Below are 230,686 nucleotides of genomic sequence, written 5' to 3'. Positions count from 1 at the left end.
GATGTTCTGTTTTCGATGATTCTATTTATTGGAATCGGAGTCAAAACAGCTGGTTTTATGTTTGGTGCCGTTATTGGACTTCAAACAATAACCCCTTTTAGATATAAGCCTGCGTTACTGTTGCTGAGCATTATCATATACGGCCTTACGTTTCTCTCCCCAAGGTTAACCGAATTTTTGTGGTTCGGTCTTAATGTTGCTTTGATTCAAATCTGGCCTATCTTTCAGATTGCTCTACCTGTCCTCCTTTTCCTGACCATGCTAATTCGGAAGAAGAAGAGAAGGGCTTATAGTTAGCAGCTACTGTAGTCATGAGCATGTTGATTTTACGCACCGGTTGAAACTTCTTCTACGGAAGGTCGTGTGGCGAAAAACCTGCTAAAACAGGATTTCAAGGCGCACAAACCTAATCAAAAATGGGTCACAGATATCACGCAATATCGTGTAGGGGGTTGCTGGGTATATCTATCTGCGATTAAAGATAATTCAACAATGAAATTGTAGCCCACCAACTCAGCGAACATAACGACAACGAATTGATTGTATAGACGTTCGCCAAAGCCTTTGCCAAGCAAAAAGACGTGACCGGACTGGTCGCTCACAGCGACTAGGGCTTCCAGTACACGTCTCACACTTACCAAGACATGCTGCCAAAGGTTGGCACCCAAATCAGCATGTCTTGTCATTTTACAACTATTTATCTGAGCCTCAGTAATGCGATCTATCTGGTTAACAGACATAGACTTATTCCCTGTCACAATAGCACTTACTATTCCCCTATTCATGCCTGCTATATGCCCGAATTGCGTTAGACTCATGCCCTCTTGTTTTAAGTATCTGTCTAATTCTGCTCGTATCGTAGGTGTATACTTCATGCCATAGCCACCCTTCGCATAGGAATTCCATATTTTCTAAAAACAAAGAAGATTGTCCAGAATCATAAAAAAGCGCGCCATCCAAAAAGCTTGGAAGCCGCGCTGTGCTGGTGAAGAAAATTGAACCCCCGGCCTACGCATTACGAGTGCGTTGAAATAAGGCTTCTATAGCCCGCTTTATTAGAAATAAGCTTCCCGCAGGTAGTATAAATATCCGTATTTCGGTAGAAGATTTGGTAGAAGAAAGTAGCCGAGATAACAAGTACGCGACAGATACTTTAATACTCTCTAAAATACCTCTCTCCGTCTATGTAGAGCATAAAAAGCCCTGCCGACCATAAGGATAGCAGAGCTCACTATCTAATCTGATTTCGGGCAAATCGCGGATGAAAATTGATTAATGTGGGATTCATACATTTTCTCACAGAATTAAATCCAACATGATTTAAGGATGATAACCAAAAGGATATAGAGCACCAAAATTGCCGCTGTAGAAGTCCACACATTGCAAACAGCTGGACCTGCACATCCACTCATTGCTTAGCCCTCCTTTATTTATCGTCACCTTAGTATATGTGTAAATACGTTCTGTGACCGGGCCATTCAGGTAAAAAGAAAGACACACTACCAGTCGGGGTTATTACGTAGTCAGATGTTAAGGAGTTTATCGTCTAATAAAACAAAAATCCCCGCCGACCAGTTAAGGTTTGCGGGGATTTTCGGGACTGATGTTTAAGCTCCTCCAATGGTAACCTGAGGCTGGATACTATGGTGGTTTAAGGCTTGATCCGGCACAGTTATAATAAATAACAAAAAGCTAGCCGCGATAATCAGCAGTACCGTTTTTTTCAACATTAGTCATCCACACCTTTTCAATAAGATTTAAAAAACCAGCTTTGGTTTCAGGAACAGCATAATCCCGAAAATGTAAAAATAGCCCCATACAATTAATGAAATAAGTCTCATTATTTAGTGTATGATAACTTACCGTTGAATACATCAAATGTTTAAAACCATCATTGTAGGAGCCTCGATGTAAATAATAATAAGCTAACTCGTAACCAAACCACGCGATATAGTCCGGTATCACTTGCTGTGTATACATATCATCGGATAGAGGATGTTCAGAAAACGAATTAATCTCCGATTCAAATCGTTTGAGTATTTCGTCTACATCTATGCTATATTGGTTTGCGGCAATTATAACATTGAGTAGTTTTGATATCTTCTCGTTTTCGTTAGTCGCTGATGTGGCTACAATATATTCAACATAATCATGCAGCACATTTATATCTCCTGATAAAAGTTTATATACGTAAGTATTACCTTCTGCCCAACTTTTGAACAAACTAATCCAGTGCCGGGTATCTTCGTCAGTCTCCATTACCCAATCTAAATTAGCGTAGGTGTATGTATAGTCTAGAGCTTGTTGATAATCGCCTTGGGCTTCACAGACGCTAGCACACAACAGGTCAGCATAGGAAATGTATACAAACAATGGACGGCTTAGCTTATCAGTAGAGTCAGTGTGTTCTCGACTGTTCTGTTGATGTTTCAGTGTATATTGGATTTCGGCTTTAGCTCTCATTTTCTTCGCCATTTCGTCAACCTTGTCCCATTTACGCAAAGACCTGTATACGTTCGCTAAATCCTTTAAAGCATCAAGTTGGTCTATTTCATCAAGGCGCTCAACAAAAACTTCAAAAATCGTAGCTGCACTAAGATTACGGCTTTGATCGTCTCCAACTTGAATCGTAAATATACGATATTGACAGACTGCCAATCGTTCTGAATGTTGATATTTCTCCGCTTCAGCTACCCCCTTATAGAGCAGCAATGCAGCCGCATGTCTTCCCTGCGCCAACAATTCTTCTGCAATTTCAAATAGCTTGGGTGAATACAGTAGATTGTCCATGATGGCTCCAACCACTCGACGGATCGCATCCAACTTGTCCAACTCCGCACAGCGAAACAAAAATGGCTCGATTCGCCTCATATTCGGAGGATGGTCGATGATGTAGTTTTCTATGAACAAGTCATAAAAGTGACCTTCTGGTAAACCCATAGCCTCAGTAATTCGATCCAGTTGGTTAACAGACAAAGGCTTGTTTCCTGTCACGATAGCACTTACTGCTCCCCTATTCATATCCGCAATATGACCAAATTGTGTTAGACTCAATCCTTCTTGTTGTAGGTATCTGTCTAATTCTGCTCGAATCGTAGGTGTATGCTTCATGCCATAGCCACCCTTCGCATAGAAATTCCAGTATTTTATAATCATTTACTATTTTTGTCCAGTAATTAACAGTTGTCAATATCTTTTTTTGCGAATCATGTGGAAAAGCCACGTTTGTCATAAGGGCACCCCTGTAAACAAAAAAACACCCCACCGACATTAAGCCAGCAGGGTGTTTCGTATTTCCAAACGCTTGTGATTATTCCTCATTATCTGTAGTTGGACTGTCAGCCGACTTACCATCCACATAAGCCTCAGCCAGAATATAAGCAATCACTGCACCGAATCACGACATTACTATCGTATTTTAGACACAATCGTAAAAGAGCACCCTGACTTTCCGCGGATTCGTTTCTATGATCTAAGACACGCTCATAACAGGGAACTCATGAACACTGAAAAAACCACTTTACTATACTAAAGGTTAGAAGATTGTTAGAAGATTGCCCAGAATCACAAAAAAACACGCCCTCCAAAAAGCTTGGAAGTCACGCTGTGCTTGAGTTGATAGCTATGCTGGTGAAGGGAATTGAACCCCCGGCCTACGCATTACGAGTGCGTTGAAATAGAGTTTTGATGGGGTTTACAAGGCTCCTATATCCTATCCAACAATAAATAAGGTTCCGTTAGGTATTACAGATATCCGTATTTCGGCAGAAGATTTGGTAGAAGAAAATAATTGAGGCAATAAGACGAGACTAATGCCTAATGTTCTCTAAAGTACCCTTCTCCGTCTCCTACAAGCATGATGATCTTCTGATTGCGATCCCACCTCTCCAGATGACAATATCCCGTAGTATAGAATTTTCCGCCCCCATAGAGTTAGGTATCTTGCTCTAAAGCAAGCAACTTTTATGTCCTCCGTGCACTTCCCCGTCTTTATCTCCAGTTCCTTCATGGTGGGCATCCGTCGAGAAGGAAAATCGCGAGCAAAATAAAATAAGTATTAGACTCTCCCTAAAATTGAAACAGCGGCAGCCATGGACCAGAAAATAAAGCCCTAGACTGCCGCTGTTTTATTGAACTATCGTTTCCCGTTACTTTAACGATGTAATCGAACTGAAGCTAAATGCATTAGATCCAAATATCATTGACTGCTGTTAATTCTGACTCAGTCTCGCCAGTGTTTACTACGCCCCTGGGCTCTACCAACATGATATGACACTCCTGGTTAGCGAAAGTTTTGTGTTCGACACCCCTTGGTACAATAAATATCTCTCCTGGGGAAATCTTTACTTGGCCATCGCGGAAATCGATGAACATCTCCCCTTCGAGCACGATAAACACCTCGTCGGTATCTTGATGATCGTGCCATACAAAATCCCCATCTATCTTGACCAATTTAAATTGATAGTCATTCATTTCACCAATGACTTTCGGAGACCAATGTTCATTGAACTTAGATAATTTCTCATTCAGATTAATAATTTGGTAATTAATATTAATATCTCCTTTCTCTTGATATTCAATATACCCCGCTTATCCATTTTAGGCTCACGTAGTTTGAGCGAAGGGTTTGTGGGCAAATAGGTTTCTTCATATGCAAAACGGAATAGGGAGCGCACAAAATGGATGCGGTCCCTAGGCTACTTGGCTTTAATCGATCTGACTGCTTTGCTAGGTATTCCTTCAGCAGATTAATAGTTACCTCGGAAATATCTATATCCCCGAGATTGTTACCAGCATTCTGAACTGCAACGCATATGCTTTCAATGTATTTGGACTAAATCCCTAGATTCGCTTATCCGCTTCATAATGACGCCAAAGTTCGCTTAAAATCATAATAAGACCTCCTGGCAATTAATTCTAGTTTGCTTCTATTAGGAGGTTTAGACTATTTGTTCAACTAGCTTTTCCCATTAGTTGAATCATTAGCTAAGGATCGAATCAAAATCAGTATAATTATTTCACTGATGAGCGTTTCATCAAATTCGTTGAGGAATCGAAACGGTTCGTTCATTTACCACATTTCCCGTGTTTAGAGTAGTTTTTGGTTCGATTAATAGTAAATGGACCTCTTCTTCAGCAATTGGCTGATGTTCAACCCCTTTAGGTATAATAACAAACTCCCCTTCGTTAACAGCTATTTCACCGTCTCTCAAACGGATTAGTAGTCTCCCTTTCCATACGAAGAACATTTCGTCCTCGTGATCATGGTGATGCCAAATGAATTCACCCTTGATCTTTGCCATTTTTACGTATGAATCGTTCAACTCTCCACCTATTCTGGGATTCCAATAATCAATTATTTGCAAAAATTTATCTTGTACATTGACCTTCGAAATCATGAGATTCCCTCCTCATTATTGGTAACGTGTACTGCATTTTGCCCCGGCTAGAATCTCCTTTTCCCCCATTCTCCTCCTCATCATCAGATAACGAGGTACTCAATCACTTGGTTTTGGTGTAAATCCCTCTTATTCACTAAGTTTACATACTGCGATGCATCACGTAAAATTAAAAAATAGTGTATAGATAATCACATTTTGTGATGCAAAAAGGAGAGAGTTGTTTTGGACATTAGATCTTTGGAGGTGTTTAAGGCAGTAGCAATTGAACAAAGCATTACAAAAGCTGCTGAGAAATTGAATTATGTACAGTCCAATGTTACTGCACGAATACAACGTCTTGAGCAAGAGTTGGGCGTTCCCCTGTTATATCGATATCATAAGAAGGTATCCTTAACGCCTGCAGGACGTGAACTGTTGCCGCATGTAAACAAGTTGCTTTACGATTTCGAGGAAGCGATTGAGGCAGTTAAGCTTTCTTCTGCCCCGCGGGGAACTTTGCGCATTGGAGCTATGGAGTCAACTGCTTCTACACGATTGCCATTGATTTTTACACAATATCACAAGAAATTTCCACAAGTAGAATTAAGCTTATATATGGCACCTACTGTAGATCAGGTTAGTACCATTCTCAAATATAAGGTAGACGGCGCATTTGTGGATGGGCCAATTCTTCATCCGGAAATTGTTGAATACCCAGTCTTCGAAGAATCTCTAGTTTTGATTACAACCTACTCTCCGGAACCATTCCAATTAGAATTGATTTTACATGAACCACTGCTTTCGTCATTCGCGCATTGCATCTATTTGGGACGTTGGCAGCGATGGCTAGAGGACAATGGCTATGCTCCTATGAAGGTGATGGAATATGGCACTCTAGAGGGTGTCCTTAAATGCGTTGAAAACGGGTTAGGAGTCACCGTCTTACCAATATCTATGGTTGAATCACGGATGCAGGGAAGACTTAACTGTCATCCATTACCGGAACCGTACAGAACAGTGCCCACTGTGTTTATAAGGCGTCGTGACTCATACATGACCAGTGCTCTCTCACGATTTATGGAGCTGGTGGACATAACTAATCTGTGATTTGTTGCTATTTGCCAACTTAGAGTATTATTCGTAGGTATAATGACTTGTCCCAGAATTTTATCAGTAAATGAAAACAAAAAATGAGAATCTGAAAATAAAGAAAGACTCCATACCGGCTAAATGCCAGCGGAGTCCTTTTTCACATCTACTCTAAATTCAAACTGATTACGGAAGAAATAAGATCCGTTAATCTTAACCGACTCCGGTGTAATATTCTCCACTGCTTTACCGTAATCCACAATATCTATCAAACCCTCGCCCAACGGCTGTACAACATATACTCTTACCTGGCTTAATGCAGCTGCAAATAGTTCTCTATCTGACTTTAACACTTTATATGCATGGTTCATGCTGATCACCTCAACAATTCATTCGATGAATGATGTTGTAATTCCTTTAATGAAATAATCCCCGCCAACCATAATCCCTATTTTCATCGTTATCAGTTTGGTGCCTTATTGAAGCGACAATTTTTCTTTCAAGATCTTTTTAGTAAGGCAGGAAAACAAAAAGACGTTCCCATGATTATCCGAGAACGGCCTTAGCTTTATTTTATTCGGATGTTTGAAGACACCTCTTAAATAACGGCTTTAAATTTCTTGCGGTTCGCCCGTTTTTTATTTCTCACGGACACCCCCAGTTCGATTTTTACCGGGCATATTTTACGGGACTTAGGAGATGAGTATAGCTTTCTTTTACTGCTCCATTTTATTGCATTTCTGTAACCTTCTTCAGTGCGAATATAGAGCTGGAACCGCTGCTTATAGACGATTCTTTTTTTTCTAACAACCAGACAAAAAGTTACTCGGACAGGGCTGAAGCCATACCTGATGGAACCATTCCTGCCGTGCAGAGCCAGAGGGACCCATCTACTTTCACCGGAACCGATTGAAAAAACAGAACTGCCTGTCAGAATATTTTTATCCTTCATCCTGTATTCACCTGAACTGTCGCTTTCACACGATAGATTCCCGGTGGCAAATCGCCAAACAGGTAGAGCCCCCCCTGATTCGTACGCGTAATCTGGATGATCTGTTCCACTCCTGCGGTCAAAGTATAGAGTGCCACTAGCGCATTGGGTATAGCAACACCATTCGCTTGGTCCGTCACGATACCACTTACAGTCCCTGTATTGGCATCCGGATCGGCTGTCAGATTAATATCAAGGGGGACATACTCAGGACTTTGAATTGTTACAGGGACACTTTGGTTGGACAAATACCCGGGTAGAACCGCCTGAATGAAATAGGTACCACTCGGAAGCTCAGCAAACAAATACTGCCCTGATACGTTGGAAGTCACCGTTCCGATCGGAGTAACCGTAGTCCCATCTGTTTGGAATAGACTAACCAAAGCATTATTCACGGGTTCATTATTGGTAATATTCCTTACTATCCCAAACATGGCTCCCGTCGTTGCGGAGAGATCGGGTTGTAAAGTAATAGATACTTGTGTTGGTCTGCCTTGTGTAACTGTTAATGGAATACGGACAGGTGTCAGATAGCCTGGTTCAGATGCAGTGATTAAATAAGAGCCTACTGGAATGTTAGGTATGACAAATAGCCCCTGGGGGTTACTGTTAACATGCTCATATGGCACCCCTTGAGAAGTATATACCTGCACTGTAGCAAAAGGAACCGGATTCCCATTAGGCAGGAGGATTGTTCCCTGCACCACACCAACGGAGGTGATGGACGAGGCTTGAAGTTCTAGATTGACACTCTCTTCTTCGTGCCCATCCAAGGTAAATGGAGCACTTGGCTGAAGTTTGAAAAAGTCAGAAATTGGAATAACCATGACCTCCTTTCACAAAGCTTACAACTCAATATATGCTTGGGAGTTCATAAACGACTGGTCAAACAACCTTACTCATACTTTTTTTAGCGTTACTAACATGATTAGGGCTAATAAGCCTTCTGTCGCGGGGATTTGCTATTTCGCGATAAATTCCACTCGGGTACCATCTTCATATTCATCCAGTTTGTGACCGACCCATGATCCAGCTCCACGATTATCCTTTGGACTTATGTACTTAATGTCTGCACCCTCTCCACCTTCGGAACACATCGCCATAGGCCATTAATCGCGATCCTTGCCCTTCTTGGTGGGTATACCTTTCAGAGATAGTTCACGGTTATGATCGGCTCCCTCTCGGTCTATGGTGCATACTGGTGATTTTCCTGCTGCTATAGCCTCTTTAATGTGCTGGGCTGTTTCGGGATACCGATCTGACGGAAATTGCAGCTTAACCGTGTCCGCCGATACCTGGGTTACTGGAACGGCTACAGGGTCGCTCTTAGTGGTCTTTGCAACTTCTTGTTGTACGCTACAGCCAGCTAATAAGATTGTTATTAGTACGGTGAATATCCATTTTAACATATGTAAACCTCCCTAAACGTAAAAACACCCCACCGGCTTGAGCCAGCGGGGTGCTACCGATGCTTTTATAAGATGAGTATAATTGGTTTGGGTGATTTTGTAAATACAATATATATGTTTATGCCAATTACCTCAGGATAGGTATTCGGTTGTGGTAATTCCTTCAACGACAAAAAAGGTCACATATCAAATTTCTTTTTAACTACACATTAGTTCTTCAGTTTTGGGGATTATAAATAAACAAGGAGAGGTTTTGAAAGGGTACTGTTTAATACACTGTCCTTAGATTCGTTAAAACACACTGTCTCCTCAGATCGTTCAACAAAAATCCCGCCAACCAGTTAAGGTTAGCGGGGATTTGCTTTACTTACTTTTAAGCTCCTCCATGTTGTACTTGAGGCTCTATATCGTGCGAGTGAATAGGTACAGTAACAATAAACAAAAAGCTAGCCGCGATGATCACCAGTGCCATTTTTTTTAACATTGTTCATCCACACCTTTTCAATGAGATTTAAAAATGCTGCTTTGGTTTCAGGAACTGCATGCTCCCGAAAATGTAAAAACAGCCCCATACAATTTATGAAGTAAGTCTCATTATTTAGTGTATGATAACTTACCATTGAATACATCAAATGTTTAAAACCATCATCGTAAAAGCTTCGATGTAAATAATAATGAGCTAACTCGTAACCACACCACGCAAAATAATCTGGTACCACTTGTTGAGTATACATATCACTTGATGAGTGTTGCGATAATGATACCATGTCCGCTTCAAAGCGTTTAATTATATTACTAACATCGATATCATATCGGTTAGCCGCTATCATAATATTCAGCAGTTGGATGACCCTGTCTTCTTCAGTTGTATCCTCCGCCGTATCAATATATTCAACATAATCTTGTAGCATCTTTGTATCTCCGGATAAAAGCTTATTTACAATAACATTAGCTTTTGCCCAGTGCTTAAACAAGCCAATCCAGTGTTGGGTATCTTCATCTGTTTCTTTAACCCAATCTAAATTAGCATAGGCGTATGTATATTGTAGAGCTTGTTGATAATCGCCTTGGGCTTCATAGACACTTGCACACAGCAGGTCAGCATAGGAAATGTATACAAACAAAGGACGAGTCAGCTTCTTAGTAGATTCATTACGTTCTCGACTCCTCTGTTCATGTTTCAAATTATATTGAATTTCCGCTTTAGCTCTCATTATTCTTGCTACTTCCTCAACCTTGTCCCATTTACGCAAAGACCTGTACACGTTAGCTAAATCCTTCAGTGCGTCAAGTTGGTCCATTTCATCCAGACGTTCAATGTAAGGCTCGAACAACGTAGCTGCCTTGAGATTACGACTCTGATCGTCACCGACTTGAATCGCAAATATACGATACTGACAGACTGCCAATCGTTCTGAATGTTGATATTTCTCCGCTTCAGCTACCCCCTTATAGAGCAGCAATGCAGCCGCATGTCTTCCCTGCGCCAACAATTCTTCTGCAATTTCAAATAGCTTGGGTGAATACAGTAGATTGTCCATGATGGCTCCAACCACTCGACGGATCGCATCCAACTTGTCCAACTCCGCACAGCGAAACAAAAATGGCTCGATTCGCCTCATATTCGGAGGATGGTCGATGATGTAGTTTTCTATGAACAAGTCATAAAAGTGACCTTCTGGTAAACCCATAGCCTCAGTAATTCGATCCAGTTGGTTAACAGACAAAGGCTTGTTTCCTGTCACGATAGCACTTACTGCTCCCCTATTCATATCCGCAATATGACCAAATTGTGTTAGACTCAATCCTTCTTGTTGTAGGTATCTGTCTAATTCTGCTCGAATCGTAGGTGTATGCTTCATGCCATAGCCACCCTTCGCATAGAAATTCCAGTATTTTATAATCATTTACTATTTTTGTCCAGTAATTAACAGTTGTCAATATCTTTTTTTGCGAATCATGTGGAAAAGCCACGTTTGTCATAAGGGCACCCCTGTAAACAAAAAAACACCCCACCGACATTAAGCCAGCAGGGTGTTTCGTATTTCCAAACGCTTGTGATTATTCCTCATTATCTGTAGTTGGACTGTCAGCCGACTTACCATCCACATAAGCCTCAGCCAGAATGTAAGCAATCACTGCACCGAATGCACAACATTACTATCGTATTTTGGACACAATCGTAAAAGAGCACCCTGACTTTCCGCGGATTCGTTTCTATGATCTAAGACACGCTCATAACAGGGAACTCATGAACACTGAAAAAACCACTTTACTATACTAAAGGTTAGAAGATTGTTAGAAGATTGCCCAGAATCACAAAAAAGCGCGCCCTCCAAAAAGCTTGGAAGCCGCGCTGTGCTTGAGATGATAGCTATGCTGGTGAAGGGAATTGAACCCCCGGCCTACGCATTACGAGTGCGTTGCTCTACCCCTGAGCTACACCAGCAGGTCAGTGTAACTGACAACAAAAACTATTATACTCTTAGTTACATAAAAATCAATCACTTACATCAACTTTTTCAACTAGGATTTGGATTTAATTCGGTAACATTTCCTGTCGCGGTGCCAGATAGTTTCTCTGCGACGGAACGGAGCTTTTGGTGACTGGAGGAAGGCTTGTCACGGCGATCATCAATTTTAACCGAGGTGGAAACACGCTTGGCTCCAGACAGGAATGGCGCTTCGTGCAGCGCAGCAATGGCGGTGAACACATCGTCCAACGAACCTTCAATAATCGTACTCATGGAGGTAAGCTCATAGGTAATTCCTTTTTGCGTCTTCAACACTTTTTGCATCTGGGCAACGTAGTCGCTCAGGCTTGTACTCCCCGTCCCAATCGGGATCACTGTCACTTCTGCAATAGCCATCGCCAAGTTCCTCCTTTAATTTAAAATCGTCGCTTCTTTAAAAATCTAAAATCTTAGTCCGATAGAGCGAGCAACCTGATTTCACAAAAATAGTTCATATGTATGCTGCTTGTTTCTGTAGGAAACATCTTTATCATTCATTGTACCGTTCAAACTGCCTCAATTCAAATACAGCCCGCGACTTCTCTGCATATTTTGATTTTCCATTCCTTTTCCTTTACGTATGGCTTCGAATGTTGCTATAATACTCCTTGCACTTATTTGAAATTTTAAGTTTATATACACAATATGTTGGGTTAAATATTCATAACACGTCTAAATATAGTGATGTAGCCGATAAATCGTACGGGAACCATCTTTTCCCCCTTCATTGGCAGGTGCATCGCTATTTCTATGTTATTGGATTACATACAGCCCCCAAATGCTGTCTGACCATCGCTTTTTTCGCCATTATCTTCTCATCATGATCATTTTCATGCCTATTCCCAAGTATGATTCCAAATCAGGAAAGCGAGGAATTAATCCTATGCCACAACTCGTAACCAAACCAAACAATCGCCAGTTGGCTTTTGATGAAATACGCATTTCCGTATATGCCGACCGTGTACTCAGCGGGCTGGACAAGCTGGATAAAGATCGTCTCATTCGTGGTGTAACTAGCAAACTGCGCCGGGACGAAGTCACGGGGGATGACATTAGCAACGCGTTTGCGATGGCTGCACTTGAATTGGTTAGTAAGGAAGAACCGGACTGGAAATTTGCCGCTGCGCGTGCTTTGCTCACTTCCTTGTATAAAAAAGCGGCCACTCACCGCCGTTATAAATCCTATGCGGACGAGCCTTACGGTGCTTTTTATCCACTGATCACTGATTTGGTCCAAAAAGGAATTTACCGTCAAGAACTGCTCGACTACTATACCAAGGAGCAGATTGATGAGTTGGGTGATTCCATATTGCCGAAAAATGATCTGTTGTTCGATTATATCGGGCTGTTAACGCTGTCTGAGCGCTATTTGGCCAATGATTTTGACGGACGCGTAATGGAACTGCCGCAGGAACGCTACATGATCATCGCGATGTACCTGATGCACCAAGAGCCTGCCGACAAGCGGATGGAGCTGGTCAAGGAAGCATACTGGGCGATGAGCAACATGTACATGACAGCAGCTACACCAACCATGTCCAATGCCGGAAAAAAGGTGGCCGGACAGCTCTCCAGCTGCTTTATCGACACCGTAGACGACTCGTTGGAAGGCATTTTCGACTCCAATACGGATGTAGCCCGTCTTAGCAAAATGGGCGGCGGCATCGGCGTATACCTCGGTAAAGTACGGGCGCGTGGCTCCGATATCCGTGGACATAAAAATACAAGTTCCGGCGTCATTCCGTGGATTCGCCAGTTGAACAATACAGCTGTTAGCGTAGACCAATTGGGTACTCGCAAAGGTGCAATTGCCGTATATCTGGACGTATTCCACAAGGACATCCTCGCGTTCCTTGACCTGAAGCTGAACAACGGTGACGAGCGGATGCGTGCACATGACGTGTTCCATGGCGTATGTCTGCCTGATCTGTTCATGGAGCGGGTCGAAGCACGGGGTGAATGGAATCTGTTCTGTCCGCATGAAGTGAAGAAAGTGATGGGCTGGAAAGATGACAAGGGTCGTCCACTGGGCCTGGAAGATTTTTATGATGAAACCTTCGGTTCAGGTACCTTCCGCGAAAAGTATGAGGAGGCGTCACAGCATCCCATTCTCTCTCGTATTACAGTGCCTGCCATCGACATTATGAAGCGCCTGATGAAGTCACAACTGGAAACAGGTACACCGTACATGTTCTATCGTGATACGGTAAACCGGGCGAACCCGAACCGCGCCCATGGTATGGTATATTCCTCCAACCTGTGTACGGAAATTATGCAAAACCAATCTGCAACTGTAGTAGAAAAAGAAGAATTGGTCACCAAGGACGGACAAACACGCATCGTTATTTCCAAAATTCCTGGCGACTTTGTGGTGTGCAACCTGAATTCCATCCATCTGGCTCGTGCGGTTCCGGCAGGTGTGCTGGATCGCCTCGTACCGATTCAGGTACGTATGCTGGATAATGTTATTGATATCAACAACATTGAAGTACTACAAGCACAATATACGAACAGCCAATATCGCGCTGTCGGTCTGGGTACATTTGGACTGCATCATCTACTCGCACTGGAAGGTATCCGTTGGGAATCCGATGAAGCGGTAACCTATAACGATCATTTGTATGAAAAAATTAACTACCTGGCAGTCAAATCCAGCATGGAGCTAGCGAAAGAAAAAGGCCGTTATGCCAAATTCGAGGGTTCTGACTGGTCTACTGGGCACTATTTCACTTCCCGTGGCTATACGGATGGTACACGTGAAGGCAAATTTGTCACTACGTCCGAGTGGAGCGAGCTTGCAGAAGAAGTCCAACAAAATGGTGTCCGCAACGCATGGCTGTTCGCCATCGCGCCTAACGGGTCCACGTCTATTATTGCAGGCTCTACCGCCAGCATTGATCCATTGTACGAGCTGCTTTCTTATGAAGAGAAAACAACTTACAAGATTGCTAACCCTGCACCGGATTTGAACGAAAAAACCATCTGGTACTACAAGACGGCTTTCTTGCTGGATCAACACGCTTCGATCAACATGGCTTCTGCACGTCAGCGTCATATTGACCAGGGCCAAAGCTTTAACCTGTATGTACGGCCTGATATTAAAGCAACTGAATTTTTAGAGCTGCACATCCATGCCTGGAAATCAGGTATGAAATCGACCTATTATGTACGTAGCCGCGCACTGACGATTGAAGAATGTGATAGCTGCGCATCCTAAACTAAAGGAGAGAAGCTCTCATGCAGTTACAGAAGATTTTTAACACGGAAGCGCCAAATCGCTCTACCCGTATTATTGAAGGCGAAAGCTCCGGTATTTTGAATTGGAACGATATTCGGATGCCGCATATGTACAAATTGTATAAAGTGCTGCTGCTGAACCACTGGATTCCAGATGAAATTCCGATGTCCAAGGACGCGTCCCAGTTCCCTGTGCTGGATGCCGAAGAACAGCGCACCTTCAAAATTAACATCGGCCTGCTGGCTGTGCTGGATTCGATGCAAACAATGTTTGTCGGGGATGTAAAACGCTATTTTACCGACTCGTCACTGGAAGCTATTTCAGCGATTATCGGGCAGCAGGAAGTGGTGCATAACCAGTCCTACTCCTACGTTCTGTCTTCTTTGGTGTCAGATCAGGAACAGAAGGAAATTTTTGAATACTGGAAAAACGATCCTGTCCTGCTGGAGCGTAACACCTTCATCTCGGACATTTATCAGGAGTTCCGCGATGAGCAGAACCCACAAACCTTTTTCCAAGCGATGGTAGCCGATTTGATTTTGGAAGGCATTTTCTTTTACAGCACATTTGCTTTCTTCTACAATTTGGCCCGTGATCAGAAAATGATGGCAACCAGCCAAATGATCTCGTATATTCAGCGTGATGAAAATCAGCATTGCTACTTCTTCGCCGAAGTGTTCAAGCAGCTATTGTCCGATTTCCCTGAGCTGAATACCAAGGAAAATACGGACTATGTCTATCGTATGATTGACCGAGCTGTGGAGTTGGAAACGAATTGGGCGCATTATACGCTCAAAGAGGTTCGCGGCATCGACTTGAACGAGCTGAGCGATTACATCAAATACATGGCAAATATGCGCCTGAGACTGCTTGGTATGGACAAAGCATACGAAGGCGTAGATGTAAACTGTATGCCTTGGATCAAACCATTCTCAGATGAAGCGCTGAATGCGACAAAAACGGACTTCTTTGAAGCAAAATCACGCAATTATGGCAAGGTCGGAGATGACAACGGATTTGACGATTTGTAAGCCATAAGATACAGCCTTAGCTCGGTACTTACCGGGCTAAGGCTTTTTTCATGAGAATTCACGCAAATACGCAAAAAAATCATGAAACACTGAATAACTATTCATATTTTCCTATTTGTACACGATATATATGAAGGTGAAAAAAACATAGTAAGGAGCATATTATGAAAAGCAGCGTTAAAAAAAGAATGGGATTACAATCCAAACTCTACTTCATCTTGCTCATTCCTTTAATAGTGATTGGCGTCATTGTTCTGTGGACGACCAATCAATCTATCCAGAATGCTTCTCTATCAACCATGCAGCTAAACAATGAAACGCTGGCAAAGAACACGGCCCAGCTATTGGACAAATCCGCAGTCAAGAGCTTAAATACGGATTCATCTGAGCAAAGCAGCGAGTATAAGCAGCTTCGGAACGAGTTAAATACGCTCAGGCTGCAAACTGGAATCCTGTACATCTATATGTACAACCGTGTGGGCAATGAGTGGAAAATTACGGTGGATGGAGCCGCATGGGACGACAAAGACTACAGTCCATTCGGAACTCCTGTAAGTTTTACCCTTAAAGAAACGGAAGAGAAATTGAAACAAGGGGAAACAGTGACTACAGATATTACAACGGACCCTGAGTGGGGGATGATGTTTTCCTCCTTTACTCCCATTAAGGATACTGATGGAACCATCATTGGTTATTTGGGAATCGATAGATCCCTGTCCTCTGTGACTGAAGTATACGAACATACCTTGCCCGAGGCCTACCGATTAGTTATTCCTGTTATCTCCATCATTCTGATCATCTCCATTGCGGCTATGATGCTGGTAACCCGGCGTATACTGCGTCAGGTGAGATTTATTAAAAATACACTGGAGCAAGTAGCCGACGGCAACCTTACGGTTACATCGTCGCAAGTAACATATGATCAGTTAGGCGAAATTAGCAAATTGACAAACAAAATGGTGGAAGCCATGTCCAATATAATTGTAGATATTCAAAGCAGTTCTAGCACACTCCAGCATGCATCAGAGAATATCGTTGTGACAACGGAGGGGACACTCCACCAAACTGAGGAACTGTCCCGCACACTCCAGCAAATTGCCGATGTCTCTATTAACCAAGCGGATCAAGCAGTGGAATCGGTTCAACAATCTGACCGATTAGGACAAACGCTGGATGAAGTCGGAAGCCATGTGCAACAATTTACGAATACGGCCCATCATCTCAATGAGGTTCGTAATCAGGTAGCCAGTGAGCATGAACTGTTATTAGAAAAAGGACGAGAAAGCGCCCTGCGTATCAAGCAGATGCAACGCATGTCCCACGCGTTAACCGAAAAATCCCGCGAGGCAGCTAACATCGGTCAACAGGTACAGGGCATCGTAAAGCAGACGCAGATTTTGTCCTTTAATGCATCTATTGAAGCCTCACGTGCAGGCGAAGCTGGCAAGGGTTTTTCTGTGGTCGCTCATGAAATGGGGCAACTTGCCCAACAATCCGCCATATCGATTCGTGAAATCGACGAAATCTTAAGCAGCTTTGTTGAGCAAATTGAGCAAATGGGTGATCAATTTGATGAAAACATAAAGACCGTCAATGAACAAGAAACCCAAATTTCGGTATGTCTACAGTCTGTTGACAAAGTCACCGAGGTTTCACAGGAAGTTCAGGAGTTAGCCGCACATCTAGCTCAATTGACGGCAGAGATGCAAGAGGTACGTCACAGCGTAGATCAACATTTAAATCACACAGCCAGCGCGGCACAGCAGACTGCCGGAATGACAGAAGATGTATCAGCAAGCGCCCAGAAACAGGCCCTAGCGGTAAAAGAACTATCCGAAGTAGCCCGCAATCTCACTACACTATCAAACAATCTGCAGCGTCATGCCGACCAGTTCCGGGTAAAAAACGCTGAATAGTAAATATGATGTTGGATTCGATTCAACTGAATGAAAAGAAGTAAACTAAAATGGAGCATTCGCTAACGTAGCGAATGCTCCATTATTATGTTTTGAAAGCCGAGCAGAGTTCACCTTTATCCGAGTAGGTGCATACATATAACCTAGAAGTGTGTATTCAAGCAACCCAGAATCATACCCATTCTTATGATGGAGGTAGCGCCGCTGTTTTCACCTGTTTTGTATAAGAAGGATAGCCTCCCGTATGCTGGAGCATTTCAATTTCACGCAAAATACGCGGCAAGTCAGCGACCGAGTTCATCACGATGTGGGCTCCTGCTCTTTTCAAACCATATACACTCTGTCTGCGCCGTTCCTCAGCCACTCTGTCGTCCGCTTCATGGCTGGTCGTTTGAGCTGCGGTCGTCACCTTTTCGTTATGGTTCAAGACACCAATCGTCCATACACCGGCGTTCCGTCCCTCTTGCATATCGGCTGCTGTATCTCCTACTTTCACAATATCGCTCAGCGGAAATACCTGCAAGCGATGTGCAATTTCATAGATCATCCACGGATAAGGTCTCCCCTGCGAAACTTCACAAGGGGCTACCATACAATCCAGCGTATAGGGTGACTGTGCAGGCGTAAATACGTGACTGAGCATCTCCATCGGACAGGATGCAGTGGCACCTGACTGAATGCGACGATCCTGCAACTCCTGCAGCGCCCTGTCTATACCGATAGCAGGCTCAGCCCCTTGGATCAAGGAGCGGAGAACAGGGACAAGCTCGAGATAAATATGCTCAATATCCATTCTGCCAGGATGCGCACCAAAGCACTCCAGCCATTTTTTCCGAACCTCTGAAAGTCCCAGCACATTCGCAATATGATCCCGGATCGGCATTCCTCGCCCATGAGATACCTGTTCTTCAGTTACCTGTATACCTTTCCATCTGAAAATGTCACGCATTCCCTGGGTTAAGCCTCGTCCTCCGGGGTCTAACAATGTACTTTCGAGATTAAAAATAACCGCCTGTATCATGCAATCCCCGCCTTTCCGTACCGCGGCTATCCGCAATCTTTATTTTGCTTAGGAACATGATACACAGCTAACGTAAACTGAAATGTCGTAAACGGTAAGCGGATTGTAATTGAAAATAAATTCCTTGATTGGTTGTGAATACCGAGTGTGATAAGAGGAGGAGTCGCAACATGAGACAGCCTTGGAATGAATTTAATTCCAAAATGCCTTGGCGGATGGAGCTTGGTTGTTATGCGCTGAATAAACTGGCCTGTGGAGGATTGGTTTTTGGTCTCTTATGGATCTACTGCTATCTGACAGAGGAAATAACAGGGATTCCTCTGACTATAGCAGGCAATAGTGGTGAACTGACCGCGCAGCTGTGGGCCTATGGCTTTGCCCTTCCTGCCGCTCTTGCCGCTGATGCGCTACGCGATCTTTTACCCTGGCTTCGCAAGCCCGAGCAGCTCACCCTATACCTCGCTGCAGGATTCAGTGTCTTTCTCCTGCTAGGTTCTTTGATGTCGCCTGCCGGAACGGGCATTTCATGGAGCAACGGCATAGCAGGTGCAGGGATTACACTGCTGTATTATGGAGGAAGGCACTGGCTGAACCGTGAATATGGATTACAGATCATGCTGGCCTTCCTCCTGCCACTGCTGCTATGGCCTATAGGGCTTCAATAATGTCGCCTGCGATCACAGAGGCAGGATGCTGGCGATGACGTGCGGCTGTTTCTCCAGCCGCACCATGCAGATACACGCCAAATGCTGCTGCCTGCGAAGCATTCAAGCCCTGAGCCAGCAAACCTGCGATGATGCCTGTTAGCACATCGCCCGCACCGCCTGTCGCCATCCCAGCATGGCCTGTGGTATTGACGTAGGCCGTTCCGTCGGGACAAGCGATGACCGTGCGCGCTCCTTTGAGCACCAGCGTGACCCCACGTGTCCGGGCGTACTCCCGGGCATGGGTGATGCGGTCACGCTGCACCTCTGCTGTCGGTATGCCCAGCAGACGAGCCATTTCACCGGGGTGCGGCGTCAGTACGACCGCCGCACTTCTCGGCTTCCAAGCCTCCAGCTCAGGCCCCGCCGAGGCGAGGATGTTCAAGGCGTCCGCATCAAGCACGAGCGGACCGCCGTATTCCTCCCACAGGCGGCGCAGCCAGCCGGTGTCCCCTGCAAAGCGGCCGAGGCCGGGGCCGACGGCCAGTACATCACGTGCCTGCGCGAGCTGTAGCAGCTCGTCTGCGGAGTCGGCATTCCATTCGCCGTCTCCGCCTGCTGCTGCGGCAGCGAGCATCAGTTCCGGCGCGGCGCCAATGACGCGCGGCAACAACGCTTCGGGCACCGCCCACGTGACAAGGCCGCTGCCGATGCGCAGGGCGGCACGTGCGGCCAGCAGGCCCGCGCCGCTCATGCGCAGGCTTCCGGCCGCGACGAGAACATGGCCGTAGGTGCCCTTGTGCCCGTCCGGCACGCGGCTGCGACTTACATCCACGTCCAGCGCAGCGCGCAGCGTGTCACGGGTCAAGAGCCGCAGCTGCACGCCGCACTCACGGGCAAGGCCGGGTGGAATACCGATGTAGCGCACCACCACATCGCCTGCGGTCCCGGCGCCCGGATATTGGACGAGCCCACGCTTCAAGTAGGCGAGGCATACGGTGACGCGCGCACGAATGCACGGCTCGTGCAGCGCACCCGTGTCGGCGTCGAGGCCGCTAGGCACGTCTACCGACACGAGCGGCGCGCCGCTGGCATTGGCCTCGCGGATCAGCGAGGCGTAGGGTTCGCGCGGCGGACCTTGCGTGCCCGTGCCCAGCAGGGCATCGACGATGCCGGAGGCGCCGCGCAGGTCGAGGGTATCCCGGCCATAGAGAATCACCGGGATACCCAGAGCCGCGATGATATCGCGTTGCGCAGCCGCTTCATCGCGTAGCGTGTCTGGCGGCTCGACGTACACAACGGTGACGCGCAGGCCTGCATCGCTAAGATGGCGGGCTGCCACCAGTCCATCACCACCGTTGTTGCCTTTGCCTACGAGGATATACCAGTGTTCTCGTTCCCGTAAGTCTTGTCGTCCTTGACTCCACGTCTCTGTCCGTATAACACCGCCATGTCCCGTTATATCCCCTGGTCCTGTGTGTGTAACCTCTTCTGTCCACTGTGACCCCAACACTTCAGCACGATTATTTCCACATGTGAGATCAGCAGTGTCTACTGGGAAGCCGCTGCCATTGCTCTTCCCACTTCTTTCGGCACATAGCTTCAACACCTCGTCAGCTACCGCGCGCCCGGCATTCTCCATCAAGGTAAGGGCCGGAATACCCAGCTTGTCAATTGTATAGCGATCCAATTCTCGCATTTCTTCGGCGGTCACCATATACATGCTTTTCGCCTCCCGTATGGCTATCCCTGCTTATTAATATCCGACTGTAAAACGGGAATTGACAAATTCCCCTTCTACTAACTCATCAATCAGGGCTACCGCATAATCTTCGACCGAGATACGGCTATGGCCTAATTCGTCAACCACCAAATGATCCAAACCAATACGGAACTGTCCTGTACGTTTTCCCAATTCAATTATTCCGGCAGGACTACAATAGGTCCAGTCTACATCCGCAGCGCGGTACAGCTCCAGTGCATCTGCATGGGCAGCCGCCAGTGGCTTCACTTCCTCCGGAAACTCGGTGGTATCCATGAGGCGTTCACCGTTTTCTGTTTTCAGACTTCCCGCTCCGCCAACGACAAGTATGCGCTCCGCGCCGGAACGCCGAGTTCCTTCCAGCAAAGAACGAGTCGCTTCGAGCAGTTCTTCCTCTTCTCCAAACTTGGGACCGTATGCGCTAATGATAGCATCGTGCCCTTTGGCCACATCCGTAACGGAATTCGGATTTAGAATATCCGCTTGAACCACCGTCAAATATTCACTTTGCTCCGTCACACGTTGCGGGTCGCGCACCGCCGCCGTCACTTCATACTTACGCTTGATTGCTTCCTTTACTAACGCTTGGCCAATGGTTCCTGTTGCTCCGAAAATAATAACTTTCATATAAATGTGCCCTCTTCCTGTCTATAATTTACTTACTGTTATTTATCCGTTTTATGTCCAGCTTAAACCCGTAAAGCATGTCAGCTTACAGTCCCCCCGGCTGTCGCCAGTACATCCCTTCCGACCTCGGACTGACCCATTAGACGCCGAATTGCGCATACAAGCGGTCGACCGGCTTATCCGCGATCAGCGTCACAAAGCTGCCCGTACGGTTGATTCGATGTCTCATAATGTTCTGTTGCAATTTCTACATTTTTATCCATGCCGAATCTCCTCCTGCTTGTAATCTTGTCTATTTTACCAAAAAATACTTCATATATCCTGGTCAAAGGGATACAAGCCCTTGAAATGCCTGTATGGTCTGTGCAATAGTGTAGAAAGAACAATGGAAGGAGGGATTGCGGGTGTCCCCGACGGACTTCGCGGCGTTAGCCGCATATATCTCACCCGGTCTGATTGCCTTCCTGCTGGCGTTGTCTTTGCTGGTATGGCTGTATGTTCACAGTGCAGCCCAGCTTCGAAATTCACGTCAGCAGCGGCTGGAAGAATTACAGGAATCGCTGCGTATCTATGGACGATTAGCTGGTTGTCTCCAAACCGCTACCCAGAACGGGTTCAATAACAGCGAAAAGCAGTACCAGAACGGACTCATCCACGCTCTTCAGGAAGCCAAAGCTGCTCCCTATTTGACCCCTCACCTTCAAGAGCAGGTTCAAGCATCCCTTCGGGAGTGTGATACATTCCGCAGAGAATTGCTTCTCAAATCACTGGAGCGTGAAATGAACAAACTCATCGAGGAACGGCGTCTTGTTCTGCTGGAATCTCATGCTCCGGGCTGGGGAACAGCATTGTGGAAGCTATTGCGCCCAGCAGCTGGTCCGTTGGCGCTGGCAGGAATCGTCTGGTTGGTCACAAGGCTGGTTATGGAACTGATAGCCTCCAGCCATGTCGATGTTAGTCTGCCCGATACTGCACAATCTGCCTCATGGCTCATAGGGTGTGCATGGATGAGGTTCGTTTCCGGCTTGATCGCCCTATTGTATGTTTACCGGCTGATGACCCTACGTAGGCAAAATGATCTGGACGTGACGGCATCCCATTTTCCAACAAGCCTGTTGTGCTTAGTGATCGCCGCTGTCGCTCTGTTTCAATGGATCGGACCGGAAGCATCTCCCTACATACTGGCTGTTCAGCTTGTGCTGTTTTTGATTGGCTTCCGACTTACCCGAGGCCGCTCGCGCAGTGATCGTCCTTATGTTGGTCATCCCGGCTTGATCAAGGCAGATGCTTCTCAACATCAGGATTTACACGCAGCAGATAAAGATAAAACGGCTGACTCTTCTTTGGCAGAAGAACATATTCGGTCCTAAACACCAATGGCACAGGATTCTATTCCCGTATCCACCCTGCAAATCACATACCATCACAGGACATCCCAACAACAAAGAAGGAGATTATGGGGTGTCCTGTTTTTTGAACAATTTTTGGCTTTTTGAGGGGTTAGGCTTGTGCCAGTGATCAAGGAAAGGGTATATTGTTTATATAAATGTAAATCATATCGTTTTTTATGTATGAATATTGAAAAAAATCCATATATGTTAAACTACCATCAATTTATGATGTGCGTTAGAATTGGAGGAACTATGCAACTGGACATTTCTGAAAAATCACTTCCCGTTTATGAAGCGCTGGCCAGTGAGGTTCGGCTAAACATGATTGTTCTGCTTGCGGAGAAGCCTATGAATATACGTGAGCTGGCGGAAGCGTTGGGGCTCAGCAGTGCGATTATGACGATGCATGTCAAGAAACTGGAGAGAGCGTCCATTATTTCGACCAAAATGCTGCCTGGGCGAGGCGGAGTACAGAAAGTGTGCTCACTGGCTACAGACAAAATTGAAATCGCCATGCCACGCTACCAGCAGGATGTACGACAATTCCATCAGACGGAGATTTCTGTGGGACACTTTACAGATTTTGAAATACAGGCGACCTGCGGACTGGCTACCGTCGAAAAGATCATTGGTGAATTCGATGAGCCTCGTTCGTTCTTGGACCCTGAGCGCTTCAATTCCAAAATTCTATGGTTCAGCCAAGGATATATGGATTATAAGGTGCCGAATTTCCTACTGTCCAGCCAAAAAGCTGAGGAACTGGAAATTTCGATGGAACTATCTTCCGAGGCCCCTTTTACCAATGATAATTGGCCTTCAGATATCACTTTTTTCCTAAATGATGTGAATTTGGGTACATGGACCAGCCCAGGGGATTTCGGGGATAACCGGGGTAAATACACACCTGCATGGTGGCCTGATTTTATCAATCAATATGGTCTCCTTAAAAGACTTCGCGTTACCTCAGAAGGTACCTTTATGGATGGCAAGCAGATATCCGACGTGACTTTAAGCCAAGTGCTGATTGATCAGAAGCAATGGAAATTCCGTATTGCCATATTGGATGATGCCCAGCATGTTGGAGGGGTTACTCTGTTCGGTACCGGATTTGGTAACTACAATCAGGACATCCTGTTCCGTTTGTACTACAAACATGCAGAAAATCATACCAAAACAGTAACGGTAGAAGCTGGCGATACTAGCAAATAACTTTTAGTTCACTTCAAGACCTGAACACGGCGTTTTGCCCATACTTTCATGGGAAACAAAGCGCCGTGTTTTATTTTTTCATCCACTTATATCGTACTCTTTTGCCACATGCTATGCGATTAGCGTACAGGTTCAATACATACAGGTGAAGGAACCTCCAGCACATATCCCGTTCGGGTCAGCCGTCCATCCTCACTATGGATGGCAAAAGATACGATGTTGTTTCCATCCTGATTCGCTACTACCAAATAACCGGACAAGATGTTGAAGTTACGCGGTGTGCTGCCCAAGGTTTCCACCCATTCCACCGTCTTCAGCTTGCCGCTGTCCAGATCGACATGGTATAGCACGATGCTGTCATGGCCGCGGTTTGACACATACAAAAAGCGTCCACAGGGCGTAATCCGAATATCGGCTGCTGTATTTTCTACATCTATAATTCCTTCTGGCAGTGTGGACAGGCTTTGCATCAATGTAAGCTCACCATTACGTTCGTTATAACTAAACACAGCGACTGTATTGTTCAACTCATTGGCGACAAAAGCATATGGACGCGAAGGATGAAAAACCAGATGACGCGGTCCAGAACCAGGTGGCAAATCTGTCTCACGATGGGTCACCAGTATTCCATCTTCTGTCAAACGGTATACCACAATCTGGTCCAGTCCCAGATCACATACCAGGGCATACTGTCCTGAAGGGTCTGGAATAATCGAATGCGGATGTGCCGTATCCTGGCGGTCCTGGCGAATACCTGAGCCGGTATGCTGAACTTGCCCCGACATGTCTCCTAATCCTCCAGCTTCCGTCGCAGGGAACACAACGGCATTGCCGCCTGAATAGTTGGAAGCCAGCACATATCGTCCATCGGATGTTACGGAAACATAGCAAGTATGCGCTCCCTCCGTCCCTTTTCGATCCAAAGGATGCAATTCCCCCGTCTGGGCATTTACCTGATACGCATACAGCTCGCCTCCTTCTGTTTCACTGGCAGCGTACAGCTTCGTCCCATCCGGGTGTAGCGCGAGAAAAGAAGGCCTCTCAATCCCTTCCACACCTCCAACCATGCGCAGATCACCATTGTTCACATGCAGAGCACATACATATATTCCTCTTTCCTGACGAGACGCATAAGTTCCTGTATAAAATAACTGCTCATTTCGCTCTTCCATCGGCTCTCATCTCCTTCTAGCTGTTTTTTACATATTATCTGACTTTTAGCTCTACTATTTGTCTTGTTGTAAACTCATCATGCATTATTACCCAAGATTCTGTTGTTTCATTAACGTTTCGCGATATATGCAAAAAAATAGCCTCCTTCGGCGCCAACTGTGGTTCACAAGAACGTCACAGTTCACTCCAAAAGAGACTAAGTTTACGAAAAATACAATATTAAACCGCTGTGGTTTGCGTATCTCTGCTATTCCATTTTACAGCCAGCCCCAAACTAAGAATGAGAATGACTGCCCCAAAAATGTATGGCAAATTGATATGCACCTCAAACAATGTACCCGCAAGCGCAGGTCCTAGAATATTACCAATACTCATATAAGCATTGTTCATGCCGGCTGCAACTCCCTGCTCATCCCCCGCCATTTTGGATAAAGCAGTATTAATAGCTGGCCGTAGCAACGACGTAGCGGTAAAGAAGATGAGCGATACCCCGAGTACATAATAAAAGTTGCCGGAGAGCAACATAAGCACAAGGGAAATCGCTGAAAACAGAAAGGAACCGATGATGACACCTTTTTCGCCAAAACGATTCAACATCGGGCTAATGACCACAGCTTGAATCACGGTTCCGACCAGTGCTCCTACCGTAATAATGATAGCAATATCACGCTCATTGTAATGAAACTTTCCTGTCACGAAGAAAGGAAACATCGTTTCAAAATGCGTCAATCCAAAGGTGAGCGTGAATATCATAATCAGCAGCATAAAGTAAGGCTTGCGAAAAGAAAGGGCAAACTGTTTAATCACATTGTCCCGTTTGACCTTGACATTCCGAAACTTCAACTGTTTCTCCAGCGACAAGGTTTCGGGCAGCATAATCAAGGAAATCAGTGCAGCTACGCCCGATACAGCCGCCGAAACATATAAGGGCGTACGAATCGAGATATCTGCCAGCAAGCCGCCCACACCAGGACCGATCACAAAGCCAAGAGACATGGCGGCGCCCAACAACCCCATTCCTCTACCGCGATTGTGGACCGTTGTAATGTCAGCAATATAGGCCATCATCGGAGGAATCATAAAAGCTGCCCCTGCACCTCCCAGCAAACGGGAGATATACAGCATCGTCAACGATTCCCCAATCGCAAACAATACAGAAGACGCCGTCATGATTACCAAACCGATAATAATCATTTTTTTACGTCCGTATTTATCGGACCATTCTCCCGCTAGCGGCGAAAACAGGAATTGGGTTAAGCCAAACACGGCAACCAAATAACCACCCGTTTCACCACTGCCTCCCAAAGAGCTCATAAACTTGGGAAGGATCGGAATAATGAGGCCAATTCCCAGCATGGCAATAAACATATTAATCATCAAAATGACCAGCGGTCCCATTTTCAACTGTTGTGAATCTGACATGTAGCGTTTTGTCCTCCTCAGGTTCTTTATTTCGTATACGAAAATCTTATTTTGCAACCATTCCAGCAAAACTCTCCATTATATTAATAGAGTGTGAGACAAATAACAATCATAAAATACTTCCGATAACCCTGAATCTTTCCTTTGGCAGAACAGCAAAAAGGAACAACCTGAATAGACAGTGTTGTCCCTCTCATAACAAACGACCAGGATGAATTTCTGGAACGGTCTAGCGGTCCCTACGAACTTTATTATGGATCTTCGAATAGCTCCTTTATCATCTTTTCCTTGTTATTCAGAAATTGTTTCGTGATGATAAAATGGTCGGTTTCCTCCAGCGTCGGGGTGTCGATCCCTTCATGTGTCAGATGATATAAGATGGAATCTGGATAAGCCATCAAAATAGGGGAATGAGTAGAAATGATAAACTGCGAGCCCTGCTGCACCAGCTCGTGAATCCGTGCAAGCATGGCCATCTGGCGCAAAGGTGATAACGCAGCCTCCGGTTCATCCAAAATATACAATCCTTGTCCTCCAAACCGATGCACAAAGGCAGCAAAAAAAGACTCGCCATGCGACTGCTCATGCAGCGATTTACCCCCATAGGAATCTCGAATCGGTCGCCCTCCTCCTTCTCGATCCAGCTCGTCGATGTGAGTCGCCACATTATAGTAGCTCTCCGCCCGGAAAAAGAAGCCATCCCTTGGCTTTTCCACCCCTCTCACCAGCCGGATATGCTCATACAGTGAGGAATGCGTGGCTTGTGTAGAAAAATTGAAATTTTTAGTACCGCCCTCTGGATTAAATCCCCACGCGACCGCGATTGCCTCCATAAGCGTCGATTTACCTACGCCATTTTCTCCAATAATATAGGTGACGGAAGGATGGAATTTCAGTTCGTTCCACTGGTGCAGGGCTTTTAAGTTAAACGGATATTGGCTCTCGTCAGCATCTGGAGGCCATATCAGCTCCAGGCGACGTATGAAAAGATTGCGGTCCCATATACTCATGTCCAGTTCAGCTCCATTGCCAAGCAATTCACTAGGTTTTCCATCATTATATTGGAATTATTTACAGCAATCAATCGGAAATCCCATTTCGTAACCCTTCTGTTGTTATTCAAGCGATTATTGTAGGTATAATGTATAGTAATGTTCATTGGGCATGAATTCTAAGTACTTTATTTCGTGTATATCTCATTCTTTTCAAGCAGGTGAATCTATGAAGTCAAATCACAAACCGACCCAATCCTTTAAAATCGTACAGTTCTTGATGACCATCTACAGGCAGCGATTGACACGTATTCTGCTACCGTTGGCTGTACTGGCTTTTATTATATGGGAGGCCGGACGAGAACTAAATGACTTTAATCTGGCGCGTATGTTTCATGAGCTGCGGCGAATGGATGCCACGTTTCTCATCGAAATTGGCTTGTTCTCACTGGCTGCCGTGGCGGCTATGAGCGCCTACGATTACGTAATCAGGCATCATTTCAAGCTTCAGGTCAAGCCTGGGACGACATTTCGCTACGCCTGGATCTCCAATACCTTCAATAATGTCTTTGGTTTTGCAGGCTTTACAGGAGCGGGACTTCGCACCGTACTGTATAAAAAAAGCGGTGTTCCGTTAGGTGTCATCACCTCTGCCGTCGTGTTTCTTTCGCCGGTCGTCATTACCGGACTATCTTTGCTGGCTTGGGGGGCCATTGTCCATTTGTATCCGGTACAGCCTGTGCTGGATGCTCATCCTTGGCTTCATTGGGCGCTGTGGGGAATGGCATTGTACCTGCCGCTATTTTTGATCATGCAGCGCTCCAAACGGTACTCCACATGGTTCAACAAGGGAGAAGGACAGCTTTCCTGGTCCACTATTTCCGCTTCCATTAGTGCTTCTCTGCTGGAATGGCTGCTGGCTGGCCTTACCTTTGCATGGATCGGCTCGCACTTGCTCCATGAACTTCCGATCCATGCTGTGTTCGGCATTTATGTGATAGCCGCGATTGCCGGGTTGATCAGTCTTGCACCCGGAGGGGTCGGGGCATTCGACATCATTGCTCTGCTTGGGCTGCAAATGGCGGGAGCCAACTCAGATCGGGCACTGGCTGTGCTGCTGGTCTTTCGTATCTTTTATTACATCATCCCGTGGCTCATCGGCTTGGTATTAGCCGCGCTGGAAATGATTCCACGTAACGAGCGCCTGAATCAGCTAGCTGAGACGGGTTGGGATTATTCCCTTAATGCCTGGCAGAAGGTATGGGGCTGGCCTGGTCAATTCCGGTTTTTGGCCGATCTAGGGGTATGGGCGCTTGGTAAGCTGGTACTCATCTCCGGCGTGGTGCTTCTTTTGTCGGCAGCTACGCCCGGTCTGTTATATCGGCTACGTTTTGCTGAGCATTTGCTCAGCCTGCCCGTCATGCGCTTGTCGCACGAAATCTCGGTCATCATCGGGATTATGCTTGTTGTCCTGTCCCACGGAATCTCTCTGCGTATTCGCAGAGCATTGCGGCTGACATTGATACTGCTGCTGACAGGAGCTATTTTCACCTTCACTAAAGGTCTAGATTTTGAAGAAGCCTTATTCCTGCTGTTTGTGGCGTTAATGCTATGGATCTCACGTTCACGGTTTTATCGGGTCAGTGCTCCGCTGAATCGGCACAACATTTTAATATGGGGTGGATTATCTCTACTCGTAACCGGGGCTTATTTTATCATTGGGGCAGGCTCCAACACTCCTTTTATGCGCCATTTGCATGCCAAGGTCCATCTGGACTTTTTTATGAACCGCAGCGATTACGGAGTTACCGCCGTGTTTAGTCTGATTTTGGCATGGGTATTCCTAACGGTGTATTTCTTTCTTCGACCTCAGCGTAGCATCGCCAATCTACCCGACGAGCAAGAGCTGGATAAGCTAAAAGAATTTTTGGAACGGCAGGGTGGTAATCTCGTATCTCATATGCTTTTTTTGGGCGATAAATATCTGTATTGGACCAAAAATGAACAGGTCGTCATTCCCTATGCTCGCAGCCGGGACAAACTGATTGTATTAGGTGACCCCCTCGGTCCAAAAGAACGTGTAAGTGAAGCCATTCAGGAATTCCAACGGTTCGCAGATCGGTATGCGTTAACGGCTGTATTTTATCAGGCCTCGCCGGAGTATTTGTCCATCTATCACGAGAACGGCTATCGCTTTTTCAAACTGGGCGAGGAAGCACTGGTACCGCTGGAATCATTTACACTGACGGGCAAAAGCAATCAGGCGCTACGCAGCGCCAAAAACCGCTTTGACCGCGAAGGCTACTCGTTCGAAATCATCCAACCGCCTCTCGAGGCGTCACTGATTGAAGAAATGCGGCATGTTTCGAATATTTGGCTGGACGGGCGCAAGGAGAAGGGATATTCCCTCGGCTGGTTCAAAGAACCTTACCTTCAGTTGGCTCCAATTGCATTGCTAAAGGACTCTGAAGGGAAGGTCATCGCTTTCGCTACGATGGCCCCTGCCTACGATCATGGACGGACGGTCTCCATTGACCTGATGCGCCACTTGCCTGACACGCCAAATGGCACGATGGATTATTTATTCACACGGGTCATTGAGTGGGCCAAGGAGAGTGGATATACGACATTTAATCTGGGTATGGCACCGCTGTCCCAGGTAGGACAAAGCGAAAAGGCATTACGCGAGGAAAAGCTGGCTCGACTTGTTTTCCAATACGGGGGACATTTTTACGGTTTTCAGGGGCTTCGGCGCTTTAAGGATAAGTTCAAGCCCCAATGGGAGCCGCGCTATCTGGCCTATCCAGCTTCTGTCTTTCTACCGATCCTGACGCTGGAGCTGGTTTATCTCGTGTCCAAACGATCGGATTAAACAAAGGGCTGACAACAGGAACTTTAATAGTCTAACACAACGTAAAAAAGGGTGTTCTCCAACCACGAACGGTTGCAGGAACACCCTTTTATATTCACAAATCTTCTTAGAAGCTGCCTTTTACAACAACTTCAGACAATGGAAAACGTCCTGATGGACGCGCTGGTACTTGTGCCTTACCTACGCTAATAAGCATAGTTGGCAGGTAACGTGCTGGAATATTGAATTGCTCAATCAATTGTGCAGGAATGAAACCGCCCATTGCGCAAGTGTCATAGCCCAAAGATTTAGCAGCCAGCATAATATTTTGTGCTGCAAGAGCAGAGTTCAGGATGGCTGCATCGCGAGCTACTTGCGGATTTTGGTATGCGCCGTTGATTTGACCTACCAATGCGTCACGGATTTCTGCTGGCAGTGCGCCTGCTTCTACCGCTTGATCATAAATGACGGTGTTGCGGTTCGCTTCCAAATCACCCAATACGGCAATCGTAACGGAACTTTCCGCTACTTGACCCTGATTGTAGGCGATAGGTAGCAATTTTTGTTTGTCCGCTTCGCTTTCGATGACAAGGAATTTCCAATGTTGAAGGTTCCAAGCGGAAGGAGCTTCTATCCCCGCAGTCAAAATAGCCTCCAAATCTTCCTCTGGCAATTTAAAATCCTTAACATAGCTCTTTACCGCGTGTCTTTCACTAATAGTAGATAAAGTTTCATTTTTTGGACTGCTCGACATTCTAGGCACACTCCTAATTTCTTAATATATATCTAACTTGAATCCTCATTAACTTCCCAAACTACTGCAATTATAAAAATGATAGTGAATGATGTCAATATGTTTAAGTATGACCCTGCACTCAAAATACAGTACAATACGGATTAAGACATACATATCGGCAGATGCCTGCCGATGGGACAAGACACGGGTGAGTTCATTTTGTTCTCATTTGAATTAAAAAAGGAGCGTTACTATGATTGGATCTTTTAAAAAAACGGATATTGCTTTGTTTGCCGCCTGGGTTGTAGCTTGTGTGGCAACTTTGGGCAGTCTGTATCTCAGCGAGATTTTGGGGTTTGAGCCTTGTAAGCTGTGCTGGTTTCAGCGCATTCTGATGTATCCCCTGACCCTTCTGCTCGGGATCGCCTATTTTCGAGGAGATTCGGAGATACGCCGTTATGTCATGCCGTTGGCTATCATTGGAGGCGCGATTTCAGCCTATCACTTTATCATTCAGCGCATCCATGCAGCCGCCAAAGCAGCTGCGCAAACTTCAACTTCCTGCGGCAGAGTATCCTGTGAACAGGATTACCTGAACTGGTTCGATTTTATTACCATTCCTTTTCTCGCACTGATTGCCTTTATCCTTATTATTGCAGCCATGGGTTATATCATGCGTCAGGAGAAAAAATCAGCTCAAGGAGAGGTACAAGCAAAGGAACTCGCATAAGTATGAAAGAGACCTAATTATAGGACCCGTTACCACCAAGAGGCGTATAATCCGCTTGCCAGAGGAAAGACTGTAACTAAATATATCCATTGCATATGTGGTATAATGTAAAAGGTTTGCAGTCTGTCCAATAACGCTTATATTCCTTATAGAGGGGGCCAGTCCATGTTTCATATTAGCACCCCATTGCTGCAATATGGCGCAACCTTCGGTATGATCGTAATCGCTATTTCGGCTATTTTCATCCGTATGAAGACAGGTCATCGCCCGATTAATGCCAAAAAAATCATCATTCCTCCGCTCGGCATGAGCACCGGTTTTATGATGTTTGTGGTGCCGGAAGTACGGGTTCCCTGGCTTTGGGCGCTGGGCGCTTTTCTGGTCGGCTGGTTTATTTTTTCTTACCCGTTGATCCGCAGCACCAAATTTGAATCGCAAGAAGGGCTGGTTTTCGTGCAACGCTCACGTACCTTCTTTTTTATCCTGATCAGCCTGCTGATCGTCCGATTGCTGCTGCATGAATTTATTCAGCATTACATTACCATTCCGCAGACAGCAGGGCTATTTTTCATCCTAGCCTTCGGAACCTTGTTACACTGGCGGCTTCGTATGTATTTCCAATATCGTCAGTTCGTTCCGAACGAGACGGAAGTTCGCATCTGACAAACGGGTTTTTAACATGCATGCTCGCATATTGCTGTATAGACCAAAAAGACACGTTCTCCCAACAGGAGCCGTGTCTTTTTGGTCTTTTAGTCTATCAGGTCTACATTATGCATTCCGGGAAAAAGGAGCTGCTCGATTGCGTCCCTCTGTCTTCGCAGTGTACAGCATCCGATCTGCCTGCTCGATCAGCTCTTCACGCTCACTCTGGCGTTGGGGAGCCAGATGAATATGCCCAGACTGACTGTCATTCAACCCGTTAGTCTGTATGCTACCGAGGGGTGCCTACTTTTATTGCTGGGTCAAAATGATCGGACCATCTGCTGTAATGGCCAGCGTATGCTCGTATTGAGCAGACAAGCCGCCGTCCAACGTGCGTGCGGTCCAGCCGTCCGCATCAATTTTACTGCGGTATGTGCCTGTGTTGAGCATTGGCTCAATTGTAATGACCATACCCTCTTTTAAGCGTGGTCCACGATGCGGAGGTCCATAATGAGGAACTTGCGGTTGCTCATGCATTTCTTCCCCGATGCCATGCCCAATGAATTCGCGTACGACCGAGAAGCCTTCCGCTTCCGCGTAGGTTTGTATCGCATGGGAAATATCTCCGATCCGGTTACCGATAACGGCTTGCTCAATCCCTTTATACAGCGATTCCTTGGTAACATCCAGCAGCTTTTGCGCCTGCTCAGACACATTACCCACCGCATACGACCAAGCGGAATCTGCCAGCCAGCCATTCAGGTTCACAACCATGTCGATCGTCACGATGTCCCCGTCCTTCAACGGTGTCTTATTCGGAAAGCCGTGGCAAATCACATCGTTAGGTGAGCCACAAGTTGCAAACTGATAGCCGTTATAGCCCTTTTGCTCCGGTGTTGCGCCATGCTTCTTCATAAAGGATTCCGCAAAGGCGTCAATTTCCAGTGTCGTAATGCCTGGCTTGATCATTTTGGCAATTTCCCGGTGGCAAGCAGCCAAAATGTCTCCAGCTTTTTTCATATTTTCAATTTGTTCTTTGGTTTTAATGATAATCATTAAACGGTCTCCTTCTTTTCCGTGTTCGTTCCACTTTTCACTGTTTCTTTTTTCTGCTTCTATTGTAACGCTAAAAGCAGCGAAATGGAACCGATGTCAACTGACACCGTTTACAAGCATCTTAAACGGGGTATATAATATTCCATAACTTGTATACCAGTATGCAAAATTATTTCCAAGATAGGAGTATCCTATGAAATATCCAACAACCTGGTTACAGGGCGCATCGCTTGGGGAAAGGATTGCTTGTGAACTTCGGCTTCAGATTATACGGGGTATTCAGACGCCAGGCACTGTTCTATCTGAGAATCAGATTGCTGCCGATTTTGGTACCAGTCGTTCTCCGGTGCGTGAAGCCTTGAAGGCGCTCTCGAGCGAAGGACTGATCCGTTTGGAGCGCATGGGGGCGGTTGTCGTCGGCATGACACCCAGTGATATGGAGGAGCTATTCGATGTGCGAATGCTGATTGAGCATTTTGTTGTACAAAGGTATGTACATAGTGATAATGCCACATTGGTGACTGTTTTGAATCAGATGATTGACAAAATGGAAGTCGCTCTCAAGTACAGGGATGTCGTTGAATTTTCTCTTCAGGATTTTAATTTTCATGAGGCTCTGGTTCTGGAAGCAGGCCATACCCGTATTCTTCATACCTGGAACGGTATGAGACAGCTAATCCTGACGGTCATGTTAGCTGCGACAGAACAACGATTTGCGTCTAACATCGAAGAATCACAAGTCACGATTCACAAACATCGAACCTTTGCAAACGCTTTAAGTCAAGGAAATGCTCAGGAGTTATCGGGATTTATTGAGGATCATTACCGAGATACCCGCAACGCGGTTAACGACAGCGTCCTGTCTCCCTACAGAAAGACGTCGTCCTAGCCGCAACATGCGTGACAAAGAGCCGATGTACCGCGCTTCATGCGTTTTTTGCTGGCGCGGTTCTCTTTTACATTAAAGTTGTCGACAAGTATACATTTAGCTACACATAAATGAATAAGGAGGCATTACTTCATGAACACATTACTCGGCTTAAGTCATAACGCGTCCCTGCTCATATGGGCGCTAGTTACCGTCATTCTTTTGATTTTGCTGATTGCCAAATTCAAATGGAATCCCTTCGTTTCACTGCTGCTTTCGTCGGTATTTCTCGGACTGGTTAACGGGATGCCGGGACATGAAGTTACTGCCTCCATCACCAAGGGGCTCGGCAGTACGCTCGGCTCCATCGCCATCGTGATCGGTTTAGGCACCATGCTCGGTAAAATGATGGCAGAATCCGGCGGTGCCGAACGCATCGCGACCACACTGATGGATCGTTTTGGTGAAAAACGCGTTCATTGGGCGATGATGATCGTAGGCTTTATCGTGGGTATTCCCGTTTTTTTTGAGGTTGGTATTATTTTATTAATTCCCATTCTGTTCACGGTTGCCCGTAAAATGAATATGTCTCTGCTGAAAATCGGTATTCCGATGCTGGCAGGACTATCGACGGTACACGGCCTTTTGCCACCCCACCCGGCTCCGATGATCGCGATTGAAGCCTTTAACGCCAATATTGGACGCACGATAGGATATGCACTCATCGTGGGCATTCCATCCGTCATTATTGCAGGCCCGGTCTTCGGCGCTTGGATTGGCAAAAGAATCATGGTCAGACCTTCCGAGAGGCTGGACGAGCAGTTCAGAAATACGACGGAACGGTCGCTGCCTCCTTTTTGGATTACTCTGTTCACCATTTTATTACCTGTTATTCTAATGCTTAGCGGATCAGTCGCTGAAATCGTAGACCCGGCCAATACACATCCGCTCACTGTATTTTTCAAATTCATTGGTGATGAGGTTATGGCATTGCTGATTGCGGCCGTGTTTTCTTTTTTCTCGCTAGGCTATGCACGTGGTCTAAAGAAAGAGGATTTGTCCCGTTTTACCAGTGAATGTCTGGCACCAACAGCCTCTATTATCTTAATTATCGGGAGCGGCGGTGCATTTAAAACGGTATTGATCGACAGCGGTGTAGGTCAGGCCATTGCAGCGGTCGCTACAGGAGCCCATATGAATGTGATTGTATTTGCTTTTCTGGTCGCTGCGCTCATTCGTGTAGCCACTGGATCAGCGACAGTCGCGATGACGACAGGCTCCGGTATTGTCGCACCTGTACTGGCACTTACACCCGGCGCGAATGTCGAACTGGTCGTCCTTGCTACAGGAGCAGGGTCGCTGATCTTGTCTCATGTGAATGACGCCGGTTTTTGGATGATTAAAGAATTTTTCAATATGACGGTTCCGCAGACTCTGAAATCATGGACCATTATGGAAACCATCCTCTCCCTGGTCGCTTTCGGTTTGATTATGCTGCTGAGTGTGTTAATTTAACGATAATGAGCTAATAACGGTAAGTGAAGGGGAGATTGAATATGACAGACACCCGATATATGATCGGCGTCGATATCGGTACGACCAGTACCAAAGCGGTGCTTTTCGAAGAAAACGGCAATATTGCCGCCCAGCACCATGTGGGCTATCCGCTCCATACACCTGAGCCGGATGCGGCAGAACAGGACCCGGAAGATATTTTCAAAGCTGTCGTGACGACGGTGCAAGAGGTCATGAAACAAAGCGGAGTGTCAGCCGAGCATGTGCTGTTCGTCTCCTTCAGTTCGGCCATGCACAGTGTACTGGCGGTGGATAAGAACGGCAAGCCGCTGACCGCCTCCATCACTTGGGCAGATAACCGTAGCGCCAAATGGGCCGAAGCACTCAAACATGAATACAACGGACACGATATTTACTTACGCACCGGAACGCCCATCCATCCCATGTCACCGCTAACGAAACTAATGTGGATTACACGGGATTTACCGGACATTGCGACCCAAACGTATAAATTCATTTCCATTAAGGAGTACATCTTTGCCCGGTTGTTCCACCAATATGTCGTGGATCACTCGATTGCCTCCGCTACCGGACTCATGAATTTGCAGCAGCTGGATTGGGACGAGGAAGCTCTGCACCTTGCAGGTGTGACGAAGGAGCAGCTATCCGAGCTGGTGCCGACAACGCATGTGCTCAAAGGGCTGGATGAGACCTATGCGCATGACATGGGCCTACTGAAGACGACTCCTTTTGTGATCGGGGCCAGCGACGGTGTCTTGTCCAACCTCGGTGTGAATGCGATCAAACCTGGAGTTGTCGCTGTTACCATCGGCACCAGCGGAGCCATCCGTACCGTAGTTGATAAGCCGCTCACGGATGCCAAAGGGCGCTTTTTCTGTTACGCCTTGACGGAAAAGCTGTGGGTCATCGGCGGCCCTGTAAATAACGGAGGTATAGTCTTCCGCTGGATCCGGGATGAATTTGCAGCCTCCGAGGTGGAAACGGCCAAGCGACTGGGACTTGATCCATATCATGTGCTGACCCAAATTGCGGAACAGGTACGTCCTGGCTCCGACGGTCTGCTCTTTCTTCCGTACTTATCCGGTGAACGTGCGCCCCTGTGGGACCCGAATGCTCGTGGTTCCTTCTTCGGTCTGTCCCTGCGTCACAAAAAAGAGCATATGATTCGCGCCGCTCTGGAGGGTGTGCTGTTCAATTTGTATACCGTCATGCTCGCCATGGAAGAAGTCATCGACAGACCGTCAGTCATTCACGCCACTGGTGGATTTGCACGCTCGGAGCTATGGAGACAGCTCATGGCGGATATTTTCGATCAGGAGGTCATTATCCCCGAAAGTCTGGAAAGCTCATGTCTGGGCGCAGCTATTCTGGGCTTGTACGCACTGGGACGGATTGATTCGCTGGATGCTGTGTCCGGTATGATCGGTACCACTCACCAGCACAAACCTGTAGCAGAACACGTGGATATTTATCGCGATTTACTACCGATTTATATCCGCATTTCACGTAAATTCGAAGAAGAGTTCAAGGATATTGCGGAATTTCAGGCCAAGTCCCTACAATCCTAAATTAGTGAAACCTGTTCTAACGCTGCTGCGTATTACCGTTTTATAAAAACCTGTCTATGTCAGTTGGGCAGGGTAAGAAGGAGGATTAGACGATGCTCAAACAATTACTGCACCGCCTGCTACATTCCACCTCTCATTCTCATAAGCGGCGATACAGCAGCTCAGACCGTTATTATGAACGTGAACGTAAACGCCATTCTTCTTCAGACGGTTACAAGAATAGCCACAATGGACACCGATATTACAAAGATAAACGCCGTCATTACTCCAGTTCTTAGCCAAACAACAAGAAGTAGCGACGGAATAGAGCGTAACACAAGAAGCATGCCACAGGCTCCTTCAAACCCTATAAAGCGAAGACCCTTCTTATCTCAAGGGCCTTCGCTTTATTGTTGTGCGCCCTTCGTTATGCAGGGCAACATCTGTGCATTTTACAGGAAATCGGCCAAGACCGAAATTACAGAAACAGGGTTTTAGAGATGATCACCAGCAAAATAAACAGAACCAGAATCGCTCCTACAGAGGTCCATGCTCCTACACCGCAACCCATACCGCCGCCTACTCCACACATATGACTCATTTACAACACTCCCTTCGCTCATTTACAGGATCATTGTATGTAGACATGGTCAAATGCGTAAGGGGGGCATTCCCCCATTTTTGCGGCGAATGCCTGTTTATTTTTAGGGACGTTATGGGTTAACCTCAAGCAGCAACAATGCTTCCTCCAGCTCTTGCATAAACTGTCGGCTGTTCTCATAACGTGGCCGAATCTGAAAAAGACGCTCCAGCATATGACGCACAGGTGAACTCAGCTTCAATTCTTCCTGCCAGCTTGCCGGCGGTTGATCCGGTTGAGGCTCGTAACTGCTATACAGCATAAAAAGCATTAAATGTCCGACATCGTACAAATCGCTGTAGACGGCGACATCTTGTCGCTCGGGTGCGCGCTTTTCCAGCATGGATTCGGTAAATATATCCTCCTGTCGCTCTCCTACCGCCAGAGCAAGACCAAAGTCGATCAGGTAGGGCTTCCCCTCACGGTGAATCACATTGGGAATGCGGATATCCCGATGGATATAGCCCCGTTCATGCACATGCAGAACTCGCTCCATTAACTCCAAAATGTAGACAATGCATTCCTGTTCCGTAAAGGAACGCTCCTGTTCAAATATAAGCTCCTCCAACGTCATGCCGGAGATGTATTCCATAACCATAACTATTCCGTTCGAATGTTCGACAATTTCGAGCAGCTTCGGAATATAGGGGTGTTCCATCTGCCGCATAATATGAGCCTCGCGCTGCAATAGCTGAACTGCCTTCGCCCGTTTGCTCGGTCTGGGCATTTTCACTGCCACCTCTTGTCCGCTGTGCCGATCCAGACAGAGGTAGGTTAGACCATAGCTCCCCATGCCTAAAAGCGAACGAACATCATAACGTCCGCTCAGTAAATCGCCAGGCTGTTTCGGATAATCCATCCATGATTCATATGTGTTCCGCAACCAAGCAAACATATTTATATCCTTTCCTCTACATGCCGCAGCAACGTTTCTTATGCGGCTTGTTCTCGTATTCTTATATTCCGTTATTATACCATCCACGATAAAAGACCATCAGAACCGGGAAGGTCTGATGGTCTTTATTAGAAAAGATGCTGGTTATGCCTCTCTGCGTCTGCGCGGTGTCAGACCAAGCCAAGACAACAACGAACCGCGCGATTTGCGTTGCCTGCCCTGGTAGGTACGCAAATTAGTAATTAGCTGCCGATCTCGTTCCTCGTCAACCTTTTCTTTCATCCAGCGTTTTTGATCCTCCAGTTGGTTAGACAGGCTGATATTCTTTTCCACCAAACGACTGTGCTCTGCTTCCAGCTCCTCCAAACGGCTCCGCATTTCCAACAAAGCGGTTTGCACCATGTCCTGCATCTGCGCCAGTTCTTGCGGCTCTACGGACTCCCGCGTTTGTACGGCTACAGGTGCTTGCTCCAATCTATACTCAATGGTTGGTTCCAAAGTCTGCAACTCTTCCTGCGCCTGTAGCTGCATGGGTTCCTCTGACAGTTCCTGAGCATTCATTTCATCCTGTAACTCTGTCAGTTCTACCGTAGCAGCTGCTTGCGCCTGCATGACCGTCTCTTCCCTACCCTCAGCCGCCGCCATTATTTCTTCCCAGGTTGCGGTTAGTGACTCAGCATCCGAGATGGGTGGCAAGCGGAACTCTTCATCCTCCATTTGAAAGGGAGCGGTCACTCTCTCAAGGACCACCTGAACCGCCTGCTCCATCGTCATATGCTGCTCACGCAACGCCTTCCGCATCACCTTCAAGCACTCAACATCCTCAGCACTGAACATCCTCGATTGATTCGCGGAACGCTGAAACACATACCCTTGCTCCTCCAGCGCCGCTGCATATTTACGAAGGGTACTCGCCCCGATTCCCAACTGTTTTGCTGCTTCCGTCGTCGATTTGCTTTCTTCCATTTAATCATTACCTCCCCGGATGGTATGGAAAGAAACAAGCTTGTATATGTAGAATTCGCGAAATCCATTGGAAATCCTTTGGCAAAAATGTTCTAATATTGCAGACTGCTAAGAACCTTTGTCATAACGGAATATTTGTAGATATACAAGAAACGACATTGCAGAGCATACTTCCGTTCTGTATGTCCTTGAAACTCTTCAAAGAACGTCACATAAATGTCATACTTTCATTATTTTCACGTCACTATTCCTTCCATCAACATAGTTCAGGTTATAATTTACACAGAAGTCACCTTAAAAATAAATTAAAACATGCTCTCCTATCTTCCAGTAAAAGTATTGATAATTCACGTTCATTCTATAAATAATCCTAAGAAACAGCTCTATTCACAGTTTATTTATAATTTCCCGGAATGGAGACAAAAAAATGGATATTTTCAAAAGATCAGCAATATGTTATGTTATGTAACGTAAAATGGATTTCAGGCATAATTTGTAGCATATTAACGTTCGCTGGAACGAGGAGGCAACATAGATGAAGGGGAAGGCAAGGAAAGTAGCTATTGTCGGCGCGGGAATGGTCGGTTCGAGCTGTGCCTACTCAATGGTTAATCAGTCCATTTGTGATGAGATCATGATGATTGACCGCACGTATGATCGGGCTTTGGCCCATGCACTGGATCTGTCCCATTGTATGGATTTTACGTCCACACGTACCAAGGTGCGTGCCGGCACGTATGCAGACTGCACGGATATGGACGTTGTGATTATAACGGCTGGAGCCAACCCTAAACCGGGTCAAGACCGTCTATCTGTGCTTGACGACGCAGTGCTTATTACCAGAGAGATTGTAACAGCGATTATGGAGGGTGGCTTCGACGGTATATTCGTCATTGCCGCTAATCCTGTCGACATTGTAACGTATATGGTACAAAGTATATCCGGTCTGCCGCGCAACAAGGTGATCGGCACGGGCACCTCCATTGACTCATCCCGACTTAAGACGTTGCTTTCCGAAGTATTTTCCATAGATCCGCGTAGCGTACAAGGATATGCGCTTGGCGAGCATGGCGAATCCCAATTCGTTGCCTGGTCACACGTCACGATTGGCGGCAAGCCGCTCTTGCACATTTTGCGTCAGCATAAGGAACGATTCAGCCACGTCGATCTGGACGACATTGCCCGTAAAACTCGGGATGCAGGCTGGGAGATCTTCACCCGCAAAGGCGCCACTTATTTTGGTATTGCCAATGCGCTGGCGTACATTACCCGTTCCATTTTAAATGATGATGGTAAAATTATAGCGGTCTCTGCTGTATTGGACGGCGAGTACGGGCACACCGATGTCTGCACGGGCGTTCCGGCGATTATCGGCAGCAGAGGAATCCAAGAGGTCATCGAGCTAGAGCTAAGTCCGGAAGAACAAGCGAAGTTCGACGCCTCTTGCCACCTTATCAGCAATAATATCCGTGCCATTTCAGGCTTAGTGTAAACCAATAGCACAGTAAAAAAACTCCTTACCCTCATTGAGGATAAGGAGTTTTTGCAGTCCCCGTATTTCGCCCTATATCTCTTTATAACGAAATACGGTCAGTCCCGCCAACGTAAATACGACAAAGCTACCTATTATAACCGTCAACAGTGTGTCAGTTGGCACCATGAACGCCCCGAAGTTGTCTCTTCCACTCGGCATCATCGCCAATAAAGGCTGTGTCCATGGATAGTATGGACCGTAGGTTTGAGAATTGGCGACCAGAATATTCGGCACGGTGAAGACGAAATTCAACGCAAGCGGTGCGGCAAAGCTGGACCACAAGAAGGACACCATCAACTGCAACGCAGCCAGCGGCAGGCAGGCTACCCAGCCTGCGAGCAAACTTTGAGCGATCACGGCCCAAGGGATTGGTCCGTTCATGTCCTGCACAGCTCCGACACCCAGCAGCGCTCCTCCGAACAGTAGCTGGGTCAATCCGACCAAGGCCATAATGATGGTCAACTTAGCCGCATACAGACTGGTGCGGGACAATGGCAATGACATGAGTTGCTTCCAACCGCCGCCCCCATGCTCGAATCGGCAGACTAGAGATCCAAATACGGCGGTCAGCATCGGCATGAACAGCATGGCATGTAATGTAAGCATGGCAGTCAACAGCAACAGCCAGTTCCCTCCCGGATTCGCCAGCAAGCCAATCAAGACGGCAATCGCCGGGCTGACGAACGCAAGCAGCCAGACGGGCGATTTGGCCATTTTCATACGTTCAACAGAAAGCAGCCGTATATATCCTCCGAACATTACGCCACATCCTTTCGGCTAAAATGGGCCGCTGTTAGCAGACTGAGAAGTATGCCCGTTCCGCACCCGACGGACGCAAACATCCACGCTTGAGGTGCAACCCATGCGAATTGCGGCCAGGCCAACGGAAACCATTCGGACAGCTGTGAAGCAAACAAGCTGCCGATGCCTAACGTAATGCCCAGTGTTACAGGCAGCGCCTGATTATGGAACGTGACCGTTAACCACAACAATAATACGAGCATAGGCAACGTGCCGCCCAAAGGCCAAAACCCGAGTCGTAGCAGTTCCCCTACGGGTGCGGGCTCTCCCCCGAAGCCAAGAATCATTCCCAACACCCAAGTCCCTACCGTCAGGAGTAGACAGGACACGCACAGCATCCCGATCGCCAGCGCCAGCTTGGCCATATAAACACTAAATTTGGAGATAGGCAAAGCCAGCAGCTGCTTCCAGGAGTTAGATGAATGTTCCACATTCGCCAGCATGGAAGCGACCATCGTAGCTCCTAATACCAGCGCAAGGGGGACAAAAATAGCGATGTTATCCATCAAGCCTTCCCATAAACGTCCCTTGTATCGCGGAATCAGATAGTCATAGCGGAGTCCAAAGTTCAGTCCCTGCATCGCTACCAGCCCTAGGGGACCGAGGAACACCAAGAACCAGATTCCCTTTCTGCGTGCTTTGAGCAGATCCGCCGTGAACGCTCGCAGCATCATAAGGAAGCCCCTCCTTTGCCCACTACCTGCATGAACATATCTTCCAGCGATTTGCGGCGTTCCTCCACACGGTACACGGCATGCGTATTTTCGACCAATCTTCTGACCAGCAGCGCAACAGCCGCATCATTCATGTTCTCGAAATCCAGCGCCGATCCGTCCTTCACTGAATGGTAGCCCTGCTCACGCGCAATCAATTGGGCTGCTTCCGGTTCCGACACTACGATCCGAATCCCGCCTGCAGATTCCTGACGGAGATTGTGAATCGTGTTTTGAAAGACCAACTCTCCTTCATGGATAATACCCACGGTATTCGCCATATGCTCTACCTCACTCAACAGATGGCTGGATACCAGTACGGTGATCCCCCGTTGCTCGGGCATCGCCTGAATCAATGTGCGCATTTCCTGAATACCCTCCGGGTCCAAACCATTCGTAGGCTCATCCAAAATGAGCACTTCGGGATTCCCAAGCAGGGCTGCTGCAATACCCAGTCTCTGCTTCATGCCCAGCGAGTAGCCTTTGACTGGACGTTTGGCATGCTTGGTCAGTCGGACGACCTCTAACACTTCCGCAATGTTTTGCTTGGGTACATTCAAAATACGGCGAATGGCCTCCAGATTTTCAATTGCGTTCAAATGACCATAATACGAAGGATACTCCACCAACGAGCCGACTTTACGCAAAATATCGAGCTTATGTCTGCGAATATCTTTGCCGAATATACGGATCGTTCCTCGAGTTGGGCGAATAAGTCCAAGCAGCATGCGGATTGTTGTCGTTTTCCCCGCTCCATTCGGACCCAGAAATCCGTAAATATCTCCTCGAGCTATTTTCAGGTCCAGCTGATTAACCGCCGCGCGGCCTTTGTATATTTTGCTGAGACTGTTCGTTTCAATAATGTATTCGTTCAAGTTCCTCACCTCGACACCTATCGTAACGCGCCAAGTTTAAAGCCAAGGGAACTCTGAGTTTAAGTTTTGTTTAAAAAACGGATTCGGGTCCCGGCTGATGAACTGATAATCTCCCTCTCCAAATTCATTTCGCGAGCCAGCAGTTCTGTAATTGCCAAACCAATCCCTGCGCCTTTTTCACTGGACTGTTGCTCCATACCGGGCCCTTTATCTACGATGACCAATGTCTCTGTCCCATTATCTTTCTGTACTTGAACACCGATATATCGGCCTGCGGCAGCATGGCGAACTACATTTTGAAAAAGATTGTCCAGCAGACGGCGGAAGCCTTGCTCATCCACATTCCACACCATACTATGCTCAGGCAGGTCGATATCCACTTCAAAGCTCTCCTTTTCCCACACCGGATACCAGCTGGCTACACACTCCCGCACTAGCCGCAGGATATCACGCGGTGTGTTATTCATAGTGTATTTTCCACTAGCTAGCAGATTATAGGTGAGCAGATTGTCGATCAGACTCCCAAGGTCTTTTAGCTTGTTTTCCATCAGTGTAATCGACTGTTTCCCTCTGCTGCTCAGATTTTCACCATCTAGTGTATACAGATGGCTACGCACGACCGTAAGCGGCGTCCGAATATCGTGTGACAGATCCGCGACTAGTCTCTTCCGCAGCTCTTCCTCTTGACGCTCACGTCCCCGACTTTCTGCCAACTGCTCAACCATCTGATTAAATGCTTCTTCCAGCTTGCCGATTTCATCCGGGCGTCCAGTGGTAACAAGAATAGGCAAGCCATCCTCTCCTCGCTGCGACATGGCGGCCTGAAGCTGCAACAGTCTACGCCGAATGCCTCCAAAAAACAGAAGAGATACGAATATAAAAGCGCCCAAAACCAATACGATAAAAAAGAGATAGTACATGAACATGCTACTATCTGTAGGTGGCTGTTCAAAGAACGAACGGGGCACTTTTAACACCATATAGCCCTGATTCACATCATTCTTGCCCCCGCCAATAAAGGCTACTACCGTAAACGGCCCCTCATAGCTTGCTTGCTTCATAAAAGCTATAGCCTGCGCAGCGTTCCATTGTTTTGGCATGTTAGGTTGTGTCGGTAACTCCAACCTTGTTTTACCTACGGTATCCACCCAAAATATTTGTGAGTTAGGGAACATATCTTGTTGTATTTTGCGCAGATGGGCTGAGATTTGCTCTGGTGTGGCTCCCTTCAAAGCTACAGCTTCGCGATGCCAGCTATTTTCGGTATGGGTAGTAGAGGGATAGTAAGCGTTTTTAGACTTGAGCTCCGCCCCCCAATTCAATAACACGCTATATATCAAGGCTGTAGCAGGCAACACAATGGGCAACAGCATCATAGCAACCACAATAATGACCAGATAACGGAACAACAGTGAACTGCGAAACCGACCTCCCTGACCCGGCCTAGAGCTGGGGTGCAGCCTCCTCCAATTTTTGCGCGTCCTGCTCATTATGCTTTCACCCGATATCCTACACCACGGATCGTCTCAATGATGCGGGGTGCCGCAGGATCGATCTCCAGCTTTTCTCGAAGGTGTCGGATATGGACCATTAAAGTTTTGTCTCCGTCGATATATGGATCTCCCCACACCGCTTCATACATTTGCTCTTTCGTCATAATTTGGCCCAAATGCCGCAGCAAATAAGCAAAAATGTGATATTGCTTGCCTGTCAGTGTAATTTCCTCCCCGGTATCACGGTTCACAATACGGTTATCAGGAGAGAACACAGAGAGATGCCCCAGTTGTAAAGATTCTTCGGGCACGGTTCCCGATCGGCGCAGCAAAATCTCTATACGTGCTATGAGCTCGTCCGGGTGAAAGGGTTTGGTTACATAATCGTCGGCGAAATCCAGTCCTTGCAGCTTATCGTCAATGGATGTACGGGCAGACAACATGAGAATGGGAAGCTCCGGGTACTCTTTCTTGAGCCGCTTCCCCATGGTGAATCCATCCAGACCGGGTAACATCACATCCAAAATCACGAGTTGGCACGTACGGGCTGCTTCCACAGCCCCATCCCCGCTGCGAAGCCAGGTTACAGCGTAATTCCGCTCTTCCAAATACTGATGCGTCCAAGCACCAATATCCTGGTCATCTTCGATGTATAGCACATTTGTTTTCATAATAGACACCTACTTATCGTTTTTCTTTTATGTAATGGGCATTATAGCATTTATGGTACATAACCCACTTAAAAAGGTTAATAACTACCTTATACGACATACGCTTCACATTTTCAAATTTGATTGCTCGTAAAAAAGGAGGACTACCCGATGCTGCTGGAAGCGATATACCATCACCCGAAACGTAATTGGGCTTTTGGTTACAATGATGAAACGATATTTCTACGGCTACGTGCGAAGAAAAATGACCTAAATACCGTTCATGCTCTCACCGGAGATAAATACGATTGGGACCGTACCCGACAGCTTGTCCCGATGTCCAAATTCGCTACCGATAGCAGGTTTGATTACTATGAATGCAGCGTAAAACCTACTCACCGTCGGCTGAAATATGGATTTTTGCTAGAAGACGGTGAGGAACGTATTTGGATGAACGAGGACGACTTCACCACCCAGGAACCCCAAAATGCAGATAAACTGTTCCAATATCCGTTTTTGAACCCGATTGATATTCTGAAGCCACCTGCATGGGTGAAGGATGCTGTATTTTATCAGATTTTCCCGGAACGTTTTGCGAACGGTGACCCCTCTATCAGCCCAGAAGGTGCAGAGACATGGGGCGGAACACCACAAAGAGACAATTTTTTCGGTGGTGATCTTCAGGGGATTCTGGATCACCTGGATCACCTGAACGAGCTAGGGATTAACGCCATATATATGACTCCTGTGTTCAAGGCGACGACCAATCATAAATATGATACAGAGGATTATATGGAGGTGGACCCACATTTCGGGGACAAAAAGACATTAAAAAAACTGGTCGATGCCTGCCACGACCGAGGAATTCGGGTGCTGCTTGATGCGGTGTTCAACCATTCAGGGCGTACGTTTAAACCGTTCGTTGACGTGCAGGAAAAAGGCGAAGCCTCGCCTTACAAGGACTGGTTCCATGTACATAGCTTTCCCCTGGAAGTGGTGGATGGCATACCGACGTATGATACATTCGGGCTGGAACCGATGATGCCCAAGCTGAACACCGAACATCCTGAGGTGAAAAAGTACCTGCTGGATGTAGCAAAGCATTGGATCGAAGAAATCGGTATCGATGGTTGGCGGTTGGATGTGGCAGACGAGGTGGATCACGCCTTTTGGCGGGAATTCCGCACTACGGTCAAGCAGGCCAATCCAGATGCGTACATTTTGGGTGAAATGTGGAATGAATCGTCTGAATGGCTTCAGGGGGATCAGTTCGATGCAACGATGAATTATCCGTTCACCTACGCGGTGAATGATTTTTTCGTCAAAAAAGTGACCGATGCTCAAAGCTTTGCCTTCGCCATCGGACGACAGCTGGCCCGCTATCCACAGCAAGCATCCGAGGTTGCCTTCAATCTGCTGGATAGCCACGACACACCGCGCCTGCTGACACTGTGCGGGGATGACAAGCGGCTGATGCGACTGGCCGCCCTGTTCCAGTTTACGTACATGGGCGCACCCTGCATCTATTACGGCGATGAGATCGGCCTGGATGGAGATGCCGATCCAGGCTGCCGCAAGTGTATGGAGTGGGACACCGACAAACAGGACCGCGAGCTGTTCGACTTTTACCGCGAGCTGATTGCGCTTCGTAAGGGGCACCCGGTCCTCCGTGATCAGGGAAGCATCACCTTTTTGGAGGCACAGCCAGAGGGCACTTCACTTGCCTACGAGCGCCGCAGCGAGGAAGAGGTGCTGCTCGTGCTGCTCAACCGTTCCGATGAGGATCACGTTTTTGAACTGGACATTCCTGAGCAGGAATGGCAATTAGCCTTTGGCGAAAGCCAGTGGTCCGTTAGAGAGAAGGGGCTGCTTGCCAAGCTTCCACCCTACGGATACGCTGTACTGAAGGCAGCGCCTGCTCAGTCAGTAAAACCTGCTTAAGAGGACGATGTCAAGACGGGAAGCAAGGCATCCGCCTCTATAGGCGGATACTGATGAAAGTAACTGCCGAATAACGGCAAAAAAGCGAAACCACCAGGAACAAGATAGTTAACTTGTTCCCGGTGGTCTTTTTACGTTGAATATGAGCTTCTATTGTCGATTATTTGTTTTTAACATCTGTTCATACTACCCCAACATCCGAAGCATTGATCGAAATGGGGTTACCGCCTTGTCCTGTCTGAGCTGAAGAAGGTGCTACCTGAGCCAGTACAGCAGTTTACGCAGGTAGCGTCTGTGTTTTCAATTGCACGTACAACTGGTGCGTCACCTGCTGCGGCTCAATACCCAACTCATCTTCCAATATTCTGACGAAGCTTTCATAATGCTTTTGCGCAGTGGTATAATCGCCCAGTTGGGCGTAGGCGGTCAGCAGCAGACTGCAGATATCGTCTGAGTACGGCTCCCGTTGCTGTAGGTTGAGTAAGCGCTGAACAGACTGCCGGGTACGACCTGAGCGAAGCTCTTCTCTCGCCAGCTCAGAAGCACATGCCAGATACATATTGCGCAGCTTCTCCCTTTTTGCATATGCCCACGGGTAATCGTGCTCCTCCAGATAGTTGCCACGGTATAGTGCCAACAGGCTCTCAATACGCGGCTTACCGCCGCTACCGGATGCAGCCCATTCGGATATTCCCCGCTCGAATAGCTCCACATCTGTAATCCAGCCATTGCGGTTCAAGCGGTAGCGATCCAGATTATATTCCAGCTTCGTATCTTGCATCCGTTCTTTCAACGCCTTGCGGATTTGGTAAATGGACGTGTGCAGGTGAACAACAGCCTTGTCCAAATGATATTCAGGCCACAGCGCATCCAGCAATTGTTCTTTGCTCACCCATTCCCCTTCATGGTGTAATAAAAAGGAAAATAGCTCCTGTGACTTTAATGTGCGCCATTTGAAGGGTTTCGCACCTACGGCTTCCTGTCCATCCTCCAAAATTTCAAGTTTTTGAAAACAACGTACCTTGGGGGATTGCTCTGCTGAAGCTCCCAAACTAGAAGAACGGGGATCAGCCAGCGTGGCTGCAATCCGATCTAACGTTTTGGATAGCCGCCGGGCATGAACGGGCTTTAACAAGTAATCCAGTGCTTGCAGCTCGAACGCTTCAATAGCATATTCCGAGTACGCGGTCACAAAGACGATATGAATATGGGAATCTAGCTGTTGAATCCACTCGGCGGCCTCCAGACCATTCATCTCTGGCATTCCGATATCTATAAAAACAATATCCGCACGTTCTGCCGCCAGATGATCCAGCCCCGCTTGTGCAGACGTATATTTGCCCATTACCGTTAACCGTCCGTCCGCCTCCAGCAACCGTTCCAAGTAGGTTAATGCCGACCTCTCATCATCAATCAAAATCGCCTTCATTTGTGTCCGTACTCCCTTCCTGCTGCAACATCCATCATGATGCTCTATTTACACGCTATGCGCCTTTATCCTTACGATTTTTAATTTCTTATATTTTATATATCGTATCATTGCGGGCGTGACTTTAGCTTTTCCGACAAATGTACTGTACTTTTTTTATTCATCGGTATTCCGGGGCGAGATCGTTTCCGGCACACGGAAGCTTACCGTCGTCCCTTGCATAGGATTACTTTCAATTCGCAATCCTTCTCCATACATATGGATAAGACGGCGATGGATATTACGCAGTCCCACGCTGGAAGATACATGATCCTCCGACAGCAGCTGTTCCAGTCGCTCGGACGGAATCCCTACGCCGTCATCGGTCACGCTGACCACAAAATCGGTTCCATCCTCCTGCACAACCACTCGCACGGTTCCACCTGTTGCCCGTTGCATCACACCATGCCGTATCGCATTTTCCACGATGGGCTGAATGCTTAATGGCGGGATGAGCGACCGGATGTTCCTTCCTACCTCTACGGTCACCTGCAAACGTTCTTCAAATCGTGCTTTTTCCAGTGCCACATACGATTCTACCAATTCCAACTCCTTGGATAATGGCACCGTATTCTCCCTGTTCTGAAAATCAAAACTGCCCCGCAAATACTGACTCAGCTCCATGAGCAGCTCCGCTGCTTTGTCCGGGTCTACGGCTACGGTCGAAACAATGACATTCAAGGCATTGTACAGAAAATGCGGCTTGATTTGTGCCTGTAAAAAGGCCATTTCCGAACGCACCGCTTCCTCCGCCGAATGACGCATGTTCAACAGCGTGCGCACACGCGCCTTTAATTCCTCAGCATCAACAGGCTTACGCAGAAAATCATTAGCTCCCGCCATAAAACCTGCGCGGATATCCCCGGGCAGGTCGCGTGCCGTCAGCAGCAACACCGGTAGCTCGGACAGGGAATACCGTTCCCGTATCCGTCGGCACAGCTCAATACCGGACATTTCCGGCATCATCCAATCCGTAATGACTAGGTCAAATCGGGAACGGCCATTCAGCATGTGAAGTGCCTCCTCGGCATGATCCACCGCCACCACGCTACAACCTGTGGTATATAATAGCTCCTCCAGCACCCGAAGATTAACCGCATCATCATCTACAGCCAGCACTTTGTAAGGAACAGTCTGAACTTGCTCCAGTGCATCTTCTTCCTGCGGAATCACATTCCGACCCGACGTCACACCAGGCTGCAATATAACCGCAGACGAAACATCTTTTTGAGCTTCATGTGCCAACGTTCCAGTCTGCGCTAAGGGCAGTGTAAAATAAAAGGTCGAACCCTTGCCCAATCTAGATTCTACCCGGATATGACCACCATGCAGCTCCACCAGACGACGGACTATGCCTAATCCAAGCCCTGTTCCACTGTATCCTTCATCCTCAGCATTCGCCCCTCGGTTAAAGGGTTCAAATATATGCGAAAGATGCTCCTGGGCAATACCGGACCCGGTATCCTTCACACTGATTTCCATTTCACGGTTCCCCGCTTTGGCAGAGATAACGATTTCGCCTTCCTCCGTAAATTTCACCGCATTACCCAACAAATTGTACAAAATCTGAATCAGCCGATCCTCATCCGCATCTACCTTGGGCAACGAATTGGGCAATTCTTTGACAAATTGAATCTTTTTCTTACCCACTGTATGACCCAATACCTCCAACACGGACTTCACAGCTGCCTGTACATTGACAGGCCGACGATTTAAGGCTAATCTGCCATTTTTCAAATTAGAAAAATCCAGAATATCGTTAATTAAATACGAAAGTCTGCGTCCTATATTCGCAATCAAGACCAAGTTGTGCTTTTGCGGCTCATTGAATTGTGTCCCATAGCGGTCTAGCATGGATTGAGCGATATTAATTACTCCATGCAGAGGAGTGCGCAGTTCATGTGACGTATTGGCCAGAAATTCATCTTTTAACCCATCCAGTGTTAGCAACCGTCGTGACAGGTTCTCAACCTCCATAAACGAATGTACAAAACGTTTGGCCAGCAGGAGCGTTTGAGCCAATACGAATATGAGCATTTCATAGGCTGTCACCCCACGCACATCTCCCCAGCCCAGAATATACACAAAATTAGTCACTACAATCATAAGAATGCTCATAATACTAATGACTAGCAGTGCAGCGTCATCCGTCCGTTGAAGAAGCCCACGAATCAAGATCAGTAATACATATCCCACACTGACTACACCAAAAAGAAGAATAAATGCTTCAAAGGATGAGAGTACCAATGTAGGCAGAAATAGCCCCATACCCAGCATCAGTGCGGTTGTAATATTATAGAGGCGCAGCACGAGCCGATTCATAACAATCTGCGTCGAAAGATGAACATAGTGGATCAGAAAATAGTAGAACAGGGTTGACGAGAACGACTGTATTTTCAGTATCCATTCATAAGGTAAGTCCGGTATTCCCCAAGCCAGCAGCTTTTCTCCATGTGTCAGAATATAAAATAAAGCCGCGATACAAAAGCATCCTAAGTAAAGCAATGCCTTCTCCTTTTTACGTAAAAGGTATAGCATGATAAAAAATACGGTAGGAATAAAAAATCCTGCTATCAGTATGGTGTCCTCTGCCATTGCAACTTCCCGGCTATGCGTAATACTCTCGTAATCCCCAAATAACAGTGGATAAATGATTCCACCGGAGGAGTAGCTATAATTAGCCACATGCACGGTAATATCAGCCGAATGTCCATCTATCGCTGCAAATCCAACATAGGGAACATTGCCCTGCTTGCCCTTGTCGGCAGAAACAGAGGGAATACCACTTGCTCCCACGTTTTCTCCGTCAATCCATACTTGACTGGCGCTGCGAATGTTTTGCATATAGATGCCGTACAGATTTTCCGCTTTTTCAGGCAACAGCACACGGATATGATAGGTTCCATATCCGGTCGCCTGTCCCTTAGGCATCCACTGATTCCATTTACCAGGCACATCCACAATCTTGGCAGAAGAACTCGTTTCCAGCCTCAACTCTGAAGAACTCTGATGATTTTCCCAATCCTTATCTTGTTGCATTTCATGAAAGGATGAAGGTTGCACAAGCTGATTGGGGTAAAATTTCCACTCCCCTCCCAGCTGTATAGGGCCTTCCTTTTCAGGGTCCCAATTACGCAAATCAATAACACCGTTGTGTGCTTTCCAATGACTGTTTCCAGATAAAACACCTGACACTAACGGATACACCGGCAACGCAACCGCAAGCAGAAGTATAATAAAAAATAAAACCCCCTGTTTTTTCATAAATCCCCCGCTCTTTTCAATATCGTCTATCTTTTAGTATCGGTTATTCTAACCAGCTGTATTAGAAGCGCTGCCCATGCAAAAAGGGACGCCCGCCGCAGACAAAAATCTGTGCGGAATCGTCCCCTTTTATACACCCTTGTACTCCCTGCATTTCCCTTATTAAGGAATCATGCCTTCATCATTGCCACCGCCAGGAATCGAGCCTGAATCGTCTCCGCTGCTATCGCTTGGTGGTATTACTCCTCCACTGCTGTCGCCGCTTCCTGTTCCGCTGCTATCGCTTGGCGGCGTTGCTCCTCCGCTGCTGTCGCCGCTTCCTGTTCCGCTGCTATCGCTCGGTGGTGTTGCTCCTCCACTGCTGTCGCCACTTCCTGTTCCGCTGCTATCGCTTGGTGGTGTTGCTCCACCGCTGCTGTCGCCGCTTCCTGTTCCGCTGCTATCGCTTGGCGGCGTTGCTCCACCGCTGCTGTCGCCGCTTCCTGTTCCGCTGCTATCGCTTGGTGGTGTTGCTCCACCGCTGCTGTCACTGCTTCCTGTTCCGCTGCTTTGTTGCTGGCTGGCTATAAAATCTTTATACTCCTGAATCGCATCTTCCAGATTCATATAATTTTTCTTGATTTCCGGCATAGGGAGATACTGGTCCAGACGATTGTATGCATCCACTACTCTGTGAAAGTAGACCGTCGTAGGATCTGTACCATTTACTGTAAGCAGATTGTTCGCAATGTTCTTGAGCTCATTGATATCAAGATCAGTTACGATCCAATTGGATTGGTAGTTCGAAAGTGCTGTAATCAAATCTGTGTTAGCCCGGTCTACCTGAAGCTGTGTAATATCCGGAGTATTAAGCACAAGGCTTGCCTGATTAATTTGCCCTTGAAGTTCTTCGTTATCTTGTTGGGTATAATGACGGCCGAACGTCTGAACTTCATTATTAGCTATACTTATGTTGAAATTTAAGAACATGGTATCCACTGCTATGGGTGCAGCATACTGGCTCTGTACCTGTTGCAACTCCTCGTATACAGGAACCACGTCTTGCAATTCAAAGCTAGGCAAAACTAAGAAGATGGAGGCATGCTCTGAAGCAGAAGACAAGGCTTGCTGGGCTTCAGCGCTTAATGAGCCTGAATTTCGCACCAAAATTCCATTGATCGATGCCTGCATTTCAATGATTTCGTGTCTTAATTGTAGTCTTTTCTCGTTATATTTTTCAATATAGTTCCCTTTAGCCTGACTTAATTGATTATAAGAGATCACCAATTGCTCCTCAGGAGTAAACGGCATCATGAGTGCAAAGTTGGCTTGTTCTGTTAGTTGCTCTAAAGGGAGCATTTCCGTATTCAAATAATTACGAGCGATAGGGTCAGACAGCAGTTTTAGATGAACGTCATGAATCAGCTGTTGCAGTTTTTCCCGAGTTGTAGCAGGCACTGGCGCAGTGAATTCCGCAAGTCTTTGACTCAGCTCCATGTTCAAGATCAATACGTCCTGCTGCGTCATAGCCGTATGCATCTTCTCTGTATATTCCTGAATGAGGTTGCCCAGTTCGGCATTTTGAGAGCCACTCTGATCGTAGATAACCAGCGCTTCTTGTAAAGTATTTTTAAGTACTGAGAAGTCCGCTGCTTGCAGTGCCATGAATGCTTCTGTCGTATCTTTTATTTTTCGTGTCCATTCGTCCAACTGCTCCGTTGTAGTTAATGGGTTCACATATACATTTAATCCTTCTCTCACTAAGGACTTGTAACGCGCTTTGTCTGTTTTCAAATTCTCCACATGATCCGTTACATCGAGAAAATGCAGATAGGCATCTCTGAGTTTTACTGATGCATTGTAGACTTCAATTACTCGACGCAGGCTTACTACTTCCCGATCCACAATATTTTGAGGAGCATTCCCTTCCAACACATTGTTGCCAAATTGAATAGCTTGACTTAGTGATTCATCCCAAAGAGGCGGGAATTCGTCGCCAACCATTCGGTTTTGCTCAAGGGTAGTCGAAGCTACCTGAATCAGTCTAACTAATTCCTGTGTTCCAATCGCCGGTTCTGTGGCTGAATCTGTGTACACAGAAACATCCTGTTTCAATGTGCTGAGCGCTTGATCTACCTCTGCCTGTGTAGCTGTAGTATTGTTGAGTACCAGCGTAGCCTGATGGATTGCTGCCGACAGGCTTTCCCTCGCCGTAGCCGGGTAGAGTGCCTGATCCGGTCCACCCTCACCTGCACGATCCAGCAGATCTTTGGCTGCATGGACTTCTGCCTCCAGCTGACTGCGGTCTACGTTGACAATGTCACTGTTGTGTTTTTTCTTATCTTTGCTCTCTGTTTCCGTGACAACCGATCCAGTAGAGGACGAGTTCGTCGTGCCATTCACGAGACTAACAGCTTCTTTCATCGCATCATAGTTAATGATAACATCCTGCGGCTGTTTTTGTTCCGGCAGGTTAAGCTTGTTGATTGTAGCTCCCTTAGCCAGCGTAATAAAAGGAACGCCCACATATTGTGATGCATCCAGCAAACCAATACTGCCGCTAACCAACAGCTTGCCCAGTCCCTGTTGCAACGAAACGCGGCTAATCGCGGCATTTCCCTCGGTCACGATCGATGCATCATTTTTCAGCGTCAGGTTGTCGATCTTCGTCGTCCCGGTTGCAGTCAGCTTTGCATCCTTAGAGCCCAGCTCCACACTAGACCATGCCGTATTTTCCAAAATGGCCGATACAGGCTGGGTCCCTGAGCCTTTGATTTCCAATACCCCTGTAGAGGACATGTTCTTCAAGGTTACCGAGCCATTAACGATCAGGCGTCCTTCAAAAGATACACCCTTACCGTCAAAAACGCCGCCGTCTGCGTTAATTTCCAGCTTATTCACACCTGTCAGTGTACGCAAATTACGGTTAAGGTCGAATTTTGCCCCTTTTAGTACAGCTTTGTTATTTTCACCAAACAAACCTTGCAAAGATCCTTCCAACTGGTACGGGATATTTCCGATTCGAACAGTATTGCCCTCTGATTTCACTTCTCCTACCGGATGATCCAGCAGGCTGACGAATACTTCCGCACCACTCTCCCGGTTCAATGGATTTTTCAAATCCGTTGTAGAAGCATCCTCTGATAACAGACCATAAGAGCGGGCAACTTGAACTGCATTTTGCTGTGCATTCGCTGTGCCGGCATCCTGTAAGTCCATTGCACGTACGAGCGATACGATCAGTTCTTCCTTGGTAATGGCATCCCCCGGACGAAACAGTTCCCCGTTACCTGTCATATACCCGGCTGCACGTACAGCCTCAATATAGGGAGCGCCCCATGCATCGGACGATACATCCATAAAAGAAGTCTGCGACTGGTTGTTAACTTCCAACTGGAACAGACTGCACAAAATTTTAGCCGCTTCTGCACGGGTCAAATTTTTTTGTGCCATAAAATCGCCCTGATTACCGCCTGTCATCAAACCCAAGGTGCGAGCTTGTGTTACAAATCCAGTTTCGCTTTGCGTATCTGCTGTCGCTGCATAAGCAGTCTGGACGCCGCCCACCCAAGGCAGAGATACGATTGAACCTGAAGCAATACCCAATACCATCGCAGATGCAATCCATTTATTCCGATTTACAAGTTTCAACATTTCCACTCCTAGACACTATTTATTGGCATATATCCTGTTATATCAAAGGCTTTAGTCATGTTTAGTTCTACGATTTATGCAACCAAGGAACTATGCTAAGAGAAGTATACGAAACCCCACTGAACCGATTCTGAACAATTAGTCCTATATGAAGGCATCACGCAACAAAATCGCTTGACTTGGAGTGAACTCCAAATGTAATAATATCCGGTGTAAGTAGCTGGAGTAGACTACATTTGAAGAAAACAATATCTAGGAAAGCGAGGTATAATCAAATGGACTATGTGAAACTTGGAAATACCGGCTTGGATGTATCCCGGCTTTGTCTTGGGTGTATGGGCTTTGGGGTTGCAGAACGGTGGATTCACCCATGGATACTAGATGAAGAGCGCAGTCGTCCCATTATAAAAAATGCCCTGGAGCTAGGTATTAATTTTTTTGATACCGCGAATGTATATTCAGATGGAACTAGCGAAGAAATTGTTGGACGGGCTTTAAAGGATTATGCGAATCGAGATGAAATTGTCCTCGCGACAAAGGTTCATTTCCGTATGCATCAAGGCCCGAATGGTGCGGGACTTTCCCGAAAGGCTATCATGAGTGAAATAGATAAGAGCCTTAAGCGACTGGGGACAGATTATGTGGATCTGTACCAAATCCATCGCTGGGATTACAATACCCCTATTGAAGAGACGATGGAAGCATTACATGATGTTGTGAAGGCCGGGAAGGCAAGATATATTGGTGCTTCTGCTATGTACGCATGGCAGTTTCTAAAGGCGTTACATGTCGCTGAAAAGAATGGATGGACCCGATTTGTATCAATGCAGAATCATTTAAATCTCTTATATCGTGAAGAGGAGAGAGAGATGCTGCCGCTTTGTAAGGAAGAAAAAATCGGTGTGATTCCATACAGCCCGCTTGCAGGTGGAAGATTGACGCGTGATGCGCAGGAAACAACACATCGTTCCGAAACCGATCAAGTTGCGAAATCTAAATACGATGCGACTGCCGATACCGATCGATTGATCGTGGAGCAGGTTGCGGCCATCGCAGAAAAACGTGGAGTTCCTCGCGTTCAAATCGCACTTGCCTGGTTGCTACAGAAAGAACCGGTAACAGCTCCCATTATCGGTGCTACGAAAACGTCTCATCTCGAAGATGCAGTAGCTGCTCTTTCGATTACGTTAACACCTGAAGAAATTGCATTGCTGGAAGAGCCGTATGTTCCTCATCCGGTAGTTGGCGCTCAGTAAATATGGATGAAATGACAGTTTCGAAATAAGAAACGACAAGAACGCCCTATCCATTTACATAGGGCGTTCTTGATCAGAAATCAGGAGGTGAAGTCTGCATGTTGATCGCAGAAGTAAGCAAAAAATTCGAACTATCTCAGGATACACTCCGCTATTATGAACGCATCGGACTTATTCCGCGTGTGAACCGTAATAAAAGGGGCATCAGGGATTACACGGAAGAAGATTGCAGATGGGTTGAATATATTAAATGTATGCGAGGCGTAGGACTTCCCATTGAAATTTTGATTGAGTATGTTAGGTTATTCCAACAGGGTGATGAAACGATGAATGCTAGAAAAGAACTCCTAATAGAGCAGCGCAAGCAGCTTATTGCAAAAATGAAAGATATGGAAAATGTGTTGGAACGCATGGATTATAAAATTACAAGCTATGAACAGACAATAGGTGAAAAAGAAAAACATCTAATTTAGCCCCTGCGTGCTTTACGGGATAATAGGTTCCCCAAGGACTGAACACCTTGTACAAACAAGACTAGAATGATGACGGTAATCAGCATAACCAGCGTATCAAAACGTTGATAGCCATATGCGATCGCCAGATCGCCAATTCCGCCTCCGCCGACCGCACCAGCCATAGCAGTAGCCCCAATCAGACCAATGGCTGCTGTCGTTAACGACAAAATCAGAGAACTGAATGCCTCAGGAAGCAAAAAGTATCGAATGACCTGAAACGGGGTCGCCCCCATCGCATCTGCTGCCTCCAATATCCCCGGATTTACCTCCAACAGCGAGTTTTCGACCAGCCTTCCGATATATGGCGCAATATATATAATCAAGGGGACAATTGCCGCGCTGGTCCCAATGGATGTATTCACAATCAGACGGGTTAACGGAATGATCGCAATCAGCAAGATAATAAACGGTAAGGAACGAACAATGTTAATGATTGGATTCAAAATATTGTGCAGCCATTTGTTCTCCAGAATTCCGCCTGGACGGGTGATGACGAGTAAAATACCGATAGGGATACCGATCAGGGCGCCAATGAATAATGATATGCTGACCATGAGCACGGATTCATACAAAGCTTCCCACAGTTGATCCCAGGTGATCGTAGTTCCTGTAATCATCATAGACTCTCTACCTCCTGAATATGGACTCCTTTGCTCTTGAGAAAATCAACAGCCTGCTGAACGGCATGCTGTCCACCGCGCAGTTGAATCGTCATATAGCCAATCGTCGTTTCTTGAATCTCCGTCATGTTGGCAAACAAAATGTTCACGTGGATATCATGCTGCCGAATCAATTCATGAACCACCGGATCAGAAGCAACCTGCCCTATAAATTCCAGCTTGTATATTCGTTGTGATTCTTGCTGTTCGAACGTTTGCAGCACACTCTCGGGTACCGTATCGTGGATGACCGTGCGTACAAAGCTCTGTGTCGTTGGGTGCTGCGGCTGCCCGAATACCTCCAGAATATTGCCCTGCTCGATGATTTCCCCCTTTTCCATTACGGCTACCTTGTTGCAAATCCGCTGAATCACCGACATCTCATGGGTGATGATCAAAATGGTGATCTTGTATTCCTTATTGATTTTGCGAAGCAAGTCGAGAATTGACTGTGTGGTCTGCGGATCAAGTGCCGAGGTTGCCTCATCACAGAGCAAAATGGACGGGTTACTCGCAAGCGCCCGTGCAATCCCTACACGCTGCTTTTGTCCGCCGGAAAGCTCGCTGGGGTAGCTATTTGCCTTGTCCGACAATCCTATGAACGCCAAAAGCTCTTTTACACGCCTCTCTATTTCCCGTTTGTTGCGCTTAAGCAGCACCAACGGAATTGCAATGTTGTCGAACACTGTTTTCGATTCCAGCAGATTAAAATGCTGAAAAATCATTCCGATCTTCTTCCTTACCTTCCGCAGCCCAGAGGTCGAGTAGGTATTTAACTGTTCCCCCTCAACAAGAACCTCTCCGCTGGTTACCTTCTCCAGACGATTGACCAAACGGATTAGCGTACTTTTCCCTGCGCCACTGAATCCGATAAATCCGAAAATATCTCCTTTATCCACTTTGATATTTATATTTTTTAACGCTTCAATACTTAGACCTTTTCTCACATAGGTTTTGGATACATTCCTAAGTTCAATCATGAGTCCTAACTCCTTCCGTTCTCACAAGTATGTAAGATGTTCTAAGCTGATTGCTTTTCTTTGGCATGAACGATCGAATTAAATCCGAGTATTCTAGTGAGTTTTATAAAGTATACTACTTCGATTTAATATTCATGTCAATATGTGTTTTGAGTCTTGGTTAGTTCAGTTCTTGCATAAATCAGCATGATATTGCAAATGGTATGAAATATGCCGAAGCATACACACCTTGCCCGAACGGGACGGAAGCGGAGGAAGATAGATGAAGCGAATATTTACCTTGTGGCTATGCGTTGCAGTTATAGGGATGTTGACAGTTACGGCAGAACCCGCATGGGCTACTCAGACTGTTGGCGGACAGCCTTATCATTTTGGGTTCAAAAAAAGTAAGGGAGGGGAGCTGCCTTCCATCGCACAAGAAGGCTTTATGCAACTAATCGAAAGGCAAGGTGGCATCTTTCTGGGGGATACCACTAAAAAAGAATTATTTCTCACTTTCGACAACGGCTATGAGAATGGGTATACTCCCAAAGTGCTGGATGTATTGAAGGCCAAAAAGGTTCCCGCCGCCTTCTTTGTGACGGGGCATTTTGTAAAAGACCAGCCTGATTTGATGCGACGCATGGCCAGTGAGGGCCATATTATCGGAAACCATTCATGGAGCCATCCTGATATGAGCACCATTTCTTCGACAGAGATCCGGTCTGAGCTAGATCGGGTACGAAATGCATCGGCAGAGCTAACCGGGCAAAAAGAAATGAAATACGTCCGGCCGCCTCGCGGCATTTTTAGTGAAAAAGCATTGGCTTCCTGTCGAGAAGCCGGATATACAAGCGTATTCTGGTCTGTGGCTTACAAGGATTGGGACACAAATATACAGCAAGGAACGGACTATGCCTATCGTCAAGTCATTGGTCAGCTCCACCCTGGTGCGGTCATTCTGCTCCATTCCGTATCCAAGGACAATGCCGAGGCACTTGGTTCTATCATCGACGAGGCTCGCAAGCAAGGGTATGAGTTTAAAAGTCTAGACGACCTTAAGGTGAAACATTATCACTAAATAGTAATCGAATTTAATGAGTCGATACGTTATCAGCCCGATCCACACCTGCCCATGGTAGCCAGTGTGAATCGGGCTTTTTAGTTTACGACCAAGGAAGGTAATGGATATAACGATATGGATGAGCTGGCCGCCAAGCTTTCGCCACTCGGCGTGGTCATCCATCAACACCGTAATGAATAAGTGCTGGACATCAGCCCGCAAAATATCCATAAATGGAACGCGCTTCAGAAGATTGGTGTGCAGCCTCGTCAATTTATCGCTTTCGGCAATGATGCGAATGATATTCCGATGTTCAAGGAGGCACAACATGCCGTCATGATTCATCACCATCCTGAACTGGCTGCCTTCGCGACTGAATCGATCTCTAACGAAGGGGAACATCAAGAAGACCGGATTATCGCCAAAATACGTGAGTTGGCTGAAACAGTTACCACTTAGCCAAACGCCAAGAAAGGGAAGGTCTCTCTATGAACCTTCCCTTCCTTTTACCATTCTAAAGATAGCAACGCCTATTGCATGGTTAGCTTATACACCCTGGCTTCATAAGGGCGCAGCTTCAAGGCATGCAGTTGTTCCCCTTGAACCGGCTTGTAGTTGGACAGCAGCAGCTCCGCCTTAGCGACAGGAAAGTCCTCCTCGGGCCAGTGGTACACCGGATCACGGTCAAAGAAATTCAAAATGACGAGCAAACGCTCTTCTCCCAGCATACGAGTGAATACATACAGCTCCGTATCCAGCGGCAACAGCAGCTTGTATTCGCCATAGACTATGACCTCATGTTGTTTACGCAGAGCAATCAACTTGCGATAATAGTGGAAAATCGAGTCTGGATTACTTCTTTCTGCCTCTGCATTAATGTGCGTGTAGTTATTATTAATCTTCATCCACGGCTCCCCATCGGTAAATCCGGCTGAAGGTCCAGCATTCCATTGCATGGGAGTACGCGCATTATCCCGACTTTTCCGCCAGATCTCTGCCATAATCTGTTCCTCAGACTCACCTATCTTCCGTTGTTGCTCATAATAATTCAACGTTTCCACATCCCGATAATCATCAATGGACGGGAATGCAATATTCGTCATCCCAATTTCCTCACCCTGATAAATATAAGGCGTACCCTCTAGCATATGCGTGAAGGTTGCCAGCATTTTGGCCGACTCCACACGATATTGTCCATCATTCGCAAATCGCGAGAGGGCCCGCGGCTGATCATGATTGTTCAGATAATTGGCATTCCATCCTTCCTCATGAAGCACTGTCTGCCAGCTGCTCATTATTTTTTTCAGCTCCACTAGTGTCCACGGCTTGGATTTCCATTTTTCCGTCCCCAGACCTTGGGCATCAATAAACATGTGTTCAAACTGGAAAACCATATTCAGCTCATGCCGCTGGTCCCCCACATAATCAAGCGCCTGTTCCGGTCCTAAACCAGACGTTTCGCCAACTGTCATTAAGGGATAACGCTCCAGTAATTTTTCATTCAGCATCCGTAGAAGCACATGTACCTGTTCCAGATTGGAAAAAAGCTGATAGGCACGTACCAAGGTTCGTTTGTCAGGATTATCGGCATCCGGCAGCCCTTCGGCTTTGACAATATGGGCAATGGCGTCAAAACGGAAGCCATCGACTCCCTTTTTCAGCCACCATTCCACCATGCGGTAGAGCTCGCCCACCATCTCTTCATTTTCCCAGTTCAGATCTGGCTGATGCTCGGAATACAGATGCATGTAATATTCGTCTGTAAGCTTGTCATATTTCCACACTGAACCGGAAAAATACGATTCCCAGTTGTTCGGATATCCGCCATTTTTGCCTGTTCGCCATATGTAGTAGTCCCGCTTCGGATTATCCTTGGACGAGCGTGACTCCGTAAACCACGGATGCTCATCCGATGTATGGTTTAATACCAAATCCATCATGATTTTGATGCCTCGTTCATGCGCCTGGTGAAGCAGTTCGTCAAAATCCTCCATTGTTCCAAACTCATCCATAATGGCATAATAATCACTAATATCATATCCGTTATCGTGATTGGGCGATTTATATACCGGACAAATCCAGATTACATCAATACCCAGCTCACACAAATAATCCAGCCTGGACAAAATACCTCGTAAGTCCCCTTTACCGTCTCCGTCAGAATCCTGAAAACTGATCGGGTAAATCTGATATACAACGGCTTCCTTCCACCATATTTTTCTAGGCATGTTTCCCTCCTGTAGCTTCTCTGTACATCCAATAGCTTATGCTCTTAACATACACGCAATACCTGTCTGCGAATCGTTAGTGAAGGGGAACAAGAGTCTTGTAAGCTTGCTTCCATGCATCAGCAGAGCCGCTATAACCTACGGAGGTTTATTTTAAAAAAATATTTTGCAAAACAGGTTGTAAAAGTGTATCTGGCGTTACCTATATTTATGAACTGCCCATATACATGTACCCAAAGCGGTGCCATTTTTGAATAAAAGGAGGAATTGACATGAACCATCGACCCAAGGAGCCAAAGGATCTGATTGTGGAAACTGCTGTGATCCCGCCCAATATCCATGTGGATGTGGAGTCAGCCAATGAGGGGGGAACCCGCCGCCTGATGCTTAGCGATAATCCAGAGACGCTTACCCATGTGACGGTACCTACCGAGCAAGCCACCCTGTGGCATGACGTGGTACGCACGACAACCCGAACGGTCAAACATCGCATTTTCGGCTGGCATTATAACAAAATCGGCAGCGCTGTTAAACTGGGCATCACCGTAGAGAACAGAAGCGCTGCTAAACTAGAAGTACGTCATATTGAACGTGCCCTTAAGATTGTGCCTGAGGATGGCAACTGGATTATAGATGTCGGGCAGTCTATTGCCAAAAGCTGTTTGGCGGGTACGATGGAACGTCTGAAGCCAGCAGACCGTCATAAATTCAGCAAAGGCACCGCCCTGCTGGAGGAATTTGAGCTGCCCGAAGGATCGCTGGCCGGATTCATCTATGACCTCACAGTAGAATTTGCTGAAGGCCATGGTACGCTGGATTATGTGATTCGCACCGTGATCAGCAAGGATACGCAGACCGATCTGCGCCAGATTCATATGGATGCGCTTCCTCCCGTACCTCCACCCCAGGCGCATCCACGAGGGGTGTGGTCCTTTTCCGAAACGAATGCGCGGATGCCAGAGTACGTGGTGGGGCAGAGCGCCAACTATCGGGCGTGTGCCACCAAAAAGCTGAACGGCGAGACTCCTGCCGATCTGCTATTTACCGGGGCACGCAGCGAGCTGGGGCCTGCGCTAGATAATCGCGGACAATTCGGAACCATATACAACGCGACCATTCCCATCGTTAATAACAGTGACGAGGTACGTATCGTACGAATCTACGCCAATCCACGTGGGGGCGCGTTCGCCGGATCTGTACGTGTGGATGATCGTGTATATGGTATTCCTCTGCTACGAGATAATACCAAGGTATGCCGATTGGCTGATATCAGCGTCCCTCCCGGCAGATCCAGCTATGATCTGAGCTTCATGGTCGCCGGCAGTGCAACTACGCCGCTAGGTCTGTACGTCATTACACTATAGCTATGCTCACGATGACTGGATAAGCGAACGTGGAGCCAAAATTTTCACAGGATATGGTCTGCTTTATAGTAAATGAGCTGTCCCAAAGCTGGTTTTAAACTTTATTGGACAGTCACGCTTCGTCATTAGTACAAAAAAGCGCGAGTGCAAGGGTTATTCCCCCTATAGCTCGCGCTTTTTGGTTCATGCTCACCCATTTGAGCGGATTTGGTCAAACGAAGGCACGTAGTCCTCATCGCCGCCATACCCGGCATCGGCGATGACCATACCCGCTTACCCGGTTTGTGTCAGAATAAATATCGCTCTATTTGAACCGCTGGACCTGCCTCGAAGGCATAATGGTCAACTCTGGAATATTGACATGCTCCGGCTGCTCTAGTGCAAAAAGGGCAGCTTCTGCGACATCATCGGGATGCAGCGGCAAAACGCTCGAAGCAAACGCCCGAATTTCCTGCTCGGGATATCCGGCCACCTGCGAAAATTCCGTCGCCACCGCCCCGGGGTGAATCGCAGTTACACGAATTCCTTGCGTACTGGTCTCCAAACGCAATGCAGAGGCTATGGCGCTAACGCCGTACTTGGTAGCGCTGTATAGTCCTCCTCCGGCAACCACTTCCTTCGCTGCAATAGAGGAGACAATGACAACATCCCCCTTGGCCTGTTCCCTCATTGGCTGAAGTCCGTACTTCAGTGTCAGGACAAGACCGTGCACATTCGTCTTGTAAAGCTCCTCCCACCTTTCCAGTTCCACTTCTGCCAGTGGGCTTCGATACCCGAAGCCCGCATTGGCAACGATAATGTCAAGCCGTCCCCAGCGTTCAAGAATGGCGTGGACCGCCTGCTGTACGTCTTCAGCTTTTTGGATATCGGCAGGTATTGCCATGACCTCGTACAATTCCTCTTGGTGCAAGTCGCGAACCAATTCATCTAATCGTTCCTGACGGCGTGCCAATACAGCTACATACGCGCCTCGCTTTGCCAGTTTTTTGGCAATCGATGCCCCAATGCCGCTGCTTGCGCCTGTTACCAAAGCTACTTTCCCGGCCAGGTTTTTCTTCGATTTCCAGGATAATCTCAACTCATCCAATATCATGTTATACCCTCCCCAAGCTTATTTGGTTAAAAGCACGCGATGAACACCCTGGCTGCCTCCAGGAGCTGTACCTATATATAAATATCCGTCATGGTTTACAGCCGTGGTTACCCCATAAAGCGAGCCTTCAGGATCATGCCAGCTTCCGATGAGTTTACCCTGCGGATTAAGCTCCACAGCAAGCCCATGCTTCACAGGTGCGCTTGCACCGCTGAGCAGCGATTGTGGCAATTTGGCCATCATTCCAGCCAGCCACGGGCTTCCATGCATCTGATCTACAAAGGGAATACGTGTTGTGAAGAGACCGACCCAGAAATGGCCTTGATCATCACGCGTAATGTTATCCGGAAAACCGGCAAGATTATCCACAAAAATATCCGAAGTCCCCTTCTTCGGCCCTTTGAGCCAGTATCGGGTCAATTGGTAGTGATACGACTCTGCCACAAGCACAAAATCTTCGTCCGCAGACAAGGCAACCCCGTTCGCAAAATAAAGGCCTTCCAACAGAACTGTCGTCTGCTTGGTCACCGGATCATATTTCAGCAAACGTCCATGTGGCTTGTTCTCGGCGATTTCTTTGAAGACTACACTGCCATAATTGGAGGTGTCAGAAAAATAAATGGTACCATCTTTGGCAATATCCAGCTCGTTGGCCAAATAGATCGGTGTGCCGTCGACTTGATTGGCCAACACCGTCACTTTTCCGGAAGGATCTACCGACAGCAACCCCTTCTTAACATCCGTAACGATCAAATTTCCACTTGCATCAAACATAAGTCCATTGGGCGTTCCTTGGGTATCTGCATATAGCTGGGCCTTTTGCGGATTGCCCTTAGTATCAAAGGCAACCTTATAAATTTTCCCGTCGGAGTCTCCCGTATATAAATTTCCTACCTTGTCAAAGGTGATAAATTCCGGAAACTTAGGGGCATCTGTAACAAGCTCTGCGGAGCTGAGTTTGTTGTTTTGTTGCCATGGACCCGCTTGTTCAAATGAGGGGGCCGAAGGTGCAAACCATTTTGCAGGCTGGACAGGGGAAGGGATGAGCATAAAAACAACCACTCCCAGAAGGACTACCGCCAGCAGCGCTACTCCGGTTCTGCGTACCCATTTACGCAGTTTCTTATTCTTTCTTCCTTGAGAATCTTTGACAGATAAATCAGCTTTACTGGGCATTAGATTGCCTCCTATGTGATGTGAATAATATTTATATTTGAACGACGATTTTACCGAAATACTGTTTTCCTTCAGCCAAAAGTGCAAAGGCTTCGCCGATTCGGCTGAGCGGGAATACCCGGTCAATGACAGGATGTAAACGATGGCGGGAAATGGCACGATTCATATTTTCGAAATGTTCCCGGTTACCGACTTGGCTGCCGCGAATCGTCGCAGCCTTCTGCAAAATGCTGGTGACATCGAACTCAGGAATAGTCAAGCCCGATAAGAAGCCGACCATGTTCACAGTCCCTCCGGTACGAAGTGCATTGATGGATTGCGCCATTGTTGCCGCTCCCCCTACATCCAGGACATGGTCGACTCCGCCGTCTGTCAGCTCCAGAGCCACTTTATCCCACTCAGGCACTTCCGAATAGTTGATTGTCTTCCATGCGCCGAGATCCTTTGCCCGTTCCAGCTTGTCATTGCTGCTCGATGTGATAATTACCCTTGCTCCCGCCATCAGAGAGAATTGAAGCCCAAAGATGGAAACACCGCCTGTTCCTTGCAAGAGCACCGTATCCCCCGCTCGCAGCCCGCCGGATTCCATCAGCATGCTCCATGCGGTTAATGCTGCAATCGGCAAGGTGGAAGCCTCCTCCCAAGAAAGGTGATCCGGAATGGCGACGACCCCTTCTTCATGCAGAACGATATATTCAGACGCCACTCCACTGAGCGGGCCTCCCAGACTGTCCTTTAAGACCTCCGCTCTCGTGCTCCCGCCAATGAATTTCTGTTGTAAATTTGCCGCTACCCTTTGTCCAATCTGAAATTTTGTCACCCCTTCGCCCACAGCTACAATTTCACCCGCTCCATCAGATAACGGAATGAAGGGAAATTGAATGCCGATTGGCATTACTCCGTTAATGATTACCAAATCCCGGTAATTCAGAGACGCTGCCCTTATGCGGATCAGAACTTCCAGCCGTCCTGGCACCGGTATGTCAAGTTCCGTCAAGGTTAACTCTTCAAAGCCAAAACCATTTTTCAGTTGCACTGCTTTCATTTTGGTTGTCCTCCCTGTAATGTTAAACTTTTTACCTAGTATGGATACAGTGTATTACGAAAGAAACACTGTTTCCTATGTAATACACTGTATCCAATTGTCTTCAAAACGTCAATCTTTACTTTAAAAATAAAAATGGTCGTAAACTGTTCCAGGCTTTTAACGTTCCTTACCAAGTAAATTCGAGACTGGGTGGCTTCGCTTGTCCAGAACTTGCTCAGGTGAGGCAAGCATGACCAAAAAACGCGAGTTGCAAAGGTGAGATAACCTCTGCAACTCGCGTTTTTTTTACATTAATGGTGATATAAGCACTGTCCAATAGAATTGGAATTTGCTTATGCCACAGCCTTATTTAAGCTCTAACTTTTATAAACTACGTCTACTTATATTTGTTCCTGACTTATATTACGCTACTAAGTATAAAAGTGGAGGGCGGACCGGGCTCCGGCTTGCCAAACAAATAACCCTGAGCCAGTGATACACCTGCTTCACGGCAAAATTCAAAATCCTCCATCTGCTCTACGCCTTCAGCCAACACTTGGCCTCCAAAACGAAAAGCCGATTCTACAATCCCTGTAATTTGCCGCTTCTGATCACTGTTACTATGACAGCCGTCAATTATACTGCGGTCAATTTTAACATAATCCGGCTGAAGGCAATTCATAAGCTCTGTCGTAGAATAACCTGCCCCCACATCGTCCAGCGCTACCGAAACTCCTCGATTGCGATATTGATCAAAGATATGATGCAAAAAATTAAGGTCGTCTATTTCTTCCGTTTCTACGACCTCAAATACAAAATCCTTCGTATTCATGGATAAGTGATCAATCGTCTCAAAGGTGTGATTCAAGCAATAAGCCGGATTATAAATGGTCGAAGGGAGAAAGTTAATAAAACGTTTAATTCCCGCCGGAAGGCATGTTGCACTTTTTTCAATAGCGGAAATACGAGCCGAGCGATCCAGATGAGCATGCAAACCAGCTTCACGGGCGATTTCAAACAGTCGGAAAGGCTGAAAAGGTCTCTCCGCATGTGACGGACGCAGTAAAAACTCAAACCCGATAATATCCAGCTTGTGGTCAACAATAGGTTGCATATGGCTGGAAAAACTCTGATCCTTAATGATATTCACGATATCCGGATGTTGCAGTCTGGCTTGCAATTGACTAAATAAAAGCCACTCTTCATATCCTTCGACATGATGCAAGCCGGTCACCACAATTTGCATATGGTTCAAGTATTCTTGCGGCAGACGAGCCAGTCCGTTAACCAGCTGTTCCAGCTCTGAACGACTGTCATAGCGAAATTCTATGCCACCCTCACGCTCCTGCTTCATTTGTTCCGATAGCATACCCAAACCATCTAATACTGGAGTAAGCGACACCCTGGAATGCCTAATTCTGAGCAATCCTTGATCCTTAATAGGTAATATGATGCTGCAATTGCTGCATGTCATAATGGTCCTCCTCGGAACAATTTTCCGGTTTTTTCACCATTATATCACAAATAACTAGAACAAAAGTACTATATAACTACGTGTTTTTACAAAAAACTAGCTTATTCCTAACGACAACTTAGGACTTAAGTATATGTTCGACAAAAAACAGAAAACTTTTTGCACTCATGATAAATTCGGGTGCTGTTGTTTTTGGCATTAAAAAAAGCAGCAAATCTCTTGGTTAAAGAGACTTGCTGCTTCATTCTGATATTGATTGAAAACTAAAGTTCGAAGTTATTTGGACGCCTTTGGCTTCGTTGTTTTAGCTGGTTTAACAGTCGCGGGTTTGGTCGTTTTAACAGCTGGCTTTGCTGTTGCTTTCGCGGGAGCCACAGCTTCCTTTACAGGAGTCGTTGCTGCACTAGGCTTAGCGCCAGCTTTTAAGCTGTATTTGGCAAAGCCGTCTGCCGCGCTGCTCAAGAATGAAATTTGTTGATTTCCTGCCAGCACGTCTTTGGCATCAGGAGAGGACTCGAAAGTAACCTTTGCCTGACCAAAAGGAGCAATAGACCAGTTGCCATCCGCCGATGGATTAATCGTTCCGTTCGTACGGATATAGTCAACAATGACCTGGCGACTTTCATCCGGTGCTGCCATCACAATTCGTTTGCCATCTGGGTTGGCCAGTTTGGATGAGGAAGCACGATAGTTATTGGTGGCCACGATAAATTTCTGTGCAGGATCTATCGCTTTTCCATTGTATTGCAGATCCTTGATACGATGAGCTGAAGAATCAATAATAGTTCCCTTGGCATCATATCGTGCAGGCTGAGTTACATCAATCTGGTAATTCACACCGTCAATGACATCAAAATTGTAGGTTGGGAAATCTTTGTTGATCAGCGATTGCTCCTCAGTTTGCTTTGGATCAATGCGGTTGAACTGACCTGCAGACCACTCCAGCCATTCCTGAATTTCAGCACCGGTCACTTCTACAGCATGAACCGTGTTCGGATACACATACAGGTCGGATACGTTTTTAATCGCTACCGTACCTTCAGGAATGTTGGTGTAATACTCGGCTCCGTTTCGACCGCCGGCCTTGAATGGAGCGCCTGCCGACAATACTGGAAGTTTTTCGTATTCAGTTCCTTTAAGATGGTTTTGAACATACCATTTCTGTGCATTCGTCACGATTTGAATGGAAGGGTCGTCCTGCACTAATGCAAAATAGCTGGTAATCGGTGCAGTCGTTGTTCCGACAGGTTGACGAATATAATCCAAGGTTCCTTGATGCTCTTCCTTGATCGAATCTGTCAGTTTGTAGTCAGGAGTAAACTGCACAGCCTGGTTAGTGGTATTCACAACCGGACGTACTTCAGACTGAGAGTTTGTTACGTTCCACTCGCGGTTTTTCTTTTCCAGGCTCAGGTCAATAATACCCAGCTCCTTGCCCCATGAGGAAGCTTCCACGGCCGGTACGCCGTTAATGGTCCCTTTATCTAGATCTACACCCTTCATTTCTTTAAAATCAGGACCAGGGAAAGATTTATGAGCATGCCCAAACAGAATAGCGTTAATTCCGTCCACCTGGCTTAAATATTTAACGGCATTCTCCATCATTGGCGTTTGCGGCACATCCTCATAACCTGTGTGCGCAAGCACGACAATAATGTCAGCACCTTCCGTCTTCATTTGAGGAATAAACTTTTTCGCCGTTTCCACAATATCCTTCGTAACGACTTTATCCTTCAAATTGGCTTCATCCCACTGCATAATTTGAGGTGTGACCAAGCCGATGACACCCACTCTGAGCGTATGCTCTTCACCTTTCTCATCCGTTACCGTTTTATCAAGAATTTGATAAGGGGTAAAATAATTTTTAGTAGCTTGCCCCCCCTTATCAACATAAACATTCGCATTTACGTAAGGGAAATCGGCTCCCTTGAGCGATTTTTCCAGAAAATCGAGACCATAGTTGAATTCGTGGTTGCCCACTGTCGCCGCATCATAGCCCATCAAGTTCATCATCTTGTAGACTGGATGGACACCGCCTTCTTTTTCATAGGTTTTGTTTCTGGCCATATAATCGCCTAATGGATTGCCCTGTAACAAATCACCGTTATCGAACAGCATGCTGTTTCTTGTTTCACTGCGCGCCTGTTGGATCAAACCAGCTGTGCTAATCAAGCCATATTCGTTGGTTTCTTTGTCTGAATAGTAATCATAGTTCATCAGCGACGCATGAATATCCGTTGTTTCCATGATCCGCAAATTCACCGTAGCGCTATCGCGAGAATCGCTAGCTGCCCAGGATGGAGCGGCCGAAAACACCAGCATGCTACAAGCTACAACGGTTGCTGTAAACCCTTTAAACCAATTTTTACGAAATAACAAAATATACCCCTCCTCATTAAGGTGTATGCCTCATATACATACTTTTGCACATATATGTAAGCCTTGAACCCACCATTTCTATTTTAATCCAACGCCAGACAAAAGAGTAGTCATTCACTTAAATTATTTATGAAAAAATAATTAATTCTCTCAAAAATAAAAAACCAGCAAACCTCCTAAAAAACTCGGAGATTCACTGGTTTATCCATTTATATTCTCATTATTTATTCCACACTTGGCGCTCCGTTTGCTGACCCACATACTCAATGCGAGTCGGATTCACGTCCAGAATGACATAATCGGGATCATCCGGTCCGGAAAACCATTCCTTCAAGGAATCGTTCCACACTTGTTTGCGTAGCCCCTCATCAGCTGTAATCTGGACAGTAGCCTCCACTTCTACGACTTCCTTTGTACCGCCAACTTCATAACCCAGCAGCAGATAAGCATTCGGATTATCCTTTAGCTCATCCACTTTATGCGTTTTACGATCTGTCGCCAGATGAATGTTCATTCCATCGTTAAAAAGGGCCATATAGCGTACTTTCGGTTTGCCACCCTCTACCGTACCTAACGAGCAAAATTTGTTGTTATCCAAAGCCTTCACAATGGCTTGTTCTAGTTGGCTACGATCCAATGTTTCCGTTTTACCCACAGTACAACAACTCCTTTTCACGAATTAGAATTCTCTACGGCCATGCCATTGGGCACCAGCCCATCTGAACCTACCTGCGCAGCTGTTCTGAAAATAACATGACCCGATCAGATCGGATTGATGCATGCTCATTTTCAGATCGAAGCTCACAGTAAAAGTGTACCCTGTCGTTCGGCAAATGAACCGTCATCTCTTCCTCCATGCTGGACAGACCCGCATTCAAGGCATATAATCGTCGTAGTAAACCCGAATAAATGAACCCATTAAACCATACAATGCCAGGGGTGCTGGAATCGGCCGGCTGAGAGTGTGTCCCAAGACACTGACCCTTACAACCTGATCTGGGTAATGCCAGCGTAGGAATGCTTAAGCAAGATGTGCCTTTTTTACATAGGACCATCCCTTACTTTGGTATATACAAGCGCAAGCGTCCCGGAAACTCGGGGCGCTTTTTTTGTTGAAGATTAAGTTGTTGGAAAGATCGCGTCCGGCAGATGTTATTTTTATGAAAATGGGGAACATAAGCTGTCTGATTGGACGGATAACGGGTAATTAAAGGAGAGAACACAACGATGAAGCGCATGAAAATGTTAAGCCTGGGACTGATCAGTCTGTGGCTCATGGCCCTGACCCTGACCGCTTGCGGTGGAAGTCCCTCCACATCCCAAGAAGCGGCTCCCGCTACCAACACTCAAACGTCTACTCCGGCAAAGGAGCTCAAAGATGTTAAAGTCGTACTCGACTGGACACCCAATACGAATCATACGGGACTCTATGTTGCCAAGGACAAAGGATTTTACGAAAAAGCGGGTTTGAATGTCCAAATTATTCAACCTGGTTCAGGCGGAGCCGATCAAATGGTTGCCTCTAATGCTGCACCTTTTGGTATCAGCTACCAAGAAGGCGTCACACAGGCTCGTACGCAAGGCGTGCCGCTTGTTTCCATCGCTGCGGTGATTCAGCATAATACCTCAGGCTTCGCAGCCCCAGTAGATCGCGGAATTAAGAGCCCCAAAGATTTTGAAGGTAAAAAATACGGCGGTTGGGGCTCTCCCGTAGAAGAAGCGGTCATGAAATCCATCATGGATTCAGACAAAGGCGATGTGAGCAAAGTGAAGATCGTCAACATGGGCAATGCAGACTATTTTACAGCCGTGAAGCGGGATATCGACTTTGCCTGGATTTTCTACGCATGGACCGGAATTGAGGCCCAGCTTCGAGGTGAGTCATTAGATATGCTGTATGTAAAAGATTATTCCAAAAGCCTCGATTACTATACACCTGTAATTGTGAGCAACGAACAGACAATAAAAAATGATCCAGAACTGATCAAAGCGTTCATGGACGCTACCGCACAAGGCTATGAATACACTATCGCCCATCCAGAAGAAGCCGCGAACATCTTAAGCAAAGCTGTACCGGAGCTGGATAAAAAACTGGTACTTGCCAGCCAAAAATGGCTAAGCCCGCGTTATCAGGACGATGCCGCGCAATGGGGTGTGCAAAAAGCGGAGGTATGGCAAAACTATTCGGACTGGATGTACGAACGCAAGCTGCTCAGCAAGCCTTTGGAAGTGGATAAAGCCTTCACAAACGACTTCTTGCCCAAGCGTTGATCATTTGTTAAAACGTTAAATAAGACTGTACTAGAGAAGTGAACGAAGTCCCACTACGCAGTCGGATGGTGCTTCCCATCGCTGTTGTACCCAGATTTCTTTTATGAATATCCAGAGGTTGAAATCTGGGTACAAAGGCGAACGCTAACGCTTGTACAGCACCATTCCGCCCACTTCGTTCTTTTGCTTGTTTTGCTTTTATAAAAATGCTACACAACCTAGCTTTAAAAATAAGGTGCTTTTTAAGGCGGTTGGCAGCGTAGCGGTTCATTTGAATCTGGAGAAGCGCAGCGTTCGCCTTTGCCGTGGGATTCTTACCTTTTAAAATTTATTCAAAGAATCCCACGGCAACAGCGATCGTAAGATCAAATGAAACGCGAAGCGGTCTCCCCACCTTAAACCACCCTATTTTCTCAAAACAACTCCACAATAAAGGACAGGTGAATTTTCATGGCTAACACACTGCTCAGTATTCAAGTAATCCCTAAAACTCCTAATAACGAGGACTCTTACCCGTATGTAGATAAGGCGATTGAGGTCATTCAGCGCTCCGGCGTCAAACATCAGGTGAATCCATTGGATACGACCATGGAGGGCGAGCTCGACGAGTTGCTGAAAGTGGTTAAAGAAATGCACGAGGCTTTGACGGAAGCGGGCAGTCCCAGCGTCATTTCACAGATCAAAATCGCACATAACCCACAAGGCATCAGCATGAACAAGCTGACCGAGAAATATCGCCCATGAATCCGAAAGGCAAGAACGCATCCTGGTGGAAAAGCGTATGGCCGCCCCTTGTGGCGGTCCTCTTCTTTTTAGCGGCTTGGCAGGGAGCGGTTTCCTATTTACATATTGAATCCTGGCTGCTGCCAGCTCCATCCCTAATCGTACAAGAGGGCATGGCGCAATCGGCGTTGCTTGGCACCCATACATGGGCTACAATTCGTCTGACACTTGCGGGATTCGCTATAGGGACAGCTACGGGACTGCTGATCGCCATCGTTCTTCATACGATTCCTTTTCTCAAATCTGCTCTATACCCGCTCTTGATCCTTAGCCAAAACATTCCGATCATCGCCCTCGGTCCGTTGCTCATGGTGTGGTTTGGTTTTGGCGTGCTGCCCAAGCTCATGGTCATTACCTTAGTATGCTTTTTTCCCGTGGCTGTAGCGGCCATGGACGGGCTGACTCGAACAGACCGTACGATGATGAACTATATGCGGATGTCGGGTGCAAGCCGCATGTCTATTTTTATGAAGCTGGAGCTGCCACATTCCCTGCCGCAAGTCTTTTCTGGCGTTAAAATTGCTGCTACCTATAGTGTGATGGGCGCGATCATTGCCGAATGGATCGGAGCTAGTGAAGGAATTGGATATTATATGCTGCTGCAAAAATCGGCCTATCGCACGGACCTCATTTTTGCTGCCATCGGCATTATTGTCGCACTCAGCTTACTCATGTTTGTGGTTATTTTACTACTTGAGAAATGGTTGGTTCGCTGGAAACCCGATCGAGAGTAGCTTCCTCCTTGAAGTAAATACAGCAAAGAAAGGACGTGGCGCGTATGAGTCTGCATCCGATTGACTTATCATCACACAACGTGGCTAATGAACAACGAGCCGGGGAACAACAGAGTCCTTCAACTGCTCCTCCTGCTTTGGAATTGGACGGGATCAGCCTTGCCTTCCGCGAAAAGCGAAGCTTACTGCCCGTACTGCAGGATGTATCCCTCACAGTCAAGCCAGGAGAATTCGTTTCCCTCATCGGTCCGTCAGGCAGCGGCAAAAGCACGCTGTTTCACATCATCGGCGGGCTACTCAAACCCCAGCAGGGATGTATCCGTATGCACGGACGGGACATGACTGGTGAACGTGGTCATATCAGCTATATGCCGCAGCAGCCCGCCCTTTTTCCGTGGCGTACCACGCTGGACAACGTACTGCTTGGGCAAGAAAATGCTCCACGTAAAACTACAGCAGTCCCCCCTCAGTACGCAAGTGAACGCGAGCGTCGCAAAGAAGCCTTGCAATGGCTCGAACAGGTTGGACTTGGTAAATTCGCCAAGGCGTATCCACATACGCTGTCTGGTGGAATGCAACAGCGCGCCGCCTTTCTACGAGCACTACTCAGCCCGCAGGAATTAATGCTGCTGGATGAGCCGTTCAGCGCACTCGATGCGCTGACACGTGCAGACATGCAGCAATGGTTATTACGTATGTGGGAAAAGAACCGCCGTTCTGTGCTGTTTATTACCCACAGCATTGAAGAAGCACTGCTGCTCTCCGACCGCATCTATGTGCTGTCGGCGCGACCTGCTTCGGTGGTGCATGTCGTAGATGTCCCTTTTCCCCGCCCGCGTAGGGAAGAAATCACCCTCGATCCGCTCTTTATTGAATGGAAGCGGACCATGACCAGCTGGATGCGCGAGGAAAAGTACAAACTGGACGGCGACATGGACAATGCTCAGAGCGTCCACAAGAATATCCCGGAAGATGGATTGAATCGACATGAGTGACGTAAAAGTTCGATGTGCATTGAAATGGAACAGCCAAACAAAGCCAGGCTTGGATTTGACCGCAATTGAGCCCGCTCCATTGATCGACGCGCATATTCATGTAGACAGCTACCCGCCTGAACAACAGGAGTTATTGCTCGCTTCACTTGCCGATAGCAGCGTCCAAGCCGTGATAGCCGTGTCGATGCATCTGGGCTCCAGCCGAGCCAATCTACAGTTAGCCAAGCGTTACCCCGAGCTGGTACGACCAGCCTTTGGCTTTCATCCCGAACAAGCTCTTCCACCGCAAGCTGAGCTTGACCTCTTATTCGACTGGATGGACGAACATATACAGCAGATGGTCGCCGTGGGTGAAGTCGGCTTGCCCTATTACAATCGGCTGGAAGCCTCACAGAGCGGTTCACCTTTTGACCTCGCTCCCTACATAGCGCTGCTGGAGCGTTTTATCCAGTTTGCAAGCAAGCATAACAAGCCCATTGTCCTGCACGCCGTTTATGAGGACGCAGATATCGCCTGTGACCTTCTGGAACGTCACAGCGTCACGCAGGCGCATTTTCACTGGTTTAAAGGCTCTGCCGCCACAACCGAACGTATGGCGCGGAACGGCTATTATGTCTCCTTCACACCGGATCTCCTGTACGAAGAAGAGATCCGCAGTTTGGCAAGACAGTATCCGTCTGATCAGATCATGGCAGAGACAGACGGTCCCTGGCGGTTCGAGGGGCCTTTTACCGGACAAGAGACACATCCACGGATGACTGCCGACGTCATTCGCGCGTATAGTAAGCTGACCCATCAAGATGAATCTGCCGTCCGTCAATTATTTTATGAAAATACGAGACGCTTTTACTCACTATCTGATTGATAAAGGATACCAGCTATTTACTCACTGGAAGGTTTACAACCACAACATGCAACCAAAGCAAAGAACCTCCTTATTTACGCGGGACTTCATCATGCGTAAATAAGGAGGTTCTTGTATTTTGCAGAGTTTTTTGTCGCTACTCAGCTTTTATTGCTTCAAGAAACCCTTCTGTTCCAAAAATGGCTTCATCTGCAAACGTGCTGGCTCGGTCAGTCTCGCGGCCATTTGCTCAGACCATGGCGTAGAGCGTTGACCGCCCGTACGCTCCTTCAAATATTCGGCTGATGTGTGGTCGTATACCTCTACAGCTTTCATCGTCTGATTTTTGTCGTAGCCGTTCATATGCAAAACACCGGACAGCGGAAGACGTGGGCGCAAGCCCGTTTCCTGATCTGGTACACCAATACACATACCGAATACTGGATACACCAGCTCTGGCAACCCTAACAACTCAGATACCTCTGCTATTTTAGTACGAATACCGCCGATGTAGACGATGCCCAGGCCCAGTGATTCAGCGGCTACCGCTGCATTTTGTGCAGCTAACGCGGCATCAATGGTCGCAACCGTATAGTTTTCGACGGACCCTTCGTAGGAAGGCTGGCCTGGCTGGTGGTGAATCGTCACCTGCTTCAAACGGTACAAATCTGCGCACCATACCAGAAACGCGGGGCATTGCTCAACGTAAGCCTGCCCTCCTGCCAACTCGGCCAGTTTTGTTTTTAAAGAAGGATCGGTAACGGCAATAACGGTATATGCCTGCACATTACTGGACGAGGATGCCATTTGGCCAGCTGCCACAATAGCTGCGAGCTGCTCGTCGGTAACGGCGGCGTCTGACTTGAACTTTCGCACAGACCGGTGATTCATCAACAAGGAAATCGTATCATTCATGACTGCTTCACTCCTAATCCATAATTTAAGCTCTTTATCTACTTCTAGCTGTGAGTATACGAAGAAGTTCTTGCATGCTTGCATGGCACTCCTACAAATATTATGAAACTTTCGCGAATGATAAGCAACCTGACGTGATGAGGGTTAACAGTATGGTTTAAAAAAACAAACGCAACAAAAAGCAAGCACGCAGAAAACCAATTGTGCGTACTTGCTCTATACTCTGATAATAACTTTATCTCGCTACAGATGTCCGGCAGCACGCTATCCTGCTGGTGCATCCATACATTTACAGCTTCACCCGTTGGAGACGCAGTGCATTTAGCACAACCGAAACAGAGCTAAATGCCATGGCTGCTCCCGCCAACCATGGAGCAAGGAAGCCCAAAGCGGCAATCGGAATACCGATCACGTTATAACCGAGCGCCCAAAACAGATTTTGCCGTATGTTTGTCATCGTCCGGCGGCTCATTTCGATCGCGTCAGGAATGCTGTTCAGGTTGCCGCGCATGAGGGTAATATCCGCCGCCTCCATGGCCACATCCGTTCCCGTGCCCATCGCCATCCCAATATTAGCAGTAGCCAGCGCAGGCGCATCGTTAATACCATCCCCAACCATAGCTACGATCATGCCTTGTTCCTGAAGCCGTTTCACTTCCTCAGCCTTTCCTTCAGGCAGCACCTCCGCCAGCACTCGTTCAATTCCGGCCTCGGCGGCAACAGCCCGCGCAGTCCGTTCATTGTCACCCGTAATCATGATGACTTCAATGTTCATCGCCCGCAGACGGGCAACGGCCTCCCGTGACGTTTCTTTAATCGTGTCCGCTACGGCCACCAGTCCGGCATAGGAACCGTCCACAGCGACCAGCATCGCGGTTTTCCCTGCGTTTTCCAGATCATTCATATACTGCTCGGCTGAGTCATCTATTGCGATGCCTTCCCTGCTCATCAATCGGCGTGTACCCGCTAATACCTGCTTACCTTCCACATGCGCCTTCACACCATAACCCGGAATATTTTCAAAATCTGTCGGTGCTACCAGATCAATTCCTCGATCTGCAATCCCCTTTACAATGGCTTCCGCCAGCGGATGCTCCGAGCTTTTTTCTGCTGCACCGAGCAACCGCAGCAAATCGTTTTCAGCCAAGCCGCTTGCACCAACCATAACATCTGTCAGCTCTGGCTTGCCATTCGTAACTGTTCCTGTCTTATCCAATACCACTGCGTTGACTGAACGGGTCATTTCCAAATGCTCGCCGCCCTTGAACAAAATACCGTATTCAGCGGCACGTCCCGATCCTGCCATAATGGACGTTGGAGTAGCCAAGCCGAGCGCACAAGGACAAGCAATGACGAGAACTGCAATCATTTTCTCCAGTGAGCCTGCAAAATCAGTCGGCGTCACAAGGAAAAACCAGACGATAAAGGCTAACACAGCAATAGCAACAACAATGGGGACAAAAATACCGGAAATCTGATCCGCAATCCGCTGAATCGGGGCCTTAGAGTTTTGTGCATCTTCCACGACCTTAATAATACGGGACAACGCCGTATCACCACCCACACGCTCGGCCTGAATACGTAGTACCCCGTTTTTATTAAGCGTCGCCCCTGTAACTGCGGAACCTGCTTCTTTTTCAACCGGAAGACTCTCACCACTTAACATGGATTCGTCCACTGCGGAACGTCCGTCCACGACCACACCATCGACAGGAATTTTCTCGCCGGGTCGTACAATAAAGATATCCTTCACACGTACCTGTTCGATCGGTATATCAGTCTCTTGTCCATCACGTACTACACGTGCCGTCGTCGCCTGTAGGCTCATCAGGCTCTTGATCGCCTCGGACGAACGCCCTTTGGCTACCGCCTCGAACCATTTACCCACTAAAATAAGCGTAATTAGCACTGCACTTGTCTCGTAATACAGCTCTGGCATGGTCATGACAGGCATTCCCGCCATCCCCTCCATGACATCAGACGGACGCAGCGTAAGGTACAAGCTGTAAAAATAAGCCGCAGACGTGCCCAGTGCAACTAACACATCCATATTCGAACTCCCGTTGCGAAGCGCTTTGTACGCGCCCACATAAAACTGCCAACCAATGACGAACTGAATCGGCGTTGTCAGCACTAGTTGGAACCATGGATTCAAGAACAGTTCCGGCACATAAATCCATGACGTAAAGGAAAAATGAGCCACCATCGCCCACAACAACGGAAACGACAGCACTGCGGACACAATCCACTTCCATTTTTTACGATGGATATCCTTACTTCGCACATCCGCGATATTGTCCTCAGCGCTCTGCGGGATCGCTCCGTAGCCTAGCTGTTCAATCTTGCTCACCAGATCACCAACCGCAATACTCCCCGCGGCATATTCCACATGAGCTGTTTCCATCGCCAAGTTTACCGTGGCACCTGTTACACCAGGCATCCGATTCAATCCCTTTTCAATCCGGGTTGCACAGGCCGCACAAGTCATGCCCGTCACATTCAGATTGGCTTCTTCACTGACAGTTCCAAACCCAAGAGAAGCAATTTTATCGCGAAACTCAGGGATCTCCACCTGCTTGGGATCATAGGATATCGACGCCTGCTCCAAAGCCAAATTCACATTAGCCTGTGCCACACCATCTATTCGATTTAAACCTTTCTCAATACGGCTTGCACAGGCGGCACAGGACATCCCCGTAATGTGAAGCGTTGTCTGCTTGTCACCGTCGGTCGCACGGTTTTCCATGGTAACCCTCCTCTTATACCCCAGTGGGGTATATCATATCCAAAAAGAAAAAGCTTCTAATATGGAAGCTTCTCCTTCAAAACAAGTCTTTCACACATAAAATATCTTCAGCTTAAACAACATCATAGCCTTGGTCTTCAATGGCTGTTTTCAGAGCTTCAACGTTCAGCTTGGACTCGTCATATTCTACATTCACTTGTTTCGTTTCGAGGCTGACCTTACCGGTAGCGCCAACTTTCTCCAAAGCCCCTTCTACTGCTTTTACGCAATGATTGCAGCTCATGCCTTCTACGTTCAATGTAACTTGTGCCATTTCTTTTCCTCCTCAGGGATACTTCCGTACCCATAATGTGTATGAATACTACTCTTAACGAATTAGCTTTTTGACCGTAACCAGCAGCTCGTCAATCACTTCCTGCTCTCCTGCCTGCATGCGCTCAATGACACAGCTTTTCATATGCCCTTCCAGCAGCAGCTTACCGACACCATTCAGTGCGGACTGGACAGCCGCAATCTGGTTCAGTACATCGTCACAGTAGGTATCCTTCTCAATCAAGCCCTTAATTCCGCGAACCTGACCTTCAATACGGTTCAAACGGGATACGAGGCTGTTCTTGAACTCTGCCGAATGATGACTTTTTCTAACTGTCTTTTCCCCGTCTGTTCCACAGTGATTCTCATGGACTTCAGTGTGGGAAACAGGTTGCTCCTCAGCCATACATCAGCCTCCTGTGTGGTGTATATATGCATTTGTTATACCCCTATCATAATATACCCCCACGGGGTATGTCAACCTTCCAGAAAAATGTCACTTTTTCGTCTCAATTTTTGCCACTGTCTCTACTCAAGCGAATTAAACTGATCAAAATAAGGTTGAAGCAACTTCATATGTTCCTCGTAATCTTCTCTTTCTCTTTCAGACAAACGATCTGGATACAGTACCCCATTCTCGCCAGTTATACGTGGGATATACTTGAAAATCTCCGTGAACAGTACACGAAACTTTACAAATTCATCCTCAGTCAGAACCTTTTTCGCATAGTCCAGCTCGACCTGTAAATCGATGCCTGCGTGGGCCTTTACATCTAATGTGCCCGTAATGGCAGAATCACCGCCATCTTTTTTACCATCGTCCGTTTGGGTTAGCACTTTTCCCTGATTCAACTTGTCATAATACAGCTCCAGCTTGGCAGATATATGATCGTATTCACGCTGTTCCTCTGCGCTTAAGCGCTCCTTGTGGAGTGCGCCGTTTTCATCCGTCATTTTCAGATTATAGGCGCCGAGTTCTCTCAATAACCCCATAAAAACAGTGAACTCCTCTTTCGTTAAATGCCCCTGCGCCTGCTGCAACTTGGATTCTACTCTATTATATTCCTCTGGCGATCCTCCCATTTCAATTAGCTTTTCCTGTGAACCATACATTGTATCCGCCAAATAAGTGTAAGTAGCAAAAGCACCTGTTGGAATCAGTAATAACACTACGAGAAGAGTTATCACAATATACCTTTTCATAGGTTTAGATCCTCCTTTTTCAAGCCGTTCAATTTGACCCATAATGTTTTCTTTTAATTCAGCCGGAGCCAATATGTGGTCATCATCCTGCTGCATCACCCTACGTAGTTCTTGCTCAAGCTTCATGGATCTTCTCCACCTTTCCGATTAGAAAATGTTCCTGCTGCTCTTTCAATCGAAGCTTTTGCAAAGCCGCGTGAATTCGTGATTTCACCGTGCCTAATGGTATCTCTAAAATGTTGGAGATTTCCTCTTGGGAATATTCCTGCAAATAGTGCAACACAATCACCTGTTTAAGCTTGAATGAAAGCTGCTTAACAGCATATAACAACGCATGATTTGATACCTTGTTCACAATTTCTTCAGAAAAATCATGAGATGTATGAAGTTCGAGCCTCTTTGCTCTGCTTGTGATTCGTAGCCTCATCCATTGTTTTCTCCGGTAAGTCCGGATCTGACGCATAACGACTCCCATTAGCCAAGGCTGAAAAGGACGTCTTTCGTCAAATTGCTCAAGTGATTTATATACATGAATATAAATTTCCTGCACCACATCATCAGCATCCACTTTCTCTTCCAACAGAAAATGCACCGTTCTATAGACTGTATGAATTGTTTGATCATACAGTTCTCTGTAAGCCTCACGACTGCCAGCCAGCGTCTCCGTAACAAGAGCAATCATCAAATCATTCTTTGTCAAATTTGCCCGCCTCCTTGCGTTATCCAATCCTGATCTCCCCCTTTCTTTCATCTCACATCTATATATTGGAAGGAAACCGAAATATCGTTCGATTCTGTCTCAGCATCAGGAAAATAGTCTCCGCATAATCATTCTTTAGCAGGACTACTCTTTTGGTAATATATTGATATAATATTAAAGTTGCAATTCCCACTTGGCTTGTATATATACAAACGAGCAATAATAACAAATCATACGTCGAAGGAGCTTATTAGAAGTCAATGAAAATAAAGATTACACCCTTGTTACGGCTTATCCAAGGCCTGTTGTGGTTTAAAATCCTTGTAATCATTATCGCAGGATGTGTATTTATTTCAGCCCAACCGACAGGTGGGGAGTCGCGGTTAATCCATATGGCCTCCCGCACGCTATCCATCACACATCCACTTGAAGGTTCTACCGCTCATATGGTCGGATTTGTATTCGGAAAATTGCTCTTTCGATTACTTCCTACAATAATGATCCTGCTGTTTATTGCGACAAAAAAGTATAAACTTACCCTTACTTTACTGCTCTTCGTATCCATTTTTGGTTTAAACATCAACGGAATAGACCCTTTCTTTCCCGTTCATATCTGCATGCTTATTTCCATTCTGGTTCACAAACCATCTCGTATGTACTTAAAACAGATACCTCTGCCCGCAAAGGAAGCCGAAGATATCTCGATTGCAAAACGGTAAAAAACTCCCATGGACTGAAATGGTTCACGTATCAGTCCATGGGAGTTTTTTAGTTCAAGTTCGCCTTATTTCAAGCCTTCGCGCGTGTTCCCTTAGCAAGTACGACAAAGCTTAATAGCGCGCCAATCTCGGCTATAGCTATAACGACCGCCATCGGTACGGGGGTTGTTCCACTCCCCAAGCCTACTAGCGGTGAAGCGATGGAACCCAGCAATAGAGGCAACAAACCAAGCATGGCGGACGCACTGCCTGCGGAGCGCTGCTGACTCTGCATTGCCAATGAAGTCGTCGTTGTACTTACAATCCCTACGCAGGAAACGACAAAAAACAGAGGAACTAAAACAGCAAACAATTGGCCTCCGGTAAAAGCTACAGTAAGCAAGCTGATTCCGGCTACAGCCGCAATTACCAGACCCGACAAGAGTAACTGTCGTTCGCTGAAGCGACCTACGAGTCTACCCGTCAACTGCGAAAACAGTACAATCCCCAAACCATTCACTGCAAAAATGATGCTATACGTCTGAGGGGAAACCCCGAAAATATCCTGAAGCACGAATGGTGAGCCAGCGATATACGCGAACATCGCTCCTGTAATCAGCGCCTGTGAGAGGGCATAGCCCATAAAGCGTCGATCGGCAAACAGATGACCGAGTGTTCCCAGCGTCTGCTTCAAGCCACCGGACGAGCGGCGGTTAGTTGCCAACGTTTCTGGCAAACCCAACACGACGGCAATCAGCATAGCCACGCCGACTACACAAAGCACCATGAATACACCACGCCAGGAAACAAAGTTCAATATGACACCGCCCAGTACTGGTGCAGCAATGGGGGCCACGCCGTTCACCAGCATGAGCAGTGAGAAAAAGCGTGTCAACTCTTTGCCCGAGTAAAGATCACGGGCTACAGCTCTGGAAATCACGATCCCCGCCGACCCCGTAAGCCCTTGAATAAAGCGAAGCGCAATGAGCATACCGATACTCGGCGCAAACACGCATAACAGCGAAGCAGCAGCGTACAGAATGAGCGAGATCACCAGCGGTCCTCTGCGACCCCTTACGTCGCTAAGCGGACCAGCAACGATCTGGCCAACGGCCAGTCCCAACAGACAGGCGGTCAAACTAAGCTGCGCCAGCGAAGTGGTCGTATGCAAATTGTCGGCTAATGTAGGCAGCGACGGCAAATACATATCTATGGACAACGGCCCGAAAGCACTCAATGCACCCAGGACAAAGGCGATCCATAATATTCGCGATTTGGTCATATCTGCGGCAACCATAACAGTATTGGATAACCGGTTCATAATAATTATCATCCTTTTCACAAAATATAAATAATTACTTCAATACATCATGATATCACTCATTTCGTCTGGCTTCGAATAATTACACGCTAATCCGCAATTTTTTTTCAAAACTGCTATATATCAGGCAGGAATTTACCAATTTCAGGTCGAATTATACGGTAACCAAAACAAAAATTTGTGGAATCTGGAGAATGATAATGGTCTATGATGGAGTGCTACTGGGTCTCATTGTAGGTCTGTTCAGAGGAGGCTGGCGGCAAGGTCTGATCCGTTTCAGTCAAATTCGCCTTATAGCCGGCTGGATGTTCCCTGTGCTGCTGCTGGTACAATTCATTATTTTTTATGCCCAGGAAAAGTGGGCTTGGCTGGCAGCCATTAACGGGTATCTATTTATGGGAGTCTACGTGGTTGGATTGATATTTCTCTGGTTGAACAGACATCATAAGGGATTCAAGCTTATTATAATCGGCGTATTGATGAATTTTATCGTTATGGCGGTGAATGGCGGCAGGATGCCGGTCTCGTTGAGCGCTTCGGAGGTGCTGGGTCCCTATTATACAGATATGCTTAAATCCGGAAGTGTCATCTCGAAACATTACATGATGGATGCGAGCACGCGTCTATCATTGCTTGGTGACATTATTCCTCTCTCCAAGCCCTATCCCCGCACGCAGGTAATTAGTATTGGAGATGTGGTCATGAACTTCGGGATGTTCCTGTTTATCCAAAGCATTATGGTCGTGAAGAGAACTAAGGATAAGCAGCAAGAAACCAATCCCCACCACGCCTAGTACGCACCTTATTCCAAGGAAGGGAGGGAACCCTATGAAAAGCTTGAAATACTCCCGTGTGATTATCAATGCTATTATCGTGGCTTCTGTCATCATTGCTTTGACTTCCGGTTACAAAATCGGGGGCTAGTCACCGATAAGAAAAAAAGGAAGCACAGGCTCAACAAAACAGGCTGGATTCCGGCCTGTTTTTTCATGTGAAATTTTCGATTACAAAATTGTAAATTATCCCATTCACCCCTGGTAGCTTTGACATCAAGATACGACAAGGCAGGAGAAGAAATGATGAGTATAATAAAAAAGCTGCAAGAACGGGTTACCGCGACGGGAATATACGTATTTTGCATATGTATGGTAGGCATGATCGTCCTCTTGTATACGAACCAATGGTCCTTTTTGCACTATACGACAACAGAGTGGGTCACGATCTATTCCCTATTGGGAGCCGTTCTGATTCTGGAGCATTTTACATTCCAGCTCCCCCCCGCCAGTAACAAGCAGTCTATGGATTCCTCCGTGTATCTGGCTTGTATTTTTGTGCATGGCACCGAAATTACTATTCTAATTTTGCTGTTAAATGTAATCATCGCTATGTTCCGGCACACAGAGTTGTCCTGGTGGAAACATACCGTCAATTTTTCCATTTACGCTCTTTCCATTTCCCTGTCTTCAACAGTATTTGAGCTAAGCGGCGGAACGCAGGGGGCTTTAAACCAAGATCATTTTGTTTCCTACCTGCTGGCCTTGATTTGCTACTTTGCGGTGAATACCATCACACTGGGCATCTACTTTTATATCGCATACAAAGGGTCCTTCAATGAGCTTAAACAGGCTTTTTTGGCTGAATCTCTGCTCGTATACTTATGTACACTCATTCTGTCTTTGGTATTGACTACACTGATTTATGACAATGGCATTTTAGGACTTTTGCTGTTCCTTGGGCTAAGTATGCTCCTGTCTCACGCATTCAAGCAAATGTTCACGCTGTATCGGGAAATCGAAGAAAAGGCGAACATGGATCGCAGAACAGGGCTATACAATCACAGCTACTTTGAAAATACACTTGAAGCTGAATTAAATATATCCAGATCCGAGAATACTCCTCTCAGTCTGGCTCTGATTGATATAGATGATTTCAAAAAATACAATGATCATTTCGGTCACCTCAAAGGCGATCAGCTACTGGGATTTCTCGGTGAATTTCTTAAAAAGGAGACCTCCGGCACCCACATCACCGTATCCCGCTATGGTGGAGAAGAATTCACCCTGCTGATGCCCGATCATACCGCTGAACAAGCATACGAAATAGTTAATACTATTCGAAAAAGATTAAATGATTCTCGTTATGAGGGTGTTGAAATTTTTCCACACGGCTGTCTGTCCTTCTCCGCAGGCATTGCACAAAGTCGCATTGACATCTACGACAAATCACAGCTGGTCGATCTGGCGGATAAAGCCCTGTACTACGCCAAGAAACAGGGAAAAAACATCGTTCATACGCATGGAAGTTTAAATGAAGTGGAGCGCGAGGTCGATCTGGGGCAGGATATTCGTGATCTTGAACAGCAGCTTAATTTGTTCTTGTACAAGGATATTAACACTTTCAAGCATTCCAAACGGGTATTCAGATATGCAGCAGACATGAGCGATGTGCTTCAGCTCGGACCAGAGGATAAGCGGCGTTTCATACTAGGTGCCCTCATTCATGACATTGGTAAACTGGAGATTCCCTGGAATATCCTCAATAAAAAAGAGAAGCTGTCCGCTGAGGAATGGCAGATGGTGCAAGCGCATGTCATGTGGGGCAAACGAATTGTCGAAGCCAACGAACGATTCATAGATTTGGTTCCTTTTGTGGAGCTGCATCATGAACGTTATGACGGAGGAGGCTATCCGTTTGGCTTTAAGGGCGAGCAAATTCCACGTTTATGTCGGATGCTGACGATCATCGACTCTTTTGATGCGATGACAACTGAGCGCCCCTATCAACCCACCAAAACGTTCGAGGAGGCCATTGAAGAACTACGTGCTTGCTCGGGTAGCCAATTCGATCCCAAACTAACGGCTACTTTTATCCATTATATTCAACATAAGCAACCTGCTTTCACGGATTTCATGGAAACAGGGCTCTAATTCCTTCATTGGCTCTTCCTCTTTGCCCCTAGCGTGGTTGAAATCGTCCTGAATTCAACCACGCTAGGGGTTTTCATATGATTGGCATTTTGTATAGTGCTTATTATTTCAAATTTCATATAAATGTCATAATTCGCTCCATCTATTCACGCTATATGCACTATGATTAAGATAGGAATGGGTTTGTCCGTATAAAATGTTACAAATGGGGATATCCTCGCTTCAAGTAATCGAGAGAAGGTGACTTCACAGGCATGTTGTACCTGTCCAGACCAGCCCGTGTGGCTTGTCTTTTATTGCTGTGTCTCCCCCTTCTAATCCTGTTTCCTCACTCTTCGTGGGCTCATGCATTTGTCATTGAATCCAGTCCGACCGAAAATCAGGTTTTGGACAAGTCGCCTTCTCAGGTGACCATCACCTTCAATGAAGATTTGCAATCTGCCTTTATGTCGATCAAAGTGACCGATGAAACAGGCAAGCGGGTCGACACAGGAAAAGCACAGCTTGACCCGAATCACAAAGCCACCATGGAAATCCAATTGATTCCAGGGGTGAAAAATGGAATTTACTCCGTCAATTGGAGAGCTTTATCCGCAGACGGACATCCGGTTAATGGAGTCATTCCATTTCAAGTAGGTAGCGGTTCCAATGCGCCTACTCATCAAGCTATCGCACCTGAAAGCTCAGGGACATCACGAATCGACTTAATCGCTGTCCGTTGGTTTCTTTACATAGGACTATCGCTGCTTTTTGGAGCGATTTGTTTCCGGCTGTTCATCTTACCGAGCATAAGCCAAGACAAGAATCGAAGTGAACAGCATCAGCAAAATCAGCGGCCCTTTGACACATTGCCCCGCTGGACTAAGCTGCTATGGAGCGGCTACGGCATAACGTCTGCCGCCATTCTGATCAGCCTGCCACTTCAGGCTTCATGGGATGCCGGGGTTTCCATCAGGGAGGGCTTCTCACTCCCGATTCTGGGAGAAGCTCTCCAGTTTACTGGAGCCGGGCAAATTTGGTTTATCCAGATGATTCTCGTGCTGCTCCTAAGCGTAACGCTGATTTACGCGCTGGATTACAGCATTTCGGATCGTCAGCGCCGTCTTTGGGGCTACAGCTCAGCTCTCCTAACGCTATGCCTCATGCTGTCCAAAGCCTTTGTCGGTCATCCGGCAGCGGCTACCCACCCAGCTCCGGCCATTGCGGCGGACTTTGTCCATCTCGCGGCAGCAGCTTTTTGGATCGGCTCACTTGCCGTCATGGTCGTGTGCCTGCCTGTTGCCGGAGCGGAGTTGCCCGTATCCGAGCGGGCAACTCTGCGACAAGCCGCCCTGCGCCGCTTTGCCGGCTGGGGCATTGCTATGGTGGCAGCGCTACTTGCCACCGGTATATATGGAGCCGTGCTGTACATTCCGGCTCCCTCCATGCTGCTGAACACGTCCTATGGACTCGTTCTGCTCGGCAAGGCAGCGCTGCTGCTAGTCATGCTGGCCTTTGCGGCCAGCCAGTTCCGCAGCGCAAGGCAAGCGGCGCCCAGCAAGCAAGCCGCCCGGGGATTGCGTGCCGAGGTGTCCGTCGGCCTGCTCGTGATGCTGTTGACTGCGGTGCTCACTCACCTGTCACCCGGCCAGGCACCTGCTGTTCCGTTTGAGGAGACTCGCACTACGGGCGGATACAACGTTACGCTGTCAGTCAGTCCCAATGCAGTGGGCAGTAATGAATTCAAGGTATCCGTTCAGGATAGCAAAGGTGCTGCCGTTTCAGGAATCCAGCAGGTCACATTAACGCTCACTCCAGCAGACCCTGACCAAGATCAACAGGAATTTGTTCTACCCGGGAAGCAGCAACAACCATTCCGCAGTCAGGAATTGATGACCTCCGAAGGAACATGGGCGGTAAAAGTACATGCTCTGACGGCATCACTCGATGCGGTTGATGCTGAATTCACCCTGCATGTAGGCGCTAAAAAATAATTATTTTATGTTTAAAAGGAGCGAATTGAATATGAATACAACGATTCAAACAGCAAAATCCAGACTTTCCAGGTTTGCGACCTCTGTGAGTCTAATTGCAGCTGGTGCCTTACTTTTTGCAGGTATGGCCAGTGCACATGTGACAGTCAAGCCTTCTGTTTCACAACCTAATGCGTGGGAAACGTACACATTGAAAGTACCCGTGGAAAAAAACATTCCAACCACCAAAGTCGCCTTGAAAATTCCGAAAGAGGTCGTTTTCAAACAATACGAGCCTGTACCGGATTGGAAAGTAGCCACCGAAAAAGACAGCTCTGGCAAAGTAACCACCGTGACCTGGACGACTGAAAAAGACGGAATTCAAGCGGGTCAGTATCAGCGTTTCAGCTTTGTAGCGCAAAATGCAGACCAAAATACCACAGCACCCTGGGACGCCTTCCAATATTACAGTGACGGAAGTATCGTGGAATGGACAGGTGACGAAGGAAGTAAAAATCCACATTCCATTACTGAAATCACGGCGGATGCCACGTCCGCAACTCCTGCCCCTGCCGCAGACAGCGGACACGATTCGGCGGGCACGGCAGCAGGCCATACGAGCACAGATGCGGCTAAAGATAGCAGCAGCCCCGCACCTGCTTCGAACAATGCTGTAGAAGCTACACCTGCCGCTTCTGCTCCAGCCAGCTCTGCTGCACAAACGACAGCACTCGTCCTCTCAATCATTGCAGTCGTTCTTGGTGCCGTAGCTGTCGGCATTGCACTCAAGCGCCGCAAGTAATCTGGGTTACGGATAAAGGTTAAGACCGTTTTAAACAGAAAAGCTGACACCTATTTAAAAGGGGTCAGCTTTTTTGGTATGAAAGAAAACGATAATATTCAGCTTAAATACATACTTAGATTCATCTCATCCTATTATTTCACATTCACCTTTCTATCATTTTTTTGGTAAAATAGGTAGAACCCTCACGATTCTAACATGATAGCATTGCAATCTATTGAGCATAGGAGATCATAGGATGAAAATCGTAAATAAGGCTCTGTTATCTAGTGCTATTTTTCTGAGTACCACAGTCGGTATCTATAGCCCCTTGGCACAAGCCGAGGCCGGCAAGATCAGCATTATGCTGGACGGATATCCATTACCGTTCCCTGTACAACCTGCCATGATGAACGGCACGACCATGGTTCCCTTTCGCGCTATTTCTGAGGCGCTTGGCATTACAGTGAAATGGGATCAAGCCAGCCAAAGCATCACCGCTACCAAAGCGCAAGGCTCTGCTACCAAGCAGGTGGTTCTAAAGATGGGTAGCCGCAATGCCACAGTGGACGGACAATCGGTTCAACTAACAGCCGCTCCGCAAACCGTGCACGGCAGCACCATGATTCCGCTGGGCTTTTTCGGGCAGCAGTTTGGAGCCACGGTGAACTGGAACCAGGGAACACGGACGGTCTCCATTACATCGCCACGTGAAGCTATGTATACAGTAGGCTTCTATGCGCTGTCTTCCTTTGACCAAAAATCTAAAATACCGGATTTTAACGCAGTTGCCTTCGGCTGGAGTCGAATTGATACGAACGGACAATTTACGACAAACGGCAAGGAATACAAATGGCCTCAAGCCGCTGGAACCGTAACACCGGAGTCCATTGTGCAGGAGGCAGACAGCCAGGGGACTTCCCCTTACCTGATGGTCTATTCTGGAGATGGCAATCACGAGCTGACCAAGATTTTGGAAAATGCGCAGCTTCAAGAACAGACCATTCCCCAAATCGTCAGCACCGCCACCGACAAACAATTTAAAGGCATTACGCTAGACCTGGAAGGATTGGGCTGGAGCGGCGATAAAGCTAAAGCGCGTTCAGACTACAACGCCTTTATTAAAAAGCTATCGGCCAAAGCGCATCAGGCTGGACTCAAGCTCACCGTCGTTCTGCATCCACTGAACAGCTCTTACTCTGGCTATGACTACAAAACGCTGGGCAATCTGGCGGACGATCTGATCATCATGGCCTATGATTACGGACAGAAGGCTACTCCTGAGCCTTTGGAAAAAGTGGATGAAGCCATACAACTGGCCTTGAAGGAAACCTCGCGGGACAAGCTCATTTTGGGGATTTCGATGGGTAGCGAAAAAGACAGCACCGTTAACGCCAAGATCGGTTTAGCCAAACGTTATGACCTCAAAGGAATCGCTATCTGGCGCTTGGGTATCATTGGAGAAACAGCCTGGGCACAGATGAACGAAGCCATCGAGTTTAAATAAGTGTATCTGACCTTATTCCGCCCGCTAATGATTTCTTATGCGTCTTCTATGAAATCATTTGGCGGGCTTTCTTCATCCCCTTTAACAAAAGTGCTTGCCTGATTTGGAAGTTGTCGTCACAGGTCGCAACCCTGTTCTCCATAGAAGATCCCCCAGTCTCTCATAAAATCCAGCAACGGCCTTAACGTATCTCCTAACGGGGTAAGCGAGTATTCCACACGCGGTGGGTTCTCATTATAAATTTCACGGTGCACAATGCCATCTCTCTCCAATTCGCGCAACTGCAAGGTTAGCATCCGCTGTGTAATATTAGGCAAGGTCCGTCGAATTTCGTTATAGCGCCGCGGTCCTGTGGTCAAATGATACAAGATGACTCCCTTCCATTTGCCGCCTATAACCCCGACGGTTTTCGCTACCGGACAGCCAAAATTAACGCTAACTGCATGTTCCATCTCCTGTGCCATGTATACCCCTTCTTTCTGTAGAATGTGTAAACCAATAGCCCCCGACGTATGACAAGGAACAAATATGTGCGTACTTGTTCCCTGCAAAAACTTTCTATATGATAACTATATATTCGATATCAGCTCTCATTATAGTAGCAGAAAACCCATAGAGTACCAACTAAACCCATACCCAAAGGAGTACATTTTATGTCTAATACATCAGCTAAAAAACAGGAAATTCTGGACGCCTTTCTGTTCAGGCACGCCACGAAAGAATTCGATCCCAATCGCATCATACCGGAAGAGGATTTTCAGTTCATTCTCGAAACCGGACGACTTTCTCCAAGCTCCGTCGGTTTTGAACCATGGCAGTTTGTAGTTGTACAAAATCAGGCATTGAGAGAAAAGCTGGCTGCAGTTTCCAGTGGTGGTCAAAAGCAGATTCCTGCGGCTAGCCACGTCGTCCTGATTTTGGCGCGCAAGGATGTTCGTTATGATTCTCCTTACGTGGAGTATATGTATAAAGAGGTTAAAGGTATGTCTGAGGAGGACTTTGCCTCACTGCCAGGCCGCTATAAGATTTTCCAGGGTGAAAATCAACGTCTGCTGGAAAACGAACGTACGTTATTTGACTGGGCTTCCAAGCAAACCTACATTGCCTTAGGCAATATGATGACAGCAGCGGCTCAGATCGGTATTGATTCCTGTCCAATTGAGGGCTTTAACTACGATCAGGTGCATGCCATTTTGGAGGAAGAAGGACTGCTGGAGAACGGGCTGCTCGATATTTCAGTCATTGCTGCCTTCGGTTATCGCGCTCATGAACCCAAGCGGGAAAAATCCAGACAACCACTGGAAAAGGTCACACGCTGGATTCTGTAATCTAATATCCCGAACCTCTTCCCAAACCCTGAACATTGAAGCACATAAAAAGCGGGCTTGCGGCACTTCATCTGAATGATGAACCTACCGCTTGCCCGCCTTTTTAGGTCACTTCAATCTCTATTAAAATACCCTTGGAAGCCAGGTTGTCCAAGCACTCCTTCATATACTCATCGTCATGCTCCACATATGCACCCGCGCCTGCCAGTTCCTCACCCAGCTCCGCCTCCCAAGGCTCACACTGCTTACCGCGATACAACGGCTGTTCCCATAGTGGATCAACATTGTACCCTCTGCTTTTCATTTCTTCCATAATGAGCCTATGATAGCGCACCAGCAGCATGGGGTGATAATCGAACACATAATTCACGGTGGCGTGTGGCTTGCCCCACCCATTCCCACGCAGGGCACAGCACTCACGATGTTGCCCCAGCAGTTGCGGACGGGGTAACTTGTCGATTAAATGTTCATGCCAAAGCCTCAAGCTTCCACAACCTTATCTGTAGCTTTTTCTGTATTATTGGATTAGCATACGGATACCTGTCAGCACAATACCAATCAGGAAGCCTGTAACTGCGCCATTAATACGTATCCACTGCAAATCCTGTCCCAGTTTGTCCTCCATCAGTGCAATCAGGGATTTGTTATCCATTTTGTCTACATTTTCGCGTACCAAGTTACCAATTCGACTATGGTTGGCTTCCACCAGTCCAGTAATACCTTCCACAATTCGCACATTGATCTTGTCCAGTAGCTCGGTATTCCCTCTTAAATCAGTCAGCATCCGATCCAATAGCGGTAAAATATAGGTCTGCACATAGCTTCTGTCTTCCATGTAGTCCAATAAGCGTATACGCAGCTCTTCCATTTTGCCCAGCACTGACGCATCGCCTTCCCAGGCTTCAACAAGGCTATCCTTCCAGCCGTTCAACCCTTCCTGAACCGTATCTTTCGTCGCCAATCGGGTCACCTGTGTCCTCAGACCATCCAGCACAGCCTGACGGCGCGGGTGCTCTTCCCTTTGTAGTTCTGCTACCTGATCCAGCAGGAAATGACGAATCATTTCACCCATACGCTCTTCGTTCAGATAGCCGAGGAATGCGTTCAAAGCAAACTGCATCAGCCCGCTCACCTGCAAACCACTGACAGCCTGCATCCCTAAGGTGCCCAGCGTATAACCCGTTTCGGGTCGCAAAAGCCAGGACTCGGCTTGCTTCAGCGTGTAATCCAGTGCGCGGCGATCATAGCCCTTCTCGCTGGTCTGACGAGCAAGCGCCTCCAGCAGCGGTCCGGCGTCAAAGTCAGTCATCTGCCGCTTCAGCTCGGCCACGATGACCGGAGCCAATTCCGCGAGCGGGAGGGACTGGACAAGCCGCTTGGCAAGAACATCTATGGATGCCGCCGCCTCCGGCGTGCGCAATCCTTTTTCTACACCGCCCAGCACCAAATCGGCCAAACGGATATCTGCAATTTTAGACGCGATGCTGTCTTTGTTTAGCAGGTTATTTTCCACCGTACTTACCAATGCATTCGTGAGCTTGTCCCTATTTTTAGGAAGCAGCGCGGTATGTGGTATCGGAATGCCTAGGGGATGACGGAACAAAGCAGTGACAGCGAACCAGTCTGCCAGTCCCCCTACAAGTCCTGCCTCAAAAGCTCCGGCTAACAAACGAGCCCAGCCATATTGCTGGAAGGGCAATGTGGCTGCAAAGCCTGCCCCTAGAATAACGAGCGACCAAGCCGCTGCGGTTTTCGTATTTTTTGGTTTTCCCATCCTGTAATCCTCCAAACTGACTGTCGAGTAAGTAAAGCACTATACCTGTATTACCCATCATATCACTGCCCGTGTCATTTCCAAAGTTGAAAGCACTTGAGATGAAACGCGTAAGGGCACTTTTTGCGTAATTTTTTATGCATATATCTCTCTTTTTTACATTCATGTTTGTGAACAAAATCACAGCACTGGGCCCAAACTCTTATTTTCAATAATAAGCCTTACGAACCATTTTATCAGAACCAAGTCCCATTTTTTTTAAACCGAAAGGAGAAGTGAACAAGAAAGTTGAATGGGCATAAGATACCTTTTTTCAGTACCATGTTGGTATTTGACCTCAGAAAGGATTTGAATCCATGATAACCCCAGATTCTTTCAACAGCATTCGACTTTTTCATATGGATTACCAGGTTATATATCCATAAAAAGTGATACTCCCATAAAATTCAAACACATATTTTGCTATATAGACATATTTGATGTGATAAAATAAACTTTTATAAATAGGGAATCATGTTTAATCAGTCATTATATATTGGTAATTCAAACCAAGATATGCTAGATAAAATTGCTTTTTTGTAAAGGAATTGAATATGACAACAGACCAAAAAAACAACGTGGGCCTCTGGAATGGCGATCCGGTCGTTATTGTACGCACTCCCTCCGCTTTTGCCAAGCAATCCCTTTTGTATATCCAGGAAGTAGGCTACTTCCAAAAAACTTCTGCTTTTATGATGGAAAGGAAAGAACTTGCCTCTTTTTTGCTTGTCTTTACGTTGTCTGGTAAGGGAGAATTACTGTACCGGGGCAAGAAATATATCATAAAACCTCAAGATTTGTTCTTTGTTAATTGCGAGGAATATGTTCAATACAGCACCTCCGGTCATGAATCCTGGGAGTTTATCAGCCTGTACCTGTATGGCAATCTGATTGAAAATTTTTACGAACAATTTGCCAAGCATAATAAACCGGTCATTTCCATGCATAATCCGCATATTATATTGGATAAGCTCCATGCTCTGATTTGTGGGCAGTCTGACAGAAGTCTTTCCGCTGAGCTACTAACGTCCAGGCTCATTGGTGAAATACTAACGTGCATTTTGCAACATCCCTATGATCATCCGTGTGTGAATGCTGAAACCCTGAGCGAAGTACGTCGGGTACAGCAATATTTGGATCAGTCCTACTGTGAGCGAATAACACTGGACTCGCTGGCAGATATGTTTGAATTAAACAAGTTTAATCTGGCTAAAAATTTCAAAAAGCAGATCGGTTTCTCTCCGATTGATTATCTCATTAATGTCCGCATCACAGCCGCTCAAAGCTGGCTTAAAACCAGTGACATGTCCATTGTGGATATCGCAAGGTACGTAGGGATTCCCAATACGAGCCATTTTATTAACCTATTCAAGGAGCATGTAGGAGAAACACCTCATTCCTTCCGCAAAAAATGGGGGAACCGTTCAAAGTTGTAAATGAGAGGTTACATGAAATCAGTTTGATAGATGATAGACGCACAAGCTATTCAAGTTAATGGCAAAACTGTCGAAAGGCAGTGACGCAAAACTATAGGGCCTTCCTTTCCAGATGGCAGCCAGCTACCAGATGAACGAGCTTTTTATTATGTCTTTTTTACATAGATCCATCACAAATTGCTTTACCTCTCTCGAAGAAAGCCCTGATCGCTATGATCAGGGCTTTTTTTCTATTGGGATAGTCATGTCAGCCTAGCATGCTGAATATACTAATTTCGAACTAGGAGGAGGGAAGGAAAAAACATAACCGCCGAAGCATTGCCATATTACGATGAATAGGAGAATCACTTGGAGCATGAGAACAAAAATAAATGTAATGATCATTGCCTTATTGCTCATTGTCCAAAGCTTTTTCAGCGTAACGCTGGCTTACGCTGATGCTCCAGCCCCAGAACTGCCGCAGAGTGCTGTATCCGATCCTAACCATACCGTTACGGATGCTGTATACGTTGTCCCAAACCTTGAACCTCCTAGGGAGATTCCTTCAAACACGGTTCCCTTCGTTCAAGGAGCAACCAGTTCAAAGTCTCAACATGATGCAGCTCCGCAGAGCATATTAACGAAGTTGAGCCTGACCGACGAAGCAGGGCGTGTCATTGATGCGGTATATAGTCCAGACAGCCAATTCGACATCGGATCAGCCATCCAACTAGGCTATGAATGGGAGCTTCCTGACAATACCTATAAGTCAGGGGACACCTTCACCTTTCATTTACCAGAACAGTTTGTCATCTACACTGATATCTCATCTCCACTAGTCACTACCGACGGAACCGTGGGATACTTCACAGTAGATCGTCAGGGCAAGGTGATCATGACCTTTAACCAATATGTAGAGAATCATTCCAATGTCAGCGGCAAACTGCAAATCAAAACCGAGTTTACGAAAGAGATGATGAAAGGCAGTACAGAGATCATCATTGTGATTCCGATCAAAGGCGGGGTACAAACGGTCATCGTGAATGTAAAACCCCAGTCAGGGCCAACCCTAAGCAAACAAGGGAAAATAGCTGGCACCAATCAGATCGACTGGACCATTGATGTGAACAAACAGCTAAACACCGTAAAGCATGCCCTCATCACCGATCCAATTCCTTCAGGGTTGGAACTCAGAAGAGACTCTATCCGGCTCTATCATCTACAAGTCAATATCGACGGCTCGACCGTTGTTCGAGACCTAGTGAATGCAAGTGAATATGCCATTGAAGCAGATCAAGCCGGGACAGGGTTTGTGATTCGTTTTCAAGACGATAGCATTAACACGGCCTATCAGATTCAATATTCCACGCGTATTATTGGCGATGAAACTCGTTTCTCCAACACAGCAACGCTTTCAGGAGATGCGATAGAGAACGTTGTTGCTACCGCTACTGTTCAGGTGGAACGTGGTGAATTTTTGTCCAAAAAGGTTGAAAAATATGATCATGCCACACAAACACTCTCGTGGGCCATAAGATATAACTTCAGCGAGACAAAAATTCCCGAAGCCAAAGCTCTTTTAATTGATCATTTCAATAAAACTCAAGAATTGCTGCCCGGTTCTTTGAAAGTATTTAAGGGAAACACACTGGAGGAGCTCCCATCGTGGGCGTATACTGTCATCCCAGTTGATTATCCGGACCGCAACGGCTTCAAACTTCAATTCAACTTCGACGTAGATTCAGCCTATACCATCCGATACCAGACTCAAGCCAGAGGCCGTGTCTATGATAATGGAAAAGTTATAAACATCATAACCTCGGATGGAACGCAGAAGATTGTATCGACGGAAATCATAAGCGGAGTTATGACTAAAATGTATGACACACCCAATTACAACACCAAAATCATACCTTGGGTGATTACCATCAATACAGACTTGTACATCATGAAAAATATTGTCATTCAGGATGTGTTTCCAAACGGGGGCTTGGCCTTGTTACCGGACACCCTGAAAATTCAAAGTGTTGACGGAACAACGGAGCTACGTGCACCCACGGATTATGAGCTGATTCCGCTATCACAGGACTATAAACAAGGATTTACGCTCATTTTTCATAAAGCCATTCAGAAGGCTTATACAATCAAGTATTCAACTACCTATAATAATGACTGGAAAACGGATACGACGAAGCCCGAGTTTCGTAATAAATCCCATATAGAATACCAGTTTGAAGACGGAGAAAGATCATCGCAAGAAGTGGAGTGCCCGATCTGGCCGGACTTTATGACACAACGAAACGGTGCCAAGCAAGGAAGCTATAATGCGACCTCCAAGCTCATTACCTGGGACATTAAAGCTAACTACAATCGCAAGATCCTGAATCACGCGGAAGTGAGAGACCCCTTGTTGCAAGGTCAGAAGTTACTGCCCGCCTCCGTAAAAGTATACGATATGACCTTGCTGGGATGGTGGGATGGCGTACAAAAAGGGGCTGAAATCCCAGCAGATCAATACACCATTATTCCTCCCTCCGAGCAAAATGGTAATGAATTGCGTATCCAGTTCAAAAATAAGATACAGACTCCCTACTGGATTACCTTTCAAACTTCATTGGAAGGAGAACTGATTGAAAAGGAAATCCATAATCAAGCCCTTCTACTGGATGGACAAAAAACTGTCTCCGAATGGGCAGCGCAAGTCACGGTACCTCATGGCGGAGAATATGTATCTAAAGTCGGTACACAAAATGGAAATAAGATTGACTGGAGCATCCGCATCAATGAAGGACAGTCCCATGTATCCAATGCTAAAATTATAGATCAGCCTAGCAGCAATCAAATCTTAATTGAGGATTCCTTTCATTTGTACTCTACAATCATCGCTGCCAACGGAAATACCACCAAAGGCACCGAGTTGATTAGAAACCAAGATTACAAGCTGTATATCAAGACAGATGCTCAAGGCCAGCAAACTTTTGAACTTACTTTTGCTAAGGATATTTCCACTGCTTTTATACTTGAATACCAATCGTTCATTCATGCTGAAGACAAAGCCAAGGTGAGTAATAAGGTTGCCTTTGAGGGGGATCGCTTGACGACAGAACTGCGGGAAACCAGCCAGGAAATCATCGTACGAACGTCTTCCGGCTCCGGTTCTGGCGGGGGTGTGACCGAAAGTCTTGAGCTGACCAAGGTAGATCAGGATATGCCTGACAAGGTACTGCCTGGCGCACAGTTTGCGCTCTATGATAAAGGTCAAAAAAGAGCCCCTCTCATTCAGACCACCAATCAGGAAGGCAAAATCATCTTTTCTTCCTTGCTTCATGACGATTACATCTTGGAAGAATTGGCAGCACCGGAGGGCTATAAAATCACCGAGGGCAAGCTTGAGATCAAAATAGACGCAACACTGCGACAAAGCTCTGGCGTAAAGAGGGTTGTGATCACCAATCGTAAAGAAAAGAAAAACGACCCTGAACCACCTGTAGACCCGGGAACTCCAACAGACCCCACGAATCCCTCAGGACCAGGAACGCCTACTCATCCAAACCCCTCACCCCCGTCCGGAGGCTCAGGTAAAAAACATGACAAAGATCCGGAAATACCCGATATTCCGTCTATAATCGTCCCTCCGTCATTGCCAAAGTCTCCGGAGGACATAGTCCCTCCACAGGAGGAACCTACGCCTATACCGCCGGAACTGCCAGCCGTCATGCCTCATCAAGATCCTCCTCCGGTGGATTCGAAAGACGATCCCGAACCTAAGATCCGTCTCAAGGTTCCGGGGAAAGAACCTGAAGAGCCGGAGGATACACCTGCGGTACATCAATTACCCCAAACAGGTGAAAGCAGCCCCGTTCCGTTCTATTTGACAGGCATAGCGATGGTTATATGGGGCGTATTTTTGAAATTCAGACGGACAAACAAAAAATAAAATTAATCACCTGCCCTGATCTCACGGCTCATTCCATTCCCGATTGGAATGAGTCAGGAATGGGGCATTTTTCAAAAAAGTATGTATAATCCGTACTTTGCTTAGGGGAGGCGAGATTGCTGCGTCTGCGTAAACTTTCCTACGTATTCATTGTGTTAGGCTTACTTTTTATTTTGTTTCCTAAAGCGACGGAATGGAATGAGGATCGGGAACAAAGCAAGCTATTAAAAGCAGCCGAGCTACCAACAGGAAAAAGCGATGCGCTATGGACCGCCAGTCTTACGGACAGCTATGCTCGCTTGTCTACTCGTCTTACGGAAGTTCCGGTTAGTGAAGCGCGACAAAATACTTCCCCATCTCCTGCTCCCATGGCAAGCGCTAATGAACAAACTCCCATAGCCACTATTAGTATAAGTCGTATTGCTTTAAAGCTCCCTGTGTTGGAAGGCGCAACGAGGATAAATATGAGACACGCGGCTGTACATATGCCGGAAACGGGGACGCTGGGACAAGCGGGGAATGCCGCCATTGCTGCTCATCGGGCCCGTACCTCTGGACGTTTATTTAATCGTCTAAATGAATTGAAGATTGGGGATAAGATTGTTGTCAACACTCGGGGTAACCAATATGTATATAGCGTTTATAGCCTGAAGGTGGTTGATCCTACGGACGTGTCTGTTCTAAAAAGCTCCAAAAAACAAAAGCTGCTCACGCTGATTACATGTGACCCTCTCGTAAACCCCACCCATCGTCTCATTGTTCAGGCCAAACTAAGCAGCTAAAGCCATTTAAAGTACCTATTTCTATGAGTAAAAATAAATCAGGCGGGCCATTCCTGTTCATTACAGAAATACACCCGCCAATGCTCACATCATGATTCAGTTGGATTCTTGGCAATCAGCTTGAAATCATCAAAGTGGAATCCTGGTGCAACCACACAGGTTACCAGCACGGGCTCATCCCCAAGCGGACGTGCCGTTTGCCATACTGCTCCTGGGACGAGTGCTTGTGGATGCTGTCCTGCCTCCACATCCGCACCGACGATAATCACAGTTTCTTCACCAGGCTCTTCTCCGCTTCCACCCAATTTCAACTCTACAGGGCTTCCGCTATGATATAACCATAGCTCATCAGAATGGACCACATGCCACTCGGAGAACTCGCCCGGATGCAGCAAGAAATACGTAGACGAAGCTGCAAAGCGCGGACCGGAATACACATCCGGCAGTACAGGCTTCGGAATTTGGAAATGGGCCTTCCACATCTCTTTGTACCAGCCGCCTTCTGGATGGGGCTCCATGCCCAATGCCGTTACTAGCGGTGAAATAGCTTTCGTCATTGTCTAACCTTCCTTTACCCTAAATTCCTTCTTCCCTACTGTAAAACATAGCGTTGCTTTTGTCACGTTTCTCCCTTGGCATGTCGAACGCTATTATTACATGTCAAATTAAATAACATTAAATTGTGAATATTCATTTAATTTTATCATATAAATAGCAGTTAACAAGCAAAAGGACATACCTAAATATACTGCGCGTAAAGTTTAATGACATAAAATCTTGTTTTTTATTGTAAGCTTATAGTATCATGAGAGAAATTTTGAAATTCTAATAGAGCTTGATCATGTCAATCCGTCTACTAAGCTATGTATCCAAGCCTAAAAGGGGTGAGCTCTCTGATCCAGTTTCGCAATGTCAACAAGCATTACGGTCACTTCCATGTACTCAAAGACATCAATCTTCAAATTAAGGAGGGCGAGGTCGTCGTAATCATCGGTCCCTCCGGCTCGGGTAAAAGCACCCTGCTTCGCTGCATTAATCGTCTGGAAACGATATCGGATGGGGAGCTGATCGTTAACGAGGTCCCTGTACATGACAAAAAGATTGATATTAATGCCTTCCGCCGCAACATCGGGATGGTGTTCCAACATTTCAATCTGTATCCACACAAAAAGGTGATTGAAAACATTGTACTGGCACCTATGAAGGTACTGGGCATCTCGAAAGAAGAAGCTACTCAAACAGCCATCACCTATCTAAAGCGCGTCGGAATCGAAGAAAAGGCACAGAGCTACCCCGCCCAATTGTCCGGTGGACAGCAGCAGCGGGTCGCGATCGCCCGTGGGCTCGCGATGAATCCAAAAATTATGTTGTTCGACGAGCCTACTTCAGCTCTTGATCCCGAAACGATCGGAGAGGTGCTGGATGTTATGCGCTCGCTCGCCCATCAGGGCATCACAATGGTCATTGTCACTCATGAAATGGGCTTTGCACGTGAAGTGGCGGACCGCGTGATTTTTATGGATAAAGGACAGATTTTGGAAGACAGCCAACCTGCCGAATTTTTCCAGAATCCGGGTGAGGAACGGGCTCGCCTGTTCCTGAGCCGTCTGATTCATCATTAAACAGACTACCAATGTTGCGTAAATCGAAGGGGGAATGTTCTGATGAGAAAAAGATTTCAATGGAGTACTTTGGTGCTGGTAGCTTTATCTTGTCTGCTCGTCTTGGCAGGCTGTGGAGGCAAAGAAGGAGCAGCAACGTCGGGGAATGAGCCGGCAGCAGCCAACGGGCTGGAAGCGATCAAACAGCGTGGCAAACTGGTCGTTGGTGTGAAATACGATACCAAGCTGTTCGGACTGAAAGACCCGGCTAGCGGAAAAGTAGAAGGCTTTGATATCGACATCGCTAAGGCTGTAGCCAAACATATTTTTGGCGATGAAACCAAACTTGAACTAAAAGAGGTCACGTCCAAAACACGAATCACCTTATTGCAAAACGGGGACATTGACGCCATTATCGCGACGATGACCATTTCGGATGAACGTAAAAAACAGGTTGATTTCAGCGACGTCTATTTTAACGCCGGGCAATCTCTGCTCGTGAAAAAGGGGAGCCCCATCACCGGGCTGGAATCTCTGACCCCAAAAACCAAGGTGCTCGCCGTGAAAGGCTCTACTTCCGCCAAAAATATCCGTGAAAAAGCTCCTGAAGCAACGATATTGGAATTCGAAAACTATCAGGATGCTTTCAACGCCCTCAAAGCAGGTAAAGGAGAAGCGTTAACTACCGATAACTCTATTCTGCTCGGCATGCAGAAGCAAGATCCGAATTATATTCTTGTAGGCGGGAACTTCACAGAGGAACCTTACGGCATTGCAGTGAAGAAGGGACAGCCTGAACTGCTGCAAGCCATTAATGATACGATCAAGGAACTGAAAAGCAACGGTGAATACGATAAGCTCCACGAGCAATGGCTTGGGGTTAAACCCGAATAGTATTCTTGTGAAGGAGCCGCGATTGCGAGCTCCTTCCTTTCTTAGGTCTGGATAAGGAGGTACATTCACAGATGCTTACTTTTGATATCAACGTACTTTTTGATCATAGCGACCGTTTCAGAGAAGGCTTGCTTCATACCGTTCAAGCTAGTGTCATTGCCTTGATCGGAAGCTTTATTCTAGGGGCTATTATTGCCATCCTCCGAATTGCGCCTTTTAAATGGCTGAACTGGATCGGTACCGTCTATGTAGAGGTCATCCGCAATATCCCATTGCTGATCGTCGTACTGTTTTTTTATCTCGGGCTTCCCACTTTGGGCATCCCTTTGGACGGATTCGTATCTGGAACGCTTGGATTGACCGTATACACGGCCTCCTTTATTGCTGAAGCCATACGTGCCGGCATTCAATCTGTGCCCAAGGGGCAATTTGAAGCGGCAAGGTCCTCCGGGTTGAGTTACAACCAGACGATGATCAGCATTATTTTACCGCAAGCCATCAAAATTGTACTGCCTGCAATCGGCAACCAATTCATTAATCTGGTCAAAAACTCTTCCGTGCTGGCTATTGTGGCCGGACTGGACCTAATGTATTACTCGGACCTCATTAACTCGGATACCTTCCTGCCCATCACAGTCTACGCCATCACGGCGCTGTTGTATCTTATCTTGACGGTTCCGCTTAGCTTTCTTGTACTATATATGGAACGGCGTCTGTCCAAAACATCCTAAGGAGGGAAGCCCGTATGGATTTCGGTGGATTATTTGTGTGGCCTAATGTGCGTTTTATACTGGAGGGCTTCCTGCTCACGCTGGAGGTTGCTATTTACTCTATCGTGTTCAGCTTCGTTCTCGGTATCTTATTCGGCATCCTGCGCTATACCCGCTTACCTGTCATTTCACAGGTTGCAGCCTTTATCATTGATCTCATTCGCAATCTTCCATTATTGCTCATTATTTTTTTCATCGGTATGGTTTTACCATCCATCGGATTGTCGATTTCCCTCAAGTGGGCAGCCATTACAGGCCTGTCGATCTTCGAGGGAGCCATGATCGCCGAGATTGTGCGCAGCGGTCTGAATTCGGTCCATAAAGGACAGGTGGAAGCCGCACGTTCCTCCGGTCTAAGCTACTCTCAAACCTTATGGCATATCATTCTGCCCCAAGCGCTTCGTCGCATGGTGCCCCCGATTGTCAGCCAGTTCATTTCCCTATTCAAGGATACCTCACTGGCTGTCATTATCAGTTTGCCGGAGCTGACGCATAACATTCAGATTGTCGGTGGGCAAAATCAATCCTTTGTCATTCCAGCCCTGCTGTTCGCAGCTTTCCTGTACTTTGCTGTCAATTACAGTATGTCACTGATTGCACGCAGGCTGGAAGTTCGTACACATTAAAGCTCGTGATACTCATCAGCGTTGCCACTAGTTGGAACGCACTGTTAATACAGCTTGTATCTTTTCAATTAATCGCTTCAATGCTTCTCCCTGATAACGGCCAGACCGATAAATCAACTCTAGCTGACCCTGGAGCACGCCGCACAAAATAGGTACAGTGCAAAATTGTGAGCGATCCAATTCTGCCGCAAGGGACTCCGTCTGTAGGGTTAAGGCAAGTCCCTCCTGCACCCAGCGCAGGATTGAAGGTATGGAATTTGTCTCCAAGACGGTTGCAAAGGGATACCCGCGATCCCGGAAGCACTTCTCAATCAGCTTCCTGCCGGGATGACACTCTGGCTGCATCGCCCAGGGTACATGCCTCAATTCGTCTAGCGTAATGGAAGAACGGTCGGAAAACACATGCTCTACCGGAACAACAAGACAATAGTTCTCCGTACGAAGAGGAAACTGGACAAGCCTTTCATCCGTACCCGAATGCAGCGTAATGCCAACATCCATTCGGTTATCCAGCAGCTGTTCTGTTACATCAAATGATGAATGGATGTGCAGGCTGACTCTAGGAAATGACTGATGAAAATGGATAAGCATTTCATGCAATGACTCCTCCAGCTCCGGTAATGCAATACCAATCCGCAAACTCCCGCGTTGCTCGGTGCGCAACTCCTCAATGGAAGCCTTTGCTTGCTGTAAATCCTTGAGCGCATGTGCACTGTGTTGCAGCAACAATTTCCCGGCATCTGTCATTTTAATTTTCTTACCTGCACGGTCAAAAAGCGTCATGCCCAATTCCTCCTCCAGCGCCTTGATTTGCAAGCTAAGCGTGGGTTGGGAGATTCCGATCTTTTCCGAAGCTTTCGTAAAATGTAGTTCCTCGCATACAGCAATGAAGTATTGAAGCTGACGTATTTCCGTCTTCCTTCTCTCCCTTCGAGAATCCCCAGAATGATTGCATGAAAAGGTCAAAAGAAGCGCAAAATCGGATCCATCCGGTTCGCGCTTCTTCTTCAGGTTATTGCGCTTTTTTGAGATTATTGGGCTACTTCTGCTTTTTCCGCAGTCAACGTAATATTCGCAAACGTGTCTGCATCATACTCCTTGCCACGAGTAATATCGTAATTGGCTACCCGATTATTCACTGCCTCTAACGAGTAACGGAATAACGTCGGTACGATGGGTGCCTCCTCGCTCATATACGCCTGCCACTGATTGTATATATCTTTACGATAATTGTCGTCAAAGGCTTTCACAGACACCCCTTCCTGCAACAGCTTATCATTCTCTTCACTGGTAAAGCGCGAGTAGTTAAAGCTGGCTCCGCGTCCATACAGCCCACTAGGGTTTACATCTGTACCTGTACTCCATGCGCCGCCAAAAATATCAATGCCGGGGTCATCCTTTTGCACACGGTCATAGAAAGAATTGAACTCAAGCAGACGACCGTCCACCAGTTCGACATGAAGCCCGACATCCTTCCAATTTTGCAAATAAAACTTCGCCAGCGATTCGGCTGTCGCATCCCCGCTCATTGCTGCATAATGGAGTACCAGTTCCTTGCCCTTAGGGTCCTCACGGTATCCATCTCCATTGGTATCCACATAGCCTGCCTCGTCCAGCAGCTTTTTCGCCTTGTCCGGGTCATACGTGATGCCCTTTGCATTCATATCATGATATCCCTTAAAGGCAGGCGGAATCAGGGATGTTGCTGGAATCCGAAGTCCATGATAGAGCTGCTTGCCGACCTGCTCATTATTCAGCGCATAGCCGAGGGCCTGACGCAATGACTTGTTCGCCAGCTTGGCGTTCGGGTCCATGATATTTAGATTCTTGGCCTGATCGAATTTGCCCATCTTAAAGCCCACATAGCTATAAGATAATTCCTCCTGACCGAGAAACTGTACATTTTTCGGATTACTGGCCTCATTGTAACGGGTGGTTGGATAGCTGGCCCAGTCGACTTCTCCACTTTTCAGCGCCTCGGTAATGACATTCGGGTTCACCACCTTCAGATGAAGGCCATCTAACTTGGGCTCACCGTGGAAATAATCTTCATTTTTGACGAATTCCACAGATTCACCTGTGACCATAGATTTAATTTTGAACGGCCCATAGCCAATCGGATTTTTACGGACAGGATCAGATCCGGCCATATCTTTCACGGGAATATTCTGAAATACCTTTTTCTCCAGTGGTGTAGACCAAAGCCCCGATTTCACCGAAGGATTAGGTTCCTTGAAGTGAATGGTAACCTCTTTCTCATTCAGCACCTTGATGCCAGTAATGGTTTTGGCCTTACCCGCGTGATAATCCTCCATGCCCACAATGTTGGTCATAAAGCTATCATAACGCGGACCTTCGTAATCTTTATGACCAATCACTTCATAGGAAAAAGCATAGTCCTCCGCTGTTACGGGATTACCATCCGTCCAGTTCAGTTTGGGATCAATTTTGACAGTCACCGCCTTATTGTCTGGGGAAAAGGAAATCGTCGCCGCCCCTTTATCGTCAATATTTAGATTGGAGTCAATCGAAAACATAGAAGGGTAGAAAAACTGGAAGACTTCAAAATCAGGATTGCCTTCATAAAATACAGGATTCAGAATACCTTCAAAAGGGGTATCAGACACGAGTGCATAATTGATGATGCCACCCTTAAGCGGGGCCTTATCGTTCTTGATCGCCTTCGCCAGCGCTGTGGCATTCACCTGCTTGCTGTCGGACCCTGAGCCGCCTGTACCGTCAGACGATTTCCCTCCATTTGAAGCGGAAGGCGAACCGCTGCATGCGGCCAGTGAAAATACCAAAATTGCAGATAGAACAGGCAGAATTCCTTTTTTCCAGCGTTTAACCATTGTAAATCCCTCCTTGTTATTGTCCTTATCCTTGAACTTCGGTTAACCCAATCGTTGTCTGGCATCCGTGGCGCGTTTGAGCGCCTGGCCAATAAAGTTAATCGCCAGCATTAACACCAAAATAAGCAGTGATGCAGGCAACCACATCCACCAGCTATTCTGCAAAACATCCGGGTCATTGGCATAACTCACCAGTGTACCCAAGCTTGGAGTAGATTCCGGTAAGCCAAAGCCGAGATAAGAAAGCCCGGTCTCAATCCCGATATTTCCCGCGAGGCTGAGGGTCAGGTTGACGATCACGACCGAGCTAAGATTGGGCAGCACGCCAAACCAGATGATTTTCCAATTAGGTGTGCCAAGAGTTTTGGAAGCCTGCACATAATCCAGTTCGCGCTCCGACAACACCTTGGCCCGGATCAGACGTGCTTTCCCAATCCATAAAAAGGCAGTCATAATGAAAATAAAGGACCCTATGCCGCTTTTGGGTACAATGCTGACAAATACGATAACCAGCATCAAAAACGGAAGCACCAGAATAAAATCAATGATTCGCATGATGATGTTATCGACCAGTCCCCCATAAAAACCAGCCAACAAACCTAACGTTAAGCCAATAGCGGCGGATAACAATGTAATCGTAAAGCCGATGGTGAAGGAATTGCGGGCTCCAATGACCAGCTGACCGAAAATATCCCTGCCCGCTCGATCTGTCCCCAGCCAATGCACTGAGCCTGGAGCTTCACGGATCGCGCCCAAATCGACCGTCGTGACTACATCCTGATTTACAAACAGGACAGAGGCATATATAAAGATCAAGAACAGAATTACAAAGCCAATGGAAACCAAGGACATTTTGTCACGCACCAGCTCACGACGCAGTACAGACCAACTGGATGGTGATTTACGAATGATTTCCGGCGTGAAGACCTCCTCCACCTGTATAGACACCATAATCCCTCCCTTTCTCTAGACTTGTTCGCTATTCAATTCGAATGCGGGGATCGACTTTGCTGAGGATGACATCAGATAAAAGAGTTCCTAATAGCGCCAAGAAGCCTGAGATCATGACCAGCGCGTTCACGACTGAAAAATCCCGTTGAGTGATGGACTGGAGGAATAATTGGCCCAACCCTGGATAACCGAAAATAGATTCAAGAAAAATATTGCCTGCAATTACTCCCGTCAGGTCATAGCCCAAAAAGGCAGCAATCGGCAATAGAGAGTTTTTGAAAATATGTCGGGAATAAATTTTACCTTCGGGTACCCCTTTGGAACGCGCTGTTTTCACAAAATCCTTCAGTCTTGTGTCAATGACCTCATTGCGCAAATACTGAATCGTAGCCGTTGTACTGAGCAATGCGCCTGTAACCGCAGGTAAAATGAGATGATACGACTTGTTCACGTAATATGACCATGTCCCCGGCTCCACGCCTACATCCACACTGCCGCTGGTTGGAAACCAGCCGAGCCTGAATCCGAATACGTACAGCAGCAACAACGCGAGTATAAATAGAGGTGTCGCAAAGCTGAGATAGGTATAGCCCACTACGGTTTTGTCCAGCAGACTATGCTGATAACGACCGCTGAGTACGCCGAGCGGAATGGCGATCAGATACGTCAGAACCAGAATTACTACGCCCAGAAAGAACGTGTTCCCCAGACGGCTGCCAATCAGATCGGTAACGCTAATTTTATGTACATAAGATTTGCCCAGATCCCCGTGAGCCAGCTGGACGAGCCAGTTCCCATACTGCACCCACACCGGATCATTCAGCCCCAGTTTTTGTCGCTGTTCTTCCAGTGCGGCCGGATTCAGATTGGGTGTCGAAGTAATAAGTCCTGTCAGGGCATCCCCCGGCATAGCCTTAGCTAGGAAAAATATAAGCACACTCAGTGCAAAAAGTTGAGGGATCATAACCAGCAGCCGACGCAGTGTAAATTTCCACATATTCTGTACCCCCCTTATGGTAGCGCGACTTTATGGGATGGACTTACTGATTTTAGTGCAAACGGCTTTCCACTCGCGTCTAGATGTTTGGGTAGCTCTGTTTTGTAGGAGGATAAAAGCATTCGCCTTTTTTGGGCATTTTCCAGTCGTTTTGTAGGATCAATATTGGGAATGGTTGCAATGAGGCGCTGGGTATACAGATGCTGTGGACGTTCATAAATGTCTTGCTCGCTCCCCTGCTCCACTAGACGTCCTCGGTACATAATACCGATTTGGTCACACATATGGCGGATAATACCTAGGTCATGACTAATGAACAAATACGTTAAATTAAACTCCCGCTGCACATCCTTCATAAAATTAAGCACTTGTGCCTGCACGGAAACGTCCAGCGCCGACACCGGCTCATCTGCAATGATCAGCTTGGGGTTTAATGTAAGCGCACGCGCGATCCCGATCCGCTGCCGCTGCCCCCCGGAAAATTCATGCGGATATTTGTAGGCTGCATCGGCATTCAGGCCGACCTTTTCCAGCAACGTCTGTACTTTCCTTCGTTCTTCCTCACTGCTCAGCCTTTCAAAATTTCGCAGCGGTTCAGCAATGACATCCAATACGCGCTTACGCGGGTTGAGCGAAGAGTATGGGTCCTGAAAAATCATCTGAATATCTCTACGCAGTGGATGGCGATTGTTACGGCTCAGAGCTGCAAGGTCCTTTCCTTTAAACAGAAGCCGTCCGCTCGTCAGCTTATTTAGACCGATGATCGTCCTGCCTGTCGTCGTTTTTCCACAGCCGGATTCTCCCACCAGCCCGTATGTCTGGCCTGCCTCAATGCTGATCGACACGCCATCCACTGCTTTCACCTGATCGATAACACGCTGGAAGAAACCACCGCGCACCGGATAGTGGACCCTCAGATCATTTAACTCTAGTAGTGCCATGAGCAGCCTCCCCCTTTGCCTCGTCTTCAAAATGAAAATGCTGATAACATGTACAACGGACCCAATGTCCAGGGGAAATTTCATTTAGTTGGGGATGGTCTTCATGCACTCTCTCCTGAATCCAAGGAATACGCGGAGCAAAGCGGCAACTATTGCGGGGGATATCTTGTAATGAGGGAACAATACCGCCGATGACATGCAGTGATTCCCCCTTGGTATGCGATCCCGGCATAGAAGCAAGCAAAGAACGCGTATACGGATGCTGTGGATGCCTGAATAATTCAAAAACATCAGCGCTCTCCACGATTTCTCCGGCATACATGACCACCACGCGGTCGGCTACTTCTGCCACAACACCAAGATCGTGCGTAATCAGGATAATTCCGCTCTCAGTCTCCTGTTGAAGCTGTTTGAGCAAGTCGAGAATTTGCGATTGGATCGTTACATCGAGCGCAGTAGTTGGTTCATCTGCAATAATAAGAGAAGGTCGGCAAGCTATGGCAATCGCGATCATCACACGCTGCCGCATCCCTCCTGACAGTTCATGCGGATACTGATCATACACACGCACAGGATTCGGTATATCTACACTTTCCAGCAGCTCCAGCACACGTTCCCTTTTTTGCTTCGTAGATAGTGACGTATGATAATCAAGATTTTCCTCAATCTGCTTGCCAATGCTCATCAACGGGTTGAGTGCTGTCAGCGGGTCCTGAAAAATCATGCCAATGCCCGCTCCGCGGATTTTGTTCATTTGCCCTGAAGAAAGACGGTTCAGGTCCGTGCCTTTAAAAAGGACCTCTCCCTCTACACGTGTGCGTTCCATGTCATGCAGTTGCGGGATAGAAAGCGCCAGCGCGCTTTTGCCACAGCCTGATTCTCCGACTACAGCCAGCACTTCATTGGGGTTGACCGTCAGATCCAGATGGTCGACTGCGGGGTGATATTGATCCTTGATGCGAAAAGAGACGGATAATCCTTTAATTTCCAACACAGGTTCGGTATTCAATGCGCGCTTCCTCCATTCTCCATGGTCTTGTCCCGCTTATTCTCACCATGTTTGATGTTTAAAACCTCTCATGAACATTACATACCGTTTTTGTCGGAATAATTTGAATACATCCTATCACCAGTATATGGATATATCAATTAAGATTATGCTATCAACATCATTTAAAAAATCAATGATCCAGCAGTAGCGCGGCCTTTCTGGCACAAAATGTAATGAAATAACCAACCACAGGTTAATTTTCATCACAAAAAAAGTCGTTTGATCCCTCTACAGGGATCAAACGACTAACTAACACTAGCTCACATTGAGCTCCTCACGATAATTACGAAGCCGCTCCATAGGAGCCAGACTTGAACGTTCTAGGATCATACCATTTGTAGCCTGCTGCCGGAGCAGACCAAGGCTCAGCCTGCGGTTCCGTGGAAGCCGCAGGCTCCTCGAATGGCAGAAGCTTCGTTGGTTGATCCAGAGTCAAACCTGCCACATCAGACAATTTCGTGTAGTCCTGCTTCCATGCAAGCCATTGGACCGTTTGCACCAGGAAGGTGGAATCATCCACTTCCTCGAAACCATCATATGTCTTCTTCGACTGTCCGTTTTCCTCACGCACATATTTCGGTGTAGCATCTTCTACAGGGGAAGAATCACCGATGAACGCTGCCTTGCCTTGACCTACCTTGGAGATAGCGGCATAAGGCCCTTCTGCACGGCCCCCGCCGTTATAAACTCCCTGGTCTACAGCATTCCCCCATTTTTTCGTGCCTGAAGGGATATAAGCAATGCCTTTAGCCTTGGTAGGATCAATAATAGCCAGCGTAGATCCTGCATGCATTGCAATCGAGCGCACACCCTTGGTAATACCGAAAGATTGATCTGCGGCTACAATGTCAGTAGCATTCACGTCACCAAGCGCATTATAACGGAAACGAACACCAAAGTTGGTCGCCAGCCAATCGGAGCTTGTTAATCCTTGCATCGCCGGTGATGCAGCTTCTTCTGCAGTCATGCCTTTGGCCGGATTAGTATAGGCTCCACGACGGTAGCCATTCATAACTTCGGAGGAATCCCAACGGTTTTTGTTACGGTCCGCATTATAATGATCGGAGATGAAGAAGACGCTCCCCCCGTTATTCACGTATTGCAGCAGAGCAGCCTGCTCGGATGCCTTAAAGGCAACATTCGCTTCACCAATAATGAACACATCATATTGGCGCAGCTTGTCATATGTTATGGCCTGCTCTCCATAAGTAAAAGGAATGGGACGATTCAATTGGTCTACCGTAAAGCCTACATTACGCAGTCCATTGGCAAAGTCGGAGAAGGCGCCTTCAATGACCCAATCTGCTGCACCAGCGGTCTGTGCGTGCGTATTATCGAACAGCACCTTTTTGCCTTTTCCATCCGGCAATGTAGTACCGGGTTGACCCGGGTTGCCAGGTTCGCCAGGTTCACCTGGTTCCCCCGGCTCGCTTCCGCTCACCAGTTCAACAGCGCTTGGGCTTTTCACTCCACCAAAATTATTGTAGGCGCCAAGTGTACCCGTCACACGAATTTTGCTGCCGATCAGCTCAGGATGGCCTGACAGCCCAAATTGCCCTCTGTACGCTGAAGTCAGCTGTACATCCAATAGATTAGACGTATTACGTTCATTTGCCTGATCGGCAATCAGTACGTTAAAATCATTCGCGAACGGAGAAGAAAAGTTAGCCGTTTTCGATCCGGTAGCATGTCCGACGATGTAGCCTTCCACCGTCACCGTACCTCCACTACTTTGGCTCTGAAGTGCTTCGGCTACTGTCAATGCTCCCTCTGCCTTGACCTGACCGAATGGTACGAAGATCCCGATCAGCAGTGATACGATTGCTGCTAGATGCAGCATCCCTTTTAAGCGTGAACCTGTGAACCGCAAGCCTTTTACCATACGTCAATATCCCTCCTATGTTTTCCAAAAATGTACTTGTTCTTTATCAGATTAGCCGCCAATCTTCTAATTCCTTCCTGATTTCATCCATAATTATGTAAATTTTAATCTTTTTTATTGGTAACGCACCTGTTTATGTAAAAATTGAACCCTGTGATTGACACCGAGCACGGCATACATTACCCTAAGGAAGACATGTAGAACGGTATACGCGAATGAAGATGACGGGAGAGTCTGTCCAGGGAGCCTACACTCTGGCGGCACCGAAGGAGCAAGACGCCAGCACCCGGCTGGCGGATAATCTCTCAGGTCCATGTATCGTCATCTGACGCAACTCTGGAGAGAGCGCAAGCCACCCAAGGGGTAAGGCGGTAAGAACACCGCACGAAACTCTCAGGTAACGAGGACAGAGATAAGGGAAACTTCCTTATCCTGTCCTTTTTTGTGCTCACATTGCGCGTCAGCATTAGGAACCGTCATAAACGCGCAAAGACGCGGAAATACCATATAGTATGGTATTAGAACATACAGGGGGCCACACCATGCGTTTCAAAGATGTATTTTCCATTATCGGCCCGGCCATGACCGGACCTTCCAGTTCACACACCGCAGGCGCGGTGCGACTCGCACGCGTTGCCCGGCACTGGCTCGGAGCGCAGCCTGACCGTGCCCGCATGACATTATACGGCTCCTTTGCCGATACGTATAAAGGACACGGTACAGATCTGGCGCTCATCGCAGGACTGCTTAATTACGATACGGACGATCACCGGATTCCCGATGCCGAGCAATGGGCCGAACAAGCCGGGATGGCCGTGGAATTCGCCGTCAGCGGACTCCCCGCCCCTCATCCGAACACTGTCCGTTTCGAGCTGTGGAAGGGCGAGGATCAGCGCACACTGTTGGGCTCCTCCATCGGCGGCGGCAGCATCCATGTCCAGCAACTGAATGAATTCCGGGTCAATCTGACCGGGGAGTTGCCTACGCTGGTGCTTCTCCACTCGGATAAGCCCGGTACATTGGGCGCGATAACTTCAGCGCTGGGCGAGGCTCACATTAACATTGCCTATATGCACGTAGATCGCAAGGGCCGGGATGGTGAAGCACTCACCGCCATTGAAACGGACAGTTCTGCTCCAGCTGAACTAATTGCGGAACTGCGTTCTTTACCTCATATGTATGAAATTAAGATGATTAATTTGAAAAAAGGAGCTGAATCCGATGCGGTTTAGCCATCTGCATGAGATCAGCGCTTTATGCGCTGAAGAATCCACCACGATTGGCCGCTTGATGATTCAAGAGCAGGTACAAGAAACGAATACAACGGAGGAAGAAATCTTTCGCCAAATGTCTGATTATTATGAAGTCATGAAGGAAGCCGTTCATCGCGGTCAGACACAAGACACCGTATCCCGCAGTGGATTGACGGGCGGTGACGGCAAGCGCCTAGCCGAGTATCTGCGGGCAGGGGAAACCTGCTCCGGTGATGCCTCCGCGCTCGCCATGGCTTATGCCCTCTCCGTGTCGGAGGTTAATGCATCCATGGGTCGCATTGTCGCCACGCCTACCGCAGGCTCATGTGGGGTTATCCCTGGTGTATTCATCAGTGCGCAGGAACGGTTCGGCTGGGATGATGAGCATATGGTGAACGGCCTATTCGCCGCTGGAGCCATTGGCTACGTGATCGCCAACAACTCCTTCATTTCTGGCGCGGAGGGAGGCTGTCAGGCTGAGATTGGCTCAGCTATCGGGATGGCCGCTGGCGCTATGGTCGAGCTGCGCGGTGGTACGCCTGAACAGGCTGTTCACGCCGTGGGTCTCGCCCTTAAGAACACGCTCGGCCTGATTTGCGACCCCGTCGCCGGACTCGTGGAGATCCCGTGCATCGTGCGCAACGGGCTGGGAGCCGTGACTGCACTTGCCGCAGCAGATATGGCTTTGGCGGGTGTGCGCAGCGCTATTCCGTCTGACGAAGTCATTGACGTGATGCTTGAAGTCGGCAGTGCGATGCCGTCGAAGCACCGCGAGACCGCCAAAGGCGGGTTGGCCCAGACGCCGACTGGCAAGCGTTTGACCGAATCACTTACACGCAACACACCAACCAAGAAAGATAAGTCATAAATTATAAGCGGTAGCCTCCTTAAAATAAAAGAGCAAGCCTATCGTCCTTGGACGTATGCTTGCTCTCTTTTTTACTGAACGGTTACCTGTACCTTCGTCATTTTACCTGCATATTTCACAGTAATTACAGCTTTACCCTTGCCCTGTGCCTTAATGTTACCGTCTTTGACGGTCGCAACAATAATTCTGGACGAGGACCAGACAGCCGGTTTGGAGACATCCTTCTCCGACTCATCCTTATACGTGGCTGTAGCCGTAACCTTAGCCAGCTGTCCTGCCTTCAAATTCAATGCGACTTCGTCTGTTTGCAGGTATTTAAGCGTATCAACATCCACAGGTACGCTGATTACCTTCCCACCAAATTTCGCCTGAATGTTAGCTTTACCGTAGCTAACCGCGGTAACCTGACCCTTTTTAACAGTGGCTACCTTATAATTAGACGTTTTCCATTCAGCTTGGGCCGTAACGTCCTTTTCTTTACCATCACTCGATTTAACCACAATCGCGATGGTTTTTTGATCTCCAGATTTGAGCGATAGCGCGATTGCATCCGCTTCAATCTTTTGCGCTACGTCCACTTCTACCGTAAACGTAATGTTTTGCTTGCCATATGAAGCAGTCACAGTTGCCTTACCGCTACCATTCGCTTTGATCAAACCTTCGCTAACTTCAACCACTTTTACATTGCTAGTTGTCCAGGTGGCGTCCTTGGTTACATCTGTTTTTGTACCGCCACTCTTAACTCCTGTTACTTTCAGTTGCTTCGTTTCCTGAGCACCAAGCGCAATTACACGTGAGTCTGTTTCCAGACGGTCTACAAGGCCTACTTGCACGTTAATCGTCAGTTTTTTGCCATTATAGGTCGCTGTAATAACCGCTTTACCAGCGGATTTACCCGTAATCGTTCCTTTGGACACAGAGGCAATATCTTCTGCGCTTGAAGTCCATTCTGCATCCTGTGTTACATCTTCTTTACGTCCATCCGCATAAGTAGCCGTCAAAGTTGCAGTATAGTCCTCATCAATATCAATCGTTGCCGTTTTGGAGGACAGAGACAGATCACCGGGTACATTTACGGATACCGTAGCTGTAACTGTTTTGCCACCATAAGAAGCGGTGATCGTAGCCTCACCTGTTTTATAACCCGTGACTTCTCCCGCACTGACAAAAGCGATATCTTCATTGCTGGACTTCCACTCTGCCTTACTTGTGATATCTTCTTCCGTACCTGTTACATACGTTGCGGTCAGCTTGAGCTTTTTGGATTCCTTGGCATTCAGGCTCAGCTTGTCCTCACTCAAATCCAGATATCTGGAGGTTTCGACATCTGTCTTGATCGAAACGGTCTTATCTCCATACTTAGCGGTCACCGTAGCCGAACCCGCTCCAATCGCCATAATCGTTCCCTTATTCACAGTCGCAATTTTTTCATCACTTGATGTCCAAGTAGCTTTATCTGTGATATCCGTTACCGTCCCATCCGGATAAACGGCAGAAACTTGTACTTTTTTAGATTCATCCAGACGGAGAAAAATATTGGATTCACTGGCTTTCAGCTTATTCGTTTGATCGACATCCACCGAAATCGTAGCGGACATCGTGCCATATTTACCTGTAATTGTCGCCTTACCCGCACTATAGCCGGTAATAGTGCCTTTTAGTACATCCGCCACGGCTGCATTACTGGAGCTCCACTCAGCGGACTCTGTCACGTCCTGTACTGATCCATCCGGGAACGTCGCTGAAAGCTTAACCTTCTCAGTATCCTTCAACAAAAGAGAAACCTCTGATGAACTGACATCGAGACGTTTAACCTGCTCCACCTGCACAGCAATGGTTACGGTCTGTTGACCATATACGGCCTTAATATTAGCTGTACCTGCTCCCTGAGCGGTAACCAATCCGTTAACTACTGTGGCTACCTTTTGATTATCGGAGGTCCAAGCAGCATCACCCGAAACCTGAGCTGTTGTATTATCACTGTATGTCGCTGTCAAATCAACCTGTCCTGTACCGCTTGAACGCAAGTTCAGGCTTTGTACACTGGATGTCAGCGCCTTAACCTTTTTCGTTACATGTACCTGAACCGATTGCACCTTCTCTTTATAGGTCGCAACCACGGTGGCTTCCCCTTCAGCCTTGGCCGAAACTGTACCATTATACACAGTAGCAATTGCTGTATTATCACTTTTCCAATCCGTGCTTACGGTTACATTCGAGGTTGTCCCATCGCTAAAAATAGCAGTAGCCGTCAACGCAGCCGTATCTCCCTGCTGCAAAGTTACCTCGTTAGAGGAAAGGACAATCTTGGAAAGCACCGCATCCGCAGCAGATGCAAATCCTGCATATGATGTAAAACTTGAAATCAGGATGACCAACGCCAGAAAACCGGACCATCTATTCTTCAAAATCTAATTCCCTCCCATTTCAAAACTTAAATTAAGGATTTCGCAAAATCCTTACACCTACGTTTTATGTCGTCATATGGAAAAGAATAGTTTAGGCTTCGAAAGAAATTTGGTCCTTATTAACTAGATCGTTTCTGATAAAGATTAGACATTACAATTTGTGTAGCTTCAGAGCCATAGTGAAGAGTTTTCTCAACAGATCCACAATCTCGCATTTACAAACAGCTATATGCTGCTGCGCGAAGTCTTAAATGATGGTATTCTTCCATATTAGGAGCCAGTTGGTGCATATAAACGACAGAGTAATCAGATGGCTTTACATTAACAGCTCAGCCACCGTTTCCTTCCAACGATGGATCACCGATTCCGGTTCCTTGAGACGGACTGTGACACCTGTCAAGATATCCGCATATTGGGCCGAATCTTCTCTGGCTGCAAAAACATGAGCCGCAAATCGCTCACGTACATGCTTGGCTCCGGGCAAAGCAGGCAGATGTTCCAGCGACAACCGCACATAATGCGCCTTCCCCCCGGTGAACACCGCAAGCGTCGCCTTGCCAGTACGGATCATGTTGCCCGTCGTGGTCGTACCCGGCCATAGTGCCAGACGCAAATTCCCCTCGTCCAGCGCTACAACCTCGCCCACACTAATCATCGCTATGTGCGGCCACTGATCTTCCGTGACCGTCAGCAGCATCATTGCTTCATGCTGCTTGTCCTTCAACTCCTTACCGTCCAACAGCGTAAACAGTTCCTTACCGATCCTTGGTGTCTGCATGAAGTATATTCCCCTTTACTTTTGGCCTATAACTTCAAAGTACCATAATTTACGGCTACTTACGAACGACCCTATATCCGCTCTGGAATAGGAGGAACATGAGCAGCATTCGGAATATCTTGGGGGTTTACCTTGAACGCCGATTTATACTTTGCTGGATCCGTAATGCTATCCGGTTCTGAGGTCCGCCATGTGAACAGGCACACAGGACACAACAAAACCTCCCAGGCGCCTTTAACTGGCGAGCGGGTAACAACCTCCGAACGATTAGATTCACAACGGGGACAAATATGCATCTGTCAGCACTCCTTTAATCTTTCTTTATTTTTAAAAATATTCAGCGAAGCATTTGGCTCAACTTTTTCTCCCATTCCGCTACACCCAGCGGGGAATCGAGCGACTGCGAGTAATGTCCTCTAATATCCGGTGCTACAGGTGTCGTCGCATCCAATATCATTTTGTGCGTCATACCTGCCGGATCAGAGCCGGGGTCAAGCGGTAAAATAGACAAGCCAGGAACAATGACAGCATCATGCTTTGGATGAAGCTTGGTAGATAAAGCCCACATGACCTGCGGCAGATTGAACGGATCGACCTCCTCATCCACCACAATCACGAGCTTGCAATACCCCAATCCATGCGGAGTCGTTAACGCACGCATTCCCACAGCCTTTGCAAAGCCGCCATACCGGGTTTTCGTAGAAATAATAGCGACCAGACCATGCGTATACATGGCATTAACAGCTACGATTTCATTAGGAAAAGCATCCTTAAGCTGCTGAAACAACGGTACACTTGTATTCACACCGATCATATAATCCGTTTCGGTCCAAGGCATCCCGATGTACAGATGCTCAAAGATAGGCTGTTTGCGGTGATATACACGATTAATCTGAATGACTGGCATTGCGCGGCCGCCGGAATAGTGACCTGTGAATTCACCGAATGGACCTTCATACTCACGTTCACCTGCTAACACTTCGCCTTCCAAAATGACCTCGGCTCCCCAAGGCAGATCCAGATCTGCATCCTTCGCTTTGACCACACGATAAGGCTCACCCTGAATGGCCCCCGCCATCTCATATTCGGATTGGTCGTACAGCAGCGGCGTTGAAGCAGCCGTTGTTATAACAGGCTCACATCCGAGGGCAATAGCCACCTTCAGATTTTCGCCGCGCTCCTCAGCCTGACGGATATGGATCGCAATATCATGCTGTGGTACAGGCTGAATGCCCAAACGGTTCTTGCCTTTCACCTGCATCCGGTACAAGCCGACATTTTGCTTACCGTAGGTGTCCGGGTCATCCAGATCGCGCGAAACTAGAATCGCTTTATCCAGATAAAACCCTCCGTCCCCCTGATTCAAACGAAACAACGGCAAAATATCAAACAAATTAATATCCTCTGTAATCTCGACTTCATGAAAGGGTGCGGTTTCTTCCCGCTTCACGGGCACCGGAAATTGTTCATAGCGTCTGGCAAATTCAAAAAACTGCTCCTTGAGCGGCGTGTTTTTGGGCATTCCCATCATGAGGGCATGATTGGGCCAGGAGCCCATCACATTCATTGCAATACGAGCATCCGTATATCCATAGATGTTGTTGAAAAAGAGAGCAGGCGTCTTATCTCCAAGATTGTTTAATGCTCTGTTAGCTGCTGCGAGGTCCGGCTCCGGCTTTACCTCATCGCTGATCGTGAGTAATTGTCCCTCCTTTTCCAAGGTGTGTAGAAAATCACGAAAGTCTTTATAAGCCATCATTCATTCTCCTTCGTCTTTCGATTTCTCAATTCTGGTGCAGTCTGGAGTCACTCTGCTTCATTCCATCCCAACGTTTGGCTGCGGTTGTGACAATACCGAACTGATCCAATGCGCGAAAAACAATATGATCCACTAATTCCTCGATACTTGCAGGATGATTATAAAAGGCAGGCATCGGCGGCAGGATCATCACGCCCATACGTGACAGCTCCAGCATATTTTCCAGATGGATACTGCTTAATGGTGTTTCTCTGGTCATGAGCAGCAGCTTCTTTCGCTCCTTCAGTATCACATCCGCTGATCGGGTAAGCAGGTTGTCCGCCATACCAATACGAATGGAGGCAAGGGTCTTCATGCTGCAAGGAGCGACGACCATGCCGTCTACTCGAAAGGAGCCGCTGGAAATACGCGCAGCCTGATCCTTATACGAGTAGACCGCATCCGCCATCGCCTCCACTTCCTTCACCGTGTAGCCTGTCTCATAGGGGATGTTCGCAATAGCCCACGGGGATAGCACCAGATGGCTTTGGACCCCAGCCTCTCGTAATTGTTGTAATATACGGATACCAAAAATCGACCCTGTCGCTCCCGATATTCCTACAATGATTTTCTTCATATGTCCCCTCCTTCCATCCCATCGTTTTATGTTCACCCATGCATTACTGTCAAAAATTATACGCCCGTTCCCTGCACACGAAAAATATATATAATATATGTAATGCATACTTTAAAAGTATTCAAATCGAAGCGTTGTTTAGAAATGAGGAGGAATCCCCAATGGACTTGAAGCATCTGCATTACTTTTGCGTCATCGTAGAGGAAGGGCAAATCACCAAGGCCGCCAGAACGCTCAACATGGCCCAGCCTCCACTGAGTCAACAACTCAAAAATATGGAGGACGAGCTTGGTGTAAAGCTGATTTACCGTGAAGGAAAGAAGTGGGAAGTTACCGAGGCCGGGTATACACTGTATACACGCGCCAAACGATTATTGGCTGAAATGGAGGACACCTGTAGAGAAATTGGGGAGTTTGAAAACAAAGTAACCGGCACACTTGCTATAGGCACGTCATCCGCCTGTATGTCTCTGATTACTGAACAACTCAGTCGCTTTCATCAGGTTTATCCAGAGGTATACGTTAAAATAGGACACGGAGACACACATCATCTGGAAGAGCTGCTGCACCAAAATAAAGTTGATCTGGCCCTGCTGCTGCTTCCGGTAGATGACAAATCGTACCATACGATTGAACTGGAGGGCGTTTCTTTTGTTGCGGTTCTTCCGTGTGAATGGGCAGATCGCCATCCCAGTGGGGAAATTACATTACAGGAAGCTGCCAGCTATGACCTCTTGTTGGGACGCCGAACAGAAGGACACGGACTATACGAAACCGTCATCCGCAAATTTCAGGAACACCATCTTATTCCGCGCGTCGTACTAGACTGTCCAGAAATATCGACCATTCTCTCGCTCGTTTCCACAGGCATGGGAATTACCATTATTCCAGACGCTGGCTTGGGACAAGAATACGGGGACAGATTTCGCACACTCTCCATTAAGGAGCCATTCCCCTTCACACAGCCTGCCGTCGTATGGCGCAAAGATCGTTATTTATCCAATGCAGCTCGCAAATTTGTTGAACTGCTACAAGCTGGAGACACGAAAAAGACTGTTCCCGAGTAGATGCTCTACCGCTCTACTCCTGAAACAGTCTGATGCTAGATGAACTTCCTTCATTCGGTCGTTTGATACCGCCTTACTTCACTCCTTGATGCCGATACTCGGTTGGAGTCATTCCACATTTACGCCGGAATACCTGTGTAAAATGCCGCATATCCTGATAGCCGATCCGCTCCGAAATATCAGCCAGCCGCAGATGAGAATCACTGAGCAGCCGCTTCGCCTCCTCCATACGCAGGCAAATGACATAATCCTTGTAGCCTTGTCCCGTCTTTTGCTTGAATAACTGGCTGAAATACACCGGATTCAAAAATACGATTGAAGCCACCTTCTCCAGCGACAGCTCCTCTGTAAAGTGAGCCCGAATGTATTGCAATGCCACATCTACCGTATGCATGCCTTTGCGCAGACATTCTCCTGTATCCGCTGCTGCGGCTGCAATCTCCTCTGGTGTACGTCTTAGTCGCGCCACCTCTTCAGGTATGGAGGCAAAATTGTGATGAACACCCGAACGTGTAATTTGTAGAGGCACCTTCACATAACGCTTCAGATGGGATTCGAGCAACGTCTCTAGCCGTGCGGCCTCTGCCTCATCCCTTAGCCTTGCAATGCCCAGCAGACTATGGCGGTCTAGACTGACGACAAAGCCGCTGCCTCCTGCTTCAATGAGCTCGGACAGTACATTTTCAATCATAAAATGCTCCAGATGCGTCTGCTTGTGATCAGGTTCCATGCGAACCATGAAGAGATGGAATTCCGGATAATTTTCGACAAAAGGCTGTATATCCAGCTTGCCCGTGTCCAGTCCAAGGGCATAGCGTTGGAAAACGGCTTCACGCAAATAAACCATATTGGATTTGAGAAGCCTACCCTCGTTCGCCTGCTGCGAGGCCACAAGCGCTTCGGCTGCCAGTATTTCAATGCATTCCAGCAGCTTTCTTTTACCGATCGGCTTTAACAGGTAGTCTTTGGCACCCAGCTTTACTGCTCTTTGTGCATAATGGAAGTCGGAATGGGCCGAAATGACAACCCACTGCAGATGAGGATGCTTTCGCTTAGAAATACGCATGAATTCCAGACCATCCATACCGGGCATCAGGATATCAGTTAATACAATATCTACAGGATGCTCCGCCAGAATGCCTGCTGCCTCCTCAGTGGAAGCAGCGAGATGAATGCCGCAGGTTGGTAGAGCTTGGCCAATGGTACGCCGAATCCCCTGCCGAATCATATTTTCATCGTCAGCTATCAGAATATTCATGTTTCTCCTCCTTCTGTGGCAGAGGCACACTTACAGTGACTGTTGTTCCGGCCCCAGGTACGCTAGAGATCCGTAGGCCGTACTCTTCTCCGAACATGTGCCGTAGCCGTAAATTTAGGTTTTGCAGGCCGATGCCTCCCGCCTGCCCGCTGCCCGCCTGTTTGCCGGGTTCTGCCAAAGCGACCTGGACCACCTCCCATCGTTCGTACTCCATCCCTGCACCGTTGTCGATGATGTGCAGGCTCAATACACCGCCATATTCCTCCGCTCTGACGAGCAACTTGCCACCTGTATCCGCATGTAGAGGCTCCAATCCGTGCTTCACCGCATTTTCAATCAATGGCTGTAAGGTCATTTTCGGCAAGCGGATATCCATCCATCGTTCTTCAATATTGATGTCTACGGATACCCTGCCCTCCAGCCGGGCTTGGATAATGGTAAGATAGTGGCCAACCTGCTCCACTTCTTCACGAAGGCTTACATCGGTCCCCTCTTCCCAATGGCTGCTGTAACGGAACATATGGGATAAGGAGAGAACCACCTCTCCGAGCTGATCTTGTCCCTTTTCATCCAGCATCCAATAGATCATATCCAGCGTATTATACAGAAAATGTGGATTGACCTGCGTCTGTAGCGCGTGCAGCTCCGCGTTTTTTTCACTGACCGATGATATACGCACCAGCTCGATTAGCTCTGCAATCCGTCTTACCATATGGTTAAAAGAGGTAGCTAGTTGATTGATTTCTTCATAGGATTTGGTGTTTACCGTATGACGGAAATTTCCTGTCTCTACCCGCTTCATTTCCCGAATGACTCGCTTGAGTGGATGGGAAATGCCCCTGGAGACGATAGATGCAATTAACGCCGACACAATAATAAGTATAGGTGCCACGATAAATAAGTATCTTTGATTTTGCACCAGCTCCACGTTCAGATCCTCACTAGGTGTCACACTAATCACAGACCAGTCGGCAAACGGCAACTTGGAAGCGATTACAACTCTTTCATTACTTCGATTTACAATAACATCCTCCTCCGGTACCTGCTGCTCTAGATTTTGCAAATCCGGTGGCGGATCAGAGGAAGTGGCCGACACAATTCGATTTTCATGACCCAACAAATATACCTGACTATTGGTGCCTAACCGCAAATTGTGGAGAGCGGACAAAACAGAACGCGGCTCAGCCTCAAACAGGACAATACCAATCGGCTTGTGTTCATCCAGATCATAGAGCTGCCGTCCAAACGCAAACACGGGTCTGGTTTCCACCTGATCAATGACAGAGTGAGGATACACGCCCAGCCATGCAATTTTGCCCGCCGACTTTCGAATTTCCTTATACCATTCCGTATGTTCGTAATGAGTATCAATGACATTCATATAATTTCCATAGTTATATACCTTGCCTGTGTCTGTGATGACATGGATGCCAATCAGATCCTCACGCGAATAATAGATAGCGCCCAGAATATTCGTAATCGTACGTTCGTTGATGTAATTGACAGCAGGTAAATCACTACTATCCGTCGTCAACAGACGAACCAAATCCATATTGTTGCTGATCGATTTGGAGAGACTGTTATAGCTGCCGAGTAGCAATTCGAATAGGCCTGCCGTCTGGGATACATTTTTGCGCGCCAGCTCGCTGACCTTATCATGGAACTGCACCGTAGTACGGTTGTAAAATAATAGACTGACTGCCAGCACAATGCCGGACATGCTCAATAGGAACAGAACAAACAAGCGGTATTGAATGGATTGAAAACGGCGCATCATACCTCCGTGCGCTCCTTTCGCATCGGCCGCCTATCCTTTAACCGCTCCCGCAACCATGCCCTTGGTGATATTTTCGGACAGAACAAAATAAATAATAATGACCGGTAAGGCACCCATGACTAGAAAAGCACCAATATTACCGTAGTTCACAGAATACTGGCTGACGAACGTATATACGCCGAAAGGGAGAGTTTTGAGCTTCTCGGATGAGATAAAGGTGGCAGCCATAATGTATTCATTCCAGATGTTAATGAAAGTTAAAATACATACCGTCATGATAGGCGGAATCGAGATGGGTAAGATTACACTGCGGAAAATACGATAAATGCTTGCTCCGTCAATGTAAGCGGATTCTTCAATTTCGTGGGGAATGGACCGCATAAAGCCGGATAGGATGAAGACCGCAATCGGTGTCTGAAAAGCAATGTAGGGTAAAATCAGTGAGAAATACGTATTCAGAATATGGACGTTTTTAAACATCACCATCAGCGGCAGCAGTGTAGCTTGCATCGGGATCATCATCCCGATCAAAAACAAAGTCAGCACAACAGCCCCGAAGCGCCAACGAAAACGTGTAATCGCATAAGCAGTCATCGAGCTTAATAAAATGACGAAAATCATCGTAACCCCGGTCACCAGCACACTGTTTCCTAAATAACGCAAGTAGCTCCCTGATTCATAGGCTTCCTGATAGTTGTGCCACTGGGGCACTTGAGGGAGTGCAAAGAAGCTTGAGCTCAATATCTCTTCATTCGTCTTCAACGAATAGGTCAGCAGCCAAAAGAGTGGATACAGCTGCGTGACAATTAAGATTGCCAATAAGGAAAAGACTCCCGTTTTTTTCAAGGCATTCAACAGTTCCATCTCCTTTAGCTTACCTTATTTTCGATTCGTTTGAAAACAAAATTTATCACAATTGTAAATGACAAGCAAATCACTACGAGAATTGAAGCCAATGCGCTGCCATATCCGTATTTCATCGATAAAAAGGACATATTGTACATATACGTGGATACTGTATCCGTCGCATGGGCTGGTCCTCCACCCGTCATCACCCAGATCAAATCAAACGATTGCAGGGAGCCGATAAATGCTAATACAATTGATATCTTGAAAATAGGTACAATGAGCGGCAGCGTAATATAGCGGTCTGCTTTGAATCCTTCAGCTCCATCAATTTTGGCTGCTTCGTACAACTCATTCGGTATATTTTGTACCCCGGTAAACTGGATAAGCAAATGATAGCCAAAATACTGCCACAACGATACAAAATAGAGGGTGTACATCGCTATTTGCGGTTCCGTCAGCCATGAGCGTGTCCAGCTTTCCAGCCCAATCGCCATCAAAATACCGTTCAGCATTCCCCCCATCGAGGCCGGATTATAAATCGTCTTCCACAGCTGCCCGATAATGACCACCGACAGAATAACCGGCAGAAAATACATCGTAACCAGCGTATTGGCCTTACGCACATAACGATTAAGCAAGATCGCCAGCAGCAGACAGAACGGAATCTCCAGCATGGAAAACACAGCAAACATCATAGTCCGTTTCACGGATGGCCAGAATACTGAATCTGCTGTAAAAATCCGCTCAAAATTAGCCAGCCCCACGAACTTTGCCTCGGCAATTCCGTTCCAATCCAGCAATCCACAATACACCGACACCAGAATCGGAACAAATACCATACAGGTATACAACAACAGGCAGGGTAGCACGAAAACGGCAATGGTACGTGCTGGCACCTTCAGTACATTCATGCTCTAATCTCCTTTGTGTTGATTCTGAACATCTTCTGAGGATGCACAACCTACATGATTTCCAATCAGGGAAGGAGCATTTCGCCCCCTCCCTAGTGCCTGCTACTTCAGGATTTTGCAAAATTCAATGCCAGTCGCTCCAAAGTGTAATATCTAGACGAACCAGGCCAATTTGATCTATATATTGTTCATTGGGAGTCGCTTATTGGATTTTTGCAAAACCTCACTTATTTATTCGCTTCAAAAGTGTTCTGATGTTCCTTGGCAACTTGTGCAGAGTCTTCCTTTTGTACGAACAGGTTTTGAATGCTACTCAGATGCGCCTGCGCAATAGCCGGATTCATCGTATTATCAAAAGCGAGATCGCCCCCTTTTACATTCTTGAACAGCTCATTAAGACTAATCGCTAACTCAGAGTAGCCCGCTTCCTTCAGATCACCTTTCATTTTCTGACCGCTACCAATCGCATTTTTCAGATCAAACTGAATTTTGGGCATCTCCTTAATAAAATAGTGCAGAAAATCCTTCGTTTCCTGTAAATGTTCACTGTTCGCAGATACCGCAAATGCGCTGCCCGGCGCAATTACATACTCATTCACATCACCCTTGCCATTCACCGTAGGGAATTGAAACGCTCCTACCTTACCCGCTACCGAAGAAGCATCAATTGACCCCGTTTCCCATGTACCCATGATATACATCGCGGCTTTTCCTGTTTTAAAAATATTACCGCCTGCATTGTAGTCAATAGATGTAGCTCCATCCGGGAAAGCTCCTGCCTGCACCAATTCCTGAAATGCATCCACCGCTTCCACAAAAGCCGGGTCGTTAAACGTCTTTTTGCCGTCCAGTACATCATTGAGAAAATTCGGTCCTTCATTCGTACGCAACAAAATGTTCATAAAAAGGAGGGACCCCGTCCATGAATCCTTTTCCCCAATGGCAATCGGAGTAATTCCCTTCGCCTTCAGCGTTTTGACCGTCGTAATCAGCTCCTCAAAGGTGGTCGGCAACTTCTGGATTCCCGCCTGCTTGAACAGTTCCTTATTGTAAAACACCACTTCTATATTGTTGCCATCCGGAAAAGCGTAGAGCTTATCGTCGAAACTATAGTAATTAAGAAGTCCATTCTGAAACGTATCTTTTAGCCCCTCTTTATCAGCCACATCGTTTAATGGAGCCAGCAGCCCGGCCTCTACGAATGGCTTCATCTGTGCAGCCGGGTTTACAATCGTGATATCAGGTACTTCTTTCGCCGCTGCCTGTGTTTTCAGCTTAAGCTTTTGTTGATCTGTATTTAGCGAATCCAATTCAATTTTGACATGAGGATGATCCTGCTCGTATTGACCTACAATTTGCTTAATCATTTTGTACGAAGGGGTGCTCGGATCAGGATTAATGTTCTGAAAGGTAATCGTAACATCTTTCGTTTCGGTGCCTCTGCTCGGTTCTCCTGAATTTCCCGGACTTGCGCTTTGTCCGTTATTACAAGCTGCCAGCGTCAATGCCAAGGCGCTCACCATCACAATGGCAAACGCTTTCATTTTTGTTCTGCTCATGGTCCTTTTCCTCCTCTTGTTGAAGCATTGCGCAATTTGCCCTCCTTATTGGTGGACACTCAATGCCCGCTTGTTCTTTTCATTATGTTCCATAGAAAAGACGTGAACAATGCGTGAACTTAAGGAGAAGGGTTTGTTTTTTCAAGCCCTCATTTGCGTGCTTCAAAATTCATTCATATCATAACTTGCAATTTATCTAGAACACAGGCATAATATGAATAAGATCATATTTTGATAATGATTATCATTATTAAATGATAAATACACATATACTTTAAAGGAGGCAGGACCGCAGTGAAAGAAACTTTCAGTAAAACCTCCCTGCATATTGATGATTATTTGGACCTTCTCAATCTTGCCGTACAAGTCGGAGATACCAAGTGGCAAAAAGAAATTACCCGTAAACTTCAAGCCTTGAGTGTCCTTCAGACAGAACAGGTTGAAATAGATTAACTTCCCCAGTTAATACTGCCCTTAGTTAAAAATGCTAACTAAGCACCACTATACAAAGGGCAACCAGGATATCATAAAACTTTTGACCGAATCCATGAGAAAGATCTTTCATGTGAATGATAAATGAATTGGTTATAGGAAAAAGAGCACACCCTTAACGGGCTGTGCTCTTTTATCTTGCTTGGCGACGTCCTACTCTCCCAGGACCCTGCGGTCCAAGTACCATCGGCGCTGGAGGGCTTAACGGTCGTGTTCGGGATGGGTACGTGTGGAACCCCTCCGCTATCGCCACCAAACATGAATTTACATCGTAAATTCTACATTCAAGGTTACACCCTGAAAACTGGATCCGAAACTTATTTGCGTTTTATTCTTTAGGATAAGCCCTCGACCGATTAGTATTGGTCAGCTCCATGCATTACTGCACTTCCACCCCCAACCTATCTACCTCGTCGTCTTCAAGGGGTCTTACTAATTGGGAAATCTCATCTTGAGGGGGGCTTCACGCTTAGATGCTTTCAGCGCTTATCCCTTCCGTACATAGCTACCCAGCGGTGCTCCTGGCGGAACAACTGGTACACCAGCGGTACGTCCATCCCGGTCCTCTCGTACTAAGGACAGCTCCTCTCAAATTTCCTACGCCCACGACAGATAGGGACCGAACTGTCTCACGACGTTCTGAACCCAGCTCGCGTACCGCTTTAATGGGCGAACAGCCCAACCCTTGGGACCTACTTCAGCCCCAGGATGCGATGAGCCGACATCGAGGTGCCAAACCTCCCCGTCGATGTGGACTCTTGGGGGAGATAAGCCTGTTATCCCCAGGGTAGCTTTTATCCGTTGAGCGATGGCCCTTCCATGCGGTACCACCGGATCACTAAGCCCGACTTTCGTCCCTGCTCGACTTGTAGGTCTCGCAGTCAAGCTCCCTTCTGCCTTTGCACTCTTCGAATGATTTCCAACCATTCTGAGGGAACCTTGGGGCGCCTCCGTTACTCTTTAGGAGGCGACCGCCCCAGTCAAACTGCCCACCTGACACTGTCCTCGCACCGGGTCACGGTACCAAGTTAGAACCTAGATACGATCAGGGTGGTATCCCAAGGATGCCTCCTCTCAAGCTGGCGCTCAAGATTCTACGGCTCCCACCTATCCTGTACAGATCGTACCCAAATTCAATATCAAGCTGCAGTAAAGCTCCATGGGGTCTTTCCGTCTTGTCGCGGGTAACCTGCATCTTCACAGGTATTAAAATTTCACCGGATCTCTCGTTGAGACAGCGCCCAAGTCGTTACGCCATTCGTGCGGGTCAGAATTTACCTGACAAGGAATTTCGCTACCTTAGGACCGTTATAGTTACGGCCGCCGTTTACTGGGGCTTCGGTTCATAGCTTCGCCCGAAGGCTTACCACTCCCCTTAACCTTCCAGCACCGGGCAGGCGTCAGCCCGTATACTTCGCCTTGCGGCTTCGCACAGACCTGTGTTTTTGCTAAACAGTCGCTTGGGCCTTTTCACTGCGGCCCCCTCGGGCTATTCACCCTACCGAGGCACCCCTTCTCCCGAAGTTACGGGGTCATTTTGCCGAGTTCCTTAACGAGAGTTCTTCCGCGCGCCTTAGAATTCTCTTCTCGCCTACCTGTGTCGGTTTGCGGTACGGGCACCTTCTCCTGGCTAGAGGCTTTTCTTGGCAGTCTGAGATCATGACCTTCGCTACTCCAATTTTCGCTCCCCATCACAGCCCAGCCTTACGATGTGCGGATTTGCCTACACACCAGCCTCACTGCTTAGACGGACATCCATCAGTCCGCGTCACTACCCTACTGCGTCACCCCATTGCTCATAACGGATTACGGTGGTACAGGAATTTCGACCTGTTGTCCTTCGACTACGCCTATCGGCCTCGCCTTAGGTCCCGACTTACCCTGAGCGGACGAACCTTCCTCAGGAACCCTTAGGCTTTCGGCGGATCTGATTCTCACAGATCTTTTCGTTACTCATACCGGCATTCTCACTTGAATGCAGTCCAGCGCTCCTTACGGTACACCTTCAACCCGCATTCAACGCTCCCCTACCCCTGATGCAATGCATCAAGCCATAGCTTCGGTGGTGTGTTTAGCCCCGTTACATTTTCGGCGCAGAGTCACTCGACCAGTGAGCTATTACGCACTCTTTCAATGGTGGCTGCTTCTAAGCCAACATCCTGGTTGTCTGTGCAACTCCACATCCTTTCCCACTTAACACACACTTGGGGACCTTAGCTGATGGTCTGGGCTGTTTCCCTTTCGACAATGGATCTTAGCACTCACTGTCTGACTCCCGGAACTAAATCGATGGCATTCGGAGTTTGACTGAGCTTGGTAACCCTTGCGGGCCCCGCACCCAATCAGTGCTCTACCTCCACGATTCTTCTTTCCGAGGCTAGCCCTAAAGCTATTTCGGGGAGAACCAGCTATCTCCGGGTTCGATTGGAATTTCTCCGCTACCCCCACCTCATCCCCGCATTTTTCAACATGCGTGGGTTCGGGCCTCCAGTGCGTGTTACCGCACCTTCACCCTGGACAGGGGTAGATCACCCGGTTTCGGGTCTACGTCCACGTACTCATTCGCCCTATTCAGACTCGCTTTCGCTGCGGCTTCAGCTCTTCACCTTAACCTTGCACGGGAACGTAACTCGCCGGTTCATTCTACAAAAGGCACGCCATCACCCATAGATCGGGCTCTGACTTCTTGTAAGCACACGGTTTCAGGATCTATTTCACTCCCCTTCCGGGGTGCTTTTCACCTTTCCCTCACGGTACTGCTTCACTATCGGTCGCCAGGGAGTATTTAGCCTTGGCAGATGGTCCTGCCGGATTCATACGGGGTTTCACGTGCCCCGCACTACTCGGGATCCGTCTCGGAGAGAACAAGTTTTGAACTACAGGGCTTTTACCTTCTCTGGCGGGCCTTTCCAGACCTCTTCATCTAACCGGTTCCTTTGTAACTCCATGTGAGACGTCCCACAACCCCAAGGAGCAAGCTCCTTGGTTTGGGCTAATCCGCGTTCGCTCGCCGCTACTGACGGAATCACTATTGTTTTCTCTTCCTCAGGGTACTTAGATGTTTCAGTTCCCCTGGTCTGCCTCTATTCTGCCTATGTATTCAGCAGAAAGTGACTGTCGATGAAGACAGCCGGGTTTCCCCATTCGGACATCCCCGGATCAAAGCTTGCTTACAGCTCCCCGAGGCCTTATCGTTGTTCGCCACGTCCTTCGTCGGCTCCTGGCGCCTAGGCATCCTCCGTGTGCTCTTTGTAGCTTAACCTAGACTTTTCTTTCAAAGAAAGAAAATGTCGATGTTTGATAAAGAATGATTTTTGCTAAAAGCAAAATATCTTTCCTTACCTGCTACCTTTATTTCACTTGTTTACACAAGATCAGCTTAAAGGAATATTCTAAAACGCAATTTCGTTTCGGTATCCAGTTTTCAAGGTGCAAAGCTGTAAACAACCAGCTTTTTTTGAGAGTTTGAGCTCTCAAAACTGAGCAACGAGTGAGTAGTTTTTGAAGCTTACGCTTCATATTTGAATGTTTCCATTGCAGGAAACGATTCTCCATAGAAAGGAGGTGATCCAGCCGCACCTTCCGATACGGCTACCTTGTTACGACTTCACCCCAATCATCTACCCCACCTTCGGCGGCTGGCTCCCTTGCGGGTTACCCCACCGACTTCGGGTGTTGTAAACTCTCGTGGTGTGACGGGCGGTGTGTACAAGACCCGGGAACGTATTCACCGCGGCATGCTGATCCGCGATTACTAGCAATTCCGACTTCATGTAGGCGAGTTGCAGCCTACAATCCGAACTGAGACCGGCTTTTCTAGGATTGGCTCCACCTCGCGATTTCGCTTCCCGTTGTACCGGCCATTGTAGTACGTGTGTAGCCCAGGTCATAAGGGGCATGATGATTTGACGTCATCCCCACCTTCCTCCGGTTTGTCACCGGCAGTCTGCTTAGAGTGCCCAGCTTGACCTGCTGGCAACTAAGCATAAGGGTTGCGCTCGTTGCGGGACTTAACCCAACATCTCACGACACGAGCTGACGACAACCATGCACCACCTGTCTCCTCTGTCCCGAAGGAAAGGTCTATCTCTAGACCGGTCAGAGGGATGTCAAGACCTGGTAAGGTTCTTCGCGTTGCTTCGAATTAAACCACATACTCCACTGCTTGTGCGGGTCCCCGTCAATTCCTTTGAGTTTCAGTCTTGCGACCGTACTCCCCAGGCGGAATGCTTAATGTGTTAACTTCGGCACCAAGGGTATCGAAACCCCTAACACCTAGCATTCATCGTTTACGGCGTGGACTACCAGGGTATCTAATCCTGTTTGCTCCCCACGCTTTCGCGCCTCAGCGTCAGTTACAGCCCAGAGAGTCGCCTTCGCCACTGGTGTTCCTCCACATCTCTACGCATTTCACCGCTACACGTGGAATTCCACTCTCCTCTTCTGCACTCAAGCTCCCCAGTTTCCAGTGCGACCCGAAGTTGAGCCTCGGGATTAAACACCAGACTTAAAAAGCCGCCTGCGCGCGCTTTACGCCCAATAATTCCGGACAACGCTTGCCCCCTACGTATTACCGCGGCTGCTGGCACGTAGTTAGCCGGGGCTTTCTTCTCAGGTACCGTCACTCTTGTAGCAGTTACTCTACAAGACGTTCTTCCCTGGCAACAGAGCTTTACGATCCGAAAACCTTCATCACTCACGCGGCGTTGCTCCGTCAGGCTTTCGCCCATTGCGGAAGATTCCCTACTGCTGCCTCCCGTAGGAGTCTGGGCCGTGTCTCAGTCCCAGTGTGGCCGATCACCCTCTCAGGTCGGCTACGCATCGTCGCCTTGGTAGGCCTTTACCCCACCAACTAGCTAATGCGCCGCAGGCCCATCCACAAGTGACAGATTGCTCCGTCTTTCCTCCTTCTCCCATGCAGGAAAAGGATGTATCGGGTATTAGCTACCGTTTCCGGTAGTTATCCCTGTCTTGTGGGCAGGTTGCCTACGTGTTACTCACCCGTCCGCCGCTAGGTTATGTAGAAGCAAGCTTCTACATAACCCCGCTCGACTTGCATGTATTAGGCACGCCGCCAGCGTTCGTCCTGAGCCAGGATCAAACTCTCCATTAAAGACCAACCGAAGTTGGTTTATAGAAAGAGCGATAAGCTCATTTTGAAACTGACGAGATAAAATATCTCTTGTTTGATTTTGCAAGCAAAATCATTTTACTCACTCGTTGTTCAGTTTTCAAAGATCAAACATTTCTCTTTCGCCGCGTTTTTCAGCAGCTATAAGATCATATCATGTTCGTTTCAAAAATGCAAGGGTTATTTTTTTATTTTTTTGAAGATCATTTCACCCAAGCTTTTCACTTTTGAAACTGCTGTTTTGTTGTCAGCTCAAATAATATATCATTTTCAGCAAAAGAAAGCAACTTGTAAATAATCCCTTTTTCTCAAACTTAAAATCCCTTCCACCTTTTAGTCAACCATTATTAGCTCCAATGTTACTTCAAAACAGCTAGTTCATAAAATGTCATGTGTTCAGTTCCATTTAATATAAATATATTATTGGTAATTAGCCGCTATACGACATTGATTAGTTTTTTGTAATCTATGTTGTTCGTTACCCCATGTGCTAGATTGTTAGAAGACATGCAGCAAGGCGAAGTCTCTTGGACCCCGCCTAATGGTATTCATATATTAGAGGCGACAAATTTCATGGGCACATTGGCCGTACGAAGGACAGCAGCACATGCCACGTAATACCTTGAGATCGTGAATGACAATCTTTCCATCCCTTGTATCTAGGGTTCCCTGCTCTTTCAGCGCGCTCAGCATCCGGTTCACACTCTCTCGCGTCGCTCCAATCATCTCACCTAATTCGGAGTGACTTAGCTTCATATTTAGTAAAATGCCATCCTTCACAGCCACGCCACATGTATTGCTAGCACGGATCAATGTAGATGCTAACGCTCCAGTTTTACCATACAATAGTAAGTCCCGAAAACGCGATTGCATAATGCGTTGCTTCATCGCCATCCACTGGATGAACTGAAGTGCCATTTCCCCATTTTTGGACAAGAGCGACTCCAGATCCTTAACAAGCACGACGCCTAACTCACACACATCGGCTGTTTCCGCAGTGCAACTATACTCTTCTCCATCTATCCCGCTAAATTCCCCAATTAAGTCGCCTTGATGCTGAATGGTCAGAATCAGTTCTTTACCATCTTCTGTCGATTTACGAAGTTTAATATGACCTGAATGTATATAATAAAGCTGCTCTGCATCATCGCCTTCTCGGAAAAGCATAACGCCTGCCTTTACCTTCTTCCAGGACATAATATCTTTTAGCAGATCAAAATGTTCTTCTGTCAAATAAATCTGAATTCCCGTGCGTTCCGCTTCGTCCCCAAACCGTTCCATACAAGTGGCTTGCATGTTAGCGTCCTCCTCGTGTTTACCTGATATCTATATCATAATGTTTTAATGCCTGGGTTGTTATCGGGAGAACACCTGATTTTATACCTTCCTACTCCCTGATTTACTGTGATAAATATCACTTCCGAGGTAAGCTAACGCCCCATTTATCGACCTTTTCCTTACTCCTTACCCGACCTCATGAAAACTCAGTGTTTCCTGCGCCTATAGATCAGGGGGTTCCCTGATCTACTTTTGTAACTGTCGGAACTACAATGAATTAGAGATATAGTTTGGTTATGAAAAAGGATGTGTCTTCTATGCTACAAATAACGGATGAAATGCGAAAAGAACTGAACCAGTTGAGAGATGCTATTTATAGTGATCTCACTGCCCTTGCATTTATGTCCAAGTCATGTGGTAGGCTGCATTGGTATTACGCCTCCGGCAGCCGAAGCAATCGCTATCGCCTTATTTCTTTTAAGATTGGCCATGGTATTGCCGGGATGGCTGTTCGCTTGGGACGTACCGTGACTGTAAGTGCTTTACTATCGGGTAGTATACGTCTGCGTCAGGAGTGTGCACTAATGCTGGCCGAGCAGCTTCACTCTGCTGTTGCTATTCCCTTTTCCAGCACAGGGGATCTGCCTAACGGTGTGCTGCTTCTTGGTAATCGTGATGTGAGGACGTTCACAGAGTCTGATGTGGCCGAGGCCACTCAAGTCGCTCAACGCCTTAGCCAACTATGTGCTTACCCTCTCACTCCATAGATCAACAATGTTACTGTAGATAATAAAACTCATAAAACACTTGATATGGCTGTCCCTAACTATCTTTGTTGATTGAAATCCCTAAAATTTGCTATGATTATGACAAAACGCACGGTTTTTTTACCGTTCGAGGGGATGACAAATTGATTCGTATACTAGTAGTGGATGATCATGTTGTCGTACGTTCTGGCCTCATGGCCCTATTGGACGGCAAAAATGGTATTAAGGTCGTAGGAGATGCAGCAGACGGGGATGAGGCGATCCGTAAAGCAGTAGAGCTACAACCTAATGTCGTACTCATGGATTTTAGCATGCCACCTGGCAAAGATGGTCTCACGGCAACCACTGAATTAAAAAAACAGTTGCCCGATACAGAAGTCCTTATTTTAACGATGCATGACGATGAAGAATATCTGTTCCGAGCCATTCAGGCTGGAGCATCCGGATATATTTTAAAAAGCGCACCTCACGAGGAGTTACTCGCTGCCATCCAGTCTGTGGCCGAAGGTAGTGCCTATTTGTACCCGAATGCAACCAAACGACTGATGAGTGAATATCTGGACAAAATCAAACAGGAAGGCATAGCCGGACCCTATGAATCCTTGTCTGAGCGGGAAAAAGAGATTCTATCGTGGGTAGCCAAAGGATATGCCAACAAGGAAATTGCCGAGCACCTGGTGATTAGCGTCAAAACCGTAGAGTCCCATAAAAGCAATCTTATGGAGAAGCTTAACTTGAAAACACGACCTGAGCTAGTCAAATTCGCACTAAAAAAGGGGCTGCTCCATTATGAATGAACCTTCTAACCCTTTACTGCAGCATGCCTTTGGTGAATCAACCGATAAACTGCTGAATGATCTGGAAATTTATATACCAGAATCCCCTTTTCTTCATGCGCTGCGTAACTCACTCCACCAATTATCCAATCTGAAATTTGCTCTAGATACGTCTTCCATCGTTGCTTTGACCGATCATCGAGGTATTATTCAGTACGTAAACGACAAGTTCTGTGAGATTTCGCAATACAGTCGTGAAGAGCTGATCGGTCAGGATCATCGTCTTATTAATTCAGGCTATCATACCTCTGCCTTCATGAAAAACCTGTGGACTACGATCCGTTCAGGTGAGGTATGGCAAGGAGAAATACGTAATCGTGCTAAAGATAACAGCTACTATTGGGTGAATACTACGATCGTTCCGTTTATGGACGAGGAAGGTAAACCCTATCAGTACTTAGCGATCCGCAATGAGGTCACTAAACTGAAGAAAGTAGAAGCAGAACTCCAGTCTATGATGACGCAAGTCATGCAAATACAGGAAGAAGAACGTAAACGCTTTTCAAGAGAGCTGCATGATGGGATAGGGCAAAGCTTGTTTTCACTTATTATCCAATTGGATAGCCAACTTGCCGAACAACCTAGTGCTACTCTGGAGAATCTTCGTTCGCAGGTGACCGACATCATCAAAGATGTTCGTGGTCTAGCGTGGGAACTTCGTCCCTCAGTTCTGGATGATCTGGGTGTCGTCCCAGCCATAAGAACCTATATTGAAAACTTCTGTTCTCATTACGGGATTGAGGTGCATTTTCAATGCACTTTACGTAAACGGGTTGATATTCGCAAGGAAATTGCAATTTATCGGATTGTACAAGAAGCATTAACGAATGTAGCCAAATACGCAGATGTAGCAGAGGCATATGTCGACGTCGAGGATCAAAATGAAATGATACAAGTGACCATTCGGGATGAGGGCATTGGATTCTCTGGAAAGTCCCAAGGAGAGGGAGTTGGATTGTTCAGTATGGAAGAACGAGCTAGAGGGGTAGGGGGATTTATGAGCATAACCTCTGCTCCAGACAAGGGAACCTCCATCCAGCTGACCATTCCCGTGTAAAAACTGTCCACTAAATCGGTTATCGGTGTATGCCTGTTGTATGATCAGAACGATATACACCGATACCGAAGATTATGGATAATCAACACATTGTGGATTACATGAGGATAAATACAAAAAAAAGAGAGAGCTCTGTCCCCAGACAGGCTCTCTTTATTTATAAGGTGTCACCACTGAGGCAACAAGAATCCGCTATAGCAAAAAGCGGGTGATGGGAATCGAACCCACGCTACCAGCTTGGAAGGCTGGAGTTCTACCATTGAACTACACCCGCAAATCAGTATCGGGATGACACGATTTGAACATGCGACCCCCTGGTCCCAAACCAGGTGCTCTACCAAGCTGAGCTACATCCCGACATTATACATTTTTTTTAAGAAATGGCGCGCCCTGAGAGATTCGAACTCCCGGCCTTTTGATTCGTAGTCAAACGCTCTATCCAGCTGAGCTAAGGGCGCATATTAAATTCCATAATGAGTAGTCAAGGCGCCACCCAGATTTGAACTGGGGAATGAAGCTTTTGCAGAGCTTTGCCTTACCACTTGGCTATGGCGCCGTATGGATAATGGAGCGGACGACGGGAATCGAACCCGCGACCCTCGCCTTGGCAAGGCGATGCTCTACCGCTGAGCCACGTCCGCAAAATATGGTGCGGTCGAGAGGACTCGAACCTCCACGGGGGGTTAGCCCACACGGACCTGAACCGTGCGCGTCTGCCAATTCCGCCACGACCGCAAAATAATTATAAATGGTGAGCCATGAAGGACTCGAACCTTCGACACCCTGATTAAAAGTCAGGTGCTCTACCAACTGAGCTAATGGCTCTTAATGGCTGGGGATATAGGATTTGAACCTATGCATGACGGAGTCAAAGTCCGTTGCCTTACCGCTTGGCTAATCCCCAATAGATTAAGAATAAAGGGCGGCCGATGGGGCTTGAACCCACGAATGCCGGAGTCACAGTCCGGTGCGTTAACCACTTCGCCACGACCGCCATATGATTATGAAAAGACTGGTGGAGGATGATGGATTCGAACCACCGAACCCGTAAGGGAGCAGATTTACAGTCTGATGCGTTTGGCCACTTCGCTAATCCTCCAAAATGGTGCCGGCGAGAGGACTTGAACCCCCAACCTACTGATTACAAGTCAGTTGCTCTACCAGTTGAGCTACACCGGCACATTACTCAATTCCCACTTGAAAGGTGGCTCGGGACGGAATCGAACCGCCGACACGAGGATTTTCAGTCCTCTGCTCTACCGACTGAGCTACCGAGCCATATTTTATTTTATTACTACATCATATAATCCGCACTATATATGCCAATTATATATGAAGTTAAAATGGCGGAACTGACGGGATTCGAACCCGCGATCTCCTGCGTGACAGGCAGGCATGTTAGGCCTCTACACCACAGTTCCAGAGGCATTTCCAACAGGAAATTAATTGCGGGGGTAGGATTTGAACCTACGACCTTCGGGTTATGAGCCCGACGAGCTACCGAACTGCTCCACCCCGCGACATTAAAAGGCATTTCTCAATTTTCTTATGGTGGAGGCTGAGGGGATCGAACCCCCGACCCTCTGCTTGTAAGGCAGATGCTCTCCCAGCTGAGCTAAGCCTCCATATTATGACCCGTAGGGGATTCGAACCCCTGTTACCTCCGTGAAAGGGAGGTGTCTTAACCCCTTGACCAACGGGCCTTGCAAAATAAGTTCTGGTTTCAATAAATTTATGGCGGAGAGAGAGGGATTCGAACCCTCGCACCACTTTCGCAGTCTAACCCCTTAGCAGAGGGTCCCCTTATAGCCACTTGGGTATCTCTCCGAGTAGCGGCAGAGGGGATCGAACCCCCGACCTCACGGGTATGAACCGTACGCTCTAGCCAGCTGAGCTACGCCGCCACCTTATATATAAAATTCAGAAATATTCAAAACATGGCTCCCCGAACAGGACTCGAACCTGTGACAACTCGATTAACAGTCGAGTGCTCTACCAACTGAGCTATCAGGGAATATTGGTGGAGCCAAGCGGGATCGAACCGCTGACCTCCTGCGTGCAAGGCAGGCGCTCTCCCAGCTGAGCTATGGCCCCAATCTTTTTGTTATTCTGGAAGTGGTGGGCCTTAGTGGACTCGAACCACCGACCTCACCCTTATCAGGGGTGCGCTCTAACCAGCTGAGCTAAAGGCCCTAACATGCAAAACTTCATTATCCTTTGAAGGATATCGCTTGGCGACGTCCTACTCTCCCAGGACCCTGCGGTCCAAGTACCATCGGCGCTGGAGGGCTTAACGGTCGTGTTCGGGATGGGTACGTGTGGAACCCCTCCGCTATCGCCACCAAACATGAATTTGCTGTGCAAATTCTACCGTGTGGTTATTCGGTTCATCACTTATCGTGTGAATGAATAGCCATGCGCTTGTATGTATGTATTTCTACATACCTTCAAGGTTACACCCTGAAAACTGGATCCGAAACTCATTTGCATTTTATTTTTTAGGATAAGCCCTCGACCGATTAGTATTGGTCAGCTCCATGCATTACTGCACTTCCACCCCCAACCTATCTACCTCGTCGTCTTCAAGGGGTCTTACTAATTGGGAAATCTCATCTTGAGGGGGGCTTCACGCTTAGATGCTTTCAGCGCTTATCCCTTCCGTACATAGCTACCCAGCGGTGCTCCTGGCGGAACAACTGGTACACCAGCGGTACGTCCATCCCGGTCCTCTCGTACTAAGGACAGCTCCTCTCAAATTTCCTACGCCCACGACAGATAGGGACCGAACTGTCTCACGACGTTCTGAACCCAGCTCGCGTACCGCTTTAATGGGCGAACAGCCCAACCCTTGGGACCTACTTCAGCCCCAGGATGCGATGAGCCGACATCGAGGTGCCAAACCTCCCCGTCGATGTGGACTCTTGGGGGAGATAAGCCTGTTATCCCCAGGGTAGCTTTTATCCGTTGAGCGATGGCCCTTCCATGCGGTACCACCGGATCACTAAGCCCGACTTTCGTCCCTGCTCGACTTGTAGGTCTCGCAGTCAAGCTCCCTTCTGCCTTTGCACTCTTCGAATGATTTCCAACCATTCTGAGGGAACCTTGGGGCGCCTCCGTTACTCTTTAGGAGGCGACCGCCCCAGTCAAACTGCCCACCTGACACTGTCCTCGCACCGGATCACGGTACCAAGTTAGAACCTAGATACGATCAGGGTGGTATCCCAAGGATGCCTCCTCTCAAGCTGGCGCTCAAGATTCAACGGCTCCCACCTATCCTGTACAGATCGTACCCAAATTCAATATCAAGCTGCAGTAAAGCTCCATGGGGTCTTTCCGTCTTGTCGCGGGTAACCTGCATCTTCACAGGTATTAAAATTTCACCGGATCTCTCGTTGAGACAGCGCCCAAGTCGTTACGCCATTCGTGCGGGTCAGAATTTACCTGACAAGGAATTTCGCTACCTTAGGACCGTTATAGTTACGGCCGCCGTTTACTGGGGCTTCGGTTCATAGCTTCGCCCCGAAGGGCTTACCACTCCCCTTAACCTTCCAGCACCGGGCAGGCGTCAGCCCGTATACTTCGCCTTGCGGCTTCGCACAGACCTGTGTTTTTGCTAAACAGTCGCTTGGGCCTTTTCACTGCGGCCCCCTCGGGCTATTCACCCTACCGAGGCACCCCTTCTCCCGAAGTTACGGGGTCATTTTGCCGAGTTCCTTAACGAGAGTTCTTCCGCGCGCCTTAGAATTCTCTTCTCGCCTACCTGTGTCGGTTTGCGGTACGGGCACCTTCTCCTGGCTAGAGGCTTTTCTTGGCAGTCTGAGATCATGACCTTCGCTACTATAATTTTCGCTCCCCATCACAGCCCAGCCTTAACGATGTGCGGATTTGCCTACACATCAGCCTCACTGCTTAGACGGACATCCATCAGTCCGCGTCACTACCCTACTGCGTCACCCCATCGCTCATAACGGATTACGGTGGTACAGGAATTTCGACCTGTTGTCCTTCGACTACGCCTATCGGCCTCGCCTTAGGTCCCGACTTACCCTGAGCGGACGAACCTTCCTCAGGAACCCTTAGGCTTTCGGCGGATCTGATTCTCACAGATCTTTTCGTTACTCATACCGGCATTCTCACTTGAATGCAGTCCAGCGCTCCTTACGGTACACCTTCAACCCGCATTCAACGCTCCCCTACCCCTGATGCAAGCATCAAGCCATAGCTTCGGTGGTGTGTTTAGCCCCGTTACATTTTCGGCGCAGAGTCACTCGACCAGTGAGCTATTACGCACTCTTTCAATGGTGGCTGCTTCTAAGCCAACATCCTGGTTGTCTGTGCAACTCCACATCCTTTCCCACTTAACACACACTTGGGGACCTTAGCTGATGGTCTGGGCTGTTTCCCTTTCGACAATGGATCTTAGCACTCACTGTCTGACTCCCGGAACTAAATCTATGGCATTCGGAGTTTGACTGAGCTTGGTAACCCTTGCGGGCCCCGCACCCAATCAGTGCTCTACCTCCACGATTCTTCTTTCCGAGGCTAGCCCTAAAGCTATTTCGGGGAGAACCAGCTATCTCCGGGTTCGATTGGAATTTCTCCGCTACCCCCACCTCATCCCCGCATTTTTCAACATGCGTGGGTTCGGGCCTCCAGTGCGTGTTACCGCACCTTCACCCTGGACAGGGGTAGATCACCCGGTTTCGGGTCTACGTCCACGTACTAAAGATCGCCCTATTCAGACTCGCTTTCGCTGCGGCTTCAGCTCTTCACCTTAACCTTGCACGGGAACGTAACTCGCCGGTTCATTCTACAAAAGGCACGCCATCACCCATAGATCGGGCTCTGACTTCTTGTAAGCACACGGTTTCAGGATCTATTTCACTCCCCTTCCGGGGTGCTTTTCACCTTTCCCTCACGGTACTGCTTCACTATCGGTCGCCAGGGAGTATTTAGCCTTGGCAGATGGTCCTGCCGGATTCATACGGGGTTTCACGTGCCCCGCACTACTCGGGATCCGTCTCGGAGAGAACAAGTTTTGAACTACAGGGCTTTTACCTTCTCTGGCGGGCCTTTCCAGACCTCTTCATCTAACCGGTTCCTTTGTAACTCCATGTGAGACGTCCCACAACCCCAAGGAGCAAGCTCCTTGGTTTGGGCTAATCCGCGTTCGCTCGCCGCTACTGACGGAATCACTATTGTTTTCTCTTCCTCAGGGTACTTAGATGTTTCAGTTCCCCTGGTCTGCCTCTATTCTGCCTATGTATTCAGCAGAAAGTGACTGTCGATGAAGACAGCCGGGTTTCCCCATTCGGACATCCCCGGATCAAAGCTTGCTTACAGCTCCCCGAGGCCTTATCGTTGTTCGCCACGTCCTTCGTCGGCTCCTGGCGCCTAGGCATCCTCCGTGTGCTCTTTGTAGCTTAACCTAGACTTTTCTTTCAAAGAAAGAAAATGTCGATGTTTGATAAAGAATGATTTTTGCTAAAAGCAAAATATCTTTCCTTACCTGCTACCTTTATTTCACTTGTTTACACAAGATCAGCTTAAAGGAATATTCTAAAACGCAATTTCGTTTCGGTATCCAGTTTTCAAGGTGCAAAGCTGTAAAAAACCAGCTTTTTTGAGAGTTTGAGCTCTCAAAACTGAGCAACGAGTGAGTAACAGGCCTAAACCTGAGTTTTGAAGCTAATGCTTCATATTTGAATGTTTCCATTGCAGGAAACGATTCTCCATAGAAAGGAGGTGATCCAGCCGCACCTTCCGATACGGCTACCTTGTTACGACTTCACCCCAATCATCTACCCCACCTTCGGCGGCTGGCTCCCTTGCGGGTTACCCCACCGACTTCGGGTGTTGTAAACTCTCGTGGTGTGACGGGCGGTGTGTACAAGACCCGGGAACGTATTCACCGCGGCATGCTGATCCGCGATTACTAGCAATTCCGACTTCATGTAGGCGAGTTGCAGCCTACAATCCGAACTGAGACCGGCTTTTCTAGGATTGGCTCCACCTCGCGATTTCGCTTCCCGTTGTACCGGCCATTGTAGTACGTGTGTAGCCCAGGTCATAAGGGGCATGATGATTTGACGTCATCCCCACCTTCCTCCGGTTTGTCACCGGCAGTCTGCTTAGAGTGCCCAGCTTGACCTGCTGGCAACTAAGCATAAGGGTTGCGCTCGTTGCGGGACTTAACCCAACATCTCACGACACGAGCTGACGACAACCATGCACCACCTGTCTCCTCTGTCCCGAAGGAAAGGCCTATCTCTAGACCGATCAGAGGGATGTCAAGACCTGGTAAGGTTCTTCGCGTTGCTTCGAATTAAACCACATACTCCACTGCTTGTGCGGGTCCCCGTCAATTCCTTTGAGTTTCAGTCTTGCGACCGTACTCCCCAGGCGGAATGCTTAATGTGTTAACTTCGGCACCAAGGGTATCGAAACCCCTAACACCTAGCATTCATCGTTTACGGCGTGGACTACCAGGGTATCTAATCCTGTTTGCTCCCCACGCTTTCGCGCCTCAGCGTCAGTTACAGCCCAGAGAGTCGCCTTCGCCACTGGTGTTCCTCCACATCTCTACGCATTTCACCGCTACACGTGGAATTCCACTCTCCTCTTCTGCACTCAAGCTCCCCAGTTTCCAGTGCGACCCGAAGTTGAGCCTCGGGATTAAACACCAGACTTAAAGAGCCGCCTGCGCGCGCTTTACGCCCAATAATTCCGGACAACGCTTGCCCCCTACGTATTACCGCGGCTGCTGGCACGTAGTTAGCCGGGGCTTTCTTCTCAGGTACCGTCACTCTTGTAGCAGTTACTCTACAAGACGTTCTTCCCTGGCAACAGAGCTTTACGATCCGAAAACCTTCATCACTCACGCGGCGTTGCTCCGTCAGGCTTTCGCCCATTGCGGAAGATTCCCTACTGCTGCCTCCCGTAGGAGTCTGGGCCGTGTCTCAGTCCCAGTGTGGCCGATCACCCTCTCAGGTCGGCTACGCATCGTCGCCTTGGTAGGCCTTTACCCCACCAACTAGCTAATGCGCCGCAGGCCCATCCACAAGTGACAGATTGCTCCGTCTTTCCTCCCTCTCCCATGCAGGAAAAGGATGTATCGGGTATTAGCTACCGTTTCCGGTAGTTATCCCTGTCTTGTGGGCAGGTTGCCTACGTGTTACTCACCCGTCCGCCGCTAGGTTGTGTAGAAGCAAGCTTCTACACAACCCCGCTCGACTTGCATGTATTAGGCACGCCGCCAGCGTTCGTCCTGAGCCAGGATCAAACTCTCCATTAAAGACCAACCGAAGTTGGTTTATAGAAAGAGCGATAAGCTCATTTTGAAACTGACGAGATAAAATATCTCTTGTTTGATTTTGCGAACAAAATCGTTTTACTCACTCGTTGTTCAGTTTTCAAAGATCAAACATTTCTCTTGCGCCGCGTTTTTCAGCAGCTATAAGATCATACCATGTTCGTTTCAAAAATGCAAGGGTTATTTTTTTCTTTTTTTGAAGATCATTTCACCCAAGCTTTTCGCTTTTGAAACTGCTGTTTTGTTGTCAGCTCAAATAATATATCATAAACCCAAGCAACTTAGCAAGCACTTTTTTTCATTTTTTTATTTCATCATAAATCCACTCATCTTCCAGCTCATTTAAATCATTCGAGGGGCTAGTTGCCCCTTCATTAGCTGATGACTTCCTCTGGCTTAAATACCTCTGCAGGCCAGTGCAGTTCCACACCTTGGCGAAGAAGAACATTTTGAAAACATCCAAGATGCTCTGCTGATCGGCTCACTTCAATGGGATATACTTCGTTGGAGACACAGTAAGCCGCCAGGCTTCCCGCTGATTCTCCTATATTCCATTCTGTAGGATGCAATCGATAGCAGCCATTGGCTATTTGGGTCATCCCTATATTTTTGCAGGCAGGAAGTAAATTGCGCACTCTCACCGGAATAAGTGAGCCCAATGGAATTTCATAGGGATAGTTAGGGATGTAGAATGTTCGCTGAGATACCGTAGTTGGATGAAGATCCAAATGATAGCTACCCACACCTACACTGTCTGTATATCGCTTTGGCCCCTCCTCCCCCCGAAGCTCACGACTTACATCAAACTCAGATATCATATACTTGGCCTGAATTCGGCGTGACTCGCGAATATAAGCCGTTTTAGCCAGACCGTCAGATGTGCCGAGAATATCACCCCTTGGTCGAATTCCCGGATAGCCGAACCCTCCATCTAACCGGGGCGCTTCGGTTTGAAGCCAATATATTAATGAACGAGTCAACTCACGCGCTCCTTCTCGATGTTTTGCCTGCTCCTGAGCGGTAACACCGATCAATGGCCCTAGGTAATAATCATTTTGCGCCCAGTTTAAAAGAGTTACCTCACCATCATTTAGCGGTTTGCTCCATATCGAGGGATCTACAATACGACGATAATCCCATAAGGATACAATGCCCTGATCGTTAGGAAACAATGTGAACTGTTTTAGTTTACTGGTATCATCCGCGTCAGTAGCAAACCAGCTCAAAATCGGAAAACGGGAAAAGGAAGGAATATAATTTCTCCAGAAATCATATTGTTGCGGCCGCTCTATAATGAAGCTTTCCTGGGGAATATAGTCTACGGCAGCCACATGTGTAATAGATTGCATATCAAAAGGGTTAGCACACTCCAGTGCATGAGGTTCACCCGTAGCAGCCCGCGACTCCGCTCCACTCGTATGCTCCACGCCCGCCATCGGAAGGAGATCACCACACTCTGTCGCATCCAGATAAATCGTTCCGTGCAGCACTCTAAATCCACACTTATGATCAGCGCTATTCGAGGTACGGACAGTTACAGAAGTAATACAGTCCCCATCCGTCTGAACGGCAATAGGCACGGTGTGATAGTATACATGAACGCGCCCCGTATTCAAATAAGGAGCGAGCATATCTTCAAGCACCCGCAGAGCTACCCGTGGTTCATGAGCCAGACGGCTTACCCAACCGTTCCCAGGGTTGAGAATGGGGTTATTTCGAGCTTCTTCGGTTAACGGATAGTTCTGACGGTAATAGTCACGTACACGATTACGGAACTCACGGTATGTTGCTGTGCAACCAAACTGTTCGATCCATCGATGCTCATCTGGGGGAACCGCCTGTGAAGTTAACTGCCCCCCTAACCAGTCCGTCTCCTCTGTCACGATGACTCTCATGCCAGCCTTCGCCGCCGCAAGAGCTGCCGATGTCCCCCCTAGACCTCCGCCAATCACAACAATGTCGGTATCAAGCCGTTTTTGCGTCATGGTTCGTTCCCCTTTCATTCTTGTACTAGGACCCGCTCATTTCGAAGGCAAGCCGTGCAGCGCCGATGATTCCAGCACGATTGCCCAACAATGCCCGACTTACTTCCGTTTGAACTCCAAATTGGTGCAGATGCTTTTCCAGCATGGGCCACCAGACCTCTCCCGTGTCCGCTACTCCTCCGCCTACAATGATCCCCTCAGGATCAAGAGTCACCGAGATGTTAGCTAGAAGTACAGCTAAATCTGCGGTGTATTCATCCAGCACCTGGATTGCCTCCTGGTTACCGTGAACGGCCTCTTTCACAATCTCGTTTCCCGAGCGGTACAATTTACCGACGTGTTCCCTACCTCGACGTAACAGGGCGCTCCCCGATACATATTGCTCGGCGCACCCTTTTTTTCCGCAATTACAGGGGTGTCCTCCGGGGTATAGAATACTGTGCCCCCAATCACCGCCGCTCCAATGAGCCCCTCTGCACAAGAGGCCATTTTCCATATATGCACCTCCGACACCTGTTCCCAACGTGAGCATCACCAAGCGTCGCTTGCCCTTCCCCGCTCCCTGCCACGCTTCTCCAAGTAAAGCGGCGTTCGCATCATTATCAGCAACCGCTCGTAAAGCCAGTTTTTCTCTAGCCCACGTTACTAAGGATGTACCTTGCCAGCCAGGTAGGTTATCTGTGGCATACACAACTACGCCGCTCTCCACATTTACTCGGCCAGCAGTAGCAATGCCTAGAGCACCTATATCTATATAGGCACCGATGCTGGTATCCCCAAAAGAACGCAACAGTCCGAGCACAGATTCTGACACCTGCGACAACACCCATTCACGTCCACGGGAAGCGTCCGTATCCAGCCGAATTTCATCAAGCACCGATCCGTCCCGTGCCACTATGGCGGCCTTCACCGATGTGCCCCCAATGTCGATTCCAATGACTCTGTTCACAGCAGCTACCACCACACCAACCTCCTTGTTGCCCTACATAAAAGCTTACTAGCTCTTTGTACAAACCTTCTATTAATAGCAATACTTGAAATAGCCATTCATAAGCACCACAAACACAAGTCATTGAACTGTCGGAGCACAAGTTTCAATTCACAACTGAAAAATCTCAATAGCTTCGTTCAATAACGGCCCTCGCTGTTTTTTCCTTCATCTGTTTGGTGTGATTCGTATGCTTGCGAGCAAGCCCTTCGCAGATGAGGTCAATCACGAATAGTTGTGAGATTTTAGCACCGATTGAACCACCTTCTATTGGAGCTTCCTTGCCTGCGGTCAGCAACACGATATCCGCAATGGAGGTAATGGGTGATTTCGCATAATTTGTAATCGCGATAACCGTTGCACCGTTTTGCTTGGCTTTATGCAGCATATCGTTCGTATCCAGCGTACTTCCTGATACACTGATGCCGATAGCCACATCACCCGGGTTCATGGACACCGCCATCATCGACTGAATATGTCCGTCTGCCACAGCCTCGGCGCGACGCCCGATCCGTAAGAAACGGTTTTTAGCATCCTGCGCAGAAATTCCCGAAGCGCCCACACCGAAAAATTGAACATAGCCCGCTTGATCGAGACACGCAATCGCACGACCAAGCTCTGAATGGTCCAGCAGCCCCATACTGGAGTGCAAAATATCGAGCATGTTGTGATACACCGTACGCGTAATATCTTGCTCGTCATCTGGGTCGATGTTCTCCTCGCCCATATCAGTTTTACGATAAGTCTGGTTTTGCGCCAGGGACAGTCGGAAATCCTGATAGCCTTTGAAACCAATCTTCCGGCAAAAGCGCATGACGGTCGTTTCACCTGTACCTGCAAAATCCGCCAGCTCTGTCACGGAGAAATATATGATGTCTGCGGGATGCTCCAGTACGCACAAGGCGACTTTCTGCTCCGATTTCGTTAATGAAGGATAATACGTGTTAATTCGGTCGTTCATCTCCATAGATGCATTTCACTGCCTTCCTTGCGGCATCGGCAAACCGCTGCGTAATCAATTGGGGTCTGGTAATTGCCGAGCCTACGACCACTGCATGTGCTCCCATTCGGAATGCTTCCTCAACCTGCGCCGGATCATAGATTTTGCCCTCTGCAATTAAAGGAACGGGAACCAGTTCTGACGCTCTCCGAACCAGCTCCAGATCAGGACCCTCAATCCGAGTAGAGTACGGCGTATACCCGGATAACGTGGTGGATACGCAGTCTGCGCCAAGGGAGGCCGCATGAAGCGCCTCCTCCAGTGTCGAAATGTCTGCCATGGAAGTAACTCCCTGCTCATGGGCATAATCTAGGAGCCTCTTCAGCTTGCATCCCGCTGGGCGCGGTCGTAATGTGGCATCCAGCGCAATGATATCCGCGCCTGCCTCCACCAGTTCCTCCATTTCACGAAGGGTAGGCGTAATGTAAATATCAGAATCATCATAATCCCGCTTAATCAAGCCAATGACTGGTAGAGAAATCGCCTGTTTAATCGCACGTACATCCGATGCGCCATTGGCGCGAATCGCTACAGCTCCACCTTGCTGTGCGGCAAGCGCCATTTTGACCATAGAATCTGCTCCATGCAACGGTTCGCCTGGCAGCGCCTGACAGGATACGATCAGTCCGTGCTGAACTTTGGATAACACACCTTCCATTCCCATAGGAATCACCCTCTCTTCTCGGCATGATGCCGTACGGTTAATCCGACTTCAAAGGTGCGGTTCCACGGCATGTAGCAATCTGTAATTTCCACGCGGCCTTCCGGCCCGTTCACATATTCATTGAGCGCCTGCTCCAGCCGTCCGCGAATAACCGCAGCAACCGAGCCTCTCGGTCCGTCAAGCATAAACTTGGTAAAACCCATCTGCTCCACAATCCCGTTATTCATAGCCGTACGTACCACAGCGCAATAACAGGCATCCTCGGTGTAGCGCAGCGACAGAAAATCCAAATGTTCCTCCGTAGAGCCATAGTGGGTATACAGCATAGACTGGGCAATGACGGTGCCCAGCGTATTAGAACTGGTATTCCAGCCTGCATAACCCGCCAGCTTAAAAAGCAGTCCTTTTTGCTTCAATAGTCTAATTAGCTTGAGATCTGCTCCGTTGGCGTAGCCCACATCAGCAATTGCAACATTTTGACCTGCATATTGCAGCATATAAGAACCGTACTCAACCAGCTCTACTACATTCCGATGTACATCATATCCGGTCATTGCACGCTGCTGGGATGAAGCTTCTGCCATCGTGTCACCGGGTGTGTTAGCCAACAAAATCAAATCAGCCTCCATTGCTGAGGAAGCTATTAGCCCACCTGCCGCCATAATCTGATATTTTAAGGTTTCGTAAAAATAGCGATCTTCAAAAAGCGGAACTACGAATGCCCCCTGCAAAGCAGACAATCGAGGATACACCAGTGGGACTACGTTATTCATCTTGTTAACCCAACGAGCCAGCAACGTACAACCCACTTCATCTGCCCCCGGGTACATGTATACATTCAAATCCAGCCCAAGCTCAGAAATACGACTTCTTAGCCGCTGCTGATCCTTGGCGGTATAGCCGTAGGGAGCCGAATCATCCTGTGGGATGATCATAAAATCAATGATACCTTCTGCTACGAGATCCAGTGCAACCTCATTGGCCTCCAAATTCACATGGCGACGTCCCAGATAATCATCCAGTATTTCCATTGGCAAACGCTCGCTGATATCAGCTAATTCGAGCAACTCTTCTGAGGTAGCGATCCCCAGCTCCTGACGATGCTCAATGAAGCCCTTTCTGAATATCTCACGACCCCAATCGGCATAGTAATCCGGTTCTTCATCAGCCAAAGAGTATTGCGGACAACGCATAATCAGTTGAAATGCATACAGAGTCAGTTGCGGATATAGCTGCTTTAGCTTGCGAAGCCGATTCACTCTATCTCTGACCTGCTCGCTCGACATACCGTGTAGTCGAGAAGGTACGATTCCTCCGTACAGCAACGTATCCATCGCAACAATGGCTCCATCAGCAGTCGCTGCGCGTTCTTCGAGCCATGCCCATAGTCTGGTCGTATCGCCAGGGGTTTTCTTTTGTCCCATCCATTCTAATGGGGGCCGCTCCATTTCCAAGTCTGTGCCTTGTGCCAGTAAATAAGGAAATTGATAATTACAGGGCCGCTCATCCAGCGGTATAAAAAGTAATCGGGTGTTTGACCTCACCGTACATTCCACCTCTCCTGAAAATTACCGTTATCCTAACGGCAAATGATTATTTTCAGGGCAGCTATGCTGCCTTGGTTTCTTAATCCATCGCAAACACTCACAAGATCAGCCGATATTTGCCTTGTTCATCCTGATCGACATAACCCCACTGCGCGGCGGCTCGGATCGCCGGATTGCTACCCAGCCGAGCCTCCGCTTCTAAGCAAGCAGTGATACCGCGTCGCAGTTCTCCTGCGATTTCGTCCGTCAGAGGCGACGGCTCTGGCCCTTCAACTGCTTCGCTCGACGTGCTGCTCTCCCCCGACTGTGCATCGTCCTGTCGCTCGCTGCTGAGCGCAGCTTGACGCAGCACCTGCCACAGGCCCGCGTCCAGCTCGGCACGTTCCAGCCACGGCGCGGCTTGGGACACGAACCCTGCGGCTAGATCATCGGCAGGCACGTTCCGTAGGACGCTCACCGCCTGAAGTAGCCGCTCAAAGTACATATCCAGCGCAGGGATATCGCGCATTTTCAAAGCAAGGTCCACGTCCTCATACGTGTTGCCGCCTAATCGGCTGTTCCTGTTTTGACGACAGAAAAACATCAGTTCATCCGCACGCTCTCCCGCTAACTCCCGCGCAGCCCATTCCCAAGATAGCTCAGGCATATACCGTTCACTGTTCCACATGTAGTGGGACATCGTGATGAGCGTCACTTTGGAGCATTCCCACTGATTCATCGGGTTGGCCACCATACCGGTATGTCCGCAGTCCGGTAGCCCGGAATACCGTCCGCGCAGCGGATCAAGGAATAACCGATCATGGTCACAATCATTCACCGGGATGTTATCCCACAGCCACAGCTCATGCCCAAAGTATGCATGATTATCAGCGGCGTGCTCGCGGCTAATCTGTGGGGCAAAAACAAAGTACCCCGTCCAGAACACCTTAATCTCCGGATGCAGCCGCTCACGGAAATCCTTTTTGTATTCGGTATCCCAATATGACCAATATTCCGAAGGACAGACCGTCAGCGTAAATTCAGGCAGTCGTTCAGCCAGCCATGCATGCACCTTGTTCGTCAAAAAGACATGAGCGTGACCCGAGCGGCCCAGCAAATGTCGATTTTCCCCTTTGAGTACATAGTCAATGTCATCCATTAATACAGAAAAATGATGTACGCCAATCGCAATCACGGCCGCCAGCTTTTCCGTCAATTTGAGGAAATCTTCATCGCTGCCAAAGCTCAGGTCGTTCCCTGGGCTGATACAATAATGAAAATCAACCTCATGCCGTTCGCAGGCTTCCTTTAATTCGCGGATCTGGTCAAACGTATCCTCAGGGTACGGTTCTCTCCATAGCTCACGATGATATGGATCATCCTTGGGGGCATACATGAACGTGTTCATCCGGTGCGTAGCCATAAAACGGACGGCATCCAGCCGATCCGCGAAACTCCACGGTTTCCCATAGAAGCCTTCAATAATTCCTCGGACCGGAAAGGAAGGCTCATCCCGGATAGACATCACCGGCAGAGCACATCGCTCCTGTTCCACCTGAAGCAGGAGATGCAGGGCATCCATGCCATATTTGAGCCCTCTTTTATTGGAAGCGTGGATTTCAATCCGCCCGTCCTTCTGAATGTCCAACCGATATCCGTCTGCAGCAAGCGTTCCGTCATATTCGAGCACCAACTGTACGCTTCCCCGTGTTTCAGTCGGTACACCCGGTCCTGGAGGTACAATGAGCTTGATCGGTCCCTCAGGGTCCAGCACACCTTCATACTCCTGATTCATTGCAAAGCGAGAGGACAGTTCACAGATCAGTCGCGGTTCGGAGATAACCAGCCTTTCCCCGCTGTCATACACATCACGAAAATAATATTGTATCTCCTGCCGTGATAGCCCATCACCTGAATGAGGCCCCATTCCTTTGGACAATTTCATCGCAATCGTCTCCTTCCCTTCACAGGCTCTTCGTAGCCGTGACTACTGGCTTATCCTTTTACCGCTCCCGCCAGACCTTCCATATAGTAGCGCTGTGTAAACAGGAACAATATAATGATCGGCAGTACCGAAATCATTGTGCCTGCAGCAATCCAGCCGAAGTTATAGGCAAATTGACCGTTGAGATACGTGAGCGCAGCTGCCAGCGGATATAGCTCCGTATCGTTCAAAATAACGATAGGCCACAGAAAGCTGTTCCAGAACGACATCGCCTCCAATAGAGAGATTACAGCCAGCGCTGGCTTGACCAGCGGAAGCACCAACTGCCACCAAATTCGGAACTCCGAAGCGCCGTCCATTTTACCGGAATCACGCACATCGGTAGGAATATGGATAAACGTCTGTCGCATTAGAAAAATGTTGAAAACGGAGACTGCCCCAGGCAACACCACACCTAAATAGGTATTGCCTAGATGAAGCCCTTGAATGGTCAGATAATGCACAATAAATGCGGTGTAGGAAGGAATAATCATCGTGGCAATCAGCAACGTAAACACCAGATTTTTACCCTTAAAACGAAACACAGCCAAGGGATATCCTGTCAGACTGGCGAGCACCACATTGAGCACAACGCCCAACACCGTAATGATGACCGTATTCAGCATATACTTTGGAAAATTCATGAACTGCCACACCTGAACGTAGTTGTCGAAATCAATAAAGGTCGGAAAAATAGCGGGTGGCGTTGAAAAAATGTTGCGGCCTGGCATGAGGGATACGCTGAGCAGCCATAGGAACGGTCCCATTAAAAAGAGGGCGAGTAGCACTAGAAGCACGTAGATGACCGTCATTCTCAGTATTCGAGCAAGACTGCGCATGATGCGGCTGCTTTCCTTTTTAGGAAGAGATGAGCGTAGCATTTTGTCATCCTTTAGATTCATCAATAGGGATTGACACCGCCTTTCCTATTGAATCGGAATACGATAATACTAAGTACGGCAATCATTGCACCGACAATTAAGCCAAGCGCGGAAGCATATCCAAAATTAAACTGCTCCATGCCCTTTTGAAAAATATACAAGCTGGATGTCAACGTGGCCGTTCCCGGTCCACCCTTGGTTAGTACATATACTTCATCAAATACGCGAATAGCTGACATGAGCGATATAAGGGTACAGAACAGAACGTAGGGTCTCAGCAGTGGAAGAGTAATATGGACAATCAGACGCCATCGGCTTGCTCCGTCGACTCTAGCGGCTTCGTACAGATCTTGGGGAATATTTTGTAATCCAGCCAGATAGAGCATCATATAATACCCGAGTCCCTTCCACATTGTGATGAACATTAGTACATACAAAGCCAAGTTGCTGTCCGATAACCAGTGTATGTCTTTGCTAATCAAGCCGACCTGCATGAGCAAGTAGTTCACTATGCTGTTTTTGCCCAACAGCCAGCTCCAAATTAAGGCTACCGCTACCATCGAAGTCACAACAGGGATGTAGTAGGTCGTACGAAATATTTTAATTCCCGGGATACGGCTATTCACAAGCACAGCCATCAGGATGGAGAAAATTTGAAGAAAGGGGACAATGAGCACGTACAACAATGAGTTCCAAATCGAAATAAGAAAGTTACGGTCCTTAAACGCCGCTTCAAAATTATCCAAGCCGACAAAATGGGTGTCTGATATGACAGAGTAGTCCGTCAATGCCAGTGGAATGCTGTAAATAATAGGCCAAAATACAAAGACGGCAAGCAATAACAGTCCCGGCGTCATAAAGGCCCAGGCCGTAAAGGACTCCGACCTCAACCATTTGATCATGCTGCATCACCACCTGATTTTGATAAATGAACAGGGGAGTATTCACTTACTCCCCTGTCAAACCTATTGCTTTAAAATATCGTTCACTTCCTGCTCCAAAGCAGTAAGCGTCTGCTTCGTATCCGCGCCGTTCAATACCATATTTTGTAAAGCTCGCGCGATGGCACTGTTCACATCTTTGGCATTAGGCACACCGACCATATAATCTGTCGCCTTATCCAAGCTTTGTGCGGATACTACCTTGGCTTGTGCTTCTAATGATTTGTCAGACTGAGTAAAATATGGATCTTTAATGGAGTCTTTCGTGGAAGGTAGTGTATTCGCCGCTTTAGAAAAAGCTGTTTGACTCTCTGCGTTTGTCAAGAAAACAGCAAATTTCACTGCTTCGTCCACATGTGCAGACTTAGCAGGTACGACCAGGTCCATGGAGTTGGAGAGCCGCACATCGGCTTTGCCGGTTGGGACAGGGACAGCAATTGTGTTCTTATAAACATCCGGCGCTGCCGTTTTGATAAAATTGATGAACGTCGGGCCTGCCAGCTCGAAAGCAACCTGCTCGCCGGCATAATATTTCACTTGTTGTGAGAATTCAGCGTCTTCCTTGAGTACAATGCCATCTTCCATCTGTTTTTTCAGATTATCAATCATAGTGACTGCTTCTGGTGTGTTGAACGCCGCTGCTGTCTTTTCTTTATTTAGGATAGGAATGCCGTCCACAGCGAAAAGCTTGGATACAAGCTGCTGAGCATAGCCTGCCTTGCCAATTTTTCTATTAATCTGACGGCCCCATTCAGACAATTCCTCCCGGGTTTTGGGCGGATGAGCAGGGTCCAATCCGGCAGCTTTGACCAGCTTTGTATTCATGTAAAGCACTTCTGTACCGGTATACCAGGGTAGCGCATAAGCTTTACCGTTAATAACTGTAGAATTATAAATACCCTCGAAATAAGCAGCCTTTTCCTCGGGCGACAAATGCTCATTCATATCAACAACAGCACCCTTGGAGCCCATTTGGCTAGCAAATTCTGTATTGAGATTGACTACATCTGGACTGCTGTTGCTAGCGATACTTGTCAACAGCTTGTTGGTTACTGCGTCATAAGGGTAATCCTTCCAGTCAATTTTGACATTGGGGTTCTTCTGCTCATAATCGGCAATCACCCGATTGAAATACGGGGTAAATGTAGGTTGTAGTGCAATGCTCCAAAATTGCAGTGTTACTTTCCCTCCGTCAACCTTTTCCGACTTTGATCCTCCACCACCGCAGCTGCTCAGCAGTACAACCAGCGCTAGCATAGATACAAGCAACCGTAACCTGCCTTTCGCTTTCTTTGTCACATGGTGACCCCCTTGTTCTTAGTTGATTAAGGCAAATTATAGCAGAAATGCCGCTAAAGAAGGAACGTTTTTTCAATAAAATAAATTTAGAAGGAATAATTTTTCTTTTATTGGATACAAAAAAGACGTCTCTTCAGCAGAGACGCCTTTTCCCTAAATCAACCCGCAAAGGGTTTAATCTATTAATAGTATGGGGCCATGAAAACGTACACCAGTACCCCGGTCAAGCTCACATATAGCCAAATCGGCATCGTCCAGCGTGCAATCTTACGATGTTTTGCTACCTGCATCGTCCATCCCCATACAACCGTGAACAGGGCCAGCGGTACAATAATCGCAGCCAGTATGCTATGCGAAATCAACAGTGTAAAGTAAATCGGCCGAAGGATACCCACCCCACCATATTTTGCAGTTTCCGGCGAAATGTAGTGAAAGGTCAGATAGGAAAATAAAAATAAAACGGTACTGGCGAAGGCCAGCAAAACAAAGGTTTTATGAAGCTTAATGTTCTTTTTGAAAATAGCAACCAGTGCAGCCACCAGAAAAATAAATGTGAAGCTGTTAAAAATCGCATTCAGCCTTGGGAAAATAGTGAGATCAAAACTCACACTACCCTGGTATCCGATCGGCGAAAAGAACAGCAGCAAAATAATCACGTTGGCTATTATGGAAACGGTGATAATCAAGGCTGTAAAATTACGATTGCTCGTTGGAACGTACTGCTTGTCCTCACTCGCTTTATTCATCATGAGCGTCTCCTTCGTTAAATTCAGGTTTTCATTACTGTTGTAGTCATAATCATAATATATTATATAGAACTCATGGACAGCCTGTGAAGTGACAACAGTATGAACAATTTCATAGCCATCTGTCAGAAAATATGTTTCAACATTTGAGAATAGCCCTTTACTTCCCTATATCAACGGTAGAATGCATTGATTTTACAAGCTTTATGCACACAAAAAACACCGGGAAGGTCTGATTACCCGCTCCGGTGTTGTATCGGTTATGCAATTAAGCAGCCTTGATGGTCCATATTCATTGCTGCCATACGTCACTGTATTCCTGATGGCGCTTGAACAGAGCAAGCGCGTACGAGCAAGCAGGAATAACCTTTTTATGCTCATTCCTTGCCATATCAACCACTCGGTCGATAAGCTCCTTGCCGATTTTTTGACCCCGTAACTGCTCGGATACAAATGTATGGTCAATGACCAACGAGTGGTCATCTATGGATTTATAGCCTACTTCTGCAACTACCTGCCCATCATCCACCATGACTACTGCATGGTCCTCCTCGCGAATTTGTCTCATGAAACCAATCTCCTTTCTGACTGAAGAACATCCCGTTACAACTCCATGCTAACGAATTACGAATACTGCAATCACTTCATGCCGGCGCAAGATATCCTTATCATTCCCCTATTTAGGAATCAGCGAAACATCACATACATAAAATAAGATCTATCGTCGACACTATATTTATTCCAATGAAGGCAAGGGAGGTGCTGCGTTGCGTACGGAATTAAAACCTGTCATCCCGTTTGAACCGGAACTGAGCGAAAAAGTACCTGTAGATGCAACAGGCCTTTGGCGTTACGAAATAAAATGGGACGGTACGAGAATTTTGACGTATCACGACCAGGGCGGTACGCGTCTGTTCAACCGCAAACAGCACGAACGAACGCTTTTATACCCGGAGCTTGCTCTCTTCCCCTCCTACTGTAAGGCTGATTCGGTCATATTGGACGGGGAAATGATCGCACTCGGTGCCGACGGTAAGCCATCGTTCCATGAAATTATGCGAAGGGATCTGATTCGTCGAACGGATCGAATTCAGTCAGCCTATGAAGCTGTACCCGCTACTTACATGTTGTTTGATATTGTTTATCTGAACGGGGAGTGGGTTCATCTTAAACCGTTACAGGAAAGGCTTGAACTGCTGCATCAGATCATCATACCGAATGAACGGATTCAACTGGCTCCCGCTCATCCTGATGGACAAGCTCTATTTCAGGTCATGTGCAACCAAGGAATGGAAGGCATTGTGTGTAAAAAGTTGGATAGTCCGTACACATTGGGTGGAAAAGACGGACGATGGGTCAAAGTCAAAAATTATGGCGATATCATTGCCGTTATCGGTGGCTATACCCTAAATGGAGGCCTTATCAACGCTGTGTTGCTGGGCCAATATGATAAACAAGGAATGCTGCGCTATATCGGGCATGTGGGTACGGGTAAGCTGACTCGGGAAGATTGGCGTCAGCTTACCGAGCGCCTACTGCCACATACCATATCGGAGCGACCTTTTAGCAATAAACCGGATCGGCATCAAGACGCATTTTGGGTGCAACCCATGTACACCGCCAAGGTTCAATATAGTGAGTGGCGATGGCAAGAAGGACGTACCCTGCGCCAGCCCTCCATACAAGCCTTTGTGAATCAGGGCCTCGATCAGTGTATCGGCCCCTGGATATGACGTTTTACAGATATATTTTTAAAAAATGCGGAATAAAGTTTGTATAAATCATTGCAACCAGTGGTTAATTAAATTACAGTTAACTAATTAACTACATCGAGGTGGATCGCATGTTCTTTTTTTTGGACTCCGAAATTCGTCAACTGGCCTATAATCTCTTTCCAGGTGGCAATAAACCGATTGGTGTTTTGGTGGATTTATTTTCCATAACGTATGAAATACGAAAAAATATGGAAAAACGTTCACGTGAATTTGGTCTCTCCTACGGGCAATATATCGCGCTTTGTGTACTTTCAGCGCAAAGAGATGAAATGTCATCTCCTTCTGCTTTGGCTGATAAGATGGGTGTAAGCCGGGCAGCAATCAGTTCTATGGTTATTTCTCTCGAACAAGAGGGGTTCATTAATAAATATGACGATCCCAATGACAAGCGGGGAGTGTTTGTGTCCCTGAACGATAAAGGAAAAAGTAAAATTCAACAGATGGATCCCTTTTTCGTAGGGCTGGCTTCACGTCTGATGTCAGACTTTAGTGAGTCGGAAATCTGTCAGTTCCAAACCTATTTGTCACGCGTACGTTCTGCGTTTGAAGATGTTAAAGGTTCGCGTCTAACCGACTCCAGAGAGGAGAGAGAAAAATGGTGCGAAGACTGAGACAAAAACTGTTCGTCAAACTTGCTCGCATATCGGCTGGCAGAATGGTAGCTGCGTCCGATTTCAAACCTTCGCATTCTCCCAAAGTACATCGGAAAGAAAGGATCATCCCCACCTCTATTGGTGACTCCAGGGTGATTGTATATGAACCTTCTCACCGGTCTGCTGATCCACTCCCTGTATTCGTTAATTTCCATGGCAGCGGTTTTGTAATGGGTAGCGCCGAGATGGATGATCCCTGGTGCCCGGTCATTGCTGAACGTGCGAATTGCGTCGTCGTTAATGTTGATTATCGCTTGGCCCCAGAACATAAATTCCCTATCCCGCTACAGGAAAGCTATGAGGTGACCCAATGGTTGTACAAGCATCCTGATGTGCTTAACGTAGATCCTCAACGCATTGCGGTCGGGGGACACAGTGCGGGTGGCAATCTAGCGGCAGCGCTGTGTCTTATGGCCCGGGATCGCAAGGAATTTCCGATTGTATATCAGGTACTGGATTACCCACCACTGGATATTGCTACAGATCCCAAATTGAAGCCCCAATTCGAGAAGGGGATTCCGCCACGAGTAGCAAAAATCTTTAATGAAAGTTATCTGAACTCACCAGATGAGGCGCGAAATCCGTTGGTTTCCCCCATTTTTGCAGAATCACTACATAATCTCCCTCCTGCTCTGATCATAACCGCGGAGTTGGACTCCTTGGCTGACGAAGCCGAGTTGTATGCCAAACGGCTGATTGAAGCAGATGTCCCCGTGAAGTATAAAAAATACATGGGTGCCGCACATGCCTTTACTCATAGCGGCGATCTCGCTGTAGCTGAAAACGCCTGGCACCTGATGAGCGATCAGTTGAAATTGGCATTTGAATTCCGCATCCGAGATGTCCTGGCAGAACTGAAGAAATAAAAATAAGCCTCCTGCTTCCACTGCCATTATGCAGTCGGGCTCAGGAGGCTTATTATTTATCATTACAAGCTATTAAAAGCGTCAGTCAATACAGGCACAATTTGCGATTTGCGCGATACAACGCCTTTTAGAACAGCCTTATTGTCGTCCAACTGAACATTATAGGCTTTCTCAACCGCTTGTGCTTGGCTTCCCAGGGCAATACCAATGGAATCACTGTTCACGATGTCTGTTACAACGAACAGGAACAGATCGAGATTTTTGGCCTCAATGGTTTGAGATAATGCAGCTTCTAGGTCAGCTTGACGCGATAGCACATCGTTGACGTCTACTGCGTTCACTTGAGCAATTTCCACTTTGCGACCATTCATCTGAAATTCTTTGGCATCCAGACTTACTAACTGTTCAATGGTATGACCACTCAAATCAGCTCCCGCTTTAAGCAAGTCAAAACCGTAACGATCTGCATCTACACCAGCAATTTCAGCCAGTTCACGAGCAGCAGCTACGTCTTGATCCGTGCAAGTTGGGGATTTAAACAACAGGGAATCGGAAATAATCGCGGACAACATTAGACCTGCGATTTCTTTCGGAATCGCTATACCATTTTCCTTGTAGAGCTTGTTCAAAATGGTGGCTGTGCAACCCACTGGCTCAGCTCGGAAGTATAACGGCTGGCTTGTTTCAAAGTTAGCGATCCGGTGATGGTCGATGACTTCAGTTACACGTACCTTGTCAATATCAGCGGCGCTTTGCTGGCGTTCATTATGATCGACCAGAATGACGTTGTCCGTTTCAGCAGCAACCTGCTCAACCAGACGTGGCGCGCTCACTTTGAAATAATCCAGTGCATACTGGGTTTCCCCGTTCACCTCGCCCAGACGAACCGGCTCTACGTCCGCGCCCAGTTTGGTTTTTAAGTCTGCATAAGCAATAGCTGAGCAAATGGTATCCGTATCCGGATTTTTATGCCCGAAAATCAACGTTTTTGCCAACATAATCGACTCCTTTGCCTTAGGCATTTTACATGATTGTGAAACCTCAACAATTCCAATGCAGATTATATCATTAAATCTCGCATTCTCCCATTCCCCTTTGATTGTTTTCAAAAATAATCTAGTAAATTCATAACATTTCCATGGAATCTACATGTAATGTTACCCTTATTTTTTCTAAAAATATAAAAAACATATAGTAATATATCCCACCAATATGGTAAGATATGCCTCAAAACTGGCAAGTTAGTCACCAGTGGTCAATTCTATTATTTTAGATATTAAGGGAGGCGTGAGAACAACGGCAGTGGCTTCAAATCCTAGTATGTAGACATATCATATTTTGATTGAAAAGAGGGAAATCTTTGAAAAAGCCGATCATTTTGAAAAAAATACCTGTCGTATCACTCGCTCTTGCCTTGACGGTAAGCTTGTCTCTGCCGTCTGCCAGTTCTGCTGCTACCGCAGATCTACAACTCAACTCATTTTTGGAAGCTCAGCAAGCATTGACTATTGAGGCGGCTCCGGCCTTCATTTCGCCAGAGCTAAGTACAGACTCTTCCCGCCAGGTCAGAGTCATCGTACAGCTTGATGGTGAGCCCTTAGCCGTAGACAAATATGCGGCACGTTCAGGCGTCCAAGCTTTCACAGCTCAATCTGAGCAAAAAGCGGAATCCGCGATTGCCAACGAGCAAACTACGTTCGTGGACCAAGCCGCTGAGCATGGTATTTCTCTCCAGGTGAATTACCAGTACAACACAGTGCTTAACGGCTTGGAGGTCACATTGCCAGCCAATAAGATTCCAGCACTGGCTAAACTGCCAGGCGTAAAATCCATTCATGAAAACAAAACGTATTATTCCATCCCCGTACAGGACCCGCCAACACTTACAGCCAGTGAAGCCACTTATGATAACGCACCGCTGGACCAGATTGGTGTTCCTGAAGCCTGGGCCAAAGGATTGAATGGCGAGGGAATCAAGGTCGGGGTTATTGATACCGGTATCGATTATGAGCATCCGGACTTGAAAGAAGCCTATAAAGGCGGATATGACTCTTTTGAACAGGACAACGATCCTTACGAGGAACCGTTCCTTGAAAAAGAGAATGACCCATACGGCACAGGTTTTAGCGGAACGACACATGGTACTCACGTCTCTGGCACGATTGCCGGTAAAGCCGCAAATAAATCCTCAGATATTGTACAAAAGGGTATTGCCTATAAATCGGACTTATACGTGTATAAAGTGCTTGGACGCAATACCAAGACGGGTCGTTCCTCCGGTTCCTCCGCACAGGTCATTGATGGCATTGAACGCGCTGTCAAAGATGGTATGAACGTCATTAACCTGTCGCTGGGCTCGGATTCCGAAAAGGACCCGAACTCCCCGGATTCCATTGCTATTAATAATGCTGTACTTTCCGGCGTAGTCGCGGTCATAGCGAATGGTAATGCGGCACAGGAAGGCCCCTATTTTTATTCCATGGGTTCTCCCGCAACATCACAGCTGGCGATTTCCGTCGGTGCAGCTACTTCGCCGAGCAAAAGCTTCTCAGGTACAGCTTCGGTCACCCGTGACACCTATTGGGAGGCTAACGGTGAATTGAAAAAGACCGTAACTAATGATGCTTATGCACATTATGATTTTAATTTGATGGGCTGGGAGACAGGCAGAGAAGACTTTGCCTCCATTTTGGGAACTGCCCCTTATGAGCTCGTATATGCGAATCTGGGACAACCTGATGATTTTGAAGGGAAAGACGTAGCAGGAAAAATCGTCCTCGTTTCACGCGGCAACTTGGCATTCGTGGATAAAATCACAAATGCGAAAAAAAACGGTGCGAAGGCTGTTATCGTTTTTAATGGGAATACGAAAGCGAGCGACATCACCAAAGCTGATTTAGGGGAAAGTATTTCAGGTCGCGATGACTACGTTAATTCCAATTTGGGTGACAGCTTTGACTTTATTCCAACCTTTGACATGAAAGGTAAGGAAGGCCGTGCACTGGCTAAACAAATCGTAGACAACGCTGGAGAAAAGTTCTCCGTTTCCTTTGGAGCAGACTATATTCGCACAGATAATGCTGGTAATACCATGGCCGATTTCAGCTCCCGCGGACCGAACGGAGATGAACTGCTCAGTATCAAACCGGACGTGAGCGCACCAGGTGTTGGCATTTTATCAACCTACCCTGCTTTCGCCAAGTTCTATCCAGATGCATCTTATGAGCAGGCTTACAAACGTAGCAACGGTACAAGTATGGCGTCTCCACATGTGGCTGGACTTGCTGTGCTGCTGAAGCAGCAGCATCCGAACTGGACACCGTTTGATATCCGCGCTGCGCTCGCCAACACTTCGATTACACTCTTTGATGAGGATAAAATCCAATATGATGTGTATTCCCAAGGTGCAGGCCTTGTAAACATCGCTAATGCGATTCAGACGCCAGCCCTGCTGGAAACCGTCGAAAAGATTACGATTCTCGACAAAAACTTTAATCGGCAGGAGGTTGTGAATTATAATCCTTCCGCCAGCTTCGGGGTGTTACGACCTGGTAGTGATGCGAAGCAGATTCAGCTTCAACTCAAAAACTTGTCGGCTAACACTGTGCAATATGAAGCCAGCACCGTTTTACATGATAATGTAACCTCTGATCCAACTCAACCGATTGCTACACCTGACGTGAGCAACATTGCCGTTCAGTTGCAAGGTGTGGGCGCGAATGGAGCAATCTCGGCAGAACCGGGTAAATCGCAACCGTTCTTCCTGTCTGTACAACCAAATTCGGGTGCAGCCACAGGAGTATATGAAGGGGAAGTTATTCTGAAAAGCGCCGGACTGCCAACACTTCATCTGCCGTTCGTCGTTCATGTGGGCAAAGAAAATCCTACAACTGGCTTCGGCTTGCAGGACTTGAGTGTCACCAACCCGATTATTTATCCGAGTCGTACAGGTGCTCAACGTTCAACAGATTTGGCATTCCGCCTGACCACAGATAAAACCAACCAGATCGCGCTTTATGTATACGGCGTAGATGATAAATTAATTGGTCTTATTGACGGCATTACGACTTCCAAAGAACAGGGAGCCAACGCTCGCCTCAAACAAGGCGCATATTCCTTCAAGGATATTGACGGAAGTTACGTCGAATTAGATGACAAGGGAAAACCTGTTCTGGATGCTAACGGTCAGCCCGTGATTCAGCATTTGAAGGACGGCGTATACAAGCTGGAAGTCAGCGCTCCGGAGTTGAATGCAAAAGGCGAAGTCGAGAGTACTACTAAAGGTCCTAAACTCTTCACCGCCACTAAAGCTATTCGCGTGGATAATAGCGCCGCATCTAGCGGTAGTGGTGGAGGCGGAGGTGGTGGAGGTGGCGGCAGAAGCAATACTACACCTTCTGCTACAACGAACACATCCACTCCTGTCCCTACATCTGCACCTTCACTTCAAAGCGTTGTGAAACAAGGACAGGCTGTTAAAACTATCACTACAGCCGTTGCATTGAATAATAATGTACAGTCGCTGACAGTAACCGATGCAGATTTGCAGGCTGCCGTGACAGCAGCAGGTTCCAGCCCGACAGCTATTGTACTGTCGGCTACTAGCCAAGCAGGCCAAACGACGAAGGCATCGCTCACTTCCACACAACTGGTAACGTTGGGCAAGGCTGCAGCAGGAAGCAGCTTGATTGTAAGCAATACAGGTTCTTCTCTGGCTTTGCCAGTATCCGCTCTGAAAAATGTTCCTGCTGGTGCAGGCATTGAAGTGGTAATCAGCAGCCAGACAGAGGCGAGCAGCACTTTTACAAGTAAGCTGAAAGGCTCCAATGTGATCGGCACCCCGGTAGGGTTTGAAGCTAATGTTGTCACTGGTGGCAAGAGTCAATCGCTCAAAGTTGCTCCAGGACAGTTTATTAGCAGATCCTTTACCGTACCTGGTCAAATTGATTCCAATACAGCCGGTGTACTCTACACGGCAAATGGAAATGTCTATCCCGTTCCATCCGTCTTCACCAAGCAGGCTGATGGATCTACCGTCGTCAAGGTAAGCCGTCCGGGCTTCTCGACGTATGCAGCGGCGACACGTCCCGTTAGCTTTGAAGATATTTCATCGTCGTATGCCCAATCGGAAATTCAATCACTGGCGAACAAGTTGCTGATTAACGGCACGACTGACACGACTTTCTCACCGAAGAAGAACGTGACGCGTGCAGAATTTGCAGCCCTGGTAACCCGAGCACTCGGCCTGACACCAGGTACTGCTGCACCATTCAGTGATATCCCGGCAGGTAGCTGGTACTCCGGCGATGTAGCAGCCGCTTATGAAGCTGGTTTGATTACGGGTCGCAGCAGCGACAAGTTTGATCCGAACGCTAATATCAGTCGTCAAGAAATTGCTGTCGTGCTGGGTAAAGCTGTAGATCTGCTTCAAATCAAAGCAGCAGTCGATGGCTCTGCACGCACACCGTACCATGATGCTTCATCCTTTGCAGGCTATGCCAAGGACAGTATTGAAAAAGTAAGTGCAGCAGGTATCATCAACGGAGAAGCGATCAAAGGCTCCTCCTACTTCCAGCCGAATGCACCTACAACCCGTGAGGCATCTGCCAAGGTGCTGCACGTGCTTTTACAAAAAGCTTCGCTGATTAACTAACAATAGAAAAGCCTCCCGAGCCGTGTTATAACCAAAGCTGCGGTTCGGGGGGCTATTTTTATGTTACGCCATAATCTTAAAAACTATACTGTTCCCGCTAAAGGTAGCGTTACTTTGAATACACTTCCCGTTCCCGGTGTGCTTTCAGCCGTAATGTTCCCGCCGTGTGCTTCCACGATAGACTGTGTAATGGCCAGACCAAGGCCCGCCCCGCCTGAGCTACGTGTACGCGATTCATCTCCACGATAAAAACGCTCAAATATCCGCTCCAGCTGTTCTTTACTCATGCCTGGTCCGTTATCACGAATTTGGATATCCACCAACTTCTTACCCGCAGACAGGTTTACCTGGATCACACCTCTTTCCATATCAGTATGCTGAACAGCATTATGAAACAGGTTGAGCACTACCTGCTTGATTTTATCCCCCTCTGCCAACACCCGTATACCTGCCGTCATATCAAAAACTACCTTACGTGTACCTGCCAGCATAAGGAGCTGCGGTTTCATTTCCAACAGCAACGCATCTAGTGGTATGTCCTCCAGTTTCAACTCCGGTGTTCGGTCCAGCTTAGCCAACAATAGTAAATCAGAGACCAGTTTATTCATCCGCTTGGATTCACCGTACATACTTTCTAGTGCCGATTGAAGCTGCTTCGGATTAGATGCTGCTCCACGAAGCAGCACTTCCAAGAAACCGTGAATAGATGTGAGCGGGGTGCGCAGTTCATGGGAAGCATCCGCAATAAATCGTCTCATCTGCATCTGCAATTCCCGTTCGGCAGCAAACGAATGCTCCAACCGTTCCAGCATCCCGTTAAATGAAACTGCCAAACGATCCACCTCATACTGCCCCTGCTCTGCGTCAAAGCGCTCGGCCAGATTGCCCGCATCAATACGTTTGACTGCCTCGACCATCCTGGAAAGGGGCACCAATGTACGTCGCAGCACAGGAAGCATAAGCGCCAACCCAATCGCAAGCGCAATCAGTGACAATAAAATAAAGGTGCGGAGCTGGTTAATCAACTGCTCTTGCATAGAATTCGTGGATACGCCCATTTGAAGTAAACCGGACGAACGGTCAGGTGGACCGAGCGGGCGGAATACAACCAGTTGCTCTTTCCCCTGAGCATCCGTGATTAATTGATAGCCGTGACGCATACGTTTGCTCTGCTGCATCGCATGATATTGCTCAGTGGCGAGACGTGGCGGCTTAAGCCCGTTTTCGTTGGACAAGCTCTGGAAGGTGCCATCTATATCTATAGAAGCGAGCGACATATCTGGCCAGAACAAAAACGGCCCCGGTCGATTATTCCTCCGATTGGTTTGTTCTCGGGGAGCGGTTACCCCACTCTGCTCCTGTGAATCCTTTATCAATAAATCGGCAGGAATTGAATTCAGCTGCGTATCCATAGCTTCTGCCCGACTACGATACAGAAAATCTTTCATCAGAAAATATTGTAGAAAACCAATTAATACGAGCAGTAAAGCCAAAATAAGTAACGTTCTGGCTAAAAGCTGGGACCGGAGGGAACGGAGCGCATATTTTCTCCGACTTTTCCCGCCCGCCTTCATAGCAGATCCACCCGGTATCCCACACCGCGCAGCGTACGAATGACCCGGTGCTCCTTGTCTTTGAGTTTTTCACGTAAGGAGCGGATGTACACTTCAACAATATTATCCTCGCCCCCAAAATCGTACCCCCATACCCGGTCCAGTATACGACTTTTACTCAGCACAATCCCGTGGTTTAGCACCAGAAACTTCAATAGTTCATATTCGGTAGGCGACAGCTCCAGCACCTGACTCTGATAACGAATTTCCTTCCGTCGATCATCCACTTGAAAGGGTCCGTGAACCACTTCGCCCAGCAGATCGGGGAACTGATTGCGCAAGCGCGCTTCAATGCGAGCCAGCAACTCATTAAAACTGAAGGGCTTCACGACATAATCATCCGCGCCGATTTTCAAACCCTTTACCCGATCGTCTACATCATCCTTGGCGGTCAGCATAATAACCGCGATGTTATCCTCCGTCTCCTTGAGACTTTGGCACACCTCAAAACCGTTCATTTCCGGCATCATCACATCCAGCACCGCTACATGCGGACGAAACTCTCTTGCCAAATCGAGCGCTTCACTCCCGTTCTCGGCGGTTCTGACTTCGTATCCTTCATTAATCAGTCCAAGCTCTAAAAATTGCAAAATATGAGGCTCATCATCTGCCAGCATAATTTTAACTCCGTGTATTGGATTCATTATTTAATCTTCCCTTTCATGTTGCCGCATTTTTCTCATAAAAAAGTCGGTTCATTTTTTACCTGTATCTAATATACCTGAATCCTGTCGCAAAAAAAGCACCTCTGCTCAGCTTTCAGCTAACGTTCAGGGAGCGCTCAGAACCCATTAAGGTACGTATGACATGATAATAGCAAGCCGGTAGTTCACCGGGCCAAGATCAGAAGCGACTGGTCATTCCGCAGTCCTGAAGATAGCGGCTAGAACAACGGAATAAATACAAAGAATTTTCACAGGGAGTGGAATGAACATGATTAAGAAATGGTTTAAGACCAGGGCGGACATCCCCCTGATCATCATTATGCTGATATCCGCATTTTTGAACGGATACAACATCTGGCAAGACAAATATGTAAACACCTACTATACGACGGCCGTAGCAAGCATGCTACAGAGCTTTCACAACTTCTTTTTCGCCTCACTTGATTCTGCCGGATCGGTAACGGTAGACAAACCGCCTGTGGTGTTCTGGATTCAGACACTGAGCGCCTATATATTTGGGCTTCACGGATGGAGCGTTATCTTGCCACAGGCGCTAGCTCAGGTCGGATCGGTCTTGCTCGTTTACTTACTCGTCAAACCGAGCTTCGGTACGATGGCCGCACGATTGGCCGCCTTCGCCATGGCAACGACACCGATAGCCGTAGCGGTTAGCCGCACGAATAACATCGACGCTATGTTGGTCTTCACACTGTTGCTCGCAACATGGCTATTGTTCAGAGGCATTAGAAATAGCAAAACCGGGCTGATCCTTGCTGCTTTCGCAGTCGTAGGCATCGCCTTTAACGAAAAAATGTTGCAAGCCTATATGATCGTTCCCGCACTGGGTTTGTTCTATCTGCTGGCTTCCAAGTTTAACTGGAAGCGAAAAGCAGTAACACTGGCAGGATCAGCAGTTGTCCTCCTGATCGTATCGCTCTCCTGGGCAGTCGTAGTGGACTCCACTCCGGCAGATGAACGCCCTTATATGGGGAGTAGCGGTACCAATTCTGTGCTGAATTTGGCCTTTGGTTATAACGGCCTGTCCCGTCTGACAGGAGATCAGGGTACAGGTGACAATCGTGGCGGTGAACGCACAGATCGGGACAATATCGCTACAACGAATAGCAGCAATACGAACACAGATCAAGCTCAGACGACTACATCATCGGACAGCACTACCACTACGGATGACTCTGGTGCCAACAACATGGCAACAGGCGGATTCGGTGCAGGTGGTCAAATGCCACCGGGTGGATTTGGCGGCAACGGGCAAGGTGGTCCTGGAGATGGGCAAGGTGGCCAGGGTGGACCAGGCGGTGGACCGGGAGGAAATTCCGGTGGTGGCATGTTCGGCACTGGCGAAAAAGGACCTTTGCGGTTGTTCCAATCTTCCTTGTCAGGTCAAGCCAGCTGGCTGCTTCCATTCGCATTGATTGCTTCCATCGGTCTGCTTGCAAGCATTCGACGTCGTAATATCACACAAAAGCACAAAGAGGTCATCTTCTGGCTGGCCTGGTTGATTCCCGTAGCTGCATTTTTCAGCGTAGCAGGATTCTTTCATCATTATTACCTGATTATGCTCGCACCACCAATTGCAGCGCTCTTTGGAGCAGGATTCGTAGAATTGTGGAAGCAGTATCGTGAGCGTTCCAACTGGCTCTCCTGGCTGTTACCCGCCGCAGTATTGGCAACCTCGGTATTTAGCTGGTTTGTTTTGCAAAATTACAACGATACCATTCGCAGCGGCTGGTCCATCGCGGTATTGATCCTAGGGATCATCGGCACGGCGCTATTGGTAGTAGCACGAATGAAATCTGAGAAGTTCACAAGATTCGCCATCATTGCAAGTGTACTCGCTATGTTTATCGGCCCTGTGTACTGGGCATTGACACCGATCGTCTACGGGGGGAACAGCATGATTCCACAAGCCGGACCGACTCAATTTGGCGGCGGTGGTGGCGGAATGCCGGGCGGCAATGATCGCACTAGAGGTCAGAGCGCCAATGGAAAACAAGCCGAAGGAACTCAAACGAATAACCAGACGAATAATGTAGAGAATTCCAGTCCTGATGGAAATACTTCAAGCACACAAACAAGTACAGACACGGAACAAAAGTCTTCTACCCGCTCCAGAGGAATGGGGGGACCAAACGGTAGCCAAAGTTTAGATCAAAAAACGTTGAGCTATTTGCAAAAAAATAACACAGGTGAAACCTACCTTTTCGCAGCAAGTAATTATTCAACGGCTGCTCCTTACCTGGTCGAGGCCGGACAAAAAGTAATTATTATGAACGGTTTTGTATCTTCCGATCCAGTCTATACCGTCGATAAAATCACGGCGCTGGTCGAAAGCGGCCAAGTGAAGTACTTCATGATTTCTGGTGGAGGCGGCGGACCGGACGGCGGTAACTCTGAAGTCACTGCATGGATCAAAGAACACGGCAAAGTGATCCCTACAGATGAATGGAAAACAACAACAGGCGAAACAAGTACAGACGTTAAAGCAACCGAGAGCGGAAGCGACACCACAAACAGCAATGCAAACGCCCAGGATGGTCAAGGTGGCCCTGGCGGAGACGAACGTGGCGGAAGCGGTACTTTATACGAAATCACATTATAAATGAGGAGGAACTACGAATGAGTGAACCCATCCGTTATTCCATAGTTATTCCGATGTACAACGAGGAAGCCGTTATTACGGAAACCTACCGGAGGCTGAAACAAGTCATGGGCTCAATGGGTGAGCCCTACGAGCTGATCTTCGTAAATGATGGAAGTTTGGACCGCAGCGTCCAATTGATCAAGGAATTCAGTCTCAGAGATGACACCATTGTATTGATTGATTTCTCTCGCAATTTTGGTCATCAGCTAGCGATTACCGCCGGGATGGATTATGCGGTGGGAGAGGCGGTCGTCGTCATTGACGCCGACCTCCAGGACCCGCCGGAACTGATTGTTGAGATGGCTAACAAGTGGAAGGAAGGCTATGAAGTGGTCTACGCCAAACGGCTCAAACGCAATGGCGAAACTCGCTTCAAAAAATGGTCTGCCAGCCTCTTCTACCGTGTACTTAAAGCATCAACGGATATTAATATCCCAGTCGACACCGGGGACTTCCGCCTAATGGATCGCAAGGTCATAGAAGAATTGAAACGGCTGCCGGAAAATAACAGATTCGTTCGTGGACTGGTCAGCTGGATCGGGTTCAAACAAACTGCTGTAGAATATGAGCGTGACGAGCGACTCGCAGGCGAAACCAAGTATCCGTTGAAACGAATGATCAAGCTCAGTCTGGACGGGATCACATCCTTTTCGATTAAACCGCTTAAGCTGGCAGGGTATATCGGTGCACTTCTATCCATGTCCGGCTTCCTGTATCTGATGTACGTACTGTTTCTCAACTTTTTCACCGACTCCTATGTGATGAAGGGCTGGTCGTCTATGATTAGCATCAGCCTGATCTTCGACGGGGTGATCCTGATCATTCTCGGTATTATGGGTGAATATGTTGGACGGATTTATGACGAAACCAAAGCACGTCCGCTTTACATTGTCCGTGAGCATCTGGGTGGACAATACGAAAACGGTCCGACACATGCTATGAAAGCCCCTGAACCCCGTGAATCCCTGTACATGCAAGGAGCACGTGATAGCCTGATTTCGGCAGGACGCACAGTGCGCGGCAACAGTGCGGTATATACCGGACCCAAATCCGGTCATGGAGCCTAAACCATGAAAAGTCGCATGGCCCAGCTGCTTCCTATGATCCGATTTGGTATCGTAGGTCTGGTGAATACGGGTGTAGATTATATCATTTTTATGCTGCTGGCTTGGGTCGGAGTGCCGGTCATTGTGGCGCAGACCATTTCGTACAGCTGCGGCACAGCCAACAGTTATATTTTGAACAGCAAATGGACATTCAACAAACAACTATCAAACGACACTAATAAGCGTCAATTACCTAAATTTATCGTCATCAACCTGATCGTTTTGGGGATAACCTCCTTATTACTGCAAGTGCTTCACACTGGAACCGAGCTGCCACTTGCTTTAAGCAAGCTGATCGCGACCGCAGCCGGAATGATCATCAATTATATCGGGAGCCGATACTGGGTATTCGGTTCCCCATCACGAAAGGAAAGTGAGTTTCTATGAGAAAAATTACAAAAGCTGTTATTCCAGCCGCCGGATTAGGAACCCGTTTTCTACCAGCTACGAAAGCTTTACCGAAAGAGATGCTTCCAATCGTAGACAAGCCAGCTATTCAATATATCGTAGAAGAAGCCATCAAGTCCGGAATTGAGAGCATCATTATCGTAACGGGGCGTAATAAAAAAGCCATCGAGGATCATTTTGACAAGTCTGTGGAGTTGGAGCAGGTACTGGAGAGCAAAGGTAAATATGATCTCCTACGTGAAGTTCAAAGCATCGGGGGCAAAGCAGTCATTCACTATATCCGTCAAAAAGAACCCCTCGGCCTGGGACATGCGGTCAGCTGCGCTCGTCAGTTCATTGGCGATGAGCCCTTCGCCGTGTTGCTGGGCGATGATATTATGAATTCCTCCACCCCAGCGATTCGTCAAATGATGGATGTTTACGAAGCGACTGGAAAGCAAGTGGTCGGCGTGCGCACAGTGGAAGAACAGGATGTAAGTAAATACGGCATTATTGACTCCACTCACCAGAACGGTCTCATTCACGAAGTCGGTGGGCTTGTTGAAAAACCTTCTCCGGCAGAGGCTCCTTCGCGGCAGGCAGTCATTGGTCGGTATGTGTTGGAGCCTTCCATTTTCTCTATATTGGAAAACCTGTCCACTGGAGCGGGCGGTGAATACCAATTGACAGATGCCCTTCATCAAGTAGCATTGCAGAACCAACTGCTCGCATTAGAGCTGGAAGGCACACGTTATGATATTGGAGATAAAGCTGGATATCTGGAAGCCGTGCTCCACATGGGTATGCAACGCGAAGATTTGCGTCCGATGCTTGACTCCATGATGCGCGAGTGGGCACTTGCTTCAATGATAAAATAGGGGAATTTCCTCCCTCCGAAATCCGACGGGTGCTGTGAAATCACGAGAGTAGATGGATGAACATGTAAACTTGTACAATATAGGAGTACAGCAGCATTTGAATCTACACGGCCGCCCAGTCGAAACTAAGGAGGAAAAGGACCTATGATACCTGAGGGAAATCTGCAAAGTAATGTGGATCGTTTCAACGGTTTTGCCGACAACTACGATCAGCATCGCCCGGAAGCGCCGTCACTCGTCGTGGAAATCATCAGCCGCTATCTGGAGCGAAACGTAGAGCTAGTTGCCGATATTGGCTGCGGTACAGGACTTTCAACTTTCATATGGGAAAACGCCGCTCGGCAAATCGTCGGTATCGAGCCTAACCCGGACATGAGAGGAAAAGCACAGCACAAGCTGGAGACAGCAGGAACGACAATGGCAGGAATCATTTCCTTCAAAAGCGGGTTCTCCAACAACCTGCCCTTTGAGGACGGAACTGTAGACGTCATTACCTGCTCTCAATCCTTTCACTGGATGGACCCCGAGAGCACGCTTCAGGAAGCGGGCAGGGTCTTGGCTCAGGGCAGCGTGTTCGCAGCCTTTGACTGTGACTGGCCTCCGGTGCTGCAATGGCAGATAGAGCAAGCTTATACAGAGCTTATCACCAAAGCGGATACCCTTTTGGAACAGGAAGCCCCAGTAGAGCAACAAGCTCATAAATGGAGCAAGGATCAGCATTTAGCTAATCTGCACCGCAGCGGACAATTCCGATATACCCGGGAGATTGTCTTCCATAACCGTGAGCAGTGTGACGCAGCTCGCTATACAGGGCTCGCTCTCAGCCAAGGGGGTATTCAAAGTCTCTTCAAACTTGGCAATCGAGCGCTTGACGACGATATAGCCCGCTTCGTGAAGCTGGTAGAGAATCATTTTCAGGGCAGAACACTAGATATCCTGTTCAGCTATCGGATGCGGCTCGGCATCAAGTAGAAAGGAATCAAGGTCATCGTGGATGATACGCTCTTCGGCTTAAGGCAAAAAAGGCCCTCCCTCGCCTCGTAAAAACGAGTGCGTACAGGAGAGCCAGCCTTTTTTGCTTCAATAAATAGCCACAGTCATATCCCTGCAAACCTAATTCGCAGTTCCGCTGTGTGTTTCGACTTAGGAAGAGCGAACAGCCAATAAATGCGCTAACCGATCAGGATAGTCCGTGATGATGCCGTTCACCCCGGCCTCCAGCAGACGCTTCATTTCTTCTGGCTCATTCACCGTCCATGGGTGGTAGACGACGCCTAATGCCAAAGCCTCTGATACAGCTTCTGGTGTAACAACTTGTTTGTAGGCATGAAGTGCTGTAACCCCGAATTGGGTGGCATACTCCGATGGACGAACCATAATTTCGATATACAGCGCCCCCGTCTTGATCTCAGGAGCAAGCTGCGCACAGAGCGCCAGCGATTCGTGATTGAAGCTGGATATGATTACTCGCTGTTCCAACCCAAAACGCTTCACGGCAGCAATGACCTCTTCCTCCATTCCCGGATAGAGATAAATGCTATTTTTCAACTCTAAATTAATAATTGTATTCGAGGACTGGGCTAGTTCCAGTAGCTCATCCAGCATCGGGACCCGCTCACCTCGGAATTTCTCATCAAACCAACCGCCCGCATCCAGTTTATTTAATTCTTCCAGCGTAATATCCCTTACATCCATTGAGTAACCTGTCGTACGCTCCAGCGACTCATCGTGAATTAGCACCAGATGCCCATCTTGGGTGCGCTGCACAACCGTTTCTATACCTGTTGCTCCCAGTTCCAAGGCGTGGCGGAATGCCGCCATCGTATTCTCAGGACATACACCTGAAGCTCCGCGGTGTGCGAAATTAATCACCTTTTCGGTTACAGTCACAACATAACCCCTCCTGTCATTTCACAGGAACATTATACCTGCTCATTGTTTGGGCTGTATAAAGTATTCGTCACAGCTACCACTTCTTCTATGCCGTTTGAACAATTTTCCCGATCCAATCGGAATAAAACGTATTCCCGTTCCGTCGATCAAAATCAGCCGCCGCTGACTCTGCCAGTGGCCTAAAATACGCAATGATTTCTGCCAATGTGCGATCCTCTCTAGCCCATTCCAAGGAAGCCGGCAACCGGATCAACCGTTTTTCTCTCGAAGTATCCAACTTTTGCAGTAGACTCACCATCGTCGCGTAAAAATACATCTGCTCCAGCCCGCTCTCATAGTCCAGTGCCATATGTAGATGACGCTCTACCACTTCGATTCCTTGAATTGGATCGGCAATCGCCAAATATTCGATATGCTCCGCTATCGTTTTCAGGAAGTCGCGATCATCCCGAATTAGGCGGTAGCCTTTGCGATGATTGTCCTTTGCCTGATCAACCTCGCCTTGACGATAAAGCGGCAACAGCACCTGAGAAAGCGTCACATGCGGTACTTCTGCACATTTCATCCGTCCCGACAAAATCGGTTTTGCCACGGCAAGCGCCTGCTCATCTTCTCCTGTCAAGTAGTAGAAACGCACCATCTGGCTTTGCTCGCAGGCCTCACAATCACTCATACTGTCCCGCTCGACCAAGCGGAAGGTATCCAGATATCGCCGTGCTTCTTCCAGTTCACCCATGTCCATCGCGATGCGGAACTTATAATAGTAATATGGACGTTCATTATACCCGTATTCGGCATAGCGTCTGCGCATATCCTCCGCCAGATCTTCTATTTGAGTCTTCGATATATTGGAAAAGCTGCACACCTTACCGAGTATCCATTTGTAATTCCACAACAGCTCATCTGCGTCGTATTCCTCTGGATTTTGATCAAATTGGCCCAGCTGCCACGAAAAAGCAATCAGCGACTTCAATGGATATCCGTTAAAAATAGCGCAGTCTACAATCTCTCCCCGGATTTCATAAGCAAGTTCCTTCAACCCGGATGTGTCTGCCAAGCGGACAGCTTCTTCCAGAACCGCCAGCTTTGCTGCACCCCCGGGCAGATCCTGCGCCTGTTCCATCAATTCATATATCGTATCTTCCATTTGGCTCCCCCTATAATTACGCAATTACGCATTTTGTCCGTTCCCTAATCCCCAATTGATAAAATGCAGCACACTCCGATTCATCAGTCCCAACTCACTGCGGTTCATCGGGTAGTGCCCCATCATAAGCGCATTCACATACATCATTTCTGTAGCTGCCGTGACCATCTGCGTATCGGTAGCTTCAAGAATCCGCGCCACCACCGGGTTGTTCAGATTAAAGTATAAGGTGGAATAGCCCGAATTTTGCTGGACTCCTGCTTTCAGACTATCAAGCACATTGGAAAAAAGTGAGGTTGTCTCCTCAACCGTGTTTTCCATGGAGCGCAAGGTCAGGGCATCCTGAGAAATGGTATACAACACTGGCAAACTCGCAGGTTCAAAACGCTTCAACTCAGCACGGCAACGCATCGGCTGCAAAGCAGCATCCATGACACGTAGCACACCATAATAACTCTCGCGCTCTTCCTGCGTTAGCCCGGTAAATGAAAGAGATACCTCTTCAGGGCTAAGACGCTCTGTTTGCAGGTTAGGGTCAATCCAATGCAGCCTTTCCAAAATGTCTGAATCATAAATATAGCCGCCATTGATCACCAACATGGATTGCGCCGCCGCCACATGCGTAATCTGACGATACTCATCTACTGTCGATGTGTAATGCAGTGGACGTCCGTCCGCCTCTCGGATCAGTTCTTTCAGCTCACGCCGCCCAAATGTACTTTCGAAGGAAAACCAACGGTACATTATCCGCAAAAATTCATCATCCTCCACGGCGAGCGCCTTCATGGACAGCTCATGCAAACGAATCCAGTGCTGCAAGCGGTCTGGCTCATACTGCGCCATGCGTAGCAGTTCTTCCCGAATACAGGTCCCCAGTTCAGAACGAACATCGTCAAGCTGCTCATTTTCATAAAAATACTCACGTGATGCCGTTGGTTGCAATTCATCTGTCCAAATCAGACTTTTAATGAAGAATGCCCATTCCGGCAAAACATTTTCCGCCTTGTCGGACACCAGCATATGCTTCAGGTACACCCGATGCAGCCGCTTGCTGTTCAGATTAACACTGCGAGGCAAAATGAATGCAATCCCGCCTGTTCTGCCCGATGCCGTCCGCAACGGTATAAAATCACTGAAGCGCTCGCCCATCAAGCGATAGCCTAAATCCAGTACCTCACTACGGCGACTCCGTAATTGCTCTGGGTCCTGCATCCAGCTCGTCGACGGAAGATTGACGCGCTTGGTCTCCCCATCTACAGACAGCATGACCGGATACGGCAGCAACGCCCCATAATAGAATAAAGACTCCTCTACATTCGCTGGCTCATAATAAAACTCACTTCCCGGCTTGCAGCGCAAATAAATTTGCGTCCCTACAGGCAGCTCGGTTTCCAATCGACGAATCGTATACGTCCCATCCGGCTTCCCTCTCCATTCCATGGAGATGCCTTCCTTCACCGAGCGGGTCAGCACTACAATTTCATCGCTCACCATAAAGCAGGATAGCAACCCAATCCCAAAGCGTCCGATAAACGAAGTCTCAGAAGCCAGCAAATCGGCTCCCTTCTTGGAAGACTGACCGATGATCGACAAAAAACGGTGAATGTCTTCTTCTGACAATCCAATGCCGGTATCCTGAATCATCAATACCTGATGCTCCCCGGAACCAGATAACTCCACGATGACTTTACCTTCATAGTCGTTACTCTCAGAAACTGTATCTTCAAGGGCCTTGTCTTCTTGTAATACATTACTTTCAGCAGCAACCTTCCGCAGCTCCTTGCGAGCCGTGATCGCATCTGTTGCATTTTGCAGAACCTCACGTATAAACACTCGCGGACTGCTATATAAATGATTGGCCAAAATATCAATCATACCGCCCAAGTTCACTTGAAAACGATATTCGTCTGTTTGACTCATACAGATCATTCCTTTCTCGAAATACTACAACCACCATTTGGATTTAAATAGACTGTCTTTTAAAGTATAACGTGGATTTAAGTCGGATTGCACACCCTGCATTTCAGATATCAGTACGTTGACAACGATATAATAGGGTCTTTTTTCACCTGGGAAGTCTGGCACTGGGTCTAATTAACTTCATAAAAATGTACGGAGTACGAGCACTTAGTGAATAAGGATCATCTTTGTCTAGTTAAATTTAGTAATAAACATAATATTTATTTAAAATCCACCCTTCTCTTAGAAACCTATATCTATGGAGGGACAAATGGCTCATTTTACGCAAAAAGCTCGCATTGCCGCTCTTGTAATACTCTTACAAGAGAGGATGCGAGCTTATTTAGATACAGTCGAAGCTGTACCTTTTACAGAAGAGAATTAATGAGACTTAGCGAGACGGATAACGTTCCACGATGCTTTGCCCAAATGAGCTTTTACAATTCCGTCTTCAAGCTTGGCGTTGCCGCCGTTGTGAGGCGTAACTTTTTCACCAGCTGGACTGTTGGTCGCTTTAAGATCATCATGCTCCAATACAGTATGCTCGACAATGCGGTAGCCTTCAAAACTGCGTACATCTACTGTCAGCTCCAGCGATTCAGACAAATGACGATTCACTGCAAAGACAGTCAGTGCGTCTCCCTCTTCATCATAAACTACAGCGCTGTCCAGATAAGGAATGTCTGTGAAGTCCTTGGAATCGTATTTTTCCGAATCCACGACAGGCATCAGCGATATGCCACGACCATAACGGGAGGCATGCAGATACGGATAGAAAATCGTTTGTTTCCACGCCTTTCCGTTATTCTCGGTCATGATCGGCGCAATAACGTTAACCAGTTGGGCGAGGCAAGCCATTTTCACACGATCCGCGTGGCGCAGGAACGTAATCAACATACTGCCTACCAACAATGCATCCTCAAAGTTATAGATATCCTCAAGCTGCGGCGGTGCCACAGACCACGGATCAATTTTTTTGTCCGCATCATTGGAGTGGTACCATACGTTCCATTCGTCAAAGCTGAGCATCATTTTCTTTTTGCTGCGTTTCTTTGCTTTGATATAGTCACAAGTCGAAATGACCGTATGAATAAAATGATCCATATCCATAGAGCGTGCCAGGTAATTAGCCGTATCATTATCATGATTGCCGTAGTATTGGTGCAAGGAAATATAGTCCGCTATCTCATAGGTATGATCCAGTGTGGTTGCTTCCCATTCCGGGAACGTCGGCATTGTGGAACTGGAGCTGCCACAGGATACAAGCTCAATGTCAGGATCAATCAGCTTCATGGCTTTTGCAGATTCAACAGCCAGTCGGCCATATTCTTCTGCTGTCTTATGACCAATCTGCCATGGGCCATCCATCTCATTACCAAGACACCAGGTTTTAATCTTATGTGGTTGCTCTACACCGTGACTACGACGTAGATCACTCCAGTAGGAACCGCCTGTGTGGTTGCAATATTCCACCAGATTACGCGCAGCATCAATTCCGCGCGTACCCAGATTAACTGCCATCATGACTTCGGAACCTACATCCTTGGCCCACTTGAAAAATTCATTCGTACCCACTTCATTCGGCTCGACCGTTCTCCACGCCAGCTCCAACTGTCTAGGTCTGGACGCGACAGGGCCGACACCGTCCTCCCAATTGTAACCGGATACAAAATTGCCTCCCGGATAGCGTATAATAGGAACATCAAGCTGTTTTACCAAATCTTTAACATCATTTCGGAAACCGCTTTCATCACTGGTTGAATGAGTAGGCTCGTAAATGCCACCATATACGGCACGCCCGAGATGCTCTACAAAAGAGCCATAAATGCGTTTATCGACTTCAGCAATACGAAAAGATTTGTCTACGATCATCTTTGCTTTTACAGCTGCTGCCACCTAAACCATCCTCTCTGAATGCGAAAATAAAATCCGTTGTACCACCAAGACTAAGAAGCCGTTTTATTTACGGTTTTAATATAACACACCAGATTTATCATAGTCAATATTATCATTAAATACTTAATATAATTATTAACTTTTATAATAAACGATAAGCAATTGGTTACGTATTTCTAAATATTTCTTTTTATAAACAAACTTATTGAGTGAATAACCCTTTTCTAAATAGTAATAGTTGTCCTGCTGATCATATTTCCATTAGAGTAAACGGCGTAGTCTCGTTGGTTTAGAACCAAGAAACTACGCCGTTACTATGTTCAGCCTATAGTTTGTCACTACACTATTACTTAATCCCCGAAATCGTATAGTTCTCGATAATATACTTTTGGAAAACAATGAAGATAATCATGATCGGAACGACCATAAAGGTCGAGCCTGCCATTTGTAGGGCAAATTGACTTTCGTTCTGTCCCTTGAGCAGTGACAGTCCGACGGACAATGTGTACAGCTTCTCATCGTTCGCAATAATGAGCGGCCACAGGAAGCTGTTCCATCCGCCGATAAAGGTTAAAATGGCCTGTACTGCTAGAATCGGTGTCGAGATAGGCAATACGATTTGCAGAAAAGTACGGAACTCCCCTGCTCCATCGAGGCGTGTCGCCTCTAGCAGTTCTTCCGGGATATCGGACATGAACTGCCGGAACAGGAAGATCGCGAACGCACCTACCAATCCAGGCAGGACAATCCCTAGCATGGAATTGGTCAACCCCATCTGGTTCAGAATCAAATAGACGGGAATCATCGTCACTTGGCCTGGAATCATCATCGTTGCCAGTACCAGATAGAACAGAAACCCTTTGCCTTTAAATTGGAATTTGGCAAAGCCATAACCCGCCATGGCATTCAGGAACAATCCAAAGAAGGAAGCTAAAACAATGATCAGCGTATTCGTCAGATAGGTTCCAAAAGCCATGCTATCGAATAGTAATTTAAAATTATCCAGTGTAAAATGCTGCGGCCAGATGGTCGGAGGAATTTTGGTTACCTCCCCCTCTGTCTTAAAGGAGGATAGAATCATCCACGCAAAAGGCAGCACCATCAACAGACCTCCTACGGTCAGGAGAATCGCCACGAACCATTGAAATGTTTTTTCACCACTGCGCGTATTGGCGCGGGCTTGCTGAACAGCTGTTTTCACGTTCATCACCTCTCTCTATCAGGACTCCGCTTTATTTTGCAAACGGAACTGAATCAGCGTCACCGCGATGATCGCGAAGAACAGAATGAACGATCCCGCCGCGGCATACCCGAATTTACTAAATTGGAAACCGTTATTGTAAATGAACAGGGATGCCGTCAGCGTGCCGTCGAGCGGTTTCCCTTTGGTCATGACAAAAGGTTCCTCGAAAAATTGCAGCCAGCCGATCATCGTCGTGATGGACACGAAGAAAATAGCGTAACGAAGCTGCGGAAGCGTAATATAACGAATTTGCTGCCATGTATTGGCCCCGTCAAGCTGTGCCGCTTCATAATAAGAGCCCGGAATCCCTTTAATAGCCGCAATAAAAATAATCATGTTTAAGCCGATGCCCCGCCAAACCGCTAACACAATCAGCGAAATTTTCGCTACTGTTGGATCGGTCAGCCATGGGACGGGACCTAAATTCATCTGACCAAGTACGTAGTTGAATAATCCAAGCGTCGGATTATACAGATAGCTCCAAACCACTGCGACCGCAACCACATTCGTTACGGACGGCAGATAAAACACGACGCGGAATACTTTGAAAGCACGTGATTTCCCCATGTTAATCAGAATCGCGATGCTAAGCGAAAATATCAGCACCAACGGAACACCGATGATGACGAAGAACAGGGTATTACCAAGGGACTTTATAAAGGAAGGGTCCAAAAGCACGTTCGTGTAATTTTCCAATCCTATAAAGCGAATACTTTCATAATTAACGAGTCCGGACAGATCCATATCCGTGAAGCTGATCACGAGCGCCAGTAGTATCGGCAACAACGAAAACAGCGTTAACAGGATGATGGAGGGACCGATAAACAAGTATGGCGCAAGCTTCTGCGAGCTTCCTTTCATGCCTTCACTCCCTTTGACAATGACGGATATGGATCCTTATTTTTTTATTATACTTGCAGCCTGCTGATTAAAGTCATCCATTTCCTTCTGTACATCGGCATGACCGCGGTAAATACGTTCGAAGCTCTTGATGAATTGTTGAGAAACCTCTTCCCATGCGGCCAGTTGCGGCAATGCTGCGGAATGATCCAACTGTTTGCGAATCGTCCGAAGCATCGGATCACTCTTCAGTTTGGCATCTTCCCACGATTTAGTAGTTGCAGGCAAGTTACTGGACAGATCCATCCATTTCAGCTGTGTTTCTGGTTTGCTCATGTAAGCCAGGAATTTGGCCGACTCCTCTGGGTGCTTGCTGAATTTCATAATTGAAAGGTTGGCTCCACCCAAAACGGACAGGTTGTTTACTTTGCCAGGAAGCTCCGCTATATTCCACTTACCTTCCAATTCTGGTGCCTTGCTCTTGATTTCTTTAATCATGAAAGGACCGCTGATAAACATTGGAACGATACCCTCGCCTTGCAAACCTTGAACGGAATCAATTCCAATATCCACTGCGTTAGAGCCATTTTGGAAAAAGGTATTCACATACTTCACAGCATCCACAAACGGTGGTTGATTGAACAGCGGATTGCCCTGCTCGTCAACCAGCTTGGAACCGTTCTGGAGAGCAAACATAAAGCCCATAGACTGCTCCTTTGCACTAAAGGAGATGCCATATTTGCCTTTGCCCCGAGCCGCCAGCTTTTGAGCAGCATCGAAAAGCTCTTCCCACGTTTTAGGCGCTTCATTATATCCGACTTGTTTCAGTAGGTCAGAACGATAGAACAAAACTCTCGTTTCAGTGTACCAAGGCACACCGACTGGTTTCCCTTCAAATTTTGTCGTACCTACAGCACCCTCGAAGAAATTCTTCGATTCCAGTTCAGGATACTTGCTGATATAAGGGGTAATATCCGTCAATGCACCCGCAGACGCAAGTTCGGGAACCCATGATGTACCTAACTGAACCACGTCCGGACCGGATTTTGAAGCAACTGCTGTCAGCAGCTTATCGTGAGCGTTATCCCAAGGCAACGCCTGTACATCAACGTGAATATCTGGATTTTCTTTCTCAAAATCTTTTACAATTTCAGGCAGCAGTTTTCCTTCTGCTCCCATGCCCCACATGGTGATGGTCGTCTTGCCGTTAGCATCTTTGCCAGACGAATCATCCTTGGACGAGCAGCCTACCAGCGCGCCCCCCAGTAATAAGGTACTTGCCAAAATGATCCCCAACGTTCTTTTCATCATACAAATTCCTCCCGAGATGATCGGTTTACCGATCATGCAATATGATAACGGATTCAAATACGAGGACTTTGCAAAAATACAATAATTGATTGGAATCGAATTTTGCAAAATCCTGATGCATGTAAATACATAGCGATTAAAGCATACCGCTATAACACTTATGTTCAAAGCACAAGGACCATACCCGTCAATAGAAACGTTTCGATAGTCATTATAGAACAAATTGAAACCGTATTCAATAGCAATATTATTTTTTGTTTATTCGGAATCCTGACTTTTTTTCGTTTTTATCATCTTTATTACGCTATTTAGCCTATAAAAACCCGCTGAATTGGATTTGACTCTCCATTTGAAAGCGTATATAATCCAACTGAGTTCAACAATAGAAACGTTTCGATTAATAATACGACAGAATATTATGCTTCTATACTAGCTATTAGCCTGTTCAGCACTTTTTTGAATCATCTTTATCCAAAAAATCTCATGAATCTGAAAAAGAGAGCTGTCCACCAACAATACAGCTTATGGAGGATTATGATGGAACAACACCTGAATTCCTATTTAGAAAACATGACGCTTGAAGAAAAAGTCGATCAACTGCTACAGCTTGTAGGTGCCTTCTTTGAAGAAGCGGGAACAGATAGTCAAATTACCGGCCCTATGGCTTCTCTCGGCATCACAGAAAAAAATGTCCATAACGTCGGTTCCGTGCTTGGCCTCGCAGGGGCTAAAGAAGCGATTCGTGTTCAGCAGGCTCATTTGAGTAAAAACCGTCTGGGTATTCCGCTTTTAATTATGGCAGATATTGTACACGGCTTCAAAACGATTTTCCCTATACCGCTGGCTATTAGTTGCTCATGGGATATGCAGCTGGCAGAAGAGAGCGCTACCATTGCCGCCCGAGAAGCGGCTGTATCCGGTGTTCACGTCACATTCGCCCCTATGGTCGATCTGGTGCGTGACCCGCGCTGGGGCCGTGTGATGGAATCTACAGGGGAAGACCCTTACCTCAACAGCGAATTTGCTCGTGCGTTTGTGCGCGGGTTTCAGGGTAAAGATCTGACGAACGATACCGACCGGGTAGCCGCATGCGTGAAGCATTTTGCCGCATATGGAGCTGGCGAAGGCGGAAGGGATTACAATACTGTAGATGTATCCGCATGGCAGTTGCGAGAGTATTATCTCCCCTCCTACAAAGCTGCTTTAGATGAAGGCTGTGAAATGGTGATGACATCCTTCAATACCGTAGAAGGCGTAGCTGCAACGGGCAATAAGCGCCTGATGCGTGATCTGCTTCGTGGTGAATGGGGATTTGATGGTGTACTCATTTCGGATTGGGCCGCGATCAAAGAGCTTATTCCTCACGGCATTGCCGAAGATGAGCGGGAGGCAGCAAAGAAAGCATTACTGGCAGGCGTAGATATTGAAATGATGACCTCCTGCTACAATGGGCACCTGCCTGAGCTGATTCGCAGCGGACAGCTGGATGAAGCGCTCGTTGATGAAGCCGTGATGCGTATATTGAAACTCAAACAAAAGCTGGGCTTGTTCGAGAATCCGCTACGCGGCGCAGACCCTGAGCGTGAACGTGAAGTTGTGTTCTGCGAAGCCCATCGTGCGGTTGCCAAAGAACTAGCCATTAAATCATGCGTACTGCTCAAAAATGATTCCGTTCTTCCACTGAATCGCAATCAACCTATTGCGTTGATCGGACCTTTTGTAGAGAGCGGTGATATCCTAGGCTCTTGGTCGTGGAGTGGTTCGCAAGAGGAAGCTATTCGCGTTGTTGACGGGTTCCAATCGAAAATATCCTCCTCGTTGCTCACGGTTTCGGCAGGTTGCTCTATCGACGATATGACTGAGGAGCAATATGCAGAAGCTCTGCAAGCTGCCAGCCAAGCAGAGGTTATCGTGTTGGCGCTTGGAGAGCGCTCGGATATGAGTGGTGAAGCAGGCAGCCGTTCCAATATTCGCTTGCCACAAGCCCAGTTGGAACTGGTGAAGCGCCTGAAGACGCTGAACAAGCCTATGGTAGCCGTACTATTTAATGGTCGTCCGTTGGATCTGCACGGTGTTATTGAAGAAGTAGACGCTGTACTGGAAGCCTGGTTCCCTGGTGGCGAAGGCGGCGCGGCGATTGCCGATTTGTTGTACGGTGATGCCGAACCTACGGGTCGCCTGACCATGTCATTCCCGCAATCGGTCGGGCAGGTGCCCGTGTATTACAATCATTTTAATACAGGACGCCCGCAGCTAGATCCAAATACAAAAGAACGCTACGTGTCCCAATACCTAGACGTACCGAACGAACCTTTATTCCCGTTCGGCTATGGACTGAGCTACACCAATGTAGCCTATGACAGCGTACAGCTTTCCGGCGACACTCTTACTCCCGGTCAGGAGCTGACCGTTAAAGTGCAGGTAACGAACACAGGAACGCGTCCAGTCGAGGAAACTGTCCAGTTCTATATTCGTGATATCAGCGGTGATACGGTTCGTCCGATGAAAGAACTGAAAGATTTCTGCAAAGTCCTGCTTGCCCCAGGCGAAAGCCGGGAAGTGGAATTTACAGTGACCGAGCCTCAGCTGCGCTATCATCATGCAGATTTGAGCTTTGACAGTGACAGCGGTGAATTTGGCGTCTTTACAGGACCTAACAGCCGAGATACTACAGAAGGCCGTTTTCGGTTAGTAAAAGAAACAGGAAAGTGAGGCGTTCCCTTTGATAAATACAAGTCTAGATCAAAATATTTTGCTGCGGGCCGGAGACCTGTCTTTTACCTTCTTGAGCAGTGGTGATGTGTATAAGATCGCCCACGGCTCAACGATGATCAACCAACTGTTGACCAATTCAGTCGACGGTTCCTTGAACAATCTGTACTTGAGATTGTACCGTCCGTCCGGCGTAAGTATCACTCCCCTGCTTGGGGTTCGCTCACCGGGAGTAATCCGACAAACGGATCAGCAGATTATTTGGGAAGGTTTCACCGCTGGTGTAGGCTATCAGGTGACCTTCACGCTAAGCCGCCTGGGAGTATGGTTCTGGGATGTAACCCTACAGGGCGATGACGTGGAAGCAGATGTCGTGTACGGTCAGGATATCGGCATTGCCGATACTGCTGCTGTGCGCAGTAATGAAGCTTATTTATCTCAATATATTGACCACACCGTGTATCATGATGAACAAAGAGGCTATACCGTTTGCTCACGTCAAAACCAGCCTCAAAATCAGGCATTCCCATACATTCAACAAGGCTCGTTAACCCGCACTGTTGGTTACTCGACTGACGGATTTCAGTTCTTTGGACTTTCGTACAAAGAAACGAATGAGCCGGAAGCACTCCGTCGCGATTCGCTCGCCAATGAAGTGTACCAATACGAATTCGCCTATACCGCGTTGCAATCTGAGCGGGTGAAACTGGCTGGGGAAGCTCGCTTTACTTTTTACGGTCTGTTCCAGCCGAATCATCCAGCCGCAGTGACAAAGCTGGAGTATCAGGAAATGGTGACAAAAGCACGTGACGAAGTAGCTGCCATTCTAGTAGACGCTTCCGAGACCATCATACCGGTACGCGCGGCAAGTGATCTTCAGGCAGGGCGTGTGGCTCCAGCTCAAACCATCGGTGAGCCGCTGCGTACACTGGACTTGACCGATGCCGAAGTGGATCAACTTTTCCCCAAACGGCAGGAAGAAGAACGGGATGGCGATGAGCTACTTTCCTTTTTCACGGACAGCTATGAGCATGTCGTACTCAAATCCAAAGAGCTTCGTGTAGAGCGTCCCCATGGGCACATTTTAATGGGTGGGCATTACTCAGGAGGTAAGGAAGAAACCATTACAACCACCTCCTATATGTACGGGGTGTTCAATTCCCAACTCGTAATCGGCAATACAAATTTCAACAAAATGATTACCAACGCGCGTAATGCGCTTAATATTCCCAAGACATCCGGTCAACGTATTTATGTCGGAATCCAAGGGAAATACCGCCTGCTCACGATGCCTTCCCTGTTCGAGATTGGCTTCAATTATGTGCGCTGGTATTACAAAACGGCTGACGATACATTCATTATTACAAACCATACGAATGTCGATAGCCCAGAAGTACGGCTTCACATGCGTGCGGCGAGTGGCAAAACCTATCCGTTCCTCATCACTCAGCAAATGTCTATGCATGTGAACGAATATGAGCTCCCGTTTCATATGGAACGTGAAGGTGATGCCCTACTCTTCCGGGCAGACTCCGCCTCTCTGAGCGCCGAGGCCTATCCAGACTTGCTGTACCGAATGCACATAGAGGGCGCTCCATTACAGCATGTGAGCGACGCTCACGCACTGCTACAGGGGAAAGCTTCTCCTGATGCGTCTCTGGTTGTGCTGGAGCTGGGTGACAGCAGCGAATGGGCCTGCACCGTGCAGGGTTGGCTGAATGGGCTTTCAGCTGGGCAAGAATCAGCGCACAAAGAGCGTCACGCTTCCTTTGAAGATGAGCGCGAGCGCTATCGGGCATATTTTGCCGAGCTTATGAACGGTTTCCATCTGTCGCTGGGTCAACACGAAACGAGCGAGCTATTCCGTGTGAACGCAGTGGCTTGGTGGTACACCCACAATATGCTCGTTCACTACTCTGTGCCTCACGGTCTGGAGCAATACGGCGGTGCAGCCTGGGGAACACGTGATGTGTGTCAGGGGCCTGTGGAATATTTCTCAGCTATGCAAAAGTTCGATGAGGTTCGTTCCATTTTGCTGACTGTTTTCAGCCATCAGTACGAGGACAGCGGAAACTGGCCGCAATGGTTTATGTTTGACAACTATACTCACGTGCAGCAAGAAGAAAGCCATGGGGATATTATCGTCTGGCCGCTCAAGGTACTGGGCGATTATTTGACCGCTACCCGTGATTACAGTATTCTGGAAGAAAATGTGCCTTACACCCATCGGCATACTTTCGATTATACCAAGCAGACCGCGACTCTCATGCAACATGCCCTGAAGGAAATCGAATATATTCGCGTGAATTTCCTGCATGATACGTATTTGTCGGCCTATGGCGACGGCGATTGGGATGATACCCTCCAGCCAGCCAATGCTCAGCTGAAGCAATACATGGCGAGCAGCTGGACGGTTGCACTCACCTACCAAGTTATTAGTAACTTTGCTGCTGCTTTGGAGCAGGCCCCCGCGGATGTAGTAAGTGAAGCCGACAAGATCGCACAAGATCTACATCAGATGGCCAATGGCATCCGTAAAGACTTTAACCGCTACATGCTGGAGAGCGGAATTATTCCGGGCTTCGTGTATATGGAAGAGCCCGGCCAACCTAAGCTGATGCTCCATCCGTCTGACACCGAGACAGGAATCCATTATCGGTTGCTGCCGATGACACGCAGCATGATCAGCCAGCTGCTCACGCCTGAGCAAGCATTGGCTCATGAGCAACTCATCCGTGAGCAGTTCCTCTGCCCGGATGGCGTGCGTCTGATGAACCGCCCTGCACAGTATGATGGCGGTGTGAGCTCGCACTTCAAGCGTGCAGAGCAAGCGGCCAACTTCGGACGTGAGGTCGGGCTGCAATATGTGCATGCCCATATCCGCTTTGCGGAAGCGATGGCCAAATTGGGACGCAAGGATGACGCTTGGCACAGCTTGAAGCTCATCAATCCGGTCGGCATCCGTGCGTCCGTACCGAATGCCGAATGGCGCCAAAGTAACGCCTATTTCAGCAGCTCGGATGGTAAATTTAATACCCGCTATGAAGCACAGGAACGGTTTGGTGAACTGCGTGAAGGAGCCGTACCCGTCAAGGGCGGCTGGAGAATCTATTCCAGTGGTCCAGGAATCTATATGAATCAGCTCATATCGAATGTCCTTGGTGTTCGTCAGTCGGGCGAAGATCTAATCCTAGACCCCGTGCTACCGGATCATCTCGATGGGTTGGAATTTGAATTTTCCTTTGCAGGAAAACCAATTACCTTCGTCTACCGCATGCTGCAAGAGCATACTGGCGGTGAGCAAGGCCGTACAGTATTGAACGGAACACCACTGGAAAGCGTGCCCGCCGATGATAATCGCTACCGCTCCGGTGCCTTGCGCATCAAACGTAGGATTTTCGAGCAAGCCTTGGCAGAACATGATGGTGTACACCGGCTGGAGATTATTTTATAAAGCGTTTTTAATGCTAAATCTGGTATAGGCAACAAAGGGATGGCGATCTTGCGGGATCGCCCTTTGCTGCTTATGTGTAGGACTAAGACATTTGGAATAGATATGTGGTTAATAATGAATATACAATAGCAATTATAAGATGGACGACAAGGAGGTGACGATGTGGTCAGCATTAAAGATATCGCCAAACAGGCGGGCGTTTCCATATCTACCGTTTCATATGCCTTGAATGGTAGCGATAAGGTAACAGAAGAAACTTGCGCACGTATTTTAGCCATTGCCAAAGAGCTTAACTATGTGCCCAATGCCGCCGCACGTAATCTCAAGAAAAGGCAGACCAAAATTATTGGCGTTTTCCTAACTGATTTCCGTGGAGACGTTTATGGAGATTTACTGTATGGCATCAAGGAAATTTTGAACCGCAAGGGCTATGATCTCATCGTATGCAGCGGTAAGCAGTCTCACCGAATGTTGCCGGAACGCATGATCGACGGCGCCATTGTGCTGGATCAGACGTTTGATAGTCAGGAGCTACTGAACTACGCCGAGCGAGGACATAAAATTGTCGTGTTGGACCGTGAACTGAATCATCCTAACATTAACCAGGTGCTGCTGGATAACAAAGCGGGCGCCGCTCTCGCAATCGAACATTTATTGGAGTTGGGACACCGTAAGCTATATGTGGTTACCGGACCAGAAGGTTCTTACGATTCATGGCAACGGATGCAGGCGGTCAAGCAGACCATTGAGCGTAGCGGCGTGGCTGAAATGATCGAAATTGACGGCGATTTTGAGAAATCGGGCGGTGAACAGGCGGCTGAGATCATTTTGCAGCAACACGTTAGCCCGGATTCGGAACCTGTAGCCGTATTTTGTCTCAATGATGAAATGGCAGTGGGCTTTTACAATCGAATGGCTCAGTCAGAGCTGACGATTGGCAAGGATATTCATATCGTCGGCTTTGATAATATCGAGCTGGCGCAATATATTCAGCCCCGTCTGACAACGATTGACTATTCCAAGCGTAAATGGGGCGCTGTAGCTGCCGAACAAGTTCTCAAAATCATTGCTGGGGAAGACGTGGAGCATGAACGTTTATACGTTACGCTTGTCCAAAGAGAATCGGCAGGCGCAGCATTCATCACCCAAGATCAACAGAATCTGTGATGAACAACGCAGAAGTAACCTGCTCGCCAGCCTCCTCCCAAAAAAAAAGAACTTCCACAGGCCCAAAACACGGGGTGGAAGTTCTTTTGGTTATACTTATTTAACTTAACAAATCCTCAATTGAATTCGACAACGACCGTAAGGGATTACCAATCGTTTGCCCCGTCTCCAGCTCCACCTGTAACGCAGCATCAACCATAGACAACTGTGCTACAGCCAGCCCTCTGCTTGGATCAACCTCCCTTAGCTCATACAGCGAACGAACCAGCAATTCCTTATACTCGTCTTCACGTCCCTGCATAATCAGTTCAAAAGCGTCCTCCACCACCTTAACCTCTATCCAAGAAGAGATATCCGGTTTGCCTAACAGAGCAGCCGTATGATAAAGACGCTTCATCGTTCCCTCTACAGTAGCCGGATTCGTGAATACCAAGGTCCGTGGCAGCAAATCATCGCATATCTCATGAAAAAAGGGCTCATCCAGCGCAATTACTGGTGTAGACAGGGTCAATTGAGCCTTTTCTGCCAAAACAATATAATTCGTGCACGTTATCAAAATAACGTCTATATCGCTTTGAGCAATCCATCTCAGTTGCTCTTCTACCTTGCGACTGGCATCGTCCGCAGAAAAATGCGGGTCTGACGAGATCCGGCGCATAAGCCCAGGGTCCACAAAATGTATCAGCTCCACCTCATAAGAAGCAAAAGCTCGTTCCACATAGGCTATGTTCGAGTGATGTGCATGCAGGCAGCCCACACGTTGCTTCAAGCCTTCCATCGTCCAACCTCCTGTTATAAGTTTGCATCATTTTAACAGGAAGAGGACGATTAGGAAAGCATGCAAATCACGCCATACCACAAATGCACTTTCTTAAAACTTGCCGTTTGTATTTTTCCACTCTGTTTTAGCTGGAACCTCCTGAACTACGTCCCAATGTTCCGCTACCTTGCCGTTCTCTACCCGGAACAGATCATAGACAGCGGCTGAAGTTCCCTTAGACGATGTCAATTCACTCACAACCAGCACAAAGTTGCCTTCTCCAATGACCATGTGAACCTGATCATATCCAAAAGAAGCTCCTTGGCTTCCCGCTGCGGAAAATGCTTGTTTCAAATTGGATACACCGTCACCAAAAAGAGGATTATGCTGAATGTAATGGTCACCGTTATAGTAGCTTTCCAATGCAGCACGATTTTTGCCAACCAGGACATCATCCACAAACTTGCGGATCAGTGTTTTGTTCGTCTCAGTTTGGTTGAGATCCGTGATCTGTGTTGTTCCATCAATCATGGTGTGTCCGCTTGGATTGGCTGGAGCCGAGTCCTGCATATTGTCCCAATGCTCAACAATTTTACCATTGCTATCGAAGCGGAAAATATCAAAAACAATGCTCGTTTTCCCTGCAATGGACTCTTTATAATGAACTGCTACATAATTACCATCCTGAATTACACGTTGGATTTCAACCTGTACATTGGCTCCCTTCGACTGGCTAATCCCTTGCAGCAACGCATCTCTTCCGCTAGCAAAGCTCAGATTGTGCTGAATGTACTGATCCTTGCTGATCCAAGTCTCGGCCGCTTTCGTGTCTCCGGTTTCAAAGCTTTTCACGATTTCAATGACCTTATCCTTATTGCTCACCCCGATTTGTACCGTTTGGCTGGCCGGGTCCCAAATCACTTGCTTGCCCCACGCTTCTTTTATGACATCAACCGGTACATAGGTTACCCCTTGTTTAGTCAAGATGGTCGAGGTGGACAGTGGTACCTTAATCCCGTTGATTTGCGCTTCCGGGCTGCCTGACACCAGTACAACCGTCGCCTGGTCATAACGAATGGTTGTGCTTTGACGCGCCGTATTGAACGTAATATGCTTGGAATCCAGCGGAATCCCCAAACTGGAGGCCAATTGTCTCAAGGGAATTAAGACCTGCTTATTTCTCACGATAGGCGCAATTTTGTAAGCCTCCTTCTTGCCATCTACCCAAACCTGAATACCTGTAGCGGGTTTTGCTTCGGCCGCCAAGGCCGGTACAGCAGAAGATAGCACGAGCAAGCCAGCGAGTGCGGCAGTAACCGTATGTTTTTTCATGAATGTAAGCCCCTCTCAACATAAAAAAAATAGAAAATTGAAAACAATTCCCTTTTATGTAACTAATTAAGTTACACCTAATCACAAAAAATGAACTTTTCACGTCCTGCCTTATCTCTAACCCTCATCTGAATCTCTTGAAACCTCAATACCCCTCCTTTCAAAATTCTATATGCATAGCCCGTTATGCAGCAAGCTACAGCCTTAGAATAAAGGATATGGGGACTAATAACAATGTATGCTTATGGTCTTACAAATGAATTTATGATGAAACCACAAAAAAAGCGGCTCCTATCGCCAAGCGAATGAACGCTTTTTGAATAGTAAGCCGCTGTGTTAACCCCATTGCTATTGTTATACGGATAACGTCCTCCGAAACTTGATAAAGCTCCCGATTCGCCAGATTGAGATATACACCAGCGCCATCGTAATCGCCAGCATGCTAATTTCGGTCGTACCCAAACTACTGAGATACTGGGTCAAAACGACGCGAATCAAGATAATAGCGATAATAATATATTTAAAATATTGGTTCGGCTTGGGATAAATAAGACCGTCATCCCGTCTTTCATACGCTGTATGCAGCAAAATAACATAGCCAAACAGAGCCCCTAATAGCCCGGCAACCAGCAGTTCCCAAAAGGCGGGGAGCTCGTACGTTTGACCGGGAATATGCATTAATTGGTACACAGACATCATCATAAGCGGGAAAGCGATAAACAAGGGGAGCAGAATCCGGATTCCATTTCCTTTTACCGGTCCCCTTCGTCTCTTGGTCCTTAACCAGATCATCAGCCCCACCAGAACAGCCATCAATACATATATAAATATCGTCGTCATGGTGTAGTAACTCCTTCCTCATAGATCCTGTAGATACGCTAGCCTAAATCGACAGTTTTTTCTCCAGCAGATACGCGCTCAAGCGGATTAATACATATGCAGCAACCCAACTCATCAACACCGCAATCGGGAAATGCCAGGTAAATGGAAACCATTGTCCTGTTTGAGCATGGTCAAACTGCTCATAAAGCCCCTGATCGCCCGACCAATAAAAGACACTCCCGCCACCCATCAAAAGAATCCACAGTATCGGGTTAAGCGGCCTCAAGGTGCTGTATTTGGTACTGGCCGTCAATAGACCCAGCGCAATAACCAACGGTGTGAAGGCGATAATCATCACAAACCAGTTCAATCCGGCTACAATAAAAGACGCTGCATCCGCAAACGTATAAGGCTGTATGGTTGATGAGATGAACAACGCGTACAGAGAACCCACCACAAACAGAAGCAATATTACGACCATGGTTTGTAAAATAGCCGCAATCCATTTGGCGCTAATCAGCCATATGCGCGGATAGGGAAGGGTCAGCCACCATCCGTAGGTATCATTTTCCCATTCTCTTCTCAAACTTCCCACACCCATAAAAATGATCATGTACGGCAGGCCCAGGGTGACATACCACAGCCTTGTCAATTCGAGCTGGTTGTGAAGTGCGAAGTACAAGGAAATAGCGAACGCCGCAATTAGAAATAATGAGAAATACACGAGTCTCCACGATCTCGGTAGTCGATTGCGGCCCTGCCTTCTCCAGCTTCCTTTATTTCGAAATTCATGGCGTATCAAATCTTTGAACAGCCCTGATGAATTCACGCCTTCCACTCCTTTTTGTACAAATTGCGGAACACCTGATTCAGCGAGCCATGCTCTGCACGCAGATCATCCGAATCACCAGACCATATGGTCCGTCCGTGGTCCATCATGACCGTGTAGTCAAACAAGCCTTCCACTTCCTGAATATCATGCGTGCTAATGAGTATCGACTGCTGCCGACCCTCCAAATAATCAATAATCCCGGCTACAATCGCCTCTCTAGAGAGAACATCAATACCCGCAAACGGTTCATCCAGGATCATAAGTGGAACCTCACGTGCCAGACATAAAATCAGTAGCACACGTGCCTCCTGCCCGCGACTCAGCCCAGTCATTTTAAGTTCCAGCTCGACGTCCATATGATCAGCAAGTTTATACGCGTCTTTTATATTGAAGCCAGGCAAAAAAGACTTCCCCCATTCCAGCGTCTGCTGAACTGTATGATTGGGGTACCAGCGTGCCCGGTCAGGAAGATAGGATATATCCCGGTTGGTTTCCCAACCAGGCTGTCGGCCCAACACCTGAAGCTCGCCCCCATCTGGCTGAATCAATCCGGTGATTGCTCGAAAGAAGCTGGACTTCCCACAGCCATTGGGTCCAAGCACGCCTACAATACGTCCTGCCGGAATGATGACATCTAATTGATCCAGTGCTTTTTTACTGCCGTATTGCTTCACCAGATGATTCGCAACCACAACAGACTCCGTCATGCCTTATCGCCTCCTTCCTTGTCATTTCCGTCCTGTTTGCTTCGTATATACCGCTGTACATCTTCCCACGATAACCCCAGGCTACTCATCTGTCCGAGAAACTGATCTATATACGTTATAGCCAATTGTTCCCGAAAGCTGGCAATCCGTTCACTGGACGAAGTAACATAAGTGCCTAGACCGCGCCGCTTCTCAGTCAATCCGTCCCGCTCCAGCTCTTGATATGCCCGCATCACGGTATTCGGATTCATGCGTAATTCCTGCGCCAGATCACGAACAGATGGCATTTTGCTTCCCATTTCGATCTCCCCTTTAGCAATGGAGCTTCGTACTTGATTTAATATTTGTTCATATAATGGCTGGCTAAAGTCAATTAAAAATCGGAACGAGCCAACCCGTTGCTCTTCCATGGGTGTTTCCCCCTAATCGGCTGAATCTTTTGTGCCTGTAGTGTATTATATCACTTAATACACGTAATACAAGTTTATTTTAGCTGAAATTTTAGTCATGCCACCCAAATTTCATTCAGTAAATGCTCAGCTTGCGCTCAGATAGCATTCAAGTTGATCCCTTATGATGTATCACGTACCAAACAAACCACAACCGAAAGGTGGAAAATGAAGATGAAAAGCACCAAGAAAGCAATTTTGGCTGGAACGATGGCCTTGGCATTTTTAGGAGGCGGGGCACTGTACTCCACAAGCGCAGCCCATGCTGCTTCAACTACACCTGAGAAGGCTCCCATCGCAGACAAAGCACAGGCACCTAAGGGGAATCCCGGCGATGCTAATGGTCCTAAAATCGCAGGAGGTAACTATGCTGAGAACAAAGCTCTCCTGAAATTATTGAAATTATCCTCCACTCAGTTGGATACACAGCTGAAAGCAGGTAAATCCATTGCTACGATCGCCAAAGCACAGGGCGTGAGCATAAATTCCGTTATTGATGTAATGGTTTCAGATATGAAAGCAAAACTGGCTACGGAAAAACAAAACGGCAAGATTACGGCAACCGAATATAACCAACGTGTCTCTAATCTGAAGCAAATGATGACAGATATGGTGAATGGCGTGAAACCATCCAAACCACCAGTAGATGGCGGTAAAGCGGATGCAGGTAAAGCTCCTGCTCAAGGAGATGCAGCCAAAGCTCCTGCTAAAACCAATGCAGCTAAAGCCTCTGCTAAGCAGAAATAGCTACAGCTCCTGTTTTCCAAAAGCTGTAGCTCGATAAGTCGCATTCATAAAAACCATTTGTTAATCTGACACATCCACCCATGTATAATAAATCTCCATCCGGCTTCCCTGTACGGATAGAGAAATCAATTAGGCCTGTCCCCTGCTGCGATACAACAGAAGGAGACAGGCTTATTTGTCATGTAAACAAGATAATATGTGGTAGACTAACATGATCCAGAGGTCATTTTTCACTCTAATTCATAATAAGGAGAATGTAATGAAAATAAATAAACAGGAATTTGATGTGCAAGGAATACACTATACGATCAGATCAGCCATAATTCAAGATGCGAAGAATTTGTCTGAAATCCGCTTGCTGATTGATGGAGAAACTGAAAATTTAGATAGAGAGAAGGGAGAAGCGTTTATAAGTACATCCGGTTTTGAACAGCTCATTGAATCAGATACAGAGAATAACAGAAACCTATTTTTAATTGCGGTAGTTCATGATAAAATCGTCGGATTTTCAAGATGTGAGGGCCATGTTCTGAGCAGATTCTCTCATAAAGTTGAATTCGGCGTATGTGTACTAAAGGATTTTTGGGGTTACGGGATCGGGACGAATCTTTTAAAAAAATCTATTTCCTGGGCTGACTCCAATGGCATCAAGAAAATAACTCTACAAGTTTTGGAAACGAATGATAAAGCCATTGAGCTTTATAAAAAACATGGATTTGAAATCGAAGGGTTATTAAAAAACGATAAGGTTCTTTCAGATGGAAAATACTACAACACCATAATCATGGGGAGATTTCATAAATAAAAAAAGACCCTGTTCAACAGGATCTTTCATCTTTGCATCCCCACACTTACCCTAATAGCGATAATCATCATAAGGATTGCGATTGCGATACTGATCACGCGGCTGCTGGGCTGCGGTAATCATCAAAAATATGCCTGAGAGCAAATGCATCAACCAGCCCACAATCGGAATCCATCCAATAACCGAGGTCACGATCCCTAAAATAGATCCATAATAAGACTCTCTATTCGTCACCGATAGCACCAACGTAACAATGTGGAAAATCAGCATAAAGAACAATATAGTATACGCGGAATTTACGATGAGCAGCCCGCCCAAAACGGGAATAGCTAAAAACAGCTCCAATCCGCCTGTAATCCATTTTAATGTTTTTGATGGTGTCATTGTTCCACTCTCCCGATGCTGTTTCATTCCATAATTATATCCTATCCCTATACAGGATGACATACATTTTTTGACATATTATATGCTTATATCGTGACAGACTCATCCCTTTTTCGAATGAGCTAAGCCCTGGCTACATATATGTGAGAGAGAATGAAATGACGTGATTTCTAGAGGGGTGAACACGATGGGATATTATATTGAGGTGGAACGCGGCGTGAAGCTGTATGTTGAGGATATTGGAGAAGGCATCCCTGTTCTGATGGTGCACGGCTGGCCGCTGGATCACCGAATGTACGAATACCAGGTCGCCTTGTTGCCTGCTTACGGGTATCGCTGTATTCAGGTTGATCTTAGAGGGTTCGGCAAGTCTGATCGACCATGGCATGGATACCATTATGATCGATTGGCGGACGATCTGCTGGCTGTTATGCAGGCGCTTCAGTTAAACCAGGTACGGCTAATCGGTTTTTCCATGGGGGGAGCTGTGGTCACACGCTATATGAGCAGGCACCGGGGATTTGGCGTCAATCAGTTGATCTTGATCGGAGCAGCTACACCCCGGTTCACCCCAACCAGCGACTTCCCTTATGGTACTCCTGTCACAGAGGTAGATAAACTCATCAAACAAGCCTATACAGATCGTCCACAATTGGTAACTTCTTTTGGCGAAATGTTGTTTGCCAATCCCGTCAGCCAGAGCTTACGCGACTGGTTACGTGATCAGGGCTTTGCGGCTTCAGTTCATAGCATGGCTTGTACTTTGTATTCACTACGTGACTCTGATTTGCGTCCTGATTTGCCATGTATACACGTGCCTACTTGGATTCTACACGGCAAGCTGGATCGGGTCTGTCCTTTCCCCCTGGCTGTCCAAACTCAAAAGGGAATTGCCGGATCAAAACTTATTCCTTTTGAACGTAGCGGGCACGGTGTATTTTACGAAGCGCTACCTGAATTTAATTCTATCTTACTGAGCATACTAGCCCCATCCTCCACACCATAATTGAAAGCCTGTTCATTCTTATGTATAATTTATATTTATAAAAAACAAAAAGACGCCTCAGCGCCGTTAATGGCTATGGGGCATCTTTCACTACAAACATTTATCCGCTTAGGATTGTTTGGTATGATTGAAGCTCGTATTATTTAAAACTGCCAGCTTTTTCTCGCCCTTCACCATGGCAGAACCGCAAATGGGGCATGTCGGCTCGACAGAAAAAGCGAAGTTATCCCGCATCCAGCCGTTACATGTATCGCTGGCGCAATTCCAGACAGTTGTAATTTCCTCAGGAATCTCATCCATTGGCTTTTTCCGTGAATTGTACATAAACATCCCTCTTTCTTCATGATTTATAAAGCGATAAGATGTAATCAGTTCAAAAACGGTCTTGTGAACAGATAAAAACAAATGCCCCAAACACTATGTTCGGGGCATCTGAAATAGGCTGTAATTTTAAATTACAGTTTTACAACGTTCTCAGCTTGTGGTCCACGGTTTCCTTCAACTACGTTGAATTCTACGCGTTGGCCTTCGTCCAAAGATTTGAAACCTTCGCCTTGGATTGCGGAGAAATGTACGAATACGTCGCTTCCACCTTCAACCTCGATGAAACCGAAACCTTTTTCTGCGTTAAACCATTTAACTGTACCTGTTTGCATGGAATTACCTCCAAAATGTATTTATATGACCTTTATTTTTTACAAATAAAAATTCACATATTGCACAAGGTTATTTCAACCTAAAACAATAACCCTCTACAATATGTGAATCTCAGGTCACAATTTCAATATACTCATATTACCATAAGTGTATTGAAAACGCAAGCACTGGAGAATTTAATTTATGCAGAGTGCTTATATTCTCTATTGCTGCTTCAAAGCTGTGTTCATTCGGCGGGAGTGAGTCATTAACGCCTACTTAAAACATTATATCCGCAGTTGCTTCTTATTATACCAGCAATCAAGAAATAAATATACAAAATTCATTGTGCAGGAGACGAACTTCTTACTAAAAGCTCATCTCCTGCGTTTATTTGCTCATTTTAGTTCATTTGAATTACAACTCCGCCAGCGCTTTAATTTCCTCTGCTGTCAGCGCTTTGTTATACAATTGAACTTCATCCAGGCTGCCATTGAAGTAAGCATCGGCGGCAAAACGGCTTTTGCCGAGATAAGCCTCGTTCGTGAGTAGCTCATCAGGATTAAAGGTAATGCCGTCATTAACAGCTACTTCCTCACCGTTCACATACAACTTCCCTGTATTCCCCTCCAGTGTAACCGCTACATGCGTCCACTGGTTTAGAGGTAATGATGATTTGGAAAGCAAGCTTTGATCTGTACCCTCATGGATTGTAAACTGGAGCACACCACTTCCTTGGGAAGGGGTAAGAAACATATGGCGGGCTTGGCCGTTGCCGAAGTCAAAAATCCGTTGCCAAGCTGCACCGCCCTTCCAGTTCACCCAAGCGGAAAAGGTAAAATCCTTCGCATCTGTTACCATATTTGGTAGTTGAACGTAACCATCCTTACCGTTGAGGACAAGAGCACCGCCAAGCTTCCCGTCTTTATCCCATGCGGCACCACCATAGGTCTTACCATCGAAATGATTGTATGTGCTGTCGACAACCGAAGTTCCTTGATCTTCACTCCACGAATAGCGTGCAAGCTGAGGACCTCGGGCCTGTCCGGGAACAGTGGCTGTAAAGCTTTTCTTAGCGGTGGCTTTGTCCTTTTTGATGGTCGCCGTCAATGTAACTGTTATAGGCTGAGAACCGGCATCTGGACGGTATACTTCACCTGTCACAGAAATATTCTCCGGGTGGGTGGACTCCCATGAAATAGTGGTATCTTGTGCTGCTTGAGTAGGTAGCGTCAGATTATAAAGAACATTGCTCGTATCGCCCAGGCTCAGATCCTTCTGCACAGCAGCTACAATCTTGCTGGCCTTCAGGTCAGGCTTTAGCGAACCCCATACCGCAACACCCTTGGAGGACAACGCGGTAAAAGCAAGCGTCTTGGCACCTGTGTCTGGATCACGGTGTTGCAGGAATACGCCTTTGTACTTCGAACCCTCTGCTGTAATTTCCAGCTGATTGCCTGCCCCCAACTTCCATGTACCGTTCACTCCACCAGACAGCTTGCCGCCGCTATCCAGACTGACGTTAACGGCTTGCTTAATATTTGCCGAAATTTCCTTCCCGTGATTTACATACGAATATTGACCGAGGACATCCTTTTCTGACAGCTTTTTCAGTGAATCCTCATCTCCCGAATAACGATAAGGAGCAACCACAGGCCAACCGTCAGCGTTCATGAACATTTCATGTACCCGCACTTCATACTGTTCGCCTCTCCCCGGGAAACGGGAATGGAAAATGACAAAATGCTTTTTCGTCTTGGGATCATAATAAGCCGAGTTGTGTCCGGGCGACACATAGCCTGCACCCAGTCCAGTACCCGGATCACCAATTTCTCTTGGAATCAGGTAATTACCTATCAGTTTGACACCGTATGGTTCAATGGAAGCGTCATCAAAAAGTGGTTTATCAGGATTTGCCTTGACCTTGATCATATCATTGCCTTCAGCATCGTAGAAAGGGCCAGCCGGTGTTTTGGACCGAGCCACCCGCAAGTTGTATCCGCCATCCGCTGACAATCCACCATAGGACAGGAACAAGTAATAGTAGTCCGTTTGCGGACTGTATTGTATGTACGGCCCTTCCATACGAGCATGGTTACCGCCTGTCAGCTTTTTCCCGTAGCCTTGACCAGGGAGCGGCTTCCCTGTTTTTTCATCCATCTGCATAATGAAGATGCCTCCTGAGTAGGAGCCATATACCATCCACAGCTTGCCGTTCTTATCATAAAAGGTGTCCGGGTCTACGGCATTTGGATGCTTGGTTGCATCATAGATCGTCCCATCCTCACTCGGTTGGCCCCACATGCCGGATTTTAGAAAAATTCCTTTATTCTTATAAGGCCCTTCAATTTTATCAGCAACTGCTAGGCCCATCGCTGAACGCGGGGAGTCACCCTTGCAAGCGTTATAATACATATAGAACTTGCCATCTGCCAGTTGAATGACATCAGCTGCCCACAGTGTGTCCGTCTGTGCCCAATCCAGTGCTTCCTTTAATTCTTCTTTGACATTGGGAATCAATGCATTACCATTCGCCACTCCTGTAGCAATCGTATCCCAATTCATGAGGTCTTTGGACTTGGCAGCCGCCAGATGTGAGCCAAAAATGTAAAATGTGTCTTTCACTTTCAGAATGGATGGATCATGTACGGAAGTCTCCTTGAAAGAGACAGCCTTTTTACTTTGAATTGAAAAGTTTTCTAGGTCTTGAGCTTGAAGGGAAGTTTGCCCTACATTTTGAATTCCACCTGTATCTGAATGGAGTGTTGGCTCCGCGCCTACCAAAGAAGCAGGCAACAACAGCGCACCTGCGAGTGAAGCTGCCGTTACTTTACGAACAAATGATTGCTTCATAAATCAATCTCCTCTCGTTTTGAACATCCCTGATAACATAAAACAATATTGAGAAAGCGGTCAGGATTATGTTTGTATTAACTTCTTCACCCTCGAATTTAATGTTGGTCATCCCTCCTATTTTTCATTAAAGCGCTTTCAATTGATTTGAAAAATAAAAGCACCTTCTGTTAAGAAGGACGATTCAAACCTGGCGGTTAACCGTACCTCTATATTATTCAATGGATATGGAAAATTCAATATGTAATTTTATGTTTTTATAAATTATTCATCGAATTATTAACATTAATAAATGTATTGCGTAAATTTCTAGTTTAAAGTTATAATTTTACAACTAAAATTCTATATGTTTCCTGCCGATATACCTAAAAGAACAATTTTACGTGTATAGAAACATTTAGATTTTATAAGGAGGTGAAAAATATATGCAATGGTATTTAAATGCATTAAAAAACTATGTAGGATTTCAAGGTAGAGCAAGACGTACAGAGTATTGGATGTTTGTACTATTTAGTGCAATCGCTAGCTTTGTAGTCAGCCTGATCGATAGTCTTGTAGGCTTATCACCGGTATTGACTTTGATTTATTCTCTTGCTGTCCTGTTGCCATCCTTGGCCGTTATGGCCCGTAGACTGCATGACACAGGTAGAAGCGGATGGTGGATTCTAATCAGTCTGATTCCTCTCGTAGGGTCAATTATTTTGATTGTATTCTTCTGCCAAGACAGTCAGCCTAACGACAATAAGTATGGAAAAAACCCTAAATTGTAATAGTTGTAGATGTCTAAAACCTCTTTCACTTTTGTGAAGGAGGTTTTTTCATATCCAGCAGATCCAAAGGGTAAATCACATCCATTATTCGCATCCGTGAATTTTTTTGGTTTTACCTGTTTATATCCTCCTCTTTTAGTTTATTTTAAACGAGTATTAAGCTGGCGCTAAGATTGGGTGTGTATGATGTATATTAGAATCTGGTAACTACATAAGCCGGATCGGCTAAAGGCATAAACATTACTCCCGTTGGATATCCATATAAGGCTCCACCTTGTCAGAAATTGAATGAACACAAAGGAGATTTACACTCATGAATCGAAAACGAATTCTGGTCATCTGTACACTGTTGCTGGCGTTATCTATTGGGCAGTCTTCTACTTGGGGAAGTCGGGCTAATGCTGCTACACTGGCTCCAGAGAGAGCCCCTCAGGTACAGGATAATGAAGCTTCCAAGGATGATGAACTTTTGAAAACACTGGGCGTATCCTCGGATGAGCAATTGTATGATGCGTTATATAACGGTCAAACCTTGGCAGATATTGCACAATCCAATAAAAAGGACGCACAGGCTGTTGTTGATTTACAGGTAGCTCAGTTAACGGAGCAGTTGGATCAACGACTGGCCAATAAGAGCATTACACCTGAGCAATACCAAGCCCATAAGGCAGAATTGACACAGGTCGTTGCTAAAAGTGTGTTTGGGCTGTAAGTTAGTGACATGACAGAATGTGAAAAAGGCGCTGAACCCATGGGGGTCAGCGCCTTTTGGCTTGTCTATATTTTGTTTTAAATTACACTTGATATACTCGGATCAAGTTAGTGGTGCCCGCCTCAGCGACAGGAACACCTGCTGACAGGACTACTGTATCGCCTTTATGGATATATCCTGCATTCAGGGCGTTACGGATGGAGGATTCGAACATTTCATCCGTTGTTGCTACTTTATCCCCCTTGATCGGGAATACGCCGGATAACAGGCAGATTTTAGCGAATACCGTATTATTCGGAGTAACCGCAATAATAGGTGCCTTCGGACGATATTTGGATACCATACGTGCCGTGAATCCGCTGGCAGTCGATGTAATAATTGCTTTCGCATCCAACTCCAGGGACGAACTCACCGCACCCTGACTAATCACTTCGGTAATGTTGGTGCTTTGACGTGCTCGGCGCTTATCAAACTGCTCCTGATAATCGAATTGCGATTCTGCTCTGGCAGCTACAGCGGCCATGGTCCGTACAGACTCGACAGGGTATTTACCCGCAGCTGATTCGCCCGACAGCATAACAACATCGGCTCCTTGCATAACGGCATTAAACACGTCACTAACTTCGGCTCTCGTCGGACGCGGGTTCACCTGCATGGATTCCAGCATGTGGGTAGCTACGATAACGGGCTTGCCGACCAGATTACACTTGTCGATCATTTCTTTTTGCATCACAGGCACATCTTGAATCGGCACTTCGACACCCAGATCGCCACGGGCTACCATAATGCCATCGGAAGCTTCGATAATATCATCCAGGTTTTCCATGCCTTCAGCATTTTCAATTTTGGAATAAATTTGTACATGCTCAGCATGATGTCCCTTCAAAATCTCACGGATTTCACGGATATCGTCGCCTTTACGCACAAAAGAAGCCGCAATAAGCTCAACACGCTGCTCCACCCCAAATTGGATGTGCCTCACATCTCGCTCCGTCACGCCTGGAAGGGTCGTATGAATCCCTGGCAGGTTTACACCTTTTCTCGGTTTCAAAATACCGCCGCTTACAATATTACAAATCATTTCGGTACCTTCGATGGAGGTTACAGTCAGATCAACCAAACCGTCGTCAATGAGAATGCGGTCGCCTGGTTTGATGTCCTTCGGCATATCCGGGTAATTTACTGAAATACGATGCTCGTCCCCTAGGATCTCTTCTGTGGTCAGAATGAGCTGGCTACCTGGTTTCAACAGACAAGATGCCTCTCTCAGCTTGCCAATCCGTATTTCTGGTCCTTTAATATCCATCATGACAGGTATAAAGGTATTCATTTCCTTCGCAGCCTGACGCACATTTTCGATACGTTTAACGTGATCTTCCAGCTCCCCGTGAGCCATATTCAAGCGGGCTACAGTCATACCAGCCTGGATCATTTCTTTTAGCAAATGAATGGAGTCACAGGCAGGTCCCATAGTACAAATAATTTTCGTTTTAAGCATAGTAATGTCATCCTCCTGAATGTCTTTACTGTATGGTTTTCTATTCCACTTTGCTTCTCTATCTACATTAAACTTATATAGCTCTATTCTACCTGTACCCGTGCACCAAGACTATGAACTATAGTATGATGAATGTACTACAGTATAATGAATGTTGAAGACATCGGGGAGTGAGTTTCGTGATTACATTGGTGGATATTCGGCAGGACAACGGTGTGGACTGGTATGAAAAGGCTGGTGCAAATAGCGACAACGATGACTTACTGTTCATTTTGGTCACCTTTGGCAAATGTGTATATTGGGTGAACGATTGCAAATTCATTCTCGGTAAGGGTGAAACACTGCTTTTACCCGGTCATCTGGATTACTATGGCAAGAGCATTCCTACGCTTTTTCATACCAAGTATGTGATACATTGCCGCAAAACATGTACGAACAGCACACTTCCCATACTGAATACTGACAAGCCGTTGTTGATCAAACCTGGATGCTACGATATGCTGCATGAACGGATTAAATCGATGTACTATCAATGGACTGAACACCCAAGCTACTACACCCTGATGGCTGACTGTCTGCTGACCGAGGCAATGATATATATGAATCAGGAATGGGACAAAGGCGCCATTTCTTGCGATCGAGAGCGACATGTGGAACATATGAAACAGTATATCCAGAACCACTACCGTGAAAAGGTAACCAAGGAGGAGCTTGGCGACGCCATCCGTAAAACCCCCAATTATGCCGCGACGCTGCTGCGTGAAGTAACACGCCAAACGATCAGCGAGCATGTACATACGCAACGTATTAAAACCGCCATCTACATGCTGACCGAGTCCCGGCTAACGATTCGTGAAATTTCGGAGTATGTGGGATATAGTGATGTTTCCTATTTTCATCGAATCTTCAAACGGTTGACAGGCTGCTCGCCGTCCGAATTTCTGGATGAACGTTCTTCGATTGTTTAGTTGGATGGTCTAGAACAGAATTTCATAGTTACAGGATTTTGCAAAATCCTCAGTTAATAAAAATGGTCGTTCTACCTGGAACCCTCCTCTAGTAGTCCTTTTTCATTAGGGACCAAGAGCGTTTCCATGTAGAACGACCATCATATTTATAATTACGCGTATAAATCTGCGTGTATTCGCATTACTTGGGTGGTGTTAATTGGAGGAACCCGCTGTTTTGACCTCTTCCAACATTTTATCGTTATAGCCAAACATCCAGGTCAGGACAAAGGCTACAACCATAGCAGCCAAGTTCGCCAAAATGTAAAGCGGAAGCTGATGATTCATGTAGAGCAACGTGCCTGGAATGACCGTAACTGCCATGCCTGTAGCCGCCAAATGGAAGACAGAAGCGATAAAACCGCCAACCGCCCCACCGATAAGGCCCATAACAAAAGGCTTCATGTATCTCAGGTTGACCCCGAAAATAGCCGGCTCCGTAATCCCCAGAAAAGCAGACAATGAGGAAGGAAGCGCTAACGCTTTCAGCTTGCTATTCTTCGTTTTCAGTCCAACCGCCAGACAGGCAGCACCTTGAGCAGCCATAGCGCAGGTAATGATGGCGTTAAAGGCATTTACGCCATTCTTTTCAAGCAGTTGAATCTCCAAGAAATTAAATATATGATGCACACCTGTAACGACGATAATCTGATGCAAGAAACCGATGACAATCCCTGCAATACCGAAAGGCAAATCCAGCACAAACGTTGTTCCGTGCAGCACCCATTCTTCGAGTGAATGGAAAATCGGACCAATGGCAAACAATCCCAAAGTGATCATGATCAACAGTGTTAAAAACGGTGTGAGAATCAGATCTAGCGCTTCAGGCACCCGTTTGCGCAGCGCTCGCTCCAGCTTGGCTCCGATCAAGCCCACGAAGAAAGCTGGCAATACCGAGCCTTGATAGCCCACTACAGGAATGAACCCGAACATCGTCAACGGATGGGCTGAGCCGTCCGCAACACTATAAGCGTTGGGCAAGGCCGGGTTTACCAGCATCAGACCGAGAACGATACCCAGCACCGGACTGCCGCCGAATACTCTAAAGGCTGACCATGCGACTAACGCGGGTAGAAAAGCAAAGGCCGTATCCGTTAATACTTGTGTGTATAATAGAAAATTGGGTGAAATGTCCTGTGGCGTCATGCCGAGTAGAGCGAGAATTTGCGGCTGAGTGAGCAAGCCACGTAGCCCCATGAACAGCCCCGTAGCAACCAGCACAGGAATAATGGGTACAAACACATCGCCAAAGGTACGAATGGAGCGTTGGAAGACGTTGCCTTCCTTTTTCGCCTGACTCTTCACCTCTTCTTTAGATGAACCGGTCACGCCAAGCTTTTCGACCTCTTCAAAAATTCGATTTACCGTACCTGTACCAAAAATAATCTGATATTGCCCGGAATTGAAGAAAGCCCCCTTGACCTTGTCGATCTCCTCAACTTTTTTCTGATCAATCTTCTCCTTGTCATGCACCATAATCCGCAAGCGCGTCGCACAATGAGCAAAAGATGCAATATTTTCTTGCCCACCGATTGCCTGGATCACTTCTTTAGCTATTTCTCTGTTTTCCGCCATGATGTTCATCCTCTCGTTCATTCCGTTATGTTTGATGATTAACGAACCACTTGATGTTTTAGCCTACTCATGTAAAATCCCATTTTACCGCCTGGAAGAGAGCCTCTCCCTTGTCGGCAAAAAAGCGTATTTCGTCACTCTCTGGATGCGGAAAAATACGACTGGTGAACACCTCTTCCCCATCATTGACGAAAATCTCAACTGAAGACGCATCTACAAACAAATGTAGTTTGATATGATCCTTATCCCATGAACACTGCCGTACCTCACCATACGAAGTGGCTACAGGCTCACCTGATTGCGAACGGTCCAATACAAGTTTGCGACTGACGGCATTATATTTAATCACCGTCTTCTCAGTCTCACTCGCACGGAATTCAATACCAAACACCTTAGCGCTCAAAAGATCTACCTCACAAATCAGCTCATAGGCCGTACCTGTAAATCCTTCATAGGTTTTGCTCTCTGAGAATAACGTGTCAGCTACCCGATCCTCACGATTTCTACGCAGCGTAGTCAGCTCAGGGATCGGCCGCTGCAAGAGTTTGCCCTCATGAAGCGTAAGCTCCCTTGGTAATGTCAGACAATGAGCCCATCCGTTCGGATCTGTGGGATATTCGATATCCGGCAGGCCCATCCATGCCACCATAATACGCCGCCCCTGTGGGTCAATCATCGTCTGTGGCGCATAGAAGTCAAAGCCTCTATCGAGCTCGTGGAATGCACCGTGCTCCAGTGTTCTTGTTCCGGTATCCAACGGCTTGCCGATTACGTAGCCCGATTGATAAATATTGCGATTTTCATCCCCAGAAGGCTCCAAGCCCTGAGGAGAAAAGATCAAGACTCCCGCTTCGTTCAGTTCAAAATAATCTGGACATTCCCACATGTAGCCAAACGACTCCAGGCCTGTACACAATTCTCCCTCAAACTCCCACGTACGAAGGTCGGTTGATCGGTAGAGGACGGCGCAGCCTGTTAAATTCGTTCTCTGGGCACCAATCACACAGTAAAAGCTATCGCCGTCTTTCCATAGCTTGGGATCACGAAAATGGTCTGTATACCCTTCTGGCACATTGGAAATAACGGGGTGCTCCCATTTAGTAATGTGACCATTCTCGTCCATAACAGCCATGCATTGATAAGGATGTCTGATCCAGTCTTCATCTCGTGCATTTCCCGTATACAGCATATATAACTTGCCCTCATGCTCCAGTGCGCTGCCCGAATAAGCCCCATGTGAATCAAAATAATCCCCAGGTGCGATGCCAATGCCCGCACTATTCCATGTGACCAAATCTTTAGATTTCAGGTGATACCAATATTTCATCCCGTGATCCGTTCCGAGCGGAAACCACTGATAAAATAAGTGGTATTCACCTTGGTAATATGAAAAGCCATTGGGGTCATTGAGCAAACCTGTCGGTGGCTGGATATGAAATGCCTGCCGCCAGTGACATTGCTCCACTTTCTCCTTCAAGCTGGCTATTTCACCGGGTTCTGCCTGCTCGATCATTCGATACTTTTGTTCTCTTGTCATTTTCATAGGTGTACCTCATTTTTATTAAAACTTTCGCTTCAGGAACCGGTTCCAACTCAATGAAAAAAATATTCATCGGAACCGGTTCCCTTACGATTAAAAAAATATACTATCCATGGATTTGCAACCGATTCCATTTGTGCCCGAATGCTATGGAACCGGTTTCGAAGAAATTATAATCCACTTGTTCAGCGTTTGTCAACGCTTTCTCTTTCGATCAGGGAATAATTCATGACCGTCACTTTTTCTACAGTTTTATGTTCTACCAGCCGCATAATATTTTGCGCTGCTACACGTCCAGCCTCCATATACGGATATTGAACGGTTGTCAGGGCAGGGTGAATGACCTCCGTAATATCGTATCCCCCAAAGCCAGTTACCGACAAATCCGACGGGATGACAATCCCTCTGGAATAAGCCGCATTGATTACGCCCAGCGCGATATTATCTGTAGCACACACCATTAACGTTGGCTTGAAATGGTCCAAAATGGCGGATGCAGCAATCCGTGCATCGGACATTTTAAATCCGGTCTCATAGTATCTGATATCATACCCTGCTGCTCGCATCGCATCGTCCGTATGAGACTCAGCAGGCAATGCATCGCGAACAGCCTGCCTAAAGCCCTCCTTGCGCTGCACACCGACGGCAACATCCTTTTCAGTAACACCAACGTAGGCAATTTCGCGATGTCCCTGTGACAAAACGTACGTTCCGATATCATATCCTGCACGATAGTCATCATGGATAAGACTATGAAGCTGCTCGTGCTGCTGGCCCACCAGCAACACCGGAATACCAATGTCACGAATCGCGGTCAGATGGTCGTCTGTAATTTGAGCAGCCAGCAAAATGATACCCGAAATCTTTTGTCTTCCCAGCTCATAAATGGCTTCGATTTCACGCTGTACATCCTGGCTCGTATTAGAGATCAGCATCTGATAATGCTGAGAACGCAGTTCCTCATCAATCCCCATCAGCGTATGAGATGTCGCAAAAGAATCCAGACGCGGCACAACGGTGCCGATGATGTTGGTCCGCTTTGCCTTAAGACTCTGGGCAAAGGCATTGGGCACATAGCCCGTGGCTTTAACCACTTTTTCAATTTTTCGTTTCGTATCCACGCTGACAGACCCGCCGTTCAAAAAACGGGATACCGTGCTCTTGGATACGCCAGCCATTTGGGCTATATCTGCAATCGTCTTATTCATGAAGTCCCCCGGAGATTTTTCGTATTCACAAGCTTCCAAAACGTCTCTTTTCACATAACCCTATAATACCATATGGCGGGATTGGATTGCTGTAGCTCCAGACCCATCATGCACAAACAAAACGCCGTCCCTTCAGTGAAGAAGGAAACGGCGTCTCATGATGAACGTAATTTTAAAAATCAAAGTTATCCGGATCTGGACCTACCCGAAGATCGGCATTTAACGCCTGAATTCGATCCATATCCTCGCGCGTCAGTTCGAAGTCAAAAATGTCGGCATTTTCGACGATCCGATGCGCCTTGGTAGACTTGGGAATGGTGACAACTCCCTGCTGCACATCCCAGCGTAAAATCACTTGCGCCACCGATTTGCCGTACTTGGTCGCTATGTCTTGCAGTACCGGATGATCGAGCAATTGGCCTTGCATTAACGGAGACCAAGCTTCCATTTGAATGTCGTTCTTTTGACAGAATTGCAACAGCTCGGCTTGCGTTAATTGTGGATGGAATTCCACCTGATTGATCATGGGCTTGATTTCAGCATCCTTCATGAGATCTTCCAAATGATGAATCTGGAAGTTGCTGACTCCAATGGCCTTAATCCGTCCTTCTTTATACAAGGATTCCAACGCTCTCCAAGCTTCTTTATACTTTCCTTGAACTGGCCAATGGATCAGATATAGATCCAGATAGTCCAGACCCAGCTTGTCCAGACTGGCTTCATAAGCGGCTCGTGTCTCTTCATAGCCTAAATCTGCATTCCACACTTTGGACGTGACGAACAGTTCTTCTCTGGACAGGTTATTTTCCTGAAGGGCTTCCTGAATAGCCTGCCCTACACTGCTTTCATTCGCATAGATTGCAGCTGTATCTATACTGCGGTAGCCATGCTTTACAGCAGCCTTTATAGCATCGACCAGCTCCGAACCTTCTTCCACTTTAAATACCCCGATGCCAAACCAAGGCATGCGAACTCCGTTGTTTAACAATGTTGTGCTTTGTAAGTTTTGTGTCATTTTGAATCTTCCTCTCTATTTTTTAAAAGCTTTAACCTGTAATGGGGGTTGTATCCCTTTTTTCGAGCATACGACTCCAGCCTGTGAGCAAAACCGCAACGAAAACCATAATGCTCCCGATCCAGGCCGTATGAATGAGACCGAGTGAATCCGTTACAACCCCGCCTACATAAGCTCCGATGGCTATCCCTGCGTTGAAAGCTGCAATATTAACAGCAGAAGCAACATCGACAGCTTTGGGTGCAAACCGTTCGGCTAACATGACGACATATACCTGTAGCCCGGGCACGTTCATAAACGCAAGCAATCCCATAAAGAAGATCGTAATCAGTCCTGCCGTTTTAAAAGGTGCCGTGAACAACAGGAGAAACAGGATCACTGCTTGAATCAGAAACATGTAAAACAAAGCTGAAAGCGGCTTGCGGTTTGCTGCTTTTCCGCCAATAACATTCCCGATGGCAATCGCAATTCCATATAGCAAAAGTATAAACGTTACCGTACTTTGCTGAAATCCGGTTATGTCGTGAAGTAATGGAGATAAATAAGTAAACACCACAAATGTGCCTCCATACCCCAAAGCTGTAATGATAAATGCGAGTAGCAAGCGACCATTGGTAACCAGTTTGACCTGCTCGCGGAAAGGAGTCTTATTCCCTTTGCGCAGCGTAGATGGCAGCAAAATCAGATTGGCGATGAGTGCCACTACACCGACGACCACAATCGCCATAAACGCTGCCCGCCAACCCCATTGCTGCCCAATGTAGGTACCCAAAGGTACGCCTGTAACCGTGGCTACGGTCAACCCGGAGAACATAATGGAAATCGCACTCGCTCGCCGATCATCCGGCACAAGATCGGCCGCGATGGTGGAACCGATGGACATGAACACCCCATGAGCGAACGCCGAGATCACACGTGCAATCAGCAGCAAGGCAATTCCGCTAGAGACCGCAGCGAGGCTGTTGCCTGCAATAAATATAATCATGATCCACAGCAGCAACGTTTTACGGGGAACACTTGATGTTAATGAGGTCAAGACAGGTGCCCCGATGGTGACCCCTAATGCATACAGCGTTACAGTTAGTGCAGACATCGTTACAGATATGTGCAAGTCTTCAGCAATCAGGGGAAGCAGTCCCACGCTGATGAACTCAGTTGTCCCAATCGCAAAGGCGCTTACGGCTAAAGCCAGTAATGGCCATATACTTCGTTTTGATTCTGGCGACATGTTTTTCACTCCTATCTATAGAAATCTTCGACCAGCAGATGTTATTATGAGTTATTCAAGCAAATATGAACAGTACGTACTTTTTAGTGATATAGGCACTAAAAAGTACCCTAAATAAAGTTCTTTTTAATTAAAACAGGCTGTTAAGGTATGTATAACAGAAGCGATACACATGGGGGGATCGGCATTGGGGAAGAAAAAATACAATATCTCTGTTGAGGCGACGTTAGAGGTGATCGGGGGGAAATGGAAATGCGTCATTCTGTGTCATTTGACACATGGAAAGATGCGGACAAGCGAATTAAAACGGATGATGCCTTCCATAACACAAAAAATGCTGACTCAGCAGCTTCGTGAATTAGAGGAAGACGGCATTGTCAATCGGATTAGCTATAATCAGGTTCCACCCAAGGTGGAGTACGAGCTTAGTGAATATGGATGTAGTCTGAAAGGCATTTTAGATTCTCTTTGTGCTTGGGGAGAAAGACATATTATTAAAGAATATGGGGATAAATCTGCGGTTTTGGAAGATAACATTCTGAATAATTTGTAAAGCCAAAAAGAGCGCCCGCAATACATCAGCAGGCGCTTTCTCTCTCCGAATTCCAAGGGTTACGAATTGGACATCATTTTAATTTGTGAAATCAATGACCATGCGTCCTTGGATTTTGCCCTGCTCCATCTCCTCGAAGATCTCATTAATGTCTTCGAGCGGACGTTTTTGTACAAGAGGGACAACTTTACCTTCTGCAGCGAACTGGAACGCTTCTTTAAGGTCTTCACGAGTGCCGACCAAGGAGCCAATAACTTGAATGCCGTCCAGAACCAGACGTGGAATGTCCAGATCCATCTTATCGGTTGGGAGACCTACAGCTACGACACGCGCGCCAGCCTTCACAACGTCGATGGCCTGGTTGAAAGGTGTTTTGGCAACAGCAGTAACCACGGTTGCATCCAGACCAGCACCGTTTGTTAACTCCTTAGCTCGAGCGACCGGATCTTCTTTCATGCTGTTAACGATATAGTCAGCACCAATTTGTTTGGCCAGTTCTAGTTTTTCATCACTGATGTCAAAGGCTACAACTTTAGCATTGAATACATTTTTGGCGTATTGCACAGCCAGGTTACCCAAGCCACCAATGCCGAAGATACCGATCCATTGTCCTGGTTTGACTTCACTTACTTTAACTGCTTTATATGTGGTAACCCCTGCGCAAGTTACACTACTTGCAGCGGCAGGATCAAGACTATCTGGTACTTTGACCGCGTAGTCAGCTGTGACAATACATTGCTCTGCCATTGCACCGTCTACCGTATATCCGGCATTTTTAACTTCACGACACAGCGTTTCCCGCCCGGTTAGGCAATATTCGCAGTGACCGCAGCTTTGGAACATCCAGGCAATACTTACGCGATCACCAATCTTAAGACTGGTTACTCCTTCACCTAATTCAATGACTTTCCCAATACCTTCATGCCCCAGAACTCTGCCTGTGACATCACCAAAATCTGCATTTTTTACATGTAAATCTGTGTGGCAAACTCCGCAATACTCGACTTGGACTAACGCTTCCCCATGCTTCAGGGAGCGTAAAGGTTTCTCTTCTACACTGACTTTCTTGTCTTTTGTAACAATTGCTGCTTTCATGTAGATCTCTCCTTTAAATAATATGGAATTATTTTGTAATGCACACTCCATTATTATAGTAACTCTTGCCCAAAAAGGACAAACATAAATCTAACTTACTAACTTAAAACTATTTAATCGAAAAATGCTTCTTTCTAAGTCCTTGGACCCTTGTAGGAACTTTGTACAATAATTTACAATGTAAAAAGTTTCACATACTCTATTTGGAAGAAGGATAAAGAAACATGAAAAAAAACTGGAAAGGTTGCCTGTTCAGCATATTTGCCATTATCTTGGTTGTATCAGTAACAGGATGCAATTCACAGCCCGCCATTTCTAGTACCACCAGCACTTCATCCTTATCAGCTACCAACGCTCATGCGGTTGTTCAAAAAAGCCCGCACTGGTCTTATGAAGGAGATCAGGGACCGGAGCATTGGGGAGAGCTGGAAAAAGATTTTGTTGCTTGTGGTAACGGCCACGAACAATCTCCTGTCAATATAGAGCATACCCATTTGGAAGCATCGCAAACGCAGCAACCGCTGCAAGTTCATTACACTAATACGAAAGCATCCATTTTGAACAATGGGCACACTGTGCAAATCAATGTTGCCGATGCCAGCAATAGCATCATGCTGGACGGTACTAAATTCACTTTAAAGCAGTTTCATTTTCATCACCCGAGCGAACACCAAATAGATGGTAAAAATGCTGAAATGGAGCTTCATTTTGTCCATCAAAGCGACAACGGAAGCACAGCTGTCTTAGGAGTCCTTATCCAAAGTGGCAAAGAAAACAAGGCTTTCAACCGCATTTGGTCCAAACTACCGAAAGATAATTCCCAAGAAGCGGCGGCTCTAGATGAAAAAATAGATCTCGCTGCGCTGCTGCCAAAAGACCTGCACTCCGTTCGCTACAATGGATCGCTGACTACCCCGCCATGCACAGAACATGTAAATTGGACAGTGCTGGAGCAGCCTATTGAAATGTCCGCAGACCAAATCAACCAGTTTGCTGCCATTTTTCCCGATAACCATCGTCCTGTACAACAACTGGGAACCCGGGAACTGACTGCCGATAAATAATAAAATAAAGTGCCGTAAGATGTAAGGTGCATTCTATATATAAATACAACCGAAAAGCCCCCTCTATTCATCTAGTTAGAGGGGGCTTTTCGGTATTAAATTTACTGCTCATTACAAGCGCACCAGTTCCTCCACCTTCACCGGTTGACCTGTACGCATAGAACGGTTGGCGGCGATGCCTGTTAAAATGGACCATGCACCGTCTATATGTGAGGCCGCACGATGAAACCGATCCTCTGCCGGCTTATCAAAAATATCACGCAGCATAACTGGATCTCCTCCGCCATGACCACCCTGGCCTTCCTCCACTTCGACCTCATAAGGTGCTGCAAAGTGGGGATAGATGGTGATGGTCTTCTCTTTTAGCGCACCCTCATCTGCCTTGCTGCCACCGGAATTAACATAGGATTGCTCGGATACCCGAACCTCCATCCGTCCCTTCGTGCCGTTAAATACGATGATAAAGCCCTCCCAAGGCATGTAAGCATTCAGCGAATAGTTCATTACCGTCTTGTTTTGATACTTCACCATGACACTCAGCGTATCTTCAATGCTGATATTGTCACCAAATACGCTTTGATCCCGCACATAACCATCCTCATGCTCAGCATCCAGATACATGCTTTTTAGATGCTCGTTACGGTCCAGGTGTAGCGCAAAGGGGTCATTTTCCGCTGCCTTGCTGCCGTAAGCCCGTTGATAAAACTCCGTCACGCCACGCTGCTCCGCATTTTCTCGTCCGTAAAATTTCAGATCCCCCATCGCATACACCGTCTCCGGTTTCGAGCCAAGCCAGAAGTTCATCAGATCAAAATGATGCGTCGATTTATGCACCAGCAGACCGCCGCTATTGCGCTTGTCCCGGTGCCACCGACGGAAATAATCCGCGCCATGCTGTGTATTCAGCAGCCATTCGAAATTGACTGACAGCACCTCTCCGAGCGTTCCGTCCATGATCAGCTCACGGATTTTCGTATTATGCGGCGCATAGCGGTAATTAAAGGTGACGCGTAGCTTCCGTCCCGTGCGGTCTATGGCATCCAAAATGTCTTGGCATTTATCTTCATCCACCGTCATCGGCTTCTCAGAAATGACATCACAGCCCAGCTCCATCGCCCGGATAATATACCGATGATGTACCCGGTCAATGGTCGTGACAATGACGATATCCGGCTGCGTCTCCGCGATCATCCGATCAAACTCGTGAGCTTTATAGGTCGGAATCGGCTCATGCTCGTATTTCTCCTGCAGCAGCCGATTGGCATAATCCATTCTCGCCTGATTGACGTCACAGAACGCGATCAGCTCCGAGGTATCTTTGAAAACGGTAACAACTTCACCGTAAAAAAATTCGGCTCTTCCTCCGGTACCCACAAGTGCATATTTGATTTTAGCCAATTGGTTCACACCCTTTACATGAATTGCTTTTATTTTATAGTATAAGAAAGAGCAAAATCTTCGCTTTTATTATGATTTTTCCCGTAAAATATACATATATTATCCTTATGTATTCTTTCACTAAAGGAGACTATCGATATGATCGCTACACCCCGTTTTGCCATCGAGCAAGCGTTGCGGAAGGTGCCATTCAGCATGTCCGCCGACCATGTCCACCAAGCGCACGAAATCTATTATTTGCTGGCAGGAGAGCGCTACTACTACATTAATCAACGGGTATACGCCCTCCAGAAGGGCGATCTGATTTGGATCAGCAAACATGATTTTCACCGTACGAGTAACAAGGGTAGCGGTAGCCATGAACGGATTTTGATTAACTTTGATGAAGAATTTGCAGCCTCGTCAATGACCGTCTCTCCCTCCAGCGATCAGAACCAGCTTCTTCTGCCAGAGAAAAGCTTTCTGCTTCGCCCCTCCGCGGAAGAACAATGCGAGCTGGAACACCTATTCCGGCAAATGCTAGATGAATACCACCAAGAACATGCCTACCGCCAGCTATATCTCCAGAGCTTGCTACTCCAGCTCCTTATCCGTATCCGGCGCATACAATCGGCCACTGCCGATACCATTGCACCGGAACGTAGCGAAAAGCAGCAGCGCGTGTACTCGGTCATCGCATACCTGCATGCTCATTATGACGAGAGCCTGTCGCTAGATCGGCTGGCTGAGCATTTTTATATTAGCAGCACGTATTTATGCCGTATTTTCAAGCAGACAACAGGTTTTACCTTAGTAGAATATCTTCAGGATGTGCGGGTCCAGCAGGCTCGGGCGTATTTAAGAGAAACGAGCTGGAAAGTGACTTCCATTGCTGAAAAAACGGGTTTTGACAGCATCGCTCACTTTGGTCGTGTATTCAAGCACCTTACTGGGCACACCCCACTACAGTACCGAAAAAAATACAAAAAGGAGTAGAGAGATGCCCCTACCCCTTAATTCCTATCAAGGTGATGCCTTCAATAATTTGCTTTTGGGCAATGATGTAGACGATTAGCACCGGGACGACAGAAATGGTGGTACCCGCCATCATCAGTGACCAATCAGCGGTATATAACCCTTTGAAATTGTTAAGTAAAAGCGGAACCGTGAATTTCTCCGGTGTATTGAGATAGATAAGCGGATCAAGAAAGCTGTTCCAGGCACCCAAAAAGGTGAAAATCCCTATCGCCGCCAATGCCGGACGAATGAGTGGCAGGATGACGCTCCAGTAAATACGAATGTAGCCCGCCCCATCCATTACTGCCGCTTCCTCCAGATCGCGTGGGATACCCATGACGAACTGGCGGAGCAGAAACACTGCGAATGCATTAAACAAGGCTCCAGGTACGATCAGCGACCAATGCGTATCCAGCCAACCGATGCGATCCATCACCAAATATAGCGGAATCATCGTCACCTGCTTGGGCACCATCATCGTTGCGAGGAACAAGATAAACAGTATATTCGAGCCCGGAAATCGGATTTTAGCAAAAGCATACGCCGCCATAGACGCGCTAATCAGTGTCGCAGTTACGATGATCACCGTAATGTAAAAGCTGTTCATATACGCCTGCACGAAGGGCATCGCTTCCAGCGATGCTGGATAGTTGCTCCATACGAACGGATCAGGAATCCATTGAGGTGGGACGACGAAAATTTGAGAAATATCCTTCAGGGAACTGAGAACAGTCCACAGGAATGGAAAAAACATGACTAAAGAGCCGACAGCGAGCAGCACATGGCGCAGGAATACCCTACCTCTGGAACTAATCTCCATAGTGCACCCACCTCTTTTGCATTTTAAATTGCAGCAGTGTAAATACGAGAATGATCACGAACAAAATCATTGCTGCCGCAGCACTTTCTCCCATCGTGAAGTCAATGAACGCCTGATCATAAATGTGGTACACCAGTGTATAACTTGCTTTAGCTGGCCCTCCATTCGTCATGACAAACGCCTGATCGAACACCTGAAAAGAACTGATGACCATCATGATGGTCACAAAAAAGGTCGTCGGTGACAACAGCGGCAATGTAATATACCTTAGCTGCTGGAACTTGCTGGCCCCGTCAATTTCGGCTGCCTCGTAATAGCTTTTGGAGATACCCTGGAGTCCTGCCAGAAAAATGACCATATTATATCCCAGTCCCAGCCATATGCTCAAAAGCGCAATCGACGGAATCACCCACTGCGTATCAGTAAGCCACATCGGGCCTGTAATCCCAATCGCTCGCAGCAGATGATTTAAAATGCCAAATTCGCCGTTCAGTATCCACATCCAGATGACACCAACCGATACCGAACTGGTTACGACAGGCATGAAAAAGAACAAGCGATAAATTTCCTTGCCCTTCACTTTGTTGAGCACGATGGCTACGAGCAGAGCCAATATAATCCCCGCCGGAATGACCAGCACCATATAGTACATCGTATTGATGAGGGCCTTCCAAAAATCAGGATCAGATAATTGGCCCTTGAAATTGTCCAAGCCGACAAACAAAGGTACGCCAAATCCATCCCAGTTTACAAAGCTTAAGTAAAGCGCATATAGCAACGGCAACAGCGAAAAACATAACAGACCCAAAAACTGGGGGCCAATAAATAGATAGCCCCACAGCGCTTGATGCTTTTTCTGCATCTTGTCACCTTCCTCCCCGGTCACGGCCCATCCCGTGCCTACTTGACCGCCTTGGATATGATCTGATTCAACTTTTCAATGGTTGCCGTAGCATCCTGCTTGCCCAGGAACATCAGGTCGATGGTTTCCGTGATATCCGAGTTCAGCCCTGGCACCTGAGCATCATAGGCCAGTGCAGATCCATGAGCATGCCCTATGTTACGTCCTTCGGTCAAATAGCTTGAATGCTCAATTGTCGCCTTTTTCATAATGCTCTCATCTGCGGCAGCAAGCGTACCCATGGCATTCCCACCTTCAACCAGCCGGGCCTCCTGCCCCTTAACAGAGACGTAGAATGCTGCCAACTTCATGGCCTCTTGCACATGCGGACTATTTTTGTTTACAGCTACATAGGCAACCGGAATGGCAACGGGCTCATTCTTACCGGTATTGGATGGCCAGTAGATATAATCGAAGTCGAGGCTTTTATTTTGACTAAACAAGGGTTCCAGCCATCTTCCCGCCGCCAGCATACCGACTTGATTGGACATGAACATCGCGTCAGCCCCTTGCCCTTTGGGAAGCGAGCCGAGATATACCGCATTTCCCTTTTTCACCATATCGTACATAAAACCGAAGGCTTCCTTGCCCTTTTCATTGTGGTCCAGCACATATTTGCCTTGTTCATCAAAGATCTGACCGCCATTCGACCACACCCATGAATACCAGTGAGCCCACCAGTTTTCCGCAATATAACCCTGCTTTCCGGCTGCCTTCAGCTTGGATGTAACCTCCTCAAAGGCGTCCCAGTTCCACTTGCCTTCGTCATAGTATTCTTGCGGCGTCTTCACGCCTGCTTCCTTAAATACCTTTTTGTTGTAATACATGACCATCGGGTTGGAGTCGGGAGTGACCCCATAAATTTCCCCATCACGCTTTGCCGGTCCCCACAATCCTTCCGGAAAATCCTCAGCCTTCACATCACTCGCATCACTTTTTAAAAACTCACCCAAAGGCTGTACCTGCTTCGCCCCGATCAAACGCGCAATCGTCGGTTCATACGAATAAAACACATCCGGTCCGCGACTTCCCTGAAGCTGTGTCAACAGCTTTTGCTCATATTGGTCTCCCGGTACAGGCACCAGCTTAACCTCGATATTTGGGTTTTCCTTTTCAAATGCATCCAGCGCCCGCTGATACACCTTCACCTCCGCAGGATTACCCCAAGCCTGCATCGTAAGTCGCACTTTTTGCCCTTCTGTCTCCTCTATTTTGGGAGAGGTACTGCATGCCGCTGCAAGTAAAAACAGAACGCTGAGGAAAAATCCAATCTTTATCCAGCTCATGTAATTGTCCACCTTAACCGCCTCCTGTAGCTTCGCATGGTTGTATGTCATCCTTCTTTTGAAGCGCTTACAAAACTTTCCCTATCATCATATGTAGGAGGGGGAGGCGCGATATCCCCATTTTCATTTTTATATAAATTTTTTTTCTTTTGGGGGCTCTGATATGACAGTGACCAAGAGAAAGTAAAGGGCTATACAGCAAAAAAGAAGAATGCAGATCACCTGCTTCCTTCTTTCGTTTTCTTCAGTAGATTCCGTTTTCTATGACTTTATTAGCATCTTTTCAAAAATATTATAGCCGTTCGTTTCGCCTATATACGTATAACCGCATTGTCTGTAAAACTCGCTAAGCTTGTCATTGCCCGCAATACAGTCTAAACGGATTCGATCCTTGCCTGTGAAGTGGATGCCTCGTTCAATCCATTGCATCAGCTCACGGCCTAGCCCCTTCCCGGTGCTATCGCGATCCACAACCAAACGATGCAGATATACTGAGGTTCCTCCCTCAGAATCCGTTTCGTCTAGTCCCCACAACTTACGGTCCCATGCACTGGGTTGCTGCTGCAAGATCACTGCGCCTGCCAGGCTATGATCCTCTGATGCTCGGAAAATAACCACTTCTCCGCGTGCAATAGCGCCGCCTAGGTTATGATCATCTTTTCCTTTTAGTAAGCGTCCCCATTGCGTAGAGCCTTTGCTGTGCAGCCATCTGGCCGTCTTTAAAATTAACTCCTGAACCTGCTCCTGATCTTCAGTGCTTGCCTGAAAAGCCATTAATCCTGGTTTGACGGATGATTCGACAATATTCATTGATGTCATGCTGCACCTCAACTCTCACTAATTTTCCTTATGTATAAAATATAGCATAAAAAATGAGCGTCTGATGATCTGGCAGAGCGTAAAAAATATGAATACTACTATACTCTTATCGGTCATTTATGGTGAAAAATGTAACCTTTCTAATCATTTCAACCGATGATATCCGTATGAGAACAGTTGGAAAGGTTGTGAATGAGGTGCCAAGCCGTAATCCATATCTCCTCAAAAAGATATTTGGCATAAACAAAGAACGTATACTCATCTTCGCGCTGCTGCTGATCCCCGCTATCGCTGCCTTTATTGGAACAAGGCCTATGCCTGCGCAGTATATTTTGCAGGGAGAAATGCATCCGGTCAAAGATCTTGGCGTTCAGGGAAGCGTGTTTTTTGCGTCTGTGCAAACGGGTATTGCTAACAATCTCCTGGAGCGTTGGAATGTATATTCCAGTGAAAATGTATCTGGGGGAGCGATTAAATTTGAACCTCTTGCCCCTGATGAAGTGGACTCTTATTTGAAGGACCTTACAGAGACGGACACGCTAAAATATTCTGCCATGCAAGCCGTACATGCAGCGACGGAATTAAGCGTAGACAGCGACACAGCTGGGGCTACGGCGACTTTCTCGAATCTTAACAAATTGGAGGATGCTCGCTATGCGGAGCTATTGACTCATTTGCAGGATCTTTCGGGGAATTCCTTGGGTCTGATGACAGGTATCGGACTGTATGAGGAAGCCAATAATATCGACTTTTCAGATGGCGGACGTCACAAAATCGCAGGCTCTGGCACGATGGAAGAATACGGAGATGTCGGATCGGTCGGTGGGCTGGAGCAAAAGCTGCTGGGAGCCGAGGCGGCAAAGGTTGATCTATTCTTCGTACCGGCAGATTATGAATGGTACGGTGAGGAAGGCAACGAAGCAGAGGCTGCCCGAGTTCAAAAGGAGCATGGACTCAAGTTACGCATTATCCCCGTAGAAACACTGGAGGATGCTATCGTGTATTTGAAGCAACTAGATTGGGAGGAAGTACATCTTGAATGATCCAGATTCCAAAGCATTCCCATCCAAGACAGCTGGCAGCGTACATCAAGCCTTACTAGCAGTGGGCACTATAGGCGAATTTATCATCCTTATTTTTACATTAGTGTATATCTACGCAAATGATTTTTATTATGATCATCTATACGAGCTGGAGCAAAAATTTACAGTTTTTAGCTTTGTGCTGTACTACTTGTGTTTTGTAACCTATCTGATCTGGCTAGTTCAAGTACATAAAGCCATCCGGCAAAAGCATTCCGATTATCCGATTCGTACCGTGGGAGCCATTGCTCGCATGATTCCTTTTATTAACTTGTGGGGATTCTCTAATACATTCACCCATATTTATAGGTACTTTGCGCTCCACCCCGAATTGGAGCGCAAAGCCCGTTATATTCAAAAGATGATTGTTCCGCTATATTTTGTCTGGTTTGGTGAAGGAATTATTAATCGGATTCTTATCCGACACTTTTCCGATATGGAATCGATGTCCATGTTGTTGGGAGCTATAATGCAAACCGCCAGAATGGCCTGCTTTTACTGCATGACACGGGTTATTCACAATAGTCTGGTTATGCTGAATAAAAAAGATGAAGAAGGATTGCATTAAAAAAAACGAGCTGGCCTTCACGGTCGGCTCGTTTCCATTTCTGGTGAATGGTGTTACTCCATCCCCATGATTTAATTCGTCTGTGAAGCAGGCACAATTCGGTATAATCCTGAAGTCTCGCCCGCCGCGGGACGTACTTCCTGGATGAACCATCCTAACGACAGCACTCTCTCCAGCCGATCATACTCAGCCTTCGTCAGTTCGGATGTAACGGCTTCGCTTCCTTCTTCCAGTGACAGCTCAGGCTCCCGCCCGAACGCAACGGCAATCCACGAACGAATGCCCCGGATCGTATTGTACTTGATCTGATATCCATCCGTTACCGCGCTGACAAACACTTCCGGCTCTTGGGACGCCAGCCCGGTGACAAGCTCTGTATAATCAAAATCGGATGGTCCGTCCGTTGGCAGCTCATTTTGCTGCACCCGACGGATTAATTCCTCTTGGGACCAGCCTAAAGAGCGTAATGATTCCAGCAAGAGCGCGTCCCATTGGGAAATACGTACTCTTTTCGTCGATTCAGTCATCGTTTTTTACCTCCTTTGGGTCATGCACATCATACAACCGCTCTTAACCCTAAAGGTTAACCGGGTATGCTACATAATGGCCGGGACTGATTTCTCTCAGCTCGGTTGCACTGTTGTTATCCTTGTCCCATACTAATGAACCGTCTGGTTGGGCCAAGCCTCCTCCCAGTCCCCCTTGCTCTCCGACCGCTCTCGGATCAGGCACAGGGATGGAGGATAGCAGCGCCTGCGTGTAGGGGTGAGCGGGCTGCTCATACAGTTCATCTGCATCGGCTACTTCTACCAGTCGCCCATGGTACATCACACCGATTCGGTCTGAAATATGTCGCACCATCGACAAGTCATGGGCGATGAACAGATACGTCAGCCCGAACTCCTGCTGGAGATCCTCCAGCGTGTTAATGACCTGCGCCTGAATGGACACATCCAGTGCCGAAATCGGCTCGTCACAGACGATGAACTCGGGGTTCACGGAGAGAGCACGAGCGATGGAAATCCGCTGGCGCTGCCCGCCGCTGAACTCGTGCGAGTAGCGATACAGATGTTCCCGCTTCAGCCCTACCTTCTCAAGCAAAGCCACTACAGCATCCTTACGCTCACTGCCCTGATGCAGTCTGTGAATATCCATCGGCTCACCGATCAGGTCAAGCACGTTCATACCCGGATTAAGAGAGGAATATGGGTCCTGAAAAATGCTCTGAATGCGCCGACGCAGCGGCTTGAGCTGTTTATCGTTCAGCTTGGAAATATCCTGACCGTCAAAGCGTACCGTACCTTCTGTATAATCGTATAATCGCGTCAGACAGCGTCCAACCGTTGATTTCCCACTACCTGACTCACCGACCAGTCCGAACGTCTCGCCACGCTTGATTTGAAAGCTCACGCCATCCACCGCCTTGAGCACCTCAGAGCTACGCCCTAACAAATCCTTTGCGGTCACAAAATGCTTCTTAAGCTGGTGTACCTCCACCAAGGGCTGATGCTCACCCAATACATCATTTGCTTCACTCACCGTTATTCCCTCCTTCCGCGTGGCCCGCTTCGGGCGTCTCGTAGACTCCAGCAGGCACTGCGTCCGGCTCGTTCAACCAGCAGGCTGCTCGCTGATCCGGGCGCAGCTCCACCATCGGTGGCCGCTCTACACAGCGGGCAAACGCATATGGGCACCGTTCCATGAACGGACAGCCTGATGGCGGGTTCAGCAGGTCCGGCGGCGTGCCCTCAATCGGCACCAGCCGCTCGCGAAAACCGTTCGTGCGCTGGGGCACAGAACGCAGCAGGCCCTGCGTATACGGGTGGCCCGGACGATAAAAGATATCGTCCACGCGTCCCTCCTCCATCACCATGCCGCCGTACATGACGATGACACGACTACACACCTGGGCGACGACGCCCAGATCATGGGTGATCAGAGCAATCGACATGTCGGATTGCTGCTTTAGCGTCTTGAGCAACTCCAAGATTTGCGCCTGAATCGTTACGTCCAGCGCTGTAGTCGGCTCATCTGCAATCAGCAGCTCCGGGCTGCACGAGAGCGCCATGGCAATCATCACCCGCTGGCGCATCCCGCCGCTGAATTGATGCGGGTATTGGTTCATTCGGCGCTCCGGCTCGGTAATGCCTACTTGTCGCAGCAGTTCTACTGCTGCTTGCGTAGCCGCTTCCTTGCTCAGTCCTTGATGTCTACGAATCACCTCAACCAGGTGATAGCCAACCTTTTTGACCGGATTCAGCGAGGTCATCGGGTCCTGAAAAACCATTGCAATCTGGTTTCCGCGTATTTTGCGCCATTGCTTTTCCGTCAGAGCGGTCAGGCTTTGTCCCCGGTAACGGATATCGCCGTTCAGTCGCTTGCCCGGCGGGGCAATCATCGACATGATCGCTTTCGCTGTAACACTTTTGCCGCTCCCGGATTCTCCTACGATTCCTACCGTTTCTCCAGCATCAATATGAAAACTAACCCCTCGAACTGCCTGATTTTCCCCTTCACGAGTGAAAAAGGAGACCTCCAGCTGTTCGACGGACAGTAGATGTTCTGTCATTGTGTTTTCGCTCCTTCCTGTCGCTCCTGGAGCCATTTGTAATGGACCTGTACTATGAATCTATGAAACTATGAATCATCGTTTTACTAATTTGGGTTCAAAGCCTACACGCAGCACATCTCCCAAAACATTAAAGCTCAGCACAGTCAGTAAAATAAGTAGACCCGGGAATAATGCCATATATGGGGCCTGTGCAATATATCCCTGGGCATTATTCAGCATACTGCCCCACGTAGCGTTCGGCAGCTGAACACCAAAGCCAAGGAAGCTCAGTGACGATTCCATCATAATCGCTGAAGCGATATTGTTCGTCGCCCCTACGATAATTACCGGAATCAGATTCGGTACGATGTGCTTCATAATAATACCCAACGTACTTTGTCCCGAAGCTTTGGCATATAGTACATACTCCCGTTCGCGCAACGTCATTGTCTCTGCACGGACCACCCGGGCAATGTTCATCCACATGAGCAGGGCGATAATGACAATGATATTGCCGACGCCTGGCTTCAAAAACACACTCAGCAGCAAAATAACCAAGAATGACGGAATTGACATGATCAGCTCCAAAACCCGCATAAGCAGATTGTCGATCCATCCTCCAAAATACCCGCTCACAACCCCTACCACTGCACCAATACTGGTCGCAATAATCATGGACGCGAAGCCTACCAGCAATGATACACGTCCGCCGTACAGTGCTCTTGTAAAATAGTCCCGCCCATAATCATCCGTCCCAAACCAGTGTGCCGCTCCCGGTGGTTGGAGACGCTCCAGCACGTTCAACTTATTCGGGTCCTGCGGCGATAAAAATGCGAAAATCGCCCCCAGCGAGAATACGATCAATAGTATGAGAGCGACGGCGCCCATTTTGCTCGTCATCAGCTCGATCCCGATGTTGCGCCATTTGCTCCGATTCATGAATTCACCTCGTTGATTTAATTCTCGGGTCCGCAATGCTGTACAAGATATCCGCAAGCAGATTACCCATGATCAGCAGCAGAGCGGAAAATAAAGTAATCCCCATGATGACGGGATAATCCATCCCTTTTACCGCCGTCATGCCCAGCGAGCCAATGCCCGGCCAGGAAAATACCGTCTCCGTCACAATGGCTCCAGCCACCAGGTCCGCAACCGACATTCCGAGCAGCGTAATGATGGGCAACAGCACATGCTTAAGCACATGTCGAAACAAAACCAGTCTTTTTCCAGATCCGAACGCGTATTGAATCTGCACATACTCTTCCTTGAGCTGCGTAATCGTGCTGGAACGGATGTACCTCACATACACAGACAGAAAGCCGAAGGCTAGTACAAAACAGGGTAAAATCCCATGCTTGATTACATCTAGCACCGAGTCCGTACCGATGGTACGCATTCCTGTACTCGGAAGCCAATGCAGATAAATGGCAAACAAATAAATAAGTAAAATACCGAGCCAAAATAGCGGAACAGAAATTCCGATGTACGACATCAGATTAATGAGCTTGTCGATCCAGCGATTCCGATTAGCCGCAGCCGTCAAACCGAGTGGAATCGCAATTAGCACAGCCAATATGATGGATGCACCCATCAACCCGGCTGTAGCCGGCAGACGATCGAGAATCTGATCCAGCACAGGCTGGTGATTAATTAGCGAGTAGCCGAGATCACCCGTCAGGCTCTTTTTAAGCCATAATATGTACTGCACATAAGCAGGCTGGTCCAGCCCCAAGCTATGCCTCATTCGTTCAATGTCTTCCAGATGCATATTCGGTGTAACAAAAGAGAGAACCGGATCACCTGGAGCCAGCTTGATCAAGCCGAAGCAGACGATGGACACAAAAAATAGCATCGGTATAACTTGCAGCAACCTTCTGGCGATGAGTTGTCTCATACGTTTCCCTTCCCCTTGCTGTTTTCGAAAAAAATAAGCTGGTTAGCCCAGCTTATTTTTGAAAACCCTGTCTTATTTGTGATAAATTTTGGACAAATCCTCGAAAATCACGACCGGCTTTAACACAGCCTGATCAATACCGCCATACTGCTTGTCGAAGGCTACAATAGTCTTGGTGTAAGCAATCGGGTAGATGACAGCATCCTCAGCCAGCAGCTCTTGTACCTTTTTATAAATTGCTCCACGTTTAGTCGTATCCGACTCACCCGCGCCCTCTTCCAGCAGCTGATCCACTTCTTTATTTGAATAATGCGAATAGTTGGAGGATGATCCGGTGCTATATAAAATACGATACGCGTCAGGATCATACCCCATGATATAGCCGCTGATCGCCAGATCGAAGTCCTTGGCATTCGTATCGACGAATTTTTGCGACCATGCCGAGGAATCCATGCTGTTCACGTCCAGCTGAACGCCAATATCCTTGAACTTCTGCTGAATATACAGCGCTTGTGCTTCCTGAACCTTGTTGCCGCCCGGTATGATAATGCGCAGCTTCAGTCCTTCAGCTCCAGCCGATTTCAGCAGTTCTTTTGCTTTGTTCACATCATTATTGAAAAATGCAACGTCGTTCGTGTGATACAGTACGTCCTGTGTCAGAGCAGATTTTGCAGTATCTGCATAATCCTTGGAGCCATAGGATACCTGAATCAATTCATCCTGATTCAATGCATAAGAAAGCGCCTGCCGTACTTCTTTTTTGTTCAACTGCTTTGTATCACTGTTTTCATTAAACAACAGATAAGCCAAGCGACCTTCGCTGTAAGGGAAAATGTCAAACTTATCTGTTGCTTTAATGGTCTCCACATTTTGCGGATCGAGATAGTTTACATTGATCTCACCATTTTGAAGGGCCAAATTCGCAGCATTTGAATCTTTAACAATCCGGTATGTTACTGAATCCAGATGCGGCTTTCCGCCAACATAGTTATCGAACCGTTCGAGTGTAACGTACTCACCGGTTTTGTACTCTTTAAATTTGAAAGGGCCAGATCCAATCGGAGAGTTGTTTTTTGTACTCTTCTCAATATCCGCTTCATTCTCGAAAATGTGCTTCGGAATCGGGGATACCTGTACCAGTGCTGCCTCAAAAGCAGGAGCTGGCTGAGGAAGCTTGAAATCCACCGTTGTATCATCAACCTTGCTCGCCTGAACCGGTTTGCCATTAACCATAAAATTACTTCTCAAAAAGCTGTGCTGCTTCTCGTCCAAAATTTTGTTAATGGTGAAAACAACATCGTCAGCTGTCAGCTTCTCGCCATCATGCCAAGTCAGATTTTTTTTCAGTTTTAGTGTATAAGTCAGCTTGTCTGCTGAAGGAGTCAGACTGTCTGCCAAATAAAATGTCTTTTTGCCATTGTTCACTTGAAACAATGGTGCGAATATCGCCTGATCTATCGTCAGACTTACCCGATCCCCCGCATAATTCGGATTCAGCACCACCGGATCAGCTTGTACGCCAATGATCAG

At 47.3% G+C, this 230,686-nt stretch carries 187 protein-coding genes, 22 tRNA genes, 6 rRNA genes, 3 pseudogenes and 3 riboswitches (2 of these 221 cut by a window edge); of the genes and pseudogenes, 71 read left to right on the top strand and 147 right to left on the bottom strand.

Annotated features, from left to right (window positions below):
- Positions 1-297, top strand: the end of a protein-coding gene (locus ACWGXJ_RS02390; protein WP_452566082.1) for a GerAB/ArcD/ProY family transporter. It extends 801 nt beyond the left edge of the window; 297 of the gene's 1,098 nt are visible here — the last part of the coding sequence; its start codon lies off the left edge, out of view; its stop codon occupies positions 295-297.
- 407 nt (positions 298-704) lie between these two features.
- Here the strand turns inward: ACWGXJ_RS02390 and ACWGXJ_RS02385 are convergent.
- The 5 genes and pseudogenes from ACWGXJ_RS02385 to ACWGXJ_RS02365 form a co-directional block, all read right to left on the bottom strand.
- Positions 705-875 (bottom strand): annotated as a pseudogene (locus ACWGXJ_RS02385) (transcriptional regulator); the annotation flags it as partial.
- Positions 876-1,304: 429 nt separating this feature from the next.
- On the bottom strand, positions 1,305-1,412 hold the full coding sequence (locus ACWGXJ_RS02380; protein ID WP_226887801.1) for a YjcZ family sporulation protein: 108 nt from the start codon (positions 1,410-1,412) through the stop codon (positions 1,305-1,307).
- A gap of 280 nt (positions 1,413-1,692) precedes the next feature.
- Positions 1,693-3,111 carry a transcriptional regulator gene (locus ACWGXJ_RS02375; protein WP_452566081.1) on the bottom strand — a complete coding sequence of 473 codons (1,419 nt, stop codon included), beginning with the start codon at positions 3,109-3,111 and terminating at the stop codon, positions 1,693-1,695.
- Positions 3,112-4,185: 1,074 nt separating this feature from the next.
- Positions 4,186-4,551, bottom strand: a complete 366-nt coding sequence (locus ACWGXJ_RS02370) for a cupin domain-containing protein (protein ID WP_250268990.1) — start codon at positions 4,549-4,551, stop codon at positions 4,186-4,188.
- 485 nt (positions 4,552-5,036) lie between these two features.
- Positions 5,037-5,399 (bottom strand): cupin domain-containing protein, encoded by a 363-nt coding sequence (locus ACWGXJ_RS02365; RefSeq protein ID WP_013308297.1) that lies wholly within the window; start codon positions 5,397-5,399, stop codon positions 5,037-5,039.
- 225 nt (positions 5,400-5,624) lie between these two features.
- Between ACWGXJ_RS02365 and ACWGXJ_RS02360 the strand changes: the two genes are divergently transcribed.
- On the top strand, positions 5,625-6,488 hold the full coding sequence (locus ACWGXJ_RS02360; RefSeq protein WP_452566080.1) for a LysR family transcriptional regulator: 864 nt from the start codon (positions 5,625-5,627) through the stop codon (positions 6,486-6,488).
- Between the two features lie 119 nt (positions 6,489-6,607).
- Here ACWGXJ_RS02360 and ACWGXJ_RS02355 read toward each other — a convergent pair whose 3' ends face one another.
- The 7 genes and pseudogenes from ACWGXJ_RS02355 to ACWGXJ_RS02325 all read right to left on the bottom strand — a co-directional run bounded on the left by ACWGXJ_RS02355 (position 6,608) and on the right by ACWGXJ_RS02325 (position 11,740).
- Positions 6,608-6,841, bottom strand: coding sequence for a hypothetical protein (locus tag ACWGXJ_RS02355; protein WP_452566079.1), 234 nt, complete (start codon positions 6,839-6,841; stop codon positions 6,608-6,610).
- Between the two features lie 227 nt (positions 6,842-7,068).
- Positions 7,069-7,422: a hypothetical protein gene (locus ACWGXJ_RS02350; protein ID WP_452566078.1), complete on the bottom strand. Its 354-nt coding sequence runs from the start codon at positions 7,420-7,422 to the stop codon at positions 7,069-7,071.
- On the bottom strand, positions 7,419-8,288 hold the full coding sequence (locus ACWGXJ_RS02345) for an MSCRAMM family protein (RefSeq protein ID WP_452566077.1): 870 nt from the start codon (positions 8,286-8,288) through the stop codon (positions 7,419-7,421). Before ACWGXJ_RS02345 ends, ACWGXJ_RS02350 begins: the two co-directional genes overlap by 4 nt.
- 135 nt (positions 8,289-8,423) lie before the next feature.
- A pseudogene (locus ACWGXJ_RS02340) lies at positions 8,424-8,870 on the bottom strand (NucA/NucB deoxyribonuclease domain-containing protein).
- A gap of 446 nt (positions 8,871-9,316) precedes the next feature.
- Positions 9,317-10,732, bottom strand: a complete 1,416-nt coding sequence (locus tag ACWGXJ_RS02335) for a transcriptional regulator (RefSeq protein ID WP_452566076.1) — start codon at positions 10,730-10,732, stop codon at positions 9,317-9,319.
- A 515-nt stretch (positions 10,733-11,247) separates the two neighbouring features.
- Positions 11,248-11,319, bottom strand: a tRNA-Thr gene (locus ACWGXJ_RS02330).
- A 73-nt stretch (positions 11,320-11,392) separates the two neighbouring features.
- Complete coding sequence (locus ACWGXJ_RS02325; RefSeq protein WP_013308518.1) at positions 11,393-11,740, bottom strand: MTH1187 family thiamine-binding protein; 348 nt, start codon at positions 11,738-11,740, stop codon at positions 11,393-11,395.
- A gap of 526 nt (positions 11,741-12,266) precedes the next feature.
- Here ACWGXJ_RS02325 and ACWGXJ_RS02320 point away from each other — a divergent pair.
- The 3 genes from ACWGXJ_RS02320 (at position 12,267) to ACWGXJ_RS02310 (ending at position 17,568) form a co-directional block, all read left to right on the top strand.
- Positions 12,267-14,600: a ribonucleoside-diphosphate reductase subunit alpha gene (locus ACWGXJ_RS02320; RefSeq protein ID WP_165178832.1), complete on the top strand. Its 2,334-nt coding sequence runs from the start codon at positions 12,267-12,269 to the stop codon at positions 14,598-14,600.
- A 20-nt stretch (positions 14,601-14,620) separates the two neighbouring features.
- Positions 14,621-15,652: a ribonucleotide-diphosphate reductase subunit beta gene (locus ACWGXJ_RS02315; protein WP_029517885.1), complete on the top strand. Its 1,032-nt coding sequence runs from the start codon at positions 14,621-14,623 to the stop codon at positions 15,650-15,652.
- 164 nt (positions 15,653-15,816) lie between these two features.
- The gene (locus ACWGXJ_RS02310; RefSeq protein ID WP_452566075.1) at positions 15,817-17,568 is read left to right on the top strand and encodes a methyl-accepting chemotaxis protein; all 1,752 of its coding nucleotides are present in this window, start codon (positions 15,817-15,819) and stop codon (positions 17,566-17,568) included.
- A 184-nt stretch (positions 17,569-17,752) separates the two neighbouring features.
- Here ACWGXJ_RS02310 and ACWGXJ_RS02305 read toward each other — a convergent pair whose 3' ends face one another.
- On the bottom strand, positions 17,753-18,589 hold the full coding sequence (locus tag ACWGXJ_RS02305; RefSeq protein WP_250267298.1) for an HAD hydrolase-like protein: 837 nt from the start codon (positions 18,587-18,589) through the stop codon (positions 17,753-17,755).
- A gap of 170 nt (positions 18,590-18,759) precedes the next feature.
- Here ACWGXJ_RS02305 and ACWGXJ_RS02300 point away from each other — a divergent pair, with 170 nt between their 5' ends.
- Positions 18,760-19,254 (top strand): hypothetical protein, encoded by a 495-nt coding sequence (locus tag ACWGXJ_RS02300; RefSeq protein ID WP_061830043.1) that lies wholly within the window; start codon positions 18,760-18,762, stop codon positions 19,252-19,254.
- Here the strand turns inward: ACWGXJ_RS02300 and ACWGXJ_RS02295 are convergent.
- Both ACWGXJ_RS02295 and ACWGXJ_RS02290 read right to left on the bottom strand, forming a co-directional pair.
- Positions 19,238-20,956 carry an NAD(P)H-hydrate dehydratase gene (locus ACWGXJ_RS02295; protein WP_452566074.1) on the bottom strand — a complete coding sequence of 573 codons (1,719 nt, stop codon included), beginning with the start codon at positions 20,954-20,956 and terminating at the stop codon, positions 19,238-19,240. The genes ACWGXJ_RS02300 and ACWGXJ_RS02295 overlap by 17 nt on opposite strands.
- A 33-nt stretch (positions 20,957-20,989) precedes the next feature.
- Complete coding sequence (locus ACWGXJ_RS02290) at positions 20,990-21,622, bottom strand: NAD(P)-dependent oxidoreductase (RefSeq protein ID WP_452566073.1); 633 nt, start codon at positions 21,620-21,622, stop codon at positions 20,990-20,992.
- A gap of 404 nt (positions 21,623-22,026) precedes the next feature.
- Between ACWGXJ_RS02290 and ACWGXJ_RS02285 the strand changes: the two genes are divergently transcribed.
- Positions 22,027-22,992 carry a hypothetical protein gene (locus ACWGXJ_RS02285; protein WP_250267296.1) on the top strand — a complete coding sequence of 322 codons (966 nt, stop codon included), beginning with the start codon at positions 22,027-22,029 and terminating at the stop codon, positions 22,990-22,992.
- A gap of 273 nt (positions 22,993-23,265) precedes the next feature.
- Positions 23,266-24,222 (top strand): ArsR/SmtB family transcription factor, encoded by a 957-nt coding sequence (locus tag ACWGXJ_RS02280; protein ID WP_061831167.1) that lies wholly within the window; start codon positions 23,266-23,268, stop codon positions 24,220-24,222.
- Between the two features lie 119 nt (positions 24,223-24,341).
- Here the strand turns inward: ACWGXJ_RS02280 and ACWGXJ_RS02275 are convergent, their stop codons facing one another.
- The 3 genes from ACWGXJ_RS02275 to ACWGXJ_RS02265 form a co-directional block, all read right to left on the bottom strand.
- Entirely contained in the window at positions 24,342-25,394 is a 1,053-nt protein-coding gene (locus ACWGXJ_RS02275) for a lactonase family protein (protein ID WP_452566072.1), read from the bottom strand.
- Between the two features lie 220 nt (positions 25,395-25,614).
- Complete coding sequence (locus ACWGXJ_RS02270; RefSeq protein ID WP_103046771.1) at positions 25,615-26,817, bottom strand: MFS transporter; 1,203 nt, start codon at positions 26,815-26,817, stop codon at positions 25,615-25,617.
- A 251-nt stretch (positions 26,818-27,068) separates the two neighbouring features.
- Positions 27,069-27,827 (bottom strand): AAA family ATPase, encoded by a 759-nt coding sequence (locus ACWGXJ_RS02265; RefSeq protein WP_452566071.1) that lies wholly within the window; start codon positions 27,825-27,827, stop codon positions 27,069-27,071.
- 211 nt (positions 27,828-28,038) lie between these two features.
- Here ACWGXJ_RS02265 and mprF point away from each other — a divergent pair, with 211 nt between their 5' ends.
- Positions 28,039-30,681, top strand: coding sequence for a bifunctional lysylphosphatidylglycerol flippase/synthetase MprF (gene mprF / locus ACWGXJ_RS02260; protein ID WP_069290937.1), 2,643 nt, complete (start codon positions 28,039-28,041; stop codon positions 30,679-30,681).
- A 106-nt stretch (positions 30,682-30,787) separates the two neighbouring features.
- Here mprF and ACWGXJ_RS02255 read toward each other — a convergent pair whose 3' ends face one another.
- Complete coding sequence (locus ACWGXJ_RS02255; protein WP_452566070.1) at positions 30,788-31,414, bottom strand: nitroreductase family protein; 627 nt, start codon at positions 31,412-31,414, stop codon at positions 30,788-30,790.
- A gap of 235 nt (positions 31,415-31,649) precedes the next feature.
- On the opposite strand from ACWGXJ_RS02255, the gene ACWGXJ_RS02250 reads away from it, so the two are divergent.
- The gene (locus tag ACWGXJ_RS02250; protein WP_254328931.1) at positions 31,650-32,126 is read left to right on the top strand and encodes a disulfide oxidoreductase; all 477 of its coding nucleotides are present in this window, start codon (positions 31,650-31,652) and stop codon (positions 32,124-32,126) included.
- 165 nt (positions 32,127-32,291) lie between these two features.
- The gene (locus ACWGXJ_RS02245) at positions 32,292-32,789 is read left to right on the top strand and encodes a CcdC family protein (RefSeq protein ID WP_069290935.1); all 498 of its coding nucleotides are present in this window, start codon (positions 32,292-32,294) and stop codon (positions 32,787-32,789) included.
- A gap of 108 nt (positions 32,790-32,897) precedes the next feature.
- Here ACWGXJ_RS02245 and ACWGXJ_RS02240 read toward each other — a convergent pair whose 3' ends face one another.
- Positions 32,898-33,044: a hypothetical protein gene (locus ACWGXJ_RS02240; protein WP_452566069.1), complete on the bottom strand. Its 147-nt coding sequence runs from the start codon at positions 33,042-33,044 to the stop codon at positions 32,898-32,900.
- 36 nt (positions 33,045-33,080) lie between these two features.
- Positions 33,081-33,827, bottom strand: coding sequence for a type I methionyl aminopeptidase (gene map, locus ACWGXJ_RS02235; protein ID WP_023986734.1), 747 nt, complete (start codon positions 33,825-33,827; stop codon positions 33,081-33,083).
- A 193-nt stretch (positions 33,828-34,020) separates the two neighbouring features.
- On the opposite strand from map, the gene ACWGXJ_RS02230 reads away from it, so the two are divergent.
- The 4 genes from ACWGXJ_RS02230 to ACWGXJ_RS02215 all read left to right on the top strand — a co-directional run bounded on the left by ACWGXJ_RS02230 (position 34,021) and on the right by ACWGXJ_RS02215 (position 38,077).
- Positions 34,021-34,716, top strand: coding sequence for a GntR family transcriptional regulator (locus ACWGXJ_RS02230; protein ID WP_061831159.1), 696 nt, complete (start codon positions 34,021-34,023; stop codon positions 34,714-34,716).
- Positions 34,717-34,848: 132 nt separating this feature from the next.
- On the top strand, positions 34,849-36,210 hold the full coding sequence (locus ACWGXJ_RS02225; RefSeq protein ID WP_452566068.1) for a GntP family permease: 1,362 nt from the start codon (positions 34,849-34,851) through the stop codon (positions 36,208-36,210).
- Between the two features lie 41 nt (positions 36,211-36,251).
- The gene (gene gntK / locus ACWGXJ_RS02220; RefSeq protein WP_452566067.1) at positions 36,252-37,799 is read left to right on the top strand and encodes a gluconokinase; all 1,548 of its coding nucleotides are present in this window, start codon (positions 36,252-36,254) and stop codon (positions 37,797-37,799) included.
- Positions 37,800-37,891: 92 nt separating this feature from the next.
- Entirely contained in the window at positions 37,892-38,077 is a 186-nt protein-coding gene (locus ACWGXJ_RS02215) for a hypothetical protein (RefSeq protein WP_061831157.1), read from the top strand.
- A 179-nt stretch (positions 38,078-38,256) separates the two neighbouring features.
- Here ACWGXJ_RS02215 and ACWGXJ_RS02210 read toward each other — a convergent pair whose 3' ends face one another.
- The 3 genes from ACWGXJ_RS02210 to ACWGXJ_RS02200 all read right to left on the bottom strand — a co-directional run bounded on the left by ACWGXJ_RS02210 (position 38,257) and on the right by ACWGXJ_RS02200 (position 40,279).
- Positions 38,257-38,379, bottom strand: a complete 123-nt coding sequence (locus ACWGXJ_RS02210) for a YjcZ family sporulation protein (RefSeq protein WP_231109480.1) — start codon at positions 38,377-38,379, stop codon at positions 38,257-38,259.
- 112 nt (positions 38,380-38,491) lie between these two features.
- Positions 38,492-39,313 (bottom strand): serine/threonine protein kinase, encoded by an 822-nt coding sequence (locus tag ACWGXJ_RS02205; RefSeq protein ID WP_452566066.1) that lies wholly within the window; start codon positions 39,311-39,313, stop codon positions 38,492-38,494.
- A 144-nt stretch (positions 39,314-39,457) separates the two neighbouring features.
- On the bottom strand, positions 39,458-40,279 hold the full coding sequence (locus ACWGXJ_RS02200) for a MerR family transcriptional regulator (RefSeq protein WP_452566065.1): 822 nt from the start codon (positions 40,277-40,279) through the stop codon (positions 39,458-39,460).
- A gap of 535 nt (positions 40,280-40,814) precedes the next feature.
- Here ACWGXJ_RS02200 and ACWGXJ_RS02195 point away from each other — a divergent pair.
- A complete protein-coding gene (locus ACWGXJ_RS02195) occupies positions 40,815-41,771 on the top strand; it encodes an L-lactate dehydrogenase (RefSeq protein WP_023986728.1) in 957 nt (318 codons plus the stop codon).
- Between the two features lie 72 nt (positions 41,772-41,843).
- On the opposite strand, the gene ACWGXJ_RS02190 is transcribed toward ACWGXJ_RS02195, so the two are convergent.
- From ACWGXJ_RS02190 to ACWGXJ_RS02170, 5 genes are read right to left on the bottom strand one after another with little or no spacing between them, the layout of a single operon-like run.
- Positions 41,844-42,572, bottom strand: coding sequence for an ABC transporter permease (locus ACWGXJ_RS02190; RefSeq protein ID WP_452566064.1), 729 nt, complete (start codon positions 42,570-42,572; stop codon positions 41,844-41,846).
- Positions 42,572-43,288 (bottom strand): ABC transporter permease, encoded by a 717-nt coding sequence (locus tag ACWGXJ_RS02185; RefSeq protein ID WP_452566063.1) that lies wholly within the window; start codon positions 43,286-43,288, stop codon positions 42,572-42,574. The genes ACWGXJ_RS02190 and ACWGXJ_RS02185 overlap by 1 nt, the downstream gene beginning before the upstream one ends.
- The gene (locus ACWGXJ_RS02180) at positions 43,285-44,202 is read right to left on the bottom strand and encodes an ATP-binding cassette domain-containing protein (RefSeq protein ID WP_452566062.1); all 918 of its coding nucleotides are present in this window, start codon (positions 44,200-44,202) and stop codon (positions 43,285-43,287) included. Before ACWGXJ_RS02180 ends, ACWGXJ_RS02185 begins: the two co-directional genes overlap by 4 nt.
- A gap of 59 nt (positions 44,203-44,261) precedes the next feature.
- Positions 44,262-45,692, bottom strand: coding sequence for a sensor histidine kinase (locus ACWGXJ_RS02175; protein WP_452566061.1), 1,431 nt, complete (start codon positions 45,690-45,692; stop codon positions 44,262-44,264).
- Positions 45,692-46,366, bottom strand: a complete 675-nt coding sequence (locus ACWGXJ_RS02170) for a response regulator transcription factor (protein WP_061831149.1) — start codon at positions 46,364-46,366, stop codon at positions 45,692-45,694. The genes ACWGXJ_RS02175 and ACWGXJ_RS02170 overlap by 1 nt, the downstream gene beginning before the upstream one ends.
- A gap of 150 nt (positions 46,367-46,516) precedes the next feature.
- Between ACWGXJ_RS02170 and ACWGXJ_RS02165 the strand changes: the two genes are divergently transcribed.
- Positions 46,517-48,286 carry an alpha-glycosidase gene (locus ACWGXJ_RS02165; protein ID WP_452566060.1) on the top strand — a complete coding sequence of 590 codons (1,770 nt, stop codon included), beginning with the start codon at positions 46,517-46,519 and terminating at the stop codon, positions 48,284-48,286.
- 277 nt (positions 48,287-48,563) lie between these two features.
- On the opposite strand, the gene ACWGXJ_RS02160 is transcribed toward ACWGXJ_RS02165, so the two are convergent.
- The 3 genes from ACWGXJ_RS02160 to ACWGXJ_RS02150 all read right to left on the bottom strand — a co-directional run bounded on the left by ACWGXJ_RS02160 (position 48,564) and on the right by ACWGXJ_RS02150 (position 56,651).
- Positions 48,564-49,715 carry a response regulator gene (locus tag ACWGXJ_RS02160; protein WP_452566059.1) on the bottom strand — a complete coding sequence of 384 codons (1,152 nt, stop codon included), beginning with the start codon at positions 49,713-49,715 and terminating at the stop codon, positions 48,564-48,566.
- Between the two features lie 156 nt (positions 49,716-49,871).
- Positions 49,872-53,018 carry an ATP-binding protein gene (locus ACWGXJ_RS02155; RefSeq protein ID WP_452566058.1) on the bottom strand — a complete coding sequence of 1,049 codons (3,147 nt, stop codon included), beginning with the start codon at positions 53,016-53,018 and terminating at the stop codon, positions 49,872-49,874.
- A 162-nt stretch (positions 53,019-53,180) separates the two neighbouring features.
- Positions 53,181-56,651, bottom strand: coding sequence for an S-layer homology domain-containing protein (locus tag ACWGXJ_RS02150; protein ID WP_452566057.1), 3,471 nt, complete (start codon positions 56,649-56,651; stop codon positions 53,181-53,183).
- A gap of 275 nt (positions 56,652-56,926) precedes the next feature.
- Between ACWGXJ_RS02150 and ACWGXJ_RS02145 the strand changes: the two genes are divergently transcribed.
- Positions 56,927-57,907, top strand: coding sequence for an aldo/keto reductase (locus ACWGXJ_RS02145; protein ID WP_025722907.1), 981 nt, complete (start codon positions 56,927-56,929; stop codon positions 57,905-57,907).
- Between the two features lie 98 nt (positions 57,908-58,005).
- Positions 58,006-58,380: a MerR family transcriptional regulator gene (locus ACWGXJ_RS02140; RefSeq protein ID WP_452566056.1), complete on the top strand. Its 375-nt coding sequence runs from the start codon at positions 58,006-58,008 to the stop codon at positions 58,378-58,380.
- Here the strand turns inward: ACWGXJ_RS02140 and ACWGXJ_RS02135 are convergent.
- Positions 58,377-59,042 carry a methionine ABC transporter permease gene (locus ACWGXJ_RS02135; protein WP_061831143.1) on the bottom strand — a complete coding sequence of 222 codons (666 nt, stop codon included), beginning with the start codon at positions 59,040-59,042 and terminating at the stop codon, positions 58,377-58,379. The genes ACWGXJ_RS02140 and ACWGXJ_RS02135 overlap by 4 nt on opposite strands.
- On the bottom strand, positions 59,039-60,061 hold the full coding sequence (locus ACWGXJ_RS02130) for a methionine ABC transporter ATP-binding protein (protein WP_452566055.1): 1,023 nt from the start codon (positions 60,059-60,061) through the stop codon (positions 59,039-59,041). The genes ACWGXJ_RS02135 and ACWGXJ_RS02130 overlap by 4 nt, the downstream gene beginning before the upstream one ends.
- Positions 60,062-60,323: 262 nt before the next feature.
- Here ACWGXJ_RS02130 and pdaA point away from each other — a divergent pair, with 262 nt between their 5' ends.
- A complete protein-coding gene (gene pdaA / locus ACWGXJ_RS02125) occupies positions 60,324-61,121 on the top strand; it encodes a delta-lactam-biosynthetic de-N-acetylase (RefSeq protein ID WP_452566054.1) in 798 nt (265 codons plus the stop codon).
- Positions 61,122-61,304: 183 nt separating this feature from the next.
- Positions 61,305-61,562 (top strand): HAD family hydrolase, encoded by a 258-nt coding sequence (locus ACWGXJ_RS02120; RefSeq protein WP_452566053.1) that lies wholly within the window; start codon positions 61,305-61,307, stop codon positions 61,560-61,562.
- Positions 61,563-61,633: 71 nt separating this feature from the next.
- Here ACWGXJ_RS02120 and ACWGXJ_RS02115 read toward each other — a convergent pair whose 3' ends face one another.
- Positions 61,634-63,331 carry a glycoside hydrolase family 13 protein gene (locus ACWGXJ_RS02115; RefSeq protein ID WP_452566052.1) on the bottom strand — a complete coding sequence of 566 codons (1,698 nt, stop codon included), beginning with the start codon at positions 63,329-63,331 and terminating at the stop codon, positions 61,634-61,636.
- Positions 63,332-63,603: 272 nt separating this feature from the next.
- Here ACWGXJ_RS02115 and ACWGXJ_RS02110 point away from each other — a divergent pair, with 272 nt between their 5' ends.
- The gene (locus ACWGXJ_RS02110) at positions 63,604-64,695 is read left to right on the top strand and encodes a hypothetical protein (protein WP_452566051.1); all 1,092 of its coding nucleotides are present in this window, start codon (positions 63,604-63,606) and stop codon (positions 64,693-64,695) included.
- 304 nt (positions 64,696-64,999) lie between these two features.
- On the opposite strand, the gene ACWGXJ_RS02105 is transcribed toward ACWGXJ_RS02110, so the two are convergent.
- From ACWGXJ_RS02105 to ACWGXJ_RS02080, 6 genes are all read right to left on the bottom strand, one after another.
- On the bottom strand, positions 65,000-65,788 hold the full coding sequence (locus ACWGXJ_RS02105) for an SDR family oxidoreductase (RefSeq protein ID WP_452566050.1): 789 nt from the start codon (positions 65,786-65,788) through the stop codon (positions 65,000-65,002).
- 18 nt (positions 65,789-65,806) lie between these two features.
- Positions 65,807-66,964: an SMP-30/gluconolactonase/LRE family protein gene (locus ACWGXJ_RS02100; protein WP_452566049.1), complete on the bottom strand. Its 1,158-nt coding sequence runs from the start codon at positions 66,962-66,964 to the stop codon at positions 65,807-65,809.
- Between the two features lie 31 nt (positions 66,965-66,995).
- Complete coding sequence (locus ACWGXJ_RS02095; RefSeq protein WP_452566048.1) at positions 66,996-68,009, bottom strand: zinc-dependent alcohol dehydrogenase family protein; 1,014 nt, start codon at positions 68,007-68,009, stop codon at positions 66,996-66,998.
- A 400-nt stretch (positions 68,010-68,409) separates the two neighbouring features.
- Positions 68,410-69,465: an EAL domain-containing protein gene (locus ACWGXJ_RS02090; RefSeq protein ID WP_452566047.1), complete on the bottom strand. Its 1,056-nt coding sequence runs from the start codon at positions 69,463-69,465 to the stop codon at positions 68,410-68,412.
- A gap of 276 nt (positions 69,466-69,741) precedes the next feature.
- Positions 69,742-71,844 (bottom strand): bifunctional 2',3'-cyclic-nucleotide 2'-phosphodiesterase/3'-nucleotidase, encoded by a 2,103-nt coding sequence (locus tag ACWGXJ_RS02085; protein WP_452566046.1) that lies wholly within the window; start codon positions 71,842-71,844, stop codon positions 69,742-69,744.
- A gap of 220 nt (positions 71,845-72,064) precedes the next feature.
- The gene (locus tag ACWGXJ_RS02080) at positions 72,065-72,499 is read right to left on the bottom strand and encodes a pyridoxamine 5'-phosphate oxidase family protein (protein ID WP_061831133.1); all 435 of its coding nucleotides are present in this window, start codon (positions 72,497-72,499) and stop codon (positions 72,065-72,067) included.
- Between the two features lie 270 nt (positions 72,500-72,769).
- A riboswitch (TPP riboswitch) is annotated at positions 72,770-72,879 on the top strand.
- A gap of 192 nt (positions 72,880-73,071) precedes the next feature.
- Between ACWGXJ_RS02080 and ACWGXJ_RS02075 the strand changes: the two genes are divergently transcribed.
- From ACWGXJ_RS02075 to ACWGXJ_RS02055, 5 genes are all read left to right on the top strand, one after another.
- Entirely contained in the window at positions 73,072-74,115 is a 1,044-nt protein-coding gene (locus tag ACWGXJ_RS02075; RefSeq protein WP_452566045.1) for an ABC transporter substrate-binding protein, read from the top strand.
- Positions 74,116-74,565: 450 nt separating this feature from the next.
- The gene (locus ACWGXJ_RS02070) at positions 74,566-74,859 is read left to right on the top strand and encodes an MTH1187 family thiamine-binding protein (RefSeq protein WP_016818835.1); all 294 of its coding nucleotides are present in this window, start codon (positions 74,566-74,568) and stop codon (positions 74,857-74,859) included.
- Positions 74,856-75,632: an ABC transporter permease gene (locus ACWGXJ_RS02065; protein ID WP_069290919.1), complete on the top strand. Its 777-nt coding sequence runs from the start codon at positions 74,856-74,858 to the stop codon at positions 75,630-75,632. The genes ACWGXJ_RS02070 and ACWGXJ_RS02065 overlap by 4 nt, the downstream gene beginning before the upstream one ends.
- Positions 75,633-75,676: 44 nt before the next feature.
- Complete coding sequence (locus tag ACWGXJ_RS02060; RefSeq protein WP_452566044.1) at positions 75,677-76,627, top strand: ABC transporter ATP-binding protein; 951 nt, start codon at positions 75,677-75,679, stop codon at positions 76,625-76,627.
- Positions 76,620-77,492, top strand: coding sequence for a TatD family hydrolase (locus ACWGXJ_RS02055; protein WP_452566043.1), 873 nt, complete (start codon positions 76,620-76,622; stop codon positions 77,490-77,492). The genes ACWGXJ_RS02060 and ACWGXJ_RS02055 overlap by 8 nt, the downstream gene beginning before the upstream one ends.
- Positions 77,493-77,639: 147 nt before the next feature.
- On the opposite strand, the gene nfsA is transcribed toward ACWGXJ_RS02055, so the two are convergent.
- The 6 genes from nfsA to ACWGXJ_RS02025 all read right to left on the bottom strand — a co-directional run bounded on the left by nfsA (position 77,640) and on the right by ACWGXJ_RS02025 (position 83,329).
- Positions 77,640-78,386, bottom strand: a complete 747-nt coding sequence (gene nfsA / locus ACWGXJ_RS02050) for an oxygen-insensitive NADPH nitroreductase (protein ID WP_061831129.1) — start codon at positions 78,384-78,386, stop codon at positions 77,640-77,642.
- 289 nt (positions 78,387-78,675) lie between these two features.
- Positions 78,676-81,132, bottom strand: a complete 2,457-nt coding sequence (locus ACWGXJ_RS02045) for a heavy metal translocating P-type ATPase (RefSeq protein WP_452566042.1) — start codon at positions 81,130-81,132, stop codon at positions 78,676-78,678.
- 112 nt (positions 81,133-81,244) lie between these two features.
- Complete coding sequence (locus tag ACWGXJ_RS02040) at positions 81,245-81,445, bottom strand: copper ion binding protein (RefSeq protein ID WP_013308457.1); 201 nt, start codon at positions 81,443-81,445, stop codon at positions 81,245-81,247.
- A gap of 54 nt (positions 81,446-81,499) precedes the next feature.
- The gene (locus tag ACWGXJ_RS02035) at positions 81,500-81,850 is read right to left on the bottom strand and encodes a metal-sensitive transcriptional regulator (protein WP_013308456.1); all 351 of its coding nucleotides are present in this window, start codon (positions 81,848-81,850) and stop codon (positions 81,500-81,502) included.
- A gap of 122 nt (positions 81,851-81,972) precedes the next feature.
- Complete coding sequence (locus ACWGXJ_RS02030; protein ID WP_452566041.1) at positions 81,973-82,773, bottom strand: DUF3600 domain-containing protein; 801 nt, start codon at positions 82,771-82,773, stop codon at positions 81,973-81,975.
- Complete coding sequence (locus tag ACWGXJ_RS02025) at positions 82,763-83,329, bottom strand: sigma-70 family RNA polymerase sigma factor (protein WP_452567850.1); 567 nt, start codon at positions 83,327-83,329, stop codon at positions 82,763-82,765. The genes ACWGXJ_RS02030 and ACWGXJ_RS02025 overlap by 11 nt, the downstream gene beginning before the upstream one ends.
- Before the next feature lie 278 nt (positions 83,330-83,607).
- On the opposite strand from ACWGXJ_RS02025, the gene ACWGXJ_RS02020 reads away from it, so the two are divergent.
- A complete protein-coding gene (locus ACWGXJ_RS02020) occupies positions 83,608-84,066 on the top strand; it encodes a hypothetical protein (protein ID WP_452566040.1) in 459 nt (152 codons plus the stop codon).
- Positions 84,067-84,136: 70 nt separating this feature from the next.
- Here ACWGXJ_RS02020 and ACWGXJ_RS02015 read toward each other — a convergent pair whose 3' ends face one another.
- Positions 84,137-85,366, bottom strand: coding sequence for a multidrug effflux MFS transporter (locus tag ACWGXJ_RS02015; RefSeq protein ID WP_452566039.1), 1,230 nt, complete (start codon positions 85,364-85,366; stop codon positions 84,137-84,139).
- Positions 85,367-85,566: 200 nt separating this feature from the next.
- On the opposite strand from ACWGXJ_RS02015, the gene ACWGXJ_RS02010 reads away from it, so the two are divergent.
- The 5 genes from ACWGXJ_RS02010 to ACWGXJ_RS01990 all read left to right on the top strand — a co-directional run bounded on the left by ACWGXJ_RS02010 (position 85,567) and on the right by ACWGXJ_RS01990 (position 92,533).
- Positions 85,567-86,160 (top strand): DUF5317 domain-containing protein, encoded by a 594-nt coding sequence (locus ACWGXJ_RS02010; protein WP_039270279.1) that lies wholly within the window; start codon positions 85,567-85,569, stop codon positions 86,158-86,160.
- 282 nt (positions 86,161-86,442) lie between these two features.
- Entirely contained in the window at positions 86,443-88,293 is a 1,851-nt protein-coding gene (locus tag ACWGXJ_RS02005) for a bifunctional diguanylate cyclase/phosphohydrolase (protein ID WP_250259702.1), read from the top strand.
- A 254-nt stretch (positions 88,294-88,547) separates the two neighbouring features.
- Complete coding sequence (locus ACWGXJ_RS02000; RefSeq protein WP_452566038.1) at positions 88,548-90,266, top strand: copper resistance CopC/CopD family protein; 1,719 nt, start codon at positions 88,548-88,550, stop codon at positions 90,264-90,266.
- A gap of 31 nt (positions 90,267-90,297) precedes the next feature.
- The gene (locus ACWGXJ_RS01995) at positions 90,298-91,047 is read left to right on the top strand and encodes a YcnI family copper-binding membrane protein (RefSeq protein ID WP_452566037.1); all 750 of its coding nucleotides are present in this window, start codon (positions 90,298-90,300) and stop codon (positions 91,045-91,047) included.
- A 238-nt stretch (positions 91,048-91,285) separates the two neighbouring features.
- Positions 91,286-92,533: a stalk domain-containing protein gene (locus ACWGXJ_RS01990; protein ID WP_452566036.1), complete on the top strand. Its 1,248-nt coding sequence runs from the start codon at positions 91,286-91,288 to the stop codon at positions 92,531-92,533.
- Positions 92,534-92,649: 116 nt separating this feature from the next.
- On the opposite strand, the gene ACWGXJ_RS01985 is transcribed toward ACWGXJ_RS01990, so the two are convergent.
- Positions 92,650-92,997 (bottom strand): winged helix-turn-helix transcriptional regulator, encoded by a 348-nt coding sequence (locus tag ACWGXJ_RS01985; protein ID WP_302055476.1) that lies wholly within the window; start codon positions 92,995-92,997, stop codon positions 92,650-92,652.
- Positions 92,998-93,186: 189 nt separating this feature from the next.
- Here ACWGXJ_RS01985 and ACWGXJ_RS01980 point away from each other — a divergent pair, with 189 nt between their 5' ends.
- Positions 93,187-93,861, top strand: a complete 675-nt coding sequence (locus ACWGXJ_RS01980) for an NAD(P)H-dependent oxidoreductase (protein WP_028541224.1) — start codon at positions 93,187-93,189, stop codon at positions 93,859-93,861.
- A 103-nt stretch (positions 93,862-93,964) separates the two neighbouring features.
- On the opposite strand, the gene ACWGXJ_RS01975 is transcribed toward ACWGXJ_RS01980, so the two are convergent.
- Together ACWGXJ_RS01975 and ACWGXJ_RS01970 are read right to left on the bottom strand one after the other, a co-directional pair.
- Positions 93,965-94,345 carry a TIGR02328 family protein gene (locus tag ACWGXJ_RS01975; RefSeq protein ID WP_250267266.1) on the bottom strand — a complete coding sequence of 127 codons (381 nt, stop codon included), beginning with the start codon at positions 94,343-94,345 and terminating at the stop codon, positions 93,965-93,967.
- Positions 94,346-94,378: 33 nt separating this feature from the next.
- On the bottom strand, positions 94,379-95,635 hold the full coding sequence (locus tag ACWGXJ_RS01970) for a DUF445 domain-containing protein (protein ID WP_452566035.1): 1,257 nt from the start codon (positions 95,633-95,635) through the stop codon (positions 94,379-94,381).
- Between the two features lie 593 nt (positions 95,636-96,228).
- Here ACWGXJ_RS01970 and ACWGXJ_RS01965 point away from each other — a divergent pair.
- The 3 genes from ACWGXJ_RS01965 (at position 96,229) to ACWGXJ_RS01955 (ending at position 101,808) form a co-directional block, all read left to right on the top strand.
- The gene (locus ACWGXJ_RS01965; protein ID WP_446675163.1) at positions 96,229-97,110 is read left to right on the top strand and encodes an AraC family transcriptional regulator; all 882 of its coding nucleotides are present in this window, start codon (positions 96,229-96,231) and stop codon (positions 97,108-97,110) included.
- Positions 97,111-97,160: 50 nt separating this feature from the next.
- A riboswitch (cyclic di-GMP riboswitch) is annotated at positions 97,161-97,241 on the top strand.
- A gap of 224 nt (positions 97,242-97,465) precedes the next feature.
- Complete coding sequence (locus ACWGXJ_RS01960) at positions 97,466-101,026, top strand: collagen binding domain-containing protein (RefSeq protein ID WP_452566034.1); 3,561 nt, start codon at positions 97,466-97,468, stop codon at positions 101,024-101,026.
- A 116-nt stretch (positions 101,027-101,142) separates the two neighbouring features.
- Positions 101,143-101,808, top strand: a complete 666-nt coding sequence (locus tag ACWGXJ_RS01955) for a class D sortase (RefSeq protein ID WP_452566033.1) — start codon at positions 101,143-101,145, stop codon at positions 101,806-101,808.
- Between the two features lie 89 nt (positions 101,809-101,897).
- Here the strand turns inward: ACWGXJ_RS01955 and ACWGXJ_RS01950 are convergent, their stop codons facing one another.
- Positions 101,898-102,365, bottom strand: a complete 468-nt coding sequence (locus ACWGXJ_RS01950) for a cupin domain-containing protein (RefSeq protein WP_013308442.1) — start codon at positions 102,363-102,365, stop codon at positions 101,898-101,900.
- Positions 102,366-102,692: 327 nt separating this feature from the next.
- Between ACWGXJ_RS01950 and ACWGXJ_RS01945 the strand changes: the two genes are divergently transcribed.
- The 4 genes from ACWGXJ_RS01945 (at position 102,693) to ACWGXJ_RS01930 (ending at position 105,699) form a co-directional block, all read left to right on the top strand.
- A complete protein-coding gene (locus ACWGXJ_RS01945; protein ID WP_061831951.1) occupies positions 102,693-103,430 on the top strand; it encodes an amino acid ABC transporter ATP-binding protein in 738 nt (245 codons plus the stop codon).
- Positions 103,431-103,472: 42 nt separating this feature from the next.
- Entirely contained in the window at positions 103,473-104,303 is an 831-nt protein-coding gene (locus tag ACWGXJ_RS01940; RefSeq protein WP_061831943.1) for a transporter substrate-binding domain-containing protein, read from the top strand.
- Positions 104,304-104,374: 71 nt separating this feature from the next.
- Positions 104,375-105,034: an amino acid ABC transporter permease gene (locus tag ACWGXJ_RS01935; protein ID WP_023986681.1), complete on the top strand. Its 660-nt coding sequence runs from the start codon at positions 104,375-104,377 to the stop codon at positions 105,032-105,034.
- Between the two features lie 14 nt (positions 105,035-105,048).
- The gene (locus ACWGXJ_RS01930) at positions 105,049-105,699 is read left to right on the top strand and encodes an amino acid ABC transporter permease (protein ID WP_039270255.1); all 651 of its coding nucleotides are present in this window, start codon (positions 105,049-105,051) and stop codon (positions 105,697-105,699) included.
- Positions 105,700-105,726: 27 nt separating this feature from the next.
- Here ACWGXJ_RS01930 and ACWGXJ_RS01925 read toward each other — a convergent pair whose 3' ends face one another.
- The 8 genes and pseudogenes from ACWGXJ_RS01925 to ACWGXJ_RS01890 all read right to left on the bottom strand — a co-directional run bounded on the left by ACWGXJ_RS01925 (position 105,727) and on the right by ACWGXJ_RS01890 (position 114,373).
- A complete protein-coding gene (locus ACWGXJ_RS01925) occupies positions 105,727-106,482 on the bottom strand; it encodes a LysR substrate-binding domain-containing protein (protein ID WP_452567849.1) in 756 nt (251 codons plus the stop codon).
- A gap of 6 nt (positions 106,483-106,488) precedes the next feature.
- A pseudogene (locus ACWGXJ_RS01920) lies at positions 106,489-106,665 on the bottom strand (LysR family transcriptional regulator); the annotation flags it as partial.
- Positions 106,666-106,730: 65 nt separating this feature from the next.
- Positions 106,731-108,551, bottom strand: coding sequence for an oligopeptide ABC transporter substrate-binding protein (gene opp4A / locus ACWGXJ_RS01915; protein WP_452566032.1), 1,821 nt, complete (start codon positions 108,549-108,551; stop codon positions 106,731-106,733).
- A gap of 42 nt (positions 108,552-108,593) precedes the next feature.
- A complete protein-coding gene (locus ACWGXJ_RS01910; RefSeq protein ID WP_013308435.1) occupies positions 108,594-109,502 on the bottom strand; it encodes an ABC transporter permease in 909 nt (302 codons plus the stop codon).
- Between the two features lie 28 nt (positions 109,503-109,530).
- Positions 109,531-110,499 carry an oligopeptide ABC transporter permease gene (opp4B, locus tag ACWGXJ_RS01905; RefSeq protein WP_061831945.1) on the bottom strand — a complete coding sequence of 323 codons (969 nt, stop codon included), beginning with the start codon at positions 110,497-110,499 and terminating at the stop codon, positions 109,531-109,533.
- A gap of 14 nt (positions 110,500-110,513) precedes the next feature.
- Positions 110,514-111,440 carry an ABC transporter ATP-binding protein gene (locus tag ACWGXJ_RS01900; protein WP_452566031.1) on the bottom strand — a complete coding sequence of 309 codons (927 nt, stop codon included), beginning with the start codon at positions 111,438-111,440 and terminating at the stop codon, positions 110,514-110,516.
- On the bottom strand, positions 111,418-112,449 hold the full coding sequence (locus ACWGXJ_RS01895) for an ABC transporter ATP-binding protein (protein ID WP_452566030.1): 1,032 nt from the start codon (positions 112,447-112,449) through the stop codon (positions 111,418-111,420). Before ACWGXJ_RS01895 ends, ACWGXJ_RS01900 begins: the two co-directional genes overlap by 23 nt.
- Before the next feature lie 325 nt (positions 112,450-112,774).
- Positions 112,775-114,373, bottom strand: coding sequence for a DUF6359 domain-containing protein (locus tag ACWGXJ_RS01890; protein ID WP_452566029.1), 1,599 nt, complete (start codon positions 114,371-114,373; stop codon positions 112,775-112,777).
- A 215-nt stretch (positions 114,374-114,588) separates the two neighbouring features.
- A riboswitch (glycine riboswitch) is annotated at positions 114,589-114,704 on the top strand.
- 211 nt (positions 114,705-114,915) lie between these two features.
- Between ACWGXJ_RS01890 and sdaAB the strand changes: the two genes are divergently transcribed.
- Together sdaAB and sdaAA are read left to right on the top strand one after the other, a co-directional pair.
- Positions 114,916-115,605: an L-serine ammonia-lyase, iron-sulfur-dependent subunit beta gene (gene sdaAB, locus ACWGXJ_RS01885; RefSeq protein ID WP_254350720.1), complete on the top strand. Its 690-nt coding sequence runs from the start codon at positions 114,916-114,918 to the stop codon at positions 115,603-115,605.
- Positions 115,595-116,494 carry an L-serine ammonia-lyase, iron-sulfur-dependent, subunit alpha gene (gene sdaAA / locus ACWGXJ_RS01880; RefSeq protein WP_071639258.1) on the top strand — a complete coding sequence of 300 codons (900 nt, stop codon included), beginning with the start codon at positions 115,595-115,597 and terminating at the stop codon, positions 116,492-116,494. The genes sdaAB and sdaAA overlap by 11 nt, the downstream gene beginning before the upstream one ends.
- A gap of 71 nt (positions 116,495-116,565) precedes the next feature.
- Here sdaAA and ACWGXJ_RS01875 read toward each other — a convergent pair whose 3' ends face one another.
- From ACWGXJ_RS01875 to ACWGXJ_RS01855, 5 genes are all read right to left on the bottom strand, one after another.
- Positions 116,566-118,902 carry an Ig-like domain-containing protein gene (locus tag ACWGXJ_RS01875; RefSeq protein ID WP_452566028.1) on the bottom strand — a complete coding sequence of 779 codons (2,337 nt, stop codon included), beginning with the start codon at positions 118,900-118,902 and terminating at the stop codon, positions 116,566-116,568.
- 316 nt (positions 118,903-119,218) lie between these two features.
- The gene (locus tag ACWGXJ_RS01870) at positions 119,219-119,680 is read right to left on the bottom strand and encodes a hypothetical protein (RefSeq protein WP_061832095.1); all 462 of its coding nucleotides are present in this window, start codon (positions 119,678-119,680) and stop codon (positions 119,219-119,221) included.
- Between the two features lie 71 nt (positions 119,681-119,751).
- The gene (locus ACWGXJ_RS01865; protein ID WP_028541239.1) at positions 119,752-119,976 is read right to left on the bottom strand and encodes a non-oxidative hydroxyarylic acid decarboxylases subunit D; all 225 of its coding nucleotides are present in this window, start codon (positions 119,974-119,976) and stop codon (positions 119,752-119,754) included.
- Between the two features lie 41 nt (positions 119,977-120,017).
- Positions 120,018-121,436: a non-oxidative hydroxyarylic acid decarboxylases subunit C gene (locus tag ACWGXJ_RS01860; protein ID WP_075153600.1), complete on the bottom strand. Its 1,419-nt coding sequence runs from the start codon at positions 121,434-121,436 to the stop codon at positions 120,018-120,020.
- 28 nt (positions 121,437-121,464) lie between these two features.
- Complete coding sequence (locus ACWGXJ_RS01855; RefSeq protein WP_452566027.1) at positions 121,465-122,055, bottom strand: UbiX family flavin prenyltransferase; 591 nt, start codon at positions 122,053-122,055, stop codon at positions 121,465-121,467.
- A 161-nt stretch (positions 122,056-122,216) separates the two neighbouring features.
- On the opposite strand from ACWGXJ_RS01855, the gene ACWGXJ_RS01850 reads away from it, so the two are divergent.
- Positions 122,217-123,122: a LysR family transcriptional regulator gene (locus ACWGXJ_RS01850; protein ID WP_235307012.1), complete on the top strand. Its 906-nt coding sequence runs from the start codon at positions 122,217-122,219 to the stop codon at positions 123,120-123,122.
- Positions 123,123-123,195: 73 nt separating this feature from the next.
- Here the strand turns inward: ACWGXJ_RS01850 and ACWGXJ_RS01845 are convergent, their stop codons facing one another.
- The 5 genes from ACWGXJ_RS01845 to ACWGXJ_RS01825 all read right to left on the bottom strand — a co-directional run bounded on the left by ACWGXJ_RS01845 (position 123,196) and on the right by ACWGXJ_RS01825 (position 129,476).
- On the bottom strand, positions 123,196-124,380 hold the full coding sequence (locus ACWGXJ_RS01845; RefSeq protein ID WP_322162554.1) for a response regulator: 1,185 nt from the start codon (positions 124,378-124,380) through the stop codon (positions 123,196-123,198).
- Positions 124,361-126,157, bottom strand: a complete 1,797-nt coding sequence (locus ACWGXJ_RS01840) for a sensor histidine kinase (RefSeq protein ID WP_254326847.1) — start codon at positions 126,155-126,157, stop codon at positions 124,361-124,363. Before ACWGXJ_RS01840 ends, ACWGXJ_RS01845 begins: the two co-directional genes overlap by 20 nt.
- A gap of 30 nt (positions 126,158-126,187) precedes the next feature.
- Positions 126,188-127,021: a carbohydrate ABC transporter permease gene (locus ACWGXJ_RS01835; protein ID WP_013308419.1), complete on the bottom strand. Its 834-nt coding sequence runs from the start codon at positions 127,019-127,021 to the stop codon at positions 126,188-126,190.
- A 5-nt stretch (positions 127,022-127,026) separates the two neighbouring features.
- Entirely contained in the window at positions 127,027-127,917 is an 891-nt protein-coding gene (locus tag ACWGXJ_RS01830) for a carbohydrate ABC transporter permease (protein WP_452566026.1), read from the bottom strand.
- Positions 127,918-128,144: 227 nt separating this feature from the next.
- Positions 128,145-129,476 (bottom strand): extracellular solute-binding protein, encoded by a 1,332-nt coding sequence (locus ACWGXJ_RS01825; RefSeq protein WP_452566025.1) that lies wholly within the window; start codon positions 129,474-129,476, stop codon positions 128,145-128,147.
- 294 nt (positions 129,477-129,770) lie between these two features.
- Between ACWGXJ_RS01825 and ACWGXJ_RS01820 the strand changes: the two genes are divergently transcribed.
- Entirely contained in the window at positions 129,771-129,929 is a 159-nt protein-coding gene (locus tag ACWGXJ_RS01820; protein WP_165147892.1) for a hypothetical protein, read from the top strand.
- Positions 129,930-130,108: 179 nt separating this feature from the next.
- On the opposite strand, the gene rrf (ACWGXJ_RS01815) is transcribed toward ACWGXJ_RS01820, so the two are convergent.
- From rrf (ACWGXJ_RS01815) to ACWGXJ_RS01800, 4 genes are all read right to left on the bottom strand, one after another.
- Positions 130,109-130,225, bottom strand: a 5S ribosomal RNA gene (gene rrf / locus ACWGXJ_RS01815).
- A gap of 79 nt (positions 130,226-130,304) precedes the next feature.
- Positions 130,305-133,230: ribosomal RNA gene (locus ACWGXJ_RS01810) — 23S ribosomal RNA — on the bottom strand.
- A gap of 295 nt (positions 133,231-133,525) precedes the next feature.
- A 16S ribosomal RNA gene (locus tag ACWGXJ_RS01805) occupies positions 133,526-135,081 on the bottom strand.
- The 16S, 23S and 5S rRNA genes sit together here, the layout of an rRNA operon.
- A gap of 573 nt (positions 135,082-135,654) precedes the next feature.
- Positions 135,655-136,395 carry a Crp/Fnr family transcriptional regulator gene (locus ACWGXJ_RS01800; RefSeq protein ID WP_322176444.1) on the bottom strand — a complete coding sequence of 247 codons (741 nt, stop codon included), beginning with the start codon at positions 136,393-136,395 and terminating at the stop codon, positions 135,655-135,657.
- A gap of 299 nt (positions 136,396-136,694) precedes the next feature.
- Between ACWGXJ_RS01800 and ACWGXJ_RS01795 the strand changes: the two genes are divergently transcribed.
- The 3 genes from ACWGXJ_RS01795 to ACWGXJ_RS01785 all read left to right on the top strand — a co-directional run bounded on the left by ACWGXJ_RS01795 (position 136,695) and on the right by ACWGXJ_RS01785 (position 139,037).
- Positions 136,695-137,144: a GAF domain-containing protein gene (locus ACWGXJ_RS01795; RefSeq protein WP_322176441.1), complete on the top strand. Its 450-nt coding sequence runs from the start codon at positions 136,695-136,697 to the stop codon at positions 137,142-137,144.
- A gap of 143 nt (positions 137,145-137,287) precedes the next feature.
- Entirely contained in the window at positions 137,288-137,941 is a 654-nt protein-coding gene (locus tag ACWGXJ_RS01790) for a response regulator (protein WP_016818376.1), read from the top strand.
- Positions 137,934-139,037, top strand: coding sequence for a PAS domain-containing sensor histidine kinase (locus ACWGXJ_RS01785; RefSeq protein WP_061832128.1), 1,104 nt, complete (start codon positions 137,934-137,936; stop codon positions 139,035-139,037). Before ACWGXJ_RS01790 ends, ACWGXJ_RS01785 begins: the two co-directional genes overlap by 8 nt.
- A gap of 203 nt (positions 139,038-139,240) precedes the next feature.
- Here ACWGXJ_RS01785 and ACWGXJ_RS01780 read toward each other — a convergent pair.
- From ACWGXJ_RS01780 to ACWGXJ_RS01610, 35 genes are all read right to left on the bottom strand, one after another.
- Positions 139,241-139,311, bottom strand: a tRNA-Gly gene (locus tag ACWGXJ_RS01780).
- A gap of 9 nt (positions 139,312-139,320) precedes the next feature.
- A tRNA-Pro gene (locus ACWGXJ_RS01775) sits at positions 139,321-139,394 on the bottom strand.
- 24 nt (positions 139,395-139,418) lie between these two features.
- Positions 139,419-139,495: transfer RNA gene (locus ACWGXJ_RS01770), tRNA-Arg, on the bottom strand.
- A 26-nt stretch (positions 139,496-139,521) separates the two neighbouring features.
- Positions 139,522-139,593: transfer RNA gene (locus tag ACWGXJ_RS01765), tRNA-Cys, on the bottom strand.
- A 10-nt stretch (positions 139,594-139,603) separates the two neighbouring features.
- A tRNA-Gly gene (locus ACWGXJ_RS01760) sits at positions 139,604-139,678 on the bottom strand.
- Positions 139,679-139,684: 6 nt separating this feature from the next.
- Positions 139,685-139,772: transfer RNA gene (locus ACWGXJ_RS01755), tRNA-Leu, on the bottom strand.
- Positions 139,773-139,786: 14 nt separating this feature from the next.
- Positions 139,787-139,862: transfer RNA gene (locus tag ACWGXJ_RS01750), tRNA-Lys, on the bottom strand.
- Positions 139,863-139,866: 4 nt separating this feature from the next.
- Positions 139,867-139,941, bottom strand: a tRNA-Gln gene (locus ACWGXJ_RS01745).
- A 17-nt stretch (positions 139,942-139,958) separates the two neighbouring features.
- Positions 139,959-140,031: transfer RNA gene (locus tag ACWGXJ_RS01740), tRNA-His, on the bottom strand.
- A gap of 19 nt (positions 140,032-140,050) precedes the next feature.
- Positions 140,051-140,136, bottom strand: a tRNA-Tyr gene (locus tag ACWGXJ_RS01735).
- 4 nt (positions 140,137-140,140) lie between these two features.
- Positions 140,141-140,216 (bottom strand) — tRNA-Thr (locus ACWGXJ_RS01730).
- Positions 140,217-140,242: 26 nt separating this feature from the next.
- Positions 140,243-140,315, bottom strand: a tRNA-Phe gene (locus ACWGXJ_RS01725).
- Between the two features lie 66 nt (positions 140,316-140,381).
- Positions 140,382-140,458 (bottom strand) — tRNA-Asp (locus ACWGXJ_RS01720).
- 25 nt (positions 140,459-140,483) lie between these two features.
- Positions 140,484-140,557: transfer RNA gene (locus ACWGXJ_RS01715), tRNA-Met, on the bottom strand.
- 29 nt (positions 140,558-140,586) lie between these two features.
- Positions 140,587-140,662 (bottom strand) — tRNA-Val (locus tag ACWGXJ_RS01710).
- 6 nt (positions 140,663-140,668) lie between these two features.
- Positions 140,669-140,740: transfer RNA gene (locus ACWGXJ_RS01705), tRNA-Glu, on the bottom strand.
- A gap of 32 nt (positions 140,741-140,772) precedes the next feature.
- A tRNA-Ser gene (locus ACWGXJ_RS01700) sits at positions 140,773-140,864 on the bottom strand.
- A gap of 3 nt (positions 140,865-140,867) precedes the next feature.
- A tRNA-Met gene (locus tag ACWGXJ_RS01695) sits at positions 140,868-140,941 on the bottom strand.
- Between the two features lie 34 nt (positions 140,942-140,975).
- Positions 140,976-141,051: transfer RNA gene (locus tag ACWGXJ_RS01690), tRNA-Asn, on the bottom strand.
- 4 nt (positions 141,052-141,055) lie between these two features.
- A tRNA-Ala gene (locus ACWGXJ_RS01685) sits at positions 141,056-141,131 on the bottom strand.
- 22 nt (positions 141,132-141,153) lie between these two features.
- Positions 141,154-141,230: transfer RNA gene (locus ACWGXJ_RS01680), tRNA-Ile, on the bottom strand.
- A 36-nt stretch (positions 141,231-141,266) separates the two neighbouring features.
- A 5S ribosomal RNA gene (rrf, locus tag ACWGXJ_RS01675) occupies positions 141,267-141,383 on the bottom strand.
- A gap of 153 nt (positions 141,384-141,536) precedes the next feature.
- Positions 141,537-144,466: ribosomal RNA gene (locus ACWGXJ_RS01670) — 23S ribosomal RNA — on the bottom strand.
- Between the two features lie 309 nt (positions 144,467-144,775).
- Positions 144,776-146,331: ribosomal RNA gene (locus ACWGXJ_RS01665) — 16S ribosomal RNA — on the bottom strand.
- Between the two features lie 392 nt (positions 146,332-146,723).
- Positions 146,724-148,334, bottom strand: a complete 1,611-nt coding sequence (locus ACWGXJ_RS01660; RefSeq protein ID WP_452566024.1) for an FAD-dependent oxidoreductase — start codon at positions 148,332-148,334, stop codon at positions 146,724-146,726.
- A gap of 25 nt (positions 148,335-148,359) precedes the next feature.
- Positions 148,360-149,298 carry an ROK family protein gene (locus ACWGXJ_RS01655; RefSeq protein WP_452566023.1) on the bottom strand — a complete coding sequence of 313 codons (939 nt, stop codon included), beginning with the start codon at positions 149,296-149,298 and terminating at the stop codon, positions 148,360-148,362.
- A gap of 151 nt (positions 149,299-149,449) precedes the next feature.
- Positions 149,450-150,289 carry a MurR/RpiR family transcriptional regulator gene (locus ACWGXJ_RS01650; RefSeq protein ID WP_061832131.1) on the bottom strand — a complete coding sequence of 280 codons (840 nt, stop codon included), beginning with the start codon at positions 150,287-150,289 and terminating at the stop codon, positions 149,450-149,452.
- Positions 150,267-150,986, bottom strand: a complete 720-nt coding sequence (locus ACWGXJ_RS01645; RefSeq protein ID WP_452566022.1) for an N-acetylmannosamine-6-phosphate 2-epimerase — start codon at positions 150,984-150,986, stop codon at positions 150,267-150,269. The genes ACWGXJ_RS01650 and ACWGXJ_RS01645 overlap by 23 nt, the downstream gene beginning before the upstream one ends.
- 5 nt (positions 150,987-150,991) lie before the next feature.
- On the bottom strand, positions 150,992-152,530 hold the full coding sequence (locus ACWGXJ_RS01640; RefSeq protein WP_452566021.1) for a DUF4127 family protein: 1,539 nt from the start codon (positions 152,528-152,530) through the stop codon (positions 150,992-150,994).
- Between the two features lie 100 nt (positions 152,531-152,630).
- A complete protein-coding gene (locus ACWGXJ_RS01635) occupies positions 152,631-154,457 on the bottom strand; it encodes a beta-N-acetylglucosaminidase domain-containing protein (RefSeq protein ID WP_452566020.1) in 1,827 nt (608 codons plus the stop codon).
- Between the two features lie 50 nt (positions 154,458-154,507).
- Entirely contained in the window at positions 154,508-155,398 is an 891-nt protein-coding gene (locus tag ACWGXJ_RS01630; RefSeq protein ID WP_069290894.1) for a carbohydrate ABC transporter permease, read from the bottom strand.
- Positions 155,398-156,279 (bottom strand): carbohydrate ABC transporter permease, encoded by an 882-nt coding sequence (locus ACWGXJ_RS01625; RefSeq protein WP_061830675.1) that lies wholly within the window; start codon positions 156,277-156,279, stop codon positions 155,398-155,400. Before ACWGXJ_RS01625 ends, ACWGXJ_RS01630 begins: the two co-directional genes overlap by 1 nt.
- A 63-nt stretch (positions 156,280-156,342) precedes the next feature.
- On the bottom strand, positions 156,343-157,617 hold the full coding sequence (locus ACWGXJ_RS01620; RefSeq protein WP_452566019.1) for an ABC transporter substrate-binding protein: 1,275 nt from the start codon (positions 157,615-157,617) through the stop codon (positions 156,343-156,345).
- A gap of 182 nt (positions 157,618-157,799) precedes the next feature.
- Entirely contained in the window at positions 157,800-158,366 is a 567-nt protein-coding gene (locus ACWGXJ_RS01615; protein WP_013308403.1) for a DUF420 domain-containing protein, read from the bottom strand.
- Between the two features lie 289 nt (positions 158,367-158,655).
- A complete protein-coding gene (locus ACWGXJ_RS01610; protein ID WP_134903211.1) occupies positions 158,656-158,931 on the bottom strand; it encodes a GNAT family N-acetyltransferase in 276 nt (91 codons plus the stop codon).
- A gap of 199 nt (positions 158,932-159,130) precedes the next feature.
- Here ACWGXJ_RS01610 and ACWGXJ_RS01605 point away from each other — a divergent pair, with 199 nt between their 5' ends.
- The 3 genes from ACWGXJ_RS01605 (at position 159,131) to ACWGXJ_RS01595 (ending at position 161,657) form a co-directional block, all read left to right on the top strand.
- Entirely contained in the window at positions 159,131-160,096 is a 966-nt protein-coding gene (locus ACWGXJ_RS01605) for an ATP-dependent DNA ligase (protein ID WP_452566018.1), read from the top strand.
- 110 nt (positions 160,097-160,206) lie between these two features.
- Positions 160,207-160,749, top strand: a complete 543-nt coding sequence (locus ACWGXJ_RS01600; protein WP_322174043.1) for a MarR family winged helix-turn-helix transcriptional regulator — start codon at positions 160,207-160,209, stop codon at positions 160,747-160,749.
- Entirely contained in the window at positions 160,734-161,657 is a 924-nt protein-coding gene (locus ACWGXJ_RS01595; protein ID WP_452566017.1) for an alpha/beta hydrolase, read from the top strand. The genes ACWGXJ_RS01600 and ACWGXJ_RS01595 overlap by 16 nt, the downstream gene beginning before the upstream one ends.
- A 62-nt stretch (positions 161,658-161,719) precedes the next feature.
- Here the strand turns inward: ACWGXJ_RS01595 and ACWGXJ_RS01590 are convergent, their stop codons facing one another.
- Positions 161,720-162,652: a manganese-dependent inorganic pyrophosphatase gene (locus ACWGXJ_RS01590; protein WP_061830773.1), complete on the bottom strand. Its 933-nt coding sequence runs from the start codon at positions 162,650-162,652 to the stop codon at positions 161,720-161,722.
- Between the two features lie 365 nt (positions 162,653-163,017).
- Here ACWGXJ_RS01590 and ACWGXJ_RS01585 point away from each other — a divergent pair, with 365 nt between their 5' ends.
- Positions 163,018-167,310 carry a S8 family serine peptidase gene (locus ACWGXJ_RS01585; protein ID WP_452566016.1) on the top strand — a complete coding sequence of 1,431 codons (4,293 nt, stop codon included), beginning with the start codon at positions 163,018-163,020 and terminating at the stop codon, positions 167,308-167,310.
- A gap of 83 nt (positions 167,311-167,393) precedes the next feature.
- Here the strand turns inward: ACWGXJ_RS01585 and ACWGXJ_RS01580 are convergent, their stop codons facing one another.
- Positions 167,394-168,884 (bottom strand): sensor histidine kinase, encoded by a 1,491-nt coding sequence (locus ACWGXJ_RS01580; RefSeq protein ID WP_452566015.1) that lies wholly within the window; start codon positions 168,882-168,884, stop codon positions 167,394-167,396.
- Complete coding sequence (locus ACWGXJ_RS01575) at positions 168,881-169,567, bottom strand: response regulator transcription factor (protein ID WP_061830691.1); 687 nt, start codon at positions 169,565-169,567, stop codon at positions 168,881-168,883. Before ACWGXJ_RS01575 ends, ACWGXJ_RS01580 begins: the two co-directional genes overlap by 4 nt.
- A gap of 289 nt (positions 169,568-169,856) precedes the next feature.
- Between ACWGXJ_RS01575 and ACWGXJ_RS01570 the strand changes: the two genes are divergently transcribed.
- The 5 genes from ACWGXJ_RS01570 (at position 169,857) to ACWGXJ_RS01550 (ending at position 175,593) form a co-directional block, all read left to right on the top strand.
- A complete protein-coding gene (locus tag ACWGXJ_RS01570; RefSeq protein WP_452566014.1) occupies positions 169,857-172,208 on the top strand; it encodes a glycosyltransferase family 39 protein in 2,352 nt (783 codons plus the stop codon).
- A 17-nt stretch (positions 172,209-172,225) separates the two neighbouring features.
- Positions 172,226-173,317, top strand: a complete 1,092-nt coding sequence (locus tag ACWGXJ_RS01565; protein WP_336078331.1) for a glycosyltransferase family 2 protein — start codon at positions 172,226-172,228, stop codon at positions 173,315-173,317.
- A 3-nt stretch (positions 173,318-173,320) separates the two neighbouring features.
- The gene (locus ACWGXJ_RS01560; protein ID WP_322161764.1) at positions 173,321-173,743 is read left to right on the top strand and encodes a GtrA family protein; all 423 of its coding nucleotides are present in this window, start codon (positions 173,321-173,323) and stop codon (positions 173,741-173,743) included.
- Entirely contained in the window at positions 173,740-174,621 is an 882-nt protein-coding gene (galU, locus tag ACWGXJ_RS01555; RefSeq protein ID WP_025723867.1) for a UTP--glucose-1-phosphate uridylyltransferase GalU, read from the top strand. The genes ACWGXJ_RS01560 and galU overlap by 4 nt, the downstream gene beginning before the upstream one ends.
- A gap of 144 nt (positions 174,622-174,765) precedes the next feature.
- Positions 174,766-175,593, top strand: a complete 828-nt coding sequence (locus ACWGXJ_RS01550) for a class I SAM-dependent methyltransferase (protein WP_452566013.1) — start codon at positions 174,766-174,768, stop codon at positions 175,591-175,593.
- A gap of 171 nt (positions 175,594-175,764) precedes the next feature.
- Here the strand turns inward: ACWGXJ_RS01550 and ACWGXJ_RS01545 are convergent, their stop codons facing one another.
- The 7 genes from ACWGXJ_RS01545 to ACWGXJ_RS01515 form a co-directional block, all read right to left on the bottom strand.
- The gene (locus ACWGXJ_RS01545; protein WP_452566012.1) at positions 175,765-176,511 is read right to left on the bottom strand and encodes a glycerophosphodiester phosphodiesterase; all 747 of its coding nucleotides are present in this window, start codon (positions 176,509-176,511) and stop codon (positions 175,765-175,767) included.
- Positions 176,512-176,599: 88 nt separating this feature from the next.
- The gene (locus ACWGXJ_RS01540; protein WP_452566011.1) at positions 176,600-177,661 is read right to left on the bottom strand and encodes a hypothetical protein; all 1,062 of its coding nucleotides are present in this window, start codon (positions 177,659-177,661) and stop codon (positions 176,600-176,602) included.
- A 24-nt stretch (positions 177,662-177,685) separates the two neighbouring features.
- Complete coding sequence (locus ACWGXJ_RS01535) at positions 177,686-179,581, bottom strand: HSP90 family protein (RefSeq protein ID WP_452566010.1); 1,896 nt, start codon at positions 179,579-179,581, stop codon at positions 177,686-177,688.
- A 420-nt stretch (positions 179,582-180,001) separates the two neighbouring features.
- On the bottom strand, positions 180,002-181,516 hold the full coding sequence (gene arfA / locus ACWGXJ_RS01530; protein ID WP_452566009.1) for an arabinosylfuranosidase ArfA: 1,515 nt from the start codon (positions 181,514-181,516) through the stop codon (positions 180,002-180,004).
- 346 nt (positions 181,517-181,862) lie between these two features.
- Complete coding sequence (locus ACWGXJ_RS01525; protein ID WP_023986622.1) at positions 181,863-182,717, bottom strand: carbohydrate ABC transporter permease; 855 nt, start codon at positions 182,715-182,717, stop codon at positions 181,863-181,865.
- 18 nt (positions 182,718-182,735) lie between these two features.
- Positions 182,736-183,620, bottom strand: a complete 885-nt coding sequence (locus tag ACWGXJ_RS01520; RefSeq protein ID WP_069290875.1) for a carbohydrate ABC transporter permease — start codon at positions 183,618-183,620, stop codon at positions 182,736-182,738.
- A 36-nt stretch (positions 183,621-183,656) separates the two neighbouring features.
- Positions 183,657-184,910: a sugar ABC transporter substrate-binding protein gene (locus tag ACWGXJ_RS01515; protein ID WP_452566008.1), complete on the bottom strand. Its 1,254-nt coding sequence runs from the start codon at positions 184,908-184,910 to the stop codon at positions 183,657-183,659.
- A gap of 537 nt (positions 184,911-185,447) precedes the next feature.
- Between ACWGXJ_RS01515 and bglX the strand changes: the two genes are divergently transcribed.
- The 3 genes from bglX to ACWGXJ_RS01500 all read left to right on the top strand — a co-directional run bounded on the left by bglX (position 185,448) and on the right by ACWGXJ_RS01500 (position 192,243).
- A complete protein-coding gene (gene bglX / locus ACWGXJ_RS01510; RefSeq protein ID WP_452567848.1) occupies positions 185,448-187,622 on the top strand; it encodes a beta-glucosidase BglX in 2,175 nt (724 codons plus the stop codon).
- 13 nt (positions 187,623-187,635) lie between these two features.
- Entirely contained in the window at positions 187,636-191,076 is a 3,441-nt protein-coding gene (locus ACWGXJ_RS01505) for a GH36-type glycosyl hydrolase domain-containing protein (RefSeq protein ID WP_452567847.1), read from the top strand.
- A 162-nt stretch (positions 191,077-191,238) separates the two neighbouring features.
- Positions 191,239-192,243, top strand: coding sequence for a LacI family DNA-binding transcriptional regulator (locus tag ACWGXJ_RS01500; protein ID WP_452566007.1), 1,005 nt, complete (start codon positions 191,239-191,241; stop codon positions 192,241-192,243).
- A gap of 100 nt (positions 192,244-192,343) precedes the next feature.
- Here ACWGXJ_RS01500 and ACWGXJ_RS01495 read toward each other — a convergent pair whose 3' ends face one another.
- The 6 genes from ACWGXJ_RS01495 to ACWGXJ_RS01470 form a co-directional block, all read right to left on the bottom strand.
- Positions 192,344-193,021: a hypothetical protein gene (locus tag ACWGXJ_RS01495; RefSeq protein ID WP_061830713.1), complete on the bottom strand. Its 678-nt coding sequence runs from the start codon at positions 193,019-193,021 to the stop codon at positions 192,344-192,346.
- Positions 193,022-193,114: 93 nt separating this feature from the next.
- A complete protein-coding gene (locus tag ACWGXJ_RS01490) occupies positions 193,115-194,335 on the bottom strand; it encodes a stalk domain-containing protein (protein WP_452566006.1) in 1,221 nt (406 codons plus the stop codon).
- 354 nt (positions 194,336-194,689) lie between these two features.
- The gene (locus ACWGXJ_RS01485) at positions 194,690-195,175 is read right to left on the bottom strand and encodes a cytochrome c biogenesis protein CcdC (protein WP_235306981.1); all 486 of its coding nucleotides are present in this window, start codon (positions 195,173-195,175) and stop codon (positions 194,690-194,692) included.
- A gap of 43 nt (positions 195,176-195,218) precedes the next feature.
- A complete protein-coding gene (locus tag ACWGXJ_RS01480) occupies positions 195,219-195,986 on the bottom strand; it encodes an ABC-2 transporter permease (RefSeq protein ID WP_452566005.1) in 768 nt (255 codons plus the stop codon).
- Complete coding sequence (locus ACWGXJ_RS01475; RefSeq protein ID WP_348621246.1) at positions 195,983-196,696, bottom strand: ABC transporter ATP-binding protein; 714 nt, start codon at positions 196,694-196,696, stop codon at positions 195,983-195,985. Before ACWGXJ_RS01475 ends, ACWGXJ_RS01480 begins: the two co-directional genes overlap by 4 nt.
- Positions 196,693-197,106: a GntR family transcriptional regulator gene (locus ACWGXJ_RS01470; protein WP_254330058.1), complete on the bottom strand. Its 414-nt coding sequence runs from the start codon at positions 197,104-197,106 to the stop codon at positions 196,693-196,695. The genes ACWGXJ_RS01475 and ACWGXJ_RS01470 overlap by 4 nt, the downstream gene beginning before the upstream one ends.
- Positions 197,107-197,319: 213 nt before the next feature.
- On the opposite strand from ACWGXJ_RS01470, the gene ACWGXJ_RS01465 reads away from it, so the two are divergent.
- Both ACWGXJ_RS01465 and ACWGXJ_RS01460 read left to right on the top strand, forming a co-directional pair.
- Positions 197,320-197,892, top strand: a complete 573-nt coding sequence (locus ACWGXJ_RS01465; RefSeq protein ID WP_452566004.1) for a hypothetical protein — start codon at positions 197,320-197,322, stop codon at positions 197,890-197,892.
- Between the two features lie 259 nt (positions 197,893-198,151).
- Complete coding sequence (locus tag ACWGXJ_RS01460) at positions 198,152-198,697, top strand: N-acetyltransferase family protein (protein WP_452566003.1); 546 nt, start codon at positions 198,152-198,154, stop codon at positions 198,695-198,697.
- A 51-nt stretch (positions 198,698-198,748) separates the two neighbouring features.
- On the opposite strand, the gene ACWGXJ_RS01455 is transcribed toward ACWGXJ_RS01460, so the two are convergent.
- Positions 198,749-199,081, bottom strand: coding sequence for a hypothetical protein (locus tag ACWGXJ_RS01455; protein WP_061830729.1), 333 nt, complete (start codon positions 199,079-199,081; stop codon positions 198,749-198,751).
- A 187-nt stretch (positions 199,082-199,268) separates the two neighbouring features.
- On the opposite strand from ACWGXJ_RS01455, the gene ACWGXJ_RS01450 reads away from it, so the two are divergent.
- Positions 199,269-200,087 carry an alpha/beta fold hydrolase gene (locus ACWGXJ_RS01450; RefSeq protein WP_452566002.1) on the top strand — a complete coding sequence of 273 codons (819 nt, stop codon included), beginning with the start codon at positions 199,269-199,271 and terminating at the stop codon, positions 200,085-200,087.
- A 108-nt stretch (positions 200,088-200,195) separates the two neighbouring features.
- On the opposite strand, the gene ACWGXJ_RS01445 is transcribed toward ACWGXJ_RS01450, so the two are convergent.
- The 3 genes from ACWGXJ_RS01445 to ACWGXJ_RS01435 form a co-directional block, all read right to left on the bottom strand.
- The gene (locus ACWGXJ_RS01445; protein WP_013308357.1) at positions 200,196-200,411 is read right to left on the bottom strand and encodes a cold-shock protein; all 216 of its coding nucleotides are present in this window, start codon (positions 200,409-200,411) and stop codon (positions 200,196-200,198) included.
- Positions 200,412-200,542: 131 nt separating this feature from the next.
- Complete coding sequence (locus ACWGXJ_RS01440) at positions 200,543-200,743, bottom strand: cold-shock protein (RefSeq protein ID WP_007428290.1); 201 nt, start codon at positions 200,741-200,743, stop codon at positions 200,543-200,545.
- 397 nt (positions 200,744-201,140) lie between these two features.
- Positions 201,141-203,576, bottom strand: coding sequence for a LamG-like jellyroll fold domain-containing protein (locus tag ACWGXJ_RS01435; RefSeq protein ID WP_452566001.1), 2,436 nt, complete (start codon positions 203,574-203,576; stop codon positions 201,141-201,143).
- 425 nt (positions 203,577-204,001) lie between these two features.
- On the opposite strand from ACWGXJ_RS01435, the gene ACWGXJ_RS01430 reads away from it, so the two are divergent.
- The gene (locus ACWGXJ_RS01430) at positions 204,002-204,346 is read left to right on the top strand and encodes a DUF805 domain-containing protein (protein ID WP_254351723.1); all 345 of its coding nucleotides are present in this window, start codon (positions 204,002-204,004) and stop codon (positions 204,344-204,346) included.
- A gap of 313 nt (positions 204,347-204,659) precedes the next feature.
- A complete protein-coding gene (locus ACWGXJ_RS01425; protein ID WP_452566000.1) occupies positions 204,660-205,058 on the top strand; it encodes a hypothetical protein in 399 nt (132 codons plus the stop codon).
- 82 nt (positions 205,059-205,140) lie between these two features.
- Here ACWGXJ_RS01425 and pyk read toward each other — a convergent pair whose 3' ends face one another.
- Entirely contained in the window at positions 205,141-206,556 is a 1,416-nt protein-coding gene (pyk, locus tag ACWGXJ_RS01420; RefSeq protein WP_023986598.1) for a pyruvate kinase, read from the bottom strand.
- A 179-nt stretch (positions 206,557-206,735) separates the two neighbouring features.
- Here pyk and ACWGXJ_RS01415 point away from each other — a divergent pair, with 179 nt between their 5' ends.
- Positions 206,736-207,524: a helix-turn-helix domain-containing protein gene (locus ACWGXJ_RS01415; RefSeq protein WP_061830739.1), complete on the top strand. Its 789-nt coding sequence runs from the start codon at positions 206,736-206,738 to the stop codon at positions 207,522-207,524.
- Between the two features lie 195 nt (positions 207,525-207,719).
- Here the strand turns inward: ACWGXJ_RS01415 and ACWGXJ_RS01410 are convergent, their stop codons facing one another.
- From ACWGXJ_RS01410 to ACWGXJ_RS01390, 5 genes are all read right to left on the bottom strand, one after another.
- Positions 207,720-209,138, bottom strand: a complete 1,419-nt coding sequence (locus tag ACWGXJ_RS01410; RefSeq protein WP_013308350.1) for a sucrose-specific PTS transporter subunit IIBC — start codon at positions 209,136-209,138, stop codon at positions 207,720-207,722.
- A gap of 67 nt (positions 209,139-209,205) precedes the next feature.
- Positions 209,206-210,681: a glycoside hydrolase family 32 protein gene (locus tag ACWGXJ_RS01405; RefSeq protein ID WP_452565999.1), complete on the bottom strand. Its 1,476-nt coding sequence runs from the start codon at positions 210,679-210,681 to the stop codon at positions 209,206-209,208.
- Positions 210,682-210,863: 182 nt separating this feature from the next.
- Entirely contained in the window at positions 210,864-211,886 is a 1,023-nt protein-coding gene (locus ACWGXJ_RS01400) for a LacI family DNA-binding transcriptional regulator (RefSeq protein ID WP_452565998.1), read from the bottom strand.
- Positions 211,887-212,058: 172 nt separating this feature from the next.
- Positions 212,059-212,901, bottom strand: a complete 843-nt coding sequence (locus tag ACWGXJ_RS01395; RefSeq protein WP_250259846.1) for an aldo/keto reductase — start codon at positions 212,899-212,901, stop codon at positions 212,059-212,061.
- A 31-nt stretch (positions 212,902-212,932) separates the two neighbouring features.
- Complete coding sequence (locus tag ACWGXJ_RS01390; protein WP_322161812.1) at positions 212,933-214,129, bottom strand: MFS transporter; 1,197 nt, start codon at positions 214,127-214,129, stop codon at positions 212,933-212,935.
- 187 nt (positions 214,130-214,316) lie between these two features.
- Between ACWGXJ_RS01390 and ACWGXJ_RS01385 the strand changes: the two genes are divergently transcribed.
- The gene (locus ACWGXJ_RS01385; protein WP_069292048.1) at positions 214,317-214,682 is read left to right on the top strand and encodes a winged helix-turn-helix transcriptional regulator; all 366 of its coding nucleotides are present in this window, start codon (positions 214,317-214,319) and stop codon (positions 214,680-214,682) included.
- Positions 214,683-214,760: 78 nt separating this feature from the next.
- Here the strand turns inward: ACWGXJ_RS01385 and adhP are convergent, their stop codons facing one another.
- Positions 214,761-215,777, bottom strand: coding sequence for an alcohol dehydrogenase AdhP (gene adhP, locus ACWGXJ_RS01380; protein ID WP_061830749.1), 1,017 nt, complete (start codon positions 215,775-215,777; stop codon positions 214,761-214,763).
- Positions 215,778-216,001: 224 nt separating this feature from the next.
- Between adhP and ACWGXJ_RS01375 the strand changes: the two genes are divergently transcribed.
- Positions 216,002-216,841 carry a carbonic anhydrase gene (locus ACWGXJ_RS01375; RefSeq protein WP_452565997.1) on the top strand — a complete coding sequence of 280 codons (840 nt, stop codon included), beginning with the start codon at positions 216,002-216,004 and terminating at the stop codon, positions 216,839-216,841.
- Positions 216,842-216,952: 111 nt separating this feature from the next.
- On the opposite strand, the gene ACWGXJ_RS01370 is transcribed toward ACWGXJ_RS01375, so the two are convergent.
- Positions 216,953-218,239, bottom strand: coding sequence for a Gfo/Idh/MocA family protein (locus tag ACWGXJ_RS01370; protein WP_452565996.1), 1,287 nt, complete (start codon positions 218,237-218,239; stop codon positions 216,953-216,955).
- A gap of 138 nt (positions 218,240-218,377) precedes the next feature.
- On the opposite strand from ACWGXJ_RS01370, the gene ACWGXJ_RS01365 reads away from it, so the two are divergent.
- Positions 218,378-219,214, top strand: a complete 837-nt coding sequence (locus ACWGXJ_RS01365) for a helix-turn-helix transcriptional regulator (protein WP_069290861.1) — start codon at positions 218,378-218,380, stop codon at positions 219,212-219,214.
- A gap of 10 nt (positions 219,215-219,224) precedes the next feature.
- Here the strand turns inward: ACWGXJ_RS01365 and ACWGXJ_RS01360 are convergent, their stop codons facing one another.
- The 4 genes from ACWGXJ_RS01360 to ACWGXJ_RS01345 all read right to left on the bottom strand — a co-directional run bounded on the left by ACWGXJ_RS01360 (position 219,225) and on the right by ACWGXJ_RS01345 (position 223,061).
- Positions 219,225-220,055: a carbohydrate ABC transporter permease gene (locus ACWGXJ_RS01360; RefSeq protein WP_452565995.1), complete on the bottom strand. Its 831-nt coding sequence runs from the start codon at positions 220,053-220,055 to the stop codon at positions 219,225-219,227.
- Positions 220,045-220,917, bottom strand: a complete 873-nt coding sequence (locus ACWGXJ_RS01355; RefSeq protein WP_061830759.1) for a carbohydrate ABC transporter permease — start codon at positions 220,915-220,917, stop codon at positions 220,045-220,047. The genes ACWGXJ_RS01360 and ACWGXJ_RS01355 overlap by 11 nt, the downstream gene beginning before the upstream one ends.
- 38 nt (positions 220,918-220,955) lie before the next feature.
- On the bottom strand, positions 220,956-222,254 hold the full coding sequence (locus ACWGXJ_RS01350; protein ID WP_452565994.1) for an ABC transporter substrate-binding protein: 1,299 nt from the start codon (positions 222,252-222,254) through the stop codon (positions 220,956-220,958).
- Between the two features lie 249 nt (positions 222,255-222,503).
- A complete protein-coding gene (locus ACWGXJ_RS01345) occupies positions 222,504-223,061 on the bottom strand; it encodes a GNAT family N-acetyltransferase (RefSeq protein ID WP_134903574.1) in 558 nt (185 codons plus the stop codon).
- Positions 223,062-223,228: 167 nt separating this feature from the next.
- Here ACWGXJ_RS01345 and ACWGXJ_RS01340 point away from each other — a divergent pair, with 167 nt between their 5' ends.
- Together ACWGXJ_RS01340 and ACWGXJ_RS01335 are read left to right on the top strand one after the other, a co-directional pair.
- A complete protein-coding gene (locus ACWGXJ_RS01340; protein ID WP_254327271.1) occupies positions 223,229-224,104 on the top strand; it encodes a hypothetical protein in 876 nt (291 codons plus the stop codon).
- Positions 224,097-224,711, top strand: coding sequence for a hypothetical protein (locus ACWGXJ_RS01335; protein ID WP_235306960.1), 615 nt, complete (start codon positions 224,097-224,099; stop codon positions 224,709-224,711). Before ACWGXJ_RS01340 ends, ACWGXJ_RS01335 begins: the two co-directional genes overlap by 8 nt.
- Positions 224,712-224,782: 71 nt before the next feature.
- Here ACWGXJ_RS01335 and ACWGXJ_RS01330 read toward each other — a convergent pair whose 3' ends face one another.
- The 6 genes from ACWGXJ_RS01330 to ACWGXJ_RS01305 all read right to left on the bottom strand — a co-directional run.
- Entirely contained in the window at positions 224,783-225,238 is a 456-nt protein-coding gene (locus tag ACWGXJ_RS01330) for a hypothetical protein (protein ID WP_452565993.1), read from the bottom strand.
- 49 nt (positions 225,239-225,287) lie between these two features.
- Positions 225,288-226,250, bottom strand: coding sequence for an ATP-binding cassette domain-containing protein (locus tag ACWGXJ_RS01325; protein WP_452565992.1), 963 nt, complete (start codon positions 226,248-226,250; stop codon positions 225,288-225,290).
- Entirely contained in the window at positions 226,243-227,280 is a 1,038-nt protein-coding gene (locus ACWGXJ_RS01320; protein ID WP_452565991.1) for an ABC transporter ATP-binding protein, read from the bottom strand. The genes ACWGXJ_RS01325 and ACWGXJ_RS01320 overlap by 8 nt, the downstream gene beginning before the upstream one ends.
- A 75-nt stretch (positions 227,281-227,355) precedes the next feature.
- Positions 227,356-228,201 (bottom strand): ABC transporter permease, encoded by an 846-nt coding sequence (locus ACWGXJ_RS01315; protein ID WP_061831917.1) that lies wholly within the window; start codon positions 228,199-228,201, stop codon positions 227,356-227,358.
- Positions 228,202-228,205: 4 nt separating this feature from the next.
- Positions 228,206-229,156 (bottom strand): ABC transporter permease, encoded by a 951-nt coding sequence (locus ACWGXJ_RS01310; protein WP_452565990.1) that lies wholly within the window; start codon positions 229,154-229,156, stop codon positions 228,206-228,208.
- A gap of 72 nt (positions 229,157-229,228) precedes the next feature.
- Positions 229,229-230,686, bottom strand: the 3' portion of a protein-coding gene (locus ACWGXJ_RS01305) for an ABC transporter substrate-binding protein (protein WP_452565989.1). 162 nt of this gene lie beyond the right edge of the window; the window shows 1,458 of its 1,620 coding nt (coding positions 163-1,620); its start codon lies beyond the right edge, outside the window; the stop codon is at positions 229,229-229,231.

The sequence above is a fragment of the Paenibacillus sp. S33 genome (assembly GCF_053615415.1).
The sequence above is the reverse complement of the archived record's forward strand: the minus strand, read 5'-3'. Positions and strand labels throughout refer to the sequence as shown.

What these genes read in the sequence shown, in the direction of transcription:
- ACWGXJ_RS02380 (WP_226887801.1), bottom strand. Translation starts at nt 1,412, where the DNA reads ATGAGTGGATGTGCAGGTCCAGCTGTTTGCAATGTGTGGACTTCTACA.
- ACWGXJ_RS02375 (WP_452566081.1), bottom strand. Translation starts at nt 3,111, where the DNA reads ATGAAGCATACACCTACGATTCGAGCAGAATTAGACAGATACCTACAA.
- ACWGXJ_RS02365 (WP_013308297.1), bottom strand. Translation starts at nt 5,399, where the DNA reads ATGATTTCGAAGGTCAATGTACAAGATAAATTTTTGCAAATAATTGAT.
- ACWGXJ_RS02355 (WP_452566079.1), bottom strand. Translation starts at nt 6,841, where the DNA reads ATGAACCATGCATATAAAGTGTTAAAGTCAGATAGAGAACTATTTGCA.
- ACWGXJ_RS02350 (WP_452566078.1), bottom strand. Translation starts at nt 7,422, where the DNA reads ATGAAGGATAAAAATATTCTGACAGGCAGTTCTGTTTTTTCAATCGGT.
- ACWGXJ_RS02345 (WP_452566077.1), bottom strand. Translation starts at nt 8,288, where the DNA reads ATGGTTATTCCAATTTCTGACTTTTTCAAACTTCAGCCAAGTGCTCCA.
- ACWGXJ_RS02335 (WP_452566076.1), bottom strand. Translation starts at nt 10,732, where the DNA reads ATGAAGCATACACCTACGATTCGAGCAGAATTAGACAGATACCTACAA.
- ACWGXJ_RS02325 (WP_013308518.1), bottom strand. Translation starts at nt 11,740, where the DNA reads ATGGCTATTGCAGAAGTGACAGTGATCCCGATTGGGACGGGGAGTACA.
- ACWGXJ_RS02320 (WP_165178832.1), top strand. Translation starts at nt 12,267, where the DNA reads ATGCCACAACTCGTAACCAAACCAAACAATCGCCAGTTGGCTTTTGAT.
- ACWGXJ_RS02315 (WP_029517885.1), top strand. Translation starts at nt 14,621, where the DNA reads ATGCAGTTACAGAAGATTTTTAACACGGAAGCGCCAAATCGCTCTACC.
- ACWGXJ_RS02310 (WP_452566075.1), top strand. Translation starts at nt 15,817, where the DNA reads ATGAAAAGCAGCGTTAAAAAAAGAATGGGATTACAATCCAAACTCTAC.
- ACWGXJ_RS02305 (WP_250267298.1), bottom strand. Translation starts at nt 18,589, where the DNA reads ATGATACAGGCGGTTATTTTTAATCTCGAAAGTACATTGTTAGACCCC.
- ACWGXJ_RS02300 (WP_061830043.1), top strand. Translation starts at nt 18,760, where the DNA reads ATGAGACAGCCTTGGAATGAATTTAATTCCAAAATGCCTTGGCGGATG.
- ACWGXJ_RS02295 (WP_452566074.1), bottom strand. Translation starts at nt 20,956, where the DNA reads ATGTATATGGTGACCGCCGAAGAAATGCGAGAATTGGATCGCTATACA.
- ACWGXJ_RS02290 (WP_452566073.1), bottom strand. Translation starts at nt 21,622, where the DNA reads ATGAAAGTTATTATTTTCGGAGCAACAGGAACCATTGGCCAAGCGTTA.
- ACWGXJ_RS02280 (WP_061831167.1), top strand. Translation starts at nt 23,266, where the DNA reads ATGCAACTGGACATTTCTGAAAAATCACTTCCCGTTTATGAAGCGCTG.
- ACWGXJ_RS02275 (WP_452566072.1), bottom strand. Translation starts at nt 25,394, where the DNA reads ATGGAAGAGCGAAATGAGCAGTTATTTTATACAGGAACTTATGCGTCT.
- ACWGXJ_RS02270 (WP_103046771.1), bottom strand. Translation starts at nt 26,817, where the DNA reads ATGTCAGATTCACAACAGTTGAAAATGGGACCGCTGGTCATTTTGATG.
- ACWGXJ_RS02265 (WP_452566071.1), bottom strand. Translation starts at nt 27,827, where the DNA reads ATGAGTATATGGGACCGCAATCTTTTCATACGTCGCCTGGAGCTGATA.
- mprF (WP_069290937.1), top strand. Translation starts at nt 28,039, where the DNA reads ATGAAGTCAAATCACAAACCGACCCAATCCTTTAAAATCGTACAGTTC.
- ACWGXJ_RS02255 (WP_452566070.1), bottom strand. Translation starts at nt 31,414, where the DNA reads ATGTCGAGCAGTCCAAAAAATGAAACTTTATCTACTATTAGTGAAAGA.
- ACWGXJ_RS02250 (WP_254328931.1), top strand. Translation starts at nt 31,650, where the DNA reads ATGATTGGATCTTTTAAAAAAACGGATATTGCTTTGTTTGCCGCCTGG.
- ACWGXJ_RS02245 (WP_069290935.1), top strand. Translation starts at nt 32,292, where the DNA reads ATGTTTCATATTAGCACCCCATTGCTGCAATATGGCGCAACCTTCGGT.
- map (WP_023986734.1), bottom strand. Translation starts at nt 33,827, where the DNA reads ATGATTATCATTAAAACCAAAGAACAAATTGAAAATATGAAAAAAGCT.
- ACWGXJ_RS02230 (WP_061831159.1), top strand. Translation starts at nt 34,021, where the DNA reads ATGAAATATCCAACAACCTGGTTACAGGGCGCATCGCTTGGGGAAAGG.
- ACWGXJ_RS02225 (WP_452566068.1), top strand. Translation starts at nt 34,849, where the DNA reads ATGAACACATTACTCGGCTTAAGTCATAACGCGTCCCTGCTCATATGG.
- gntK (WP_452566067.1), top strand. Translation starts at nt 36,252, where the DNA reads ATGACAGACACCCGATATATGATCGGCGTCGATATCGGTACGACCAGT.
- ACWGXJ_RS02215 (WP_061831157.1), top strand. Translation starts at nt 37,892, where the DNA reads ATGCTCAAACAATTACTGCACCGCCTGCTACATTCCACCTCTCATTCT.
- ACWGXJ_RS02210 (WP_231109480.1), bottom strand. Translation starts at nt 38,379, where the DNA reads ATGAGTCATATGTGTGGAGTAGGCGGCGGTATGGGTTGCGGTGTAGGA.
- ACWGXJ_RS02205 (WP_452566066.1), bottom strand. Translation starts at nt 39,313, where the DNA reads ATGTTTGCTTGGTTGCGGAACACATATGAATCATGGATGGATTATCCG.
- ACWGXJ_RS02200 (WP_452566065.1), bottom strand. Translation starts at nt 40,279, where the DNA reads ATGGAAGAAAGCAAATCGACGACGGAAGCAGCAAAACAGTTGGGAATC.
- ACWGXJ_RS02195 (WP_023986728.1), top strand. Translation starts at nt 40,815, where the DNA reads ATGAAGGGGAAGGCAAGGAAAGTAGCTATTGTCGGCGCGGGAATGGTC.
- ACWGXJ_RS02190 (WP_452566064.1), bottom strand. Translation starts at nt 42,572, where the DNA reads ATGTTCGGAGGATATATACGGCTGCTTTCTGTTGAACGTATGAAAATG.
- ACWGXJ_RS02185 (WP_452566063.1), bottom strand. Translation starts at nt 43,288, where the DNA reads ATGATGCTGCGAGCGTTCACGGCGGATCTGCTCAAAGCACGCAGAAAG.
- ACWGXJ_RS02175 (WP_452566061.1), bottom strand. Translation starts at nt 45,692, where the DNA reads ATGAGCAGGACGCGCAAAAATTGGAGGAGGCTGCACCCCAGCTCTAGG.
- ACWGXJ_RS02170 (WP_061831149.1), bottom strand. Translation starts at nt 46,366, where the DNA reads ATGAAAACAAATGTGCTATACATCGAAGATGACCAGGATATTGGTGCT.
- ACWGXJ_RS02165 (WP_452566060.1), top strand. Translation starts at nt 46,517, where the DNA reads ATGCTGCTGGAAGCGATATACCATCACCCGAAACGTAATTGGGCTTTT.
- ACWGXJ_RS02160 (WP_452566059.1), bottom strand. Translation starts at nt 49,715, where the DNA reads ATGAAGGCGATTTTGATTGATGATGAGAGGTCGGCATTAACCTACTTG.
- ACWGXJ_RS02155 (WP_452566058.1), bottom strand. Translation starts at nt 53,018, where the DNA reads ATGAAAAAACAGGGGGTTTTATTTTTTATTATACTTCTGCTTGCGGTT.
- ACWGXJ_RS02150 (WP_452566057.1), bottom strand. Translation starts at nt 56,651, where the DNA reads ATGTTGAAACTTGTAAATCGGAATAAATGGATTGCATCTGCGATGGTA.
- ACWGXJ_RS02145 (WP_025722907.1), top strand. Translation starts at nt 56,927, where the DNA reads ATGGACTATGTGAAACTTGGAAATACCGGCTTGGATGTATCCCGGCTT.
- ACWGXJ_RS02140 (WP_452566056.1), top strand. Translation starts at nt 58,006, where the DNA reads ATGTTGATCGCAGAAGTAAGCAAAAAATTCGAACTATCTCAGGATACA.
- ACWGXJ_RS02135 (WP_061831143.1), bottom strand. Translation starts at nt 59,042, where the DNA reads ATGATGATTACAGGAACTACGATCACCTGGGATCAACTGTGGGAAGCT.
- ACWGXJ_RS02130 (WP_452566055.1), bottom strand. Translation starts at nt 60,061, where the DNA reads ATGATTGAACTTAGGAATGTATCCAAAACCTATGTGAGAAAAGGTCTA.
- pdaA (WP_452566054.1), top strand. Translation starts at nt 60,324, where the DNA reads ATGAAGCGAATATTTACCTTGTGGCTATGCGTTGCAGTTATAGGGATG.
- ACWGXJ_RS02115 (WP_452566052.1), bottom strand. Translation starts at nt 63,331, where the DNA reads ATGCCTAGAAAAATATGGTGGAAGGAAGCCGTTGTATATCAGATTTAC.
- ACWGXJ_RS02110 (WP_452566051.1), top strand. Translation starts at nt 63,604, where the DNA reads ATGAACCATCGACCCAAGGAGCCAAAGGATCTGATTGTGGAAACTGCT.
- ACWGXJ_RS02105 (WP_452566050.1), bottom strand. Translation starts at nt 65,788, where the DNA reads ATGATATTGGATGAGTTGAGATTATCCTGGAAATCGAAGAAAAACCTG.
- ACWGXJ_RS02100 (WP_452566049.1), bottom strand. Translation starts at nt 66,964, where the DNA reads ATGCCCAGTAAAGCTGATTTATCTGTCAAAGATTCTCAAGGAAGAAAG.
- ACWGXJ_RS02095 (WP_452566048.1), bottom strand. Translation starts at nt 68,009, where the DNA reads ATGAAAGCAGTGCAACTGAAAAATGGTTTTGGCTTTGAAGAGTTAACC.
- ACWGXJ_RS02090 (WP_452566047.1), bottom strand. Translation starts at nt 69,465, where the DNA reads ATGACATGCAGCAATTGCAGCATCATATTACCTATTAAGGATCAAGGA.
- ACWGXJ_RS02075 (WP_452566045.1), top strand. Translation starts at nt 73,072, where the DNA reads ATGAAGCGCATGAAAATGTTAAGCCTGGGACTGATCAGTCTGTGGCTC.
- ACWGXJ_RS02070 (WP_016818835.1), top strand. Translation starts at nt 74,566, where the DNA reads ATGGCTAACACACTGCTCAGTATTCAAGTAATCCCTAAAACTCCTAAT.
- ACWGXJ_RS02065 (WP_069290919.1), top strand. Translation starts at nt 74,856, where the DNA reads ATGAATCCGAAAGGCAAGAACGCATCCTGGTGGAAAAGCGTATGGCCG.
- ACWGXJ_RS02060 (WP_452566044.1), top strand. Translation starts at nt 75,677, where the DNA reads ATGAGTCTGCATCCGATTGACTTATCATCACACAACGTGGCTAATGAA.
- ACWGXJ_RS02055 (WP_452566043.1), top strand. Translation starts at nt 76,620, where the DNA reads ATGAGTGACGTAAAAGTTCGATGTGCATTGAAATGGAACAGCCAAACA.
- nfsA (WP_061831129.1), bottom strand. Translation starts at nt 78,386, where the DNA reads ATGAATGATACGATTTCCTTGTTGATGAATCACCGGTCTGTGCGAAAG.
- ACWGXJ_RS02045 (WP_452566042.1), bottom strand. Translation starts at nt 81,132, where the DNA reads ATGGAAAACCGTGCGACCGACGGTGACAAGCAGACAACGCTTCACATT.
- ACWGXJ_RS02040 (WP_013308457.1), bottom strand. Translation starts at nt 81,445, where the DNA reads ATGGCACAAGTTACATTGAACGTAGAAGGCATGAGCTGCAATCATTGC.
- ACWGXJ_RS02035 (WP_013308456.1), bottom strand. Translation starts at nt 81,850, where the DNA reads ATGGCTGAGGAGCAACCTGTTTCCCACACTGAAGTCCATGAGAATCAC.
- ACWGXJ_RS02030 (WP_452566041.1), bottom strand. Translation starts at nt 82,773, where the DNA reads ATGAAGCTTGAGCAAGAACTACGTAGGGTGATGCAGCAGGATGATGAC.
- ACWGXJ_RS02025 (WP_452567850.1), bottom strand. Translation starts at nt 83,329, where the DNA reads ATGATTGCTCTTGTTACGGAGACGCTGGCTGGCAGTCGTGAGGCTTAC.
- ACWGXJ_RS02020 (WP_452566040.1), top strand. Translation starts at nt 83,608, where the DNA reads ATGAAAATAAAGATTACACCCTTGTTACGGCTTATCCAAGGCCTGTTG.
- ACWGXJ_RS02015 (WP_452566039.1), bottom strand. Translation starts at nt 85,366, where the DNA reads ATGAACCGGTTATCCAATACTGTTATGGTTGCCGCAGATATGACCAAA.
- ACWGXJ_RS02010 (WP_039270279.1), top strand. Translation starts at nt 85,567, where the DNA reads ATGGTCTATGATGGAGTGCTACTGGGTCTCATTGTAGGTCTGTTCAGA.
- ACWGXJ_RS02005 (WP_250259702.1), top strand. Translation starts at nt 86,443, where the DNA reads ATGATGAGTATAATAAAAAAGCTGCAAGAACGGGTTACCGCGACGGGA.
- ACWGXJ_RS02000 (WP_452566038.1), top strand. Translation starts at nt 88,548, where the DNA reads ATGTTGTACCTGTCCAGACCAGCCCGTGTGGCTTGTCTTTTATTGCTG.
- ACWGXJ_RS01995 (WP_452566037.1), top strand. Translation starts at nt 90,298, where the DNA reads ATGAATACAACGATTCAAACAGCAAAATCCAGACTTTCCAGGTTTGCG.
- ACWGXJ_RS01990 (WP_452566036.1), top strand. Translation starts at nt 91,286, where the DNA reads ATGAAAATCGTAAATAAGGCTCTGTTATCTAGTGCTATTTTTCTGAGT.
- ACWGXJ_RS01985 (WP_302055476.1), bottom strand. Translation starts at nt 92,997, where the DNA reads ATGGCACAGGAGATGGAACATGCAGTTAGCGTTAATTTTGGCTGTCCG.
- ACWGXJ_RS01980 (WP_028541224.1), top strand. Translation starts at nt 93,187, where the DNA reads ATGTCTAATACATCAGCTAAAAAACAGGAAATTCTGGACGCCTTTCTG.
- ACWGXJ_RS01970 (WP_452566035.1), bottom strand. Translation starts at nt 95,635, where the DNA reads ATGGGAAAACCAAAAAATACGAAAACCGCAGCGGCTTGGTCGCTCGTT.
- ACWGXJ_RS01965 (WP_446675163.1), top strand. Translation starts at nt 96,229, where the DNA reads ATGACAACAGACCAAAAAAACAACGTGGGCCTCTGGAATGGCGATCCG.
- ACWGXJ_RS01960 (WP_452566034.1), top strand. Translation starts at nt 97,466, where the DNA reads ATGAGAACAAAAATAAATGTAATGATCATTGCCTTATTGCTCATTGTC.
- ACWGXJ_RS01950 (WP_013308442.1), bottom strand. Translation starts at nt 102,365, where the DNA reads ATGACGAAAGCTATTTCACCGCTAGTAACGGCATTGGGCATGGAGCCC.
- ACWGXJ_RS01940 (WP_061831943.1), top strand. Translation starts at nt 103,473, where the DNA reads ATGAGAAAAAGATTTCAATGGAGTACTTTGGTGCTGGTAGCTTTATCT.
- ACWGXJ_RS01935 (WP_023986681.1), top strand. Translation starts at nt 104,375, where the DNA reads ATGCTTACTTTTGATATCAACGTACTTTTTGATCATAGCGACCGTTTC.
- ACWGXJ_RS01930 (WP_039270255.1), top strand. Translation starts at nt 105,049, where the DNA reads ATGGATTTCGGTGGATTATTTGTGTGGCCTAATGTGCGTTTTATACTG.
- ACWGXJ_RS01925 (WP_452567849.1), bottom strand. Translation starts at nt 106,482, where the DNA reads ATGACGCTTTTTGACCGTGCAGGTAAGAAAATTAAAATGACAGATGCC.
- opp4A (WP_452566032.1), bottom strand. Translation starts at nt 108,551, where the DNA reads ATGGTTAAACGCTGGAAAAAAGGAATTCTGCCTGTTCTATCTGCAATT.
- ACWGXJ_RS01910 (WP_013308435.1), bottom strand. Translation starts at nt 109,502, where the DNA reads ATGGTGTCTATACAGGTGGAGGAGGTCTTCACGCCGGAAATCATTCGT.
- opp4B (WP_061831945.1), bottom strand. Translation starts at nt 110,499, where the DNA reads ATGTGGAAATTTACACTGCGTCGGCTGCTGGTTATGATCCCTCAACTT.
- ACWGXJ_RS01900 (WP_452566031.1), bottom strand. Translation starts at nt 111,440, where the DNA reads ATGGCACTACTAGAGTTAAATGATCTGAGGGTCCACTATCCGGTGCGC.
- ACWGXJ_RS01890 (WP_452566029.1), bottom strand. Translation starts at nt 114,373, where the DNA reads ATGGTAAAAGGCTTGCGGTTCACAGGTTCACGCTTAAAAGGGATGCTG.
- sdaAB (WP_254350720.1), top strand. Translation starts at nt 114,916, where the DNA reads ATGCGTTTCAAAGATGTATTTTCCATTATCGGCCCGGCCATGACCGGA.
- sdaAA (WP_071639258.1), top strand. Translation starts at nt 115,595, where the DNA reads ATGCGGTTTAGCCATCTGCATGAGATCAGCGCTTTATGCGCTGAAGAA.
- ACWGXJ_RS01870 (WP_061832095.1), bottom strand. Translation starts at nt 119,680, where the DNA reads ATGCAGACACCAAGGATCGGTAAGGAACTGTTTACGCTGTTGGACGGT.
- ACWGXJ_RS01865 (WP_028541239.1), bottom strand. Translation starts at nt 119,976, where the DNA reads ATGCATATTTGTCCCCGTTGTGAATCTAATCGTTCGGAGGTTGTTACC.
- ACWGXJ_RS01860 (WP_075153600.1), bottom strand. Translation starts at nt 121,436, where the DNA reads ATGGCTTATAAAGACTTTCGTGATTTTCTACACACCTTGGAAAAGGAG.
- ACWGXJ_RS01855 (WP_452566027.1), bottom strand. Translation starts at nt 122,055, where the DNA reads ATGAAGAAAATCATTGTAGGAATATCGGGAGCGACAGGGTCGATTTTT.
- ACWGXJ_RS01850 (WP_235307012.1), top strand. Translation starts at nt 122,217, where the DNA reads ATGGACTTGAAGCATCTGCATTACTTTTGCGTCATCGTAGAGGAAGGG.
- ACWGXJ_RS01845 (WP_322162554.1), bottom strand. Translation starts at nt 124,380, where the DNA reads ATGAATATTCTGATAGCTGACGATGAAAATATGATTCGGCAGGGGATT.
- ACWGXJ_RS01840 (WP_254326847.1), bottom strand. Translation starts at nt 126,157, where the DNA reads ATGATGCGCCGTTTTCAATCCATTCAATACCGCTTGTTTGTTCTGTTC.
- ACWGXJ_RS01835 (WP_013308419.1), bottom strand. Translation starts at nt 127,021, where the DNA reads ATGGAACTGTTGAATGCCTTGAAAAAAACGGGAGTCTTTTCCTTATTG.
- ACWGXJ_RS01830 (WP_452566026.1), bottom strand. Translation starts at nt 127,917, where the DNA reads ATGAATGTACTGAAGGTGCCAGCACGTACCATTGCCGTTTTCGTGCTA.
- ACWGXJ_RS01825 (WP_452566025.1), bottom strand. Translation starts at nt 129,476, where the DNA reads ATGAGCAGAACAAAAATGAAAGCGTTTGCCATTGTGATGGTGAGCGCC.
- ACWGXJ_RS01800 (WP_322176444.1), bottom strand. Translation starts at nt 136,395, where the DNA reads ATGCAAGCCACTTGTATGGAACGGTTTGGGGACGAAGCGGAACGCACG.
- ACWGXJ_RS01795 (WP_322176441.1), top strand. Translation starts at nt 136,695, where the DNA reads ATGCTACAAATAACGGATGAAATGCGAAAAGAACTGAACCAGTTGAGA.
- ACWGXJ_RS01785 (WP_061832128.1), top strand. Translation starts at nt 137,934, where the DNA reads ATGAATGAACCTTCTAACCCTTTACTGCAGCATGCCTTTGGTGAATCA.
- ACWGXJ_RS01660 (WP_452566024.1), bottom strand. Translation starts at nt 148,334, where the DNA reads ATGACGCAAAAACGGCTTGATACCGACATTGTTGTGATTGGCGGAGGT.
- ACWGXJ_RS01650 (WP_061832131.1), bottom strand. Translation starts at nt 150,289, where the DNA reads ATGGAGATGAACGACCGAATTAACACGTATTATCCTTCATTAACGAAA.
- ACWGXJ_RS01645 (WP_452566022.1), bottom strand. Translation starts at nt 150,986, where the DNA reads ATGGGAATGGAAGGTGTGTTATCCAAAGTTCAGCACGGACTGATCGTA.
- ACWGXJ_RS01635 (WP_452566020.1), bottom strand. Translation starts at nt 154,457, where the DNA reads ATGAAATTGTCCAAAGGAATGGGGCCTCATTCAGGTGATGGGCTATCA.
- ACWGXJ_RS01630 (WP_069290894.1), bottom strand. Translation starts at nt 155,398, where the DNA reads ATGAATCTAAAGGATGACAAAATGCTACGCTCATCTCTTCCTAAAAAG.
- ACWGXJ_RS01625 (WP_061830675.1), bottom strand. Translation starts at nt 156,279, where the DNA reads ATGATCAAATGGTTGAGGTCGGAGTCCTTTACGGCCTGGGCCTTTATG.
- ACWGXJ_RS01615 (WP_013308403.1), bottom strand. Translation starts at nt 158,366, where the DNA reads ATGATGAATAAAGCGAGTGAGGACAAGCAGTACGTTCCAACGAGCAAT.
- ACWGXJ_RS01610 (WP_134903211.1), bottom strand. Translation starts at nt 158,931, where the DNA reads ATGAGACAAATTCGCGAGGAGGACCATGCAGTAGTCATGGTGGATGAT.
- ACWGXJ_RS01600 (WP_322174043.1), top strand. Translation starts at nt 160,207, where the DNA reads ATGTTCTTTTTTTTGGACTCCGAAATTCGTCAACTGGCCTATAATCTC.
- ACWGXJ_RS01595 (WP_452566017.1), top strand. Translation starts at nt 160,734, where the DNA reads ATGGTGCGAAGACTGAGACAAAAACTGTTCGTCAAACTTGCTCGCATA.
- ACWGXJ_RS01580 (WP_452566015.1), bottom strand. Translation starts at nt 168,884, where the DNA reads ATGAAGGCGGGCGGGAAAAGTCGGAGAAAATATGCGCTCCGTTCCCTC.
- ACWGXJ_RS01575 (WP_061830691.1), bottom strand. Translation starts at nt 169,567, where the DNA reads ATGAATCCAATACACGGAGTTAAAATTATGCTGGCAGATGATGAGCCT.
- ACWGXJ_RS01570 (WP_452566014.1), top strand. Translation starts at nt 169,857, where the DNA reads ATGATTAAGAAATGGTTTAAGACCAGGGCGGACATCCCCCTGATCATC.
- ACWGXJ_RS01565 (WP_336078331.1), top strand. Translation starts at nt 172,226, where the DNA reads ATGAGTGAACCCATCCGTTATTCCATAGTTATTCCGATGTACAACGAG.
- ACWGXJ_RS01560 (WP_322161764.1), top strand. Translation starts at nt 173,321, where the DNA reads ATGAAAAGTCGCATGGCCCAGCTGCTTCCTATGATCCGATTTGGTATC.
- galU (WP_025723867.1), top strand. Translation starts at nt 173,740, where the DNA reads ATGAGAAAAATTACAAAAGCTGTTATTCCAGCCGCCGGATTAGGAACC.
- ACWGXJ_RS01550 (WP_452566013.1), top strand. Translation starts at nt 174,766, where the DNA reads ATGATACCTGAGGGAAATCTGCAAAGTAATGTGGATCGTTTCAACGGT.
- ACWGXJ_RS01540 (WP_452566011.1), bottom strand. Translation starts at nt 177,661, where the DNA reads ATGGAAGATACGATATATGAATTGATGGAACAGGCGCAGGATCTGCCC.
- ACWGXJ_RS01535 (WP_452566010.1), bottom strand. Translation starts at nt 179,581, where the DNA reads ATGAGTCAAACAGACGAATATCGTTTTCAAGTGAACTTGGGCGGTATG.
- ACWGXJ_RS01520 (WP_069290875.1), bottom strand. Translation starts at nt 183,620, where the DNA reads ATGAAAGGAAGCTCGCAGAAGCTTGCGCCATACTTGTTTATCGGTCCC.
- ACWGXJ_RS01515 (WP_452566008.1), bottom strand. Translation starts at nt 184,910, where the DNA reads ATGATGAAAAGAACGTTGGGGATCATTTTGGCAAGTACCTTATTACTG.
- bglX (WP_452567848.1), top strand. Translation starts at nt 185,448, where the DNA reads ATGGAACAACACCTGAATTCCTATTTAGAAAACATGACGCTTGAAGAA.
- ACWGXJ_RS01495 (WP_061830713.1), bottom strand. Translation starts at nt 193,021, where the DNA reads ATGGAAGGCTTGAAGCAACGTGTGGGCTGCCTGCATGCACATCACTCG.
- ACWGXJ_RS01490 (WP_452566006.1), bottom strand. Translation starts at nt 194,335, where the DNA reads ATGAAAAAACATACGGTTACTGCCGCACTCGCTGGCTTGCTCGTGCTA.
- ACWGXJ_RS01485 (WP_235306981.1), bottom strand. Translation starts at nt 195,175, where the DNA reads ATGACGACGATATTTATATATGTATTGATGGCTGTTCTGGTGGGGCTG.
- ACWGXJ_RS01475 (WP_348621246.1), bottom strand. Translation starts at nt 196,696, where the DNA reads ATGACGGAGTCTGTTGTGGTTGCGAATCATCTGGTGAAGCAATACGGC.
- ACWGXJ_RS01470 (WP_254330058.1), bottom strand. Translation starts at nt 197,106, where the DNA reads ATGGAAGAGCAACGGGTTGGCTCGTTCCGATTTTTAATTGACTTTAGC.
- ACWGXJ_RS01465 (WP_452566004.1), top strand. Translation starts at nt 197,320, where the DNA reads ATGAAAAGCACCAAGAAAGCAATTTTGGCTGGAACGATGGCCTTGGCA.
- ACWGXJ_RS01460 (WP_452566003.1), top strand. Translation starts at nt 198,152, where the DNA reads ATGAAAATAAATAAACAGGAATTTGATGTGCAAGGAATACACTATACG.
- ACWGXJ_RS01455 (WP_061830729.1), bottom strand. Translation starts at nt 199,081, where the DNA reads ATGACACCATCAAAAACATTAAAATGGATTACAGGCGGATTGGAGCTG.
- ACWGXJ_RS01450 (WP_452566002.1), top strand. Translation starts at nt 199,269, where the DNA reads ATGGGATATTATATTGAGGTGGAACGCGGCGTGAAGCTGTATGTTGAG.
- ACWGXJ_RS01445 (WP_013308357.1), bottom strand. Translation starts at nt 200,411, where the DNA reads ATGTACAATTCACGGAAAAAGCCAATGGATGAGATTCCTGAGGAAATT.
- ACWGXJ_RS01440 (WP_007428290.1), bottom strand. Translation starts at nt 200,743, where the DNA reads ATGCAAACAGGTACAGTTAAATGGTTTAACGCAGAAAAAGGTTTCGGT.
- ACWGXJ_RS01435 (WP_452566001.1), bottom strand. Translation starts at nt 203,576, where the DNA reads ATGAAGCAATCATTTGTTCGTAAAGTAACGGCAGCTTCACTCGCAGGT.
- ACWGXJ_RS01430 (WP_254351723.1), top strand. Translation starts at nt 204,002, where the DNA reads ATGCAATGGTATTTAAATGCATTAAAAAACTATGTAGGATTTCAAGGT.
- ACWGXJ_RS01425 (WP_452566000.1), top strand. Translation starts at nt 204,660, where the DNA reads ATGAATCGAAAACGAATTCTGGTCATCTGTACACTGTTGCTGGCGTTA.
- pyk (WP_023986598.1), bottom strand. Translation starts at nt 206,556, where the DNA reads ATGCTTAAAACGAAAATTATTTGTACTATGGGACCTGCCTGTGACTCC.
- ACWGXJ_RS01410 (WP_013308350.1), bottom strand. Translation starts at nt 209,138, where the DNA reads ATGGCGGAAAACAGAGAAATAGCTAAAGAAGTGATCCAGGCAATCGGT.
- ACWGXJ_RS01405 (WP_452565999.1), bottom strand. Translation starts at nt 210,681, where the DNA reads ATGAAAATGACAAGAGAACAAAAGTATCGAATGATCGAGCAGGCAGAA.
- ACWGXJ_RS01400 (WP_452565998.1), bottom strand. Translation starts at nt 211,886, where the DNA reads ATGAATAAGACGATTGCAGATATAGCCCAAATGGCTGGCGTATCCAAG.
- ACWGXJ_RS01395 (WP_250259846.1), bottom strand. Translation starts at nt 212,901, where the DNA reads ATGACACAAAACTTACAAAGCACAACATTGTTAAACAACGGAGTTCGC.
- ACWGXJ_RS01390 (WP_322161812.1), bottom strand. Translation starts at nt 214,129, where the DNA reads ATGTCGCCAGAATCAAAACGAAGTATATGGCCATTACTGGCTTTAGCC.
- adhP (WP_061830749.1), bottom strand. Translation starts at nt 215,777, where the DNA reads ATGAAAGCAGCAATTGTTACAAAAGACAAGAAAGTCAGTGTAGAAGAG.
- ACWGXJ_RS01375 (WP_452565997.1), top strand. Translation starts at nt 216,002, where the DNA reads ATGAAAAAAAACTGGAAAGGTTGCCTGTTCAGCATATTTGCCATTATC.
- ACWGXJ_RS01365 (WP_069290861.1), top strand. Translation starts at nt 218,378, where the DNA reads ATGATCGCTACACCCCGTTTTGCCATCGAGCAAGCGTTGCGGAAGGTG.
- ACWGXJ_RS01360 (WP_452565995.1), bottom strand. Translation starts at nt 220,055, where the DNA reads ATGGAGATTAGTTCCAGAGGTAGGGTATTCCTGCGCCATGTGCTGCTC.
- ACWGXJ_RS01355 (WP_061830759.1), bottom strand. Translation starts at nt 220,917, where the DNA reads ATGCAGAAAAAGCATCAAGCGCTGTGGGGCTATCTATTTATTGGCCCC.
- ACWGXJ_RS01345 (WP_134903574.1), bottom strand. Translation starts at nt 223,061, where the DNA reads ATGACATCAATGAATATTGTCGAATCATCCGTCAAACCAGGATTAATG.
- ACWGXJ_RS01340 (WP_254327271.1), top strand. Translation starts at nt 223,229, where the DNA reads ATGAGAACAGTTGGAAAGGTTGTGAATGAGGTGCCAAGCCGTAATCCA.
- ACWGXJ_RS01330 (WP_452565993.1), bottom strand. Translation starts at nt 225,238, where the DNA reads ATGACTGAATCGACGAAAAGAGTACGTATTTCCCAATGGGACGCGCTC.
- ACWGXJ_RS01320 (WP_452565991.1), bottom strand. Translation starts at nt 227,280, where the DNA reads ATGACAGAACATCTACTGTCCGTCGAACAGCTGGAGGTCTCCTTTTTC.
- ACWGXJ_RS01315 (WP_061831917.1), bottom strand. Translation starts at nt 228,201, where the DNA reads ATGAATCGGAGCAAATGGCGCAACATCGGGATCGAGCTGATGACGAGC.
- ACWGXJ_RS01310 (WP_452565990.1), bottom strand. Translation starts at nt 229,156, where the DNA reads ATGAGACAACTCATCGCCAGAAGGTTGCTGCAAGTTATACCGATGCTA.